Annotated in this window: 201 protein-coding genes, 1 tRNA gene and 3 pseudogenes (2 of these 205 only partly in view); 72 read left to right on the plus strand and 133 right to left on the minus strand. The window is 68.3% G+C overall.

What is annotated here, in order from left to right:
• Positions 1-665, plus strand: partial view of a BTAD domain-containing putative transcriptional regulator gene (locus tag FKO37_RS42010; protein ID WP_238607974.1) — the end only. The gene continues 2,212 nt to the left of window position 1, outside the view; the window shows 665 of its 2,877 coding nt (coding positions 2,213-2,877); the start codon falls outside the window, past its left edge; it ends in the stop codon at positions 663-665.
• Positions 666-717: 52 nt separating this feature from the next.
• Positions 718-1,506, plus strand: coding sequence for a hypothetical protein (locus FKO37_RS42015; RefSeq protein WP_308196571.1), 789 nt, complete (start codon positions 718-720; stop codon positions 1,504-1,506).
• Between the two features lie 3 nt (positions 1,507-1,509).
• On the opposite strand, the gene FKO37_RS42020 is transcribed toward FKO37_RS42015, so the two are convergent.
• Entirely contained in the window at positions 1,510-1,968 is a 459-nt protein-coding gene (locus FKO37_RS42020; RefSeq protein ID WP_037811965.1) for a DUF4396 domain-containing protein, read from the minus strand.
• A gap of 222 nt (positions 1,969-2,190) precedes the next feature.
• Here FKO37_RS42020 and FKO37_RS42025 point away from each other — a divergent pair, with 222 nt between their 5' ends.
• Positions 2,191-3,204, plus strand: coding sequence for an autoinducer 2 ABC transporter substrate-binding protein (locus FKO37_RS42025; protein WP_238607975.1), 1,014 nt, complete (start codon positions 2,191-2,193; stop codon positions 3,202-3,204).
• Between the two features lie 6 nt (positions 3,205-3,210).
• Here FKO37_RS42025 and FKO37_RS42030 read toward each other — a convergent pair whose 3' ends face one another.
• From FKO37_RS42030 to FKO37_RS42040, 3 genes are all read right to left on the minus strand, one after another.
• Positions 3,211-4,770 carry an esterase-like activity of phytase family protein gene (locus tag FKO37_RS42030; RefSeq protein WP_238607976.1) on the minus strand — a complete coding sequence of 520 codons (1,560 nt, stop codon included), beginning with the start codon at positions 4,768-4,770 and terminating at the stop codon, positions 3,211-3,213.
• 91 nt (positions 4,771-4,861) lie between these two features.
• Positions 4,862-6,112: a hypothetical protein gene (locus FKO37_RS42035; RefSeq protein ID WP_238608426.1), complete on the minus strand. Its 1,251-nt coding sequence runs from the start codon at positions 6,110-6,112 to the stop codon at positions 4,862-4,864.
• Between the two features lie 3 nt (positions 6,113-6,115).
• A complete protein-coding gene (locus tag FKO37_RS42040; protein WP_238607977.1) occupies positions 6,116-6,877 on the minus strand; it encodes a hypothetical protein in 762 nt (253 codons plus the stop codon).
• A 515-nt stretch (positions 6,878-7,392) separates the two neighbouring features.
• Here FKO37_RS42040 and FKO37_RS42045 point away from each other — a divergent pair.
• Positions 7,393-8,415: a family 2 encapsulin nanocompartment cargo protein polyprenyl transferase gene (locus FKO37_RS42045; RefSeq protein ID WP_134663228.1), complete on the plus strand. Its 1,023-nt coding sequence runs from the start codon at positions 7,393-7,395 to the stop codon at positions 8,413-8,415.
• Positions 8,416-8,539: 124 nt separating this feature from the next.
• Positions 8,540-9,685: an MFS transporter gene (locus FKO37_RS42050; RefSeq protein ID WP_238607978.1), complete on the plus strand. Its 1,146-nt coding sequence runs from the start codon at positions 8,540-8,542 to the stop codon at positions 9,683-9,685.
• 13 nt (positions 9,686-9,698) lie between these two features.
• Here the strand turns inward: FKO37_RS42050 and FKO37_RS42055 are convergent, their stop codons facing one another.
• From FKO37_RS42055 to FKO37_RS42080, 6 genes are all read right to left on the minus strand, one after another.
• On the minus strand, positions 9,699-10,820 hold the full coding sequence (locus tag FKO37_RS42055) for a CapA family protein (protein ID WP_374204444.1): 1,122 nt from the start codon (positions 10,818-10,820) through the stop codon (positions 9,699-9,701).
• Positions 10,821-10,899: 79 nt separating this feature from the next.
• Positions 10,900-12,219, minus strand: coding sequence for a DNA polymerase IV (locus FKO37_RS42060; RefSeq protein WP_043839278.1), 1,320 nt, complete (start codon positions 12,217-12,219; stop codon positions 10,900-10,902).
• 1 nt (position 12,220) lies between these two features.
• On the minus strand, positions 12,221-12,526 hold the full coding sequence (locus tag FKO37_RS42065) for a transcriptional regulator (protein ID WP_037811975.1): 306 nt from the start codon (positions 12,524-12,526) through the stop codon (positions 12,221-12,223).
• Positions 12,519-13,166, minus strand: a complete 648-nt coding sequence (locus FKO37_RS42070; protein ID WP_238607980.1) for a hypothetical protein — start codon at positions 13,164-13,166, stop codon at positions 12,519-12,521. The genes FKO37_RS42065 and FKO37_RS42070 overlap by 8 nt, the downstream gene beginning before the upstream one ends.
• Before the next feature lie 54 nt (positions 13,167-13,220).
• Positions 13,221-13,955 (minus strand): ABC transporter permease, encoded by a 735-nt coding sequence (locus FKO37_RS42075; protein WP_238607981.1) that lies wholly within the window; start codon positions 13,953-13,955, stop codon positions 13,221-13,223.
• Positions 13,952-14,854 carry an ABC transporter ATP-binding protein gene (locus FKO37_RS42080; RefSeq protein WP_238607982.1) on the minus strand — a complete coding sequence of 301 codons (903 nt, stop codon included), beginning with the start codon at positions 14,852-14,854 and terminating at the stop codon, positions 13,952-13,954. Before FKO37_RS42080 ends, FKO37_RS42075 begins: the two co-directional genes overlap by 4 nt.
• Positions 14,855-15,129: 275 nt before the next feature.
• Here FKO37_RS42080 and FKO37_RS42085 point away from each other — a divergent pair, with 275 nt between their 5' ends.
• Positions 15,130-16,296 (plus strand): macrolide family glycosyltransferase, encoded by a 1,167-nt coding sequence (locus tag FKO37_RS42085; RefSeq protein WP_238607983.1) that lies wholly within the window; start codon positions 15,130-15,132, stop codon positions 16,294-16,296.
• On the opposite strand, the gene FKO37_RS42090 is transcribed toward FKO37_RS42085, so the two are convergent.
• From FKO37_RS42090 to FKO37_RS42110, 5 genes are read right to left on the minus strand one after another with little or no spacing between them, the layout of a single operon-like run.
• Positions 16,256-17,146: an aminoglycoside phosphotransferase family protein gene (locus FKO37_RS42090; protein WP_238607984.1), complete on the minus strand. Its 891-nt coding sequence runs from the start codon at positions 17,144-17,146 to the stop codon at positions 16,256-16,258. The two genes, FKO37_RS42085 and FKO37_RS42090, sit on opposite strands and share 41 nt — an antisense overlap.
• Positions 17,143-18,867 (minus strand): aminotransferase class V-fold PLP-dependent enzyme, encoded by a 1,725-nt coding sequence (locus tag FKO37_RS42095; RefSeq protein WP_238607985.1) that lies wholly within the window; start codon positions 18,865-18,867, stop codon positions 17,143-17,145. Before FKO37_RS42095 ends, FKO37_RS42090 begins: the two co-directional genes overlap by 4 nt.
• Positions 18,864-19,631, minus strand: a complete 768-nt coding sequence (locus FKO37_RS42100; protein WP_308196572.1) for an amino acid ABC transporter ATP-binding protein — start codon at positions 19,629-19,631, stop codon at positions 18,864-18,866. The genes FKO37_RS42095 and FKO37_RS42100 overlap by 4 nt, the downstream gene beginning before the upstream one ends.
• Positions 19,624-20,517 carry an amino acid ABC transporter permease gene (locus tag FKO37_RS42105; RefSeq protein WP_134663239.1) on the minus strand — a complete coding sequence of 298 codons (894 nt, stop codon included), beginning with the start codon at positions 20,515-20,517 and terminating at the stop codon, positions 19,624-19,626. The genes FKO37_RS42100 and FKO37_RS42105 overlap by 8 nt, the downstream gene beginning before the upstream one ends.
• Positions 20,504-21,451 carry an ABC transporter substrate-binding protein gene (locus tag FKO37_RS42110; RefSeq protein ID WP_238607986.1) on the minus strand — a complete coding sequence of 316 codons (948 nt, stop codon included), beginning with the start codon at positions 21,449-21,451 and terminating at the stop codon, positions 20,504-20,506. Before FKO37_RS42110 ends, FKO37_RS42105 begins: the two co-directional genes overlap by 14 nt.
• A 99-nt stretch (positions 21,452-21,550) precedes the next feature.
• On the opposite strand from FKO37_RS42110, the gene FKO37_RS42115 reads away from it, so the two are divergent.
• Positions 21,551-21,937 (plus strand): pyridoxamine 5'-phosphate oxidase family protein, encoded by a 387-nt coding sequence (locus FKO37_RS42115; RefSeq protein ID WP_238607987.1) that lies wholly within the window; start codon positions 21,551-21,553, stop codon positions 21,935-21,937.
• A gap of 421 nt (positions 21,938-22,358) precedes the next feature.
• Here the strand turns inward: FKO37_RS42115 and FKO37_RS42120 are convergent, their stop codons facing one another.
• From FKO37_RS42120 to FKO37_RS42130, 3 genes are all read right to left on the minus strand, one after another.
• Positions 22,359-23,558: a GTPase gene (locus tag FKO37_RS42120; protein ID WP_238607988.1), complete on the minus strand. Its 1,200-nt coding sequence runs from the start codon at positions 23,556-23,558 to the stop codon at positions 22,359-22,361.
• Positions 23,559-24,281: 723 nt separating this feature from the next.
• Entirely contained in the window at positions 24,282-26,054 is a 1,773-nt protein-coding gene (locus FKO37_RS42125) for a dynamin family protein (protein ID WP_238607989.1), read from the minus strand.
• Positions 26,055-26,151: 97 nt separating this feature from the next.
• Positions 26,152-27,525, minus strand: coding sequence for an IniB N-terminal domain-containing protein (locus FKO37_RS42130; RefSeq protein ID WP_238607990.1), 1,374 nt, complete (start codon positions 27,523-27,525; stop codon positions 26,152-26,154).
• 303 nt (positions 27,526-27,828) lie between these two features.
• On the opposite strand from FKO37_RS42130, the gene FKO37_RS42135 reads away from it, so the two are divergent.
• The gene (locus tag FKO37_RS42135; protein WP_037811993.1) at positions 27,829-28,971 is read left to right on the plus strand and encodes a molecular chaperone DnaK; all 1,143 of its coding nucleotides are present in this window, start codon (positions 27,829-27,831) and stop codon (positions 28,969-28,971) included.
• A gap of 65 nt (positions 28,972-29,036) precedes the next feature.
• On the opposite strand, the gene FKO37_RS42140 is transcribed toward FKO37_RS42135, so the two are convergent.
• A complete protein-coding gene (locus FKO37_RS42140; protein WP_238607991.1) occupies positions 29,037-29,270 on the minus strand; it encodes a hypothetical protein in 234 nt (77 codons plus the stop codon).
• A gap of 138 nt (positions 29,271-29,408) precedes the next feature.
• Here FKO37_RS42140 and FKO37_RS42145 point away from each other — a divergent pair, with 138 nt between their 5' ends.
• Positions 29,409-31,622, plus strand: coding sequence for a helix-turn-helix transcriptional regulator (locus FKO37_RS42145; protein ID WP_238607992.1), 2,214 nt, complete (start codon positions 29,409-29,411; stop codon positions 31,620-31,622).
• A gap of 13 nt (positions 31,623-31,635) precedes the next feature.
• On the opposite strand, the gene FKO37_RS42150 is transcribed toward FKO37_RS42145, so the two are convergent.
• From FKO37_RS42150 to FKO37_RS42160, 3 genes are read right to left on the minus strand one after another with little or no spacing between them, the layout of a single operon-like run.
• On the minus strand, positions 31,636-32,379 hold the full coding sequence (locus tag FKO37_RS42150; protein WP_238607993.1) for a ferredoxin reductase: 744 nt from the start codon (positions 32,377-32,379) through the stop codon (positions 31,636-31,638).
• Entirely contained in the window at positions 32,349-32,948 is a 600-nt protein-coding gene (locus FKO37_RS42155) for a sulfite oxidase-like oxidoreductase (RefSeq protein ID WP_134663245.1), read from the minus strand. Before FKO37_RS42155 ends, FKO37_RS42150 begins: the two co-directional genes overlap by 31 nt.
• Positions 32,949-32,996: 48 nt before the next feature.
• Positions 32,997-33,620, minus strand: a complete 624-nt coding sequence (locus tag FKO37_RS42160) for a pentapeptide repeat-containing protein (RefSeq protein ID WP_238607994.1) — start codon at positions 33,618-33,620, stop codon at positions 32,997-32,999.
• Positions 33,621-33,844: 224 nt separating this feature from the next.
• Here FKO37_RS42160 and FKO37_RS42165 point away from each other — a divergent pair, with 224 nt between their 5' ends.
• Positions 33,845-35,158: a hypothetical protein gene (locus FKO37_RS42165; protein ID WP_238607995.1), complete on the plus strand. Its 1,314-nt coding sequence runs from the start codon at positions 33,845-33,847 to the stop codon at positions 35,156-35,158.
• 300 nt (positions 35,159-35,458) lie between these two features.
• On the opposite strand, the gene FKO37_RS42170 is transcribed toward FKO37_RS42165, so the two are convergent.
• From FKO37_RS42170 to FKO37_RS42180, 3 genes are all read right to left on the minus strand, one after another.
• Complete coding sequence (locus FKO37_RS42170; RefSeq protein WP_037812003.1) at positions 35,459-36,886, minus strand: ATP-binding protein; 1,428 nt, start codon at positions 36,884-36,886, stop codon at positions 35,459-35,461.
• Positions 36,883-38,535, minus strand: a complete 1,653-nt coding sequence (locus FKO37_RS42175) for an FAD-dependent oxidoreductase (RefSeq protein ID WP_037812004.1) — start codon at positions 38,533-38,535, stop codon at positions 36,883-36,885. Before FKO37_RS42175 ends, FKO37_RS42170 begins: the two co-directional genes overlap by 4 nt.
• A 108-nt stretch (positions 38,536-38,643) precedes the next feature.
• Positions 38,644-40,251: a coagulation factor 5/8 type domain-containing protein gene (locus FKO37_RS42180; protein ID WP_205669943.1), complete on the minus strand. Its 1,608-nt coding sequence runs from the start codon at positions 40,249-40,251 to the stop codon at positions 38,644-38,646.
• A 910-nt stretch (positions 40,252-41,161) separates the two neighbouring features.
• Here FKO37_RS42180 and FKO37_RS42185 point away from each other — a divergent pair.
• Positions 41,162-41,234 (plus strand) — tRNA-Ala (locus tag FKO37_RS42185).
• Between the two features lie 22 nt (positions 41,235-41,256).
• On the opposite strand, the gene FKO37_RS42190 is transcribed toward FKO37_RS42185, so the two are convergent.
• From FKO37_RS42190 to FKO37_RS42230, 9 genes are all read right to left on the minus strand, one after another.
• A complete protein-coding gene (locus FKO37_RS42190; RefSeq protein WP_238607996.1) occupies positions 41,257-42,612 on the minus strand; it encodes a tyrosine-type recombinase/integrase in 1,356 nt (451 codons plus the stop codon).
• A gap of 535 nt (positions 42,613-43,147) precedes the next feature.
• Positions 43,148-47,677, minus strand: a complete 4,530-nt coding sequence (locus FKO37_RS42195; protein ID WP_238607997.1) for a hypothetical protein — start codon at positions 47,675-47,677, stop codon at positions 43,148-43,150.
• Between the two features lie 926 nt (positions 47,678-48,603).
• Complete coding sequence (gene fxsT / locus FKO37_RS42200) at positions 48,604-51,402, minus strand: FxSxx-COOH system tetratricopeptide repeat protein (protein WP_238607998.1); 2,799 nt, start codon at positions 51,400-51,402, stop codon at positions 48,604-48,606.
• Between the two features lie 1,065 nt (positions 51,403-52,467).
• Positions 52,468-53,883 carry a recombinase family protein gene (locus FKO37_RS42205; protein ID WP_238607999.1) on the minus strand — a complete coding sequence of 472 codons (1,416 nt, stop codon included), beginning with the start codon at positions 53,881-53,883 and terminating at the stop codon, positions 52,468-52,470.
• 196 nt (positions 53,884-54,079) lie between these two features.
• The gene (locus tag FKO37_RS42210; RefSeq protein WP_308196573.1) at positions 54,080-55,669 is read right to left on the minus strand and encodes a serine/threonine-protein kinase; all 1,590 of its coding nucleotides are present in this window, start codon (positions 55,667-55,669) and stop codon (positions 54,080-54,082) included.
• Between the two features lie 41 nt (positions 55,670-55,710).
• Entirely contained in the window at positions 55,711-58,836 is a 3,126-nt protein-coding gene (locus tag FKO37_RS42215) for a type I restriction endonuclease subunit R (RefSeq protein ID WP_238608001.1), read from the minus strand.
• Between the two features lie 8 nt (positions 58,837-58,844).
• Entirely contained in the window at positions 58,845-60,140 is a 1,296-nt protein-coding gene (locus tag FKO37_RS42220) for a restriction endonuclease subunit S (protein ID WP_238608002.1), read from the minus strand.
• Positions 60,137-62,083, minus strand: a complete 1,947-nt coding sequence (locus FKO37_RS42225; protein ID WP_238608003.1) for a class I SAM-dependent DNA methyltransferase — start codon at positions 62,081-62,083, stop codon at positions 60,137-60,139. Before FKO37_RS42225 ends, FKO37_RS42220 begins: the two co-directional genes overlap by 4 nt.
• A gap of 23 nt (positions 62,084-62,106) precedes the next feature.
• Positions 62,107-63,807 (minus strand): N-6 DNA methylase, encoded by a 1,701-nt coding sequence (locus tag FKO37_RS42230; RefSeq protein ID WP_238608004.1) that lies wholly within the window; start codon positions 63,805-63,807, stop codon positions 62,107-62,109.
• A 199-nt stretch (positions 63,808-64,006) separates the two neighbouring features.
• Here FKO37_RS42230 and FKO37_RS42235 point away from each other — a divergent pair, with 199 nt between their 5' ends.
• The gene (locus FKO37_RS42235; RefSeq protein WP_238608005.1) at positions 64,007-65,722 is read left to right on the plus strand and encodes a DUF6119 family protein; all 1,716 of its coding nucleotides are present in this window, start codon (positions 64,007-64,009) and stop codon (positions 65,720-65,722) included.
• Positions 65,723-65,945: 223 nt separating this feature from the next.
• Here FKO37_RS42235 and FKO37_RS42240 read toward each other — a convergent pair whose 3' ends face one another.
• The 4 genes from FKO37_RS42240 to FKO37_RS42255 all read right to left on the minus strand — a co-directional run bounded on the left by FKO37_RS42240 (position 65,946) and on the right by FKO37_RS42255 (position 71,734).
• A complete protein-coding gene (locus tag FKO37_RS42240; protein WP_238608006.1) occupies positions 65,946-66,092 on the minus strand; it encodes a hypothetical protein in 147 nt (48 codons plus the stop codon).
• 788 nt (positions 66,093-66,880) lie between these two features.
• A complete protein-coding gene (locus FKO37_RS42245; protein ID WP_238608007.1) occupies positions 66,881-67,615 on the minus strand; it encodes a hypothetical protein in 735 nt (244 codons plus the stop codon).
• 65 nt (positions 67,616-67,680) lie between these two features.
• Positions 67,681-68,142 carry a hypothetical protein gene (locus FKO37_RS42250; RefSeq protein WP_238608008.1) on the minus strand — a complete coding sequence of 154 codons (462 nt, stop codon included), beginning with the start codon at positions 68,140-68,142 and terminating at the stop codon, positions 67,681-67,683.
• Positions 68,143-69,490: 1,348 nt separating this feature from the next.
• The gene (locus FKO37_RS42255; protein ID WP_238608009.1) at positions 69,491-71,734 is read right to left on the minus strand and encodes an arylsulfatase; all 2,244 of its coding nucleotides are present in this window, start codon (positions 71,732-71,734) and stop codon (positions 69,491-69,493) included.
• A gap of 126 nt (positions 71,735-71,860) precedes the next feature.
• Here FKO37_RS42255 and FKO37_RS42260 point away from each other — a divergent pair, with 126 nt between their 5' ends.
• A complete protein-coding gene (locus FKO37_RS42260) occupies positions 71,861-73,186 on the plus strand; it encodes an MFS transporter (protein WP_238608010.1) in 1,326 nt (441 codons plus the stop codon).
• Positions 73,187-73,228: 42 nt separating this feature from the next.
• Here FKO37_RS42260 and FKO37_RS47665 read toward each other — a convergent pair whose 3' ends face one another.
• Together FKO37_RS47665 and FKO37_RS42270 are read right to left on the minus strand one after the other, a co-directional pair.
• On the minus strand, positions 73,229-73,981 hold the full coding sequence (locus FKO37_RS47665; protein WP_238608011.1) for a GntR family transcriptional regulator: 753 nt from the start codon (positions 73,979-73,981) through the stop codon (positions 73,229-73,231).
• Between the two features lie 34 nt (positions 73,982-74,015).
• The gene (locus FKO37_RS42270; RefSeq protein WP_238608012.1) at positions 74,016-75,539 is read right to left on the minus strand and encodes a sulfatase-like hydrolase/transferase; all 1,524 of its coding nucleotides are present in this window, start codon (positions 75,537-75,539) and stop codon (positions 74,016-74,018) included.
• Positions 75,540-75,605: 66 nt separating this feature from the next.
• Here FKO37_RS42270 and FKO37_RS42275 point away from each other — a divergent pair, with 66 nt between their 5' ends.
• From FKO37_RS42275 to FKO37_RS42330, 12 genes are all read left to right on the plus strand, one after another.
• Positions 75,606-76,607: a nucleoside hydrolase gene (locus tag FKO37_RS42275; RefSeq protein ID WP_238608013.1), complete on the plus strand. Its 1,002-nt coding sequence runs from the start codon at positions 75,606-75,608 to the stop codon at positions 76,605-76,607.
• Entirely contained in the window at positions 76,604-77,422 is an 819-nt protein-coding gene (locus FKO37_RS42280) for a PfkB family carbohydrate kinase (protein ID WP_238608014.1), read from the plus strand. The genes FKO37_RS42275 and FKO37_RS42280 overlap by 4 nt, the downstream gene beginning before the upstream one ends.
• 56 nt (positions 77,423-77,478) lie before the next feature.
• On the plus strand, positions 77,479-78,330 hold the full coding sequence (locus FKO37_RS42285) for a formylglycine-generating enzyme family protein (RefSeq protein WP_308196574.1): 852 nt from the start codon (positions 77,479-77,481) through the stop codon (positions 78,328-78,330).
• Positions 78,331-79,701: 1,371 nt separating this feature from the next.
• Complete coding sequence (locus FKO37_RS42290) at positions 79,702-80,382, plus strand: AfsR/SARP family transcriptional regulator (RefSeq protein ID WP_235147136.1); 681 nt, start codon at positions 79,702-79,704, stop codon at positions 80,380-80,382.
• Positions 80,383-80,554: 172 nt separating this feature from the next.
• Positions 80,555-80,806 carry an acyl carrier protein gene (locus FKO37_RS42295; RefSeq protein ID WP_238608015.1) on the plus strand — a complete coding sequence of 84 codons (252 nt, stop codon included), beginning with the start codon at positions 80,555-80,557 and terminating at the stop codon, positions 80,804-80,806.
• A 5-nt stretch (positions 80,807-80,811) separates the two neighbouring features.
• Complete coding sequence (locus FKO37_RS42300) at positions 80,812-82,065, plus strand: beta-ketoacyl synthase (protein WP_037812008.1); 1,254 nt, start codon at positions 80,812-80,814, stop codon at positions 82,063-82,065.
• Entirely contained in the window at positions 82,062-83,138 is a 1,077-nt protein-coding gene (locus FKO37_RS42305) for a beta-ketoacyl synthase N-terminal-like domain-containing protein (RefSeq protein WP_037812009.1), read from the plus strand. Before FKO37_RS42300 ends, FKO37_RS42305 begins: the two co-directional genes overlap by 4 nt.
• On the plus strand, positions 83,135-83,869 hold the full coding sequence (fabG, locus tag FKO37_RS42310; RefSeq protein ID WP_037812011.1) for a 3-oxoacyl-[acyl-carrier-protein] reductase: 735 nt from the start codon (positions 83,135-83,137) through the stop codon (positions 83,867-83,869). The genes FKO37_RS42305 and fabG overlap by 4 nt, the downstream gene beginning before the upstream one ends.
• A gap of 69 nt (positions 83,870-83,938) precedes the next feature.
• Positions 83,939-85,309, plus strand: a complete 1,371-nt coding sequence (locus FKO37_RS42315) for an ATP-grasp domain-containing protein (protein WP_238608016.1) — start codon at positions 83,939-83,941, stop codon at positions 85,307-85,309.
• Positions 85,310-85,415: 106 nt separating this feature from the next.
• Positions 85,416-86,453, plus strand: a complete 1,038-nt coding sequence (sbnB, locus tag FKO37_RS42320; RefSeq protein ID WP_037812013.1) for a 2,3-diaminopropionate biosynthesis protein SbnB — start codon at positions 85,416-85,418, stop codon at positions 86,451-86,453.
• Positions 86,453-87,430 carry a 2,3-diaminopropionate biosynthesis protein SbnA gene (sbnA, locus tag FKO37_RS42325; protein ID WP_134663252.1) on the plus strand — a complete coding sequence of 326 codons (978 nt, stop codon included), beginning with the start codon at positions 86,453-86,455 and terminating at the stop codon, positions 87,428-87,430. The genes sbnB and sbnA (FKO37_RS42325) overlap by 1 nt, the downstream gene beginning before the upstream one ends.
• A 119-nt stretch (positions 87,431-87,549) precedes the next feature.
• On the plus strand, positions 87,550-88,836 hold the full coding sequence (locus FKO37_RS42330) for an MMPL family transporter (RefSeq protein WP_238608017.1): 1,287 nt from the start codon (positions 87,550-87,552) through the stop codon (positions 88,834-88,836).
• 10 nt (positions 88,837-88,846) lie between these two features.
• On the opposite strand, the gene FKO37_RS42335 is transcribed toward FKO37_RS42330, so the two are convergent.
• The 11 genes from FKO37_RS42335 to FKO37_RS42385 form a co-directional block, all read right to left on the minus strand.
• Positions 88,847-89,803, minus strand: a complete 957-nt coding sequence (locus FKO37_RS42335; protein ID WP_037812017.1) for a daunorubicin resistance protein DrrA family ABC transporter ATP-binding protein — start codon at positions 89,801-89,803, stop codon at positions 88,847-88,849.
• Position 89,804: 1 nt separating this feature from the next.
• Positions 89,805-90,008, minus strand: a complete 204-nt coding sequence (locus FKO37_RS42340) for an MbtH family protein (RefSeq protein WP_037812019.1) — start codon at positions 90,006-90,008, stop codon at positions 89,805-89,807.
• Positions 90,009-90,025: 17 nt separating this feature from the next.
• Entirely contained in the window at positions 90,026-90,829 is an 804-nt protein-coding gene (locus tag FKO37_RS42345; protein WP_043839323.1) for an ABC transporter permease, read from the minus strand.
• Positions 90,830-90,834: 5 nt separating this feature from the next.
• Entirely contained in the window at positions 90,835-100,509 is a 9,675-nt protein-coding gene (locus tag FKO37_RS42350) for a non-ribosomal peptide synthetase (RefSeq protein WP_238608018.1), read from the minus strand.
• Positions 100,506-101,486: a 2,3-diaminopropionate biosynthesis protein SbnA gene (sbnA, locus tag FKO37_RS42355; RefSeq protein WP_051728886.1), complete on the minus strand. Its 981-nt coding sequence runs from the start codon at positions 101,484-101,486 to the stop codon at positions 100,506-100,508. Before sbnA (FKO37_RS42355) ends, FKO37_RS42350 begins: the two co-directional genes overlap by 4 nt.
• Entirely contained in the window at positions 101,477-102,685 is a 1,209-nt protein-coding gene (locus FKO37_RS42360) for an acyl-CoA dehydrogenase family protein (protein WP_037812024.1), read from the minus strand. Before FKO37_RS42360 ends, sbnA (FKO37_RS42355) begins: the two co-directional genes overlap by 10 nt.
• Positions 102,682-103,251 carry a hypothetical protein gene (locus FKO37_RS42365; RefSeq protein ID WP_037812026.1) on the minus strand — a complete coding sequence of 190 codons (570 nt, stop codon included), beginning with the start codon at positions 103,249-103,251 and terminating at the stop codon, positions 102,682-102,684. Before FKO37_RS42365 ends, FKO37_RS42360 begins: the two co-directional genes overlap by 4 nt.
• A complete protein-coding gene (locus tag FKO37_RS42370) occupies positions 103,244-103,513 on the minus strand; it encodes an acyl carrier protein (protein ID WP_037812028.1) in 270 nt (89 codons plus the stop codon). Before FKO37_RS42370 ends, FKO37_RS42365 begins: the two co-directional genes overlap by 8 nt.
• Positions 103,514-103,538: 25 nt before the next feature.
• Positions 103,539-105,215 (minus strand): NAD(P)/FAD-dependent oxidoreductase, encoded by a 1,677-nt coding sequence (locus FKO37_RS42375; protein ID WP_037812030.1) that lies wholly within the window; start codon positions 105,213-105,215, stop codon positions 103,539-103,541.
• 91 nt (positions 105,216-105,306) lie between these two features.
• Positions 105,307-107,880: an ABC transporter permease gene (locus tag FKO37_RS42380; protein ID WP_238608019.1), complete on the minus strand. Its 2,574-nt coding sequence runs from the start codon at positions 107,878-107,880 to the stop codon at positions 105,307-105,309.
• Positions 107,880-108,677 (minus strand): ABC transporter ATP-binding protein, encoded by a 798-nt coding sequence (locus FKO37_RS42385; protein ID WP_037812034.1) that lies wholly within the window; start codon positions 108,675-108,677, stop codon positions 107,880-107,882. The genes FKO37_RS42380 and FKO37_RS42385 overlap by 1 nt, the downstream gene beginning before the upstream one ends.
• Before the next feature lie 137 nt (positions 108,678-108,814).
• Here FKO37_RS42385 and FKO37_RS42390 point away from each other — a divergent pair, with 137 nt between their 5' ends.
• Positions 108,815-110,095 carry a sensor histidine kinase gene (locus tag FKO37_RS42390; RefSeq protein WP_238608020.1) on the plus strand — a complete coding sequence of 427 codons (1,281 nt, stop codon included), beginning with the start codon at positions 108,815-108,817 and terminating at the stop codon, positions 110,093-110,095.
• Between the two features lie 69 nt (positions 110,096-110,164).
• On the opposite strand, the gene FKO37_RS42395 is transcribed toward FKO37_RS42390, so the two are convergent.
• From FKO37_RS42395 to FKO37_RS42415, 5 genes are all read right to left on the minus strand, one after another.
• Entirely contained in the window at positions 110,165-110,809 is a 645-nt protein-coding gene (locus tag FKO37_RS42395; RefSeq protein ID WP_043839341.1) for a response regulator transcription factor, read from the minus strand.
• A gap of 413 nt (positions 110,810-111,222) precedes the next feature.
• A complete protein-coding gene (locus FKO37_RS42400; RefSeq protein WP_238608021.1) occupies positions 111,223-112,011 on the minus strand; it encodes a hypothetical protein in 789 nt (262 codons plus the stop codon).
• The gene (locus FKO37_RS42405) at positions 112,011-113,297 is read right to left on the minus strand and encodes a type III PLP-dependent enzyme (protein ID WP_238608022.1); all 1,287 of its coding nucleotides are present in this window, start codon (positions 113,295-113,297) and stop codon (positions 112,011-112,013) included. Before FKO37_RS42405 ends, FKO37_RS42400 begins: the two co-directional genes overlap by 1 nt.
• 12 nt (positions 113,298-113,309) lie before the next feature.
• A complete protein-coding gene (locus FKO37_RS42410) occupies positions 113,310-114,224 on the minus strand; it encodes a 3-oxoacyl-[acyl-carrier-protein] synthase III C-terminal domain-containing protein (RefSeq protein WP_238608023.1) in 915 nt (304 codons plus the stop codon).
• A 73-nt stretch (positions 114,225-114,297) separates the two neighbouring features.
• Complete coding sequence (locus FKO37_RS42415; RefSeq protein ID WP_238608024.1) at positions 114,298-114,657, minus strand: hypothetical protein; 360 nt, start codon at positions 114,655-114,657, stop codon at positions 114,298-114,300.
• Between the two features lie 45 nt (positions 114,658-114,702).
• Between FKO37_RS42415 and FKO37_RS42420 the strand changes: the two genes are divergently transcribed.
• From FKO37_RS42420 to FKO37_RS42430, 3 genes are read left to right on the plus strand one after another with little or no spacing between them, the layout of a single operon-like run.
• Positions 114,703-115,149 (plus strand): MarR family transcriptional regulator, encoded by a 447-nt coding sequence (locus tag FKO37_RS42420; protein ID WP_238608025.1) that lies wholly within the window; start codon positions 114,703-114,705, stop codon positions 115,147-115,149.
• 37 nt (positions 115,150-115,186) lie between these two features.
• A complete protein-coding gene (locus FKO37_RS42425; protein WP_238608026.1) occupies positions 115,187-116,083 on the plus strand; it encodes an NAD(P)H-binding protein in 897 nt (298 codons plus the stop codon).
• A complete protein-coding gene (locus tag FKO37_RS42430) occupies positions 116,080-116,688 on the plus strand; it encodes a CPBP family intramembrane glutamic endopeptidase (protein WP_238608027.1) in 609 nt (202 codons plus the stop codon). Before FKO37_RS42425 ends, FKO37_RS42430 begins: the two co-directional genes overlap by 4 nt.
• Here FKO37_RS42430 and FKO37_RS42435 read toward each other — a convergent pair.
• Positions 116,655-117,842 (minus strand): FAD-dependent oxidoreductase, encoded by a 1,188-nt coding sequence (locus tag FKO37_RS42435; protein ID WP_238608028.1) that lies wholly within the window; start codon positions 117,840-117,842, stop codon positions 116,655-116,657. The genes FKO37_RS42430 and FKO37_RS42435 overlap by 34 nt on opposite strands.
• Positions 117,843-117,972: 130 nt before the next feature.
• On the opposite strand from FKO37_RS42435, the gene FKO37_RS42440 reads away from it, so the two are divergent.
• Positions 117,973-118,419, plus strand: coding sequence for a MarR family winged helix-turn-helix transcriptional regulator (locus FKO37_RS42440; RefSeq protein ID WP_051173179.1), 447 nt, complete (start codon positions 117,973-117,975; stop codon positions 118,417-118,419).
• Here the strand turns inward: FKO37_RS42440 and FKO37_RS42445 are convergent.
• Positions 118,404-119,027: a VC0807 family protein gene (locus FKO37_RS42445; protein ID WP_037812049.1), complete on the minus strand. Its 624-nt coding sequence runs from the start codon at positions 119,025-119,027 to the stop codon at positions 118,404-118,406. The two genes, FKO37_RS42440 and FKO37_RS42445, sit on opposite strands and share 16 nt — an antisense overlap.
• A 224-nt stretch (positions 119,028-119,251) precedes the next feature.
• Between FKO37_RS42445 and FKO37_RS42450 the strand changes: the two genes are divergently transcribed.
• The 3 genes from FKO37_RS42450 to FKO37_RS42460 are packed head-to-tail and all read left to right on the plus strand — an operon-like array spanning position 119,252 to position 121,664.
• Positions 119,252-119,860, plus strand: coding sequence for a DUF1453 family protein (locus FKO37_RS42450; protein ID WP_037812051.1), 609 nt, complete (start codon positions 119,252-119,254; stop codon positions 119,858-119,860).
• Positions 119,857-121,011: a sensor histidine kinase gene (locus tag FKO37_RS42455; protein WP_238608029.1), complete on the plus strand. Its 1,155-nt coding sequence runs from the start codon at positions 119,857-119,859 to the stop codon at positions 121,009-121,011. Before FKO37_RS42450 ends, FKO37_RS42455 begins: the two co-directional genes overlap by 4 nt.
• Positions 121,008-121,664: a response regulator transcription factor gene (locus tag FKO37_RS42460; protein WP_238608030.1), complete on the plus strand. Its 657-nt coding sequence runs from the start codon at positions 121,008-121,010 to the stop codon at positions 121,662-121,664. The genes FKO37_RS42455 and FKO37_RS42460 overlap by 4 nt, the downstream gene beginning before the upstream one ends.
• Positions 121,665-121,679: 15 nt before the next feature.
• Here FKO37_RS42460 and FKO37_RS42465 read toward each other — a convergent pair whose 3' ends face one another.
• On the minus strand, positions 121,680-122,576 hold the full coding sequence (locus FKO37_RS42465; RefSeq protein ID WP_238608031.1) for a hypothetical protein: 897 nt from the start codon (positions 122,574-122,576) through the stop codon (positions 121,680-121,682).
• 227 nt (positions 122,577-122,803) lie between these two features.
• Between FKO37_RS42465 and FKO37_RS42470 the strand changes: the two genes are divergently transcribed.
• From FKO37_RS42470 to FKO37_RS42485, 4 genes are read left to right on the plus strand one after another with little or no spacing between them, the layout of a single operon-like run.
• Entirely contained in the window at positions 122,804-123,823 is a 1,020-nt protein-coding gene (locus FKO37_RS42470) for a D-isomer specific 2-hydroxyacid dehydrogenase family protein (RefSeq protein WP_238608032.1), read from the plus strand.
• Positions 123,816-124,853, plus strand: coding sequence for a D-alanine--(R)-lactate ligase (gene vanA, locus FKO37_RS42475; RefSeq protein ID WP_238608033.1), 1,038 nt, complete (start codon positions 123,816-123,818; stop codon positions 124,851-124,853). The genes FKO37_RS42470 and vanA overlap by 8 nt, the downstream gene beginning before the upstream one ends.
• Positions 124,850-125,458, plus strand: a complete 609-nt coding sequence (gene vanX / locus FKO37_RS42480; protein ID WP_037812060.1) for a D-Ala-D-Ala dipeptidase VanX — start codon at positions 124,850-124,852, stop codon at positions 125,456-125,458. Before vanA ends, vanX begins: the two co-directional genes overlap by 4 nt.
• Positions 125,459-126,556, plus strand: a complete 1,098-nt coding sequence (locus FKO37_RS42485) for a glycosyltransferase (protein WP_238608034.1) — start codon at positions 125,459-125,461, stop codon at positions 126,554-126,556.
• Here FKO37_RS42485 and FKO37_RS42490 read toward each other — a convergent pair.
• Positions 126,506-127,600: a cell wall metabolism sensor histidine kinase WalK gene (locus FKO37_RS42490; protein WP_240016076.1), complete on the minus strand. Its 1,095-nt coding sequence runs from the start codon at positions 127,598-127,600 to the stop codon at positions 126,506-126,508. The two genes, FKO37_RS42485 and FKO37_RS42490, sit on opposite strands and share 51 nt — an antisense overlap.
• Positions 127,601-127,614: 14 nt before the next feature.
• The gene (locus FKO37_RS42495) at positions 127,615-128,289 is read right to left on the minus strand and encodes a response regulator transcription factor (protein WP_037812063.1); all 675 of its coding nucleotides are present in this window, start codon (positions 128,287-128,289) and stop codon (positions 127,615-127,617) included.
• A gap of 88 nt (positions 128,290-128,377) precedes the next feature.
• Between FKO37_RS42495 and FKO37_RS42500 the strand changes: the two genes are divergently transcribed.
• On the plus strand, positions 128,378-128,914 hold the full coding sequence (locus tag FKO37_RS42500) for a M15 family metallopeptidase (protein WP_238608035.1): 537 nt from the start codon (positions 128,378-128,380) through the stop codon (positions 128,912-128,914).
• Here the strand turns inward: FKO37_RS42500 and FKO37_RS42505 are convergent.
• Entirely contained in the window at positions 128,911-131,670 is a 2,760-nt protein-coding gene (locus FKO37_RS42505; protein WP_238608036.1) for a BTAD domain-containing putative transcriptional regulator, read from the minus strand. The two genes, FKO37_RS42500 and FKO37_RS42505, sit on opposite strands and share 4 nt — an antisense overlap.
• A 283-nt stretch (positions 131,671-131,953) precedes the next feature.
• On the opposite strand from FKO37_RS42505, the gene FKO37_RS42510 reads away from it, so the two are divergent.
• On the plus strand, positions 131,954-132,685 hold the full coding sequence (locus FKO37_RS42510; RefSeq protein WP_238608037.1) for a phosphotransferase family protein: 732 nt from the start codon (positions 131,954-131,956) through the stop codon (positions 132,683-132,685).
• A gap of 16 nt (positions 132,686-132,701) precedes the next feature.
• Entirely contained in the window at positions 132,702-133,871 is a 1,170-nt protein-coding gene (locus FKO37_RS47670) for a GyrI-like domain-containing protein (protein WP_308196575.1), read from the plus strand.
• Here the strand turns inward: FKO37_RS47670 and FKO37_RS42525 are convergent.
• The 3 genes from FKO37_RS42525 to FKO37_RS42530 all read right to left on the minus strand — a co-directional run bounded on the left by FKO37_RS42525 (position 133,831) and on the right by FKO37_RS42530 (position 135,396).
• Complete coding sequence (locus FKO37_RS42525; RefSeq protein ID WP_238608038.1) at positions 133,831-134,706, minus strand: nuclease; 876 nt, start codon at positions 134,704-134,706, stop codon at positions 133,831-133,833. The two genes, FKO37_RS47670 and FKO37_RS42525, sit on opposite strands and share 41 nt — an antisense overlap.
• 117 nt (positions 134,707-134,823) lie before the next feature.
• Positions 134,824-134,949 carry a hypothetical protein gene (locus tag FKO37_RS47340; protein WP_255409804.1) on the minus strand — a complete coding sequence of 42 codons (126 nt, stop codon included), beginning with the start codon at positions 134,947-134,949 and terminating at the stop codon, positions 134,824-134,826.
• 51 nt (positions 134,950-135,000) lie between these two features.
• Entirely contained in the window at positions 135,001-135,396 is a 396-nt protein-coding gene (locus FKO37_RS42530; RefSeq protein ID WP_238608039.1) for a cupin domain-containing protein, read from the minus strand.
• A 62-nt stretch (positions 135,397-135,458) separates the two neighbouring features.
• On the opposite strand from FKO37_RS42530, the gene FKO37_RS42535 reads away from it, so the two are divergent.
• Entirely contained in the window at positions 135,459-135,929 is a 471-nt protein-coding gene (locus tag FKO37_RS42535; protein WP_238608040.1) for a MarR family winged helix-turn-helix transcriptional regulator, read from the plus strand.
• On the opposite strand, the gene FKO37_RS42540 is transcribed toward FKO37_RS42535, so the two are convergent.
• The 14 genes and pseudogenes from FKO37_RS42540 to FKO37_RS42605 form a co-directional block, all read right to left on the minus strand.
• Positions 135,930-136,736: a nucleoside-diphosphate kinase gene (locus FKO37_RS42540; protein ID WP_238608041.1), complete on the minus strand. Its 807-nt coding sequence runs from the start codon at positions 136,734-136,736 to the stop codon at positions 135,930-135,932.
• Positions 136,733-137,563, minus strand: coding sequence for a spermidine synthase (locus FKO37_RS42545; protein ID WP_238608042.1), 831 nt, complete (start codon positions 137,561-137,563; stop codon positions 136,733-136,735). Before FKO37_RS42545 ends, FKO37_RS42540 begins: the two co-directional genes overlap by 4 nt.
• A complete protein-coding gene (speD, locus tag FKO37_RS42550; RefSeq protein ID WP_043839628.1) occupies positions 137,560-137,937 on the minus strand; it encodes an adenosylmethionine decarboxylase in 378 nt (125 codons plus the stop codon). Before speD ends, FKO37_RS42545 begins: the two co-directional genes overlap by 4 nt.
• Positions 137,938-138,012: 75 nt before the next feature.
• Positions 138,013-139,080, minus strand: a pseudogene (locus tag FKO37_RS42555) (type III PLP-dependent enzyme); the annotation flags it as partial.
• Between the two features lie 24 nt (positions 139,081-139,104).
• Complete coding sequence (locus FKO37_RS42560; RefSeq protein ID WP_238608043.1) at positions 139,105-139,884, minus strand: aminoglycoside N(3)-acetyltransferase; 780 nt, start codon at positions 139,882-139,884, stop codon at positions 139,105-139,107.
• A 189-nt stretch (positions 139,885-140,073) separates the two neighbouring features.
• Positions 140,074-141,264, minus strand: coding sequence for a cytochrome P450 (locus tag FKO37_RS42565; RefSeq protein WP_238608044.1), 1,191 nt, complete (start codon positions 141,262-141,264; stop codon positions 140,074-140,076).
• Between the two features lie 14 nt (positions 141,265-141,278).
• Positions 141,279-142,094 (minus strand): ABC transporter permease, encoded by an 816-nt coding sequence (locus FKO37_RS42570; RefSeq protein WP_037812077.1) that lies wholly within the window; start codon positions 142,092-142,094, stop codon positions 141,279-141,281.
• Positions 142,091-143,050, minus strand: coding sequence for an ATP-binding cassette domain-containing protein (locus FKO37_RS42575; RefSeq protein ID WP_238608045.1), 960 nt, complete (start codon positions 143,048-143,050; stop codon positions 142,091-142,093). Before FKO37_RS42575 ends, FKO37_RS42570 begins: the two co-directional genes overlap by 4 nt.
• A 21-nt stretch (positions 143,051-143,071) precedes the next feature.
• Positions 143,072-143,917, minus strand: a complete 846-nt coding sequence (locus FKO37_RS42580) for a DUF4097 family beta strand repeat-containing protein (protein WP_238608046.1) — start codon at positions 143,915-143,917, stop codon at positions 143,072-143,074.
• A 78-nt stretch (positions 143,918-143,995) separates the two neighbouring features.
• A complete protein-coding gene (locus tag FKO37_RS42585; protein WP_238608047.1) occupies positions 143,996-144,517 on the minus strand; it encodes a YlcI/YnfO family protein in 522 nt (173 codons plus the stop codon).
• Positions 144,518-144,656: 139 nt separating this feature from the next.
• Positions 144,657-145,061, minus strand: a complete 405-nt coding sequence (locus FKO37_RS42590; RefSeq protein ID WP_238608048.1) for a MerR family transcriptional regulator — start codon at positions 145,059-145,061, stop codon at positions 144,657-144,659.
• 42 nt (positions 145,062-145,103) lie between these two features.
• The gene (gene efeB / locus FKO37_RS42595) at positions 145,104-146,336 is read right to left on the minus strand and encodes an iron uptake transporter deferrochelatase/peroxidase subunit (RefSeq protein WP_037812184.1); all 1,233 of its coding nucleotides are present in this window, start codon (positions 146,334-146,336) and stop codon (positions 145,104-145,106) included.
• 19 nt (positions 146,337-146,355) lie between these two features.
• Positions 146,356-148,389, minus strand: coding sequence for an iron uptake transporter permease EfeU (efeU, locus tag FKO37_RS42600; protein ID WP_238608049.1), 2,034 nt, complete (start codon positions 148,387-148,389; stop codon positions 146,356-146,358).
• Positions 148,390-148,465: 76 nt separating this feature from the next.
• Positions 148,466-149,035 (minus strand): TetR/AcrR family transcriptional regulator, encoded by a 570-nt coding sequence (locus FKO37_RS42605; RefSeq protein WP_043839390.1) that lies wholly within the window; start codon positions 149,033-149,035, stop codon positions 148,466-148,468.
• A 71-nt stretch (positions 149,036-149,106) separates the two neighbouring features.
• Here FKO37_RS42605 and FKO37_RS42610 point away from each other — a divergent pair, with 71 nt between their 5' ends.
• Entirely contained in the window at positions 149,107-149,691 is a 585-nt protein-coding gene (locus FKO37_RS42610; protein ID WP_238608050.1) for a dihydrofolate reductase family protein, read from the plus strand.
• A gap of 749 nt (positions 149,692-150,440) precedes the next feature.
• Here FKO37_RS42610 and FKO37_RS42615 read toward each other — a convergent pair.
• The 13 genes and pseudogenes from FKO37_RS42615 to FKO37_RS42675 all read right to left on the minus strand — a co-directional run bounded on the left by FKO37_RS42615 (position 150,441) and on the right by FKO37_RS42675 (position 165,915).
• Positions 150,441-151,253 carry an aldo/keto reductase gene (locus tag FKO37_RS42615; protein WP_238608051.1) on the minus strand — a complete coding sequence of 271 codons (813 nt, stop codon included), beginning with the start codon at positions 151,251-151,253 and terminating at the stop codon, positions 150,441-150,443.
• A gap of 14 nt (positions 151,254-151,267) precedes the next feature.
• On the minus strand, positions 151,268-152,446 hold the full coding sequence (locus tag FKO37_RS42620; RefSeq protein ID WP_238608052.1) for an MFS transporter: 1,179 nt from the start codon (positions 152,444-152,446) through the stop codon (positions 151,268-151,270).
• 1,061 nt (positions 152,447-153,507) lie between these two features.
• Positions 153,508-154,614: an alpha/beta hydrolase gene (locus FKO37_RS42625; RefSeq protein ID WP_308196576.1), complete on the minus strand. Its 1,107-nt coding sequence runs from the start codon at positions 154,612-154,614 to the stop codon at positions 153,508-153,510.
• Positions 154,615-154,750: 136 nt separating this feature from the next.
• A complete protein-coding gene (locus tag FKO37_RS42630; RefSeq protein ID WP_037812097.1) occupies positions 154,751-155,005 on the minus strand; it encodes a hypothetical protein in 255 nt (84 codons plus the stop codon).
• Position 155,006: 1 nt separating this feature from the next.
• Positions 155,007-155,645, minus strand: a complete 639-nt coding sequence (locus tag FKO37_RS42635) for a VOC family protein (RefSeq protein ID WP_238608054.1) — start codon at positions 155,643-155,645, stop codon at positions 155,007-155,009.
• Between the two features lie 13 nt (positions 155,646-155,658).
• A complete protein-coding gene (locus FKO37_RS42640; RefSeq protein WP_134732786.1) occupies positions 155,659-156,417 on the minus strand; it encodes a maleate cis-trans isomerase in 759 nt (252 codons plus the stop codon).
• Positions 156,414-157,943: an FAD-dependent monooxygenase gene (locus FKO37_RS42645; RefSeq protein WP_238608055.1), complete on the minus strand. Its 1,530-nt coding sequence runs from the start codon at positions 157,941-157,943 to the stop codon at positions 156,414-156,416. Before FKO37_RS42645 ends, FKO37_RS42640 begins: the two co-directional genes overlap by 4 nt.
• The gene (locus FKO37_RS42650; RefSeq protein ID WP_238608056.1) at positions 157,940-159,610 is read right to left on the minus strand and encodes an AMP-binding protein; all 1,671 of its coding nucleotides are present in this window, start codon (positions 159,608-159,610) and stop codon (positions 157,940-157,942) included. The genes FKO37_RS42645 and FKO37_RS42650 overlap by 4 nt, the downstream gene beginning before the upstream one ends.
• Positions 159,611-159,897: 287 nt before the next feature.
• A pseudogene (locus tag FKO37_RS42655) lies at positions 159,898-160,699 on the minus strand (transposase family protein); the annotation flags it as partial.
• 427 nt (positions 160,700-161,126) lie between these two features.
• Positions 161,127-161,813: a TetR/AcrR family transcriptional regulator gene (locus FKO37_RS42660; RefSeq protein WP_037820575.1), complete on the minus strand. Its 687-nt coding sequence runs from the start codon at positions 161,811-161,813 to the stop codon at positions 161,127-161,129.
• A 50-nt stretch (positions 161,814-161,863) separates the two neighbouring features.
• Positions 161,864-163,000, minus strand: coding sequence for an alpha/beta hydrolase (locus FKO37_RS42665; RefSeq protein ID WP_238608057.1), 1,137 nt, complete (start codon positions 162,998-163,000; stop codon positions 161,864-161,866).
• Between the two features lie 41 nt (positions 163,001-163,041).
• Positions 163,042-164,520 (minus strand): MFS transporter, encoded by a 1,479-nt coding sequence (locus tag FKO37_RS42670; RefSeq protein ID WP_238608058.1) that lies wholly within the window; start codon positions 164,518-164,520, stop codon positions 163,042-163,044.
• 60 nt (positions 164,521-164,580) lie between these two features.
• Positions 164,581-165,915, minus strand: a complete 1,335-nt coding sequence (locus tag FKO37_RS42675) for an aminotransferase class I/II-fold pyridoxal phosphate-dependent enzyme (RefSeq protein WP_238608059.1) — start codon at positions 165,913-165,915, stop codon at positions 164,581-164,583.
• A 103-nt stretch (positions 165,916-166,018) separates the two neighbouring features.
• Here FKO37_RS42675 and FKO37_RS42680 point away from each other — a divergent pair, with 103 nt between their 5' ends.
• Positions 166,019-166,390 carry a hypothetical protein gene (locus FKO37_RS42680; protein ID WP_238608060.1) on the plus strand — a complete coding sequence of 124 codons (372 nt, stop codon included), beginning with the start codon at positions 166,019-166,021 and terminating at the stop codon, positions 166,388-166,390.
• A 59-nt stretch (positions 166,391-166,449) separates the two neighbouring features.
• A complete protein-coding gene (locus FKO37_RS42685; RefSeq protein ID WP_043839420.1) occupies positions 166,450-166,797 on the plus strand; it encodes a helix-turn-helix domain-containing protein in 348 nt (115 codons plus the stop codon).
• Between the two features lie 188 nt (positions 166,798-166,985).
• Here the strand turns inward: FKO37_RS42685 and FKO37_RS42690 are convergent, their stop codons facing one another.
• The 7 genes from FKO37_RS42690 to FKO37_RS42720 all read right to left on the minus strand — a co-directional run bounded on the left by FKO37_RS42690 (position 166,986) and on the right by FKO37_RS42720 (position 173,834).
• Positions 166,986-167,576, minus strand: coding sequence for a ClpP family protease (locus FKO37_RS42690; RefSeq protein WP_009073577.1), 591 nt, complete (start codon positions 167,574-167,576; stop codon positions 166,986-166,988).
• Positions 167,573-168,187: a ClpP family protease gene (locus FKO37_RS42695; protein ID WP_037820577.1), complete on the minus strand. Its 615-nt coding sequence runs from the start codon at positions 168,185-168,187 to the stop codon at positions 167,573-167,575. The genes FKO37_RS42690 and FKO37_RS42695 overlap by 4 nt, the downstream gene beginning before the upstream one ends.
• Positions 168,188-168,266: 79 nt before the next feature.
• Positions 168,267-169,802 carry a hypothetical protein gene (locus FKO37_RS42700; RefSeq protein WP_238608061.1) on the minus strand — a complete coding sequence of 512 codons (1,536 nt, stop codon included), beginning with the start codon at positions 169,800-169,802 and terminating at the stop codon, positions 168,267-168,269.
• 25 nt (positions 169,803-169,827) lie between these two features.
• Complete coding sequence (locus tag FKO37_RS42705) at positions 169,828-170,505, minus strand: haloacid dehalogenase type II (RefSeq protein WP_238608062.1); 678 nt, start codon at positions 170,503-170,505, stop codon at positions 169,828-169,830.
• A gap of 28 nt (positions 170,506-170,533) precedes the next feature.
• Complete coding sequence (mptB, locus tag FKO37_RS42710) at positions 170,534-171,982, minus strand: polyprenol phosphomannose-dependent alpha 1,6 mannosyltransferase MptB (protein ID WP_238608063.1); 1,449 nt, start codon at positions 171,980-171,982, stop codon at positions 170,534-170,536.
• Between the two features lie 129 nt (positions 171,983-172,111).
• Positions 172,112-172,762 (minus strand): superoxide dismutase family protein, encoded by a 651-nt coding sequence (locus tag FKO37_RS42715; protein ID WP_238608064.1) that lies wholly within the window; start codon positions 172,760-172,762, stop codon positions 172,112-172,114.
• 133 nt (positions 172,763-172,895) lie between these two features.
• Complete coding sequence (locus FKO37_RS42720; protein WP_238608065.1) at positions 172,896-173,834, minus strand: hypothetical protein; 939 nt, start codon at positions 173,832-173,834, stop codon at positions 172,896-172,898.
• Positions 173,835-173,904: 70 nt separating this feature from the next.
• Between FKO37_RS42720 and FKO37_RS42725 the strand changes: the two genes are divergently transcribed.
• The 7 genes from FKO37_RS42725 to FKO37_RS42755 all read left to right on the plus strand — a co-directional run bounded on the left by FKO37_RS42725 (position 173,905) and on the right by FKO37_RS42755 (position 178,477).
• Complete coding sequence (locus FKO37_RS42725; protein WP_238608066.1) at positions 173,905-174,444, plus strand: PadR family transcriptional regulator; 540 nt, start codon at positions 173,905-173,907, stop codon at positions 174,442-174,444.
• A gap of 88 nt (positions 174,445-174,532) precedes the next feature.
• On the plus strand, positions 174,533-175,684 hold the full coding sequence (locus FKO37_RS42730) for a WXG100 family type VII secretion target (protein ID WP_037820532.1): 1,152 nt from the start codon (positions 174,533-174,535) through the stop codon (positions 175,682-175,684).
• Between the two features lie 25 nt (positions 175,685-175,709).
• Positions 175,710-176,036, plus strand: coding sequence for a hypothetical protein (locus tag FKO37_RS42735; RefSeq protein WP_037820534.1), 327 nt, complete (start codon positions 175,710-175,712; stop codon positions 176,034-176,036).
• Positions 176,033-176,827: an ESX secretion-associated protein EspG gene (locus FKO37_RS42740; protein ID WP_238608067.1), complete on the plus strand. Its 795-nt coding sequence runs from the start codon at positions 176,033-176,035 to the stop codon at positions 176,825-176,827. The genes FKO37_RS42735 and FKO37_RS42740 overlap by 4 nt, the downstream gene beginning before the upstream one ends.
• 32 nt (positions 176,828-176,859) lie before the next feature.
• Positions 176,860-177,264 carry a YbaB/EbfC family nucleoid-associated protein gene (locus FKO37_RS42745; protein ID WP_043839644.1) on the plus strand — a complete coding sequence of 135 codons (405 nt, stop codon included), beginning with the start codon at positions 176,860-176,862 and terminating at the stop codon, positions 177,262-177,264.
• Entirely contained in the window at positions 177,261-177,569 is a 309-nt protein-coding gene (locus FKO37_RS42750; RefSeq protein ID WP_238608068.1) for a type VII secretion target, read from the plus strand. Before FKO37_RS42745 ends, FKO37_RS42750 begins: the two co-directional genes overlap by 4 nt.
• On the plus strand, positions 177,566-178,477 hold the full coding sequence (locus FKO37_RS42755) for a hypothetical protein (protein WP_238608069.1): 912 nt from the start codon (positions 177,566-177,568) through the stop codon (positions 178,475-178,477). Before FKO37_RS42750 ends, FKO37_RS42755 begins: the two co-directional genes overlap by 4 nt.
• On the opposite strand, the gene FKO37_RS42760 is transcribed toward FKO37_RS42755, so the two are convergent.
• From FKO37_RS42760 to FKO37_RS42770, 3 genes are read right to left on the minus strand one after another with little or no spacing between them, the layout of a single operon-like run.
• Entirely contained in the window at positions 178,455-178,862 is a 408-nt protein-coding gene (locus FKO37_RS42760; protein WP_238608070.1) for a VOC family protein, read from the minus strand. The two genes, FKO37_RS42755 and FKO37_RS42760, sit on opposite strands and share 23 nt — an antisense overlap.
• Entirely contained in the window at positions 178,859-180,313 is a 1,455-nt protein-coding gene (locus FKO37_RS42765; RefSeq protein WP_238608071.1) for a BTAD domain-containing putative transcriptional regulator, read from the minus strand. The genes FKO37_RS42760 and FKO37_RS42765 overlap by 4 nt, the downstream gene beginning before the upstream one ends.
• Positions 180,310-181,476 carry a sensor histidine kinase gene (locus tag FKO37_RS42770; protein ID WP_238608072.1) on the minus strand — a complete coding sequence of 389 codons (1,167 nt, stop codon included), beginning with the start codon at positions 181,474-181,476 and terminating at the stop codon, positions 180,310-180,312. The genes FKO37_RS42765 and FKO37_RS42770 overlap by 4 nt, the downstream gene beginning before the upstream one ends.
• Positions 181,477-181,536: 60 nt before the next feature.
• Between FKO37_RS42770 and FKO37_RS42775 the strand changes: the two genes are divergently transcribed.
• The 3 genes from FKO37_RS42775 to FKO37_RS42785 all read left to right on the plus strand — a co-directional run bounded on the left by FKO37_RS42775 (position 181,537) and on the right by FKO37_RS42785 (position 184,024).
• A complete protein-coding gene (locus FKO37_RS42775; RefSeq protein ID WP_238608073.1) occupies positions 181,537-182,109 on the plus strand; it encodes a TlpA disulfide reductase family protein in 573 nt (190 codons plus the stop codon).
• Between the two features lie 49 nt (positions 182,110-182,158).
• The gene (locus tag FKO37_RS42780; protein WP_037820546.1) at positions 182,159-182,839 is read left to right on the plus strand and encodes a TetR/AcrR family transcriptional regulator; all 681 of its coding nucleotides are present in this window, start codon (positions 182,159-182,161) and stop codon (positions 182,837-182,839) included.
• A gap of 288 nt (positions 182,840-183,127) precedes the next feature.
• Entirely contained in the window at positions 183,128-184,024 is an 897-nt protein-coding gene (locus FKO37_RS42785; RefSeq protein ID WP_238608074.1) for a C1 family peptidase, read from the plus strand.
• Between the two features lie 90 nt (positions 184,025-184,114).
• Here the strand turns inward: FKO37_RS42785 and katG are convergent, their stop codons facing one another.
• Both katG and FKO37_RS42795 read right to left on the minus strand, forming a co-directional pair.
• Positions 184,115-186,358 carry a catalase/peroxidase HPI gene (gene katG / locus FKO37_RS42790; protein WP_238608075.1) on the minus strand — a complete coding sequence of 748 codons (2,244 nt, stop codon included), beginning with the start codon at positions 186,356-186,358 and terminating at the stop codon, positions 184,115-184,117.
• A 23-nt stretch (positions 186,359-186,381) separates the two neighbouring features.
• Entirely contained in the window at positions 186,382-186,810 is a 429-nt protein-coding gene (locus FKO37_RS42795) for a Fur family transcriptional regulator (RefSeq protein WP_037820549.1), read from the minus strand.
• Positions 186,811-186,957: 147 nt separating this feature from the next.
• On the opposite strand from FKO37_RS42795, the gene FKO37_RS42800 reads away from it, so the two are divergent.
• Positions 186,958-187,788 carry an SAM-dependent methyltransferase gene (locus tag FKO37_RS42800; protein ID WP_037820552.1) on the plus strand — a complete coding sequence of 277 codons (831 nt, stop codon included), beginning with the start codon at positions 186,958-186,960 and terminating at the stop codon, positions 187,786-187,788.
• A gap of 58 nt (positions 187,789-187,846) precedes the next feature.
• Here the strand turns inward: FKO37_RS42800 and FKO37_RS42805 are convergent, their stop codons facing one another.
• Entirely contained in the window at positions 187,847-188,530 is a 684-nt protein-coding gene (locus FKO37_RS42805) for a TetR/AcrR family transcriptional regulator (protein WP_037820558.1), read from the minus strand.
• Between the two features lie 235 nt (positions 188,531-188,765).
• On the opposite strand from FKO37_RS42805, the gene FKO37_RS42810 reads away from it, so the two are divergent.
• Positions 188,766-189,002 carry a hypothetical protein gene (locus FKO37_RS42810; RefSeq protein WP_037820561.1) on the plus strand — a complete coding sequence of 79 codons (237 nt, stop codon included), beginning with the start codon at positions 188,766-188,768 and terminating at the stop codon, positions 189,000-189,002.
• Positions 188,999-189,124 (plus strand): hypothetical protein, encoded by a 126-nt coding sequence (locus FKO37_RS47345; protein ID WP_255443149.1) that lies wholly within the window; start codon positions 188,999-189,001, stop codon positions 189,122-189,124. Before FKO37_RS42810 ends, FKO37_RS47345 begins: the two co-directional genes overlap by 4 nt.
• A gap of 238 nt (positions 189,125-189,362) precedes the next feature.
• Here the strand turns inward: FKO37_RS47345 and FKO37_RS42815 are convergent, their stop codons facing one another.
• Both FKO37_RS42815 and FKO37_RS42820 read right to left on the minus strand, forming a co-directional pair.
• The gene (locus tag FKO37_RS42815; protein ID WP_238608076.1) at positions 189,363-190,016 is read right to left on the minus strand and encodes a response regulator transcription factor; all 654 of its coding nucleotides are present in this window, start codon (positions 190,014-190,016) and stop codon (positions 189,363-189,365) included.
• Positions 190,004-191,251, minus strand: a complete 1,248-nt coding sequence (locus FKO37_RS42820) for a sensor domain-containing protein (RefSeq protein ID WP_238608077.1) — start codon at positions 191,249-191,251, stop codon at positions 190,004-190,006. Before FKO37_RS42820 ends, FKO37_RS42815 begins: the two co-directional genes overlap by 13 nt.
• 139 nt (positions 191,252-191,390) lie before the next feature.
• Here FKO37_RS42820 and FKO37_RS42825 point away from each other — a divergent pair, with 139 nt between their 5' ends.
• Positions 191,391-191,561 carry a hypothetical protein gene (locus FKO37_RS42825; protein ID WP_238608078.1) on the plus strand — a complete coding sequence of 57 codons (171 nt, stop codon included), beginning with the start codon at positions 191,391-191,393 and terminating at the stop codon, positions 191,559-191,561.
• Positions 191,562-191,581: 20 nt separating this feature from the next.
• Positions 191,582-192,445, plus strand: a complete 864-nt coding sequence (locus FKO37_RS42830) for a CPBP family intramembrane glutamic endopeptidase (RefSeq protein WP_238608079.1) — start codon at positions 191,582-191,584, stop codon at positions 192,443-192,445.
• On the opposite strand, the gene FKO37_RS42835 is transcribed toward FKO37_RS42830, so the two are convergent.
• Together FKO37_RS42835 and FKO37_RS42840 are read right to left on the minus strand one after the other, a co-directional pair.
• The gene (locus FKO37_RS42835; protein WP_238608080.1) at positions 192,439-193,233 is read right to left on the minus strand and encodes an SDR family NAD(P)-dependent oxidoreductase; all 795 of its coding nucleotides are present in this window, start codon (positions 193,231-193,233) and stop codon (positions 192,439-192,441) included. The genes FKO37_RS42830 and FKO37_RS42835 overlap by 7 nt on opposite strands.
• A gap of 16 nt (positions 193,234-193,249) precedes the next feature.
• Positions 193,250-193,978 (minus strand): LysR family substrate-binding domain-containing protein, encoded by a 729-nt coding sequence (locus FKO37_RS42840; RefSeq protein WP_238608081.1) that lies wholly within the window; start codon positions 193,976-193,978, stop codon positions 193,250-193,252.
• Positions 193,979-194,022: 44 nt separating this feature from the next.
• Between FKO37_RS42840 and FKO37_RS42845 the strand changes: the two genes are divergently transcribed.
• A complete protein-coding gene (locus FKO37_RS42845; RefSeq protein WP_238608082.1) occupies positions 194,023-194,397 on the plus strand; it encodes a DUF5997 family protein in 375 nt (124 codons plus the stop codon).
• Positions 194,398-195,161: 764 nt separating this feature from the next.
• Positions 195,162-196,327 (plus strand): IS3 family transposase gene (locus tag FKO37_RS42855; protein ID WP_374204288.1). Its coding sequence is split into 2 segments (ribosomal slippage): positions 195,162-195,428 and positions 195,431-196,327, totalling 1,164 coding nucleotides; the frame shifts between segments, so codons are not numbered across the junction.
• A 164-nt stretch (positions 196,328-196,491) separates the two neighbouring features.
• Here the strand turns inward: FKO37_RS42855 and FKO37_RS42860 are convergent.
• The 6 genes from FKO37_RS42860 to FKO37_RS42885 form a co-directional block, all read right to left on the minus strand.
• A complete protein-coding gene (locus FKO37_RS42860) occupies positions 196,492-197,100 on the minus strand; it encodes a response regulator transcription factor (protein ID WP_238608083.1) in 609 nt (202 codons plus the stop codon).
• A complete protein-coding gene (locus FKO37_RS47440; RefSeq protein WP_308196577.1) occupies positions 197,097-198,152 on the minus strand; it encodes a sensor histidine kinase in 1,056 nt (351 codons plus the stop codon). Before FKO37_RS47440 ends, FKO37_RS42860 begins: the two co-directional genes overlap by 4 nt.
• Before the next feature lie 10 nt (positions 198,153-198,162).
• The gene (locus tag FKO37_RS42870) at positions 198,163-198,570 is read right to left on the minus strand and encodes a hypothetical protein (RefSeq protein WP_051729554.1); all 408 of its coding nucleotides are present in this window, start codon (positions 198,568-198,570) and stop codon (positions 198,163-198,165) included.
• 143 nt (positions 198,571-198,713) lie between these two features.
• Complete coding sequence (locus FKO37_RS42875; RefSeq protein WP_238608084.1) at positions 198,714-199,622, minus strand: hypothetical protein; 909 nt, start codon at positions 199,620-199,622, stop codon at positions 198,714-198,716.
• Between the two features lie 220 nt (positions 199,623-199,842).
• Positions 199,843-200,532: an alpha/beta fold hydrolase gene (locus FKO37_RS42880; RefSeq protein WP_238608085.1), complete on the minus strand. Its 690-nt coding sequence runs from the start codon at positions 200,530-200,532 to the stop codon at positions 199,843-199,845.
• An 85-nt stretch (positions 200,533-200,617) separates the two neighbouring features.
• Complete coding sequence (locus FKO37_RS42885) at positions 200,618-201,382, minus strand: helix-turn-helix transcriptional regulator (RefSeq protein ID WP_238608086.1); 765 nt, start codon at positions 201,380-201,382, stop codon at positions 200,618-200,620.
• Between the two features lie 86 nt (positions 201,383-201,468).
• Between FKO37_RS42885 and FKO37_RS42890 the strand changes: the two genes are divergently transcribed.
• Positions 201,469-202,233 (plus strand): sulfite exporter TauE/SafE family protein, encoded by a 765-nt coding sequence (locus tag FKO37_RS42890; RefSeq protein WP_238608087.1) that lies wholly within the window; start codon positions 201,469-201,471, stop codon positions 202,231-202,233.
• Between the two features lie 12 nt (positions 202,234-202,245).
• On the opposite strand, the pseudogene FKO37_RS42895 reads toward FKO37_RS42890, so the two are convergent.
• Positions 202,246-202,581: pseudogene (locus FKO37_RS42895) on the minus strand (ArsC/Spx/MgsR family protein); the annotation flags it as partial.
• A gap of 113 nt (positions 202,582-202,694) precedes the next feature.
• Between FKO37_RS42895 and FKO37_RS42900 the strand changes: the two are divergent.
• On the plus strand, positions 202,695-203,228 hold the full coding sequence (locus FKO37_RS42900) for a GNAT family N-acetyltransferase (protein WP_043839465.1): 534 nt from the start codon (positions 202,695-202,697) through the stop codon (positions 203,226-203,228).
• A 295-nt stretch (positions 203,229-203,523) separates the two neighbouring features.
• On the opposite strand, the gene FKO37_RS42905 is transcribed toward FKO37_RS42900, so the two are convergent.
• Complete coding sequence (locus FKO37_RS42905) at positions 203,524-204,156, minus strand: FMN-dependent NADH-azoreductase (RefSeq protein ID WP_043839467.1); 633 nt, start codon at positions 204,154-204,156, stop codon at positions 203,524-203,526.
• A gap of 84 nt (positions 204,157-204,240) precedes the next feature.
• Here FKO37_RS42905 and FKO37_RS42910 point away from each other — a divergent pair, with 84 nt between their 5' ends.
• Together FKO37_RS42910 and FKO37_RS42915 are read left to right on the plus strand one after the other, a co-directional pair.
• The gene (locus FKO37_RS42910) at positions 204,241-204,720 is read left to right on the plus strand and encodes a MarR family winged helix-turn-helix transcriptional regulator (RefSeq protein ID WP_037818398.1); all 480 of its coding nucleotides are present in this window, start codon (positions 204,241-204,243) and stop codon (positions 204,718-204,720) included.
• Positions 204,721-204,735: 15 nt separating this feature from the next.
• Positions 204,736-206,325 carry a DNA polymerase ligase N-terminal domain-containing protein gene (locus tag FKO37_RS42915; protein WP_238608088.1) on the plus strand — a complete coding sequence of 530 codons (1,590 nt, stop codon included), beginning with the start codon at positions 204,736-204,738 and terminating at the stop codon, positions 206,323-206,325.
• Here the strand turns inward: FKO37_RS42915 and FKO37_RS42920 are convergent.
• Positions 206,216-207,613, minus strand: coding sequence for an MFS transporter (locus FKO37_RS42920; RefSeq protein WP_238608089.1), 1,398 nt, complete (start codon positions 207,611-207,613; stop codon positions 206,216-206,218). The two genes, FKO37_RS42915 and FKO37_RS42920, sit on opposite strands and share 110 nt — an antisense overlap.
• A gap of 84 nt (positions 207,614-207,697) precedes the next feature.
• Complete coding sequence (locus tag FKO37_RS42925; RefSeq protein WP_238608090.1) at positions 207,698-208,258, minus strand: helix-turn-helix domain-containing protein; 561 nt, start codon at positions 208,256-208,258, stop codon at positions 207,698-207,700.
• Positions 208,259-208,300: 42 nt separating this feature from the next.
• Between FKO37_RS42925 and FKO37_RS42930 the strand changes: the two genes are divergently transcribed.
• The gene (locus FKO37_RS42930) at positions 208,301-208,822 is read left to right on the plus strand and encodes an arsinothricin resistance N-acetyltransferase ArsN1 family B (protein ID WP_238608091.1); all 522 of its coding nucleotides are present in this window, start codon (positions 208,301-208,303) and stop codon (positions 208,820-208,822) included.
• Here FKO37_RS42930 and FKO37_RS42935 read toward each other — a convergent pair.
• From FKO37_RS42935 to FKO37_RS42950, 4 genes are all read right to left on the minus strand, one after another.
• Positions 208,819-209,808 carry a hypothetical protein gene (locus tag FKO37_RS42935; RefSeq protein WP_238608092.1) on the minus strand — a complete coding sequence of 330 codons (990 nt, stop codon included), beginning with the start codon at positions 209,806-209,808 and terminating at the stop codon, positions 208,819-208,821. The genes FKO37_RS42930 and FKO37_RS42935 overlap by 4 nt on opposite strands.
• On the minus strand, positions 209,805-210,368 hold the full coding sequence (locus FKO37_RS42940; protein WP_238608093.1) for a hypothetical protein: 564 nt from the start codon (positions 210,366-210,368) through the stop codon (positions 209,805-209,807). Before FKO37_RS42940 ends, FKO37_RS42935 begins: the two co-directional genes overlap by 4 nt.
• 63 nt (positions 210,369-210,431) lie before the next feature.
• Positions 210,432-211,271: an MBL fold metallo-hydrolase gene (locus FKO37_RS42945; RefSeq protein WP_238608094.1), complete on the minus strand. Its 840-nt coding sequence runs from the start codon at positions 211,269-211,271 to the stop codon at positions 210,432-210,434.
• Complete coding sequence (locus FKO37_RS42950) at positions 211,268-212,635, minus strand: APC family permease (protein WP_238608095.1); 1,368 nt, start codon at positions 212,633-212,635, stop codon at positions 211,268-211,270. Before FKO37_RS42950 ends, FKO37_RS42945 begins: the two co-directional genes overlap by 4 nt.
• Positions 212,636-212,811: 176 nt before the next feature.
• Between FKO37_RS42950 and kynU the strand changes: the two genes are divergently transcribed.
• The gene (gene kynU, locus FKO37_RS42955) at positions 212,812-214,110 is read left to right on the plus strand and encodes a kynureninase (protein WP_238608096.1); all 1,299 of its coding nucleotides are present in this window, start codon (positions 212,812-212,814) and stop codon (positions 214,108-214,110) included.
• On the opposite strand, the gene FKO37_RS42960 is transcribed toward kynU, so the two are convergent.
• Both FKO37_RS42960 and FKO37_RS42965 read right to left on the minus strand, forming a co-directional pair.
• Positions 214,082-214,381 carry a DUF6204 family protein gene (locus tag FKO37_RS42960; protein WP_238608097.1) on the minus strand — a complete coding sequence of 100 codons (300 nt, stop codon included), beginning with the start codon at positions 214,379-214,381 and terminating at the stop codon, positions 214,082-214,084. The two genes, kynU and FKO37_RS42960, sit on opposite strands and share 29 nt — an antisense overlap.
• Before the next feature lies 1 nt (position 214,382).
• On the minus strand, positions 214,383-215,018 hold the full coding sequence (locus FKO37_RS42965) for a TetR/AcrR family transcriptional regulator (protein WP_238608098.1): 636 nt from the start codon (positions 215,016-215,018) through the stop codon (positions 214,383-214,385).
• A gap of 117 nt (positions 215,019-215,135) precedes the next feature.
• Between FKO37_RS42965 and FKO37_RS42970 the strand changes: the two genes are divergently transcribed.
• Complete coding sequence (locus FKO37_RS42970; RefSeq protein ID WP_238608099.1) at positions 215,136-218,201, plus strand: BTAD domain-containing putative transcriptional regulator; 3,066 nt, start codon at positions 215,136-215,138, stop codon at positions 218,199-218,201.
• Here the strand turns inward: FKO37_RS42970 and FKO37_RS42975 are convergent.
• On the minus strand, positions 218,151-219,566 hold the full coding sequence (locus tag FKO37_RS42975; protein WP_238608100.1) for an MFS transporter: 1,416 nt from the start codon (positions 219,564-219,566) through the stop codon (positions 218,151-218,153). The two genes, FKO37_RS42970 and FKO37_RS42975, sit on opposite strands and share 51 nt — an antisense overlap.
• 103 nt (positions 219,567-219,669) lie before the next feature.
• On the opposite strand from FKO37_RS42975, the gene FKO37_RS42980 reads away from it, so the two are divergent.
• Positions 219,670-220,509: a helix-turn-helix transcriptional regulator gene (locus FKO37_RS42980; protein WP_134732763.1), complete on the plus strand. Its 840-nt coding sequence runs from the start codon at positions 219,670-219,672 to the stop codon at positions 220,507-220,509.
• A 51-nt stretch (positions 220,510-220,560) separates the two neighbouring features.
• Positions 220,561-222,822, plus strand: a complete 2,262-nt coding sequence (locus FKO37_RS42985) for a hypothetical protein (RefSeq protein WP_238608101.1) — start codon at positions 220,561-220,563, stop codon at positions 222,820-222,822.
• A 7-nt stretch (positions 222,823-222,829) separates the two neighbouring features.
• On the opposite strand, the gene FKO37_RS42990 is transcribed toward FKO37_RS42985, so the two are convergent.
• Together FKO37_RS42990 and FKO37_RS42995 are read right to left on the minus strand one after the other, a co-directional pair.
• Complete coding sequence (locus tag FKO37_RS42990; protein WP_037818385.1) at positions 222,830-223,951, minus strand: epoxide hydrolase family protein; 1,122 nt, start codon at positions 223,949-223,951, stop codon at positions 222,830-222,832.
• The gene (locus FKO37_RS42995; protein ID WP_238608102.1) at positions 223,917-225,311 is read right to left on the minus strand and encodes an MFS transporter; all 1,395 of its coding nucleotides are present in this window, start codon (positions 225,309-225,311) and stop codon (positions 223,917-223,919) included. The genes FKO37_RS42990 and FKO37_RS42995 overlap by 35 nt, the downstream gene beginning before the upstream one ends.
• A 37-nt stretch (positions 225,312-225,348) precedes the next feature.
• Here FKO37_RS42995 and FKO37_RS43000 point away from each other — a divergent pair, with 37 nt between their 5' ends.
• On the plus strand, positions 225,349-225,891 hold the full coding sequence (locus FKO37_RS43000) for an ABATE domain-containing protein (protein WP_238608103.1): 543 nt from the start codon (positions 225,349-225,351) through the stop codon (positions 225,889-225,891).
• 15 nt (positions 225,892-225,906) lie between these two features.
• On the opposite strand, the gene FKO37_RS43005 is transcribed toward FKO37_RS43000, so the two are convergent.
• Positions 225,907-226,893 carry a glutathione S-transferase family protein gene (locus tag FKO37_RS43005; protein WP_238608104.1) on the minus strand — a complete coding sequence of 329 codons (987 nt, stop codon included), beginning with the start codon at positions 226,891-226,893 and terminating at the stop codon, positions 225,907-225,909.
• Positions 226,894-226,914: 21 nt separating this feature from the next.
• A complete protein-coding gene (locus FKO37_RS43010; protein WP_037818381.1) occupies positions 226,915-227,403 on the minus strand; it encodes a MarR family winged helix-turn-helix transcriptional regulator in 489 nt (162 codons plus the stop codon).
• A gap of 96 nt (positions 227,404-227,499) precedes the next feature.
• On the opposite strand from FKO37_RS43010, the gene FKO37_RS43015 reads away from it, so the two are divergent.
• The gene (locus FKO37_RS43015) at positions 227,500-228,057 is read left to right on the plus strand and encodes a YceI family protein (RefSeq protein WP_037818380.1); all 558 of its coding nucleotides are present in this window, start codon (positions 227,500-227,502) and stop codon (positions 228,055-228,057) included.
• A gap of 72 nt (positions 228,058-228,129) precedes the next feature.
• On the opposite strand, the gene FKO37_RS43020 is transcribed toward FKO37_RS43015, so the two are convergent.
• The 3 genes from FKO37_RS43020 to FKO37_RS43030 all read right to left on the minus strand — a co-directional run.
• Positions 228,130-228,717 (minus strand): TetR/AcrR family transcriptional regulator, encoded by a 588-nt coding sequence (locus FKO37_RS43020; protein WP_043839496.1) that lies wholly within the window; start codon positions 228,715-228,717, stop codon positions 228,130-228,132.
• 47 nt (positions 228,718-228,764) lie between these two features.
• Entirely contained in the window at positions 228,765-229,307 is a 543-nt protein-coding gene (locus tag FKO37_RS43025; RefSeq protein ID WP_037818378.1) for a hypothetical protein, read from the minus strand.
• A 71-nt stretch (positions 229,308-229,378) separates the two neighbouring features.
• A protein-coding gene (locus FKO37_RS43030) for an alpha/beta hydrolase (RefSeq protein ID WP_238608105.1) crosses the window boundary here: on the minus strand, positions 229,379-230,686 show its 3' portion. 192 nt of this gene lie beyond the right edge of the window; 1,308 of the gene's 1,500 nt are visible here — the last part of the coding sequence; its start codon lies off the right edge, out of view; it ends in the stop codon at positions 229,379-229,381.

A 230,686-nucleotide genomic window follows, 5' to 3' on the forward strand; every position in this document is an offset into this window, starting at 1 on the left:
GCGACCAGCAAGGACTCGGCGAGGCGTACGCCGGTCTCGGCACCGTGCTGCGGATGCAAGGCAAAACCGACCGCGCGCTCGAACCGTGCCACGAAGCGCTCCGGCTGTTCGGCGAGGCGGGCGATCCGCACGGCGAAGCCGTGATCCGGATCGCGATCGGCTCGATCTGGGTCGCGCGCAAGTGCTACGCGACTGCACGCCGCTGGTACACCGACGCGCTCGAGCTGTCCTGCGAAATCGGCGACCGGCACCGGGAAGCCCATGCGCTGCAACGGCTCGGGCTCCTGAACCAGCGCGAGGGCAATCTCGCCGAAGCCCGCGAACACGTCACGCGCGCCATCGCCGTGTTCACCGATCTCGGCGACGACCACTGCGTCGGCTACGCGAACCAGAACCTGGGCGCACTGTGCCTGTACAGCGGCGATCTCGCGCACGCGCAACTGCTGCTGGTGAACTCGCTGAGCGTGCACCGCCGCAACGGCGACCGCCGGTCCGAGGCCGAGGTGTCCCAGCTCCTCGGCGAACTCCACTCCGCGCTCAGCCAGCCGGAACGGTCCCGCAGCTACGCCGAACGCGCGCGGGCCATCCGGCGCGAACTGTCCGCCGACACCCCGGTCGACGACCAGCCCCGCAAGACCGGACCGCACCGGATCGTGTCCGCCTGACGCGCGGGCCTGGTTGCGCGGCCAAACCCGCGCGCCGGGCCACGATGCGCAGATGAACACCAGGAAAGCGGCTGGTCACGTCCTTCTCGCGGTGGCGGTTATCGCTTTGTCGACTCCGACTCCCGCTGGCGCCAAACCCAAGCACGGCAGGAGAGCGCTGGAAAGACCGCTGACCTACCGTCTCTACGCGACCCGCGAAGGGCTCGTCGGCGGCACCACTTCGAGCGGGCACCGGATCACCGAACGGGACCATTTCGTCGCACTCCCGTCCACGAAAACGGTGTCCTCGAAGGGAAGGGGGACTTTCACCGTCCGGGTCTGCCGCACCGACGGCACCCGCTGCGAGTACGCGCCGGTGTGGGATGTCGGGCCGTGGAACGAACACGACGATTACTGGAACCCCGCCGACCGGCGCGCGACGTTCGGTTCGCTGCCGCAAGGCGTGCCGGAAGCGCAAGCGGCGTACCAAGACGGGTTCAACGGCGGCAAGGACGAACGCGGCCGCACCGTGCGCAATCCAGCCGGTCTCGACCTGGCCGACGGCACGTTCTGGGACGGTCTCGGCCTCAAAGGCAGCAGCTACGTGGACGTCACTTTCCTGTGGACCGGCAGCGCTCCGGCCACCGGCGTGGTGACCGGCGGCGCCCCGCTGGTCGTGCGCACGTCCGCGAGCAACGACGCGCCCTCGGCCGGCTTGGCCGCCGACTCCGCGCAGGTGCCGATCGAGTGTTCCGTGCAAGGCGATCCGGTGGACGGAACCACGCGCTGGAACCGGATCGGCCCCGGGCACTATGTGTCCGGGGCTTACCTCCGAGCCGACGCGGCCGTGCCGTCCTGCTGAGGCTCAGTGCTGGTGGTGGGCATGCACGACGGCGTGCCCGCGACCGCGGCCGATCATCCACTTGTTGACCGGAACCGTGACCACGAAAGCGATCGCGAGCGACAACGCCAGCGACAGCCAGAACAAGCCGCTCGACAATCCCGCGTCCATCGCGCCCGGGATCGCCACGACCACGGTGTTGTCGATGACCTCCATGACCGCGATCGACACCGTGTCGGCGGCGAGCGCGACCTTGAAGGCGGCACCGAGCGCAAGGCCCGACTTGAGCACGCCGCGCATGGTGAGCGCGTAGCCGAAGACGAACGCCAGCACGATGGACAGCACCACAGTGGCCGCGTTGTGCAGGCCGAGCGCGGTGCCGAGAACCATGCCGAGCACTTCGCCGATGGCACAACCGGTGAGGCAGTGCAGCGTCGCCTGGGCGGCGGTGGACCAAGACGCTCCGTGCTGGTGTTCGTTCATGCTGGCGACTATACCCCTTGGGGGTATCGAGAACGCAAGGTCGCCCGATGTGATGACTGTCGCCCGGCACCGCCGCGCCAACCAGCCGACGGGCGGAGGCGAGGCTGCGCCGTCCGGCGGTTGAACTCGCTTGCGTAACCGTTTGGTCGCGTTCGGTTGACCCCCTGCCGTCACTGGCCCTACCTTCGGCTGCCAGGTCACATAGCCGGGGAACGGTGGGGGATGCGAGGGCGGACCAAAACGCTCGTGCTGGGTGCGGCGCTCGTGGCGACCGCGGCGGCGATGGCGGCCAGTTGCTCGCCGGTTCTGTCGGACTCGCCCCCGGAGCAGGCGAAAATCGCCTTCGTGCCGAAAATCGGCGGCATCCCGTACTTCGACGCGATGAACGCCGGCGGCATGGCGGCCGCCAACCGGCTCGGCGCGAAGTGGCTCCTCCGCGCCCCGGCGTCAGTCGATCCGGCCGCGCAGACGGCGATCCTGCGCCAGCTCATCGCCGAACGCGTGGACGTCATCGCGGTCGCCCCGAACGATCCGGCGCAGCTGGCCCCGACGATCGCGGAGGCGCGCGCGAAGGGCATTCACGTGCTCACCACCGACACCGACGCCGCCGGCTCCCAGCGCGAGGTCTTCGTGAACCAGACGACGGCCGACGGCATCGGTTCGGCGCTGGTCGACTCGCTGATGAAGAAAACCGGCGGCACTGGCGAGTACGCCATCGTCTCGTGCGGGCGCGCCGCGGCGAACCTCAACTCGTGGATCGAAGCCGAGAAAACGTATGCGGCGCAACGCTATCCGCAGGCGAAGCTGGTCGAGACGGTGTATGCCGACGAGGACACCACCACCGCCACGAAGCTGGCGAAGGAGATCCTCAACCGGCATCCGAAGCTCACCGGCATGATCGGCCAATGCACCACGGCGACGCCCGGCATCGCGCGAGCGGTGCGTGATCAGCAGAAGATCGGCCAGGTCTTCACCGTCGGCACGGGCACGCCGCAGACGATGAAGCCCTACCTGGTCGACGGTTCCTGCTCCATGACGGTGCTGTGGAACGTCGAATCCCTCGGCTACCTCACCGCCTGGACCGCCGAGCAGCTCGCGACCGGCGCCCCGCTCCGGCCCAAGAACAACGTGAGCCCGGAACTCCCCGCGGTGCGCTACGACGCGGCCACTCAGACGGTCCTGCTCGGCGATCCCCTGCTGATCACGCAGAACAACGTGGATCAGTTCAAGTACTGACGGTCCTCAGCGCACGTCAATGGTCACAGTCAACGTGCGCGTCCGGGCCGGCAGCTTCGTCATGTCCACCTTCAGGTACTCGCCGTCGTCCTGACGACCGTTCGGCTGCGTCTTGGCGTGCAGGGTGTAGGGAGCCGCCGAGTTCGCGACGCCGTCGATGCCGAAGTCGCTGTCGTTGCTGATCACCACGGTGCGGCCGCCGTCGGTCGTCGCGACGCCTTCGACCTTGTCGTGCCCGAAGAAACCGCCGCTCGGGTCGAGCCCGGTCACCAGGCCGCCGACGTCGAGGAACAGCTTCTTCGCCGCGGGAGTCACCCCGACCTTCGCCAGCGCATCCTGAGCCTCCGCGGTAGTGGCCTTGCCGACGTACGCCTCGATGCTCTTGCCGCCGTCGACGAGCAGGCCGCCCTTCGCCGCGTCGTAGGTCGCGCCCGGCACCTTCGCCGCCGGTCCAAGGTCGGTCGCCTTGCTCAGGTCGATCTCGAACAGCCTCTTGTACGCGCCGGGCTCGGCCTTGCCGTCGCGCTCGTCCACGAGGAACCGGGTGGCTGACAGCGCGGTGATCTCGGAGACCGCGGTGCCGGTCTCGTCCGGGTTGTCGAGCAGGTAGGCGTACTCGTGCGTGACGCGGGTCTTCAGGTCGACCGTCACGATCCGCAGCGCGGGAACCTTGCTGGGCTTCTTCGTGAGATCCGGCTGTTGCAGCGCGGACTGCATGATGCCGACGAGCGTCCGGCCGTCCGGAGTGAGCGCGAGCCCCTCCATGCCCTTGTTCGGCACGCGGTTCTTGAGTTCCTTCGGCAGCGACCCGTCGAACGGCGAGAGCCGCTCGATCGCCCGGCCGTCCGCGCGGAAGTGCGTGATGAACGGGCCGTACTCGTCCGATACCCAGAACGTCCCGTCGCGTTGCGCGACGAGCCCTTCGGAGTCGTAGCCGTTCGGCGACGCGGGCAGTTTCGCGCCGTCGCGGTCGACGATGGTCTCGCCAGTGTTCGCCAGCGTGTTGACCTGGCCGTTGTACGGCGATCCGTCGGCCGCGCGCAGCGGAATGTTCCGCTCCAGCACAGCTTTCCCGCCCTTGAGCCGGAACTTGCCGATGGCGGGCGTGAACGACGGCAGCGGCTCCACTTTGGACCCGTCCGGCGCGTCGACGTTCGGCCCGCGGTCGGTGAGCCCGTAGAACTCGTCCCGCGAACCCGGCACCGGAGTGAGCGCGGACCCGTACCCGCCGCCGGTGATCTTGACGCCGCCGACAGTGCCGAGCGGCGGCAAGTCCGTCGGATACAGCCGGACCGCGTCGCTCACGGTGTAGGTGAACGTGTCGCGTCCGGTGAACCCGGCGGCGGGCGTGTAGCGGAACGACCCGTCCGGGCCGATGGTCAGCGCGCCGTGCCCGGGATCGGTGTGCCGCACCACCGCACCGTCGCGCTGCGCGTCGCCGCGCACCTGCAGCGTGTGCCCGGCCCGCACCCGGTAATGGTCGTCCGGACGGCCCTTGGCCTCGGCCGGTCCCGCGGCGGCCAGCGGCAGCACCAGCGCGACCAACCCGATCTTCACGCTTTTCATTCGGCTTTCTCCTCCTCTGGCGTCGTTTCGACGCCTGGGGGAGTCTTGACGGCCGAGTTGGACAGCGTCCGTCATCGAGACGACTGCCGCGTTAACGAGCGCGCCGTGCTCGAGCCGCTACCGCACCTCCTCCGACGATCAGCAGGACCGCGGTGATGCTCCAGCGCCGCTGCTTCTTGACGTTGTCGCGTGCTCTCGCCGCGCGTTTCTCGGGCGGTTTCGGGATGGCCTTCACCGGGGCGGCGCGCGACGGCGCTGGGGGTTGCGGCATCGGGATGGGCGGGATGATCGCGTCCGGCGGTTGCCGGGACGGGGTGGGGGTGACCGGATTCGGCGTGATGGGTGGCGGTGACGATGATGACGGTGGGGGCGGTGGGGTGGACGACGGTGTCGGGCTCGCCGAGGTCGATGGCGTCGGGGATGGAGACGACGTCGACGGTGGTGGTGGCGTCGGCGTGGACGAGGTCGTCGGCGGGGCCGAGGACGATGTAGGTGGCGGGGGTGGCGGAGGCGGGGGTTCCGCCAAACACCCGGCCCCGTCGGACATGACCATCGGCGGCCCAGTGCTCACCTCGACCGCGGAACCGCCGTCCAGCCGGTAAGTGACACTCCGCCCGTCGACCCAGTTCGCGGTCGCGTAGAGCTTGCGGTCCGGCCCGAACACGACCGAACCGTAAGTCGCCTCCGGAAACCGCTCCCCCGGCACCTTCGCGACCTTCCCGGTCACCGGATTCACCGTGACCACCGCGCCCTCCCCTGTGGACGAAACCCCATACAGCAGGCCGTCTTCGGAGTTGTACGCGAAATCGTCCACTCCGGACGCGAGCCACCACGGACGCAGCAACACCGGCCCAGTCGCGGTGAGATAACCAGAACTGTGCGGGTCGACGTCCACTGTGTACAGACTGGTCGCCCGCTTCACGTACCAGGAGTTGCCGGACATCGCCCCGGCCGTCGCGCCAGTCACCCAGCTCCATCCTCCGTGGTGCGTGTCGCGGCCGACCCCGCCGAGGTCGGTCAACTCGCCGTCGGAGTCGATTCGCACCGCGTGCCAGCCGTCGCGAAATCGTCCGTCGGCGACGCCGTACGTCACGTCCTGCGCCGACGAATACGCAATGGCATTCAGCGCGAAGGGACTGTGGTGCAACAGATGTCGCGCACCGGAGGGCAAGGTCAACCGCACGATGTCGGACGACTGCCCGTCGCGGCTTTCGGCCTGAAGCACCCGGCAGGACGTCGCGGCCGCGCGCTGGCGAGCCGGAGCGAGCCACCCCGACGCGACGAGCAGCCCGGCGACCGCGGCCGCGGCGGCCACCACAGTCAGGTACCGGGAACCTCGCACCGGTCAGCCGAGCCGCGAGATCGCCGAGGTGAACGCGTCCGGATGCACGTTCGCGCCGCCGGCGTAAGGGTTCTGCAGCTGGAAGATCGCGTACAACAACAGCACGATCGTGCCGGCCAGCGTCGACACGATCACCAGGTGCGCGGCCATCCGCGTGCCGCCGAAGAGGTTGGGCAGCAGGATCGAGATGACGCTGCCGAGGATGAGCGCGAACCACATGACCGAGCCGACACCGTCGGTTTCCGCGCCGGTGAGCCGGGTCTGCCGGGCCTGGTAGACCTGCCAGAGCTGGGCGGCGGCGTCTTTCTTCCGGTCGTTCGTCCAGTCGTCGCTGGCTTGCGCGTTGGCGACGACGCGGCGCATCTGGTCGAGCTGCGTCCAACCGGTGTCCGGGACCGGTCCGTTGTCGATGAGCCGGGGCCACTCCTGCTTCGACACCGTCGTCGCGTACGCGATGGCCAGCCGCCGCACCTGCTCGCCGGTGTCGCCGGGCAGTGCCTCGGCCGACCAGGTGGCGGCGACCAGGCCCTCCGCCTCGGTGTAGGAACCCTCGCGCGTGGCCGTGACGGCGTCGAAAAGCGAGATCAGCACGAACGCGACCAGCACCGCGTGCAGCCCGCCGACGATGGTGAACACCTGGCCCGCGGCGTCGTTGTTGTCGCGGCGGCCCTCGTCCCAGCCGAAGCGCCGGACGAGATAGCCGATCACCGCCGCCGCGATCGCCGCGCCGACAACCCAGAACACCCCGGTCACGTAGACCTTCATCCGGTTCCTTTCGCGCGGGTGAATACGCTGGCCGACGCTATCCAGCCGATTCCGGAACGGACAACGGCGCCACCCGCGATTCAGCCGGGTGGCCGTCCACCGCCCGCGCGGTTCGCCGGATCGGAGCAGCGGGCCGGGCACGCGTTCCCTCGATTGCTCTTGCTCGGCAAGGGAAACGCCTCGGATACCGCTGGCGCGCACTCGACCGGGTTACGGCAGCAGACCCACCGTGACGCGCTTCTCGTTGTCGGCCGGACAACAGCACCGGCAATGTCCGAAAAGGAGCTTCGGCAAACAGGTGAATCGAACGCGCCTACCCGATCGAGTGATTGTCGAGGTCATCCTTCTTGCTAAGTTGATGCGCGGCACCGCTTACCATTCGCATTCCTCTCCCGGAAAACACCGCTCCGCCGTGTTCCGGCGTTTTCGACGTTAGGTGGTTTCGCAGTGATCGTCCCGAGCCCCTCCGCACTGTCCACTGTGGCCGCCGCGCTGCGTCCGGAAGCGAAAGAACGATGACGACGGTGGACGCGCGCACCGGGGCCCGCTCCGTGGCCGAGGTGCTGGACTGGAGCCGGGGCCGCTGGGAACCGGCGATGCGGGCGGCGGTCGACCGGCTGCCCGGGTCGATGCGCCGGATCGCCGGCTACCACCTCGGCTGGTGGGACGAAACCGGAACGGCCACGAGCGCCTCCGGCGGCAAAGCCCTGCGCCCGGCGCTGGTGCTGCTGTGCGCGGAAGCCTGCGGCGGAGACCCGGAAGACGCGATCCCCGCCGCGGTGGCCGTCGAACTGGCCCACAATTTTTCGCTGCTGCACGACGACGTCATGGACGGCGACCGCACCCGGCGGCACCGCCCCACCGCGTGGACCGTCTTCGGCACCGGACAGGCCGTGCTGGCCGGCGATTCCCTGCTCGCGCTGGCCTTCGACGTCCTGTCCGCGGACGGCCCAGCCGCCGCCCGCCTGCTGAGCACCGCGGTGCTGGACCTGCTGCACGGCCAACACGAGGACCTGGCGTTCGAACAGCGAACGAACGTCGAAGTAGCGGAATGCGTCCGAATGGCCCAAGGCAAAACGGCGGCCCTGCTGAGCGCGGCCTGCACCCTCGGCGTGCTGGTAGTCGGAGGCCGCGGCGAACACGTCGAACGCTTCAGCCGTTTCGGTCGATCGCTAGGCCTGGCCTTCCAGCACGTCGACGACCTCCTCGGCATCTGGGGCGACCCGGCAGTCACCGGAAAGCCGGTTTACTCGGACCTGCGCAGCCGCAAGAAATCCCTCCCCGTGGTCGCGGCGCTCACGTCAGGCACGTCAGCCGGACAGGAACTGGCAATGCTGTACCGACAGCCGCTGCCGGACGACTGCCTCGCGAAAGCCGCTGCCCTGATCGACGAAGCCGGTGGTCGATCCTGGAGCCACGCCCAAGCAGACGAACTGCTCACCGACGCGCTGACCGCCCTCACCGCCGCCCACCCAGCCGCCCGCGCGACGGCCGAACTGACCGCGATCGCCCAACTCATCACCCGCCGGGACCACTGAGGGAGCGAACCGCAGCATCCGGGCAGACATCCTTTCACCAGGGTTGCCGCTCGGAGCTCATACCGAGCCGCCGCAGGCCGCTGAGACGCGGCGGATAAGGCCGCGCCTGCGGTAGGGTTCGCCAGTGGCCAACCGCGAGTCGCGTCGCATTGCCGGACTCATGCTCGCCTCGATGGCGTCGCAATCTCTCATGGTTGTGCTGGCGCCAGCAATGGTTCGCATAGCCGAATCGTTCCACGCGTCAGTAGGCACGGTGAGCCAAGCTCGCGCAGTAGCGGCCGTCGCGGCAGTTGTCTCGTCTTTCTGGCTCAGCCCGAGGTTGAGCAAGATCGGAGTACGGCGAGCAATTCAAACAGGCGGACTGCTCTCGCTTGCTGCTTGCCTCGTCGTAGGACTTTCCGCGTCGCTGTGGATTTTCTGGCTAGCACATCTCATCGTCGGTTTGGCGGTGTCGTTTCTTCTTTCCGCCTCGTTCTCGGGTGCCGCTGCCGCCGAGTCCCCCGTCCGAACACTCGGCCTCGTGGCAGCGGCGAATTCACTGGCTTGGGTAGCGATCAACCCTCTTTCCGGACTGTTCGCCCAGACGCTCAGCTGGCGGTTTTCCTTCTTGCTGCCAGCAGGATTTGCCCTGACCGCCATGTGGTGCGCACGATACGTACCCCCGACCAAGACACAAAACCAGAGCGAAAGATCAACAGTATGGCAACTGCTGGCCGCGAAGCCAGCTCGAATGTGGATTCTCGCCGAACTGGCCGCCTACACCGCCTGGACGGCAACCATGACTTTCGTCGGCCCGCTTTTGATCCAACGAGGTCAGCTGTCGGAAACCCTCGCAGGCGTCTGCCTGGGTCTCGGCGCCAGCATGTTCTTCATCATCTCCAGCCGCGTCAAGAACCTTCTCTCCAGAACGAGCGCGAAAGCAGCCATCATCACCTCTTCCGCAGGCATGTCGATAACGGGAGGAGCGCTCTTTTTGCTCCCTCTTCCCGCCGCACTGCTAGCCGCCCTGTTTTGCGTCATGTCGGCGTTCTGCGGAGTTCGCACCCCAGTCGCCAGCTTTATCGGCACACAGGTCGAACCGACTCGAACAGACGCGATGATGACCGCGAGGACCGCGATTACTCAAACCGGGTACCTCTTGGGAGCCGCGCTGGGCGGGGCGCTGCTGACCTGGTCCGGATTCGACGCGCTCGGCATTCTGGTGATGGCTGGCACCATCACCGGCGGCCTGGTGTTGTTCTTGAAAGCACCCGTGCCGTCGGCCGCCTGAAGCCGCGGAACCGTCACCGCCCCGGTCGGTTCAACCCGTCATCCCCAGCACCCCGGGAAAGCACCACCTCGTCGGTGTTCCCGAGCGCTTCCTTCCCGCGCTCCGTCGGCGGCGCGGTCGTCAGGTCCCGCAACCGGATCGGCGGCCCGAGGTCGATCAGCGTTGGCACGTACTCGGCCTTGTCCACCGTCCACTTCCCGCCCGCCCGACTGAACCGGAACCGGGCCGCGACCCCTTCCTCCGTGGATCCGCGAGGTTCGTCGTGCCGCGCGACCTCGTTGCCGAGCCCGAACGCCACCCACTTGCCGCCGACCTTCTGGAACGGCTGCACCACATGCGCGTGATGCCCGACGATCAGGTCGAGATCCGGCGACGCCGTCAGCTTCTGCGCCAGCTGCTTCTGCTCAGCAGTCACGTCGTGCTGATATTCGACGCCCCAATGCAGGCTCGCGATCACGACCTCCGCCCCGGCCGCTTTCGCCTCGCGCGCCGCGGAAAGGATCTCGTCGGGGTCGATTTCGTTGGCCAGCCACGGTTTCCCGGCCGGCCGCTTGATCCCGTTGAACCCGAACGAATACGACAGCTGCGCGACCTTCACCCCGTGCACGTCCAGGATCAGCGGTTTCCCCGCCTCCTCCGCCGAACGCGCGGACCCGGTGTGCTTCAGCCCGGTCTGGTCGAGCTTGTCCAGCGTCCGCTGAATACCCGCCGCGCCCTGGTCGAGCGTGTGGTTCGACGCGGTGGAGCAGGTGTCGTACCCGGTGTCCTTCAACGCGTCCGCGATCTCCGGCGGCGCACTGAACGACGGATACCCGCTGTACGGCCCGCCTTCCGGCGCGAGCGGCGTTTCGAGATGGCAGATCCCCAGATCCGCGCCGGACACCAGCGGTTTGACCCCGGCGAACAGCTGCCGGTAGTCGATCTTCCCGCCGCCGTCCGCCTCGGCCTGCTCGGTGAGCCGCGGGTGGATCAGCACGTCCCCGGTCGCCACGACGGTGAACGAGTCCGGCGAAGCGGGCGCCGACGACGACGGTCCGGCCGAGGGCCGTTGCGGGGCGGCTTCGCTCCCACACGCCGTCAGCATCAGCGCGACCCCGGCGAGGGCGGCGGCGCGGCGCATGTTCGTCATGATCATCCCCTTTGCCCGACTGCCCGGCACATCCTTCCGTATCACTCTTGTGGGTTAGCACCCCGGTCGTGACCAGGCGAAACGCTCAGGCTAGGCAGTCGGCGGGCTCGCCGCGAGTCAGCGCTGGGTCGGTCTGGTCGAACGTCCGCGCGACGCCCGGACCGGACGTGCGCGTCTCGAACCGCACCGTCACCCGGCCGTGCCCCGCGCCTTGCACCCAGCCCGTGCCGTACTCGGCGTGCACCACGTCGTCGCCCGGACGCCATCCCGACGACGACACCGGCGCGCTCCCGCCCGGCGACGGCGCCGAAGTGACCACCGGCTCCTCGGTCGCGGCGGGCACGGTCAAGCTGAACAACGCGTCCTGATGCGGCACCGAAAGCCCGCTGAACGCGACGCCCGCCAGCCGCACTCCGCCGAACTCCTGCGGGTCGAGCAGCAGCCGTTCCGCGGTAGCCGCGAGCTGTTCGAGGTCGTCGGTGGGCGACGCGGTGGTCTCGGAGCGGGTCACCGTGCTCATGTCGGTATGCCGCAGCTTGATCACCACCGTGCGCGCGACTCGACCCGCTTTCACCAGCCGAGCGTGCGCGCCAGCCGCGATTTTCCTTACCTCAGCACGCAATCGGACGAGATCGACCACGTCGACGTCGAAGGTCGTCTCCGCGCTCACCTGCTTGGCTTCGCCCCGTTCCGCGACCGGACGGTCGTCGAACCCGCTCGCCAGCCGCCGCAGGTCGCGGCCGACCACGCCACCGAGCGTCGAAACCGCGTCCGGCTCCGGCAACGCCGCCAGTTCGCCCAAGGTGAGGACACCGATCGTGCGCAGTTTCGCTTCCGCGACCGGCCCGATCCCCCACAATGCGCGCACCGGCAGCGGAGCCAGGAACTCGCGTTCGGTGCCCGGCGGCACGACGAGCAGACCGTCCGGCTTCGCTCGATCCGAGCCGATTTTCGCGACCTGTTTGCCGGTCCCCGCGCCGATCGACGCAGTCAGCCCGGTCCGTTCCCGGATCCGCGCCCGCAACTCCTCGGCCCATTCGGTCACCTGCTCGACCGACGCACCCGCGAGCGCGGGCGGTTCGGCGAACGCCTCGTCGAGGGAAATCCGTTCCAGCACCGGCGCGACCTCGCCGACGACGTCGAAAACCTGCTTGCTCAAGACCTCGTACAACCGGAACCTCGGCGGCAGCACCACGCCGCCAGCCGGCAGCAGCCGTCGAGCTTGGGACATCGGCATCGCGGACCGCACGCCGTACTCGCGGGATTCGTAACTTGCCCCGGCGACGACGCCGCGGTGCCCGGTGCCGCCGACCACCACCGCGCGTCCGCGCAGCGTCGGCCGGGTGAGCTGCTCGGCGGAGGCGTAGAACGCGTCGAGGTCCAAGTGCACGACCCAGCGAGACATGTCAGGTTCCAGCGTCCAGGAGCCGTTGCAACGCCTTGGTGTAGGTCTCGAACGCGGCGCGGCCCGTGCTCGTGAGCCGCACCAGAGTGACCGGCGTGCGGTGCTCGTAAGCCTTGGTGATCTCGACGTACTCGGCGTCCTCGAGCTTGCGCAGATGCGTCGAGAGATTGCCCGCGGTCATCTCCAGCAACTGCTGCAGCCGCGGGAAGGTGATCTGGTCGGCCGGACGGAGCCCGGCGAGCGCGACAGTGACGCGCAGCCGCGCCTGCGCGTGGATGACGGGGTCGAGCTCCGGCAGCTCAGTCACGGGGCCGCACCACGTAGACCAGCGCCGCGACCGCGAATCCGCCGCCGCCCGCGAGCGAGAGGACAAGGAAGTTGCCCGGCACGCCGACCAGGACGCTCGCCCCGCTGCACACGATGATCCAGCCGCCGAGGAAGTACTGCCGCAGGTCCTGCCACAGCGTGCCGCCGGCGAGGTAGAGCGCGCCGGTCAGCAGCAGCGACGTGCCGGACCACAGCAGCGGCACGAGGTCCGAGCCCGCGGGGAGGAGTTTGGTGATCCGGATGTCGATCAGGCTCATCCCGGCGAACGAGATCATCCACGCCCAGCCGTACATCGCGCCGATCCGCCGGGACGGCCCGCGAATCCCGCGGCCGCCTTTGCTGCCGTGCCAAGCGGAGTAGACGATCGCGCCCACCATGAGCACCGCGACGACGATGCCCGCGACCCAGCCGGGCAGCAGCGCCGCCGACCGCTCGTCGGAGAGGTAGACGAGCCCCCAGCCGACCAGCCAGGCGAAGGCCCAGACGGCGAACAGACGCGCCGGGCTGACTCGCAGCTCCCGGCGCGTCCGTTCGTTCTGCCGGGCGATGAGCTCCAGCGATTCCGCCACGGACAGCGGCTCGCCTTCGTCCTCGACGGGGTCCCCCGCGTCGTTGTTCACCCCGGACCGCCCTTCCCCCGTACTGACCCCGCATGCAGCACGGAAGCTAACACGTCACGCGACCTTCACCGGGCCCAGCCGGAACCGCCGCACCACCACGAGCGCGGGCACGACAAGCCACGCCGCCAGCACGCCGACCGCTAGACCGAGCCCGCCGGCGTGGTCCACCGGGAGCGTGCCGACGCGGCCGAGCCAGTACGTGGGGAAGAAGTGCGCGAGCGCGGACATCCATTCCGGCAAGATCGACAGCGGCATCCACAACCCGCCGAACACACCGAGCGGGAGCATCAACGCGCCGGTCATCGCGCCGACCGTGTCGCCCTTGCCGAACAACCCGAGCAGCAGTCCGAGCACCGCGAACGGCAGCGCGCCCAGCCACAACGAGACCCCGCTGAGCAGCCACTGCGCCGCGGTGAGCTGTACCCCGCGCAATGCACCGGCCACGAAGATCACGAGAACCACCGGCAACGCCATCGCCATCGAAGACGCGATCTTCACCGCGAGATAGCCGGGCCCGCGCATCGGCGTGAGCCGCAGTTGCCGCTGCCAGCCGTCCGTCCGCTCGGTCGCGACGCGGGTGCCGGTGAACAACGCGCCGCTCATCGCGCCGTACGCGCCCATGTTGATCATCGTGGTGACGCTCGCCTTGATGCCGTCCGGTCCGACCTGGTCGCCGAACAACCCGCCGAACAGGAGAAACATGCCGAGCGGAACCACGATGGTGAACAACGCGAACTGCGGGCTGCGGACGATGCGCAGGACCTCCAGGCGGAGGTAGACGAGGTTCATCGGAGCGCTCCCTGCGGCTCGTCGGAGGTGAGGGCGAGGAACGCTTCCTCCAGCCCCGCGGAGGTGATCTCGATCGAGCTGGCCTGCGGAAACGCCGTGATCAGCGCCCGGATCGCCAGGTCGGAATCCGTGCAGGCCAGTTCCGTACGATCGCCCTGTACACGTGCCCTGGCGACCCCGTCGAGCGCGGCCAGGGCTTCCGGGCGAGCGCCCTGTACGACTGCCCTGATCACTCGCCCGGACACATTCGCGCGCACCTCGTCGACCGCCCCGTCCGCGACGACCTTCCCGTGCCGCATCAACACGACCCGGTCCGCGTAGTCCTCCGCCTCAGCGAGGTAATGCGTCGCGAACAGAACAGTCCGCCCCGCCGCGGTGAACTCGTGCATCGACGCCCAGAACTCACACCGAGCATCGACGTCCAGCGCCGCCGTCGGCTCGTCGAGCACCAGCAGCTCCGGGTCGCCGGTGAGCGCGAGCGCGTACCGGACCCGCTGAAGCTGCCCGCCGGACAGCTTCCCGCACCGCCGCTTGGCGAACTCCCCGATCCCGGCCCGCGCGTAAACCTCCTTGGCCGGCAGCGGATTCTCGAACATCGACCGATGCAACTCCACCAGCTCGGCCGGCGTGACGTCCCGCAGCAAGAACCCGTTCTGCACCATCGCCGCGAGCCGCCCGGAATCGAGCGCCGCCCGGGGCGAACCGCCGAACACCCGCACGCTCCCCTCGTCCGGCGAGGCAAGCCCCAACAACATGTCAATCGTGGTCGACTTGCCCGCGCCGTTCGGCCCGAGCAACGCGACAACCTCACCCCGCCGCACGGTCACCGACACGCCGTCGACCGCGCGGACCTGCTTGAACTGCTTCACCAGGCCGGTCAGCCTGAACGCTTCCGTCATCTCGTCCCCCAGTGCTTCGCTGTCCTGAACTTTGTAACACAAAGTCGACTGTTTTGAAAAGTGGTGGGCAACGCCGAGTCGTTCACGATGGCAAGTTCGGCCCGGCTAATCCGGTTGCTCCCCGAGATCAGCCGCACTACCGTCCGGATTCATGACGATCTTCGCCCGCTGCCGCCTGTCCTGATCCCGGCACGACTTTCCGGGCCGCCCGCCGCCGGGCGGCCCCCGTTCTGCGTGCCGGACCGCATCTCGTCCGGAAAGGACACTTTCGCCTTATGGGCAAGCACATCGTCATGGTCGGCTGCTCCGCGCCGAGCCACGTCTACCCGTCGCTGGGGATCATCCGCGAGCTGGTGCGGCGCGGGCACCGGGTCAGCTACGTCGTCGGCGAACCGCTCGCCGAACTCGTCGAAGCGACCGGCGCGGACGTCGTCGCGCATCCCACGATCTTCCCGCTCGGCCCGGACGCGGAATGGCCGGAAGACCCGGCCGAAGCGATGCGCGTCTTCCTCGACGAGGCCGTCGCGATCCACCCGCGGCTGATCGAAACCTTCGACCACGACCGCCCGGACCTGCTGCTCTACGACATCGGCGGCCTCGGCGCACCGCTGCTCGGCCTCCGCTACGACGTGCCCGCGGTGCAGCTCTCCCCCACCTACGTCGCCTGGGACGGCTACGAGGACGAACTCGCCGACATCCTCAAACCGATCCGCACCTCACCGTCCGGAGTGGACTACCACCGGGCCTTTACCGAGTGGCTGGCGGAAAACGGAGTCACCGAAGACGCCTGGACGTGGCTCGCCCGACCGGTGCCGATCCTGTCGCTGATCCCGCGCGCGATGCAGCCGAACGCCGACCGTGTGCCGGAAGACCGGGTCCAGTTCGTCGGCCCGTGCCTCGACCCGGCGCGCGCCTCAGAGTACTGGACGCCGCCGTCCGACGGCAAACCCGTGCTGCTCGTGTCGTTCGGCACCGCATACAACGACCAACTGGACGTCTACCGGCACTGCATCACCGAGTTCGAGGACTGGCACGTTGTGCTCTCCATCGGCAAGCACGTCTCGAAGGACGATCTAGGCCCGCTGCCGGAGTCGGTGGAGGTGCACGAAACGGTGCCACAGCTGGCAATTCTCGACGTCGCGTCCGCCTTCATCACGCACGCCGGCATGGGCGGCTGCACGGAATCCCTCTGGTACGGCGTCCCGACGGTCGCCATCCCGCAAGCCGTCGACCAGTTCGGCAACGCCGCGCAGCTGGAAGCGTTGGGAGTCGGCAAGCATCTGCCCGCGGATCAGGTGACCGCCAAATCCCTGCGCGAAGCGGTCGATGAGGTCAGCAGTTCACCGGACGTCGCCGCGCGGCTGGCTGAGCTGCGCGCGGAAATCCGTGCCAACGGCGGAATTACCGCGGCCACGGACGCGGTGGAGAGGTTCCTGAAATAAGCGCGAGGAGCACGTCGCGGTCGAACCATTCACCGCCGACGTGCTCCTGGTGCAGATAAGCAGTGACCGCCCGGGCCTGGCAACATCGCTCCGCCAGCTCCGGATCCACTTGTGCGGCATGGGAAAACCGCGTGATCAACCCGGCCAGGTCGCGCGTCGGCGTTGTTTTCGCGACCACGGTGAACGCGTCGAAAGCCGCTGTACCACGCCACCCGATCGGATCGATCGCCAGCCACGGTTCCCGTTCCGCCCGCAGCACATTCCCGAAATGCAGATCGGCGTGCAGCATCGTGGCAGTCCGGTCGTCGGCGAGCTGGGCGATCAGTTCGCGTGCCCGGTCCACCTCGCGCGTCGGCAACAACCCTGGTGCTGCCAGTTGTTCCAGCTGCGCGAGCCACGGCCCAGCCGTCGAGGCGAGCGACCGCGTTCCGACCGGCGCGGGTACCGCGAGCCGACGGGCCAGTTCGCCCGCGATCTCGGTCGCTTCCTCCGCGCGCACCGTTTCCAGCGTCGCGGGGCCGACGCGTTCGAGCAAAAGTGCGGCACGATCCGGGGAGGCCGCCAGCAGCCGCACGACTCCAGCGCCGTCGAAGTGCTCCAACGCCGCCGCTTCCTCAGCACAACGCGGATGGGGAAACGAAATCTTGAGCGCGGCGGCCTGCCCGCCGCGTTCGACGGGCAGCACCAGCGCGGTCTCCCCATGCAGCGGAGCCCCCGCGATCCGACACCCCCACCGCGCGCAAGCCGCCGCGGCCACCTCGGGCAGCTCCCGCAGCCAAGCCTCGCCCGCGCTGCCCTCCCGCCGCCGCACCGCCGCAGCCAATCCAGGCGGCACGGCGAACTTCGTCATCCCCGGATCTCGTTGAGGTAGTTGTAAATCGTGTACCGCGTCACCTCGAGCTGCCCGGCCAGGTGGTCCACCGCGTCCTTGATCAGGAAATACCCGGCCTCGTCCAGCTCCCGGACCACCGCCGACTTGTGCCGCTTCTTCATCAGCTCCACCGGGATCCCGGACTTCCCGATCGCGCGTCCGACGAGGAACCGCTGCAGGCTGTCGACGTCCGGCAGGAACGTCTCGTCCCGCCGTTCCTCCGACGTCTGCGCCACCGCGGGCAGTTCGCTGTTCACGCACAGGCACCCGATCGCCGCCCCGTCGGCGTCGCGCAGAAACAACGTGGACGAACGGATCTCGCGACCGTCCGGGCTGTGCGTGCGGTAGTTGGTCAGGTCCTGCGTCGTGCCGCGCCGGACGAGCCCGAGCAGCAGATCCGTCATCGGCCCGCCGACCGAACGGCCGGTGAGCTTCCCCGCGATCGCGACGATCGAATCCGGCAGCCGCGACAGGTCGTGCAGCAGCACCTCGTTGCCCGGTCCGAGCATCGCCGCCAGGCCGTCCACCGCCGGGATCAGCGCGGTGAGCAGCTCATGCGTCGCCGTGCCCGCAGCCGACGCGACCGGCACGACCCGGCGCGGGCGCAGCAGCGTTTCCAGCGCGTCCCGTACGAGCTCTGCAGCCGCGGCGGGGGTCGACGCGTGCGGCGACAATCGGACATGTTCCGGGCGCACGGTCGCCGCGATCCCCGCCGCCGTCAACGCCGCCCCGACCTGTTCCGCCGGCTTGTCCGGCAACGAAAACGCGAGAATCCCGGCGCGCCGTTCAGTCGCCGAGACGATCTCCGCGCCGAGTGAGCGCAGCACGTCCTCAAGCTCGCCGACGCGTTCGCCGATCCGGCCCGCGATCGCCGCGACGCCGGTTTCCTCGACCAGCTCGAGCGCCGCCGCGAACGCGCCGGACGTGACCGGGCTGAGGTTCGAGATCGACCAGCTCGCCGCGGTCGGATCGGCCGGGTGGATCTCGTTGTCGAACAAACCAGGGTCGCGCGCGCCGGTCCAGCCGGACAGGATCGGGTCCATCCGCGCCAGCGCCCGGTCGGACAGCACCGCGAACCCGGTGCCCCAGCCCGCCCGCAGCCACTTCTGCCCGCCGACCACGAGCACGTCGGCGACCTCCCACGGCGCGTCGACGACCCCGAAACCTTGGATCCCGTCGACCACCAGCAGCCGATCGCCCACCACCTCGCGCAACGCGGCGAGATCAGCCCGGTAACCAGTGCGGAAATCGACCGCGCTCACCGAAACGACTGCGGTTTCCGGCGTGAGCGCTTCCGCGAGCCGATCGGGAGTGACGTAACCGCCTTCCAGCCGCCGCATCCGCACCCGTCCGGCCTGCTCGGCGCGTGCCCACGGGTACGTGTTGGCCGGGAACTCCGCGGCCGAAACGAGCACTTCGCCGTGGCTGTTGAACGCCGCCTGGAACAGACCGAGGCTGGTGTGCGGGAGCAGCACGGTGTGGTCGGTGTCGCTGCCGCAGAGCCGCGCGGCCGCTGCCTTCGCGCGGATCTCCTGCCGCATCACTTCGTCCACAGTAGACGGACCGGCCTTGGTCGTCGCCTCCAGCAGCCGCGCGGTGGTGTCGAGCACGGCGTGCGACGGCGGTCCGAACCGCGCGAAGTCCAGGTAGCCCGCCGGCTCGTCGAACTGGAGCAGGTACCGGGGCGGGATCCGGGTCACGACAGGACCCGCGCGAGGAACTGCCGCGTCCGCTCGTGTTCCGGGGACTTCAGCACGCGCTCCGGCGGCCCGGTTTCGACCACCGCGCCGTCGGCGAGGAACACCACCTCGTCGGCGGCCTCCGCGGCGAAAGCCATTTCGTGCGTCACGACCACCATCGTCATCCCCTCCCGAGCCAACGTACCCATCACCGCGAGCACCTCCCCGACCAGCTCCGGGTCCAGCGCGGACGTCGGCTCGTCGAACAGCATGAGCTTCGGCTTCATCGCCAGCGACCGGGCGATCGCGACCCGCTGCTGCTGCCCGCCGGACAGTTGCCCTGGGTAAGCGCCCGCTCGGTCTACGAGGCCGACCCGGTCGAGCAGGTCCAGCGCCTCTTTCCGGGCCTTCGCCGGGTCGACGCCGAGCACCCGCACCGGTCCCTCGACCACGTTCTCCAGCGCTGTGCGGTGCCCGAACAGGTTGAACCGCTGGAAAACCATGCCGATGTCCCGGCGCTGCCGGGCGACGTCCTTCTCGCGCAGCTCGTACAGCTTGCCGCCGCGCAGTTTGAACCCGATCGGCTCGCCGTCCACCCAGACCTGGCCGCCATCGATCGTCTCGAGATGGTTGAGGCAGCGGAGAAACGTGCTCTTCCCCGCTCCCGACGGCCCGAGCAGGCACACCACCTGTCCTTTGCGGACCTCCAGGTCGATGCCCTTGAGCACCTCGGTGTGCCCGTAGTTCTTGCGGACCCCGACAGCTTTCAGCAGCGGTTCAGACACGCGCACCCCTCACCAGCGGCATCCCCTTGAACGCCTTCCCGACCCGCGCGACGGGACTCCGGTCAGCTGCCCCGAACGACCGTTCAAGGTAATGCTGGCCGACGCCGGCGACGGTCACCACGACCATGTACCAGATCGCCGCCGCGATCAGCGTCTCCATCACCAGCAGGTTGTTGGACGAGATGTTGTTGGCCGCGTGGATCAGCTCGGTCACGCCGATCACCGACGCCATCGACGTGCCCTTGAGCATGTTGATGAAGTCATTGCCGGTCGGCGGGATGATCACGCGCATCGCCTGCGGCAGCACGACCCGGCGCAGCGTCGCGCCAGGCGTCATGCCGATGGATTTCGCGGCCTCGGTCTGCCCGGCGTCGACGCTCGTCAGCCCGGCGCGGACGATCTCCGCCATGTACGCGCTCTCGTTCAGCGCCAGCCCGAGCAGCGCCGCGGTGAACGCGCTGATCAGCACGTTCGTCGGCTCGTGCACGAGGTAGCCGCCGAAGGGCAGCGGGATCGAGACGGTCGGGAAGATCAGCGCCAGGTTGTACCAAATCAGGATCTGCAACAGCACCGGAAGCCCGCGGAACAGCCAGATGTAGGCCGCCGCGAACCACTTCGCGACCGGGTTGGCGCTGAGCCGCAGCAACGCGATCAGGATGCCGAGCACGATCGCGACCGCCTGCGCGATCACCGCCAGCACAACGGTGTTGAGCAGGCCGAGCGCCATCACGCGGTAGAACACGAAGTCGGGTACCGAACCCCAGTCGATCTGCGCCTGCGCGAGCGCGAAACCCAACAGTACCAGGAGCGCGACGATCACTACCGCGCTGACCCAGCGACCCCAATGCCGCAGCCGGACGATCGGCAGCGGTTCAGCTTCCGCCATTGACGGCCGCCTCCTTGATCGCGCCCTGCTCGACGCCCCAGGACTGCAGGATCTTGCCGTACGTGCCGTCGGCGACGAGCGACTGCAACGCCTCCTTGACGGCGTCGCGCAGCTTCGAGTTGTTCTTCGCGAAGCCCATCCCGTACGGCCCGCCTTCGATCGGCTGGCCAGGCACGACCTCGAAGAACTTGCCGTCGCCCGCGGTGCGCGAGATGTAGACCGCGCTCGGCAGGTCGTTCAGGATCGCCGCGACGCGACCGGTGCGCAGCTGATTCTGGTTCTGGTTGTCGCTGTCGGTCGCGGTGACCGTGATGGCAGGCTTGCCCGCCTGAGTGCATTTCGCGCTCTGCGCCGTGGCGAACTTCTGGTGACTGGTGCCCTGTACGACTGCCACGTTCTTGCCGCACAACGTGTCCGGCCCGGTGATGCCGTCCGGGTTGCCCTTGCGGATCATGATCGTGATGCCGGACGAGAAGTAGTCGACGAAGTCGATCTGCTGCTGACGTTCCTTGGTGTCGTTCATCGCCGCCATGGTCAGATCGACGCGCCCGGACTGCAGGCTCGTGATCAGCGAACCGAACGCCAGGTCCTGGTACGCGACGGCCACCCCGAGCTTCGCCCCGACCGCCTTGGCCAGGTCGACCTCGTAGCCGATCGGCGTCTTGCCGTCCGCGGCGTAGAAGTTGTTCGGCGCCGACTGGATGTTGGACGCCAGCCGCAACGTCTTGGCCTGCACAACAGCCGGCGGCAACCCCGCGGCGAGCTGCGGGTCGGCCTTGATCGCCCCGAGCAACGCGGTGTTGTCCGGAACAGCGCTCGGCTTCTGCTGCTGCCCGCCGCCGGCCCCGTCAGGACCTCCTCCGCAGGCGGTGGCGAACACGAGCAGACCGCCCAGCAAAGCGGCTTGCCAGGCACGAGAACGAAGCGACGACATGCGGATCCTCCAGGACGTCGTTGGTTCCGCGGAACGCTACAACTGGTTGTTAAAGAGGTCAACAAGCAGTTGAATTTCTGTCTCGTCTAGCGTGCGGACATGCCCCTCGACGAGAGCTTCCGCCAGTTCTGGACCGAACGACGGCTCGCGTCCCTCACGACGGTCCGCCCCAACGGAACGCCCCACGTCGTAGCGGTCGGCGTGACGGTCGACTTCGACCAAGGCATCGCCCGCGTGATCGCCTCCGGAACCTCGTACAAGGCCCGCCTCATCCGCGCCGCCGGCGACACCGGATTGGCCGCCGCGGTATGCCAGTTCGAAGGCCGGACCTGGTCCACGCTGGAAGGCCGAATCCGCCTCCTCGACGACGCCGCTTCCGTCCGCGACGCCGAAGAGCGCTACGCCAAGCGGTACCGGAAGCCGCGGGAAAACCCGCAGCGAGTAGTCCTGGAACTCACCATCGGACGGGTGCTGGGCAACGCCTGAGGTTCCGAGATCCGGCCGATCGCCCCGGTCAGTCGCCCCGGTCTACTGTCCTGGCCGGTCGCCCTGGCCGGTTGCCCCGGTCGATCGCCCTGGTCAGTTGTCCCGGCCGGTCACCCCAACCGGTTGCCCTGTTCGATCACCCTGGTCAGCCACACCATCGGCCGCACCAGCCCGTTGCTTCAGTCGGTCGGCCGCCCCGGGCGCCCGCCCTGATCGACTGCCCAGTCAAGTCGCGTAGGTCGGTCGCCTTGACCAAACGTCCTAGGCGTCCACCCCGGTCAGTCGCCCCGGGCGACCGTCTCAGTCGTCCGCCCGGGTCAGTCATCCTGGGCGACCGCCCTGGCCGCCCTCTCCGGTCAGTCGCCTCGGTCAGTCGTCCCGGCCAACCGTCCTAGGCGATCGTCCCGGACGACTGCCCCGGTCAAACGAACTGCGCCAGCAACCCTTCCGCACTGCGCACCACAACCTGCGCCGCCGCGCGCTCCGCCAGGGCCCGGTCCGGCCGCTCCGCCTCATGCCGCCACCGCATCACCGCGTCAAGACCGGCCTCATACATCTCGCGCAGATCCGTACCCGCCGCAAGTCCCAGCCGTTCCTCCGACGCCGTCCCCTCCGCGCCCAGCAACCGCACAGCCTCTTCCGCCGACTCCCCCGCCAAAGCCGTACGTCCGCCACGAATGTCCGCGATCAGCCGCAACTCTCGAAAGTCATGCGCACCGGCCGAAAACCGCTCCACCCGCGCAGCAAGCCGATCACTGTGCGGTCGGGGCTCCGCGTTCAACACCGTCTCCAACCGAATCAAAGCAGTCCGCGCACGCAACGCGTCCGCACGCGCAGCGAAACAACCCGCGATAGTGTCGCGAAGCTCGCCAAGACCGCTGCGCCGCACCAGTTCCGTCGATAGCTTCACTCGGTCATCGCAGCCCGTACGGATCAGCGTCAGCGCAAGCTTCACCCCGAACAGCCCGAAACGAACCACCAACGACCGTCGCGTCTCGACGGACACCGGCCCCGGAAACGCCGGATCAGTAAATGAATCCACCGAGAGCAGATACCGCTCCAACTCCTCACGAGGCACAGCCGCGAAGGCCGCGAGAAGCTCGAACTCGTCATCAGTGAACGCGCGCGCCCCGTACGCAAGCTGCGCCGCCACTGCGATCACGCCTTGGAACCCGCTGCACAGTGGATCTTCGCGCCACGCGCGCCGCGCAATCTGCTTCGCGGTAAGCAGTGCGTCAATCCGCCCCGCACCGGTCTCGTCCGCGCGAGCAAGCACAAGGATCGTGTCAACGGCCGTCTGCCGCGCGAACACTGAAGGCGTCGTCGGACGCAACGTCGCCAACTGGTCAGGCTCAAGATGGCGAAGCAGCCGTACGGATGCGTCAGTGAGCGTCGACGGCGGCGGCGCATCGAGAAACTCCAGATCGCGCAACGCCCGCGTCGGCCAATCGCCCAACGCCGCAGCCAACGTGGACTTCCCCGTCCCCGCAGGCCCTCCGATGCTCACCCGAAGCGGCTCGTCGAGATGGTCAAGCGCTTCCCCCAGCAACGCCGAAGCCCTCGGACTGTCGCGGTAGTACGCACAAGCATCCGCCAGAAGAGCCCGAACGTCCTCACCCACGCGCGACACCACTCCTCACTCGACTCACCCGGCACAGCCCCGAACATCCTCGACTACCCGGCAACGCCCCGCTCACCGAATCCCGAAGCCCGCCACCATCAACCCCGCAGACATCTCCCGAAACGCCCTCAACCGCCCAAGAAGGGCACTTTCCGAATCTTCCACCACGCGGCCACGTCTCCCGGCTCCGCTCCCGCGATGCGACGCCGCCGAAGCATGCCGTCACTAACTGATCCGACCCACGCGCGACCCGCCCCCGCCCACCAAACCGCCTTCACTGCAGCAAAACGCCTCACCGCGCCAAAGACCAACCCACTCTCACAATGCGGAACCCCGCTCACGACCACATCCGCCAGCGCTCAGAAACCGCGCCTCCTCCGTCCAGCACCAAACGCCACAGCCACCCGAAGTCGCAACCATCTCCATGACGACCGATTGGCCAGCTTCTCCTCAGCTGTCCCGCCCGAAGAACTAAGCCCACCCAGAGAGCCGCCGTGCGCGACGCCCGGCTCTCCCATCCGACGTCACGCAGACAACAACTAACCGCCGCCCCCTCCGCATACGAGACGACCGGCCAGCATCACCAACCCACAGAAAGCCGCCAACACCGCCAAAAGCACACCGCGTCCAGCCCGCCAAGTCGAAGCCACGCAGGCAACTCCACTGCATCTGATCGAACCAGCATCACCGATCCGTCCAGCCGCGAACGCCGCCAGGCCAAGGTCACGCAGGCAACTCCTTGGGCACCCGGTTAGCCAGCATCCCCAGCTCCCCAGCCCGCTTGTGCAATCCCGCCAGCCGGTCGATCTCCCGCCGCAGCGCCGCGCTGCGCCGTTCCCGCTCGGCCGACCCGGCGATGATCATCTCGCGTTCCCGTGTCAGCTCGTCGGCGAGACTGTCCGCGAGCTCGGTGAAGTGGTCCCGCAACCGTCGCTGCACGTGGCGGATCGCGTCGCGGCATTCCTTGCTGAACCGCAGGAACACGTCGTCGACGTGCCGTTGCGCGGTCATCTTGGCCACCGCCTGCCGGCGTTGCAGCCGCATCCCGCCCTCGTCGCTGATCGTCTTCGCGGCGAACGCGACGCCGGCGCCGATCGACACCGGGTTGATCAGCGGCAGCCCCGCCAACCCGGTCACCAGGCCGAACATCAGCACGCCGCCGTACGAACCGCGCAAACCGGTGAACGCCTTCTGCCCGATCTTGAACCGCTCGATCCGCGGCTGCCGCACCTCGGCGATCCGGTCCGCGCCGGAGTCGGTCAAAGCCAATTCCGGCAGGTCGTACTGCGCACCGAAGCTCACCGCGACCGCCTGCGCGATCCACTCCGCGCGTTCGGCCGCGAACGTGTAGGTCGTCTCGACCGCTTCCGCGAGCGTGCTGTCCAGCCACGGCCCGAACTCGCCCCACACCTTCACCGGGTCCCCGCGGTCGAAGGTCTCGTCGATGGTCTCGACGATCTTCCGGGTGCGTTCGCGCAGGTCGTATTCCGCGTCGGACTGCAGGTCGGCGATCTCGTCAGCCAGCAGGTTCTGCCAGCGACTGTTGCGTCGGCGCAGCTCATCGGCGCGACGTTGCGAACGCTGCAGCAACGTCGTCTGGTCGACGCCGGCTTCCTGCCCGGCCGCCTCGGCGCGTGCTCGCAACGTCTCGACTAGCTCGGCCGCGGCCGCGCGCACACTCACGGCGGCGAGCAATGCGGCCGTACTCTCCGCCGGTCGCGAAACCTGCGTCGCGATCCAGGAAAGCAACTCCGGGAACCCGGACCGCGCGTTGAGGTCTTGGTCACCGCCCTTGGCCGCGGCGAACCGAACCGTCGCCGACACCGGCAGCACCGGCGAGTCGATCCCGGCCGCGGAGAGCGCGGTCCGGTTCTGTTCGGCGACCGTGCGCCATCCGGCGCTGACGTCGATCTTGGTCAGCGCGATGACCACGTGCGGACACCAAGTCCGGATGTGATGCGCCAGCGCCAGCTCGGCCTGATCCAGCGGAGCGGCTGCGTCGGAAACAAGAATGACCGCGTCGGCGTCCGCGAGAACGTCGAGAGCGGCAGCTGTGCGCGGGGACCTCGGGTCGCCGATCGCGGGAGTGTCGATGAGCACCAAGCCCGCGGACAGCAGATCGCGCGGGACGCCGACCTCGACCCGCCGCAGCGACCCGGCAGGCCGGGCACCGACCTCGCCGGTCAGCTTCTCGATCTCGACCGGGATGCGTTCATCGGCGCGACCGACGAGCGTCGCACCGGGTTCGGCCGCGTACCCGACTTCGATCGGCACCGCGGGAGTCGCCGCGTCGCCGACCGGGCAGACCGGCGCGTTGAGCACCGCGTTGACCAGGTAGCCCTTGCCTTGCTTGGGAAAGCCGAGCACAGCGACCCGCGTGCCTCCCGGCGGCCGGTCCTGACGCCGGCGAAGGCGTTGCGCCAGGTCTTCGCGGCCGTGCGTCCGGCAGGCATCCGAGGTCTCGGCGAGCACTTCGAGCCAAGCTGGAGCCGTCACGGCGAACCAGTGTCCCCCGTGTACGGGGAGTATCCGAACCGGGTGGTGGCTCCGCGGTCGCACCCAGACCGCGGAGCCACCCCCGAATTACCCTTGCTCAGAGGGAAATGTGCAGCTCACCGCCGCCGTGCGAGGTCTCCGCACCGGCGTGCAGGTCAAGGCCGAGGCCCTGGTGCCCGAGGTCGGAGACGGTCGAGGCGGTGTCGTGCACCATGCCGACGCCCGCGTCGGTCCCGGTGTGCGTCTCGGTCGCGGCGTCGGAACGCTCGGACTCGCCGTGCGAGATGAGCGAGTGCGCCTGCTGGGTCACGCCGTTCACCGCGTGGTTCAGCCCGTTGGCGCTGAGCGTGTTGCTCAGGCTGCCGACGTTCTCGGTGACGGTCCCGACCGCGTCGCTGACGTGCCCGGCAATCCCGCCGCCGGCCTCGGTCGCGTGGTCGGCGACCTGCGAGGCGGAGTTCGCGACCGGCAGGTCGCTGACGTTCACAGGGGAAGCCGCCGCGAGCTCGCCGCCGACGTGCTGCACCTGCGAGATGGCACCGTCGGCCGCGGTGGCCGCCTGCCCGCTCGCCTGCGCGACCGCGCTGGAGTCCAGGCCGCTGGCCAGGTCGTTGCCCAGGGCGAGTGCACTGGTCGGGTTCTGCACCAGCGCGGTGACGGACGCGGCAGCGTTCTGCACGTCGCCGAGACCCGGCGCCGAGGGCAGCCCCGGAACGGCCGGGACACCCGGCACAGCCGGAACCGACGGCAGCTCGCCGGCCGTCGGCAGCGCCGGAACCGCGCTGGCGACGTCGCCGACACCAGGCAGCGCACCGACACCCGGAAGAGCACCAGCACCCGGCAGTTCACCGAGGCCGGGCAGCTGACCGACACCCGGCAGCTCACCGAGACCCGGCACTGCCGGAAGCTCGCCAAGGCCCGGCAGCTCACCGGCCGCGGGCAGCGCCGAAGCACCAGCCACGTCGCTCACGACGGGCAGTTCACCGAGGCCCGGAAGGTCTCCGGCGGGCACCGCACCCGCCAGGTCACCGAGACCCGGAACGTCGCCGACAGCAGGCAGCGCACCCGCGCCCGGCAGCTCGCCAAGACCGGGCAGCTCGCCCACGCCCGGCACCGCCGGCAGCTCGCCAAGGCCTGGCAGCCCAGGCGTAGCCGCGGACGCCTCCGCGCCGCCGGCCGAGACGCCGAGCGAAGCGGTCAGTGCCTGCAGCTGCTCGATCGCGCCCTGCGGGCCGTCGCCGAGCGCAGTGGTCAGGTCGCCCGCCTGGGGCAGCTGGCCGAGCGAGGCCAGGTGGTCCACCGGCACGTAGTCGAGCACCAGCGGCGCGACCTCGTTCACGTCGGCGGCGCTGATGTCGCCCAGCCCAGCAGCGGCCAGCGCGGCCTGCGGGTCCTGGCCGAAAGCGGCGAGCGCGGACGGGTCTTGGAGCAAGGTGAGCGTGAAGTCGTGCAGAGTCTGCACCGAATCCATGGGGGGATCTCCACTTGTAGTGATTACGGGGAATGCCCGGCCCTCCCCGGCCGGGGGTGGCGCCCAAGGTAGGGACGGGGCACCCCCGCTCACATCGGGGTTTACACCCAGTCGCGCCTCGCTCAGCCGTTAGGGGGTCGATATGAGATCGTTAGGGAGTTAGGGGATCGGACACGCGGAACCCGGTTGGGTTAAATCCCACCCCACTCTTGCCCGTCTGACCCGAACGGGTGAGGATGCGTATCCGTTCAGTGAGTTACGCCCCTTGGCCGAACCTGACTGCGACGAAGGGAGGAAGCGGCGGTGCCCTACGTGCTCGGCATCGACCTCGGCGCTGCCCGGACCCACGCCGCGCTCCGTCGCAGGCAAGGTGACCGGTGGGACGATCCCGAGCCGTTGTGGCTGGGCGAGACCTCCCCGGCGACCGCGACCGCACTCTTCCTCGACGACGAGGGATACCTGCTCACCGGCGACGCGGCAACTCAAGCCGGCGCCGCCGTGCCCTCCCGCCTGATCACCGGTTTCCATCGCCGCATCGGTGACGACGTGCCGGTCTTCATCGGCAGCGAACCGTTCACCCCGGAGTCCCTGACCACCGTCTTCATCGAAGGCATCGCCGACGTCGCAGCCAGCCAGACCGGCGAACCGCCGCGCCAGCTCGTCGTCACCCACCCCGGTGACTGGGGCGGTTACCGACGCGAACTCCTGCGCCAGTCGCTGACGGAGTCCGGTTTCACCGCGGTCACCCTCGTTCCCAGCGCGGTCGCCGCGCTCTACGCCCACCTCCCGGAACCCGGTGCGGGCGACCGAACAGCCGCGGTGTGCGAGTTCGGCCCGGACGGCGTCACCGTCACCTTGGCGACCGCTTCGGGAGCCAGCGGCTGGATCGCCCGGAACAGCACGGAAGGCGTCGCGCCGGGTTCCGCGGTCAAGACGGCGTTCGGCCTCGCGCAGGCGGCCAACGTCGCCCCGGAGTCACTGGCTGGCATCGTGTTCTGCGGCGAACCCGGCCCGGGCACTCGCCCTGGACGTCTGCCCTGCCCGTTCTTTACCGGCCCCCAACCCGCCGATACGGCGGCCATCGGGGCCGGGATCCTCGCCAGCCAACGGACGAGGCCTCTCGCGCGAAGGGAAGCCCCCGCCCCCGAAACCACGTTGCTGCCGCGAGTCGACCGCGAACCCGAACTTCCGGAAAGACCCGAGCGGCCGCCGGTGGAGATCACTCCATTCACGCTGCCGGAGCCCGAGGGCGCTGCCAAACTGTTGCGTCGATGGCGACCGCTCGCCGCCGCGGCGGCAGTACTGGCGATCAGCTCCTCGATCCTGATCGCGGTCCTCACGTCACACGAAGCGACCGCCGACAAGGAACCCGTTTCTCCCCGTCCCCCTGTCCTGAGTTCGTGCGCCCACCCAGCCACAGCTCCCTCCGGTGAAGGTCACTGTTGAACGCACTGCTGGCGAAAACCGGCAACGACGCCGTCCACCCCGCAGCCCGCCGCCTCCTTGAACAACTAGCCGACACCCCCGCGGCCCCAGTCCGGCTCGTGGTCGTCGCGCCGGGCGGCTACGGCAAGACTGCCTTGTTGGGCGCCCTCGACCGCAGCTACCGCGAAGCAGGTGTCGAGGCCACGGTCGTCGACGACGCAGACCAGCTCGACGACGAAGACCTGACCAGGCTCACCATGCTCGCGGCCGCCAAAGAGGGACCGCTCGTGGTGGCACATCGTCCGAACCCTCGCGCGCAAGCGTTGCGGTCCCTCGGCGAAACACTGCTGCTGCCGCCGCTGACCGTCGACGAAGTCGGGAAGCTCGCGAAACAACTCACCGGCCGCACTGCGGACGCCCCCGCCCTGCACGCGAGCACCGGCGGTGTCCCTCGTCTCGTGGAACGGGTCGTCACCGGCCGTCTCGCCGACTTCCGCGCCGAACTAGCAGCACTCGACGACGACGTCCTCCGCTACCTCATCGCCGCCGAAGCCGGCGCAGCCCGCAACCTCGACCTGCTGTGTTCATTGCTGGAGCGCACACCAGACGAACTGCCCGAAGTCGTCGACGGTGCCCGCGCGACGGGCCTCCTTGATGCTGAAGACATTCTCCTGCCTGCCGCCGCCGAAGCAGTACGCGCTTACGGACCACCCGCTCGACGCCTAGCTGTGTTGCAGCAACTCGTGGAAGTACAACTGACTCGGGGCCTGCCCGTACTTGACCTCGCGACGTCTCTGCTCGACGCCGGCAGCTCCGGTGCCTCCGCAGCAACCGCATTCGCAACCGCCGCGAGCGAAGCACTCCCCACCGACCCCAAACATGCCGCGCGACTCTTCGAAGCCGCCGCCGAAGCTGGTGCCCGCGACGCCGCGACCACGACGGGTTGGGCCCGCGCCGCCGCACTGTCCGGAGACTTGGACACCGCCCTCCGCCTGGGCGACGGCATGCTGTCCGGCGAAGATCCGGAAGCACGAGCCGCCGGAGCCGAGATCGCCGCGACAGTCCTGGCTCACCGCGGCGAACTGGCCCGAACTGCAGAGCTGTACCGCTGGGCCGCAGCCACGGACAACTGGTCCCGTCAGCATGCGGCCACTCCGTCATCCAACTCCGGCGGCCATGACTCCAGCAACGAAGGTCCCGCTACGGCGGCAACGAACCACCAAGCGGCAACCCAATGGACACTAGCCAGCTCGACAGACTCTCAAGCCTCCGCACTCCCCCACCGCGCGGACGCTGCTGGAGCCCCGACCGATCCCGCTCCCGCTCCCAACGGCAATCCCGCGTTCTCCGGACAGCCCCAACCGAATGGCGAAAGCTATCGCTGGGTGGGCCCTGGCGCGGTGGACGCGTTCGCCACGATTGCCCTCGTCGGAACCGGCCAGACCACCGACGGTCAAACTGTCGCCAACGTCCCGATGCCTGGAGCCGCGCCGACATTGTTCACCGGTGCCGCTGCGCGAACAGCAAACGGGATCGTGGAATCGGTGGTCGGTTGCGGAACAGAGGCGCTCCCGACACTCGTAGGCGCCGCAGCAATGCTCGAACCAGCAGTCGGCGGCGCACCCCTTCCGGACAGTCCGGCCGCACTCGCTGCACTCGCGGGCCTGCACGCAGGCGAACTGGCGCTCGCAGAGTCGGTGCTGGAACGAGCATTAGCCAGCAGCGTCGGCGGCGACCTGCTTGCCACCCGACACCGGCTGATTCTCGGCTGGGTCGCGATGACCGGCGGCCATCTTGCCGCCGCGACGGAACACCGCGACGCCGTCGCTGGCACCAAGCTTGAGGCCCGTGACGAACTGTTCTTCGCGACACTGGAACTCGGCCTCGCCCGGCGAGCGAGCGACCTGGTCGGGCTGCAACAGTCGTGGGAACGGGCGTATCAGGCGTCCATGCGTCAGCAAGTGGACCTGTTTACGCTGCTCCCGTTGGGAGAACTGGCAATCGCAGCCGCTCGGACCGGTGCGCACGCCAAGCTGTCCCGCCGACTAGAACGCGCGCACGCAATGCTTGACCGACTGGGAAACCCTCCTTTGTGGACGGTCTCGCTGTGCTGGCACGAGTTGCACGCCGCGATCACCACAGAAGACCGCGCCACTGCCGAACAGCAACTGGCAGCGCTGAACCACTTCGCCGACTGCGGCCGCTATCCGGCCGCGCTCGCCCGCGCCGCTGGATGCTGGCTTGCGGTTCTCAGCGGCACGTTCGATCCAGGCGAAATCTCCGCAGCAGCCGCGGAACTTCATGAACTGGACCTGTGCTGGGACGCGGCCCGGCTGGCGGGCCAAGCCGCGATTCGCACCTCCGATCGCAAGGCGATGGTCCAACTCCTCGAAGCAGCTCGGCAGTTCCAAGGCACGACCGGACGTCTTGAGTCCGCCGCCCCGGCACCGGGCGCGGCGACCGGCTTGAGCGCACTCAGCGAACGCGAGCTTGAGGTCGCCCGCCTGGTCGTCGACGGCCTGACTTACAAACAAGCCGGCAGCAAACTCTTCATTTCCGGCAAGACTGTCGAACACCACATGGCCCGCATCCGCGGCAAACTCGGTGCAGCAGACCGTCGCGAACTGCTCGCGACTCTGCGCGAACTCCTCGCCAAACCGACCGTGCACTGATTCGTTGACGGCCTCAGTCCCGGCTGGGGCCAAAACGCTCAGTCCGAATCGACTGCGGCGAATGTCCCAGCGCGAGCAGGATGTCCGCGGCAGCCTCCACAAACCCGGTCGGTCCGCAAATGTACGTGGTGGCACCGAAGTCAACCGGCCACGCAGCGGTGTTCAATGTGGCGACGTCGATGCGCCGCGGGATGCCGGATCGCCCTTCCGGGAGTTCCCGCGTGTAGACGTAAGTGACGTCCAAGCCTGTATAGGGTCGGCGGAGCTCCTCGGCGTAGTACAGCTCTGCCGGGGTACGCAGCGAATAGACCAGCCGGAACAGTGCCTTGCTGCCAGCTTCGCGACGGGCCCGAATCATCGACATCAGAGGGACGATGCCTGCGCCACCGGCCACAAGCAGCACCGGAGTCGCGTCGGTGGGACGCCACACGAACCAGCCGCCGATCGGGCCTCGGACTTCGACCGGGTCACCGACCGCGTAGGGGCCGGTGAGGTGTTCGGACACTTCACCGTCGGCTACCCGTTGCACGGTCAGTTCGATTCGGTCTCCGTTCGCCGGTGCAGCAAGCGAGTAGCTGCGTTGTGCCGTGTAGCCGTCGGCTGCGGTGAGGCGGACGTCGACGTGCTGTCCCGCGAGATGACCCGGCCACCCTGGGATGTCGAAGACCAGGGTGCGCGCGGTCGGTGTCTCCTGCCGGATCTCGGCGAGCCGAGCGACGCGCCACGCTAGTCGCCCTGATACCGCTGTTCCCGCCATGGATCTCCGTAGTCGTGGTAGCCGGCTGCTTCCCAGAAGCCGGGATCGTCCTTCGTAGCGAGCCGCAGCTTGCGCACCCACTTCGCAGACTTCCAGAGGTAGAGGTGCGGCACCAACAGCCGAGCCGGGCCGCCGTGTTCCGGAGTGAGTGGCTTACCGCCGTACTCGTAGGCGATCCAGGCATGTCCGCCCAGGAGATCAGCGAGCGGAAGGTTTGTGGTGTAGCCGCCGTAGGAATGCGCCATCACGTAATCAGCGGCCGTATCGAGATCCCCGACGAGCGCGTCCACTGGGACGCCGCGCCAATGAGTGTCCAGTTTGGACCATTGGGTGACGCAGTGGATGTCGACGGTGATCTTCTCGCTCGGCAGCGCCATCAGTTCCGGCCACGACCATGAGCGACGTTCGCCGCTCTCGGTCACTACCGCGAACTCCCACCTCTCTGTGCTCACTCGAGGAGTCGGCCCGGCTGAGAGAACCGGGAAGTCTTCGGCGAGATACTGCCCTGGCGGCAGCCGCGGATTGGCACCGCGGGCGCGTCCGGTGAAGCCTGGTGTGACGACTCCCATCGCGCTCCCTCCGGACATACCCGACGGCTCGGTTCCCCAGAAGCGAGACTACCCGCGGACCTGCAGTCCGAGCGACGTGACGAGCACCGCCGCCTGCTCCGGGGACACGATCGCGCCGGTCAGCGACGCACGAGTCAGATCGAGTGACGACAGGTCGCTGCCCCGGAGTTCGGCGCGCGTCAGGTCGACGTCCTGCAGCTCCGCGCCGGACAAATCCACGTCGGTGAGCACTGCTCCCGAACACTTCGCCTTGGTGAGGTCCGCTTCGCGCATGCGCACCTGTTGGAACGTGACTCCATGCAGGTCGGCACTGTTCAAGCCGACGAAAGACCAGTCTCCGCCGGTCACGCGCAACGGCCGCAGGTCGCAGTCCTGGAAGCGGCTGCCGACCAGCTTGCAGCCCGTGAACTCGGCATCGAACAGGTTGCATCCTTTGAACACGCAGCCGGTGAACGCAGAGTCGGTGTGCCGGGAGGCGTTGAACTGGACGTTTCCGAACACACAGTCCAGGAAGGAGACACCGCGGGTGACTGCCTCGGTCAGGTCGACCTGATGGAACTCACAGCGCACGAACCGACGCGCGGTGAACTCCTCCGCGTACCAGTCTTCTCGCCGGTAAACGCGGCCTTCGACTGTCTCGATGTCGGACGGCTCGTGGTCGGGTTCGGACATTCGGCAAGCCTAGTTCGCCGCCCTGCTGATCGGGTGCCAGACGCGACGTCAAGCGGCTCGCTGCGACGGAATTCTGGCTGGTGGCGGCCAGGATCGCCGAGTCCGGAGCGGCTGCCGGGCTGCTGACTGCTCCGGTGGCTTGAGTGATCGGCCCCTTGCCGTCCGTTACGCGGCTCATGCCACAGCGAGGAGCGGTCTTCTCGGGACAGCCATACGATGGCCGAATGAGCGAAGGCCGATGGTTCGATGCCTGGGTGCCCTGGCCCGAACTGTCGGGCCTGGCAGCCGCGGGCCGGGCACTGCTGCCCACAGTGCCCGCGACCCCGGCCGCGCTCGCCCGAACCGTCACCGAGCAACTGGTGGGCCGTCGCCTTACGACCACAGTGCAAGGCCACGAGGTCGGCCTGACTCTCACCGAACTCGACTATCCAGCGGACTCGCTTCGTCTGGCCACCGGTCGGGTGGGAGACGTCCGCATCGTCGCGGAAGATGTCGACTGGCCCGTTCCGAACAGCTCGGCGGCCCCCGTTGCGCACGGCGCTGGCAGCCTTGCCGGCACTGCCCGCTCGTCTCGAACTGCAGCGGCCTCAGCAGCGTCGAACGCGCGTGGTGAAACGAAGGACCCGACCACCGCGGACGCGTCCGGCATGCCTGCTGCGACGGGCACCCCCGTCGGCGAAACGCACAAGACGGACGGCCCGCCAGATGCGGCTGGGCTTGCGCCTGCTCACCTCGCGCGGCCCGCCGACGGCCGAACTGACGCACGCTCATCCGGTCCACGAGAGAACACGGCATCGTCGGATTCTGTTCAGGCGCAAGGCGATCGCCGAATCGCGGAAGCCACACCAGGTGCCGCAGCATGGAAACCCATCTGGGGACCTGACGCAGCAAACGTGGGACCGCACGAATCCGAGCGACCGACTTCTCGACGCAGCTCCGGACGGGCGCCCGCCGCTCGCGAAGCCGGTCCTGAAACGCGGCCAACTGTCGGACCGCCTGCGCAGCCAGACGTCGAACGCATTCCGTTGCGGCGCGTGACCGTGCTCGCCAAGGACGTGCGGCTTCGAGGATTGCCTTCGCCAGCGGCGATTCCCGGATCTGTCGAACTCGAGATAGAAGTGAGCGGAACCGTGGTGCGGGATCGGGTCGCCGCGGCACGTCCGGACCTGATCGCGACACCGCATCCGGAAGGGTTCCGAGTGCGCTGGCGGAAACGTCCGCGCTGGGGATATTTGACTCTCGCCGCAGACATCGAAGACGAAGCAATAGTGCTGACCCCGATCTCGCTCTGCCTCGGACGGTGGACGAGGCGGCCGCCGAAGCGGATCCAGCCGATCGTGCTTCCCCTGCCGGATCTGCCGAAAGGCTTGCGCCTGACCGGAATCCGGCCTGGCGAAGACGAGCTCGCACTGACGATCGCAGCCGACGAATGGCCTGGACGGCTCGCCCGGATTCCGTTGCCGGACCTGCTGACCTGGCTGACGACAGCGGCAATGACACTGACACTTCCCGGATTCGGATCACGGTCCCTCCCCTGAACCGGCGGCGGCGCCCACCGGACCCCCTGCGGGTCCGAGCAATGGGCGCGGCGCTGCCGTGTTCCAGAGTGCTCGAACATGCGTTCCCAATCATCACCCGATCAGGGAAAGATCGAAAACCGTTGGCGCACAAGGGAAACTCGAAAACAGCCCGAAATCCTGTCGGTGCGGTCGGCTAACCTCGGAATCGAGCCGTCAGTTCGCTCCGAGGGGATACCGCCGATGACAACCACCGCAGAACTGCTCCGAAGAACCCGAAGATCCCAGCCTCATGACGGGCATCCGCGGGCAACCGCGCGTTCAGAGCGACGCTTGCTCCTCCACGGGAAGGCAGACCTCGAACCGCGTGTCACCCGGTTCCGACGTCACTTTGATGTCGCCCGAGTGCCGTTCCACGACGATCCGCCACGAGATGTCCAGCCCGAGACCGGTGCCTTCGCCCACGCCTTTGGTCGTGAAGAACGGCTCGAAGATGCGCTGGCGCACCTCTTCCGGGATCCCCGGGCCGGTGTCGCCGATCTCGACGCGCACCTGTTTGCCGACCTGCCACGTGCGCAGGGTCAGCGTTCCCTCGCCGCCCATGGCGCCGACGGCGTTGTCGATGATGTTGGTCCACACCTGGTTCAGTTCGGCGGCGTAGGCAGGAACCCGGTCGATCGAGCAGTCGTATTCCTTGACCACGCGGATGCCCTCGCCGAGCTTGCCCGACATCATCACCAGCGTGGAGTTGAGTCCTTCGTGGACGTCGATGAACTGGTGCGGGGCGCGATCCATTTGCGAGTACTGCTTCGCCGCGCCCACGAGCGTGGACACCCGGCTGGTCGAGTCCTCGATCTCGCCCATCAGCATCTCGGTTTCGAGCGCGTACGCGAGCCAGCGGATCGCGCCGTCGAGCAGTCCTTCGCCTACCGATTCCAGCACGTGGTCGAGGTTCGTCGGCGTGAGTCCGGCAGCGACGAAGATGCTGGCGAGGTCCCAGCCCTGGTCGATGCCGTGGTCGTCGAACCAGTCGCCGATCTCGTCCTCGCGGTCGGCTTGCTGCATCGCGGAGAGCTTGGGTGCGTCGCCGACCTGTTTCACCAAGCGTTCCTGCACGTCGAGGAGCAACTCGAGCAGGTTCGGGTCGATGTCTTTCTTCGCCAGGATCGCGAGTTTGTGCCGCATGCCGGCGACTCGCTCGCGCAGCGCGGCCGTGGCCCGCACCGCAGCTGCGGCCGGGTTGTTGAGTTCGTGCATGAGCCCCGCGGACAACTCGCCGAGGGCGACGAGCCTGCGGCGCGACGACACCAGCGCGTCGGTATTGCGCCAGCCGAGGTACATACCCTCCAGCAAGTGCGCCGCCATCGGGAACCATTGCCGGAATTCGACGGCGAACTCCGCGGCGGGAAGCGTGAGGAAGGTCAGATCGCTGACGGCGTAGATCGTCGCGCCGTAGGTGGCTTCGCTGTCCTGGTAGGCCAAGAATTGCGTTGCGCCGCAGTAGGAACCGCGTTGATCGGACCGCTTCATCTCGACCTCGGCGCCGGCCACCACGCGGGTCATCCGCAGCGCGCCGTTGAGCAGGACGTAGAAGCACGTGGCCGGGTCGCCTTCGCGGATCACCACGGAGTCGGCCTTGAACTCCTCGCGCACCGCGTTCTGCTCGATCCAGTCGAGTTGCGCGTCGGAGAGATGTTCGAACAAGAACAGTCCGCGCAGTTCCTCGCGCGACAAGGCGGGCTGAGTCACTGTTCCTCCAAGTAACGGTGGACCAGGGTCACGGCCATGGCGCCCTCGCCGACGGCGGACGCCACGCGTTTCACCGACTGCGAGCGCACGTCTCCGGCCACGAACACGCCGGGCACTGACGACTCCAGGTAATGCGGATCGCGGTCCAGGCTCCATCCCGGCGGCCTGCGTCCGTCCTCCACGAGGTCTGGGCCGGTCCGGACGAATCCGTGGGCGTCCCGGAGGACGCTCTTTCCCAGCCACTCCGTGCGCGGAGCGGCTCCGATGAAGATGAAGAGGTGTTCCGTGTCCAGTTTCTCGGTCACGCCGTCTTTGCAGACCGTGATGGACTCGAGGTGATCGTCCCCATGCGCTTTGACCACCGTGGTGTGCGTGCGAACGTGGACGTTCTCGATGGCAGCGATCTGCTCGATGAGGTAGTGCGACATCGACGACTCAAGCGACGCGCCGCGCACCAGCAGCGTCACGTCGGTGGCGTGCTGGGCGAAGAACACAGCCGCCTGACCGGCGGAGTTCGCGCCGCCGACGATGTACACGTGATCGTTCGAGCACTCAGGTGCTTCCGTCGCAGCGGAGCCGTAGTAGACGCCCCGGCCGGTCAGCTCCGCGATTCCCTCGGCTTCCAGCGCTCGGTAGTTGACGCCGCTGGAAAGGATCACGGAGTGCGCGGCGATCTCGGATCCGTCGCCGAAGGTCACGACCCGGCTCGAGCCGCGCGCCTCCAGACCCACGACATCGCGAGCCGTAAGCACTTCAGCGCCGAACTTCTGCGCCTGGCGGCGGGCTCGATCCGTGAGCTGCGCGCCCGACACTCCGTCCGGGAAGCCAAGGTAGTTCTCGATCCTGGAGCTGGTTCCGGCCTGGCCGCCGGTGGCCTTGCGCTCGACCAGCACGGTCCGCAGTCCTTCGGAAGCGCCGTAAACGGCGGCACCGAGTCCGGCCGGACCGCCGCCGATCACCACCAGGTCGTAGAAGTCCTGCGCGGGCTGCGTAGAAAGGCCCACCGCATCGGCGATCTCGCTTCCCGATGGCTGTTTCAGCACCGTGCCGTCCGGCGTCACCACGACCGGGATGTCGGTCTCGCACGCGCCGGCGGCTTGGAGGATGCGGCCGGCTTCTTCGTCGTCGACCGAGTACCAGCGGTACGGGACGGCGTTGCGAGCCAGGAAGTCGCGCATCCGGAACGACGGCGCCGAGTACCGGTGCCCGATCAGCTTCGTCTCTTCCACCGGACGATCCCCGACCGCGAGCCAGGTCTCGACCAGCGAGTCGATGACCGGGTACAGCTTCTCCTCGGGCGGGTCCCAGGGCTTGAGCAGGTAGTGGTCGACGTCGACCACGTTGATCGCCTGGATCGCGGCGTCAGTGTCGGCGTAGGCCGTCAGCAGCGCGCGCCGGGCGTTCGGGAAGAGGTCCATCGCCTTCTCCAGGAAGACGATGCCGTCCATGTGCGGCATGCGGTAGTCGGCGAGGATCGCCGCGACGGCGTCGCCGCGCAGCTTGATCTCGCGAAGTGCGTCGAGGGCGTCGGCGCCCGAATCGGCACGGATGACGCGGTAGTCCTTGCCGTAGCGGCGACGCAGGTCGCGCGCCACCGACCGCGAAACGGCGGGGTCGTCGTCGACGGTCATCAGGATCGGCTGGCTCACACGGCACAGCCTACGGTGTCCCGTCGGCTGCCGTGGCAAACGACAGAACCAGGGACCGGTGCCCGTCGCGGCCGCCACCGCGGCGGGCACCGGTTGTTCAGGTGGCGGCTATGGATAGCGCACCAAGTTCACCGGCTTCGTCCCCGACGGGGTGCTCGCACCGAGGTCGTTGATCACGTGGGTGATCGTTCCCTGGTGGTTGAGCGAAACCGTCACCATGCCGTGGAACCGCACGTCAGGCGCGACCGGAGCGGCGAAGGCGTGCGAGCAGGACACCGACGGGTTCGTGTCGAAGAAGCAGTAGCTGCCGAGACCCCAGGCTTCGTGGCTGGTCACATCCGGGGCGACCTGGTACGCGGCGTAGCCCGCGCTCCCGCCGTTCATCCAGGCTGCCTGGTCGGGGACGTCGTAGGGCATCTCGTTCTGGAAGAAGTAGGTGCGCCCGCCGTTTCCGTTCCAGGTCACCTGCGTCTTCTGAAAGTGCTCGACGAACAGCCCGTAGACGGTCACGTCGTTGCCGTTCACCACCAGGCCGGTATCGGCGGTGTTGGAGTTCCAGCCGACGTGACTGTCGTCGGCGCCGTGGTCGGCTCGCCAGAGCCACAGGTGGTCGCCGATCACGTCGTTGCTGTTGATTACGAGGCTGGTATGCGCTTTGCCCGCGGCAGCGCCGCCGACGCGGAAGAACACGTCGTGCAGCGAGGTCGGGTTCGCCGAGTGGTCCGCGTTCGACTCGGGATCGCCGACCTGCATGAGCGTGGCCGACGAGGTCGTTCCGGCGTCGATCAGCAAGCCGGCGATCTTCACTCCGTCCACGTCGTCGACGTTGATCGCAGTGATCCCGCCGTCCGGGATCAAGGTCGCGATGCCAAGGCCGAGGACGACGGTGTCCGGACGAGTCACGTGAAGAGGCTGATCAAGGCGGTACACGCCTGGGGTGATCAGCAGGTTCTTGCCCGCCGTCAGAGCCTCGTTCATCTCGGACGCGGTAGCGCCCGGCTTCGTGATGAAGAACTGGTCGATCGGCAGCGAAACGCCTGGTGCGCTGTCGTGTTCCCAGGTGACGCCGGAGGTGTTGTTTCGCAGGGCGGGCACGAACACCCGGTAGTGACCGGACTCGTCAACCTGGAGGCACGGCTTCTCGCGGACGATCGGGGCCTGGTCGATCGTCGTGTACGGCGGGTCCGGGAAGGTGCCGGCGGGAGCGCCGTCCACGCCGACGAACACCATGTTCCAAGTAGAGCCGGTCCAGCCGCCGAAGTGCGAATCGCGCGAGATCCATTGCTGCTGTGACCCGGAACGGATCTGCCCGTCGATCTTCGTGTCCGAGATCCAGCCCCCGCTGGACCAGCCCCCGCCGTCGTCGAGGCGGAGGTCGCCGCGGACGTGCATGCGCCGGTACGGGCTCGCCTGCGATACGGCCCATTGGTCCGCGCCCCCGACGGGGTTCACGGACAGGTTTTCCGCGCCGCGCCAGAAGTTCTGGGTCGCGTTGTTCGGGGGAAACCAGTCCGCGTCCACGTGCACCGCACCGTTGATCGTCACGGCGTCGGGCGTGCTGCCTAGTCCGAGGATTTGCGTGTAGAAGCCGACGTTCACGTCGTTGGAGTACGTGCCAGGTTTGAACAGCACGGCGTAGCGCTGACTGCCGAACTGGTTCTTCTCCTGCTCCGCGAAGATCGCGTCGAGCTTGCGCTGGATGCTCGCGCTCGGCATCGACGGATCGAAAACGACGACGTTCGGCCCCAGGTCCACTTGTCCCGGCGGCGGAGAAGTAGTGCCACCCACGGAGATCAGTGTGAACGACCGGTTGGCGGCGTCATGACGGCCGTGCTGCTGCGGCTTCTCGTGACTGGCAGCCAGTCCGGCCGGGTGCGGTTCACGTTCTCGGCTGGAGGGAAGATCGACAACTGCAGCAGTCGGATGCGCTGGCCATTGCGGGTCGGGCTCGGTGGACGGCAGTCGCGGCGGGGCTGCGGTGTCGCGGGTTCCCGAGGTGTTCTCGTGTTCCGACGCGGGCCGCGAGGAGGGGCTGGTGACTGTCTCCGCATCGCCCTTGCGGGTGAGGTGGAAGTGCCAATCGTGCGCGTTTGTTCCGGTGACGGTGTACGGGCGGGCCAGCGGGACGGGCGGACGAGCAGCAGTTCGCCGGGCGTTCGCCGCCCCTGGCTGGGCGCGCCAGGCATCAGCGTTGGTCTCGAGGGGCTGGCGGGACGGCGTTCCGCTGTTCCGGCCGCAGGGGTAGTCCGCCGGACTCGGAGGGGTCGGCGCTAGCGCGGCCACTCTCCGTGATTCGGGGTTCATCGTCACCTCCCTTGCCGAGACGGGACCGCTGGGCGACCTCGGCCGGAGGTGGGGTTCGCCTCGTGGCGAGAGTCGGCTCGACGTCGCGACTGCGGAGGAATGTAATCGCGGGCACACTGACCTTCAATGCAAACCTGAAGAAAAGTCAGATAGGGCAGTCGACCTGCACTAATGCGCTCGGAACAGGTTACCGAGAGGCGGATTTGGCCAGCTTGGCACGTCGTTCCGGCGTGGCCGCGGCGCGTAACCGACCCCCTGACGAGGGGGTCGAAGGCGGGGTGTACTGTATGTCCATACGAGATGCGGAGTTCACCTCTGCCTCGGGGCTATGGCGCAGCTGGTAGCGCACCTCACTGGCAGTGAGGGGGTCAGGGGTTCGAGTCCCCTTAGCTCCACAAGTTCGATGAACCCCTTTGATCATGCGGTTGGCGCTGGTCGGAGGGGTTTTCTCGTGTCCGCGGGTTGATCTTGCGTGATCGGGTAGCACTGATCCGGGGTGTCCCAGGTGGGGAGTTTCTGGGGCGTGCTGCTCCAGGGCACGCGCTTGCGGGCAGTGCCGTTTCCTCTCCCCTGCAGGGCAAGGCGGGAGTTGTCCCTCTTTCCATCGGTGATAGGGGCGAGAAGATTCGGCCTTTGCCGGAGTTTCCGTGACGGTGGAATGGGAGGACGGGATTTCGCCGATGCCCTTTCCTGTTGCGCGGGCCGGGCGGGACGCGGACCGCGGGAGGCTTTGCGCCAGCGCCGCTGCAGGTCGGCCAGCAACCGGGCCTCCACTTCCCGCGCCACGTGCGAATACGTCTCCACGACCCGGTCCGGCAGATGGTGGCCCAGCCGACGAGCCTGCGCGATCTCCGGAGCCCCGCCCGCGATCAGCCACGTCTTGTGGCTGTGCCGCAACCCGTGGAACGTCAACCCAGGACACACCGAGTACGCCCGCACCCCGGGCCGGTGACAGCCGTCGATCGCCGGGCGCAACACCCTGCGGTCGAAGGTGGAGCGCCACAGCCAGGTCCCGCGCGAGGTCGTGAACACGAACTCGAACGGATGGCTTTCCAGATGCCGACGCAGCAACCGGACCAGGAACGGCGGCAACGCGACCCGCCGCGCCGACGACGGCGTCTTGGGCGGCCCCAGCCATCGTCGGCCCCGGCTCTCGTGCAACGACCCCTGCTCCGGGTCCACGATGAGATGCCCCGTGTCGAGGTCGAGGTTGTCGCGGTGCAGCGCGGCGAGTTCGCCCCACCGGCAGCCCGTCCAGGCCGCGGTGATGATCAGCAGCCGTGCGATGTCGCCGCCCAGCGCGGCAGCCTGGTCTGCGATCCGCAGCACCTGCTCCGGCGTCGCCCACACCCGCTCCCGCACCAGAGTCCTGCACCGCCGGCCGCGGCGACGGCGCTGCCGCACCGGATTCACCGCGATCAACCGCTCATCCACCGCATCAGCCAAAATCATCGACAACAGCTTCGCCCAACTCGACACCGTCGCCGCCGCGTAACCCGCATCGGCCGCCGCCGTCTTCCACGCATCGACCTGAAGCGCAGTGATCTCCCCGATCGGCGTCGCCCCGAAACGCGCCAGCAGATGACAGCGCAAGTAACTGTCGTAGTTGTCCACCGTCCGCGGATCCAGATCTTGCGCAGGCAACCACCGTTGCACCCAATCCCCAAACAACACACGGCCGTCCCCGGGATCGACCCACACCTTGCGGCGCTGATCGCACTCCATGTCCCCGGCATACCCGGCGGCCGCCTTGCGCGACGCGAACCCCGGCACCGAACCAACACCGCCACTCACCCGGCGAAAACGAACCCGCCACGAACACCGCCCGGACTGCTCCACCCACGCCATGACAACCTCCCGACCGCGACAAAGCGCCACCTCCGTCATGCGCCTAGTCCGCTGGGAAGTCAACCCACGGCAGCCGAGGACTCTGGCAAGCATCGCTGGCAGATGAGGAGTTACGCCAGAGTCGAGGTCGTCTTAGCCTGCCTACCCGTCTGTTGTCGGACAGTCTCAGAAGCGGACCGCACGACCTTCAAAGAGACGGATTCGAACGCCGAACGCGCGAACACAGCGTCGAACACCGGCCGCGACGCGACCGCATCTGACGCACGCCGCGGCGATTACGGCGCGCATTCCTCGCACCCAAGTTTCCGTTGTAACGGCATCTGGACTCGCGGCTGCGATCGGCCAAAGGACCGGGCTGTCCAGTTCGCGCGTCATCACTACCGGAAGAAAAGGCGACACGGCAGCAGACGGGGACTGTTCACGTCGTTGTACTCGGACAGAACCGGAACGGGCCTCGGGCTCAGTTCAGGTCCCTCTCCGTCCTTTTCGGCTTGCCCTCGTGCAAAACCAGGTCCTCCGTCAGACGAGCATCGATGCTCGACTCCACACAGGGGTGTTTGCGACTAAAGTCATCTCCGAGCTTCATTCGTTCAAACCCGTGCAGCACGATAATTTCAAGTTTGTTCTCGGCAAGAAACTCCCGCAAGAAAGATGCCCGCACAAGCAGCGCGCGGCTATCTTTTCCCTCCTCCTCATAGTATGTAAAGACCGGAATGCCCGTTGCATCCAGCCAGCTCGGACCTCGCATGTCGAAGGTCAATCCGGCAGCTTGCTGAATGAACGTCGAGGGCAAGACAGCGCGCGCTGTCTCTCCGATGGAACAGTCGAGAATGGAGCCTTCCCAGGCGTACTGCTCCACGGTCGCGACGACTGAAAATGACTTATTGCCGATGTCTGTTTGGCGGAGCACGTCGTGCCGGTGACAGCAGGTCTGCCCGACCCGGCCGACCTCGCCGACGTAGCAGCAGTCGGTATGGCCATGGGAATCAACGAGGTCGCGGATTTCGTAGCGTGGCCCGTCCGGCAGAGCCGAGAGGAACCCTGGAGCATCGTCAGCTGCGATAAGCAGCGTGTCGATTCCGCCGCGCTCCTGGATGCCACGCCAACCCTTGTGAGCCAAGGGATCGACCTGCTTCACGAAGCTCTCGAGTATCACCCAGTCGTTGCCGTCACGGTCACGGACGAACGTGGAGCCAGCCACGGTGGGCTCCGAGGCGGTGTCGGCGAGGAAACGCTTGACGTCTCCCTGGTAGCGGCCGAAGTCGAGAGATGCCGGAGGCCACTCCTCCAACTGGACCAGGGGCGACTCCCAAGCCGTCACACCGCTGGCATCGTGCTCATTGAAGGCTCGGAAGTCGATCGGCGGGAGGCTGGGGTCGATCTCCCGGTCGCCGATGATCTGATGCAGCCCTTCGTACTGTCCGCTGTCTCCGAAGGTCCGCGAAGTCTGATGGTTGTCCGCGACGCGAGCCAGTAGCTCGTGGTAGGCCATCCACTGGTACTTCTTGCCCCAGCGCTCGGCCTTGTGGCCTTCCCGCCCGCGACCGTGCCCGATGCTGCGATCCTTGGGGCCGAAGAGCTTCGGTGTCCAGCCGAGGCTGAGTGTCCGGCGGAATATCCAGCGCCGAGCGCCGTCTGCCGGGTATTCGTCGTCGACCTTCTTCGGGCGGACAAATACGGCATCGAGTAGTTCGCGCTGCTCGTCATTGAGCGGGTCGTCTTCTCTCCGGCACAGGAAGCTGAGACGACTCATGCTTTGCGGTTCGGGGTTTTGTAACCCATCTGTCAGCGCGTCCTTCTGGTCGTCGCTGAGCGACGCGACGAATTGTGCCCACCGGCTCTTGATGAACCGCGGCTTGCGGTCTTCGAGCCGGGGGTAGTCCTGTCCGATACGGTAGCGCGAGAAGTGGCGCAAGCCCGATTCGACGACGTAACGACCGAAGTCGCCCATGCTCAGCAACGAGAAACTGATGGATGAGTAGCTCTCATCGTCCGGCTGTCCCTCGCGCCAACCGTACTTGTCCTCAAGTGTGGCCGCGGTCGGCGGCGGCCCGGGTGGCTTTAGCCCATAGGGCCGCCGGATAGAGTTCAACGCGGCGTCGGCCAGCAGTCGGTGGACCACTGCCCACCGGACGATGCCCCGCGCGGCATCCAACATGAGCTCGTCAGCGCGGATCGGATGAGTGAAGACACGCGTGTGCACAGCTTCGGCGAGCGCTTTCGCGTCCTCGGCCTGTGCCGGCGCGCTGCGGAGCAGCGCGCCGTAGGCTATGGCGACCACACGTTGCACCACGTAGGGGTCGTCGACGGTCCAGAAACGCTCAACGAGCGCGCGCATGACGTCAAGATGACCGCGCAGCAGCTGCACAAGCGCCTTGGTGATCCAATCGCGCATGAAGCGGTTGGGAGAAGACAAAAGCCAGCACAAAGGAACACACGCCAGCTCGAGCACCTCGGCGTCATACGACGGGTACGGGCCAGCCGCCGCCCAACGGGCAAGACGCGCTGCGGGGCTGAACGGCTCGAACAACTCGTGATAGGTCGCAAACCCGAAATCGCTGTCCCGATGCGGCATTCGTTGCCTGAGCAGGTATCGATGCAACCCGTCACCGTTTAGCCGGCTGGCCGGCTGCGGAGCCAGCGTGAAGAGCACTCGATAGAACTCATCACGCGAGAGGTAGGGCTGCGCTTCGTTCAGAAGATCGATGGTGCGCTGGGAGATCGCTGCTGAGTCACGGTATGGCAAGGTCTCCACCAACGAGCGGTAGAGCTGGCGAGCGCGATGACGGCGGTCCCAAGCGTCCCGGTCTTCATCTCTCTGTGGTCCAGTGGCTAGCTTGATTCCCAGAAGATCCGGCACCTCAATGCCGTAGACCTCCGGGAACAGGATCGTTGCAGCCTCGTTGATGCCCCAACTGCACTCCTCGGCCAACCACGACTTGACCGCAGGATCATTGAGCGGGTCGTCAGACAGTGCCAAACGTCGTCTCAAGAGCAGGAAGTCGGCGAAGGCCTGGAACACAATACGGACGCCTTCGTCGAAGTCGCCGCTGCCCAGGTAGAGGCGCTCGCGAGTCAGGATCCCCTCTTCTTGGAGCAGACCCAGGATTCTCGTCGCGTCGGCACCCGCGGCGCCCAGCGACCTCTGGGCGACTGCCTCGGCTGCGCTGGTGCTCATGCTCTCACGGCCGAGCCGTGAGAGCTCGTCGAGCAAGCCCTCGAGGACCCGGGTCACCTGCGACTTCGCCGCGTTCAGCTCATAGCTGGAGGTTGATATTGGCCGGAAGCGCCGAGCGACCGTCGTAGTCTTGGCAGCGAGATAGCGCTCGAAGATGGCGACCCGTCCCTCATGGCCTTCCGGGATCGAACCGGCCTCGGACTGCGACAGGCTCTCGCAGTACAACCGCAGGAAGAGCGGCAGCGTGAATTCCGGTGTCAGCAGTGGAATCTTGGGGGCTTCGAGCTTGTAGTGCGCGAAGTAATGCTGCATGGCTTCAATCTCCCTATCAGCGAATCCAGGGTGCGTCCGGCGGACGTAGTGAGATCCCTCAGCGCCCTCCAGAACGAGGTCCTGATAAGTGTCCCGGCAGGACACTGCAAGCGCAATGTTCGGGTGCTGGGCAATGGCCGCGCGCAACGTGGGCAGGTGAACACGCCAGAAGTCGGACAGCGTCGTCTCGTTGAGAGCGTCCACGAAGATCACGAAGCGACTTCCGGAGATCCCAGATGCCTCGCCTGCTGCGTCCATCGCACGCAGCAGCACATCCGCCCCGACCGCGTCCAGCCCAAGCTGATCCGCGATGCTCGCCCACAGGTTGCCTTGGCCGAACTGCGCGCCCGCCAGGAACACCGCAGGGCGGCCGGAGTCGAGAGCACGCCGGGTGGCATCGAGCAGCAGGTGCGTCTTGCCTGATCCGGCCTGACCGGTGAGGAAGTAGGCTCGGCGCCGAAGCGAACGTCCCACCGAGGATTCAAGCCAAGAGATCAACTCGCCGATGGCGGAGGCCAGCCCGCGAACGCCGTAGCCGCTGGTCCGCTGCGACGGTTTGTCCGCCTTCTTCGGGTCGTCGTCGGGCAGCTCCCGCCACGCCGCCTCAAGCTGGCGTTCATGCTCCTCGGCAGCGTAGATGGCACTCCGGCAGGCCTCGACCTCAGCGAGCAGCGGATCGAGCGCGGCCGGTGGATCACCCGCTTGCAGTGTGAGTGTTCCGGCTGTGGCCTTCAGTGCCGCGGCAGTGTCCTGAATGGCTTGGTAGAGCGCATCCGCCGTTACGCCCTCATCCTTCGTCCAGAGACGCATCTCGGCTATAGCCGAGATGACGTCGCGGACAAGCCGGTTAAAGTCGGTGAGGATTGATTGGTCAAAGCCCAGGGCGAGCAACTCTTCCTGGATGGGAACGTCGACCTGCAGATCGGGGCGGTACTTCTCGCTGGCCGCAGAGGACTGTTGTCCGTACCGCGTTAACAGCCATTCGCGGCCGAAGACGAGGTCGCCCCACCAGAACCAGCGTCGGCCGTTGTGCTCTGGCTTGGCCAACTCATCCAGCAGGTCGCTTTCCTGCACGAGGTCGAACTCGATCTTGCCAGCACCGGAAATGGTCCGTTGCCAGGTCTTGATCTTGTCTTCGTACTTCTGCCGCTGAGACTTGCGCTCGCCGCCGCTCGTACCGGTCGCAAGGTTCCAGGAGATCGCAAAAGTCAGCTTTCGCAAGTCGGGGCGCTCCTTGGCCACACGCTTGACCGAATCGGTCATCGCGGTCAGGAGCGCGTCGATGCCCTTGACGTGCTTGGCCTGCCAGCCCCATTCAATGCCTCCTGGCAACGTCGCGTACCACTCGACCCCGCCGTCAGGGTTGCCGGTCCGGATCGCCCGCGTGCCGGGCGGCACCTTACCTTTCAGAAGCTGGAACGAAAGCTCTTCGAAGGCCCGGCTTTGCTCGCCATTCCAGGTGCGCAGTGTGTCGAACCGTGACGCGGCTACGTCTGGCATGGCGCGTCCTCTGCGCCCGAGGCCGCCGAGTTGAGTGCCCAGAGCAAGACACTCAACAGTGGCCAGAGTCTACGCGGGACGCGGTACTCGGCACCGGATTCCGGAGCCTCGACAGTCTTGTCCTGAGTCAAAGCAGCTTTCTCCAGTCCGAACGGCCCACTGCAAGCAATAACTATTTCTTCTTGACGTAGTTCACGACCTGCTTGAAAGCGTCACAGTCGTCCGCTTTGTGGTTCACGTGGGCTAAGTCGTATCCTTTCCAGCTGCGATACCCCCCGGCCGCTCCGTCATGATCAGCCCGCCCACCGGCATATGTGAGTCGCTGCCGGGGTGCGCGACGTTACGGTGCGGGACAGATTGACCGGCACACCGCACCGAGCGACGAGTTGCGCCTCATCGATGCCTTGGCCGTAGACACGGGCCCGGGTGGAAGAAGACCTGCCCGACCGACCTGGCGAGGACTTCGGTCCCGCCAGGATCGCCAAAGAACTCGGCTGCTCGGGCGGCGCGGTCAACGACGCGTGCGAGAATCTGGTCGAAGACAGGTACGCGATCAAACACGTGCGAGGCTCCGAATCGGTTCGCCGTCAACGTGTGCAAGACCGATTACCCGGATACCGCCGGGGATGCTCCCGCGCCAGCGCAGGACACCTGACGCCCTCTCGCCATGGTCCGCACGCAAGGCCGCTGCCACCCGCCCTCTAGGACACGGTCCTGCGCGCGGGTTTTCGCGCCGCCGGTCACCGAACCGCGTTCGAAGCGACAAGCCACGTTCATGTCCAGCCCTCGCGTTGTTCGTCACGCCACCTTGATCGCGCCCAGCGGTCCATTGCCACCGTACTGTCGGCTTGACGAAAACTGTTGTTTTCCAACCCGTACGACGGCATGAGCAAACGCTCCTCAACGCCGTGTGGCGCGGGCGTGCGTCACTCGCCTGCCACGTCCCGCCAGGCCGCGAGGTTTTCCCAGACAGCCAAGGTCCCGGGATGGCCAGGGCCCGCCACTCGCAACTGGTCGGACAACAGTTCTTCCAACGCGGACACAGCGCCGACCGGATCGCCTGCCAGGCCCCGAAAATGCGCGAGTTCGTGACGTGTGATCAACGTACCCGGGTGATCAGGGCCCAGCACGCGCAACTCGTCCGGCAACAACTCCTCGAACGCGACCGCGGCACCGGCAGGATCGCCTCCTATCCCCTGAAAATGCGCGAGTTGATGACGCGTGACCAGCGTGTCAGAGTGGTCCGGGCCCAGAACACGCAGCCGGTCCGACAACACCTCCTCCAACGCGGACACAGCGCCGGCCAGATCGCCCGCCAGGCCCCGAGAATGCGCGAGGTTGTGACGCGTGCTCAACGTTGCCGGGTGGTCGGGGCCGTGCACCCGGAGGCAGTCCGATAACAGCTCCTCGAACGCGACCACCGCACCCGCTGGGTCGCCTGCCATGCCCCGCGAGGACGCGAGCACGCCACGGGCGTCCAATATCTGGGGGTGATCCGGGCCCAGCACGCGCAGCTGATCCGACAACAGCTCCTCGAACGCGGCCGCAGCACCGGCAGGATCGCCCGCCGAGCCGCGCGACGTCGCGAGGGCGGCGCGGGTGCGCAACGTCTCGGGGTGGTCGGGGCCCAGCACGCGCAACTGGTCCGACAACAGCTCCTCGAACGCGACCACGGCACCGGCCGGATCGCCCGCCACGACACGCCAGGCGGCGAGGCCGTGGCGCGTGGTCAACGTGTCGGGGTGGTCGGGGCCCAGCACGCGCAGCCGGTCCGACAACAGCTCCTCGAACTCGGATACAGCGCCGGCCAAATCTCCCGCGTTTGCCCGGTAGTGCGCGAGGTTGTGGCGTGTGGTCAGTGTTTCGGAGTCGTCCGGGCTCGCCAGGCGGAGCCGGTCTGCCAGCAGCTCTTCCAATGCGGATACAGCACCGGCCGGGTCGCCTGCCTGGCCGCGCCAGGTCGCGAGGGCGGCGCGGGCGGCCAACGTACGAGGGTGTTCCGGGCCGTGCACGCGCAACTGGCTGGCAAGGAGCTCTTCGGACGCGGCCGCGGCACCGGCCGGATCCCCCGCCAGGCCGCGCGAGTTCGCGAGGGCGGCGCTGCCGTTCAAGGTATCGGGGTGGTCCGGCCCCAGCACGCGCAGCCGGTCCGACAACAACTCCTCGAACGCGGAGACCGCACCGGCCGGATCGCCTGCCAGGCCGCGCCAGGTCGCGAGGCTGTGGCGTGTGGTCAACGTGTCAGGGTGGTCCGAGCCCAGCTGGCGTGTAACGGTGGTGCAGAGGCGCTGGAAGTGTTCCCTGGCGTCGGTGACCAATCCGATGTTGCCCAGGCTCTTCCCAGCACGCCGAAACACCTCGTGCCCGGCAGGCTCCCACGTGCGGTCACCTCCAGTCTCGGCGAGCGCGGCGGCGTTGGCACGCAGCATCTGCCCCAGCACCGCGTCCCGTTCGTCGTCCGGCCAGATCTGCAGGAGCGCGTCTGCCGCCGTCCGCACCAGGTCCCGACGCCGTCCGCTCGGCAATGCGTCACGGGTAGCGCGCTGAACCATTGCGTGCATCCGCACAATCCCCTGCCGCAGGTCGCGGGTGATCAGGTTCAACCGGTGCAGACACCCCAGTCCGTCCCGCGCAAGCTCGGAGGCGGCCTCTCCTCCCGTACGAGCCGCAACGAGCTGGACGACCGCGGAGGACGAGAACAACGCGGAGGGAATGCCGTTGGGGTCCAGCACACTGGCCACCTCCAGCAACACTCCGGCAACCCCCGCCGGTTCCAGCCGATCGGCTTGCTCCACCGACAACGACCATGTGGTCGCCACCGTGGCGCGGTGATCGTCGGGGAGCCCCTCAGGCTCGGGCAGCAGCGACGTCAGGCGGCGCCGGCGATCCTTCCACCGGCTGTGATAGTCAGCGCAGGACAGGTCCCGATCAAGCATGTACGCACTGGCTTGCGCCAGCGCCAACGGCAGACATCCCAGCTCGACCGCCAGCTCAGCCGAGCCCTCGACCAGGTGCGGCTGGTCGGCCAGCGCCGTGCGCAAATAGGCCGCCGCTTCTTCCCCAGTGAACACGTCGACCTCGACGAGGCATCGACCTTGCGTCCGCAGCGCAGCGTCGCGGCGGCGAGTGGTCACCACCACCCGCCCGCTCGCACTGGCCGGCGGCCACAAATCCCGCAGGTCAGCCGGGTTCTGAACATCATCCAGCACGATCAGCCACCGCGCCGAGGCGGCGGCGAGCCATTCCAACAACCGTCGCGCACCCTGCTCGGGATCCGGATCCTCAACTCCGGTCAAATCTGCGGCCGCGCGGGCGTAGCTGGACACCACCGCCTCCCGCGACGCCGCCGTCACCCAGACCCACACTCCCGCTTCGGCTGCCGCCCACCACCGCTCGGCGTAGTCCAGAGCAACCTGTGTCTTGCCAGCCCCTCCCAGCCCCGACACCACGCCGGTGTGCGGCCCGGGCCGGCCGGTCAGCACCGCAGCATCCCCGTGTTCCAGCGCCTGCTCCAACGCGCGCACCGTGTCCGGGCGCCTTTGAAAAGCTTCAGCTCGCTGCGGAACGACACCCGCCCGGTACGGCAGAGCCACGCCAGCGCGCGTCGAAGCATGAAAGTTCACGTCGCCGTGGATGACACCGGCCTGGACCACGTTCCCGAAGACGTCCCCGGCCACGTGATTGGCCGCACCGCCGCGAGGCGGCCCATCGGGGCGGTCATTCATCGATCCAGTATCGCGAGCCCGATGCCCGACGACAGCACAACCCCAGACACTAGCCCGAATGGGCGCACGAATGCCCGGCGCGCAGACCATGTTCCGCATCTCGTCGGCAGACCGAAGCGCAGTCGGTCGCTGCCGCTATGACCGGCCCGCACTGCAAACCGGGAACGCGCTCTCTGAGAGGATCGACTGCCGTTAGCACGACGCGCTGGTGGCAGATCGCGCCTGGGTGCGGTCTGCCGGACAGGAACCAGCGGGCGCGGTATCGGCGGCGCTGCGGATCCCCTCCGTCGCGCGGATGTCGGCGGGAGCCGGGGGCAACGCGACGGGATGAGTCGTAGCGTCCTCCGTGATGGCCGGCGGCGTTTCGTCGGGACGGAACGGGCCAGCGGGCGGTCAGCACCGCGCGGGCACGGCGGCCGACTAGCACCGGGTGGGCGTCGTGGCGGTCGTCGTCAGAAAGGAGCACGCACACGCCGAAGCGCGACGGCCCGCCGAAGGGCCAACCCATCCGCAGAGGGCGGGCAGCGTCGGCAGAACGGGTGCGTCGTCTCGGGATCAGTCGACCTCGCTGCGGCCCGATCAGAAGGGAGAGCGGCTTCCCGTCTGCACTCTCATGCACCGAGAGATCAATATGTGATTCATATCACATTGCGTCGCAATGCACACTGACCGCGGCCCGTCCATCAACGAACGCGCTGAACGCACTCCCGCCGAGCACATTCATGCAAATAGACCTGGAGCAAAGCTGGAGCAGCGCCATGCACCCAACCGCAGCGACCAGAGTTGAACCGCGCTCAACGGCGGCCAACTGCACCACCCGTCCAGCAGGTTCCCCAAACCCGCAGGTCAGAGACCTGCGTGGGCCATACTGGCAGTGAGGGGGTCAGGGGTTCGAGTCCCCTTAGCTCCACCGGAAGTTCGATTTTTATGCTCTGACCTGCGGATTTGTTCGCAGAGTAACCCTCTCGCTCGAAACATGAGCGAGAGGGTTTTTGCTGGTCAGGACCTGTTTTTGTGTTCTATCCCCGTAAGGTGTCGGGCTTGTTGTGGCTGGTGTTGTTTAGGTCAAGGTGCCGCTGACCGTGGCTCATGGTTGGTGATGCGGCTGTCGGCGAGGTAGAGCCGGTGGAAGATCGCATGGTTGAGTTGCCGGCGCTGATCGTCGTCGCAGATCCGATAGATCTGGACCGGAGCGAGGGTCTGGCCGGCCATGTGGTCGGCGGCATCGCCCGTGGCGATCCTGGCCATGGCGTCGGCGACCTGCTGCTGGTTGACGGTGGCGTAGTAGCGCTCGACAGCGTGTTCGGCGACGGCGACATTCACATATGGTGCCGGGCAGTTGCCCTGCTGCCGGTTGCGGCAGAAGAAGTAGGTGTACTCGTCGCGTCGGCGGGTGACGGTGTGTTGGATGATCATCCGTCCGCTGATGCCTGTGTGATGGCAGTATCCGCAGTACAGGGTGCCTTTGAGGTAGTGATGGTGCGTCCGCCGCCGCTCTCCGGACGTGGTGTGGGCGTCGAGGACGGCTTGGACGCGGTCGAACAGGAACTGGTCGACGAGTGGTTTGTGACGCCCGGGAACTTCTTCGCCGCGGTAGGCGACGTATCCGAGGTAGTAGCGATCGCGCAGCATCCGGGCGAGCTTGCTGATCGACACTCGCTGTGCGGGGTACCGGGCGGTGGGGCGGGTGCGTAGCCCGCGCTGGTAGAGCCGCTGGGACAGCTGGTCGAGGGTGAGGTTGCCGATGGCGAAGAGTTCAAAACCGAGTTGGACCAATGGTGCGCGCTCTGGGTCGACCGTGATGGTGCGGATGTCGCGGCCATCATTGCGGTCGATGTGGTTGAGGTAGCCGAGCCGGGCGCGGCCGATGGTGCCGCCGTTACGGGCCTTCTGGCCCATCTTGTAGGCGATGTCAGCGCCGGACTCACGGGACTGGTACTCATTGAACGTGGCGAGGATGCCGTGCATGAGTTGGCCGACCGGCGTGTCGTCGACGGACTCCGTGGCCGAGATCAGGCTGACGCCGCGCTGCCGCAGGTCGGCCATGACGAGCGCGTCATCGACCCGGTTGCGGGCCATTCGAGACAGCTTGTAGACGATCACGTGGTCGATGTCGCCAGTATGGCGGATCCGGGCCAGCATTCGTTGAAACTCGATGCGTTTGATCATCTCGGTGGCCGAGCGTCCCGGCTCCACGTATTCGTCGGCGATCGTCAGACCGAGCTGCTCAGCCCTGCGGTGACACGCCGCGCGTTGGGCCGGGATTGAGATGCCTTCGGGGTCGTAGTCCCGCCCTACCTGTCGCGTCGATGACACCCGGAGATAGAGCACTGCCTTGCTGTCTGGACGCGATCCGTCGAAGAGTGGACTGTCGATAGGGGTGGGCGGGGATCCGGCTGCATTGTTCATGGCGGCGAGTTGAACAAAGCTGCGCGGGGACTGCGACTCCAGTCGTTCGAAGAACGGCTGGAGTCGCTTCATTGGGTGAACGGGGCGCGATGTTGGGAGTCAGCCGCTGATCGGATAGGGGATGGCCAAGGCGTTTGCTGTGAACGGAGCAGGGCTTCCTGCGGGCGGCCGACAGCCACAAAGAGTGGACTGGCCGATCACACCATCGGCAAGCAAGAACGGCACCTTCACCCTGCTCCTGACGCGCTACAGACGTCGGTTTTGGAGTTTACTGCATCGCTGAGCGGAAACGGGAAATTTGCTTGTCCAGATTGCGGACTTGTGTCGAGTCAACACCGAACGCGTCGCATAGGAGCGGGCGAATGCTCTCCAGTTCCGTCACCGCATCATCCTCCTGCCCATCGGTTGCAAGCATCTGGGCGACGACGTACCGAGATTCGAGGACCCTCTCTGCGGTGTCGCCCTGAGACGAAGCAGCAGCGTTTTGTACGTAGAAGCGCAGTTGAGGTAACGCTTTATGCGGCTTGCCAATTTCCGCATACGCGTGACCCGCGTGGTACGCGGTGTCGAGGACGACTGGATCGGTCGGCGGCAGGTGCCGGCGATAGTCCCGGCCGACAGCCTCGAAGATCGTCGCGGCGCGCGTGTATTCGCCGGCGTAGAAGCAGGCTGCCGCCTGAAGGTGACGTAGCCGAAGCTTCAACGCGGGGTCGTGGTCAGAGCGCTCGATGCCGTCCTCGATGAGGCTGATCGCTCTGGATGGCTGGTCGTTGTCCAGCAAAGCCTGGACGTTGGCCTTGAGAACGGCGAATTCCTCATCGGTGAGCGGATCGCGGGTGCCGGTTTGCCGTGGACGGCTCGCGGGGGCGAGCAGCGGTCTGCGGAACGGGCGCGTCGGATCTCGCGGCTCGTCAACCTCGGCGTGCCCGTGTTGCGCAGACGCCAGCGCAACGAGGGCGCTGTACACAGCCGTTGCTGACGGACGGTCCTGAGGTTCCTTCGCCAGCATCGACGCCACTAGGGCGTCGATCTCGGCCGGGATGTCAGGGCGCCATGAACGCACGGATGGCGCAGGTGAATGCAAGTGGTGAGCTCGCAGAGGCGTATCCGTGGTCGCTTGGAACGGTACGTCGCCGGTGAGCAACTCGAAGAACAGGCAGCCGAGCGAGTAGATGTCGGACGCGGAGGTCACCGCCTGCCCGAGCCCCTGCTCCGGCGACATGTACGCCGGTGTGCCGACAGTTCGGTCGACCTGCGTCAGGCGGGGCAGCGCGCCCGCGCCGCGCAGGATCGCGATGCCGAAGTCGAGCACCTTGACGAGGCCTTCGTCGACCAGCATGACATTGGCGGGCTTGATGTCACGGTGGACGATGTCCACTCGGTGCACGTCGGCCAGCACTGCTGCGATCTGCGTGGTGATGGCTGCCGCCCATGCGACGTTCGGCGGTTCGGTGGAGTAGTCGGTGTGATCGAGGATCGCTTCCAATGTCGAACCTCGCAGCAGCTGCATGACCAGCCACAACTGAGTACTGCCGGCAGGCCCGGCCTCAACGCCTGTGTCGTACACGGCCGGGGTACCGGGGTGTTCGAGTTGGGCGGTGGTGCGGATCTCACGCAGGAACCGCTTCCGGTCACGCTCCAGCGCATCGAGAATCTCGACCGCCTCCGGGCTGTCTGGAGCAGCCGGAACCGAGGAGGGCGGGCGCAAGCGCTTGATCGCGACTCGCCGATCCAGGCGCTCGTCATAGCCGAGAAAGACCTCGCTCATGCCGCCACGGCCGAGTGAGGCGTCCACTCGATACCGTCCGGCTAGGAGCCGCCTTTCCGCCGGTTTCTCCGTGCCTTCGACCACACCCACCCCCTTCCTCCAAAGATCAGTCTCGTCGTCGGCCGTTCTCGTTACACGATCGTGTGCCCACCAGTCTCCTTGCGCATCTCGGCGCGCAACCGCTCCAGCGCCTCATCCCTGGCTGGCTCGGTGATGATCCGATAGGCACGCTTGCGCGCTGCGTCCTTGATCGCCTTGCGGAACTCGTTGTTGTCGAAGTAGAGCTTCATGAAGTCCGTGTTGCGCTCGGCGTTCTCGGCGACGATGTCATCCAGCCGGTCGTCAGCGACCTGCCCGAACCGGGCCTCGTCGTTCATCAGGGCGATCTGCTGCATCCCCGTGTCCTCGACAAGGTTGACGACCTGTTGATAGACGAGGATCTCGTCGGACGTGCCGAGATCCAGCCCGAACCGCTCGTTCAGCTCTTCGATGACCTCAGACAACGGCTTGACGTCAGGCTCGCGGTAGCCACCGCCGTCGGCGGCATGACCGCGCACGTCACGGTCGCCGATGGCCGACAGCGACACGTTATGCCGTCCGGTGAACTCCAGACGGAAGTGGCTGAGGTCCGCATCGCCGATGTCGACCGACGTCGACGGTCTACCCGGCAGGCGGATCAGCAGCACCCGGCCGTACTGGTAAAGGCGCTCCAGGTCGCGGTCGCCCCAGTCGACGATCTGCGCGATGAGGCTGTAGGCGCGCACGTAGTCCTGCAGCGCGCTACGAAAGCCTTCCCGTTCGTCGTCCGACTCCATCGCCTCGAAACGATCCAACGCGGGCTTCAAGTACTCGTGCAGCTCGGCGTGTAGCTTGCGCTCCGCGGCCTCCGGCATCCGGCCCGGTCCTGCCGCGGCGAGGACACGGACGAACGCCTCCATCTCCGACGCCACGAGCAACGCAAAGTCCATCACTTCCCGCTGCTTGGAGTAGAGCAGGTTCGGATCAGTGGGCTCGGTGATCGTGGTCTCGAACCAGTCCTCGAACGCCTCCTGAATGTCGGCAGCTGTGTTGACGAAGTCGAGGATGTGTACATCCTCCTGCGACTTCAGAGGGTGCGTCCGGTTGAGCCGGGACAGAGTCTGCACCGCCGCGACACCGGTCAACGGCTTGTCGACGTACATCGCGCACAGCAACGGCTGATCGAACCCGGTCTGGTACTTCTCGGCAACGACCAGCAGCCTGTACTCATCCTGGTTACGCGCAACTGCTTGAGGATCGTCGGCCTTGGTGTAGCCGAATCGGTCGGGCAGTTGCCCCTCCGGGAACCCGTTGAGTTGAGCCTCCGTGAAGTCCAACTGCGTCTTGTCGTCCTTCAACTGTCCGGAGAACGCGACGAGCGTGCCGCAGTCGGTGAACCCGCGAAGATCGACGTAGTTCCGGATCGCCTGATACAAGTCGAGAGCGTGCTGTCGTCCACCGGTCACGACCATTGCCTTGGCTCGGCCACCGAGCCGGCCGGAGATGTTCTCGCGGAACTCGTCGACGATCAGTCGCGCCTTCTGCTCCAACGACTTCGGGTGCTGCTCGGCGAAGCGGACCAGTTTGGCCCGTGCCTTGCCTGCGTCGACGTCGGGGTTCGAGATACGGGACTCGGCCTGCTCGACCGCGGCGTCCCGCAGCCGCCACTTGGTGTCGTAGGTGATGTAGTTGGCCAGCACGTCGAGGATGTAGCCTTCCTCGATGGCCTGCCGCATCGAGTAGATGTGGAAGGGCACGTGCATGCCCTGCTCCCCGGTGCGCGGGTTCACCCGCTCGGGGTCGAAGGTGCCGAAGAGCTTCAACGTCGCGGACTTTGGGGTCGCAGTGAACGCGAAGTACGACAGGTTCGGTTGTTTGCCGCGCACCCGCGTCATGTACTCGACATCGTCTTCATCCTCAAGCCGCGTCGCATTGGAGCCAAGAGCCTGCTTGAGCCGAATCGCCGAGTCACCGCCCTGCGACGAGTGCGCCTCGTCGATGATGACCGCATAGCGCTTGCCCGCCAGCCCCATTTCAGCGATCTTCTTCAGCACGAACGGATACATCTGCAACGTGCTGATGACGATCTTCGACGTCTCGTCGTCGAGCGCCTTGGCCAGCTGCGAGGAGTCCTCGTCAATCTTCTTCACCACACCTGGCGTGTGGTCGAACTGGAATATCGTCTTCTGCAGCTGTCGGTCGAGCACCACCCGGTCGGTGATCACGATTGTCTTGTGGAACACCGGCTGATTGTTTGCATCGAACAGGTTCGACAGCCGATGTGACAACCACGAGATCGTGTTCGACTTGCCCGAGCCCGCGGAGTGCTGGATCAGGTAGTTGTGCCCGGCGCCGTTGGCCCGCGCGTGAGCGACCATCTTCTGCACCGCGTCCCACTGGTGGTAGCGCGGAAAAATACGCGGCGCGGTGTGCGGGTTAAGCTTCACGCCCTTCGTGTCCGGCGCGGTCACGTGGATGAAACGCTGAAGGAGCTCCAGCCAGTTGTCCCGTTGCCAGATCTGCTCCCACAGGTAGGCCACGCTGTACGAACCGGGGTGCGCGGGCTGATTGCCAGCGCCCCCGGACACTCCCGGGCCATTTGAGCCAGTGTTGAACGGCAGGAACTGCGTGTCTTTGCTCCGCAGGCGCGTGGCGACGAACGCGCGATCCGGGTCTACTGCGAAGTGGACAAGCGTTCGCTTAGCGAAGAATAGCTCGTTTGGATCGCGGCGACGATATTGAGCGATCGCATCGTCAGCGTTCTGGCCGGTATTCGGGTTCTTAAGTTCAACGGTCGCCACAGGCAAACCGTTGACGAACAACGCCATGTCGACTGACTCGCTTGTGCGCACGCTGTAGAAGACCTGACGCGACATGGCCAGTACGTTGGCTCGGTACCCGGCGAGGGCGTCGGCGGCCAAGGTGTGGCCGGGCCGGAAGTACGCCAGGTCGACGTGTACGCCACGGTCACGAACGCCCTGGCGCAGCACATCCAATATCCCGCGTGCGTCGATCTCAGCGGCCACACGTTGGGAAAACTGACGTTGCGCAGTCTCCTGATCGCCGCCGTAGAGGTCGACAAGCCGGTCCCAGCTCTCTATCTGCGTCGCGCCGATGAACTGGTACATCGCGCCGGTATCGAAGCCGAGATCGGGGCGGAATGTGCCTTCCGATCGCTCCCAGCCGTACGCTAGAAGCTCAGCTTCGACCCGGTCCTCGAATGCCCGCTCGGTGTGCACTCCGGGACTCATACCTTGATACCGCCCCTCTCGGACAGTCCGCGTGCAGTCGTAACGTCAACCTGTCCGGTGACGGCGGCCGTGATCAGTGCCTGACGACGTTCCGATGCAATCCGGGAGAATCGTTGTGCCGCATCGCGGAATTCTCTGAACTCAACAAGTCGTTGGTCAAGTTCTTTGCGAACGTTCCTCTGATAATTTCCCGATGGAATGTACACATGGAACGACTTCAGCATCTCGTTGTTCAAAATTCTAATTCGAGAATACTGAGCCCACTCGCGAATTTCTTCGTAGGCTGCGAATAGCTGCCATGCAAGGAACCGCTGGTCTATGGATTCACTCGCCATAATGGCCGTCAACTGCTGATTCCCGGTAGCCTCATGGTCAAGAGGGGCAACTTTTCCGAGAGATTCGCCAATGCCGACGATCAAAATACTTCCAGCGGAAAACTTTGGAACTTGAGAAGAGTCTTCCATGCTCACATGCCTGTCGGCAATGCCGAGATCAAGTAGGCCATCCAGGGCTGCGGGAGTGTACCATGGCATATCGTCGAAGCCTTCGCGAGCCTGAAGAAATTCGGTTGGCGTTAGCCCGGTTCGGACCTTATCTACAATTCGACGAAGCGCAACTCGTGGCCATTCCGTTGTTTTCTCCATCCGGTTTCGCCGATCGCGGCCGGTAAGGCGTACAGACTCCGCGCGCAGGGCTTCCTGAAGTCGTTCCACTTGCTTTGCTCTGAGGCGAGTGAGCTGATCGAGCTTCGCCGACTCCGCGTCAAGGAAGTTGGCAATGCGGCGTTGATCATCGAGGGGCGGGAGGGCGATCGGAGCGGCAGCAAGGCGTTCTCGATTAAGTTCAATCTGATTGGTGGCACCAACAATTAATGCCGAGTAGATGTACTCATAGAATAGCGAAGAACTCAACCAGTAGTACAGGTACCTCGGCTCGACGGTCTGTCGATCTGCGCGCGCAACCGTCACGTGTCCATCGGCCATGCATGGCATGGAATCTGGGCCGCCAGCGAAGTACCCCACTCGTCCGAGCGTTCCCGTGCCCGTAGAATTTACTAATACGTCGTCGACAGAGAGATATCCTTTAATTTTTCGCGGATCGCCTTCATGGCGATGCAGTCGAGTGAGAGTCCAATCCATTTCCGCTGACTGGATCGCAGCTTGACTGACGGCTCGTACTGTTCCATCTTCCGAATAATCGGGCGAGGTGCCTCGGTGGAGGAAAACTGTTGCGAACTTCAGCGGCGACCAGGTCCAGCAGTGTGGAAGCGTGATGGCCAGTGCAGCACTCACTTAGTCACCTCGCGCAGAAGGCCTTGGATCTGTGCTTCCAAGTCACGTAGTTCGGCGTCGATTTCCGCTAGAGGGCGCGGTGGTGTGTAGACGTAGAAGTGGCGAGTGAAGGGGATCTCGTAACCGACCTTCGTCTTGTCGTGGTCGATCCAGGCGTCCGGTACGTGTGGGATTACTTCGCGGATGAAGTAGGCGTCGATGTCCTCGTCTAGAGGGATGTTCTCGTAGTCGCGCAGGTCGGGGTCCGGCAGCACTGCTCCGTCTTTGGTCTTCTGTACTTCGCCCTCGGGGTCAGGCACTGAGATCGCACCCCAAAATGGCTTCTGCAGCGCCGCCGTGCTGGGCCACAGTGCGCCAGCGTCTGCAACGGTCTTGTGTAGGGTATTGGCTGCTTCCCTCTTCGTCCACCACACTGTGCCAGCCAGTCCGCGCAGCGCTTCCAACAGAGCGTCGCGGCCGTCCCACTTGGCGAGGCTCTTCGTGGTTCCCAGAGCGGCCAGGGTGTCGTCGGTGATCTCGAAGCGGAGCTTAAGCGGGCGTTCAACGGTGATGCGGTGGTACCCGAAGTCTCGCGTGCTGAAGACCTTCACTTTGGCGTGGTCGGGATGCGCCGGGTCCGCTGCCACGGCGACGGCGTCGACGTAGAGTTCAGTGATGCGCTTGATTTGGGCGTCACTGATACGTTTGCGCTTGTCACCAAGGGACTTGCGCATCTTCTCCCATTGGTCGCGGGCGTCGAGCAGAATCACCTTGCCGCGCAGTTGTTTGGCCTTGCGGTTGGACAGAATCCAGAAGTACGTAGAGATGCCGGTGTTGTAGAACAGTTGGTCCGGCAGGGCGACGATGCCCTCCAGGAGGTCGTTCTCCAGTATCCATTGGCGGATCTTGGACTCGCCGGATTCGGCGGCTCCGGTGAATAGCGGGGAGCCATTGAAGACGATCGCCAGCCGGGCGCCCTTGCCCTCGACCGGTTCCATCTTCGAAATCATGTGCTGCAGGAAAAGGAACGAGCCGTCGTTGATCCTCGGCATGCCGGCGCCGAATCGGCCAGCGTGGCCGAGTTGGGCCTCGTTCTCAACGAAGTCCTTGACCTTCTTCCACTCCACGCCGAAGGGTGGGTTGGCTAGCATGTAGTCGAACTTGCGGGCGGCGAAACCGTCGTCGCTGAAGGAGTTTCCAAAGTGAATGTCGCCGCGGTGGTTGCTCATGAGCATGTCTGACTGGCAGACTGCCCACGATTCTGCATTGATTTCCTGGCCGAACAGGTATACCTCGGCCTTGGGATTGATCGATTTGATGTGGTCCTCCGCTGCGGTGAGCATGCCACCGGTGCCGCAGGCCGGGTCGAGGATGTTGATGACCTGACCCTCGCCGGCCACGGTGTCCGCATCGGGGGCGATCAGCAGGTTGACCATGAGTTCGATGACTTCACGCGGGGTGAAGTGTTCACCGGCGGTCTCGTTGGAGTCTTCCGCGAACTTGCGGATCAGGTGCTCGAAGACGTAGCCCATGTCGTGGTTGGTGAGCTTTTCGAGGTCGCGCATCGCAGCGAACTTGCCGAGGACCTGGTAGAGGATCTTGGCGCTCGCGAGCCTGGTAATCTCGTTGTCGAGGTCGAAGCGTGCGAGGATCTCGCGGACGTTCGCGCTGAAGCCGTTGATGTAGTCCCGCAGGTTCTTGGCCACGTTGGTTGCGTCGGCGGCAATCGTGGTGAAGTCCTGCTCGGAGGTGTTGTAGAACGGCAGCTTCGCGGCGATTTCCAGCAACCGCTGTTTGTTCTGCACATCGAGCGTCGCGTTACGGTCGCGGACGGCTTGGCGAGTCGGGGCCATGACCGCGTCGAGGCGGCGCATGAGGGTGAAAGGCAGGATTACCTGGCCGTACTCGTGGCGTTTGTAGTCGCCGCGCAGCAGATCGGCTACCGACCAGATGTCGTTCGCCATCTTGGCGTGCGTGGGTCCGGAGGTCACGGCTGATTCGTCTCACTTTCGGTCATTGCAGGGTCGTTGGTCTTCGGTGCGGTCGGTGTCAGTGAGCCGGTGGTCAAGCCGTGCACGGTCTGCGCGATCACGCTTGCGCTCACCTTCGCCAGCGCGCCGAGCATGGTGTCCAGTTCGTCCAAGTGGCGAAAGGCGTCACCGTATCGACGCTGTTCGACCACGGACATACGGGGGATCCGACAACGTCGGAGGTCGTCGCGGCTGAGCGCGCCGAGTGTGTTGGCGATCGGTAATGCGGCAGCGTCAGTACGCAGGAACACGGCGACGAAGTGCGGGTCCAGACGGCTGGTGTCCAGCTCGACGACTTGCGCGATTCCGGTGTCGTCGGCGGACGTGCCGGTAGCGACGAGAGGTGGTCGCCCCAGTGTCCGCACTAGCAGATCACCCTGGCGTGGGGTGGTATCCCTGGAGCGGATCCTTAGGGCGCCGCTTCGCTCCAATTCGGCAAGCGTCACTGAGGTGCTCAGGGCGGATGCACGGCCTGCGGCGAACCGCGGGAGTGTTTGGGCCGCTTGTACGTAAAGCGCCTGCAAGCGATCAGTGACGCGGGCAAGGTCGTTAGCCGTGATCTCGGAACGGATGGTCATGTGGTGAGAAGGCAGCAGATCGCAACTGGAATCGAGTAGTTCGCTACGCGGAATCGCTTGAGCGATCGCCGGATCGAGGCTGCTGAACAACAGTTCCCAGCCATCAGGGTCGTGCGGCACGTCCGCCGGGTTCACGTTCGATAAATCGATCATGCCTACCGCGGTCGAGGGCGTGTCGCGCAGGCGTTGCAGAACCCAGAGATGCAGCCCTGTGCCCGGGAGGGGACTCAGCTCTTTCGGCAGCGAGATCACGTCACGTAGTGCTCCTGACTTCACGAGCGCCACGCGGATCGGTTGCCCGGACGGCTGGACGGCTGCCCTCGGAGTCATCGCGACAACGGCGATTCCTCCGCGGCGCAAGTGCGCATAGCAGTGCTGAATCCACGCCAGCTCACCGTCCCGGGGCCCCGGAACGCCGAAGACCCAGCGCGGATCGTCGGACAACTCGTCCGCCGGCCATCGCGGCGCGTCGAGCGGCGGAAGGCACACCACGGCTTCCGCGGTTCCCAGGTGCTCACTGAGCCGGTTGTCCACCAGGGAGTCGCCGACTCGAACGGGCTCGTACGAGAGGTTCTGAGGATGCGCACGCAAACTGAGTGCAACGTCGGCGGCGACCGACTCGCTGGCGCCCTGACCGGCGAGGTGAACACGGCTTCCGAACCTGTCCGCGGCTGCCATCAGTACGCCGCCGTCCCGGCAGTACGGGTCGAGCAGGGTCGGGGGTTCGGCCTCGGCCCGATCGCCCCACTCCGGGATCAGCGACACCATCACTCTGGCTAGCAGCTGATCCTGGGATAAGTCCGCGATCGCGGCGTCGCGGATTCGCGTCGCTGCCGCGCGATCAAGAACCTGAGTGCCGGTCGTGGTCCGGCCGGCCGTCGCGAGCTGATTGGCTTTCCCTGTTGCCACGAGCCATGCCTCGACCTCGGCCCGCGAGAACAGTGGGCTCTTGCCGGTCTCGCTGATTGGTTCGGGAAAGTCCTGGTAGCGGGCCCGCCAGTTGGATACGGCGGCGCGTCCGACGCCCGCTAGCCGGGCGATCGCGGCGGCAGTCATCACGTCGTCCTGGGCGGCGGTCACTCGCTTGACCGTACAAGAGGGGATCACTCGAAGCAAGCATCCGTGAACACCGATGCCAACGTTCACAATCTGTGAACGGAGTTGCCTATGTTCACAAGGTGTTCTACGGTCTACGTCACCGCAGAGACGTACGAACCCGAGCGTGCTCTCACTCCACCGAAACGCCACCGAGCGCCCCACGCCCTACGTGAGGATCGATATGACCGAAGCCAACGTGACCGTCGAGCGCGCTGATGACCGCGCGAAGCTCCCGCCCACCCGCAAGACCTCGCTTTACAGGTTGCGGGACGCCGGAGAGACGGGCGAGGAGCATCTCCGTGCGTTCGTCTTGCCGCGCTACCTCGACCGCGAGGGCTTCACCACCCGCGTAGTCGACGGGGAAGGGCTCCGAGGTCTGCTCGTCTCCGGCACCATCGCCCCTGGCCCCGCGGACTGGTGCGAGGTGCTGAGCCTCCTGTCTGGCCACCCCGTGGCCGAAGCGAACCAGACGGCTCTGGGTCTGCTCGTCGTGCGGACCGACGCGGCCACCTACGGCCTGACCTACGGCATGGGCCATCTGATGATCGATCCGACTCGGATCGATCCGGGGTTCGGCATCGACTTCGCCGTTCGCTGCCTGACCGAGGAGCGCATCACCAAGGTCCGCCGCCAACTAATGGACGCCCGCGGTCGCACAGACGAGAACTCCGCGACCGGCGGTGAGCACATCCGAGGCTTCGGCATCGAGCAGTTCGGCGAAATCGTCAGCCAGATCTCCGGACAGATCAGCGGAGTGCCGCTCACCTTCACCAGGGACGGCAAACGAACCGCCCACGTCACCGGAACCGACCGCTCGATCAAGATCCACCTCGGCAGTACACCCGCTTCACTCCTACACGACATCCGGCAGGTCGAGGAGGTATGCGCCCGCCCGAATCCACTTCCAGAGTTCGAGTTCATCGCCCAGGTGCGCCCGCTCGACCCGAAGTCCCAGAGGGCACAGCACCTGGATACGCGCCTCGATGCCATGCTCGGCGAGGCCGACAGCAACCGTGTCGGACTCGCCGTACCCAGCGAGTGCCGCGACCGGTACGAGTTCGCCGAGTCGTTCAAGGTCTCAATCGCCGGCAACGCGCAGCAGATGACCGAGTTGGACGTCGACGACCTCGTCGCAGCGGTTCGACACCGGCGAGACGCCAGCCGCTTGCAGGCTCTCCGTGAGGGACGCATCGAGATGTTCGCCGACACCGACGGCGCTGATCGCCTCAGCCGCAAGGTGCCCGCCGACCACTGGCTCACCGCCGAGGTGTCCGATGACGTCGTCCACCACTTCTACTGGCAGGGCCGGTGGTACGAGATCGGCGCCAACTACCTGGCCGTCATTGAGAAGAGGATTGCCGAGCTGCTGGCCCAGTCCGTCAGCGTCGCCCTGCCGCCATGGACGAAGGGCGACGGCCATGACGAAGGCTGGTACAACGAGCAGATCGCCGAGCAGGACAGCTACGTGCTGCTCGACAAGAACACCGTCCGCACGAAGCGCCTGCGCGGCGGCGGACTCGAACTCGGCGACGTGCTCGGGCCGAACGGTCAGTTCATCTGCGTCAAGAAGGCGGATAAGACGGCGGCTCTCAACCACCTTTTCGCACAGGGCAGGGTGGCGATCGAGACCCTGCGCTACGACCGTGAAGCTCGGGCGAAGTTTCTCGACAAACTAGACCAACTGGCACCTGGTCATCCGCTGGACCCAGCGCTCAGTTCGCCGACGCTCGTCTACGCCATCCTGCTCAAGGACGGAGTGTCGCTGACCTCGCAGTCGATGTTCGCCTTCGCCAAGGTGTCCTTACTGCACGCGGCCACAGCGCTCCAGGGCCTGGGTGTACACGTGGAGATCGTCTCCATCTCGCGAACCCACAACACGGGTGCGGCTGGCGGCTAGGTCAAGAAGCTGGTCTCGACGGAGTCGGCGGGACTGTCATCTCGACATCGTGAAGCAGTACCTCGCATGCGGAAAGCGCACTGTTAGCCGGCTGAATCGACCGATGTTGGATGCCTTGATCACAGAACCGGCCAAGCGGGAGCGAGCGGGCGTGTACTTGCGGGGTGCTGTGGCCCCACTATGTGGATAGTTCCGGTGCAAGTCGATCGGGATTGTGCTCCTCTCACGTGAGCGCCGATTCCGGGATGTGCAGCAGCACGCGTTCGGTTCCAGCGTCCTCAGCGGCAAGCGGTTCGACCTCCAGCCACGGCCGGTCGAGCAGTTGGCCGAACTGCCACATGCGTTCCTCGTTGCCGCTGAGTACCACCACGCGGTCTGGCCGGTTGCCCTCGCCAGCTATGGTGCGCCATCGGACTCCGTCGTCTGGCCCGCACCGCGTCACGGCCACCCAGAACGACGCCCAGTCGATCGGCGCTGCAGTCGGCGCCCGGGCGAACAGACTCGTCCAGTCCGGCGTCGTGCCGACGGTATGGGATGTGCTCAGAGTAAGGAGTCTCGCTCGCGTCCTCGCTCGCGTCCTCGACGGTGCCGCCCAATTAGGCGGCAAAGCCTCGCTGAGTGACTGTGCCGACATCACGTAGAGCCACTCGCCGAACCACGGCCAACCCACCCGCCGTCGCCACCACTCCGGTGGCGCTGCGGTCATCGGGCCCGGAGCGGCGGGGGTTGTGCCCGACCAGGACGTCAACGGCCCAGCCCAGTGCGGTACCGGAAACACGTAATAGACCGGCAGCGGGGGCCCGAACGGCGGGTTGAGATAGCGATCCAGTTGGCGGGTATCGATCCACAGCACGTGTTTGCTACCGGTCGCCTCAGTAGTCTTCAGTTCGAGGGCTATCGTCTTCCCCGGCCCAGACGTGGCGAGCCGAGGCAGTTCGGCCAAGACGTCCTCGCCGGACGTAGGCCACCACATCGCTCCGTTCGGAAAGCGGCTCGATAGGTAGATGCTCGTCCAATGCTCCAACGTCTTCTCTGGAATGGAACGCATACATCCCCCGGTCCGCGTATCAATATTGACCTCGCAGGTGACTGATTGTCTACGCGGTACACGGCGGCAGCCGTCGACACGCCGAGAAGATGCCACCCGAACTGTGGTGATCATCCGTGTTCCTGCCTTGACCACCTGATCTTGAAGTGATCGACGTTGCGCTGCGGGTCGGCTCGGATGATCGCCACGAGCAGCCGGGAGCGAGCGGCACCGATGCGGAGCTTCTTCCGAAGCTTGTCCGCGGAGATCGGTCGGCGATACGCATCCCAATGACGCAGGTCTTCCTCTCTTGCCCGCCTAAGCAGGTGGTCATCAACCGTCCTGGATGCTGCCAGGTTGCTCTGCTTGTGGGCCGACGTTTCGATTGGTTTCACTTCTGCGCTGGACGACTCTGGTGCCGTGCTTCCAGCAACGGTGGGTTCGGCGGCGAACAGCTCCCGCATCCGATTCATGCCGCAAGGCGCTTCTTCGGTCGGTCGGCTCGCGATGGTCAGCGCCCTCAGCAGATCTGGGCCGACCTCAGCCCAGCCGATCAGCAGCAGTGGCCCCACGGCGTCAAACGCGGCCTTGCCATAGTCGCCAGCAACGAGTGGGTCAGCCACGTTCAATGCAAGGGTCACCACATTGGCAAAGATCAGCAGCCGGCGGGCCGGCCGCAGCTGCTCGGGCCTTGTCACCATCAGGGCCAGGTGCCGACTGCCGAGGAGGAGCCCGAGGATTGAGAGGTCGACGGCGGGTGCGACGAGTGGAGCGACCCAGATGGGCACGCCGAGTCGGAGCGCGAGGTTGAGGACGTTGCCGAAGCCGAACATGAAGGTGAGGCCGACGACGATGCCCATGATCACGGTGACGGCCTTAACGATGGTGGCTCCATCCGAACCTGGTCGAGTTGACATTGCTGGGGGCCGGGTCATCGGTGGTCACCTGCTTCGACGCGCGGACGCCCGTGGGCGTCTCGCGTGGGGATGCCGCGTTCCCGCAGCTTGTTCAGCACGGTGGTGTGGTTGACTCCCAGGTGATCACCGACCCGTGCCAAGGACCAGCCGAGCTTGTAGAGATGGATGGCGTCGTCGACCTGCTCGGGTGAGAGACCGCGGCGGCGCATCGGCACGCCGTGCCGATGGAGGATGGTGCTGACCGTCCGCCGTTCGATGCCGAACCGGTCACTGAGTTCGTACACGGTTGCGCCGGCCTGGTAGTCGGCGATCAGCTGCTCGACTTGATCGGCACGGAGTTGCCGGGCCCGGCGAGGTCGGTCGCGCTTGACCAAGGTCGGCTCGGGCGTATCGATACTGGGAAGCTTCTCTCGGAGCTCTTCCAGGGCTCTGACCTGGTCTTTTATGTTCGAGTAAGCTCCCCCAAGGTCCACCACGACGAAACACCGCCCGCCGGATGCAAAATCCAGGCAGGGCGGTTTTTTCGCATAGATGGATCTTGAGTTTGAGGCACCACACTTCAGCTGCCGTTCAGTAGCTGAGCAATCCTGGGAGCAGTCCCGGCCCCGTTCCGGTTCAGGCGCACGCGAGGCTCCAGAGCATCTCGCCCAACGGGTGATTATCGGAGGTCCCTTCCGAATGCGGGTGTGCAAGGCCGCCGCACCACAGTTCATGCCGATACGTGCTGAGCCAAAACCACGAGGCCGAAACAAACAACCACGGTTGCTAGCCACCGTGAGCACGCCGCTGCCGCCGACGGGCTCGCCGCCTGCGCGCCGGCACGCTCCGCGTGCGAGAAGCTGACGGCTGGCACCGACGCGCTGGCCGCTGTTCTCGGCGAACTCAGGTTGCAAGCATTCGGTGGTGGTCGCAGAAATGGCGTCTTCGCATGGACTGCGGCCCCACGCCGATCGGCGTCACGCTCTGCGGGGTTGAACGCGATCTTCGACGCCGCGGCATGCCGGGGACGGCGATGGCCGCTGCCGTGCTGCCCCGGGCTCGGCGGACCTCCATTCGGCGTGATCGCCGCGGACCCGGCCCTTGGGCCGACATGTCGGCCCAAGGAGCCCTGGCCGTCAGTTGTCTGACAGACCTGTGCGAGACCTTCCACCTCCTGATCGCCAACCGGCATCGAGCCAGCCGAAGCTGGGCTCGGCCGTCCGGAGCTCGGGGCTGGGCTTCCCTCGCAAAGCGGCATCGAGGCAGCCTTCCGTGCGCAGGTCGAGCAGACCGACCCGGCGACCGAACCGGTTCGCATTCCAGCCGAACGCTCGGCGTTGTCGTCGCCGTTCTGGACCGCCGAACAATTCGGAGTCCAGGACATCATCGGCCCGCGCGCCAGCCGCCCATTGCTCAGAGACTGGACCCGCGACGCCTGCCGGTTGCTGTCGGACAAGCTCGGGAGGGCCTCAGTCGGCACCCGGCCGTGAACGAGGTACCGATGCGGCCGGGTCGGTCCCGTGGGGTCGTGGCCCTCTTGCGCAAGGGGCCTGACACCGAACCGGAATGAACCTGGCGGAGCTGGCATGGGTATCCGGCATCCCGGTCAGGGTGCACAGACGCTCTTGCCGTTTCCTCAGGGCTGGCCTACGTACCCGGTGCTTTCTCGATCCCGCCCCGGTCACCGTGCAGCGGATCCGAGTACGCACCGAGTGCACGGCAACCAAACCCAGGCTGCCGAGGATCGGATGACAGGACAAGCCGCCTGCCGCGCCGGGCGGAATTGGCAGCGACGTTCCAGGCCGACGTCGTTGCGCGCGCCTGCGCTCCCGGCCGGAAGGCGGGCTATTGTTCCCGTTCCAGGCCCCCTGCGATCTCCTCGGCTCGGGAGGAGTCCAAGTATTCGAGGGTGACGCTTTCGAGCACGCCGTCGGGCAGCGCGAATTCTCCTTGGTACGCCGTCGATACCTGGCTTCCCTTGTCGCGGCCGACGTCCAGCCCGTAGCAGGAGAGGCGGCCTGCGGCGACCGGAATCAGCGCTTCGCCGAATGTCTCGGAGCCGAGGAACAGCTCCACTTTCGCGGTGCGATCCGGTTTCCGGGAGAGGGTGAATCCTAAGTGCCCGGGGGCTTCCGCGATCGGTCCGGACCGGCAGGTGACTCGCTCGTCGAGAAGCAGGTGTTCGAACACCAGCTCCTGGCGAAGCAGGTAGAGCACGTACCCTCCGTACGAACCGCCGCTCGCGAGGATGACGCCTTCCGCGGGCCAGGCGTCTGCCCGGATTCCTGCGTCGACTCGCATGGACCGGTCGGTGCCGGTGATCCGGCTGGCGAGGGGAACGTGACTCTGCCCGGGACGCAGCACCAGACGCCGCAGCGCCATCAGCCCCTGCGGTGCCCGCAGGCCGAGCAACGTGACGAGGGGCCGGTCGTCGAGCGGAAAAACGTCGTTGGCTTCTGCTTCCCGTTCCCATAATCGCCGCAGTTCATTCACAAGCTCGGGACGATGGGCGGCGATGTCGTGGCACTCGGAAAAATCAGCGGCGGTGTCGTAGAGCCGCCAGGTATCGGCGTCGAACGAGGCGCCAGGAGTGTGGATGGTGACGGCTTTCCAGCCGCGGTGCCAGATGGCGCGGTGGCCGAGCATTTCGAAGTACTGCGTGTCCCGCGCGGACGGAGCGTCCGGGTCGGCAAAGGTTTTTGCGATGCTGCGCCCGTCGACTGGACCGCTCGGTTCGAGGCAGGCGAGTTCGAGCAACGTGGGCATGATGTCGATCGCGTGGACGAACTGGTTCCGTGTCTGCCCGCCCCCGTCGATGCCGGCCGGCCAATGCACGACCAGCGGCGACCGGATGCCGCCGAGGTCGACGAATTGCTTGTACCGGCGGAACGGGGTGTTGCCGGCGCTCGCCCATCCCTGCGGATAGTGCGCCGGGCCGTCCGGTCCGCCGATCCGGTCCAGCCGGGCGAGTTCCTGGTCGAGAGTTTGTTCTACCCGCCCGTAAGCCGAGTTGAGGTCCGCGGTTCCGGCGGCACCGCCCTCGGGGCTCGCGCCGTTGTCGGACAGCACCAGCACGATCGTGTCGTCCAGGATGCCCCAGTCGCGCAGCGCGTCGAGCACCCGGCCCACCTGTGCGTCGGCGTGTTCGAGGAAGCCGGCGAACGCGGCTTGCAGGTGGACTGCGAGCCGCTGTTGTTCGGCGCTGAGGGTGTCCCACGCCGGCACGCCCGGATTGCGTTCCGTCAGCTCGGTCTCCGGCGGCACCAGGCCGGATTCCCGTTGCCGGCGCAGCCGGTCCTCGCGCGTGCGGTCCCAGCCTTTCTCGAAGACGCCGAGGTAGCGCTCCAGATAGGGGCGCGGGACCTGGAATGGGGCATGGGTCGCGCCGAGAGCCAGCTGCAGGAAGAACGGGCTGCCCGGCCGGAACGCGAGGTGGTCGCGGACGAACCCGATCGCGCGGTCCGCGAGATCCGCCGACAGGTGGTAGTCCGCGCCGCCCGGCGGGTCGACCGGATGGTTGTCCTCGTACAGCTCGGGAACGTACTGGTCGGTGCAGCCGTCCAGGAAACCGTAGAAGCGGTCGAAGCCCTTGGCCAGCGGCCAGTTGCCGAACGGTCCGGCCGGGCTGATCTCCGGCAGGGGCGCGAGATGCCATTTGCCGGCCAAGTAGGTGCCGTATCCGTCCCTGCGCAGCCGGGACGGCAGCAGCTCGATGCCGGGGTGGACGCGACCCCGGGAATTCGGGAACCCGGTGTCGGCGCTGGGCAGGAACCGCATCCCGGCAGCGTGATGGTTGCGGCCGGTCAGCAAGCTCGCGCGGGTCGGCGCGCACAGCGGCGTGACATGGAAGTTCGTGTAGCGCAGACCACCCGCGGCGAGCCGGTCGATCGCGGGAGTGGAGATCTCGGAGCCGAAACACCCGAAGTCCGACCATCCCGTGTCGTCCAGCACCACCAGGACCACGTTGGGTGCACCCGGGCGGCTCGGCGGCTCCGGCCAGTACGACGACGACTCGGCGACGGTGCGCCCGATCCGTCCTTGCCACGCCGGGTCCGTTCCTTGTCCGGGCACACCGGTCAGTTCCGCCACCGTTCCTCCTCGCCGTCGTTTCCGCGCCACCGTCTCGCCCAGCCGGGCTTGACTATCCGTGACCGCCGTCTCAGTATGAACCAGCTACTGACAGACGTCTAGACGTCCATTGTCGAAGGAGTCCGGATGGACCGCCTCATTGCTCGTGGTCACGGCAGGCTCGTCGTGGCCAGCGTCATCGGGAACACGATCGAGTTCTACGAGTTCAACACCTTCGGGACGATGACCGCGCTGGTGTTCGCGCACCTCTTCTTCCCTGCTGCCAGCCCCGTGGCAGGCACTCTGCTGGCATTCGGCACGTTCGCGGTCGGGTTCGTGTCCCGGCCGCTCGGCGGCGCGCTCTTCGGATATCTCGGCGACCGGTTCGGACGGAAACCGGTCATGATCTGGACGCTGATGGTGATGGGCGGCGCGACCGTCCTGATGGGAGCGATTCCGACGTACGACAGCATCGGCATCGCGGCTCCGGTTCTGCTGACCGTGCTGCGGTTCGTCCAGGGTTTCGGGATCGGCGGGGAGTGGGGAGCCGCGGTCACGCTGGTCACCGAGCACGCGCCGGCGAAGCGCCGCGGGCTCTACGGCAGTCTCGTGCAAACCGGCAGCGGTTTCGGCCTGGTGCTCTCCTCGCTGACGATCACAGTGTTGCTCGCCGTGCTGACGACCGACCAGCTGCTCGCCTGGGGCTGGCGCATCCCGTTCCTGATCAGTGTCGGCCTGATCGGGGTCGGCTTGTGGGCACGGCTGCGGATCGCCGAATCGCCGGAGTTCGAGCGGATCAAGGCAACCGGAACACGCCCGCGCTCGCCGCTGTGGGAAACGGTGCGGCACCACCCGGCGACCGTGCTCTTGTCGATCGGGATCTACACGTCGGTCGCGGCGTTCGGCTTCCTGATGGTCTTCGTGACCTCCTACGCCGTTTCCCCGCTCGGCTTCTCCCGGTCGATGGTCATCGACGCCCTGCTCGTGGGCAATATCGTGAACCTGCTCGCGGCACCGCTCGGAGGACTGCTCTCCGACCGGATCGGGCGGCGCCGCTCCTTCGTCATCGTCGCGCTGTGCCGTGTGCCGTTGGCGTTCGTGTTCTTCGCGGTGCTGGAAGCACGGACCGTCGGTGCGCTGTTCCTCGCTCTGATCCTGGTGAATCTGTTCAACGGCCTGGCTTACGGCATCCAAGCGACACTGTTCACAGAGCTGTTCCCGGCACGCGTCCGATACACCGGGATCTCGCTCGGCTTCCAGGCCGCGACCGTCCTCGGGGGCGGGCTCATGCCGACGATCGCGACGCTGCTGTTGTCCGCGAACGGCGGCCAGCCTTGGGGAATCGCCGCGTACATCGCCGCACTGTGCGTCGTCACGGTGATCTGCGTCGGGCTTGTGCGGACCCGCGGATTCGCCGGCTCCTCAGGCGCGGCGGAAACCGATCCGGCGGTGACGGAAAAGCAAGGGTCCTGAGAAGGAGAGGGGGAAGACCGTTCGGTGTTCCCCCTCTCCCTCTCAGGTGCCGGTCGTGCGCACCAGCATGAAAGTGAAGACGTCGGACCGGTAGTACCCGGATGTGGACACGACTATCTCCCCGGTGTCCGCGTGGCTGGCCTGGCGGGCATGCAGAACCGGCGCTCCGTCGGCGAGGCGGAGCAGCCGCGCGACGCTCGGGTCGGCCGCGACCGCGTCGAGCCGAGCCTCGTCCCGCACCACGCGAAGCCCGATGCGCTGCATCAGGCTCGGCAGGTCCGCGTCGAGGTCGGTGAGCCGGTCGGCTGGGAAGTCGACGCCGTTGAGTCGAAGCGGAATGTGATCCCGCAGGACGATGGCGGGCACGCCGTCGATGGTCAAGCACCGTTCGACGCGCCAGATCGGGTCGCCGGGGTGAAGACCCAGCTCGCGCGCCGCTTCGTCCGCACCGTCGATCCGGTCCACCTTGGCGTGCGAAAGCGCCGGGGTGTGCCCAGCGGCCTCGATCTTGTGCGGCAGGGACCCGACGTCGGCGATGTCGACGTAGATGTTCGTCACCGCACCGCCGAGCGGCGCGGAAGTGTCGCGCACAAACGTGCCGACACCCCAGCGACGCGTCACCAGTCCTTCGACCCAGAGCTGGCCGAGCGCCTCGCGCACCGTGACGCGGCTGACGCCGAGGCGGCGGGCGAACTCGGCCTCCGAGGGAAGCTGGTCGCCCGCCTGCAGCTCGTCGGCGATGAACTGCCGGATCGCCTGTGCGGCCGTCGCGGCGCGCTTCGGGGGCTTAATCACCCGGCCACCCTAAAGCCCACCGGCCCGCACCGGCTCACCATGTCCCGATCCCGAACAGCCCGCGCGGACTGTTCGGATAGCCCTCCAGCGCAATCCGTTCGAACAACCGATCACGCAGATCCCGCTGGATCCACTCGGATTCCGGCCTGCCGGCAAGGTTGTGCTGTTCGTCGGGATCGCGTTCCAGATCGAACAGCTGCTCGCCGCCGCCGGCCAGAAAGCTCGTGTAGCGATAGCGCGCGGTGCGCAACGTCCGTGCCCAGTTTCCCGGAGTCGCCGACCAGTGGTTGTTGTTGCTCTGGATGTAAACCGCGTCGCGCGGTTCCGACTCCGAAGACGAGGCGAACAGCGAGCGTCCGGCGAACCGGGGCAGGGTGTCCGGTTCGTACGGCCGCCCGAGATCGGGCTTCGGCAGCACGGGCTGGGGCAGTCCGGCCAAGTCGAACACAGTCGGAGCGAGATCGCACAGGTCGACCAGATCGGTGCGGACGCCCGGTTCGACCCCGGGGCCGCGCACTATCAGCGGAACCCGGATGCACGGGTCGTAATGGCGCTCCCATTTCCCGAGAAGACCGTGATCGTGCAGCAATTCGCCGTGATCCGAGGTGAAAATGACGTGCGTGCGGGCGAGCCTGCCGGTCTCGTCCAGGCAGTCCAGCAGCACGCCGAGCTCGTGATCGAGGTGGGCGAGGTCGGCGAAGTACAGCTTCCGGTCGCGTTTCCAGTCCGCGATGTCGTAACTCGGCCGGGCATACCGCTCCTGTGCGAAATACGGGACGCGCGCGTCGTCCTGCCATTCCGCCCCGACGGGTTCGGGGATCAACGCCTCGCAGACCAGCGGCACGTATTCCTGCGGCGGAGTGAAAGGGTTGTGCGGCTGCACGTAGCTGACCTGCGCGAACAGCGGCGTGTCGACCGGGGTTTCGCGGATGAAGTCGCGCGCTCGGCCGGTGATCCAGGCCGTCTGGGACACCTCGGCGGGAAAAGGCAGCGGATACGCCTCGCCCGCCGTCTGCGGGTAGTACTCCCTGGCGCGGCGGATTTCCTCGGCAAGGTCGGTGTGCTCGGGCCCGTAGTCGGCCAGCTCCGGGATCATCGTCATCCACACCGTCGCCTGCGCGGCACGGTAGTGCGCAGGATGGACCCGCCGCACCCAGTCCAGCCACTCCCCGGCGCGCGGGTCCTCGCTGATCCGCGTGACCTCGAAGCCGTAGGGCCGGTAGTCGGGGCGTACGCCCGCCAGCTGCGGCTGGAAATGCAGCTTGCCGAACGCTCCGGTCCGCCAGCCTGCCCCCTGGAGGGCGTGCATGAAAGTCGGCACGTCGGGACTGAGGCGGTAACCGCATTCGGTGACACCGTGCCCCTGGCTGCTCAGGCCGGTCGCGATGCTCGCCCGCGCGGGGCTGCAGACCGGGTTGGGGGTGAAGGCATTGGCGAACCGGACCCCGCTCTCGGCCAGCCTGCGCAGATTCGGCACGGCGACGACCCCTTCGAACGCCCGCTCCAGCCAGCGAGCGGCAAGCTGATCCACCATCACGAGCACTATGTCCGGTCGCACCGTTCCACCCTTCCACCCTTCGCAAGACGTCTAGACGTCCTTCCTATTCCCTGTCATAGTGAAGTCATGCCGCTGGGACCTGTCAAGCAGAACGGACGCTCGCCCGTCATCCTCGACGTCGACACCGGGGTGGACGACGCTCTCGCCCTCCTGTTCGCTGTCCGGCATCCGGGGCTCCGGGTGCTGGCGATCACCTGCGTGGCCGGCAATGCCGCCGTCGAGCAAGTCGTCCGGAACACGCTCACCGTGCTCGACCACGCCGATGCGCCCGCGATACCCGTCGCCGCGGGAGCCCGGCGTCCGCTGATCGCCGCACCGCACGACGCGAGCCACGTCCACGGCAGCGACGGCTTGGCCGGCCTCGGGCTGCCGGCCCCGCTTCGCGCACCGGATCCCCGCCATGCCGTCGAGTTGCTGCGGGACACCATCCTCGACGCGCCCGAACCGATTACGCTCATCGCGCTCGCCCCGTTGACCAACCTCGCCCTGCTGGCTCGGATCTATCCCGAAGCGCTGCAACGACTTGAGCGGATTGTCGTGATGGGCGGCTCCGCCTCGACAGGCAACGCGACGCCGGTAGCCGAGTTCAACACGTGGCACGATCCCGAGGCCGCCGCCATCGTCTTCTCCGCCGGGGTGCCCGTGACGATGTACGGGCTCGACGTGTTCTACCGCGTCGGGGTACGCACGGCCGACTGCGAAAAGCTGGCCACGCACGAGGATCGCGGTGCTCGCCTCGCCGAACAGTTGCTGCGCCACCAGCTCCGTGTCTGCGCCGGCGAGGGCCGCACGGAGCCTGGCACCGCCACAATCGGCGACGCCGGCGCGGTCTGCGCGGTCGCTGATCCCGCAGGTCTCGGCACCGCGCTCCTTCCCGTCCAGGTGGAACTCGCCCCTGGGCACAGCCGCGGCCAGACGCTCGTCGACCGCCGGGTGCGGCCGGGCGAGCAGGAACTTCACGGGATGGCCGATCCGGCCGCACGGATCGAGGTGGCGATCGACGTGGCCGCCGACCGCTACCGCGACCTGTTCCTGTCCACCCTCATGGGCGAGCAAGGCGCGCTGTGAACGGCATCGTCAGCGTCGTCGGATCGCTCAACATCGATCACGTCGTTTCCGTCGCTCGGCATCCCGCTCCGGGCGAAACCGTGCTCGGCGGGCGCCTGCGGATTCTGCCCGGCGGCAAAGGAGCCAACCAGGCAGCTGCCGCCGCGCGCGCTGGTGCCACCGCCCGGATGATCGGCCGCGTCGGGGACGATCCGGAGGGCAGGCGGTACCTGCGCGGTCTCCGCCGTCGCGGGGTCGACACTTCCGCAGTCCTGCGCACGCCCGGGTCCGTCACGGGTAGGGCCCACGTCACGCTCGACCACGCCGGGGAGAATTCGATCGTCGTCATTCCCGGCGCGAACGACACGCTCACTGCCGACGGGGTGACCGCGGCTGCCGAGTCGATTCGCACTGCCTCCGTCGTGTTGCTCCAGTTGGAGAGCCCTCCGGCCGCAGTGGCGCGAGCCGCGGAACTGGCTGCCGAAGCCGGGGCACGACTGGTTCTCAACGCCTCTCCCGCGGAGACGCTGCCCGACTGGCTTCTCCAGCTCGCGGATCCGGTCATCGTCAACGAGCACGAGCATCGGCGATTGCGCGTTCAGCCCAGGTCCGTGTGTGTGACACTGGGTGCGGCCGGAGCCCACTGGGGCGAGCACAGCGAACGACCGCCGCGGACGGCCGTCGTCGACACCACCGGTGCCGGCGATGCGTTCGCGGGAACGCTCGCCGGTCTGCTCGCCGCTGGTGTCAGCGAACAACCCGCGCTGGCGGCCGCGGTCGCGGCGGGGGCGCAAGCCACTACCTGGCACGGGGCACAGGGATGGGAGTTCTCGTGAACAACACCTGTTGCGCGGCTGCCCGAGAAACCCCGGCCGCACACTCCGCCCAGCCGGTGCCGGCAGCGAATGAGGAAGTGCGCAACCGGCTCCAGCGCGGCATGATCCGGCTTCCCGGCGGCGAATTTCTCATGGGCACTGACGACCCCGACGCCAACCCCGCCGACGGCGAAGGACCAGTGCGCCCAGTCCGGGTCGCGGCGATGCGCATCGCCGCCACCACCGTCACCAACCGGCGCTTCGCCGCTTTCGTCAAAGACACCGGCTACGTGACCGATGCCGAACGCTACGGATGGTCCTTCGTCTTCCACCTGTTCGTCCCGCCGACGGTGCAGAAGACCATCACGCAGGCACCCGCCGCCGCGCCATGGTGGCTTCCCGTGGACGGGGCGTACTGGAAGCGTCCGGAGGGGCCGGGGTCGGCCATCGGCGACCGGCCCGAACACCCGGCAGTGCACGTGTCCTGGAACGACGCACAGGCGTACTGCGCGTGGAGCGGCACCCGGCTGCCCAGCGAAGCCGAGTGGGAATACGCCGCCCGCGGAGGCCTGGTTCAAGCCCGCTACCCGTGGGGCGACGAACTCACCCCGCGCGGCAAGCACCGTTGCAATATCTGGCAGGGTCGCTTCCCCGAGCACAACACCGGCGACGACGGCTTCGTCGGCACCGCACCGGCCAAAGCGTTCCCGCCCAACGGGTTCGGCCTCTACCAGACGGCCGGGAATGTGTGGGAGTGGTGCGCGGACACGTTCCGCGCGCCGGACGCGGAACCCGACGCACACGTCATGCGGGGCGGCTCGTACCTGTGCCATGACTCGTACTGCAACCGCTACCGAGTCGCCGCCCGCACCAGCAACACGGCCGACAGCAGTTCCGGCAACGTCGGGTTTCGCGTCGCCGCAACGTAATGCCGCCACTCCGACACATCCCGGACGCCCGTTCGGGGCATCCGTTTGATCACGCAGTTGATGCTGGTCTGAGAGCTTTCTCGGGTTGCGGGCTGATCTTTCCGGTCGGCCTCGTCTGCGCCCTCCGCTGAACGCTGCCGACAGTTGCAGACGGGGTATAGGCGCAGGAAGCTGGACTGGCGTCATTCATGGGGGGATATCCCCATCCGTCCCGCGGCAGCGACGTTGGGCTTCGGGTCCTGCCGCCGGAGCTCGCGGCAGAACCGAACTGCAGTTCGACGAGGGCATCCGGGCCGGAACCCCGGATTTCAGCCACCGGTTGGTGAAGCGCGCTCGGCGGGAAATGCGCGCTCTCGGTCTCAACGCGGTCCATCGACCGGTTTCGCGGCACAGCCAGCGGTATGGCGACCGTAACCAGACGAGGCGGCCGGACGCGACCGGCGTCTCCCGACGACGTCGGCAAGCCTGCCATGCCCATCGGTTCGCCCAGCGCCGGGCTCCCGATTCAGCCGACGCGGTGCCCGTGCCTTGCCAACGACCAAGTGCAGAACGCGCCGTCCCGCAGACGATCGGGTCGCAGCCTCCGAAAGTCACGGTCAGGCAGCAAGACCCGCCGGGCGCTGCGCGAGGCGCTGCTAGGCGCAGTGCTCTGTTCACGAGCAGCCCGGCTGTCGATCATGTCCGGCGCGGGCCCGGACGCCGGTCGAGCGAGCCCTCACCCGGCTCCCCTATCCGCAAACGGCACCGGGATCGGGCCGCGCGAGCGTCCTTGCTTCGGTCAGCGGCAGCCCGCCTCTCAGGACATTTCGACGCGCGAAGCTCCGCTACAAGTACGCAAGCTCGCAAAATGCCGGCACCCGGACAACTCTCGGGAACAACGGAAACACTCTGCGTCGCCGGCCCGATAATAGATAACCATTCGACGACCCGGCAGCATCGGGCAGAAATTGTGCCCAGAACTGCAAATTGCACTCACCCCATGTCGAAAAATGTCGCTCCGCCTTGGCCGCGTTAATTGATTCAACACCGTACCGGCGAGTACGGCAAGGTATTCGCCGCCGAGAGGCCCCTGGTGGAGGCAACACCACTGCCCCTACTGGTGCTAGCACTACCATCGGGAGGCCCTGCCCGGTAAATCGCGAGGGTCCATCCCATTCGGCGCGGGAAACTGCGAACATGACGCAAACGCATTACCCCAATCGGAGGTAGACCGACTTTTCAATGTCTGACATGCTCGGCTCGGCCGACAGCTCGGTGCGTGGGGTCACTTGAGGCGGGCTATTTTTCTCAGGGGTAGATATGGAAATTGAGCTATTGGGATCGGTCACGCTCAGGCAAGCCGGCCGCAGACACGGAGTCGCGTCGCGAAAGGTGCGGACTGTGTTGGCGTTGCTGGCCTTGTCGCCGGGGGTTCCGTTGTCCCTGGACACGCTCGCGGACGAACTGTGGGCCGACAAACCGGTCTCCAACGTGCGCAATGCGTTGCAGGCCAACATCGCGCGGTTGCGGAAGCTCGTGTTCACCGTGACCGGCGAGCGGGAGGTGGTCCGGACGGTCAGCAGCGGGTACCTGATGACCGTGCCTGCCGAGGCCGTCGACGCGCATCGGTTTTCTGCCTTGGCACAGCGTGGGGCCGCGTTGCTCGGGCAGGATCCGCGGGGAGCCATCACGGTCTTCGAGCAAGCGTTGCGGCTCTGGCGGGGGCCGGCGTTGCTCGACGTGGCCGATTGCACTCGCTGCCGGTTGGCTGCCGAGCAGCTGAACGAGCGCCGGCTCACCGTGCAGGAGGACCTGATCTCCGCGCGGCTTCAGGTCGGCGAGCATCATGGGCTTTCCCACGACCTGAAACAACTCGTCGCGGAGAACCCGGCGCGCGAGCGGCTCAGCGAGTACCTGATGATCTCGCTTTACCGCGACGGCAGGCAGGGCGAGGCGGTCTCGGTCTTCCACAGCACCCGGAAGTGGCTGGGCGCCGAACTCGGACTGGAGCCCGGGCCGGGGCTGCGCCGGCTGTACCAGTCCATCCTGATGCAGGACCAGGTTCTCGACTGAACCGTCGTTTTCGCTTCCACCGGGTCAGCATGGCAGTCCCCGATGACCGCCTGCTGACACCGCGCCTACGGGGGCGTCGCGTCAGGGCGCTGTCAGAAGGGTGTCACCGCTCGCCGCTAGTTTTCGGGGCCGAATCCCTTGTAACGGTCCCTGACGATCGGGAGTGACCCCCATGACGACAGCCGTCTCCGAACGCATGCAGCAGATCCGCGAGATCGTCTGCACGCACCTCGAGCTCGACGACGCGGAGCTCACCGAAACCAGCGATTTCGCCGACGACCACGAGGCGGATTCGCTGTCGCTGATGGACGTGCTGGCCGCGCTGGAGAAGAAGTTCGGCGTCACGATCGACCAGGCGCAGTTCACCCGGATGACCAACCTGCGCGCGGTGTACGAGGTCGTCTCGGAATCCGCGAGCTGGTAGCCGACATGTCGCAGCCGACCAGTATCGGACGCCGGGTGGTCATCACCGGATGCGGTGTCGTGTCGAGCATCGGGATCGGGGTACGGGAGTTCACCTCGGCGTTGCGCGCCGGGCGCAGCAACGTCCGGCCGATCTCGGTGTTCGACACCACCGGGTTCGCCCACGACAACGGCTGCGAGGTCGCCGACTTCGAGCCTGCCCGGTGGATCCGCACGCTCGACCCCGCCGATCTCGGCCGGGCGAGCCGGTTTTCCACCGCGGCCGCCCGCCTCGCCGTCGAGGATTCGGGACTGCCGCTGGAAACCCTGCGCGCCGCGCGCACGCTCGTCTCGGTGGGCAGCACCGACGGCGAGGCGCACGAACTCGACGGTCTGGTGGCACAGGAACTCTCCGCCGGGCTGGCCGGGCTTGACCCGAAGCTGGTGCGCCGGACTTCCGCGGGACGGCTGGCCACGTCGATCGCGCGCGAACTGGAACTGACCGACGTCGAGACCGGGACCATCGCGACGGCGTGTTCGGCGGGGAACTACGCCATCGGCAACTCGCTCGACGCGATCCGGTGCGGGGACGCCGAGTTCGCTCTCTGTGGCGGCGCGGATGCGCTGTGCCGCAAGACGTTCACCTCGTTCTACCGGTTGCGCAGCATCGCGCCGGACTGCTGCCGTCCGTTCGACCGCAACCGGATGGGCATCCTCACCGGCGAGGGCGCGGGCATTCTTCTGCTGGAGAGCCTCGACTCCGCGCTCGCCCGCGGGGCGCGGATCTACGCGGAAGTGCTGGGGTACGGCATGTCCTGCGACGCGCACCATCCGGTGGCGCCGCATCAGGCCGGGATCGCCCGCTGCATGGAACTCGCGCTGGCCGACGCCGGGGTCAAACCCGCCGAGATCGACCTGATCTCCGCGCACGGGACCGGGACCAAAGCCAACGACATGACCGAATCCGCGGCGATCCGCGACCTGTTCGGGCCGAAGCCGCCGCGCACCGTGTCGATGAAATCGATGCTGGGGCACTCGATGGGCGCGGCGAGCGCGCTGGCCGCGATCGGCTGTTCGATCGCGCTCACCGAGCAGTTCATCCCGCCCACCATCAACCACCGCGACACCGACCCGGACTGCCCGGTGGACTGCGTGCCCAACGAATCCGTCGACGCCGACCTCGACATCGTGCAGAACAACGGCTGGGCCTTCGGCGGCAACAACGCCGTGGTCCTGCTCGGCCGGTACGAGCGGCAACCCCGAGAGGAGGCCGTACGGTGACCGCACCGGCTCGGCGCCGTCCGGTCATCTCGGCCTGGACCGCCATTTCCCCCTTCGGCTACGGCCGGGAAGCGTTCGCCGACGGCGTTCGCTCCCGGCGCGAGCCCGCCCTCGAAGCCGGCGGACCGGGTGATCCCGCGGCCGTCGTGCCCAGTTTCGACGTGCGCGAGATGTTCGGGCGCAAGAAGACCCGGGCGATGAACCGGGTCAGCGGACTGACCGTCGCGGCCGCGCAGCAGCTGCTCGCCGACATGGAGCTGGCTCCGGACGGCGACCGCGAGCACATCGGTTTCGTGCTCGGCACCACGACCGGCAGTGCGCAGAGCATGATGGACCTGACCCGCGCGTCGATCACCGGCGAGCAGCCGGACCACGTCGAACCCGCCGCGGTTCCCGGCACCGTGATGAACTGCGCGGCCGGGCAGGCCGCGATCTGGCACGGGCTCAAGGGACCCAACGCGACGATCGCCGCCGGGCGCACCACCGGATTGCAGGCGTTGAACTACGCTCGCCGGCTGCTGATGACTGAACGTGCGGCTCAGGTGTTGTGCGGTGCGGCCGAGGAGCATTCCGACGCGCGATCCTGGCTCGAGCACCACCGGCGCGGCGGGACGGCGACGCTCGGCGAAGGCTGTGCGATGTTCCTGCTCGAACCGGCGGACTCGGCCGACCCACGCAGCGTGCTGGCGACGCTGACCGGCATCGACTCGCGGATCTGCCTCGACGGGGACCTCGCCGGAACCTTGCACGCCACCGTGACCTCGCTGTTGAACCGGTCTGGCGTCAACGCGGACCGCGTGTGGGCGGCAGTCGGGAGCGGCTTCCCCGCGGGGGCGGACCGTCCCGAGGACGCGACGCTGCGGCAGTTGTTCGGCGACGAAGTGACCGATCGCGTGCCGCCGGTGGATCTCATCGGCGACACCTCCGCGGCGACCGCGTTGTTCGGCTTGGCGTCGGTGCTCAGCATCGCCGACGGAGCAGACCACGGCGAACAGGACCACATCGTCGTCACCGCTTGCGATGACGACGGTTCGGTGGCCTGCGCGCTGCTGCAGCTCGGCGGTGCGCGATGAGCAGAACCGCGCTCGTGACCGGCGGTTCCCGTGGGATCGGCCGGGCGGTCGTACTCCGCCTGGCGCAGGACGGGTTCGACGTCGCGTTCTGCTATCACAGCAACCAAACTGCGGCGGACATTCTCGTCAAGGAAGTCCTCGACCTGGGCGTGCGCGTCGAAGCTACCCAGGTCGACGTCGCTGACGGCGAGGCGGTCACGGCGTGGGTGGAGCGCACGGCCGACGAGTTCGGCGCGCCGGACGCGCTGGTCACCTCGGCCGGGATCACCCGGGACGGTTCGCTCGCGCTGATGTCCGAACCGGACTGGTCGAGTGTCCTGCGCACGAACCTCGACGGTGTTTTCCACGCGTGCCGTCCCGCCGTGTTCCGGATGATCAAACGCCGCGCCGGAAGCGTCGTGACGTTGTCCTCGGTGTCCGGCGTGCACGGCAATCCCACGCAGACCAACTACTCGGCGGCCAAGAGCGGCGTGCTCGGCTTCACCAAGGCGCTGGCCAAGGAAGTCGGCCGGTACGGGGTGCGGGTCAACTCCGTCGCGCCGGGCCTGATCGAGACCGACATGCTCGGCAAACTCAGCGAAGCGACCCGCGAGAAGATGCTGCGGGCTGTCCCGCTGCGCCGGTTCGGCACGCCCGAAGAAGTCGCGGACCTGGTGTCGTTCCTGGTTTCCGACCGCGCTTCCTACATCACCGGCAGCGTCTTCGAGGTCGACGGCGGCTTCGTCGTCTAGCTGTTCTCTCCCCGCGGCAGCGCTGGCAGCGCGTGCCGCGTCCTATCCGTGCGCTGGCGAAAGGACGTCATGAGCGCCGACAACGGTTTCATCCCGCGGCTCAAGACCGCGGTTCTGGGCACGGCCGACCGCCCGCTGGTGTTCGTCGGCAACTTCGAGGTCGAAGAGCAGTGGGCGGTCGACGAGCAGGGGCTGCCCCGGGTGTCCGCCCCGGGCGGCATGGCGGTCGTCAACAGCATGGACGAGTTCGCGTTGCTGCTGGGCGGGAAGCGGGATCACGTGGTGCTCAAGCACGCGCCGGACCCCGGTTACCACAGCTACCTGGAAGGCCTCGGTCTCGACCTGCCGCAGATCCACGTGATCGCGGACCCGGATCCGGCGCGCACGGTCAGCCAGGACGCGCTGCACGATCCGTGGCTGATCGCCGCGCTTTCCGCGTTGCGCACCGACGAAGCGCATCTGCTCGCGCACGGTGTCTCCGCGGTGGAGGAAGAACTGTCCACTGCGACGGGGTTGCCGCTGGCCGCTCCGGACGCGGCTCGGTGCAAGGCGGTGAACAGCAAGATCTACAGCCGCCGGATCGCGACGAAGCTCGGATTGCGGCAGCCGAACGGCTGGGCCTGCGACACGCTCGAGCTGCTCGACGAGGCCGTCACCGCGGCGGGGGCCGTGCTCGTCACCGGACGGAAGGTCGTCGTCAAGGAGGCGTTCGGGGTTTCCGGCAAGGGAATCTCGGTGGTCTCCGACGAACGCCGGCTCGACCGGTTGCGCCGGATGATTTCCGCGACCGCTCGCCGCAACGGCCGGGACCGGATCGCGTTCGTCATCGAGGAGTGGGTCGACAAGCGCGCCGACCTCAACTACCAGTTCACCGTGAGCCGCGATGGGTCGGTGCACTTCGACTTCGTCAAGGAGCTGATCACCGAGAACGGCGTCCACAAAGGACACCGGATCCCGCCGCGGCTGGACGAGGCGCAGCTGGAGACCATCCGGTCCGCGGCGCAGGCGCTCGGCGGGCAGCTCGCCGCCGACGGCTACTACGGCGTCGTGGGAGTGGACGCGATCGTCGAACCCGATGGCGGCATCTTCCCGGTGCTGGAAATCAACGCCCGCAACAACATGTCCACCTACCAGGTGCCGATCCAGGAACGCTTCGTCACCGCGGGCGAGACCGCGATGGCCCGGCACTACTCGCTGCGGCTCGGCGCCAGCGTCGGCTTCGACCGGGTCCGCGACGTGCTCGGCGAGCTGCTTTTCGACGGTGCGGGCAGCGGCCTGCTGGTGAACAACTTCGCCACCGTCAACGCCGGCGCGCAGACCGCCGGCGGGGCGCCGTTCGCCGGCCGCCTCTACGGCGTGCTCATCGGGGATTCGGTCGCCGAGGTCGACCGGATCGACGCGCGGGTCGAACGCGCGCTGGCCGTCCTGCAGCAGGACTGATCCCCATGCCGGGAACCCGGGGCGTGGCCGCAGGTCCGCGCGGGGAACCCCGGCGACTGCCCGGACCAGCCCCAGTTTCCGCCCAGCCGAAGAATAAGGAAGTTCTGTGACCGAAACCGCTACCGTTCCGGAGTTCGCCGTCGTGTCCGGAGCACAGGTGCACCAGGTGCTCGACGGCGCCGAGAAGCAGCTGGCCGAACTGATCGAGGCGGCCTACCGGCTGCACGGGCAGCAGGCGACCGTCAACCCGCCCTCCTACTTCCTCCGGTTCCCGGACCGGCCGTCCGCGCGCATCATCGCGCTGCCCGCCTCGGTCGGCGGGGAGGTCGCGGTGGACGGGGTCAAGTGGATCTCCAGTTTCCCGGAGAACGTCCGCACCGGGCTGCCGCGCGCCTCGGCCGTGCTGATCCTCAACGACCAGGCGACCGGGTACCCGCTGGCCTGCATGGAAAGCTCGATCATCAGCGCGAGCCGGACCGCGGCGTCGGCGGCGCTGGCGGCCGACTGGCTCAGCCGCCGGGGCGAACGGCCGCGGCGGCTCGGGTTCGTCGGCACCGGGCTCATCGCGCGTTACGTGCACCGGTTCCTGCTCGGCACCGGCTGGGACTTCGACGAGACCGCGGTGTTCGACCTCTCCGCCGAGCACGCCGCCGGCTTCCGGGGCTACTTGGAGGGCACCGGCGCGAGCGGGATCTCGGTGCGCGAGAGCGCCGAGGAGCTGATCCGCGGCAGCGACCTGATCGTGTTCGCCACCGTGGCCGCGGAACCGCACGTGCACGATCCGGCCTGGTTCGGCCACAACCCGCTCGTGCTGAACGTTTCCCTGCGCGACCTTTCCACCGAGGTCGTCCTGGCTTCGGCCAACGTGGTCGACGACGTCGAGCACTGCCTCAAGGCCAACACCTCGGTGCACCTGGCCGAACAGGCCACCGGCGGCCGCGACTTCCTCGACGGCACCCTGTTCGACGTGATGACCGGGGCACTCGCCCTGGACGCCGACCGGCCGCTGGTGTTCTCGCCGTTCGGTCTCGGCGTGCTGGACCTCGCGGTCGGCAAGCACGTCCTCGACGAACTGCGCCGCCGCGGCGAGCTGCACGAGGTCGGCGACTTCTTCTTCGAACTCGACCGCTACGGCCGGCGCTGATGCCGATCATCACCAGTCCGCACGAGTTCAACGTCGACGACCTGTTCGTCGACCTGAGCGGGTGTACAGGGCGATCGCTCTACCTCAAGTGCGAGGGCTTCAACTTCGCTGGTTCGATCAAGATCAAAGCAGCGAAAGAGATGATCGACGCCGCCGAACTGGACGGCACGCTGAGGCCCGGCGCGACCCTCGTGGAGAGTTCGTCGGGCAACCTCGGGGTGGCACTGAGCCTCGTCGCCACCAGCCGGGGTTACCGGTTCATCTGTGTCACCGATTCCCGCTGCACCCTCGGCGCCCGGCAGCTGATGCAGACGCTCGGCGCCGAGGTGCACGTGATCACCGAACCGCATCCGAAAGACGGGTTGCTCGGCGCGCGGATCGCGCACGTGCGGCGGTTGTGCGCCGAGGGCGACGACCGGGTGTGGCTCAACCAGTACGCGAACGCGGGGAACTGGCAGGCGCACTACCGCACCACCGGACCGCAGATCGCGAACTCGTTCCCCGGCGCCGACGTGGCGTTCATCGGAGCGGGCACGACCGGCACGCTGATGGGGTGCGCGCGCTACCTGCGCGAACACTGTCCCGGAATGCGCGTGGTGGCCATCGACACCGTGGGTTCGGTGACCTTCGGGACCCCGGCCGCCCCGCGGATGATCCCCGGTCTCGGCACCGGGGTCCGGCCGGCGCTGCTCGACGAGTCCTATGTGGACGATGTGGTGCACGTGCCGGAACTCGCGACCGTGCGGATGTGCCGCAGGCTCGTCCGGGCCGGGTTCCTGTTCGGCGGCTCGACCGGCACCGTCGTCGCCGGGGCGCTGCACTGGCTCGACCGGCACGAGCACGGCGAAAGCCTCACCGCGGTGGCGGTCTCCCCCGATCTCGGCGACCGCTACCTGGACACGGTCTACCACGACCAGTGGGTAGCCGACCTCTACGGAGACGCGGCGCTCGCCCCGCCCGCCGCGCTCGGGAGCTAGTACCACTCGAAATCGAGGTGCCACGCCCAGTGTGCGCACGATCACGAGGAGCCATCCTTAGACCGTCCGGCTTGCCGCCTGCGCGGCGGGAGGCCTGAAGCGGCCCAAGGAGTTCGGCATTGCGAACGCTACCTCTGCTCCGTCTCGCGCGCTGGTGTGCCGGACACCCCGGCCCGGTGCTGTGCGCGTGGCTGCTGTTCCTGGTCGGGGCGGCGAGCGAAGACCTCGCCGCCCCGGCCGGCAGCTCCGCGGCGCCCGCCGGTTCCGTCCTCGGGGTCGGCTGCCTGCTCACCGCGCTGCTGCTGGTGCTGGTGCTGGGTTCGCCGCGGCTGGCCGCGATCGCGTTCGGCTATCTCGCGACCGTCGGGGCAGGCGCGCTCGGCGTGCTGACGGCGGTCGCCGAAGGGACGGGTTCGTTCGGCAGCTGGAACCTCGTTCTCCTGCCCGGCATCACGAGCGCCGCCAACCATCTGCTGTTCGCGGTCCGCAGGCAGCAGGAGATGCCGCCGGGCAAACACGACGCGTCCGACACCGCGCAGATCGTCGCCTCGACCGCCGGACGGACCGCGCTCGTCACCGGGCTCGCGATGCTTTCCGCGATGACCGGGCTGTATCTGACCGGCGAGCCGCAGGTCATGCGGTTGGCGGCGGCCGTGGTCCTGGTCATCCTGGTGGAAGCCGCCGCGGCGCTGACCTTGCTTCCGGTGCTGCTGACCCGGATCGCGCTTCCGGTGAAGAGATCGTTCCAGTGGCACTGGCTGCCCCGGTTCGTCGCCCGCCTGCCCGCGAGCTGGCGTTACCGCACCGCAGCGGGACTCATCGGCGCGCTGGCCTGCACTGCCGCGGCGCTCGGCTACGTCGTCTACCGCTACCTCGAATCGCCGACGCTGCCGCCGTTGCCGTTGGCGTTGTTGATCGGGCTGACGTCGTTGGCGGTGATCACGGCTTTCCGGCCGTTCGTGGTCGCGCTGACGACCGCGGTGCTTTCAGTACTGTCCGCGCTTTTCGCGCTGACCATGCTCACCTGCATGAACCCGCCGACCCCGACCTGGCTGCCGGTGGCGCTCGTAGCGGTGCTCGCCGCGCCCACGACCGACATGCATGTCTGCCTGCTGCACCACTTCCGCGTCGAGGCGCTGACCGGGATGTCGCCGCAGCACGTGCTCGCGGAGGGTCTGCGCCGCGGCACCGTGGCGATCTCCAGTGCCAGCGTGGTGTCGATCGGGGTCTTCAGCGCGCTCGGGATCGCCGGCAGCGGCGAGCTGAGCGAGTTCGGCTGGGCGGCCGCGGCGGCGCTGGCGATCGACGTGCTGGTGATCCGGCTGGTGCTGCTGCCCTTGCTGCTCTCGCTAGCCGGCCCGATCCGCTGGTGGCGGCGGACCGGGCCGGGGGCTGCGCGAAAGTGAACCGGGGGAATCACCCCGTGGTCGGGTGTCCGGTGAGGTCGAGGAAGGCTTCGTCGAGAGTCGGCCTGCGGAGCGCGAAGTCCGCCAGCGCGACGCCGCGTTCGTGCAACGCGTTCGCCGCCGCGGCGATCCCGCCGCTCTCGTCGAGCAGTTCGAGCGAGATGCTGCACCGGCGTTCGTCCACGACCGGGACGCCCACCGCGACCGGCGTCAACGCCGCCACCGCGTCCGCGAGACCTTCGGGGTGGGCGACAGCGACTTCCAGCCGTTCCCGGCCGACCTTGCGCTTGAGCTCGTCCGCGGTTCCTTCCGCGACGCTCCGGCCCTTGTCGATGACCACGATCCGGTCGGCGAGGTAGTCGGCTTCCTCGAGGTACTGCGTGGTGAGCAGGACCGTGACGCCTTCGCTGACCAGCTCGCGGACCATCGTCCACAAGCCCATCCGGCTCGCCGGGTCGAGTCCCGTGGTCGGTTCGTCCAGGAAGAGCACCGACGGACGCGCCACGAGACAGGTCGCGAGGTCCAGGCGGCGGCGCATCCCGCCGGAGTACGTCCCGACCGCGCGGTCGGCCGCCTCGGCGAGGTTGAACCGCTCCAGCAGTTCTCCCGCGCGGGCGCGTGCTCCGCGGCGGCCGAGGTGCAGAAGACGGCCCAGCAGCACCAGGTTCTGCCGGCCGGTCAACAGTTCGTCCACGGCCGCGTACTGGCCCGCGAGCGCGATGTGCCGCTGGACCTGTTTGCGTTCCCGCACGATGTCGTGCCCGGCGACCAGCGCGCGGCCGCCGTCCGGCGGAAGCAGGGTCGCGAGCATCCGGACCGTGGTGGTTTTGCCCGCGCCGTTGGGACCGAGCAAGCCCAGCACCGTGCCGGGCGGGACGGCGAGGTCGACGCCGGCGAGCGCTTCGTGGTCGCCGTAGCGTTTGCGGAGCCCTTCGGCTTCGATCGCGAGTTCTCCGTGCGGTGTCATGTCAGCCTGCTTCCCGGATGTTCTCGGGCGACAGATCGGTCCAGTGGCCCGAAATGTGCGCGAGGGCTTCTTCGCGGCTGCTCTCCCCGAGCGAAACCCGCCAGCCGGGCGGGACTTCCGCGAAGGAGGGCCAAAGACTGTACTGCCGGGCGTCGTTGACCAGAACGAGGAAAGCGCCGTTCTGGTCGTCGAACGGGTTTGTCATTGCGTACTCCGGATCGGTTAGGCGAGGCGGTAACGGCGGAAGCTCAGCAGGGTCGCCGCGGCGAAGAGGACGACCAGCGTCACCGCGACGACGACGCCGGGATGCTGGGCGGGAAACGAACTGTCCGCGGGCACCGGCACGCCCCACAGCTGGCGGCACAGCGTGGTGACGGAGCTGACCGGATTCCATTCGGCGATCGGCCGGACCCACGACGGCAGCTGGCTGACCGCCATGAACGCGTTGGAGAGGAAGGAAAGCCCGAGCGTCAGCACCGCGCCGACGCCGTCGATGGATTCGGGATTGCCCATGGTCAGCCCGAGCAGCACGCCGACCCAGATCATCACGTAGAGGAAGAGCGCGAGCACGGCCAATCCGGCGAGCAGCGCGGGGAACCCGGCGTGCACGCGGCCGCCGACCGCCAGTCCGATCCCGGCGACGATCGCCAGCGCGACGAAGCCGACCAGCGCGTCGCCGATGGTGTGGCCGAACAGCACAGCGGGACGCGAGATCGGCAGCGAGCGGAACCGGTCGGTCAGGCCGCCCTTGAGGTCCATCGCCACCGCGATCGCGGTCGGTGCGACGCCGGCGAGGCCCACCTGCATGAGCGCGGCCGGGAACAGGAACTCCGGATAGCTGCCGCCGCCTTCGACGCTCACCGCGCCTTTGAAGACGTAGCCGATGGCCAGCATGGTGATCAGCGAATTCAGCGTGATCGCGAGGAGCCTGCCCGGCACCTTGCGCAGGTGGGTCAACCGGCGACCCGCCAGCGCGAATGTCTCGACGAGCGCCGCTGCCCGCGGAGTGTTCGCCGGGGTGGTCATTGTGGTCACTGCGACTCCTCGTTGCTCGCCAGCGTTCCGGCCGTCGCGGCGCCGATCTCCGCTTGCGGCCCGGGATCCATCAGGTATTCGTGCCCGCATTCGATCCGGTGCGCCCGCACTGGACCGGACACGTGCGGCACCCAGCGGCCTGCTCGTTCGGCTACCTCGGCGTCGGTCATGCCGTCGGCGGCGACGAACAGTTCCACTGCGCCGGTGAACCGCGTCGGGCGGTACCGGTGGGCTAGCGCGGCGTTGTTGTCCATCACGGCTAGGACGCGCGTCATGCGTTCCTCGCCGATGTCGGCCAGTCGGCTGTCGCCCTGCCGCAGCACGGCGATGACGTCGGCCGGGGTCAGCTCGATACCGGCTTCGGTGTCGTGGAAGCCGACGTGTTCCAGGAAATCGACGAGCAGTTCGTGCCGGGACAGTGCGGCTTCGGTCCCGTCCTGCGGGTAACTGTCCAAGATGGACAGTGAGCCGACGGTTTCGCCTTCCAGGCGTACCGCGAGCTCGAAGGCCAGCAGACCGCCGTAGGACCAGCCGAGCAAGTGGTACGGACCGTGCGGCTGGAGGCGGCGGATGTGCTTCAGATAGTCCTCGGCGACCTGCTCGACCGATTCCGGGAACTGTTCGGCACCGCTGATTCCCGGCGATTGCAGCCCGTAGATCGGCCGGTCCGGCAGGTGCGCGGCCAGCCCGAGGTAAGGCAGGCTCAGGCCGAGTCCGGCGTGCAGGCAGAACAGCGGCGGCTTCGTCCCGGTCGGCCGGATCGGCAGCACCGGCGCGAACGGGTCCGGCAGGTCCGCCAGATCCGGTTCGGCTCGTTCGGCGAGCGCGGCCAGGTGTTCGATGCTGCCGTGGGTCAGGACGTCGGCGACCGTCAGCCGGAGTCCGGCTCGTCGGGCCAGTGCGACCAGACGGACGGATTGCAGGCTGTTGCCGCCCAACTCGAAGAACCCGGCCTGGATGTCGGGGTCCGCGATACCGAGGGTTTCGGTGAAAGCGGTGCGCAGCAGTTCGACGGTTTCGCTGGTGTCCTGGCTGGTTTGCACAGTGGGAACGGGCAGGGCGGAGCGGTCCAGCGAGCCGTCCGGCGCGACTGGGAGGGTGTCCAGCTCCGCGAAGGCGGTCGGGATCAGGTAGTCGGGGAGTTCGGCGGCCAGCGCTTCCCGCAGGGTTAGCGGGTCGACGCCGCGTTCCCATTGCGGGACGACGTAGGCGATCAGCGCGTCGTTCTCGGCGATTACGACGGCTGCGGCGACCGAGGTTTGGCGATGCAGGGCCGCTTCGATCTGCCCGAGCGGGACCGCGAAGCCACGCACTTGGGCCTCGCGAATCACTTCGACGGTTCCGTCCAAGCGGATGCGGGCGGGGAGACCGGTGGGTGCGTCAGCCAAGTACAGCTCTCCTCGGCCACCGCGAGGCACTGGCTGCCGACTCTGGTCGAGGACGTTGGCGTGACGGTGCGCGAACGGGCGTCCGTTGACCAGCGAGAGCCAACCGGAGGCCGCGGTGCCTTCGCAGTTGAGCGCTCCATCAAGGAAGCTCTCGCCGAAGTTCACCACCCGGGTACCCGGTCGCAGCGCCAGCATTTTCGCGATGCTCGGGGTCAGGACCACGACGCTCGGGTCCACCGACGAGGCGAGTTCCGCGATCTCTGCGGCGGGAGCGACGGTCACCACCGCGCCGACGTGCAACGCGGCGAGCACGACCGGCAGCGCGAACTCGGTGTCCGGTGCCAGGAGACGGTCGCCGGCGGTGAGCGGCAATTCCTTCAGCAGAGCGGCGATGGTCGCGGCCAGGGCATCTCGGCTGAAGACCGCGTCGCCGCGATACGCCAGCTCCGCTCCGGACAGCGACACCTCCAGGTCGGTGTCGGCGAATCCGGACACGTCCGCGGGGATGGTGTACCGAGACGGCCCGCTCGTCGTCCAGGCTGCGCCAATGGCGAGGACGGCGAAGATCGCTGCCCAGCGGTCGCGGCCTGGCGGCAGGTCGACGGTCACCGTCTCCCCCGGACCCACGCCCTGTGCCTGCAAAGCCCGGGCCAAGCGGTTGGTTTGCTCGCGCAGACCGATGTCCCCCGGCACCAGCAAGCCGTCAGGCACCTCGAGAGCCGGCACGGCTGGGGTGACTCGCTCGGCTGGAGTGCGCAGGTCGATCCGGCTCAGCGGCTGCCCGGGGTCTTCGGCGGCGGCCGTCAGGAGGAGCGTCAGACGGTCGACGAGCAGCTGTGCGGTTTCCGCAGTGAACGCGTCGGCGTTGTATTCGAGCGTGCCTTCCAGACCGCGCTCGCCCTTGTGCTGGCCCAGCTGGAAGGTCAGGTCGAACTTGAACTTCTTGTGCGTCGGGGCGAGCATTTCGGGTCGCGCGGTCAGGCTGCCGAGGCTGACTTCGGACGGCGGGACGTCGTAGAAGGACAGCAGCACCCCGAACAACGGCTGTCGCGACATCGACCTTGCCGGTTGCGTCGCCTCCAGCAACCGTTCGAACGGCAGGTCCTGGTGAGCGTAGGCGGCGAGGTCGGCGTCGCGGACTCGCGCGACCAGTTCAGTGAAGCGCGGGTCGCCGCTGGTGTCGGTGCGCAGGACGAGCGTGTTGACGAAGAAGCCGACGAGGTCGTGCACGGCTTCGTCCGGACGTCCGGCGACCAGACTGCCGAGCGGAATGTCGGTTCCCGCGCCCAGGCGGGTGAGCAGCGTGGCCAGTGCGGCCTGGACGACCATGAACAGGCTCGCCCCTTGATCGTGCGCGAGCCGCGCAAGGCTGCGGTGCACGGTCGAGGACAGCTCGAACTCGATGGTTCCGCCGTGATAGCCGGCGGAGGCGCGGCGCGGCAGGTCGACCGGCAACGCCAGTTCTCCGGGAAGTCCGGCGAGTGCTTCCCGCCAGTGCTTCAGCAGGCGGGCGGATTCGCCGTCCTTGGTGTCGTCCAGCAGGGAGTGCTGCCAGACCGAGTAGTCCGCGTACTGGGCGGGCAGCACGGTCCACTGTGGACTGGTTCCGGACAGCCGTGCTTCGTAGGCGGTGGCGAGGTCGCGGGCGAGCACGTCGACGGACCAGGCGTCTCCGGCGATGTGGTGCAGCACCAGCAGGAGGACGTGGTCGCCGTTCTGGTCGGGGCCGAACAGTTTGCTGCGCAATGGAAGGTCGACGGCCAGGTCGAAGCCGCGGGCGACCTCCTCGGCCAACGCGGCGGCGAGGTCCTCGGGCATCGGTGCGGTGCGCAGCGACTCCCCCGCGTCCAGGACGCGCTGGAACGGGACGCCGTCGGTGTCGGGGAAGACGGTGCGCAGGATTTCGTGCCGTGCGGTCAGATCGTCGAGGGCTGCGGCGAGCGCCGAGCGGTCCAGCTCGCCGGAAAGCCGGACGGCGAGAGGGATGGTGTATCCGCCGTGGTCGCCTTCGAGCCGGTTCAGGAACCACATGCGCTGTTGCGCGTACGACAACGGCAGCGGATCGGGACGGTCCAGCTTGCGGAACGCCGCACGTGCCTGGCCTGCCGACGCGAGCCGTCCGGCCAGTGCGGCGACGGTGCGCGCTTCGAACAGATCCCGCAGCGGCAGTTCGACGTTCAGTTCCGACCGGATCCGGCTGACCAGCGCAGTGGCGAGGAGGGAATGGCCGCCGAGTTCGAAGAAGTCGTCGTCGATACCGGCTTCGGGCAACCCGAGCACCTCGGCGTAGAGCCGGGTCAGCTGTTCCTCGACCGGCGTGCGCGGGCCGCGTTTCTCTTGGCCGGTGAGGTTTTCCGGGGCGGGCAGCGCTTTGCGGTCGACCTTGCCGTGCGCGGTGAGCGGGAGCCGGTCGAGTACGACGATCGCGCTGGGCACCATGTACGCGGGCAGCAGCTCAGCCAGCTGAGCTTGCAGGTCCTCGGGACGGGCGGTTCCCGCGACGTAGCCGACCAGGTGCCGGTTGGCCGCGTCGGAGCCCTGCACGACGACTACCGCGTCGGTGACGGATTCTTGCGCCAGCAGACCGGCTTCGATCTCGCCCAGTTCGATGCGGTGTCCGCGGATCTTGACCTGGAAGTCGCGGCGTTCCACGAACTCCAGCGCGCCATCGGCCCGGCAGACCACGCGGTCGCCGGTCCGGTACATCCGGGTGCCGGGTTCGCCGAAGGGGTCGGCGACGAACACGGAGCCCGTCTTGACCGGATCGCCCACGTAACCGCGGCCGACGACCAGGCCGCCGACGTACAGCTCGCCTGCGGCGCCGGGCGGGACCGGACGCAGCTCGTCGCCCAGCACGTACAGCCGGGTGTTCCGCACCGGAAGACCGATCGGCACCCGCAGGCCCTGCGCATCGTCCACACTGGACAGAACTGCGTGCGTGACGTCGTCCGAGCACTCGGTCGGGCCGTAGGCGTTCACCATCGGGATATTCGGGAAGTACCCGAACCACCGCACGCACAGATCCGGCGGCAACGCTTCACCGGTCACGACCAGCCACCGCAGACCGGTCAGGTCCGGCGGGCTGCCCGCGTCCCAGAAGTCCAACGCGGCTCGCAACAGCGACGGCACGACTTCCAGCACCGACATGCCCAAGCCGAACAATGCGTCCGGATCCGCCGCGGTCTCGCGGCTGACGGCTCGGACTTGAGCGCCGACCATCAGCGGGGCGAGCATCTGCCACACCGAGACGTCGAACGTCAGCGGCGCGTTCTGCACCAGCACGTCCGAGGGCTTCAACGCCAGGTCTTCGACCTTGGCCAGCAGGTGGTTGACCATTCCGCGGCGAGACACCATCGCGCCCTTGGGGCGGCCGGTGGAGCCGGAGGTGAAGATTAGGTACGCGACGTCGTCGTCCGCACCGACGACCGGGGTCGGCTCGGTGTCGATGACGCCGTCCAGCTCGATGACCTCCACCGGCAGGTTCGCTGCGAGCTCCCGGAATTCCGGGGCTGCGATCACGCACGCCGCGCCGCTGTCCTCCACCAGGCCTTGCAGCCGGGCGAGCGGCACGGTCGGATCCAGCGGCACGTAAGCACCGCCCGCGCCCAGGACGCCGAGAACCGCGGAGATGAAGCCGATCCCGGGACCGGCGAGCACGCCCGCTACCCGTCCCGGCGGCACCCGGCGAGAAAGAGCCGACGCCAGGCCGACCAGGTCCGCGTAGGTCACCGAACCGGAGTCGTCGACCACCGCGACCGCGTCTGGCTTCTGCGCACGCACCCGTTCGACCACGCCCGCACCGACCGGGCCGGTCGCGCCGAGCAGGAAGGTCTGCGCCGGTTCGGCCACCACGTCGATCCGGCCGAGCAGGCGGTCGGGATCGCCGAGCACCGTGTCGAGCAGCGCCCGGAACTGCTGCGCCAAATCGCGGACGCGGTCGTCGCCGAAGGCCTCGCGGAGGTAGTCGAAGCGGAAGACGAGCGAGGCGTGCGGTTCCACGACGAGGCTGAGCGGGTAGTGCCGGGAGTCGAGCGTGACCGCGTCGACTACGCGGACGTCCTCGCCGAGCATCACCAGCGGGCCGCCGTCGCCGGCGGGGACGTTCTCGAACACCACTGCGGTGTCGAAGAGTTCGCCGCTGTCCGGGATGGCTCCGCTCAACTGCGCTTGCCCGATGTGCTGGTAGGACACCATGGCGGCTTGTTGCCGGCCCAGTTCGGCGAGCAGGTCGCGGACCGGGCGGGCCGGGTCGAGACGGGCCCGGACCGGCACGGTGTTCACGAACATGCCGACCATCGTTTCGACGCCCGGCAGTTCCGCGGGACGTCCGGAGGCCACCGCGCCGAAGACCACGTCCTGCTGCCCGGCCAAGCGGCCGACCAGAATCGCCCAGCAGGCTTGCACGATCGTGCTGACGGTCAGCTCATGCTCCCGTGCCCAGGCGTAAAGGTGTGCAGTGTCGCTTTCGGACAGTGCTAACTCGACAGTCGCGGGCAGGTTCGCGGCGGCGGGCAGGTCTGGTGCGACGCGGGTCGGTCCGGGCAGGCCGTCGAGCAGGTCCTGCCAGGCTTTCCGCCCGGCCTCCTCGTCCTGGCGGGACAGCCAGGCGAGGTAGTCGCGCATCTGCGGCACCTCGGGCAGCGCGGTCGTCGCGCCGCCCGCGTAGAGCTGAGCCAGTTCGTCGATGAGGATGGGGACCGACCAGCCGTCGGTGGCGATGTGGTGTGCGCTCCACAGGAACCGGTAGCGCTCGGCGGCGACCCGGATCAGCGTGAAGCGGACCAGCGGCGGGTGCGCCAGATCGAAGCGCTGCAATCGGTCCTGGTCGACGAGTCGCTGCAGTTCCGCCTCGCGATCCTGCTCCGGCAGCACGGTCAGGTCGATTTCGGTCCACGGCAGCTCGACCGATTCGGCGACCAGCTGCACCGGTTCCCCGTTGCGGCGTCGCCGGAAATATCCGCGCAGGGCGGTGTGGCGGGTCAGCAGCGTGGCGCAGGCGTCTCGGACGGCGGCGGTGTCCAGGGGGCCTTCGAGGTCCGCGATTGCCTGCACGGCATAGAAATCGACGCCCTCGGCATCGAGTTCGGTGTGGAAGAGCATGCCCTGCTGCAACGGCGCGAGCGGAAGCACTTCCTCGACCGGCCCGGCCCGCAGCTCGTCAAGTTCTCCCGGTTCGAGTTCGACCAGTGCGGCGGCGGGTTCCGGAGCGACGTCGTCCCCGATCGGGACCGCGTTTTCCGCGATCGCCGCCGGTGTCCGGGCTTCCAGCAGGTCGCGCGGGGTGATGACCAGCCCGGCCTTGCGCGCGCGGCTGACCACCTGGATCGAGCTGACGCTGTCGCCGCCGAGCGCGAAGAAGTTGTCGTCGATGTAGACCTTCGGCACCGTCAGCACCTCGGCCAGCACGTCGCACAGGATGGCCTCGACGGCGTTGCGCGGGGCCCGGCCGACCGCTTCGGCGGCGAAATCCGGCTCGGGCAGCGCGTCCCGGTCGACCTTGCCGTGGACAGTCAGCGGCATCGCGTCGAGCACGACCATCGCGGGCGGCACCAGGTAGTCCGGCAGCCGCTGCTGCAGTTCGCTGCGCACGGACGGCACGTCGACCGGCTCCGTGCCGACCAGGTACGCGGCGAGCCGTTTGGTCCCGGCGTCGTCGCGCACCACTACGACCGCGTCCGCGATCTCGGGCAGCTCGCGCAGGGTCGCCTCGATCTCGCCGAGTTCGATGCGGTGACCGCGGATCTTGACCTGGAAGTCCCGGCGCTCGATGAACTCCAGTGCTCCGTCGGCGCGGCGCACTACGCGGTCGCCAGTCCGGTACATCCGCGTGCCCGGCTCGCCGAACGGATCGGCGACGAACACCGAACCTGTCTTGCCCGGATCGCCCACGTAACCGCGGCCGACCACCAAACCGCCGACGTACAGTTCGCCAGCCGCACCGGCCGGAACCGGACGCAGCTCGTCGCTCAGCACGTACAGCCGGGTGTTCCGCACTGGAAGACCGATCGGCGTCCGCAGCCCGCGTACATCGTCCACACTGGACAGAACCGCGTGCGTCACGTCGTCCGAGCACTCCGTCGGACCGTAGGCGTTCACCAGCGGGATCTGCGGGAAGTACCCGAACCAGCGCACGCACAGGTCCGGCGGCAACGCCTCGCCCGTCACCACCAGCCACCGCAAACCGGCCAGCTCCGGCGGACCACCGGCGTCCCAGAAGTCCAACGCGGCCCGCAGCAACGACGGCACGACTTCCAGCACCGACATGCCCAAGCCGAACAGCGTCTCCGGATCCGCCGCGATCTGCCGGTCCACCACGCGGACCTGACCGCCGACCACCAGCGGCGCGAGCATCTGCCACACCGACACGTCGAACGTCAGCGGCGCGTTCTGCACGACCACGTCCGACGCGCCCAGCCCGAGGTCTTCGACCTTCGCCAGCAGGTGGTTCATCATCCCGAGCCGCGAAACCATCGCGCCCTTCGGACGACCGGTCGAACCCGACGTGAAGATCACGTACGCGACGTCGTCGTCCGCGCCGACCACCGGTGCCAACTCGGGGTCGACCGTGCCGTCCAGCTCCACGACGTCCACCGGCAGCTCCGCAGCCACGTCCCGGAACTCCGGGGCCGCGAGCACGCAGGCCGCGCCGCTGTCCGCCACCAGATCGCGCAACCGCGCCAACGGAAGCGTCGGATCCAGCGGCACGTAAGCACCACCGGCACTGAGCACGCCAAGAACCGCCGAGATGAAGCCACTCCCCGGCCCAGCGAGCACGCCGACCACGCGTCCGGCTGGCAACCGCCGCGACAACGCCGAGGCCATCCCGACCAAATCCGCGTAACTCACCGCACCGGCAGCATCGACCACCGCCACCGCGTCCGGAGCCTGCGCGCGCACCCGCTCCACCACGCCCGCGCCCACCGGGCCGCTAGCGCCCAGCCCGGCGGCGAGCAGTTCCTCGCGCTCCCGCGCGTCGGCGACATCGATGCGGGCGAGCGGCGCGTCCGGATCGGCGCGCGCGAAGCGGTCGAGGAATCCGGCGAACCGGTGCAGGTGAGTGTCCACTCCGAACTCGTCGTAAAGGTCCGGGTTTCCGTTGAGGTGCAGTTCGATCCCGCCGCCGGGCTCGTCGAGAACGGTGATCGACAGGTCGTTGGTGATCCCGGTCGACAGATTCCGCACCCGGGTCACGCAGTCGCCCAGCCGCAGGCCGGGGTCCGCGGGCAGCACGTTGACGAAAGGCCCGCCGAACGGCCGCCGCTCGTCGCTGCGCACGCCGATGTCGCGGCGGATCTGGTTGACGTGATACCGCTGGTGCTTGAGCGTGCGGGCGAGCTCCCGCGACGCTTGCTTCAGCAGAAGCTGCGGCGTCATCGCGGGCGTGACCTGCATTTTCAACGGCAGGTAGTTCGCCATCATCCCCGGAATCGTCCGCGTCCGGACCCCCGCGCGGGCAGCGACCGGGACGGTCAGCATCAGGTCCTGGATCCCGGAAAGACGCTCGGTGTAGGCGGCCATCGCGGCGAGCAGGAAGGTCGGCAGGGTCACCCCGGCCTGTGCCACCGCCTTGCGCGCCGCGGCGGCCGCGTCGGCGGGCAGGGCGAGGGTGCGGCGAAGGAATCCGCGAGCAGGCGCGGGTTCCTTGCCGGACAGGCTGATCAGGTCCGGGACCGTGCTGAAGTGGCTGCTCCAGAACTCGCGGTCACGGCCGAGGTGGGTCGAGTTCTGGTAGGCGAGTTCGGATTCCAGCAGGTCCCGGAACGGCGGCAGCGGACGGCCCTCGGGCTCCTTGCCGGTCAGCACCGCCGTGTACAGCTCGCCCATCCGGCGGTGGCAGATCGCGGCGCTGAACCCGTCGCCCACCAGGTGGTGGGTGGTGAGATACCAGAACCGCCGGCGCGGGCCGAGCGTGAGCAGCGCGGCGCGGAACAGCGGGAAATCGCTGACCGAGAACGGCCGGGCCAGGTCCTCGTGCATCCACGCGAGCGCGGCCGCCTCGGGGTCCGGTTCGCCGGACAGGTCCAGGAAGCTGACCGGCAGCTCGGTCAGCGGCTCGACCACCTGGCGCGGTTCGCCGTCGACCTCGAAGAAGCGCGCGCGGAAGCATTCGGCCTCGTCGGTGAGCAGGCGGAACGCCTCGACGAACACCGGCACGTCCAGGTCGCCGGAGATGTCCAGGTAGTCGGCCATCGCGTAGGCGAGACCGCCTCCGGACAACTGCTCGTCGAACCAGACGTCGGTCTGGGCCGTGGACAGGGGCAGGCTGGTCTCGACAGCGGTCATCGCGGCACCTCGGAAAGTCGGTCGGTGGTCTGCCCGGGCACGCGGCCGAGCGCGTCGGCGGCCCAGTGGTCCCGGTAGACCGTGTCCAGGTAGTGGTCGCCCAGATCCGGGGAGATGGCCACGGCGGTCAGGTCGCGGTCCTCGCGGGCGAGCCAGGACAGCGCTCCGGCGACGACGGTGCCGGTCGAGCCGCCGAACAGGAACCCGTGCCCCACCAGCGTCCGGCACATCTCCACGGTTTCGGTTTCCTCGACGTGCACCACGTCGTCCACCAAGGACTCGTCGAGCAGCGCCGGGCGGATCGCGGAGCCGAGCCCGGGAATCTGCCGCGGCCCGGGCGGGCCGCCGAAGCTCACCGAGCCGACGCTGTCCACCGCGACCACCCGGATCGACCGGCGCGCCTCGCGCAGGTACCGGGCGCAGCCCATCAGCGTCCCGGCCGTGCCGGTGCCGACGAACAGCACGTCGAGGCCGGGGAACATGCGCAGGATCTCCGGGCCGGTGGTCCGGTAGTGCGCGGTCCAGTTGCCCGGGTTGGTGTGCTGGTCGAGCCAGACGTAGTCCTCGTGCTCCGCGCAGAGGCTCTCCACCAGCCGCTGCCGCGCGCCGACCAGCCCGTCGACCGGATGCGGTTCGGTCAGCACGCGGACCTCGGCGCCGTAGTTCTGCATCAGCTGCCGCGCGGACAGCGTGCAGTGGTCGTCGGTGACGCAGATGAACCGGTAGCCGCGGCTGGCCGCGACCATCGCGAGCGCGACGCCGATGTTCCCGGACGAGCTCTCGACGATCGTCTGCCCGGGACGCAGCCTGCCGTCGCGTTCGGCGCGCTCGACGATCTCCAGCGCGGCCTTGAGCTTGATCGACCCGGCGAAGTTGAACCCCTCGCACTTGACGAACAGGTCGCGGCCGACGAACCGGCGCAGGTCGACGTACAGATCCGGGACGGTGAACTCCTGAGGGGCGGATATCACCCGCACGGCAAACCTCCGCGGTTCAGCGCCGGGAACGACTCGCCCTGGCCGACTTTGCCGGCGAGCAGCCCGGTGAAGACGATGAGTTTCTGGATGTTCGCGGCGCCTTCCATGAATTCGACGCCGCGTGCGTCGCGAATCAGCTTGTCCAGCAAGGGATGCGTCCAGCGCGCGCCCGGCCCGAAGAACCGGCAGGCCGCCCTGGTCGCGTCCTCGGCGAGCCTGCTCGCTTCGGCTTTGGCGGACGAGGCGAGGTGCCCGCCGCGGCTGCCGCCCGCGTCCACCTCCATCGCCGCGAGGTGCACCAGGTTCCGGACGCTCTCGATCCGGTAGCCCAGCTGATCCCATTCGGCCGCCGCGCCACCGGTGAGCAGACCGCCTTCGGCCCGGACGTACTCATGCGCCGCTCGCGCGATGCCGATCGCGATCGCCGCGACGCCGGGGCGGAGGCGGTTGAACGTCAGCGTGGCGGCCCACATCCCGCGCCTGGCCGGGGAAAGATGGCGGCCCAGCACCCGGTTCGCGGGAATCCGCACGTTGTCGAACTCGAGGGCGCAGAATCGTGCGCCGCGCAATCCGAGCATGCCCAGCGGTTCGGCGTGGAAGCCGGGGGAAGCGGTGTCCACGAGGACCGCCCGGACGCCGAGCGGGCCGGGCGCGGTGCGGGCGAAGACGACGCCCATGCCTGCGCGGGAAGCGTTGCCGACATACCGTTTCCGGCCGTTCAGCACGAAGTCGCCGTCCGGTCCCGGAGTCAGGCTGGTGGTCAGCGCGTTCGCGTCGGAACCGACGTCCGGTTCGGTGAGCGCGAAGAAAGTCCACGTTGGACCGTCGACGAGCCTGCCGTAGAACCAGGCTTTCTGCTCGTCGTCGCCGAGCACGTCGATCAGCACGCCGGACATGGACGCGCCCGGTGCGGCGAGCGTCGCGCCCGCGTCGCCCCGGGCGAACTCCTCCAGCAGCACCGTCCGTTCCAGCGCGGTCATCCCGTGGAACCGGTGCCCGGCGACTTTGATGCCCTCCGAGCCGTACTCCCCCGGGACCAGCAGCTGCGCCATGCAGCGCACCGCAGGCAGGTCAGCGAACTGGGCGACGGCCTCGGGATCGCGGTCGAGCACCGCACCGGCGGCACGCAGGCCGGTCGCCCACTCGGCGGCGAGCTCCCGCAACGCCAGCAAGGGTTCGGTCAGCACAGTGCCTGTCACGTCGTCCCCTCGGCCATTTCGTGGACGCTCGCGAGCAGCTCCGAGACGTCGGCGACCTCACCCGGTCCACCGGCCAGGAAACCCTTCGCCCCCAGCAAGCCGAGCAGTTTCCGGTCCACATCGGACAGCAAGTGGTGCAGATACCGCACCCGCGCGGGAGCCACCGTGCCGCCCGCGGCCAGCAGATCAGCTTCGACCCCGAGCTGGCCGTTGAGCGCCGTGGCGAGGCAGTCCTGGATCATCTGCTTGCGCAGCAACGACTCTTCCCCCGAACGCCGCTCGCCCAAGTACCGGACGCACTCGTCGCGCAGGGCCTGGGACAACCCCAGCCGCACCCACAGCAGGTCCGGCCCCGCGGGCGCGCCCGGCAGCCCCCGGGCGAACGCGACCGCGCCGCCGGGCAGCTCGGCTTCCCGCAGGATCTCCGTCCCGGCGGGCAGTTCTCCCGCCGGGACGGCCGCGATCGCGGTGTTCCGGGGCCCGGTCCGCAGCAGCTTGAGTGCGGGCGCGACGCCCTGCTCCCGGGCGACGCGGCGGCACTCCTGCCACGACGCCTGGTCAGGCACGGATTTCCGCGATGACGAACGCGGCGAGCGAACGCACCGATTCGAAGTGCTGCATCTCCAGGTTCTCGGTGTCGAACTCGATGCCGAACGTGTCCTCGAGCTGCATCAGCAGTTCCAGCACGCCGGTCGAGTCGAGGCCGGCGTCGGACAGCCGGGTGTCCTCCGACAGGTCGGCGACGTCGCGTTCGAGCACCGCGCCCAGCGCGCCGGTGATGCCCTCGACGACCCGGTCCTCCGTCAAGGCCTGCGTGGTCTCAGTCATGGCTCTCCTTCTCCTTACACGGGGTTCAGCGCGCCGTCGGAGCGAATCCGCGGGCGTCGCGGCGGGCCTGGCCGCGGGAAATCCGCAGCGGATCCCAGTCGTGGCCGCGTTCGGGCAACAGGGCGCGGTCGGCGAAGACCGCGCCGTCGTACGCTTCGGCCAGCACCGGCCGGCCGAGAATCGCTTCGGCGCATTGCGCACCGCCGACCGCGGCTCCGACGACTCCCCCGCCGTGGACGTCCTGTCCGGCGACGAACAGTCCTTCCACCGCGGTCCGCACGTCCGGCCGCCGTCCGTGCGGGCCCCAGGACTGCAGTCCGTACGCGGCTCCGCCGGTGGCGAGCGTGTAGCGCTCCTGCGTGAGCGGGGTGGCGGATTCGAGGTAGACGATGCGGTCCCGGAACGGGCCGAGCACCTCTTCGGCGCGGTCGAGCAGGCAGGCGGCAAGTTTCTCTTTGGCCGCGCGGTATTCGGCCACGCGTCGGTAGCGGAGCCCGGACGCCGGTCCATCGGTAACGCCCCACGGCGCGTAGCCGGGCGGGCACGCGGTCATGATCTGGAGGTTCGTGTGTCCGGGCGGGCAGACCGCGGTGTTGCCGGGATCCTTGTGTGAAGCGGACGAGATGAACACGAACGGCAGCTCGTCGAACTGGCCCGCTTCCGTTCGGGCGTAAGCACTTTCGACGTCGCCGCTCGGCCAGTACCAGATGTTGGCCTCGGACGCTTCGGGCAGTTCCGCGGCCACCACCGCATAACTGGTGACCAGCGGCAGCCGCATGACCGCGTCTTCGGTGCGCCGGACGACACCTTCGGGTAAGTTTTCCCGGCCGCCGCACAACTCCAGCACGGTGCGCCGATAGTCCGCATTGGACACGACGAGCGGCGCGCGCAGCACGTCTCCGTCGGTCAGCTCCACGCCGGCCGCGCGACCGTCCTCGATCAGGATCCGCGCGGCGCGGGCTTTGGTGCGCAGCTGGCCGCCGTGCGCTTCGAGCTGCTCCACCAGCGCGGCCGCCAGCATCTGCCCGCCGCCGACCGGGTAGTACGCGCCGCCGGTCAGGTAGTCGTCGAGCATGCGAATGTGCGCCGCGACAACGGTGTTCGCGGGCGAGGAGGCGTAGTTGCCGGACTGCGCGGCCAGCACCGTGCGAGCGGCCGCGGACAGTCCACAATGGTCGAACAGGCGGCTCAGGCTGCGCCGGCTCCAGCGCACCACCGCGGGCGAACCGCCCAAGACCGGCCGGGCGCTCGCCGAATATCGGGCCGACGCGGCGATCTCGCCGCAGATCGCCAGGTACTCCTGCAGTGCGGCGGCCTCCGCGGGAAAGGTCTCGAGCAGCCGGTCCCCGTACCGGGACCAGCCTTCCGGCACGTCGAACCGCACGCCCGGCAGCACGATCCGGTCGAAGCCGTCCGGGTCGAGCCTGCGGAACCGCACCCGGTCGCCGACGCCGAGCCCGGCCAGCAGCGACGGGAGCAGCCCGCCGGGCCCGCAGTCGCCCAGGTAGTGCACGCCGATGTCGAACTCGTAGGAGCGCCGCCGCCGGAACATGTGGCAGTTGCCGCCCGCGACGTCGTGCTGTTCGAGCACCAGGACCCGGCGGCCGAAGGCGGCGAGGTAGCCGGCGCAGACGAGGCCGCCGATCCCGGACCCGATCACGATCGCGTCCCAGGAAGGGCTTCCCGCCTCGTTCGGACTCATGCCGGTGACGCTACGGCGGGGCGGTGACCCCGGGCTGACCGCGCGCTGACAGCTGGGGGCAGTCAGCGGCGGGCGGCCGCCCAGGGGTCACCTATTCAGGAGAGAGCATGGCGATCGAGGTCTTGCCGCGCACCGCGAGCCACGTCGGGAAGAGCGTGGCGACCATGCTTACCACGACCGCGAGCACGACCACCACCCCATAAATCCACAATGGACCATAGGGCAGCCAGCTGTCGGACACCGCCTGGCTGAACGGGACCAGCATCGCGAGCGAGACGGCGGTGCCGAGAACCACGCCGATGATCGCGACGACGATCCCCTCCACGGCCATCACGCCGAGCACCTGGCCCCGGCTCGACCCGGCCAGCCGTTGCAGGCCGAACTCGCGCCGCCGGTGCGCGGTCGAGAGCACGAGCGTGTTCACCACCGAGATCGCCGCGTAGAGCAGGATCATGCCGACCACGAGGTAGTTGACCCAGGCGTTCGCTTCCTGTTCCTGCACGAACTTGGCGGTGAGCGTGTCCCGGTTGGCGACCTGCACGCCGGGCGAGGACTGCGCCAGCCCGTCGAGCGTGCTCATCAGCTGGGAGACGCTCGTGCCCGCCGCCGCGGTGACGAGCACCTGCGACGCGATCCCGTCGGTCGTGTGCGGAGCCAGCGTGCCCGCGGGCAGCAACGCCGTCGCGAACTCCGCCGCTGAGCGCAGGGTCGCCACCACTCGCAGCCGCACCTGTGCGCCGTCGCCGAGCCGCAGGCCGATCTCGTCGCCGACCTTGACGTGCAGCCGGGTCGCGTTGTCGACCGGGAGTGCGATGGTGTTGCCCTGCAACGCGTCCAGCGAACCGGTCGCGACCTCGGACGCCCGGGTCTTCGCGACCGCGTCACCGGTTACCCCGGTCAGCGCCAGCCCGTCCTCGTCCTGGCTCGAGTCCGACGGCTTCTCGTTGTAGCCCTTGCTGGTCACGTACGCCGAAGCGGTGCCGACCCCGGGCAGCGCCCGGACCTTGTCGAGCAACCCGGTGCCGACGTCGCCGGTGGACGAAGTGACGACCGCGTCCGCCGAAAGGTTCGACGCGTACTTCTGCTTCGCCGATTCCACCTGCGTGGTCTGGAAGTAGAGCATGAACACGGCCAGCGTCGTGGCGAGCATGACCGGCACGACCGCACCGGACATCGGCAGCCAGCGCACCCGGGCGTTGGCCATCGCGAGATAGCCGGACAGCCCGCTCACCGCCCGCACCGGAACCCGCAGCACCGCGACCATCACCCGGGTGATTCCCGGCGCGAAGAGCGCCACCGCCGCCGCGACGAGCGTGACCGCCGGACCGGCCGTACTGGCCGCGAGCGGGCCGTCCATCACGGTGATCGTCAGGTACGCGAGCGCCACGCCGCCGATCAGGCTGCCAATGCCCCACCACAGCCGGAACGACGTCAGCCAGCGCTTCGGCGAGACCAGTTCCTGCATCGCCTCCACCGGACGCGTCCGCCCGGCGTACCGCGCGGCGACGAATCCCGCGCCCCACGCGGACAGCAGGCCCACGAGAATGCCGGCGGCGGTCGGAATCCAGTCCTGGTGATATGCCAGCACCGGTTCGAAGACGCCGAACCCGGACAGCCGGTCGAACAGCCAGTTCCCGAGCAGTTCGCCGGGGAAAGCGGCCAGCACGGTCGCGAGGATCCCGATCACCATCGACTCCGCGGTGATCATCCGGCTCACCTGTTTGGGCGTCGCGCCGACCGCACGCAGCAACGCGACCTCGCGCCGCCGCTGCTGCACCGACAGACCCAGCGTGCTGGCCACCACGAACAACGCGACCTGCACGGCCAGCCCGCCGAACACCGCGGCCAGGATCACCAGGATTTCGCCGCCGTCGCTCGCCTGCGCGAACTCGGCCGTCCCGCGCGCTACTCCGGTCAGCGCGACCGCGTGCTGGTCGCGGACCACGTTCGCGATCTGGGTGCTCAGCGCGGCCGGATCCGTGCCTGCGGCGGGAAGCACGCCGAACGCGTCGACCTGACCGGTCGCGGGTGTCAGCGCAAGGGCGTCTTCGTGGGAGAAGAACACCGCGTCGGACGCTATTTTCCCGCCCGCGACAGCGATTCCGACCACCTGGAAGGACCGGACCCCGCCGTGCACGGCGATCTGCACCGAACCGCCCGAGGCGACCCCGGTGGCCGCGGCCGTCGACTGGTCGAGCACGACTTCGCCGCTTCGCTGCGGAGCCCGCCCGTCGGTCAGCGAATACGGGGCCAGCTCGGCGGTCGCCCAGTCGTGGCCCAACGCGGTGCCGCGCACCAGTTTCACGTCGGGATCCGCGGGCAGCGTCGCCGGGATCGACACGTCGGGAATGACCTTCGCGACGCCCGGAACGGCCGCGATCTTCGCCCCGAGCGACGCGTCGAGGCGCACCCGTTCGGGCAGGGTCGCGGATTCGTGGTCCTCGTCCTCGGTGCCCGGGTTCGTCGGCGGCAGGTTGTAGTGCTGGTCGCCTGCGACCACCACCGGGGCCTCGGCCAGCCGCTGCGGCGGCACCCGCGGCGAGATCCCGGTCTGCATGAGCCCGCCGCACGCCATCACGATCGCGGTTCCGACGAGCAGCGCGACGAACGTCGCGGTGAATCCGGCCTTGCGGAACCGGAGGGTGCTCAGGGCAAGGCGCAGCATCAGCGCACCGTCCCGACTGTGTTCCGGCCGTCGCGGCCGAGCCGCGTCGTGCGTGCGCTCAACGCGGTCAGGCCGCGCGCGACCTCGTCCACGGTCGGTTCGTGCAACTCTCCGGCGAACTGCCCGTCGGCGAGGAACAGCACCCGGTCGGCGTAGGAGGCGGCGACCGGGTCGTGCGTCACCATCACGATGGTCTGCCCTTCGGCCCGCACCGCGGCGCGCAGCAGGTCCAGGATCTCGCTCGCGGACGTCGTGTCCAGCGCGCCGGTCGGCTCGTCGGCGAAGGTCACGTGCGGACGGCTGACCAGCGCGCGGGCGATCGCCACGCGCTGCTGTTGGCCGCCGGACAATTCACCGGGCCGGTGCCCGCGCCGTCCGCCGAGCCCGACCTGCTCGATGATCCGGTTCACCAGCGCCGGATCGGCCTTCTTCCCCGCCAGCCGCAGCGGAAGCGTGACGTTGTCGACCACGTCGAGCGACGGCAGCAGGTTGAACTGCTGGAAAATGAATCCGATGTGGTCGCGGCGCATGCGGGTCAGCTGCGCCTCGTCGAGCCGGCCGAGATCCTGGTCGGCCAGCACGACCGTGCCCGAATCCGGCTGGTCGAGCCCGGCCGCGCAGTGCAGCAGGGTGCTCTTGCCCGAACCGGACGGTCCCATCACCGCGGTGAAACTGCCGCGGGCGAACGAAACCGAGATCCCGTCGAGTGCGACGACGCGGGCCCGGTTCCCTCCGTAGAACTTGGTGACGGAGCGGAGCGTCACCGCATCCGTGCTTGGCTGTCCGGACTGGTACATCGGTCACTCTCCCAGGCGCGTCGGGTACAGAAGAAACCTACGAGCGGCAGGGGCGGATTCCGATGGTGCTAACTCTTCGATCCGGACTGGTCCTAGCACCCCTGCCGGGAAAGCCGGGAACAGCACATAATCGGGACATGCCCTCCACCGATGCCCGCGAGCCGGCGGCACCGAAGCCCTGGTTCGCGCGGGGCGGCCTCGCCGTGCTGCACAGCACCGCGCTGGGTCTGCTCGCACCGGTCGAGGTGGTGCTTTTCGCGCTCCTGGCCTGCGCTGCTTCCCTGCTGGGCGTCGGCGTCGGGGTGTTCCTGATCCCGCCGGTGGTCTACGCCGTCCGCGCGGTCGCCAATTTGCAGCGGAAACTGCACGGTGCCTGGACCGGACGGGAGGTGCCGCAACCGTATCTCCCGCTGCCCGAGGGCACGCGGTTCTTCCAGGTGTTCGCCCGGTTGCTGGCCGACCGTGCCACCTGGCGGGACACGGCCTGGCTGCTGGTGGACTGCACGATCGGGTGCCTGCTCACGCTGGCCCCGCTGGCGCTCGTGGTCGACGGCGTGCGCGGGCTGCTGATGCCGTTGCTCTACCCGGTTCTGGACGATTTGTGGCTCGGCGACTGGTACGTGGCACTGCCGGTGGACAACCCGGCCGTCGCCTGGATCGCGGTCGTGCTGGGCCTGCTGCATTTCCCGCTCGTCCTGTGGGCGGCCCCGCACCTGCTGAAACTGCACGCGGCGCTGGCGGCGAAATTCCTTTCCCCGTCCGAAAGCACCGTGCTCGCCCAGCGCGTCCAGCACCTCACCACCACGCGCGACGACGCGGTCGGCCACCAGGCGCTGGAACTGCGCCGGATCGAACGCAATCTGCACGACGGCGCGCAAGCCCGCCTGGTCGCGATGGGAATGACGCTCGACGCGGCCGCGAAACTCGCCGAACGGCAGCCGGAAGCCGCGAAGAGCCTGATGGAAGAGGCCAAGGCGAGCTCAGTGAAAGCACTGCAGGAACTGCGCGATCTGGTGCGCGGGATCCAGCCTCCGGTGCTGGTCGACCGCGGTCTCGCCGACGCGGTCCGCGAACTCGGGATGGAGGCGACGCTGGAGATGGAGACCACCGTCGACCTCCCCGGCCGGTTCGCGCCCGCCGTCGAGACCGCCGCGTATTTCACCGTTTCCGAGGTGCTCAACAACGCGATGAAGCATTCCGGCGCGGATTCCGGGAAAATCGACATGCACCATTCCGCCGGACGGCTGTCCATCACGGTCACCGACTACGGCAACGGCGGCGCGGACCCGTCCAAGGGCACCGGCCTGCGGGAACTCGAACGCAGGCTCGCCCCGCTGGACGGATTCCTCACCGTGCTCAGCCCGCTCGGCGGCCCGACCTCGGTGGTCATCGAAATCCCGTGCCGGCCGATCGGCTGAACGCTCAGCGCCTGTCGTGAGTAGCGATGCCCGGTATCGCCACGCACGACGCGCGGTATCGGCGCGCAGTCAGCGGCGCAGGTAGGCCAGCACCGCCTGCACCCGCCGGTTGCTGTCCTCGGACACCGGCAGCTGCAGCTTCGCCAGGATGTTGTTGATGTGCTTGGACACCGCCTTTTCGGTGACGAACAGCTCGGCGGCGATGTTGCTGTTGGACCGCCCCTCGGCGATCAGCCGGAGCACGTCGTTCTCGCGCGGGGTGAGGCTCTCCAGCGCGACGTCGCGCGTGTTGTGCGTGAACAGCCGCGACACCACTTCAGGGTCCATCATCGTGTTGCCCGCGGCGACCCCGCGCAGGACGTCGACGAAGTGGTCGCCGTCGAGCACCCGGTCCTTGAGCTGGTAGCCGACCGCGCCCGCGCCGTCGGCCAGCAATTCGTTGACGTACAAGCGTTCGACGTATTGCGACAGCACCAGCACCGGCAGCCCCGGCACCTGGCGGCGCGCCTCGATCGCCGCGCGCAACCCCTCGTCGGTGAACGACGGCGGAAGCCGGATGTCGACCACGCCGACGTCCGGCTTCTCCGTGACCAGCGCGTTCAGCAGATCCGGCCCGTTGTCGAGCGCCGCGACGATCGTCATCCCGTGCGCTTCGAGCAGCCGGACCAGCCCGTCGCGGAGCAGGAACTGGTCTTCGCCGATGACCACGCGCACAGATCTTCACCTTTTCTTCGCCGCGGCAGTTCCGCTCCCGATTATAGGGGCGCGGAGGGCTCGCTTTCCCCGGCGAAGGCGCAAATTCCCCGTGTCGGTTCGGCCCGCGCCTGAAGGTCCGTGAAGGGCTCCTTGAGGGAATCTGATTCCTTCAAGGAGCCCTTCACGGACGGCGAGCCACGGCTGAGGCGACGCGGCTTCGACCCAGCGCAGCCGCACCGCGGTCAGGCGTGCAGGGGTGCGGAGGGCTCGCTTTCTCGAGCGAAGGCGCAAATTCCCCGTGTCGGTTCGGCCCGCGCCTGAAGGTCCGTGAAGGGCTCCTTGAGGGAATCTGATTCCTTCAAGGAGCCCTTCACGGACGGCGAGCCACGGCTGAGGCGACGCGGCTTCGACCCAGCGCAGCCGCACCGCGGTCAGGCGTGCAGGGGTGCGGAGGGCTCGCTTTCTCGAGCGAAGGCGCAAATTCCCAGAGTCCCGCGAATCGGGTCGTAATCAGCGAGAACCGCAGGCGGCTCGGCCCACAAGGCGGTAGCGGAGCGTCCTTCCACGACCGACCCGCCAGTCAAACCTGGCCCATAACGATCCGCCGACGCGAGCCGATCAGCCTCGGCTCGAGCGTCGGCCGGGTCGATTCCGGGCAGCAGCGCAACGCGAGTACTGCCTGCTCCGGACTCGAACAGTAGCGCGGTCGCCGCGTCCACGGGCGGGCGGGCTCCGGCGTACGGCATTCCCCGCTGCTCCATGACGAGGATCAGCACGCGCCGCATCGGCCTCCGGCGCGCGTATCCGGCCGCCACCCGCAGGGCGAGGAAACCGGCGAGCGGGCCCTGTCCGGAGACCGAGTACGTCATCGGGCCGCCCGGCAGCACCGCGGTCAGGTTGACCGGAGCGGACAGGCGCGGGTCGAAGTCGGGGCCGTCGTGGGCGACGACGACCAGGTCGATCGGCTCGCGCACCTGGTCGTGCAGCAATTCCCGGGCCAGGGAGATGAACGTGTTGCCTTGCGCTTGGGCGACCAGCTCCGGCGAGTAGCCGACGTCGTGTCCGGCGGCCAGATCGGTGAAGTACCGCGTCATGATCGGGCCGTCGAGCCGGTCGGCACCAGAGTCGAAACGCCGGTGCAGCACGGTTTTCAGCCCCATCGGCAGCACGGCGAACGGCGAGGTCCGCGTGGTCGCCACGGGAGCGCCGGCGCTGAACATCAGCCCTCCACCGCGGGAACCGGCAGCCGGTGCAGGTGCTGGCGGCGCAGCAGGTCCTCCGGCTGGTCCCGTTCGCTGATCACATAGGACTGTCCATCATGGACCAAAACCTCGGCGGGGTAGCCGTGGCTCAGGAACAGCACCGGTGACGCGCTCGGGCCATAAGCACCGGAGCGTTCCACGCCGATCAGGTCGCCCGGCTGCACCGGCGGCAGCGGGATCTTCTTGCCCAGCACGTCGTTCGGCGTGCACAGCGGGCCGGTGATCTGCCAGGTTTCGGTGGCCGGTTCGTCGATCCGGTTCAGCAGCCGCATCGGGAAATCGCGCTTGACGTAAGAACCGATGCCGACCGCGGCCATGTGGTGGTTGGTGCCGCCGTCAGCGACCGCGAAGTTCTGTCCCAGCGAGGTTTTGACGTAACGGACGCGCACGACGTAGGTGCCGCTCATCGCGGTCAGGTAGCGGCCCAGCTCCATCACGAGCCGAGTGTCCGGATGCCGCGTGGCGAACTCGTCGATCACCGGGTTCAGCCGCGAGGTCAGCAGATCGAGGTCGAGGTCGCGTTCCCCGTCGAAGTACGCCACGCCCAGCCCGCCGCCGACGTCGACCAGGTCGAGCCCGAAGCCCAGCCGCGCGGACAGCTGTTCGGCCAGCGCGAAGATGCGCGTGGTGTTCTCCACCACCGATTCCTCGCTGAGAATGCGCGTGCCCATGTAGACCTGGACGCCCATGATCCGCACATTCGCGTGCCGGGAAACCAGATCCTCGGCGGCGAACAGCTGTTCCTCGTCCATGCCGAACTGGCGCGGCTTCCCGCCCATCGTCAGCCCGGACCCCTTGACCGCGAAGCTCGGGTTGACCCGCAACGCCACCCGCGCTCGCACTCCGCGCGCCGCGGCGAGCTGGTCGATCAACGCGAGTTCCCCGAAGGATTCGCAGACGATCGCCGCGATGTCCTCGTCCAGACAGGCTTCGAGTTCCGCCTGGCTCTTGCCAGGGCCGAGGAAAATGATGTCGTTCGGCGACACTCCAGCACGGCGTGCGGTGCGCAGTTCGGCGAGGCTCGAAACCTCCGCGCGAGCCCCATTGTCGTGCAGCACAGCCAGAATCGACACATTCGGGTTCGACTTCAGCGAGAAGAAGACCTCCATGCTGTCGTGCAGTTCCCGCCGCAGCCGGGCCATCCGGCCGGACAGCTCGCCGCCGTCGTAGACGAACAGCGGGGTTCCGTAACGGTCGGCCAGCTCGGTGATCCCGACGCCCTCGATCTCGAGTTCCGTACTCATCAGGTTCTGCTCCTAGTGTTCGAAGACCATCGCGGAAAACGTCGAGCCGAGGCCGACCGAAACCATCAGGTAGCGCTCGCCCGGGTTCAGCAGCCCGAGCCGGGTCGCGGTGTGGTAGTTGAGAAACGGGTCCGCGCAGAAACAATGGCCGGTGCGCGGGACGTTGCCGAGGAAGATCCGCTTCCGCGGCACGTCCATCGCCTCCGCCGCGCGGATCCACGAAACCTTGTTGACGTTGTGCGGAAGGACGAGCGCGAGATCGCCCGCCGCGCACCCGGCGGCCTCGAGCGCGGCGCGGGTGACGTCGCCCAGCGCGTCCGGATAGATCTGCCGGAACACCTTGTTCTGCTCTTCGTTCGTGATGACCTCGCCGCCGGGACCGCCGAGCGTCGTCGTCGCGTAGCCGAGCAGCCGGTCCCGTTGCCCGCCAGGCGCGACCAGCACCGCGGCGGTCCCCTCGCCCATCACCGCGACGTCCGGGATGATCTGCGCGGCGGGGGTGAAAGCCTTCTCCCCAGCGAGAATCAGCGCCAGCGCGTCCGGGTCGCCGTCCTGTTCGAGCAGTGCGCCGGCGAGGTCGAGGGCGAGCAGCCCGGACGCACAGGCGTGATCGGTGACGGTGAAGGCGAGCGCGTTCTGCAGCCCCAGCCTCTGTTGCACTTCGGCCAGCGGATCGAACGGATGCGGCGACGCCGCGGGCACGGTCTTGGGCCGCAGGACGTAGCGGACGCGTTCCTCGACCCCGGCGAACCCGTCGAGCTTCGCGACCGCGCCGAGCAGCATCTCGGCCTCGGACTCGGGCGACCGGCAGACCTCGGACAACCCGTAGATGCGATGCAGCCTGCGCAACTGGGCGTCGGTGAGGCCGAGCGCGTCCTGCAGCGTCGCGATCGGCACCGCGGCGGGCAGGTAACTGGACACAGACATCAGGCACGTCACCCCGACAGCGTCGCAACCGGCACTGACGTGACGCTGACGCGCGGCTTTCAACCGGCTTCGTTCACCACAGCACGACGGCGGCGAGCACATGCACCGCGCCCACCACGGAGCTTCCCGCGATCATCCCCTTCTCCCCGCGGAAGATCCCGATGCCGACGTCTCCGGCCTGCGCGACCGCCGCCGCGATCAGGACCACCGCGCAGACTGGTCCAGACCAGATGAACGGCACCACCGCGGCCGCGCAGCCCAGCGGCACGGCTCTGACCGCGTACATCCAGCTGTAGAACTTCTCGCCGTTCGCCGGCGCCTCGCTGTGGCTCAACGCCGCCGGCCGCACGGCCGCCACCACCGCGAAAACAACGCTGACCACCGCGAGCACGGCATTGGCCACCACCAGGACGATCATCATTACCTCACTCATCAATTATTTACAGATTGAACTGTGCACAGATGATAGAGTACCCGCGTGGCGACCGACAGCTCCTTGCCCGAGACCGCGGCCTTCCGGCTCATGGTGCTCGGCACCGACCTGGCGAACGACTTCGCCGGGCACCTGCGCGAAACCGGGCTGACGCCCAAACACCTCGGGACGCTCGCCATGGTCGACCAGGGTTTCGCCCGGACCCAGGACGACATCGCCCGGCTCATGCGGGTGAGTCCCAGCCTGGTCGTCCGGCTGGCCGACCAGCTGGAGCAGCGCGCCCTCATCGAGCGGCGCCGGGACCCGGACAACCGGCGCAAGCACATCCTCACCGTCACCGCGGAAGGGAAATCCCTGCTGGCCGAGATGGGTTCGCTCGCGGCGGCCGTCGACGCCGAACTGGACGCCGTGCTCGGCTCGCGGCTCGGCGGCCAGCTGGACGAGGCGCTCTCGCGGCTGATGGGCAAGCTCATGACGGACCGGCAGCGGTGATCAGCGGAATTCCGCTCGTCCGGCTACCGTCGCAAGCATGCGGGTACTGGTCGCCGGAGCCTCGGGGTTCGTCGGCAGACGGTTGTGCCCGGCGCTGATCGACGCCGGGCACGACGTGCTCGCCATGACCCGCCGCCAGGACAGCTACCGCGGCGCCGGTCAGCCGGTCCACGGCGACGTCGCCGACATCGGTTCCTTGCGGGACGCGCTCAAGAACGTCGAAGCCGCCTACTACCTGGTGCATTCCCTGGACAGCACCGATTTCCAGCAGCGCGACGCCAACGCGGCCCGCTCGTTCGCCCGTGCCGCCGCGGAAGCCGGAGTGCGCCGGATCGTCTACCTCGGCGGTCTCGGCGACGACGCGGACTCGCTGTCGGCGCATCTGGCCAGCCGACGCGAGGTCGAACAACTGCTGGCGGAGACCGGGGTACCGGTGACCGTGCTGCGCGCGGGGATCGTCATCGGGCACGGCGGGACGTCGTGGGAGCTGACCCGCCAGCTCGTCGAACGCCTGCCCGCGATGATCACGCCGCGCTGGGTCGGGACGCGCACGCAGCCGATCGCGCTCGCCGACGTCGTCCGCTACCTGGCCGGAGTGCTGGAGCATCCCGAGACCGAGGGCCGGACGTTCGACATCGGCGGCCCGGAGGTGCTGACCTACCGGGACATGCTGCAGCGCGTCGCGGTGATCGAGGGCCGGATGCTGGCGATCGTGCCGGTCCCGCTGCTCACGCCCCGGCTGTCGTCCTACTGGCTTTCGCTGGTCACCGACATCGACGCCACGACCGGGCGTGCGCTGATCGACTCGATGGGCAACGAGGTCGTCGTCCGCGACGACGCCATCCGCCGCATCGTCGATTTCGAGCCGATGGGCTACAACGACGCCGTGCTGCAAGCACTGGGCGAACGAGCGCGGCGTCGGCGGGCCAAGTGAAGAGGTTCCTGGCAGCGGTGACCGCGGCGGGCTCCGGGCTGCTGGGCGCGTCCTTGGCGAGCAAGCCGGGGTCGCGCCGGTTTCACGCGCTGACCGCGTCGGTCGCGGCGACCTGGTTCGCCGGAGCGCGCGCGGCCGGGCCGGTGCCACGAGGTCGTACCGCCGTCGTGCAGCCGGTATTGGCGGGCGCGGGCGCGTTCGGCGTGTTTTACGGCTGCGCACTGGTCGCTCGCCGAATTCCGTTGCTGCGCCGGGCAATCACCGGCGTGCTCGGCCACGCCCATCACGGTTCGACGCCGACCGTGGTGACGACGACGCTCGTAACCGGTGCCGCTGAGGAGATTTTCTTCCGCGGCACGCTTTACGACGCATTCGGCGCGCGAACATCGACCGTGATGTACGTGCTGTCGACCACGGCGACACGGAATCCGGCGTTGGTGCTGGCGTCGGCGACCATGGGGACGCTCTTTACGCTGCAACGCCGTTGGGGCGGCGGTGTTCAGGCACCCTTGTTGACGCACGTGACCTGGTCCGCCCTGATGATCGGCTTCCTGCCGCGGCTTTTCCCGCCTCAGGATTCCAGCACCGGCGGAGTGGGTCCGTAGGCATTGGCGCGGGCGGCGCGAGCGCGGGCACCCGGGATGCCGGTGAGCAAACGCAGCAGCCGATACGGCGGGGCGGCCGGACGACCACGCTCCCTCGCGCGAGCGGCGCGTTGTTCCAGCCGGACCTGCTGCGCCTGCACCTGCCGGATCGCGGGTTCGCGTTCGGCCTGAATCCGCGCGAGGGCAGCGTCGGACGTATCCCGCACGAGGTGGTTGGCCGCGGCTACGGCGTCCTGGATCGCCATGAGGATTCCGTTTCCGCCGACCGGCGAGATGACGTGCGCGGCGTCGCCGATGAGCAGCAGCCCTGGCCGCCACCAGCGCTCCACCCGGGAGATGTCGACCGACAGCAGGGTCGTCTGGCCGAAATCGGTCAGCAGCTCGGCACGGTCGGCCAGCCACGGCACGTGCTCGGCGAGGAACGCCCGGATCGGGCCGACGCCCTGTTCGCGAGCCTCGGCGTAGCCGCCCTTGGGCAGGCTGTACCCCACCTGCCAGCCGCTGGTCCCGGCAAGGAGGCCGACGTAGTGGTGCCGGCCGAAGAAGAGGTCGACGTCGGCGTCCGGCGGGTCCTCGGGACGGTGCGGCAGCCGGAACCACAGCAGGTCGGTGGTGGCGCCGAGGGAGCGCGCCGGAGCGTCTGCCAGGCGGCGGATCCGGGAGAAGCGGCCGTCCGCGCCGACCACGAGCGCGGCGGGCTGGTCGTGGGTACCGGTGTCGTCGCGGTAGCGGACGCCGATGATCCGGCCGTCGTCATCGCGGTTCAGATCGACGACTTTGGCACCGGTACGCACACTCGCGCCCGGGAGCGCGGCGGTTTCGGCGGCGAGGAAATCGAGGAAGTGCGCCTGCGGCATCAGGGCGACGTAGTTGTACGGCGAGGAGAGCTTGCCGTAGTCGGCGGTGGTGATCGACCCGGCCGGGGTGTGGAAGCGGAAGAAGCGCGCTTTGTGATGCGGAAGGGCGAGCAGCCGGTCGGCCAAGCCGAGGCGGTCGAGCAGTTCGAGCGTGTAGGGATGCAGCGAATCGCCGCGGAAGTCGCGGTCGAAGTCCTGGTGCGCTTCCAGCAGCGTGACCGGGATTCCGGCGCGGCCGAGCAGGTAGGCGAGCATCATGCCGCCGGGTCCGCCGCCTGCGACGACCACGCCGGTCATTCCGCCTCCGGTTCGAGGCCGTCGAGCAGCTTCCGCACCATCTCGGCATTGACGTGGGCTATTTCGCTAGATTTTCTAGCCATACCCGGCACTGTACCTCGTCGCTAGAAATTCTAGCTACTATGCCGACGTGGCGGACGAGCAAGCGGCGCGGGACCTCTCCCTGGCAGTGCGGCGGCTGCTGCAAGCGGGCCGGGGCATGCAGGCGGCGCTGGCGCGGAAACTGTCGCTGCGGGTCACCGACGTGCAAGCCCTCGACCAGGTCGTTTCCAGTCCGGAGCCGATCGGGCCCGGCGAGCTGGGCACCCGGCTCGGCATCACCTCGGCGTCGGCGACCGTGCTGGTCGACCGGCTCGCCGCGGCCGGGCACCTGGCCCGCCACGCCGATCCGGGCGACCGGCGGCGCGTCCACCTCGAGGCCACCGACCACGCGCGCGAGGACGTCCGGAACGCGCTGGGCCCGCTGCTCGCCGAGATGGAAGCCATCACGGATCGGCTCGAGCCCGAGCACGTCCCGGTCGTCCTGTCCTTCCTGGACGACGTCGCGGCGGCGATGCGCGCCTACGACCGGCGCTGAACCGCCTGCTCGCCCCGCCGCCGGGTCAGCAGCGTCCACCCGATCAGCCCGGCGAACGCGACGACCATCAACGCCTGCGAAAAAGCGGCCGCCGTGTCGAACGGCAGCGTGTAGACGCCCACGATGCGCAGCACGGAGTCGGCCGTCAACCCGAGGCCCCAGACCAGCGAGACCTGGTACCAACGCCGCCGCAACCTCGCGTCGCCCGCGGTGGCCTCGAATTCTCGCTGCTGCTCTCCGCCGGCCGAGAGCGCGAAGCGTCGAGCCGCGTAGTACGCGAGCGGCCGGTTGAGCACGCAGCTGCCGACTAGAGCGACGCCGGCGCAGAAGGTCGTCACCGATTCCTTCGCCAGCAACAGGCGCGGGTCGCCGGTCAGGAAGCTCAACCCGAGGCCCAGGCCGAAAAGCAGCACGAGGAACGACGAGAAGAGGTCGAGCCGCCGCTGTGCCACCGCGACCCAGATCGTCCGCAGTCCCGCGACGATCGTGCCGATCAGCAGTGACACGTAGGCGCTCGCGCCGAGCAGGTTGGCCGCGTAGTAGGCGACGACGGACAGGCCGACGTCCAGGAACAAAGTGGTGATCATCGTGCGGGCGTGCGAGGTCATGCCGTACTCCCCGATTTTGGCTTGGCTGCTGGGATTCGCCAGGAAAACGCTACGGTCGCCGCGCCCGGCCGTCTTGGCGCCGCGGGCGTATCCCGGGTGGAGAAATCCAGGGCCGGGTGGAGGCGTTTCTCCACCCGCGAATACGCCGCTCACCGCACGACTTCGCCGCCGTTCCGCCGTAGTTTTCTCGGCATCGGAACGAAATCGAAAGGCAGGAACAACCCATGAGCGGACCCGTGGAGATCGTCCTGATCGTGGCGGCGGTCGGCTACCTGATGGTGCGGCGGATGATCGGCGAACCCGCGCAGGCCAAGCAGATGCTGATCCTGCCCGCGATCCTGTCCGTCGTCGGCCTCAGCACGGTGTCCGGCGACGTGAAGACCGCGGCCTCGCTGGTCTTCCTGATCGGCACCGCGGCGATCAGCGTCGTCCTCGGCGTCCTGCGCGGGTACAGCGTCCGGATTTCCCGGCGCGACGGCACCGCCTTCGTCCGCTACACGCCGGTCACCGTCGGGCTGTGGGTGGCGAACATCGTGGTCAAGATCGGCGTGAACGTCGCGCTCGACGCGTTCGCCCCGCAGGACGCGGGCGGCGTCTCGAACAGCATGCTGCTCACCATCGGCGTCGGCATCCTCGCCGAGGGGCTGGTCGTGCTCTACCGCGCACTGCGCGCCGGGCACCAGGTCATGTGGACCCGGGGCAGCGACGGCGCGCCCGGGCAGACCTCGCCGCTGCTGGACAACATCCAGCGCAACCTCACCGGCCGCCCGGCCGAGTGGAACACTCAGTCCGCGCACGACGCCGGCCAGACGAGGAGGAACCTGGTCCCATGAGCACGACGGACCGGCGGTCGCTGTCCCTTCTCGGGCAGTACCGGGACGAGCTGATCCAGCCAGCCCTCGTCCTCACCGCGATCGCCTGCACCGCGGTTCAATGGCCGGACGCGACCATCGCGTACCGGCCATTGGCCTTGTCGCTGTTCGTGCTGTGCTCGGTCGCCGGGATCGTCTCGCTGCTGCCCTGGGCGCGGGTCGCGGAGAACCGGCAGATCACCGTGATGGGCGCGTACATGCTGTTCGGCGCGCTGCTCCTGCCGCTCGCGCACGGAACGTTCGCGGCGATGTTCCCGTTCGTCGCCGCGTCCGCCTCCGGGGTCAAGCTCGCGTCCCGCCGGGCCGCGGTGACCATCGCGGTCGCCGGATCGGTCATCGCGGCCGCCGCGACATGGACGGTCGGCGAGCTGTTGCCGGGCTTCCCGGTGTGGCCGGTGTGGGTGCCCCTGACCGTGGGTCTGCCGGTCGCGGTCGGCATCTCGCACCACGACCGTCTCGACGCCGTCCGCAACGCCCAGCTCGCCGCCGACTCGGCCCAGCGCGCCCGCGAGTCCGAAGCCCGCGAGGCAGCGCTCGTCGAACGCGGCCGGATCGCGCGCGAGATTCACGACGTCCTCGGTCATTCGCTCTCCGGGATCGCCCTGCAATTGGACCTGGCCGACGCACTGCGCGGCAGCGGCCGCGACGACGAGGCAGCCGCCGCGGTCCGCAAGGCACGCGCCATCGCCGTCGACTCGATCAGCGAGACCCGCCGCGCAGTGCACGCGCTGCGCGAAGACACCTTGCCGCTGCCTGAGACGTTGAGCCAGCTCGCCGAACACGCGTCGGCCGAGTACGCGATCGAGGGCGAAGCCGGCTCGGTCGGCCCGGAGACCACGCACACCATGGTCCGGGCGGCGCAGGAGGCGATGACCAACGCGGCCAAGTACGCGCCGGGCGCGACTCGCAGCCTCCGGCTCGCCTTCACCGCCGATCATGTCAGGCTGACCGTGCACAACGGGCCCGCGACCGAACCCCGCCGCGCCGAACTGGCCGGCGGTTCCGGGGTCGGGCTCGTCGGGATGCGCGAACGGGCCGCCCTGCTCGGCGGCACCCTGAAAGCAGGACCGGCCGGCGACGGCTGGACCGTGGAACTGGAGCTGCCTCGATGACCGACCGCCCGATCAGTCTCGTTGTCGTCGACGACCAGGCGACTGTCCGCGAAGCGCTCGCGGTCATGCTCGACCTCGCCGAGGACGTCAACGTCGTCGCGACCGCGACCAACGGCGCGGAAGCGGTCAAGGCGGCGCAGGAACACCGTCCGGACGTCGTGCTGATGGACCTCAACATGCCGGTGCTCGACGGGGTCGGCGCGACCGGGCGCATCCGCGAAAGCCAGCCGGACACCACCGTTCTCGTGCTCACGACGTTCGACGACGACGAGTCGATTCTGGCCGCACTGCAGGCGGGCGCGAGCGGATACCTGACCAAAGAAGCGGACCGCACCACGATCCTGCACGCCGTGCGCACCGCGGCGCAGGGCCAGACCGTGCTCTCGCCCGAGGTGCAGCGACGGTTGCTCGCCCTGGCCGCCAAACCGGCCCCGCCCGCCGAACCGGATCTGGCGCTGACCGCACGCGAACGCGAAATCCTCGGCCTGATCGGCGACGGCCTGCGCAATCCGGAAATCGCGGCCGCCTTGGTCATCAGCGAGGCGACCGTGAAAACCCACATCAACAACCTTTTCGCCAAGGCCGGCTTCCACTCGCGCGCCGACGCCGTCCGCTACGCGCTCAACTATCAGAACGGCCGGCGTCGGCCATAACTTGCGGCGCGGTTCTTATCCAGGCAGGTCTTCGAGACCGAGCCGGTACCAGTCGTCCCGGGTCACGACGTGCAAGTCCGCGCCCCGCCCGAAAACCCGGGCATCTCGCGGTACTTCCTCCCCATCCGGCAACACGAGCCGGTACTCGCCGGTGAGCCGGAACCGGTCGTCATCGAGCACTCCGGCAACCAGCCGATCCCGGTACGCCTCGTAACCGCCGTAGAAGGCCAGCCGGGAACCACGCACTGCCAACGCGGTGGCGCTGCGGATTTCGTTGCGCCACCCGGTCACGCCGCCGTCGTGGATCCGGACGACGGGCCACTCGGTGTAGAAGCACGTCCATGCGGTGTCGCCATCGACGTTGAGGGCGTAGCAATCCAAGATGTGCCCCCACGCCGCCCGCGCGGAATCGGGGTAGCGCCATTGCTCAGTCAACTCGGCCGAGAACCGGACCAGCCCGCTCCGGCCAACGGGAGGCGCGGCACCGTCGTCACCCCAGCCGTGCGAACCGAGGACGCCTTCGTCGAAGTAGCCGACCCAGATCTCGCCGTTCCGGGTGGTTTGCACGTGATCGATGCCGTCGCCGAAGGTCTGCTCGGCCACGGCTTCACCGTCGGAGTCGTAGACGATCGCGTTGCGGTCCGGGCCTTCAGACCGCCAGGTGCACCGCGCGTCGACCATGAGCACGCGACCGTCCGGCAGTGGCTGCACCGTCGGATGCGCCAGCCGAAAATCCGGAATCCGCGCGGCGACAGCCATTTCCGGCACATGCACGGTCACCCGCACCGGACGCGAGGCGCGTACTTCCGGAAGCTTCACCGCTCGGTCGGCAGGGGCCGACCACACCGCCAGTAGCTCACCGAGCGGCCCGATCGACTCCGAGATCCGCACGTCTCCCGGGTGCGGAGGCACGATTCGCGCATGATGCCAGGCGTGGACGGTCGGCAGGGCCAAGACCGCCGCCCGGCGTGCCGCGTTCTTTTGCTCCCACTCCCCCACTCGTCTATCCGACCACGCTGAGGTCTGCGAGCTCCACCGGTTTTCCCACCATCACCCCCGGCGACCCGCGATCCGCATATCGTCCGTGTATCGGAAACCGCATACGTGCTGGCAACATCCTCCTGCCTTGACTGGCACCCATGACCTACCGCGAACCGGCACGTGCTGCGGGGCTTCGGGTTCGGTCGCTGGTTCCGGCGGCCGGGATCACGATCTATGGCTGCGGGCCCGACGAAGCCGCTCTGGTCGAGGAGGCGGTGTCTCGCTTGGGGGTGACACCGACTGTCACCGCGGCGGCGTTGTCCGAAGCCACTGTCGAACTCGCCGCCGGGAATCGGTGTGTCAGCGTCAGTCACAAAACCCGCATCACCAATGGCACCTTGCGCGCGCTCAGCGACGTCGGCGTCAAGTATCTCTCGACGCGGAGCATCGGCTGCAACCATCTCGACGTCGAATATGCCGAGAAAATGGGCATCACAGTGGAAAACGTGGCGTATTCGCCCGACAGTGTCGCTGATTACACGCTCATGTTGATGCTGATGGCGATCCGCAACGCGAAGTCCCTCATCCGCCGGACCGACGCGCACGATTACCGATTGAGCCACACCCCTGGAAAAGAACTGCGCGACCTCACCGTAGGCGTCATCGGAACCGGTCGGATCGGCGCGGCGGTCATCGATCGACTGTGGGGCTTCGGCGGGCAAAAGCTGGCCTACGACCTGTACCCCCGGACGTCAGCCGATTACGTTCCCCTCGACGATTTGCTGCGGCAGAGCGACATTGTCACCCTCCACACCCCGCTCACCCCGGAAACCCGGCATCTCCTTGACTGCCAACGGATCGAGCAGATGAAACCTGGCGCGATCGTCGTCAACACGGGCCGCGGCGGGCTGATCGACACCGACGCTCTCCTGTCCGCGCTGGAAAACGGCAGGCTCGGCGGCGCGGCATTGGACGTCCTCGAAGGGGAGGAAGGGATGTTCTATGCCGACTGCCGCCGCAAACCCCTCGAGAACACGAATCTGGCGCGGTTGCAAAACCTCCCGAACGTCCTGATCAGCCCGCACACCGCGTACCACACCGACCATGCCTTGCGCGACGCGGTGGAAAACAGCCTCCTCAATTGCCTGAATTTCGAAAGCTGGACAAACCATGCCTAAGCTCAAGGTCGGCGTCATCTTCGGCGGAATCTCCGAGGAACACCCCGTCTCGGTCAAATCCGCGCGAGAGGTCGCGAAGAACCTCGACCCGGAAAAATACGAACCGTACTGGGTCGGGATCACCAAGGACGGCTCGTGGCAGCTCTGCGATGGGCCCGGCGAGGCGTGGGAAGACAGCGGTCGCCCGGCGATGTTGTCGCCGGATCGGGGCGTCCACGGGCTGCTCGTCGAGGAGCAGGGCAAGTACGAACCGGTCCGGCTGGACGTCGTGTTGCCGGTGCTGCACGGCAAACTCGGCGAGGACGGCGCGATGCAGGGCCTCCTCGAACTGTCCGGAATCCCCTACGCGGGCTGTGACGTGCAGAGTTCCGCGCTGTGCATGGACAAATCCCTCGCGTACCTGGTCGTCGACAGCGCGGGCATCGCGACACCGAACTTCTGGGTCGGCACCGCGGACGAGGACGTCGAAGCCAGCAAGTTCTCCTACCCCGTCTTCGTGAAACCGGCCCGGTCCGGTTCGTCGTTCGGCGTCACCAAGGTCTCGCGCGAGGAAGACCTGCCGGGTGCGCTCGCGGAGGCGGCGCGGTTCGATTCCAAGCTGCTGATCGAGGAAGCGGTCGAGGGCAGCGAGGTCGGGTGCGCGGTCCTGGGCAACGGCGCGGACCTGATCGTCGGCGAACCGGACCAGATCCGGCTGTCGCACGGGTTCTTCAAAATCCACCAGGAGGACAACCCGGAAAGCGGCTCGGAGAACTCGACCATCCTCGTCCCCGCGGACATCCCGGCGGAGTCGCGCGCCCGCGTCCAGGCGACCGCGCAGACCATCTACCGCGCCCTGGGCTGCCAGGGACTCGCCCGCGTCGACCTGTTCCTGCTCGAAGACGGCACCGCCATGCTCAACGAGGTCAACACCTTCCCGGGCTTGACCTCCTACAGCCGGTACCCGCGGATGATGGCAGCGGCCGGACTTTCGTTCGCCGACATGCTCGACCGGATGGTGTCGCTCGCGTTGGCCGGGACGCCCCGATGAAGCCCGGTTTCGCCTTCCTCGACGAGGCCGTGCCCGGGATCCGCTGGGACGCCAAGTACGCCACCTGGGACAACTTCACCGGCAAACCGGTCGACGGCTACCTGGCGAACCGGATCGTCGGCACCCACGCCTTGTGCAGCGCACTGCAAAGCGCGCAGGACAAAGCCGCGACGCTGGGTTTCGGCCTGCTGATCTGGGACGGCTACCGGCCGCAGCGCGCCGTGGACTGTTTCCTGCGCTGGGCGAAACAGCCAGAGGACGGCCGGACAAAGCGCCAGCACTACCCGAACCTCAACCGCGCGGAGATGTTCGAAAACGGTTACGTGGCAACCAAATCCGGACACACCCGAGGCAGCACAACGGATTTGACGCTGTACCACCTGGACACCGGCGAGCTCGTCGCGATGGGCGGCGGCTTCGACCTGATGGACGCGGTCTCACACCACGGCGCACCCGGCCTCACCGCGACCGAGACAGCGAACCGGCAGCACCTCCGTTCCCTCATGGAGGACTGCGGTTTCGCCGCGTACGAATCCGAGTGGTGGCACTACACGCTGAAGGACGAACCTTATCCGGACACGTACTTCGATTTTCTCGTTGCCTAGATGGACATCAAAGCACCACGCGTGGTCGTCGCCGGAGGCCATTCGGCCGGGCACATCGAACCCGCGATGAACTTCGCCGACGCACTGCGGAGATTGGCCCCCGCCGCAGAGATCACCGCGCTCGGCACCGTCCGCGGCCTGGACACGACGCTGATCCCGGCGCGCGGGTACTCGCTGGAACTCATCCCGCCGGTCCCGCTGCCGCGCAAGGCAACCCGGGCGCTGCTGCACACGCCGTCCCGGCTGCGCGCTTCGATCCGGGCCGCCGGCGCAGTCCTCGATCAGGTCCAAGCCGACGTCGTGGTGGGCTTCGGCGGCTACGTCGCTGCCCCGGCCTACCTCGCCGCCCGCCGGCGCGGGCTGCCGATCGTCGTCCACGAAGCGAACATCCGCCCGGGAGCAGCCAACCGCATGGCGGCCAGGCTGACGCCCCACGTGTACACCGCTTCCCCGGACGTCCGGCTGAAAAACGGCACCGCGATCGGGATCCCGCTGCGCCCAGCGATCACCGGACTCGACCGTCCCGCGACCCGCGAAGCAGCTCGCCGCAAGTTCGGCCTCAACACCGATGACCCGGTCCTGCTGGTCACCGGCGGTTCGCAAGGCGCCACCACGATCAACGCCGCCGCCTCCCGCGCAGCTGCCGCATTACGGAAAGCCGGGGTGCAAGTCCTGCACATCACCGGCCCGCAGCACACCGTCGAAGCGGACGACCCGTCGTATGTCGTCCTGCCGTTTGTCGACGAAATGCAGTACGCCTACGCCGCCGCCGACTTCGCGATCTGCCGTTCCGGCGCGATGACCTGTGCCGAACTGGCCGCCGTCGGACTCCCCGCCGCGTTCGTCCCGCTGCCCGACCGCGGCGGCGAGCAACGGCTGAACGCCGGACCAGTCGTCGCGGCAGGCGGCGCACTGCTCGTCAACGACGCCAACCTGACCCCAGCGTGGATCGAATCCGCCCTCGTCCCGATCCTCATCGACCCAGCACGTCTCGCGGCGATGTCCGCCCGCGCCTCCGCGACCGGAGCACCCGACGCCGACACCGCCCTAGCGCGACACGTCCTGTCGATCGCCCAACAACATCGACCCGCCGGGTAGCCGCACCGTCACCCGAAGCCCGCCCGCAACGCCCGGCGCGAGAGAAAGCGTCCCGTCATGCGCCTGCGCGATGCTCTTCACGATCGCCAGCCCCAGCCCGACCCCAGCATGATCACGACGGATCCGCTCGGTGCCGCGCTGGAACGGCTCAGTAAACGTCCAGATCCGCTCCGGACTGACTTCCTCCCCGGTGTTTTCCACGATGAGCGTGCTCGACGTCGCGGACGCAGTCGTGCGGAGCTGCACCGTCCCGCCTTCCGGCAGGTTGTGGACGATGGCGTTGTGCAGCAGATTCGTCGTCAGCTGCAGCAAAAGCGCCCGAGACCCGTTCACGGCAGTGACATCGCCGGAGGTCTCAATGGTCACCCCGTGTTTCTCGGCGAGCGGGAGCAACGTCTCCGCGGCTTCTTCCGCCAGAAGCGACAGGTCGACGGGCTCCCGGGTGAACGACCGCTGATCCGCACGGCTGAGCAGCAGCAACGCTTCGGTGAGTTCGATCGCCCGCGCGTTCACGACGCGGAGACGCTCGTGCAGTTCGCCGATATCGCGCTCCGGGTCGTCGCGGGCGACTTCGAGGAGGCTCTGTGTGATCGCCAGCGGCGTGCGCAGTTCGTGGGAGGCATTGGCGGCGAATCTCCGCTGTTCGGCGACGTGCGCGTCGAGGCGCGCGAGCATGGCGTCGAAGCTGTCGGCGAGTTCGCGGAACTCGTCGTCGCGGCCTTCCAGTTCGATCCGGTGCGCGAGCGACCCGGTCGAAGCCTGCCGGGTCGCGGCGGTGATCCGGTTCAGCGGGGCGAGCATGCGCCCGGCGAGAATCCAGCCGCCCAGCAGGCCGAACAGCAGCAGGAGCAGCATCACGACGGCGGCGTCGGGCGCGAAATCCTTGATCAGGTCGCGGCCGGACGGGGCCATCACCACCGGCATGACCTCCAGCGCCCGGTCCTGGTAGTCCAGCAGGAAGAAACCCACCGCGCCGAGCAGCAGCGTCCCGGCCAGCATGAGGAATCCGGCGTAGCTGAGGGTCAGTTTGAGCCGGACGCTCATCCCGGGCTCGCGGATCACGCGCGGTCCGATCCGTCGTCGATCCGGTAGCCGACCCCGGGGACGGTCGCGACCAGCCACGGTTCGCCGAGCCGTTTGCGCAGCGCCGAAACCGTGATGCGCACGGCGTTGGTGAACGGGTCCGCATTCTCGTCCCAAGCCCGTTCGAGGAGTTCTTCGGCGCTGACCACCCCGCCCTCGGCCGCGACGAGCACCTCCAGGACGGCGAACTGCTTCCGGGTCAGCGCGACGTACCGGCCGTCGCGGTAAACCTCGCGGCGGAACGGGTCCAGCTTCAGTCCCGCGATTTCCCGCACCGGCGGCCGGTTGTGCGCGCGCCTGCGATCGAGCGCGCGCAGCCGGAGCACGAGTTCCCGCATCTCGAACGGTTTGGTGAGGTAATCGTCGGCGCCGAGTTCGAAGCCGGAGACCTTGTCGTCGAGCCGGTCGGCGGCGGTGAGCATGAGGATCGGCATGCCGCTGCCGGACGCGACGACGCGCTTCGCGATCTCGTCGCCCGAAGGCCCGGGGATGTCCCGGTCGAGCACAGCCATGTCATACGCGTTGACGCTCAGCATTTCCAGCGCGGTGTCGCCGTCCCCGGCGAGGTCGGCCGCGATCGCCTCCAGGCGCAACCCGTCCCGGATGGCCTCAGCCAGGTAGGGCTCGTCCTCGACGATCAGCACACGCATGCCGTCGATGCTACGAGCAGACACGTATCGCTGGCATATCCGAAACCGCGTACGTGCTGGCAACACCGGTTCGCCTTGGCTGAATGCCATGACCCGCAGCGAATCAGCACGACGCCCGGCTCTCGCCGTTTTCCGGCGAACCGTCCGCCAGGTGCTTCGCCGTCGTGGCGCATTGAGCGAGGCCGACGGAGCCGTCCCGCCCGGCACCACGGTGTTCGCCGAGATTCCGGCCGTGGCCAATCTCGACCCGGTTTTCCTGGATGCGCTGCGTCGAGCGGCGAAGGACGCCGCGAACGACGGCGTCGAATTCCGCGTCAACAGCGGCTGGCGTTCCCCGGCGTATCAGAATCAGCTTCGGCACAATGCGATCGCGAAGTACGGCTCGGAACAGGAAGCCGCTCGCTGGGTAGCCACCGCTGACCGGTCCGCGCACGTCCTGGGGAACGCGATCGACCTCGGTCCCGCCGAAGCGACGTCGTGGCTCTCGAAACACGGTGCCGCGTATGGACTGTGCCAGATCTACCGCAACGAACCGTGGCACTACGAACTGCGGCCCGAAGCCATCGACCAGGGCTGCCCGCCGATGTACGCGGACCCATCGCAAGACCCGCGATTGCAGCGCTAGCCCGGATCCGCCGCGAGCCGTTCCTGCAACCGCGCGTGCCGGAACTGGTAGACCTCGCCGACCTGACGCAGCACACCGCGGCGATGCGCGTCGTCGAGGAAACCCATCAGATCCACCGGGATCCGCTTCCGCGAGGCCAGCCACAACCGGCTGAACGTGTACGCGCCCCAAGCCCGGGAGATCCACACGCTCAGCCCCACGGCCAACCCGAACATCAGTCCCGCCGCCACCGCCTGTGCCGTGCTCGAAGCCCGCGAAAAGACCTGGCCGCCGATGATCACGCCAGCGATGCCGTAGGCGAGACTTCCCGGACTCCGCACCAAAAACCGGCCCAGCAACGCCGACGCCAGCCCGCCGGCGAAGGCCAGCGCCAGGTCGTAACGGTCGTTGAAGACGCCGAGGAACCGCGTTTCCTTCGTGAAGGCGAACGCCATCCCGTAGAACAGGCCCAGCGAGACGATGAAGGACAAGGTGAACGACAACGTCGCGGCGCGGTCGTTGCGCAGGACGCTCGCCGGACTCGACACGCGGCTCGCCTCCAGCGGCGTATCCAGCCAGACGTGCACTCCGATCGCCAGCCCGAACACAAGCGCGAGCAGGGCGATCACCCCGATCGACAGCGACCAGGCCAACCCGAGGCACACCCCGATCAGCACCCCGACCGCGAACCGGCGCAGGAACCGGCCAGCAGTACCGCGGAACCGCGCCTCCACCCGCAACGGGCCCGGTCGGCTGCCGACTGTATGCGTTACACAACCTGCCACCGCGAACGACAGCCCGTAGATCGCCCCGATCACCGGCCCTGCGGCGATCCAGCCGGTCAGCGCGAACAGCAACGCCGGCGGCAGCCCGAGGCACAGTCCCAGCACCAGCCTCGGCACCGCACGATCCAGCTGCCACCACGCGAGATCGCGGCTTTGGTCGCGTTCCAGCTGCCGGGCGAAGAAGCTCAGCCACCGCTGCGCCTGCTCCGCCGGGTAATCGCGCGGACGGGTCGGCCGGTCGAGCCGGGCGGGCGGGGCCGGTCGCGAGGTGTAGACCACGGGCAGGTACTCGTCCAGCAGATGTCCCTCGATCGCCGCGCGGTCGGGAAAGCGCGTCGTGTCGCAGAGTTCGCCGGGATCGGTCGACGGATGCGCGTACGCCGTCCTGGCCAGATCGACCATCAGCGGCGTGCGAAGGGCCTGCGCCAGCGGGCTTTCCGGATGCTGCCGCAACTGCCGGACCACCGGGTCCCAGCGGGTTTCGCCGAAGCGCTGCCGGGCGGTGAGGAAGTCGATCGCGTCCTCGGTCTCGACCGGTTCGATCTCCACCACCGCCGCGCGCGACAGAAAGGTCCCGGACTGCTCCACCGCGGATTCGTACTCGGTGCTGCGGCAGGTCACCACGAGCGGACGACCGCCGGAAACGGCCTGGTCCAGCGCGTCGATCGCGGCGGTGTGCAGTCCGGGAGCCAGCTCGTCGAGACCGTCGAGCACCGGGATGACCCGGCCTTCGAGCACCAGCCGCAGCGCCGCGCCCTTGCCGTACGCGCCGGTATTGGCCAGGCCCGGATACTCCTCGACCAGCCGTCGGGCGAGCCAGCCGTGCAGGTGTTCCTCGCGCGGATTCCACGACGACAGCGGCAGCAGCACGGGCACCGGCTCGCCCGGCGGCGGGTCGGCCAGCAGCCCCAGCGTGAGCAGAATGGCCAGCACCGACTTCCCCGCCCCCGGCTCGCCGAGCACGACCAGCTGCCGCGCCGGGACCTGCCGGAACTTCGCGACGACATCGGTGAGATCGCCGCTGAACGTCAGCCGCTCCGGGTCGCCGGGCCGGCCGAGCACCGCCGACGCGGCCGCGGCCACCGGACGCTCGGTGCTCGTCCAGGTCAGCGGCACCGGCTCCGGACGGTGCAGCGAGCGGATCTCGGTCTCCGCGGTCCACTGCCGGACGATCGCCGCCGCGAGTTCCTCGGCCGCCCGATCGAGCTGGCTCGAGGGCTGTTCCGGCTGCACCGGCTCCACGACAACCGGCTCTTCGGTCTCCCCGCGCAGGATCTGCTCGTGCAACCGGCGCACCTCGGCACCGGGATCGACCCCGAGTTCCTCAGCGAGCTGCGTCCGCAATCGCTGGAACACCGCGAGCGCGTCCGCCTGCCGCCCGCTGCGGTCCAAGGCGAGCATCAGCTGCGCGTACGGCCGTTCCCGCAGCGGATGTTCCTCGACGATCTCCCCCAGCTCGTCCACGACCTCGCGGTGCTGGCCGAGCTTCAGCTGCCAGTCGATGCACAGCTCCACCGCGTTGAGCCGCTGCTCCTCCAGCCGCGCCGCCCGCCCGGCGAGCGCCGCGGCGTCCAACCCGTCCAGCACCGGACCGCGCCACAACCGCAGCGCCGACCGGATCTTCTCGACCCCGTCCGCCAGTGCTCCGCCCTCCGCCGACTGCCGGGCGGCGGCAACGGCGTCGGTGAACCGAAGCCAGTCGACTTGCAGATTGTCGACCGTGATCCGGTAGCCCGAGCCGTCGGTGACGATGAGCTTCTGCTTGGGATCGCCGAGCCGCTCGCGGAGCACGGACACACAGTTCTGGATCTGCTTCGTGGCGGTCGCGGGCGGCTCGCCGTCCCACGTCGCCTCGATCAGCTTCGGCAGCGGGACGACCGAGTTGGGCGAGAGCAGCAAACAGGCCAGCACGCGGCGATGGCGCGCGCCGGGCAACGTCAGCCGGTCGGTCCCGTCCTGGATTTCCAGCGCTCCGAGCACGCGAAAATCCATTCCGCGACTTCCCTCCTCCGCTCCGGGTTACGAGCATACCCGCGCAGGTCACCGGCACCGCGAAGATCGAAAGGACAGACCGGGGACAGCTTGGGGACGGCGCCGGGCAGGGTGGGAACCACGTCCGGCCCCCGAGGTGGGGACCTGGTCGCCTGGCCTCCGGGCCGGCGGCGGTGGGGCCGGGCGGACAGCCTCCGCGGGAGGGGCGAGTGCTGGGGGTACTCGCCGCGGCGCGCCGGAAAATGGGGCGACGCGAGTGATCGTCTTCGTGACAATCGCGGCCATGGAGGAAGTCGAAGTCATCGTCGCCCACCACGAACGCGCGACCCTGCGCGTCGGCGACGTGTTCCTGAAGGTCGACACCGATCAGGCGCGCGCCGACGCCGAGGTCGCGGCGATGGCGCTGGCCTCGGTCCCGACGCCGGAGATCCTGTGGCGGAAGCCGCCCGTGCTAGCGCTCGCCGCCCTGCCCGGCCGCGAACTGGGCCGCCCTGGCACACCGTCGACCGCGTCGCCCGAGGCCTGGGCCGCCGCGGGAGCCGCCGCCCGGAAACTGCATGAGGCGCCGCTGCCGCCGTCGCCCGGCTGGGACCCCGACGAACTCGCCGCGGAGCTCGACCGCGAATGCGCGTGGCTGATCGCGAACGACGCCCTCCCCGCCGACCTGGTCACCCGCAACCACCAGATCGCCAAGGCGGCGCTGCGGCCGTGGACCCCGGTGTTCACCCACGGCGATCTGCAGGTCGCCCACATCTTCGTCGTGGGCGACGAGGTCACCGGCGTCCTCGACTGGTCCGAAGCCGCCCAGGGCGACGCGCTCTTCGACCTCGCCGCCCTGACCCTCGCCCACCAGGAACACCTCGCCGACGTCGTCGCCGGTTACGGCACGGACATCGACCTCGACGTACTCCGCGCGTGGTGGTCGCTGCGCAGCCTCCGGGTGGTCCATTGGCTGCTCGGACACGGCTTCGACCCGGCACCGGAGGTCGCGGTCCTGGAGGCACAGCTATTCTAGTACTAGAATAGCTGGCGTGCCCGCCCTCACCGACGCCGAACTGACCATCCTCGGCCTGCTCGTCGAACAACCCCGGCACGGCTACGAACTGGAGCGGGTGATCGAGGACCGCGGCATCCGCGCCTGGACCGCGCTCGGCTTCTCCTCGATCTATTACGTCCTCGACAAGCTGGCCAAACGCGGCCTGATCGAAGCAACCGGCGGCCCGCGCTCCGGGAAATCGCGCGCGACCTTCCAAGCCACGCCGTCCGGGGTCGAACTCTGCGCGGACGCCACCCGCGAAGCGCTCACCATCCTGACGCCGGTCCACGCGCGCGTCCTCATCGCGATGGCCAACAGCCCGGGCCTGCCGGACGCGGAGGTGCATTCCGGACTGACCACTCGGCTCGCCGCGGTGCGCGAGCAACTCGCCGAAGTCCGAGCGACACGCGCCCGTCAAGAACCCCTGCCGGACGCCGCGGCGGCGATCTTCGACTACAGCGAAGCGATGCTCACGGCCGACCTCACCTGGACCGAAAGCGTCCTCGCCAAGGAGACCGCGATGGAGAAGTACGACGTCAAGAAGGCCCACCGCGCGCTATACGCGCCGTCGTCGAAGGACTTCACCGTCGTCGACGTCCCCGCGCTGCAGTACCTCGCCGTCGACGGCCACGGCGACCCGAACACCGCGCCGGAGTACACGAACGCCGTCGAAGCGCTGTACGGAATCGCGTATTCGGTGAAGTTCGCCAGCAAGAAAACCCTCGGCCGGGACTTCGTCGTCGGACCGCTCGAAGGGCTGTGGCGCGCCGACGACCCCACCGTCTTCCTCACTCGGGAAAAAGCGAAGTGGGACTGGACGATGATGATCAATCAGCCGGACTGGGTCACCGAGGAGATGGTCCGGGAAGCCGCCGAAAGCGTCGCGAAGAAGAAGGACAACCCCGCGCTCGCCGGCGTTCGGCTACGCACGCTGACCGAAGGCACGAGCGTCCAGATCCTGCACCTCGGCTCGTACGACGACGAAACGCCCACGCTGCACCGGCTCCACGACGAATACCTGCCCGCGCACGAGCTGACCTTCAACGGCGACCACCACGAGGTCTACCTGAGCGACCCGCGCCGCACCGCACCCGAGAAGCTGAAGACCGTGCTACGGCAGCCGGTCAGGCCTCTTCGAACACGATCTGCTCCGGCGGAGTCGTGAGCTTCAGCGTCTGCCGCCGGACGGACAGGAGCGTGTGGAGTTCCGTCGCGTGCCCGTCCGGGATGGTGAAAAGCCGGTCGTTGCGGGTGTCGATGTAATCCGCGAACCCGGCGAGCGAGACACCGCCGGTTTCGTCGAGACTCAGGTAATCGGCCAAACGGCGGAACAGTTTCGGCAAAAGCACCACGTCGTCACGCAATTGGGCGCGGCTGCTCAGCTTGAATCCCTTGGTGGTGACGTCGTGCTCCCACACGCCTTTGCCCGCAGTGCGCGCCGCGACCGCCGCGTCGGCCATCGTCTGCCGGAGGTCCGGGTAAAGCTTGGAGTAGAACGTCGGATACGCCAGCCCGGTTTCGAGAAGACGGAAATTCGCCGACGCCTTCAGCGCTTTCGGGTCGAGGTGCACGCTCCCGCCGTCCGTGGAACGCCCCGCGCGCTGCCCGGGAAACGCGAACGCGACCGCACGGCCGTACTTGTCGGCGAACCGGGTCAGGATGTGCCCGCTCGTCTCCCCCGGCGTACTGGTGGAAACGCGGCCGCCTTCGTCGCGCTCGATCTTCGTGAAACCGAGGTACCGCAACAGTTCCGCCCCGGCGGCGTCCGCCAGTTCCTTGGGCTGACGCCACAACTCGGCCCCGGCGACCCTCGGGCGGTAATGCGTTTCGAGCGCGTCGATCCCGTCGAGGCGCAACTGCACCCCGCCGCGGGAATTGGTCCGCACTTTGAGGTTGGCGGCGGAAAACGCGTCGGCGCGGTCGGGATAGAACCGGACCGAATCCCCGTCCGGGGAGGCCCCGACGACCCGGAACTGACCTTTGATCAATGTCAACGGCACGAGAATGACGGTAACTGCCGGAAGGGCCGGCAGTTACCGTGTTTCCCGAGCCGTCACCGACCGGTCACTCGTGTTGTTACCACTTGTCACGCAGCGGATTCCTCCGTGCGTGCGGTGTTACTGGCAGGCTTCGCAGTCCGGGTCGTCGATCCGGCAGGCGGCGCCGTCGACGAGCGGGAAATCGAAGTCGTCCAGAACGGGAACGACCGCGGCGGACTCTTCTGGCGTAGTGGGAGCAGACATATCCGTTGTAGCGCCCAAGATCGCCGAACATTCCGTGACGCCCGCCACAGCTCAGGCGACCCAGCCCGGAAGAATCTTGTCCCCGTCCGCCGTCGCACAGGCCGGCACCACACCCGTCCGATACACCCGCGTGCTCCCCGGCGCACACGCGATCGCCACCATGCCGCTCCGCGCGTCCGCCCGCACCTGCCGCTCCGCGTCCGCGGGCAGCACCACCGTCTCCCCCTCCTGCACCGCCTCAACGACACCGCCCACGGTGATCTCCGCCGCGCCGCCGAGGATCGTCCACACCTGCTCGGTGTCGAACGCGTGCACCGGCCCGACCGCGCCGGGCGCCATCTCGACTCTCCAGACCGCCTGCTGACTGCCGCCCTGCGTCGGCGAAGCCAACGTCGTCATCACCGCGTTGGGCGTCTCGGTCCGACGGCTGTCCCGGATCACTGTCATGCTGCTCTCCCCGTTAAGATAGACAATCAGGTTGTCCATATAGTCAACGAGGTTGTCTACCTATGTCAAGCGATCCACCCGGATACGAGCTGCCGCTGCGCCTGCTGTTCGCCTTCCGCAGCCTGATCGACGACCTGCACGCCGAGCTGGCGAAGCAGGGCCACCCCGGCCTGCGCCCGATGCACGGCTTCGTCTTCCAGGCAATCGGCCCGTCCGGGACCACCGCCGTGGAACTGGGCCGCACGCTCGGGGTCACCAAGCAGGCCGCGGGCAAGACAATCGACACCCTGGAGCGGCTCGGATACGTCCACCGAGAACGCGACCCCGAGGACGGCCGCCGCATGCTGGTGCGCCTGACCGACCACGGTCTCGACTGCCTGACCAAGTCCGCACAGATCTTCGACCAGCTGCGGGCTGAGTGGGCTGAGACCTTGGGAGCCGGGCGGCTGCGGTCGATGGAGGAGGATCTGCGGAAGGTCGCTTCGCCGGAGTCGGCAAGGCTGGATCTGCCGGGGTGGTTCTCCGGGCATTGATCACGTGTCGTGCGTGTCGATGACCAGCCTCTCGAGCTGCGAAACGAAGATGCGGTGCTCAGCAAGCACAGCCTGTTCCGGCGGCACTCCGGCTAGTTCTCCGAGGCCGAGAGTGGTGAGCCGCCGCTGGATCGACGGATTCGCCCGCTCCGCTGCCCGCCGACGTTCACCGCTGGTCCGGCACTCAGCGATCCGGTGATGCTCGTCTTCCAGGGCGGCTTGGAGGTCCTCGTCAGCAGGCGCGAACTGCTGCGCGATCCGCCGCCGGATGCGATTGACCGCCGCGGGGTAGGAAATCGCCTCCCAGCCGTGGGTCGCGGGAAGACTGGCGCGCACCGCCGCCGCCCCGCGCAGCACGCCGGGAACCGCCTCGGCACGGTACCGCTCAGCAGTCTCCGGACCGACCAAAATGGACAGTTCGCGCAGCGCACTGGCTGGATCGTCCGGGCAGTGCAGGAGATTGAGGATGACGTTCTCCCCGAGGTGCCGCACTGTCCCCGGCTCCGCGGCGTCCGGCCGGGTCGCGCCCTTGCAGCGCGTCAACGTCGCGCAAGCGTCCCCGTCGGCACGATGCAGCAGGAGCAAACACGCCGCTCCCGAGCCGTAAAGCCGCGCGAACGGGTCGTTCTCCAGATCAACCGCTTCCGACGCCCGGTACACCCGCATCATCGTCGGCAGATCCAGCTGAAGCACCCGACCCGTCACCACGACGAAGCCATTGCGCTGCACCAGATCCACAATGGAATCGAACGCGTCACTGACCACTCCGTCCGGAGTGATCAGCGCGAACGTCCACACATCCGTCACCGGCGAAGGCTGATCGGCGGAACCGTCGCCCCGCGCAACGTCAGCGCGTCGACCGACACCGGCCGGTACGGCAGCGTCTCCAACAGCGCCACCATGGTCTCCAGCGGCGCTTCCACGTCCGTCCCGAAGAAAAACGCCCATTCGTGCTCCGGTGACCCGAAGTAAACCGGCGTCGGGAAGACCTCCTCGAACCGGCGCCAGCATTTCACCAAGGTGGAGTTCCGCCACAACGTCGGGCACCCGCCCTGATACGCCACCACCCCGCCAGGCGTCAGCAACGAGCGGCATCGTTCCAGAAATTCTTTGCCGTACAACCGATTGTGCTGAGCATCGGTGCCATCCTGCTCATCCGGCAGATCGACCAGCACCACGTCGTACTTCTCCGCACAGGTGTGGACGTACTCCCACCCATCAACGTAATGCACCCGAACCGGCCCCTCGCCACGCTCCGCCCGAGCCAGCTCAGCCGACGTGTACCCGTACGGAAGATGCTCCGCGCACAGCCGAACCGCCTCGGCGTCGATGTCCACGTGATCGACCGAAGCCCCCGCCTCGGCCGCGATCTGGCATACCACGCCTTCGCTGGACCCGACCACCAAGACCCGGTCCACAGTGGACGCCAGCAGCAACGCCGGAACCAGCAGCGCCTCGTGATATACCAGCTGACTGAACTCGGTGCTCTGCCGCTCGTCGTCGCAGAACAGCGAAATCCCCTGCGCTGTCTTGCCGATCACCAGGTGCTGATAGGCAGTTCGCGTGTCGACCAGCACGTCCGAGACGTGCCACGTCCGGGTCAGTCCCGCGCCGACTGGTTCCTCGATGTTCAACTGTCTTCCTGTCCTCTGTGGATAGTGGTGACCCGCGAAACGCTCGCGCCGAGCAAGTCCCGCAACAACTGAACCGCCTGCTCCGGATCCGCCTTGTGCCCGCACGTGAACACATCCACGAACGCCGACCCGCGCTCCGGATACGTGTGGATCGAAGCGTGGGACTCCGACAGCAACGCCATCGCCGTCACCCCGTGCGGTTCGAACTGCTTGTACGTCAGCTCGCACACCGTCGCGCCGGCCTTGTCCAGCACTCGTTCCAAGCTCTCGCACAGAAACGCCGGATCGTCGAGCAGCTCCGCGGACACTCCGGAAAACTCAGCCAGCACATGTCGTCCAGCGAATTCCCCGACCCCGCCGGGCTCCCCGCCGATGAAGTACGACCGCAGCGGCGGAAACCCGTTGAACGACACCGAAGAATAGCTTTGCGTGTACGCTCCAGCGTCCGGAATATCGACGTAATCCCCAGCCCGCAACGCCAACGGCAACCGATACGGCGTGCGCTGATAAAGCACGTCGTCCCCGTCGCACGTCGGCCCCGCAACCACGACAGGCCCATCCGGACCGCCGTCATGCGCGGTGACCAACCGGTACGCGATCGCCTCGTTCTCCGTCTCGGCGAGCCCGCCGTACCGGCCGATGTCGAGGTACACCCAACGCTTCTCATCCGCTGCGGACTTGCGCGACACCAGCACGACCTCGCTGCGAATCACCCCAGCCGACGCCACCACTGCCCGCCCCGGCTCGAACGACAGCTCAGGCGCCACCGCGAAATGCCGCCCGAGGGCGTCGCGAATAACCGCCGCGTACTCCTCCAACGGAGGCGGCTCAGTCAAATACCCAACGGGAAACCCACCGCCGATATTCAACCCCCGCAAGCAAACCCCGCGCTCCGCGACCGCGTGAGTCACCTCGCCCGCGGCAGCGATCCCGACTTCCCAAGCCCGCGGATCGACATGCTGCGACCCAACGTGAAACGCGACCCCCTCCGGATCCAGCCCCAGCCCCGCCGCCCGAACCAGCAGGTCGACCGCCATCTCGGGAGCACAGCCGAACTTGCGCCCGAACGGCGTCTGCGATCCAGGACTGTCCACCAGAATCCGGCACGAGACCGTCGCCCCCGGCGCGAACTCCGCGATCTTCTCCAGGTCCTCGAGGCTGTCGAAGGTAAACCGCCGCACCCCCACGCGATGCGCGAACTCGATGTCCCGAGCCTTCTTCACCGTGTTGCCGTAAGACAGCAACTCGGGCCGCACCCCTTGCGCGAGACACAACTCGATCTCCTCGCGCCCCGCGACATCGAACCCGACCCCCGCCTGCCGAAGAACCCGCACGACCTCCGGCACCGGATTAGCCTTGACCGCGTAGTACATCCGCGCTTCCGGCAACGCCTGGCCGAGCCGCTCGCAGTTCCCGCGCACCACGTCAAGGTCCACGACCAGACACGGCGTCGACGGCTGCCGCTCCTCCAGGAACGCCCGGCAACGCTCCAGCACCTGCGAGAACCCTTCAGTCACAACGCCCGAGTATAGGTGCCAGCTTCACCGAAGCAGCTCCGCGAGCCTGCGCCGCGCGAACCCTACGAACGGTACACAGTCCATTACTTGACACTCCGCGCTCCCGATCTTCCCCCGCCGGACGCCGCCCGTCGCCTCGAATTCCGCCCCGACCTGAGGAAAGAACCGCCCGTTGTCGTCCCCGACGTCGTCGGTCCGCACCCACACCCGCTCCCCTTCCACCAGGTACGGAAACCGCCGAACCTTCCGCCGATGATGCGGGACGAGCGATTCGGCGTAGTGCAAGAACGAGTTCCGGTCGTGCCCGACCCCGAGCAACAAGATCCGCGCGCGCTCCCGGTACAACCACTCGAACGGCGACCCCCGCCCCACCGCATACGCCAGCGGTTGCCGACCAGCAACCTCCGCCGCCCGCGCCCCCACCGCCGCTACCGACGCCTGCGGATGCCGGCTGCGACAGCTCCCCTCCCACCCCAGCACCGCGTTGGGAATCGCCCCCATCGGTGTCGCCAGCCCCTCATGAAACAGCGGCACCCTCCCCCGCGCCTCGTCCACCTCGACGTCCCCCGCCCCCACGTACTCCGGAAACGGATCCGCCACCTGCGGCGTAAACGCAGGCACCACCACCGTCCCCTCGGGCCCGACCGCCCGCAACACCCCTCGCACCACCGCGTCCGCCCCGCCATCCACCTCCCCCAACGCAGACAACGACGAATGCACCATCACCACCCCGCCAAACGAAACCCCCAACTCCCGAACCCCCGCACACACCACATCCGCATCTACCACAACCACAACAGCCACCAATCCCCATAACTCACCAAGACGACCACTCCACCCCCATCCCCTCGCCCCCGCCGCAGTTAGCACTGGCTCGGCGCTGTCAAGGGTGGCCGCGCCAGCGGTCATCGCGCAGCGACGCCGAAGGCGCCCTTGATAGCGCCGAGCCAGTGTTAAACAATCAAAAGCGAGGGAGCCAACGCAACCACAAAATCACCAAGCGACCGGCAACCGCGAAACCCCATAAATATTCTGCAACTCAGGCCGCAAAACAACCTCCCCCGCCACTCGCAGCTCAGGAAACCGCCGCACCAACGCAGGCAACGCCACAGTCATCTCCACGCGAGCCAACTGCTGCCCCAAACACTGATGAATCCCATGCCCGAACCCGACATGCCCCACCGCGCCCCGCCGCACATCGAGCTCATCCGGCCGCTCGAACTTCAGCGGATCCCGATTAGCCGCCTGCACCGACAGCACCACAGACTCCCCAGCCCGGATAACCTGCCCGCCGACCTCGACATCCTCCAGCGCACTCCGCACCCCGGTATGCGCGATGGACAGATACCGCATCAACTCCTCAACCGCCCCGCCAGCAGCCTCCGGCTCATCCCGCACCGCCGCCCACTGCTCCGGATGGCGAAGCAACGCATAAGTCCCCAACGCCAGCATGTTCGCCGTGGTATCCAGGCCTGCCGCCAGCAGGAACGTCCCCAGCCCAGCCAATTCCTCGTCAGTCAGATCGCTGCCGGTCAGGTCGCTGAACAAATCGTCCGTGGGCGCGGCCCGCTTAGCCGGTACCAGCGAAGCCACATACTCCTGCAGCTGTCCATAAGCAGTCATCCTCTCCGCTTCGGAAAGATCAACATCACTGATCGCCGCGGCATACCCCAGAAACGAAGCCCGATCCGAATAAGGCACCCCGAGCAGTTCGCAAATCATCACCGCAGGCACCGGATACGCGTAAGATTCGAGCAGATCGACCCCCGGCCCGGCCTTCTCCATCGCGTCCAGATACTCGCCGGAAACCTCGGCCACCCGATCGCTGAGCAACCGCATCCGCCGCACCGTGAACTTGCCCGTCAGCAGTTTCCGGAACCGCGTGTGCTCCGGCGCGTCGAGTCCCGTCATGTCCCCCACCGGAGCCGGCGGCAATTCCGGGAACTGCTCCATCCCGGGAAACGGGTAGTGCCACAATTCGTACCGACTGCTGAACCGCTGGTCCGCCAGGATCGCCCGGACCTCCGCGTGCCCGGTGGCCAGCCAGCCGACGTGCCCGTCCGGGAACGCCATCCGCGTCAGCGGAGCCCGGTCCCGCACCGCGGTCAGCGACGGCGGAGGATCGAACGGGCATCCCCGCGCCCGCCCCATCGGAACCCCTTGCACGATCTCTTCGCCAGTCATCCCCCATGCCCCCTTCAGTGTGCGTATTCGCGATTGAAAAGCTTCTTGGACCAGAGATAGCCGCCGACGCCCATCACGGCGCACCAGCCGAGCGCGAACCACAGGTGGTTGCCCAGCGGCTTGTCGAGCAACAGCGCACGCAGGGTCTCGATAATCGGCGTGAACGGCTGGTACTCGGCAAACCACCGCAGCGCACCCGGCATCGAGTCGGTCGGCACGAACCCGCTGCCGAGGAAAGGCAGGAGCAGCAACGGCATCGGCGTGTTGCTCGCCGATTCGACGCTCTTGCTCACCTGTCCGAGCGCGACACACAGCCACACCAGCGCGAGTGCCACCACCACCAGGAATCCGACCGCCGCGAACCACGAACCGACCCCGGCGGCGGGCCGGAACCCGACCAGCAACGCGACCCCGGTGACCACCACGAGCCCGAACAACGCTTGCAGCACACTGCCGAGCACATGCCCGGTCAGCACCGAAACCCGCGCGATATGCATGGTCCGGAACCGGGCAATGACCCCCTCAGTCAGGTCCATCGCCACCGAAATCGCCGTTCCCTGCACGGTGGCGGTAATGGTCATCAGCAGAATCGTCGGCGCGACGAAATTGGCGTACTCGGCTCTGCCTCCTCCCGCACCGCCTAACCCCGCGCCTAGAGTGCCGCCGAAAACGTAGACGAACAGCAGCAGGAACACGACCGGCATGCCGACCAGCATGATCGTCAGCGACGGATACCGGAGCATGTGCTTGAGATTCCGGCGCAGCATGGTCAGCGAATCGCGCACCGGGTGGAACCGCAGATCTGGTCCGGCGAGAACGGGAGCAGTCATCGGGAAGTCACCTTTTCGTCAGTGGGATTGCCAGTCAGGGCAAGGAAAACGTCGTCGAGATCAGGGGTGTGCACGGACAGTTCGCCGACCTTCACCGGCAACGCATCGAGCCGGTCGATCAACGCCTTGAGCGACTGCAGGCTCCCGTCGCTGGGCACGCGCAGCACCAGCGCGTCGTGCTGCCGCGACGCCTCGCTCAGCGCACGCTGCGCCTCCGCGAGGTCCGCCTCTTCCTCGAAGCGCAATTGAACGTGTCCGCCGGGGATCTGGCGCTTCAACTCTTCCGCCGTGCCCTCAGCGACAATCCGCCCGTGATCGAGCACCGCGATCCGGTCCGCCAGTTCGTCGGCCTCTTCGAGGTATTGCGTGGTAAGGAAAATCGTGACCCCGTCGGCCACCAATTTGCGCACGATCTCCCACATCGCCCGGCGGCTGCGCGGGTCGAGGCCGGTGGTCGGCTCGTCGAGGAAGATCACCTGCGGGCTGTCGACGAGCGTCAGCGCCAGGTCGAGCCGGCGGCGCATTCCGCCGGAGTACGTCGACACCGGCTTCTTCGCCGCTTCGACGAGATCGAACTGTTCGAGCAGCTCCGCCGTTCGCTGCCGCCGGGCAGTCCGGTCGAGGTGGTGCAGATCCGCCATCAGCAGCAAGTTTTCCTCGCCAGTCAGCAGATTGTCGACGGCGGAGAACTGCCCGGTGACCCCGATCGAAGCCCGCACCCCGTCCGCTTCCGCGACGAGGTCGTACCCGGCGACCTGCGCCGCACCGGCGTCGGCATTGATCAAAGTGGACAGAATCTTCACCGTGGTGGTCTTGCCCGCGCCGTTCGCGCCGAGCAGCGAGAAGACCGTGCCGCGGGCGACGGTGAGGTCGATGCCGTCGAGCACGACGTGGTCGCCGAAGGATTTGCGGAGTCCGGTCGCGGCGATCGCGGGCCGGGAATGGTTGCTGGACATAGGTTTCCCCTCAGATGTGAGTCAGGAGCGGTGGATGACGATTTCGCCGAACGCCGTGTGCCCGCGGACCTCGACGGTCTCCTTGGACTCGCCCGCGCCGGCCGACGTCTCCAGCTGGTTGCGCACGTGGCCGAAGTTGGTCTTCACGTCGAGCCAGGCCGCGGTGCCCTCGGCGATGCCGATCCGCAGGTCGCCGATCGCGCTCTCGAGCAGGACCGAACCGCGGACGACCTCGCCGAGCCGGATCGCCCCGTTGGACGTCTTCGCGTCGACCCCGGAACCGGCGTGCTCGACGGTGATGTCGCCGTTGGCCGCGCGCACCCGGACCTCGGCGCCGGCGGACTCGATCGTGGTTTCGCCATTGGAGTTCTTGACCGCGACGGTCCCGTCGATCTGCCCGAGCCGAACCTTCCCGGACGACGTGGAGACCTCGGCGTCGCCCGCGACCCCTTCGACCGTCACATGGCCGACCGAGGTGTCGACGCGCAGCGGACCGGTGCGGTCGAGGCTGACGTTCCCGGCCGCGGTCTTGAACCGCGACTGTCCGAGCTGCCCGGTGCCCTGGAACGCACCCGCCTGCACCTCGGCGGTGACCCGCGAGCCGGTGGGCAGTTCGACCGTCACGTCGACCGAGCGGGTCTTGCGGGAGAAGTCGAACGCCCGCATTCTCGGGCCGGTGATGTGCAGCGTGCCGTTGCTGTAGTCGACGCGGACCTGCTTCGCGGTCTTCACGTCGGACGAGTCCGCCTCGTCGGTCGGCCGGACCTCGACGACCGTGTCGGCACGGTCGCTCGCGGCGAACCGGACCTGGCCGACGCCCAGGTCGAGGGTGACGGAAATCGGGTCGGGCGTGTCGAATTTAGGCATGGTTGTCCCCACATTTCGGATAGGTGTGCCGTCTCCGCAGGTCAGAGACGGGTGAAGGAGTGCGCGAAGAAGAGAGAGCTACCGGACCCAGCCGGTGAAGCTCTGCTTGGAAAACGTGCCGCCGGGCGGGTCGAACCGCTGCTCGCGTTCGGGCCGCTGCTGCAGCGCCGCGGTGGCCGCCCGGACGAGCCAGGCGTTGACCGAACGGCCCTCCTTGGCGGCGGCCTCCTCGACCGCGGCCTTGAGCTGTTCGGGCAGCCGCACGTTGATCCGCGCGGACGGACCGTCCTCGGAGAACAGCGGTTCGGCCTCCGGAGCCGGGTCCGCCGCGGGTGCCGGAGCCGGAGCGGGTTCGGCGGGCGGCGCGGTCACGACGAAGTTCGGGTCGCGGCCACGCAGGCGCAGTTCGACCGAGCCGGGCGCGAGGTCCCGGGTGATCTCGTCGACGGCGCCGGACAGGGTGTCCAGGAGGGTCATCCGGATCGCCGATTCGAGCGATCCGGTCAGCCGCTCGACCAGCGCGCGTCCCTCTTCGCCGCCGGCCTCGGCCAGCGTCGCGAATTCCCGCCCGAGGTTGCTTACGTACGTGGTCAAGTCCATGGCACCACTATGGCACACGCTTGGCACCACCACAAGCCACCATGGCTCAATTTGGCACCACTATGGCACTACAGTTAGCGAAACCCCAGTTCAGAGGGTGGTGCCACCTCGGAAAAATCCGGTGCCACGATGGCACCGACTACTGGGCCGCCTTGGCCACCGGCAGCTCCACCCCGGCCCGGAACCCAGGGCACTCGTCCAGAGGACCGTCGTGCCGGCACGTCATGAGGTGGTGCAGATAAGCCTGCGCGTCGAGCAGTCGAGTCACCTGCTCCTGGATCGACTCGATCCGGGCGGTGACCGTGCTCCGCCAGTCGTCGGACTGGCCGTGGACCCCGAGCAGCGCCGCGATGTCGTCGAGGCTCAGCAGGCCGGTTTCGCGCCAGGTGCGGATCAGCGCGATCCGGTAGAGCTGGTCGCGGTCGTAGAACCGCCAGCCGGAGCGGCGGTGCGGCTCGATCAGGCCGCAGCTCTCCCAGTAGTGCAGCGTCGACACCGGCACGTCGAAGCGCGCCGACACCTCGCCGATCGAGTACAGGTCCACACCTCATTGCACCGCACCTCGACCACTCGAAGCAAGGTTAGCCTAACCAAACAGTCCGCTGGCGTACCAGTCGGCCTGGTCACGGACGCCCGGCAGCGTGAAGAAATAGCCGCCGCCGAACGGCTGGACGTAGTCCACCAGGGGTTCGCCGGCCAGCCGCTGCTGCACCGTCTCGAACTGCCGCCGGACGTCCTGCTGGTAGCAGACGAACACGTGCCCGGCCTGGAGTTCCCCGTTCGCGTCCACGCCGAGGTCGTAGTTGTAGGAACGGCGGACCAGGCGCTGGTTGTCGGTGGCGGGCGTGCGCGGGTTGGCCATGCGGATGTGCGAGGTCAACGGGATCACCGCGCCCTTCGGGTCGGCGGCGTAGTCCGGGTTGTCGGTCTCGGCGTTGCCGTCCAGCGGCGCGCCCGAATCGCGGCGGCGGCCGAACATCTTCTCCTGTTCGTTGATCGACACCCGGTCCCAGAACTCGACCAGCATCCGGATCAGCCGCACCACCTGGTAGCTGCCGCCGCGCGCCCACGCGGGTTCGGCCGGATCGTCGACCCACACCAGCCCGCTCGCCTCGCCGCCGACCGGATTCGCCGTGCCGTCCTTGAATCCCAGCAGGTTCCGGCCCGCGCCGGACGGCCGCGGCGGCGGGTTGTAGCCGTGCATCTTCCACCGCAGCTGCATCGCGCCGCGGGTGTGCCGGGTGAGGTCGCGGAGCGCGTGATGCACGGTGTCCGGGTTGTTGGCGCACAACTGGATCAGCAGGTCCCCGTGCATCCAGGCGGCTTCCGGCGCGTCGTCCGGGAAGATCTTCATCGGGGTCAGCTTTTTCGGTTTCCGCGCAGCGAGACCGACGCGGTCGAAGAGGCTCGAGCCGAAGGAAACCGTGACGGTGAGACCGTCGGCGACGACGGACGGGCCGAGCACCTCGCTGTCCGACGGCGGCCGTCCGACGCCCAGATTCGGCGGCGTGCCGCCGGCGGTGAGGAACCGGGCGCGGTCGGTGAGCGTGTGCAGGAGCGCGATCAGGTCCGTCTTCGAGCCGCTGAGCAGGTCGAATGCCACGAAGGCGGCGGAAGCCTGCTTTTCGACCGGAGCCGGAGTGAGCACGCCGGACTGGTTGGCGCCGTGGAACGGATACTCCGTCGCCGGGGTCGGCGCGGCGCCGGCGGAGCGTTCGTCGGCCTGGGCGCCGCCGATCAGCACGCCTCCGGTGAGCGCGGTGCCTGCCGCTCCGGCGGCCGCGCCTTTCAGGAAGTTGCGGCGATTGACGTTCGTCACTTCGGGATTCACCAGCCGATCAGTGGCTCGGAGGAACTTCGAGCAGAGTGGGCACCGCGGACAGCGTCTCGACGACAGCTCCGGCCGCGCCGTTCACCGCCTGCCGCTGGGCGAGAGTGGTGGGCGCGTGGTTGACCAGCGCCTCGTGCAACGTGGTGAGCTGCTTTTCCGCTGTCTGGACCAGATTGGGCGCGCGCTCATTGAGCAGCGGAGTCAGCTCAGCCAGGATTGTACGGGTGACGTCGACGTCGGCATCCGTTGCGGGGTAAGCGGTTCCGCTGCCTTGGTCGTCCATTCCGGACAGATGATCGCGGATCGCGTCTTCGAGGATTTCATGCGCGCGTATCGGCAGCTTCGTGGGATCGCCCGCGACGTCGTCAGTGGCGAGTTTTCCGCGCAGGGCCGCGAGATCCCGGGTGAGCTGGTCGGCGACCGGGACCAGGGACGCCGGAGCCTGGCCGTGCCACAGGCCGTACTCCAAGCGGTGCAACCCGGTGAAGCCGGGATCAGCTGTGTTGGCGGGCAGCCCGTTGGGCAGGCCGTCGACCGCGGTACCCGCGTCGCCGAAACTGTTGTAGGACGCGCCGACTCGCTCCCACGCGAGCTGCGCGGTCAGCCAGTCCTTCTTCGCCGCATCGGTGTTGTTCGCGGCCAGGTCCGCGCGGACCGTGCCCACCGCGCTCGACACCGTGCCGAGTTGCTGGGCTGCGTAAGCGAGATATTTCTGATTCGGGCCGGTGAGATCTTCAGTGGTGACCGGTTTGACCGGAGCCGGACCGTCGTTCGCCGCCCCGCCGCTGACCTGCACCGGAGCCGACGCGGTGGTCGCCTGTCCGGACATCAGGCAGTGGAAGGTGTAGGAACCGTCGGCCAGCGTCGCGGACATCGTGGCACTCGTGGCCGGGCCGATCGTCTCGATCTCCGCGACAATCCCGCCGCTGCTGTCGTCGAGCCGAATCTCGCCTGCCTTCGCGGTTTTGTTGGTCACCGTGATGCTTTGCGTTCCGGCCTGCGCGGACTTCCACTCCGGCGCGCAGTCGTGCTCGGACACCGAGATCGTGGAACCCGTTGCGGCTCGGGGAAGTACGGCGATCACCAATGCGGCCACCGCGACGGGTGCCAGCACCAGCGCGCCCGCGACGATCGCGGTGTGCTTGCCCGCCAGCCGTTCCCACTTCCCCGCCGGCGCAGGTTCGCTTTCCGGCTTGCGCTCGACGGGCTGCCGACCGGCCTTGACGAACAGCGGGAGCACGACGGCGAGGTAACCGAGCCAGGCCGTCACCTGCAGGACGGTCATCCGGGGCGTCAACTCGGTGACGCCGCTGATCAGCGAAACCCACCACGAGTTCGGATCGAGCGTGCCGGTGAGGTCGAAGGCGACCCAGCTCTGGCCGGGCAGCACGCCCCCGTCCTGGAGGTCGCCGAGGCCATAGGACAGAACGCCCGCCGCGATGACGATCAGCACGAATGCCGTGCGGCTGAAGAAAACGCCGAGGTTGAGCTTTACCGCACGGCGGTAGAGCAGCCAGCACAGCAGGATCGCGAGGCCGAGCCCGAGCGCCGCTCCGGTCAACGGCGCGACCGTGGTGCCGGACGCTTTCACCGCTGTCCAGAGGAACAGCGTGGTCTCAAGGCCCTCGCGGCCGACGGCCAGGAACGCAGTGAGCGTAAGCGCGCCCGCGCCGATCGCCACCGCGCGTTCGACTTCGCCGCGCAATTGTGCGGAAAGCCCCATCGCGGTACGTCGCATCCAAAACACCATGCCGGTGACGAGGAATACCGCGAGCACGCTCAACGAGCCGCCAACGATCTGCTGCGCCCGGGAGGATAGGACATCGGTAGAAAAGGTGAGAATTGTGGCGAAACTGCCCGCTACGGTCACCGCGCCCAGCACGCCCAACCACACCGGAGCGGTCGAAACCGGCCCCGCTGTGCCATCTTCCGGCCGCCGGATCTTGCGCAGCGCGGCCAGCAGGATGCTCACCACGAGGCCCGCTTCCAGCCCTTCGCGCAAGCCGATCATCAGGTTCGGAACCGCGTCTGCCCACTGCACGCAGATTACGATAGGCAAACCTAAATTAGCGGTCGAGAGCGGGCTGGGAAACGGTTCTTTTTCTCCCGGATAGTCCTTATTCGGGGCCGATGATCCGTTCGACCGCCTCGGTGATCAAGTGTTCGCGTTCCGCTTCGGAGAAAACGTCCGGCAAGGTCAGTTGTTCGACGATCAGCCAGTTGAGCGCGAGAATCAGCAGCTTGACCGCGGTGGCGTCGCCGGGCAGCCCGGACGCCAGGTGGTACGCGACGTTCCCCTCGACGTCGTCCCGAACCCGCTCCGTCAGCACCCTCCGCAACTCCGGCCGTCGAGTGGCTTCGAGCCGGAGCTCCAGCAACGCCAGATACCCGGTGCGAAACGCCGCGATCCGACCGACCAGCTCACGCATCAGCTGCGCATACGACTCCCGGTCCCCGAGCCCCGGCGGCAGCGAGTCGTCCTCCGGCTGCAGCCGCTCGTACACCCGAGCCCCAGCCTGCGTGAAAAGCTCGTCACGATTGGCGAAGTAGTTCGACGCGGTGCCCGCGGGTACGCCAGCCTCCCCGTCGACCGCCCGGAACGTCAGCCCACGCGCTCCCTCGCGCGCCAGCACTTCGATCGCCGCGTCAACGAGCGCAGCCCGCCGCTGGTCGTTCCTCCGCACCATTTGACACCACTCCAGCTGTAGTAGTACGTTTCAAACCACTTCAGGCATAGTACTACAGACGGAGTTCCTAGATGCGAAAGCTCGTGTACTACATCGCAGTCACCCTCGACGGCCGCATCGCCGGCCCCGCGGGCGAGTTCGACTTCTTCCCGCAAGGCGACGCCCAGCAGACCGCCGCTTACATGGGATTCATGAACACGCTGTACCCGGAAACCATCCCGACCGCCTTCCGCGCCGCTGCCGGTGTCGAAGGTGCCCCGAACCGCCGTTTCGACACTGTCCTGATGGGCCGCGCGACGCATCAGCTCGATCCGAGCGTCCCCAGTCCCTATGCGCACCTTCGCCAGTACGTCGTGTCGAGCACCCTGAAACCGGACCTCGACCCAGCAGTAACCGTCGTCCCCGGCGATCCGGTCGGCCTGGCGAGAGAACTGAAGACGGAGGAAACCGGAAAAGACATCTGGCTCTGCGGCGGCGGCAAACTCGCCGGCGCGCTGCTGCCGGAGATCGACGAGATCGTGCTGAAGAGCTACCCAGTGGTGGCTGGTGCGGGCATCCCCATGGTGGAGGGAGGGTTCGATCCGACAGTGTTTTCGGTGGCGGAACGAACGGCTTTCCCGAACGGGGTCACGGCGACCCGGCTCGTACGGAACTAGACGGACGGGCCGCGATTTCGGGGGTGTTTCGGACAGGTGGGTGCTCGCTCGCCGACACGGCTGCCCGGTCGGGGGTGCTGCGAATCTCCGCCCCAACCGACACGGCTGCCCCGGCCCCGTGCCGCACCACTCCGCCCCGGGCGACACGGCAACCAGGGCCAAGCGCCGCATAACTCCGCCCTAGTTGACACTGCGGCCCGGTCCAGGTGCCCCACCGCTCCACTCCGGCGGGCACAGCTACCCGGTCCAAGTGCCGCATAACTCCGGCTCCAGCTGACCCGCCCGCCCGGCGCAAGTGCCGCATAACTCCGCCCCACCTGCCAAGGCGACCTGGCCCAGGCGCCGCACCACCCCACCCGCCGGGCACAACTGCCCGGCCCAAATGCCACATAACTCCGGCCCCAGCCGACACTGCCACCAGTTCCATGTGCCGCACAACTCCACCCCGGCGGACACCGCTGCCCGGTCCAGGCGCTGCACAACTCCACCCCAGCCAACAGATCCACGCCCCGCCTCACTCTGCCCCAGCCAACACGGCGACCAGATCCAAATGCCGCACATCTCGGCCTCGGCGGTCACGTCGCCCGGTCCAAGGCTGCGCATCTCCGCCCGACCAGACTGCACATCCCGCCCCGACCGAGACCGAGCCGAACCCCGGGCTCAGCATGCACAAAACGCCGCATCGAGTGCCTGGTGTGCACCCGATGCGGCGTCGAGGGAGCGATTTTCCGTTGCCTCGCGGCGGTCCGTCAGTTGAACTGATCCGGGTCCGGCCCGGTGCGCAGGCCGCGGTCGGCGGTGGCGATGGCGGCGAGGTCGCTGTCGGTCAGGTCGAAGTCGAAGACGTCGAGGTTCTGCCGGATCCGGGCGGGCGTCACGGACTTCGGGATCACGATGTTGCCGAGCTTCAGGTGCCAGCGCAGCACCACCTGCGCGGCGGATTTCCCGGTGCGCGCGGCGATTTCGACGATCGCCGGGTCGGTCAGAACCGCGCCTTGAGCGAGCGGGCTCCACGCTTCAGTCGCGATACCGTGCTCGGCGTGGAAGGCGCGCAGTTCGGCCTGCTGCAGGCCGGGATGCAGCTCGATCTGGTTGACCGCGGGCACGAGGCCGCTGTTGTCGAGCAGGCGGCGCAGGTGCGCGGGCTGGAAGTTGGACACGCCCGCGGCGCGGATGCGGCCGTCCTTGGCGAGGTGTTCCAGGGCGCGCCAGGTGTCGAGGTAGCGGTCGCGGGCGGGGGTCGGCCAGTGGATCAGGTACAGGTCGACGTAGTCGAGGCCGAGTTTCGCGAGGCTGGCGTCGAAGGCGCGCAGGGTGGAGTCGTAGCCCTGGTCTTCGTTCCACAGCTTGGTGGTGACGAAGAGGTCGTCGCGCGGGATCCCGGACTCGGCGATGGCGCGGCCGACGCCTGCTTCGTTGCCGTAGATCGCGGCGGTGTCGATGCTGCGGTAGCCAGCTTCGAGAGCGCTGGCCACCGCGGCGGTGGTCCGGTCGTCCGGGACCTGGAATACGCCGAAGCCGAGTTGCGGGATTTCGACGCCGTTGTTGAGGCGGATCTTCATCGGTATTGCCTTTCTCAGTGCTGGACAAGGGGTTCGGGCACCGCGACGCGCGGTCGGCGTTCGAGGGCGGCCGACAAGACCGCGAGGCCGAGCGCGGAACCGGCGAGCGCGGCCCCGACCCAGTTCGGTGCTGTGTAACCGAATCCGGCGGAAATCACGACGCCGCCGAGCCACGCGGAGAGCGCGTTGCCGAGGTTGAACGCGCCGATGTTGACGACGGACGCGAGCGTCGGCGCGCCGTGCGCCTGGTCGAGAACGCGCTTCTGCAGCGGCGGCACGGTGGCGAAGCCGAGCGCGCCGATCAGCAGAATCGTTGCCGCGGCGAGGATTTTGCTGTGCGCGGTGACGGTGAACAGCGCCAGGACGATCGCGAGCCCGCCGAGGCTGACGTAGAGCATCGGCATGAGCTTGCGGTCGGCGAACCGGCCGCCGGTCAGGTTGCCGAGGAACATGCCGATGCCGAACAGCACCAGCAGCCAGGTCACCGCGCCCGAGGAGTACCCGGCGATCTCGGTCATCATCGGGGCGATGTAGGTGATCGCGGCGAAGACCCCGCCGAAACCGAGGACCGTCATGGCCATCGCGAGCACCACCTGAACGTTCCGGAACGCGGCCAGCTCCTTGCGCAAATGCGCCCCTTCGGGCCGGGGCAGGTCCGGCACCAGCTTCGCGACGCCGGCGAGCCCGACGACGCCGAGCGCCGCGACGATCCCGAAGGTGACCCGCCACCCAACCGCCTGCCCGACGAACGTCCCGAGCGGCACGCCGACGATGTTGGCAACCGTGAGACCGGTGAACATGATCGCGATGGCCCCAGCGCGCTTGTCCGGCGCGACGAGCTCCGCCGCGACGACCGAGCCGATCCCGAAGAACGCCCCGTGCGCGAGCGACGCGACAATCCGCCCAGCAAGCATGACCCCGAACGCGGGCGCGACCGCCGACAGCAGGTTCCCGGCGATGAACAGGCCCATGAGCAGCATGAGCATGGTCTTGCGATTGATCTTCGTGCCGAGAATCGTCATCACCGGCGCCCCGGCGACGACCCCGAGCGCGTAACCCGTCACCAGAAGGCCCGCGGACGGGATGGACACCCCGAATTCGGCGGCGATCTCGGGGAGAAGGCCCATGATCACGAATTCGGTGGTGCCGATTCCGAACGCGCCGATGGCCAGCGCTACCAGTGCTAGTGGCATGAGCCCGCGTCTCCTTGGTCTGCGTGATGGTGCCGTTTGTCGGCCTTCGCAATAGTTGCATACGCGGTATGTTGTTGGCGCTTGTTGTTGATGAGGGTCACAGTTGGGGGCGACCTTGAGACGACGCGGGTGCGGGGGTGCGGGTGGCGAGCGGTCTGTGCGCGCCAATGCACTGCGCCAATCCACTGGGGTTCTTGCCGGGGTATCACTGCGGCGAGAGAGGTGTCGACTGCAGTGGGGTTTGACTGCAGCGAGAGAGGTGTCAGCTGAGGCGAAGTGTCGATTGCCGGATTTTGTTTGCCCGCAGACTGCAGCCGACTGTATGCAATCGACCGGGATACCGGCGGCTGGTCGACAGGTGACCGGCAGACACGCGACAGGCAGACAGGCGACTCGCGGACACGCGACTGGCGACTGGCGACTGGCGGCAGGCGGACAGACGACTGGAATCCTGCTTACTGTCCCCGGTAGATGAGCTGCCGGATTCGACCGGATTCGATCGGCAGAATCCATTCCGGGCCTGCCGTGTCCGCGCTGCCCGTCGACGGTATGCAATCGACTATCGGCGCGTGGTCAGGCGACTGTATGCAATCGACTTGGATATCGGTGGCCAGTTGGCAGGATCAACGCCCGTCCGGCGTTGGACCGGCGGCCGGGGCTCCCGTCGCCTCCGGATCGCAACGGCCGGATCGCAGGCCCTCGGGGAAGCGAAAGTGCGCCGGTCCTCCCTGCGGGAGAAGACCGGCGCACAGAAGAAGGAATTCAAGGCAAGCAAGCGAACCCCGCCAGGAGAAGGCAGCCCAACTCACCTCGCCGCGAGCGAGACCTGTCAGGAGCCGCAACCCGGCTCACCTCACCCCGAGCGGAACCCACCGGGAGCAGCGGCCCTGCTTACCTCGCCACGAGCGAAACCCACCGGGAGCAGCAGTCTGGCTCACCTGACCGCGAGCAAACTCGCCAGGAGCAGCAGTCCGGATCATTTCACCGCGAGCGAACCCCCCAGGAGCAGCGGCCCAACTCACCTCGCCGCGAGCGAAATCCATCGGGAGCAGCGGCCCAACTCACCTCACCGCGAGCGCACCTGCCGGGAACCGCTCCCCCAGCCATCGGCCCATTTCCGCGCCGGCGAGGGTTGCGCCTGAGGTCATGCCCTCGTGCAGAGGGGCGCCGAAATGCCTGCCTGGCACCCGAACATGTGTGGCGTCTGACGCGCCGCTCAAGTCGTGGAAGCGTTTGGCGTCGGCGGGGAAACACGCCTGATCGCCAGTCAGTTCGACCAGCAGCGTCGGCACCTTCACGTCCGGCAGGCAGCGGGCCAAGTCTGCGTTGCTCGAGATTGCCGACCAGGTCGACAGCCACGAGTCCGGGGTCGTCAGGCGGCCGAAGCCGAGCACGCCGTAATTGGTCAGGTCCGGGCGGTGGCCGAATAGTGAACCGTATGGGCGGTCATTGTGGTCCAGTGATAGGTCGACTGAACGCAGGTCCGCGTCGGTGCGGTAGACAGTCAGGACTCCGGTCGCCAGGGCGCTCCGTCGGTCCTCTGGGTCTTTGGAGGTGGCGTAGCGACGCCGCGCGGTGGCCGACTTCTCTGCCAGTTCCCGGGCTCGTTCGTCGATTCGGGCGACGCGTTCGTATTGGGCCGAGCGGTACGCCGTGATGAAATCCGCGGAGTACGTCGAGGATTCTGGCGGGGTGGCGAAACCGTTCGCGGGGAGGTAGGGGTCCAAGGCCGGTGAAGCTGAGCGGGGGTCTTGTTCGTCGGTTACCGAGGGGTCGATCAGGCGCAGCAGTAAAGCTCCCTGACCGGGATGCGGGGCCATCATGAGGAAACCGTCCGCGACGGGCATTTCGGCCTCAGTGAGAGGGACGGGTTTTCCGCTTGGGGCGCAGTGGAGTCGGGCGGATGGAGGCAGGGCGGCCTGCTGTAAGTAGAAAGCAGCCAAGGCTGCGCCGCCGGAGTGTCCGATGAGGACTACCGATGGGAAGCCCGCGGAGCGCAGGAAGACGTGTCCGGCGGCCATGTCCAGGAGGGCTTGTTCGTGCAGCAGGGTGAGGTCGTTGCCGACGGTGCGGGTGCCTTGGGTCCACACCGCATAGCCTTGGGCTAGCAGTTCGGGAACCAGGACGTGGTGCGAGAAATCCTGCCGCGGATGCATCAGGAACGCCACTGTGGACGCACCTGGGACTGTCCTAAGCAGACCGTTGACTGTCGCGCCGTCGGAGGTGGTGAGTTGGTGGGCGGTCGTGGTGGTCGCCTCGGGGAGGGAGGCGGGGGCCAGGTAGCGGCCCGCGCCTAGGCCGTTTTCAGGCATGGGGGCGCCTTTCGATCCGCAGCGCGTTCTTGTCGTGCTGAGTGATCACGGACCCTTCCAGACCGGCGATCGCGCTGTACCAAACGGCGTGCCGACAACCCGTCGCGCGGCGGTCGATGACGATTGTTCCCGGGGCGCTGATTCGGAAGTACGGGCCGATCCGGTCGACCGTATTGCCGTCGTCTTGGCGGGCCACGGCGAGGACGCCTTCGTTTTCCGGCACGTCTAGGACATAGAACCGCGCCACGTCAGACCATCTCCTTCCCCGCGGGCTCCCATGAAGCCGCCTCTTCGACGATCAGTTCTGCTTTGCGCGTAAGCAGTTTGTCCATCGACGGGTCCTCGCCCGAAGCGACGTCGCACAACGCGCGCAGGGTCAGTTCCGCGTCGAGGTCCTCCTGCGGGGTCACTGGACGCAAGGCGCGGGTGATTTCGACCATGTAGCCGTTCGGGTCGTGGGTGTAAATGGATTCGATGGTTTCGTGCATCACCTGCATTTCCACCGGCCATTCGGATTCGTCCAGGCGACGACGATACTCCAGCAGATCTTCCTCGTCGGCGACATTGATCGCCAGATGCCTGCTGTCGGCGAAGAATTTCGGCGTGCCGTGCGGGAGCCGGGCCCACGCGTCGCCCGGGGCGGTTTGGTCGCCTGCTGGTTCCCAGCCGAAGTAATAGAAAAACGCCAAGCGGTCGCCGCCGCCGATGTCGAAGAAGAAGTGGATGAAGTCCGGGTGTTTCTCCGGGCCCCAGCCCGCGGCGCAGATCGAGTGGACGATCGGGAAATTGAGCACGTCGCGGTAGAACCGGACGGTGGCGACCGGGTCGAAGGTCGGGAAGGCGGCGTGGTCGACTCCGCGCACGCGGTGCACTGGCTTCTCAGTCATGCGGAAACTCCTTTCAGGCCTGGACTTTGGCGTCGGCGCGCAGCAGCGAACCCGCGCCCGGCAGCTCGACGGGAAGGCCGAGGCTGCGCAGGATCGAGTACGCGCCGGCGGTGGCGGCGGAGAGCACGGGCAGTCCGAATTCGTCCTCCGCGGGCTGGATCAGGTCGAGCGACGGCATCTGGACACAGCACGACAGCACCAGCGCGTCGCTGGCCCGGAGGTCGAGTTCGCGTGCGGCAGACAGCACATTGTCGCCCGGTATACAGCCGACCTCCGTATTGTCCGCGACGCCCAGCGCACGCCAGCCGGTGATCGTGAAGCCCTCGGCCTCCAGGTACTCGACCACAGTGCGCGCGACCGGTTCGGTGTACGGCATGACGAGCGCGACGCGGTTGGCTTCAAGATCCTTCAGCGCGCGCACCAGCGCACCGGCGCTGGACAGGACTTTGGCGTCCGCGCCGCCGAGCGCGAGTTGCTCGGCGATTCGCAGCTCCGTGTCCCGATGTGCCCCGACACCGGACGCCATGACCGCGACGAGGCAGGCGTAGAGCAGCACGTCCGTCCGCGCGTCGCCGATCTCCAGGACGCAACGCTCGCGCTGAGCGTTCATCGCGCGCAGCTGCTCAGGCGTCACCGCGTGCATGCGCATTCGACTGGAGTGAAAGGAAAACTCGACGTCCGCCACCCGCTGGAGCAGCCGCGGCAGCTCCGTTTCGACGGTGACGTTCGAACTCGGCACGATCAGCCCGACGCGCCGGGAAGTGCTGGTCACGAATTCCTCCTGGGAAAGTCTTCAAGGACTGCGAAATCGGCCCGGCCGGCACCGATCGAGGTCGCCGCGAAGGCCCGCGCGGATTCGGGGAGCTGCACGCCGACGCAGCGGCTGGTCTGCAGGCGAAGCCGCTCGGCAAGGTCGACCCTTGCCCAGAACTCGTCCGCGGCTCCGGTGAGCAGCAGCGGACCGGCACCGCGACCGGCGCGGGCGACCGCGTCGTCGGCGGGCTCGCTCCACACGTCCGGTTCGGTCCAGGAAAGCTCTTCGACCGGACCGAGGTTCGCGCGCGTAGTGACCCGCGACGGAAGCTGGAAACCGTTGCCCCGCAACGGTTGTGCGAGCACCCATTCCTCTGGGTCGCCGGTCGGCGCCGAACCCAGCCACTCCAGCGCGGCGCGCACGACCTCGGGTTCGGATCGGGCGTAGTCGGCCATCGTGATGTTGCCCGAACGCGTCATGTAGGACAGGCCGAGCCGTTCGGCCGACCAGTCCGCCCGCCACCGGTAGGAATCCCACCACCGCTGGCTACGACCGGCGAGCTGCTTGAACCGCTCCACCGCCGGTCGTCGCGCCTGTTCGTACGCGGCGAACGCGGCGGACGGCGAGCTCTCCCCCGTCAACGCCCCGGCCAGCGCGATCGCGTCTTCCAGCGCAAGCTTGGTGCCCGAGCCGAGCGTGTAGTGCGCGGTGTGCGCGGCATCGCCGAGCAGCACGACGTTCCCGCTGTGCCACCGGTCGAGGCCGAGGTTGACGAACCGGCTCCAGCGAGTGCGGTTCGTGAGCAGCTCGCCGCCGCGAAGCTGGTCCGAGAGCACGTTTTCCAGCAGCTGCACGCTTTGCCGGTCCGTCTCGCCGGGACCGGTGGCCGCGTCGAACTCAGCTAGACCAGCGCTCGTCCAGGTTTCGTCGTCCACTTCGATCAGGAAAGTGCTGCGGTCCTCCGCGTACGGATAGGCATGGGTGACGAACAGTTCCGGCCCCCGCCGAGCCGCGGCGAAGAAGGCCGACGACGCGGCGAACGGGGCACCGCACCACACGTACCGCGTCCGTCCGAGGGTGGTGCGGACGCCGAGTTCCGCGCTGAGTTTGGTGCGCGTCGCGCTGCCGACCCCGTCCGCAGCGATGACGACGTCGCCGGTCACGGTGCCGAGATCGGCGCGCGACCCGGCGCGGTATACGACGCCGACGTCGGTCGCCGCTTCTCGCAGCACCCGCAGCAGCTCCGCCCGGCCGACCGCGAGATTGCGCGCGCCGTGCAGGCACACGGACCGATCAGGAGCGTCGAAGCGCAGTTCGTGCCCGACGTAACTGACCGCCCGGACCCGGTCCGCGGTCTCCGGATCGGCCTGTTCGAGGTTGCGCATAGTGGCCTCGGTGAGCCCGACCCCGAACCCGAACGTCGCCCGCGACGCGTCCGTCCGCTCGTGGACGACGACCTCCAGACCCGGGTCGTTGAGTTTCAGCAGCCGGGCGGCATACAGCCCGCCGGGTCCGCCCCCGATTACGTTCGCGCGCCGGGTCACCGGGCACTCCCTTCGGCCAGTTTCGCTTGCACGTCCTCGCGCAGCCGGTTCTTCGCGACCTTGCCGACGTTCGTCAACGGCAGCGCCGGGACCACCTCGACGCGTTCGGGCAGCTTGTACTTCGCGAGCCCGCGGCTGAGCAGGTGCGCGCCAAGCGTTTGCACTGTCAGCGGCTCGGCGCCGTCCTCGAGCACGAGGTACGCGCACGCTCGTTCGCCCAGCACCGGATCGGGCATCGCGACGAGCGCGGCAGTGACCACGTCCGGATGCTGGACGATGATCTCCTCCACCTCCTCGGCGAAAATCTTCTCGACGCCGCGGTTGATGACGTCCTTGATCCGTCCGTCGATCGAGTAGCTGACGCCCTTCGCGCTGACGTGCCGCCGGGCCAGGTCGCCGGTGCGGTAAAACCCGTCAGGCGTGAACGCGGTCTTGTTGTGCTCCTCGGCGCGGTAGTAGCCGCGGATCGTGTACGGCCCGCGCGCGGCGAACTCGCCGACCTCGCCGTCCGGGACTTCGCTTTCGGACACCGGGTCGAGAATCCGGATCTCGTCCGCCGCGGAGATCGGCGCACCGACGGTATGGTGCCGCACGTCCTCGTCCGCGCCGGCGGGCGTGACCAGGAACATCCCTTCGGCCATCCCGAACATCTGCCGGATCCGGATGCCCAGCTCGTCCCGCAGCCGCTCGGCGACCTCCACCGGCAACCGCTGCCCGCCGACCACGAAATCCCGCAGACAGGACAGGTCGGCCGCTTGGGCCCGCGGCGATTCGAGAAGCCGCACGGCAAGCGCGGGCGGCACGAGCGGCAGCACGTCCGGCCGGTGCTCGCCGATGAGGTCGAGCAGCGTGTCGACGTCCGCGGAGGGAGCGAGAACGAGCGTCGCCCCGGTGAGGATCGCGGGCTGCAGCGCGAGCGAGATGCCCGCGTTGTGCATGAGCGGCAACGGATACAGCACCCGCGAGTGCTCGTCCATCTCCATCGCGGCCGCCCAGGCCCGAGCGTTGTAGGCGTACTCCTCGTGCAACCGCGGCGCGACCTTCGGCAGCCCCGTCGTCCCACCGGAAAGCTGGAACACCGCGGGCCGGGCAAGGTCAACATCCAAGTAGGGCAACGGTTCCCGCACTTGTTCAGCCACGAGCCGCGAGTACGACGGCGTATCCCCGAGCGCCTCGCCGCGGCACACAACGACGTCGGAGACGGCCCCGTCCGCCAGCAACTGCTCCGCCTGCTTGCGCAACCGTCCGTCCCGGAAATCGGCCTGCGCGATCAGCGTCCGCGCCCCGACGTGCGCCGCGAGCAACCCGATCTCCCGAGTCCCGTGCTGCGGCAAAGTACAGACCGGCGGCGCGGCAGCGAACAAACACCCGAGGTACGCGACGACGGTCTCCGCCACGTTCCCCATCTGGAACACCACCGGCTCCCCCGGACGGACCACACCCGACCCGAGCAGCCCCGCCGCGAACCGCGACGCAGTGTCGAAAAGCTCGTCGTACGACCACGCCACACCCTCGGAAACGAGCGCGGTGCGACCACCATGCCGACGAGCCGCGGCCAGGAGTTCAGCAGGCAGGGACCGCCCCGCCCACAACCCGGCACGCCGATAAGCAAGCACGCTGACCTCGTCGAACGGGGCCACTGGCAGTGCAGCTGGAGGCAACGTCATGCAGCCAAGGTAAGCCGCCCGAGCGCAGAATTCAATACTTGTGTCGAACTTTCGACACTTATGTCACAACCCGAGGTTCGTGAGGGCCACCCTCACAGCCCCTGATTCCCTCAGGGTTCCCCTCACGACCAGCCCTGCCCAGCTCAACCCGCCCTACGCGATGCGCCCCAATGCCACATTCGTTGCGTCCCACGCACCGAATGCCACATTGGGTGCGTCAGATGCACCCAATGCCACATTGAGGTTTTCTCAGTAGCGTCCGTGGTGTTCGTGGTGGGTGAGGACGAGGCTGCTTGGGTGATGTGGCCGATGCGTTGGGGGCAGAGGGTGACGTGTCGTAGGGCTGCCCAGCGGGTTTTCAACATTGCGGCGGCGCGTTCGCCGAGGCAGCGCAGCCGGGTGTGGAGCAGGTTGAAGGCGTGCTCGTCGGGGGTAGCGGCGGTCGGCCGGTGGTTTTCTTGACCGGGGTGAGGATGCCGGTGCCGGCTGCGTGGTAGGCCTTGTCGGCGAGGGTTTTCAGGCCGTGGGCCGCGGCGGCGGTCAGGGCGCCGGTGATGCCGTGGTGCCTGGCCGAGGCGAGGTCGTTGCGGGAGCCGGGCAGCACGGGCGAGACCCAGAGCGGGTAGCCGTCGGCGGTGGCGAGGAACTGGATGTTCCCGCCGAAACAGCGGTGTTTGCCCGAGTACCAGAGGTGGACGGTCGCGCCGCGGTTGCGGCCTTTGGTCTTGACGGTGGTCGCGGCGACCCGGTCGCAGCCGATCAACATGCCGTCGAGGATCACGTGCGTGTCCCCGCGCCGCGGCGCTGGGCGAGGACGTCGTGCAGGTCGGGGGCCTCGCTGGCGAGGGCGGTGACCGCTTCGTGCAGGTACCGGTAGGCGGTGGCGACGCCGACGCGGTGGTCGGCGGCGAGGCGGTGCACCGGGACGGCGTCGCGGAACCAGCGCAGCGCCAGCACCGCCTGCCCGAACGCGGTCAGCGCCCGCCGGCCGCGGCGGGTGCCGCGGCGGCGGTGCTCGGCGTGCAGGACACGCGCGACGAACAGGGCAAGCTCGCGCGCCACATCGAGCGTGGCACCATAAGCAATCACGTGGGGCCCCTGGGGTTTCTCGGACTTGATCTTCGCAAATCCAGTCCTACCAGCGGCCCCACGCCCCGCCCCTCGGCGACACACCCCACCCAGCCCTACTGAGAAAACCTCAATGTGGCATTGGGTGCATCTGACGCACCCGAAAACCGGCAGCGATGCACCCAACGAGCGAGGCACCCACACCTCCCCCGCCCCCGATACGAAGCCAAAAACACGGCGCGGGGGTGCTTGTCAAGGCATCTTTCCCGCCTTGACAAGCACCCCCGCGCCGTAGTGACAATCAAACTTCGGGGTGCCCCACGCAACCACTCTCTTTTCGCGGCTTCGCCGCTCTCTTTTCGCGGCTTCGCCGCTCTCTTTCCCCCGCCACAGCCGCTCTTCCCCCCGGCACAGCCGCTCTCTCCCCGACCCAGCAGGAGGAGAAACCTCACCCCTCCAACCGATCCAACAACCCCCGAATCTCCGCAATAGTCCGCGCATCCTGCCGCCCCCGCCCGGCATTCTCCCCAGCCGCCAACATCCCCGTCGCCAACCCAGTGACGGTAGCCACCAACGAGTCCACATCTCCCCCAGGCCGGAACCACCAAGCGACCCAGTTGCACATCCCCAGCAACGACAACGCCGCCGTCCGCGCGTCGACCCGCCGGAATTCCCCGGCCTCGATCCCCGCCTCGACCAGCGCCGTGAACTCCCGCAGGATCTTCCGCTTGGCCGTCAGATGCTCCCCGGCCAGCGGCTCCGGCAGGATCGGCTCGGACCGGTCGAGGATCCGGAACTGGTCGGAGTGCTCCGCCCGCTGCCGCACGATCAGCGCGACCACGTCGGCGATCTTCTCCGACGGCGTCAGGTCGTCGCGTGCCTTCAGCTGGGCCAGCACCTCGGCGAACCCGTTGGTGACCTGCTCGACGAGCATCGCCAGCAGGTCTTCCTTCTTGCTGACGTAGTGGTACAGCGCCGGCCGGGAAATGTTCAGCGCGTTCGCGATGTCCAGCAGGCTCGTGGCCTCGTAGCCCTTTTCCGCGAACAGCTTGGTCGCGGTGTCCAGAAGTTCGGACGTCATCAGCGTCCGGCGCAACCCGCTGCGCGAACCCTTGCCTCGCTCTGCCGTGGACATGCGCCGCAGTTTACCGGTCCGCTGCCCCGGCGAACTGCGGCGCACCCGGCTCACTGGACCCCGCGGATCCCTCGTTCGCCGAGCCAGCTCACGATTTCCCGCAGGTAGTCGACGCCGCCGTAGCCGAGCAGCGTGGCGTGTCCGGTGTTCTGCACGAGGTATTTCGTGAACACGCCCGGCCGGTAGTAGCTCGCTTCGTTCGCCGCCATGGGATCGGTGTTGCAGTCGTCGGTCGTGCCGCACCAGATTTTGTCGTACTGGCCCGGCGACCACAGGATCGGCGCGTCGATGTTCTTCGTCTGGTCGGTGTAGGTGCGCAAGGTGATGTCCGCCAGCTCGGTCGCGGACATAGTGTCCTTTGTGGCGTCTTCGACCTGCAGCTGCTCCGGGTCATACGTCCCTTGTGGACCGTGGAACAGGTCGCGTTTGCCGGGGATACTGGTGAGGTACGCCGGATCGAGCGCCCACGGCTTGTCCGCGAACTTGGGGTCCAGCAGCGCGGGATAGGCGAACGTCCCGAGCCGCAGTGTCGAGCGCGGGGTCAGCAGCCCGTGGCCGACGGCGTGCACCATCAACGCGTCGACGTCGTGGAATTTGCCCGCCTCGACCTGCGCGGTGAGGCCGCCCATCGAGTATCCGTTGACCGTCACGGTGCCGAACTGCTTGCCCAGCGCGCCCTGGCGCAGATACTGCACGATCTGGTGGGTCGTATTGGCCGCGACGTCGAAGTTCATGCTCGCGGCCGGCGGATGGTCGCTGTGGCCGTAGCCGATCCGGTCGAGGTTCAGCGTCGTGAAGCCGCGCTGGGTCATGTAGCGGACGTAGTTGTAGCGGTCCGGCTGGTACGGCCAGTCGTAGTAGGTGTGGTCGTAGGTGCCGCCGTGGATGAGGATCTGCACCGGCTGCTTGCCGAGCAAGGCCGGGTCCGATGTGCACAATTGGCCGAATTCCTTGAGCACAGCAGGACTTTCCGGCGATTCGGTGACCGGGAAGAAGTAGTCGCGGCACTGCGCGCCGCTGGCCGAAGCCGTTCCTGGCACGTCGGCGGACACCGGCGCGCCGGGCAGGCCGGGCACCGCCTCGGTCGCAGGCCAGGCGTCGGCCGCGTTCGCGACGCCGGTCAGCGTGAGCAGCCCCGCCGACATCACCGCCAACATCCGAGTAGCAAGTCGTTTGACGCTGCGCACGGTGGTCTCCTTCCATGGGGCCGGACGGCATCAACCCATGTTTACGATTGTGTCATATTATCGACACTGATGTTGATGTCAAGACCTGGCCTTTCCGCCGCAGCTGTTCCGCCAGTGGCCGGGGTGCGGCCGTGTCGCATGAGGACAGTCAGCAAGAGCGCGAGGACGCTCACGCCGGGCAGTACGAAGTACGCCGCCTGGTATCCGGTGTCGTTGGTGATCGAGACACCGGAGCTGAGCCGGACCTGATGGGCAGCGGTGATCGATCCGACGATCGCCGTGCCGAGGGTGTTCATCACGCCGAGTGCGGTGTAGAGCAACGAAGTCGTGACGCCCTGCGCCTCCGCGGGCACGGCCTCGATGACGAGATTGTTGGCTCCGGCGTAGAGAAATCCCAGCCCGATGCCCATGAGCGCGGCGATCACCACGATCAGGACCGGTCCGCTCAACTGTCCGAAAAGGATCAGCACGACCCCGCCGAGGGTGCCGATGATCGAGGTGAGCAAAGCAGTTCTCGGCGCGAATCTCCGGCACACCCATCCGGCGGCGTAACCCGCGGCCGCGCCGACCAGACCGAACGGGAGACCGTAGCGCACGCCGTATTCCAATGCGTTCATGCCGAGACCGTGTTCTGACACTCCGGGCACGTGCGGGGTCCGAAGCAGCTGCGGGATGAGCACGGAACTGTTGGCGGTGGTGACGAAAATGGCGGTGCCCGACGCGAGCAGCGTCAGCCACACCTTGGGTTGAGCCGCCAGCGCTAGATCGATCAACGGTTCGGCGCGGCGACGCTCGACAATCACGAAAAGCACCAGCATTATCACCGAAAGCGCCACTGCGTAAGCGAGATACTCCTTCTCGACCAAGCCGAGCACGAGCACCGCCATCCCGCCGCCGAGCAGCAAGCCGCCGGCGACGTCGATGCGGCGCTTGATCCGCACTCGGGTTTCGGGGACGACGAGCAGCACGATTGTCGAGACGACGACGTCGTATCCGAGAGTGAACCAGAAGGCGCTGCGGAACCCGTAGGTATCAACGAGATACCCGCCGAGCAGCGGACCTCCGAACGCGGCGACGCCGGTGCCGACCCCGAGCGCGCCGACGCCGAGCGGCACCAGTCGTGGTGGGAAGAGGTCGCGGATGAGGCCGTAACCGGCGACATACGCGACGACGAAAGCGGACTGAAGCACGCGTCCGGTGAGGAAAAGCCAGTACACCGGTGCCAGGGCGCAGATCAGCGAGCCGGCGCCGAACATGATGGCCGCGGCCAGGAGGACTTTCTTTTTGCCGTGCGTGTCGGCGAGTTTCCCGGCGATCGGGAGGAAGACGAGCGACGCGACGAAGACGACGGTCATCACCAGCGCCACCTGGTCGGTTCCGAAGGCGGCGGCGATGTCGGGCAGGCCCACCCCGACGAGGGTGAACTCGAAGTTGGCGTTCTCGGTCAGGAGCGCGATCGCCACGACGATCGCTAAGTAATACCAGGTCGACCGCTCTGCGGTGCGCGGTTGCTCAGCCATGCGCACCGATGTAACCGGCGGTCCGTCCGGATCGAACCGGTCAGTCCCGCTGTCCGGGACTCACTCCGCCAACCGGTCGAGCGCTTGCTTGAGCTGCGGAATCCAGGCCTCGTGCTCGGGCTTCATCAACACCGAACGAAGGATCGTGACGGTCTCGGCGTCCCGTTCGACGTCCGGGTGCAGCGCGGCGAACGCCTCCGCGTCGACGCGCAAAGTGGACAGATACAGCGGGTTGTCCTTGTCCGCCATGCCGTTCTGGAGGATGGCGTTGGCGGCTTCGGTGATCTCGCTCATCCGGGTCCGTCGCGGCCAGTAGGTGACAATGTCCAAAGTGGGCTCGAGGTGCAGTGCGAAACGGTCGGATTCCTTGAGCAGCCCGGCGAAGTCGTTCGCCGCTCGACGGCACGCCGCCAGCAATCGACCCAGTCCTCGGTCGCGTTCCAGCGGGAACGCTTGCAGGGTAAGCCAAAGCGCTCCGGCGGCGGCACCAGCGCGGGAACATTCCAGGGAGATCTCGCCGAGGTGCAACTCGTCGGACGTGAAGTAGGTATAGGGAGAATCGTGTTTGTAGAACCGGCCGACCGACGGATCCGCGAACAACACCGCTCCGCAACCGTAGGGCTGGAGTCCGTGTTTGTGCGGGTCGACGACGACAGAGTCGCACGAGCCGATCGCGCGGTAGGCCTCGTACTCGCCCAGCAAGGTGTAGAACCCGCCGTACGCGCCGTCGACATGCAGGCGGACCCCGTACCGTTCCTTCAGCGCCAGGGCCTGCTGGATGTCGTCGACCGCCCCGAGTCCGGTCGTTCCCGGAGTCAGCACCACCGTGCCTACCCCGCCGCTGCGGACCTCGGCTTCGACCGCGGACAGATCGACGCGTCCGTCGGGAAGTGCCCGCACCGCGCGGGATTCCACACCGAGCACCTGGCACATGCGGCCGTGCGTGTAGTGCGCGTCCTGCGAATGGACGACCGCTTTGCCTGGGGCCAGTTCGCGGGCGACCCAGAGGGCTTCGAGGTTCGCGATCGTCCCGCTGGAGGTGAGGTGGCCGAGCGACGGCTGCGCGAACCCGAACATCCGCGCCAGGTCCGCGATGACCTCGACCTCCATCGGCGAGGTGGCCTGCGAGGCGTCGAGCGCGTGGTTGTTCGGGTTGACCACCATCGCGGCGAGATAGGCGGCGACCGCGACCGGATGCGGCGGTTTGAGCATCTGGCCCGCGTAGCGGGGGTGGAAGAAGGGGAACGACGCGTCCATCCGGGCGGCGTAGGTCTCGAGCAGCGCGGGGAGGTCGACGTCCGGCTCGCTGGCCGGGGACGGGGTGAACGGACCCCATTTGCGCTCCCAGGCCTCGACGCCGCGGAGAGCCTGGTCGATCAGTTCGCGCCGGTCCATGCGTCACCTCGTCGGTCGCTGGGTGCTTCCTCCGGCACCCTACCGAGCGCGTCCGCGCTCTAAGGTGTGGCAACGTTTCTTTCGCACGGTGAGGAGCTTTCCGGTGACTGACGAACCCCGTCCGCAGGGAATGCCGCCGGCCGGACCCGGGCAGCCGTGGCCGGTTCAGCCGAATGTCCAGCAGTACCCGGGCTACGCCCCTTACCCGCTGCCCGCTCCGGCGAACGGCGTCTGGCTGGGGGTGTCGTCGCTGGTGCTGGGCGTGCTGGGCTGCGTGGTTCCGCTGCTGCCGATCGACCTGACCGGCATCCGGGCGTACCTCGCGCTTCCGTTCGGGCTGGCCGGATTGGCCTTCGGACTCGTGGGCGTCGTCGGACGGCGTACGGGGAAGCCGGTGTCGGGAGTGGGCATCGGGGTGTCGGCGATCGCGCTGGTGCTCGGCGTGATCATGCTCGGCAACCAAGTCGCGGGGTGACGTTCTGCCCTGAGCGGAACCGCTGTCGCCGAGGGCCCGGCGGATGCCAGGCTGGGCCTATGGCGGACATCCTTCCTTTCCACCAGCGCCGCGCCCCCGCCCGGGACGACGAGGCGGAACCCCTGTGGCGCGAGGTGCTCGGCCGCAGTCTCCGCGCCGCCCGGGAGAACCAGGGCGAGCGGCTCGTCGACGTCGCCGAGCGGGCCGGGATCTCGCCGCAGTACCTGTCCGAGATCGAGCGCGGGCGGAAGGAACCGTCGAGCGAGATGATCGCCGCGGTGACCGGGGCGCTCGGGGTCAACCTGGCCGGTCTGCTGAGCGGGATCGCCGGGGACATGCGGCGGATCAGCGTGGTCGGACCGCGACCGGCGCGGCGTCCGGCCGGTCCGGTGCTGATGGCGGCCTGAACCGGGCCGCGGAATTTCTCGAACCACCGGCGCCAGGCTGTGAAATCACCGCGCACAACCGGCGGATCGATGCGGTCGAACCGCAGCTCGCACCAGCGCTCACGGCAGCCCGCGGAACCACCCGCGGCCCACCGAACCAGGGCGCGAAGCCGCAGGCCGGAGCCCCAGAACCGGCCTGCGTCCTCGCCTCACGGGCGTGCTTCGATCACCTGGTCCGCGAGCCCGTACTCCACCGCCCCGGCCGCGTCGAATACCCGGTCGCGGTCGGTGTCGTGCCGGAGTTCCGCGACGTCGTGGCCGGTGTGCCGGGACGTGATCTCCTCCAGCTGCGTCCGGACCCGGATCACCTCGTCGGCCTGCAGGATCAGGTCCGGGATCGTCCCGCGGCCCTGTGCGGCGGGCTGATGCAGCACCACCCGCGCGTGCGGCAGCACCGATCGGCGGCCGGCGGCTCCGGCGGCCAGCAGCACCGCTCCCGTCGCCACCGCTTGGCCGACGCAGGTCGTCGCCACCGGGGCCTTGATGAAGCGCATCGTGTCGTACAGCGCCAGCATCGCGGCCGGGTCGCCGCCCTCGGAGTTGATGTACAGGTTGATCTCCTGCTCCGGATTGTCCGACTCCAGGAACAGCAACTGCGCGATCAGCGCGTTCGCGACGCCCGAGTCGATCGCCGTGCCCAGGTACACGATCCGTTCGGACAGCAGGTGCGAGTAGACGTCCATGATCCGCTCGCCGCCCGGACTGCGGGTCACGACGTTCGGGATGGTGTAGGTGCTCATGCGCGTACCCCCAAGCCCATCGCGTGCGTGCGCACCGGCACGACCTGCTCCAGGCGGTCGACGATCTGGTCGATGAAGCCGTAGTCCTGCGCCTCCGCGGCGGTGTACCACCGGTCGTGCAGGGAATCGGCGAAAATGCGGTCGAACGGCTGACCGGTGTCCTGCGCGGTGAGGCCCAGCACGGTGTCCCGGGTGTAGCGCAGGTCGTCGGCCTGTACCTCGACCTCCACGGCCGAGCCGCCGATTCCCGCCGAGCCCTGGTGCATCAGGATGCGCGCGTGCGGCAGGGCGAATCGCTTCCCGGGAGTGCCGGCCGACAGCAGGAACTGCCCGGCGCTGCACGCCAATCCGAGGGCAAGCGTCGAAACGTCGCACGGCACCAGCCGCATCACGTCGCGGATCGCGAGCATCGACGGGACCGATCCGCCGGGCGAGTGGATCCACAGCGCGATGTCCTTGACCGGGTCTTCGCCGGCCAGCGACAGCATCTGGGTCGCGAGGACCGTCCCGTTGTCGTCGTCGAGCACACCGTCCAGTACGAGGACCCGCTGGCTCAGGAACCGTTCCCGGAGCCGCTGGTCGAACATCGGCGGAGTCGATTCGTTGGTCATGCCCCGACCTTGCCGCCGCGGAACCCGTCGCGTCCGCCTTCTCTGCCGACGGCAGATCTGCTGTGAGCAGCGCGGCAGGTCAGGTGGTTTTGCGCACCAGGTTCGTGTACCCGGCCAGCGCCAGCGTCGCGAGTCCCCACACCGCGATCTGCACGCCCCAGATCGCCGCGGTGAACCCCTGCCCGGCGACACTCGCCGTGTCGAGGTCGCAGCGGCTCCGCAAGCCGGTCGGCGCGATCGGCAAGCCTCGGTCGAGCCCCAGACCGATCAGCTCGACCGGGGAGCACGCCGCACCGGTCGCGACTCGTTGCGCCGCGTGGTGTCCGGGCTGGGTTTCCGTTGCCCCGGCCCACAATCCGAGCGCTCCGGCCGCGACGAGCGCGAGCAGCAACGCCGCCGCCGTACGCCGGGCTCGGTAGCCGTATCCGGCCAGCGTGCCCCAGATCCAGTGGAACAGCCGCGACATCCGTCCACCGAGCGCTTCCGGCGAACGGCGGCGCAGGTCGTCCTGCTGCGCGATCAGGATGGTGCGCGCGTTGCCGTCGTGGCCCGCGGTCCGCTCGACGGCCGCCAGCTTCTGGTAACCGGTGGCGTCGTAGTACTCGGTGTGGCAGCGAAGCAGGTGCAGCCATCGCCGCCAGCCGAACGACGGATCGATGGCGGCGTAGGTGAACCCGTCCAGCCACGCCAGTTCGGGGTGGTCGCACTCGGCGTTCGTGCTGCCGTCGGGGCACACGAGTTTGTCCGGCATGAACACCGTGGTCGCCCTCGCGTCGGAGAGCCCAAGCAGCCGTCCTTCCGGCGACGTGACCCGCGTGGTCGCGGAAAACTCGAGCTGCCCGCCGATCTGCGCGCCCTGCAACCGCACCGCGCCGATCTCGCCCTTGCCGCTCAACTCCGAATCGCGGATCAGCATGCTGCGACCGACCGTCAGGGTGTCCGCCTCGATCGCCGGCCCGAGGTCGTTGGAAACCTTGATGCTCTGACACTCCAGCGGACCGCCGATGCACGCGCCGTTGAGGTGGATCGCGCCGTCGGCCGACGAGCCGGTGATCCGCGTTCCCCGGTGCAGGTACAGCCCGCTGCCCAGCTCCGCCGAACTCGCCTCCAGCGCGAGCCCGGCCGGGTTCGTGATTTCCGCGTCCCGGCACAGCAGGCTCCCGCCGAGGTGCGCGCCGATCAGCCGGATCGCCCCGTCCGGGCTGTCCCCGGTGATCCGCACGCCGTCGGACAGGTGCAGGTCTCCCTCGATCCGCACCCGGGACGCGTGCAGGCCCGGCATCCGCCCGCCGATCAGGTACAGGTGCGGCAGCCTTGCCTGGCGCGCGAGCACGAGCTGGTCGAAAACGCAGGTCAGCAGCATCAGCCCGGCGGCCGCGGAGACGCCGTCGAGGTTGAGGAGACCGGTGATCCGGGCCCTGGCGAGCATGATCCCGCGCGGGTCGAGGTCGCCGTGCCTGCCGAGCAGCAGGTCGCGAAGAACCTGCGCGCGCACGACGTGGTCCGGGCTTTCGGTTTCGGCGAGGTCCGCGACGTCGATCTGGGCGGCGCCGAGCAGTTCGCCTTCGCGGGCCGCTTCGACGAGCCGTTGTTCGAAGTCGCTGAGATCGGTCACGCCGAGATCATGCCTGGTCCTGGGTTCAGTCGCGACCGTGTTCGAGCTGCTCGGCGAGGTCCGCGAGCCCGTCGGCGTGGAGGTCGAACCGATCGGCGGGACCCGGCGGATCGCCGACCGGACGGCTGACGTACGCGGTGCGGAACCCGGCTTCCTGCGCCCCGCGCAGATCCCAGGCGTGTGCCGCGACCATCAGCAGCCGCTCGGGCGCGCGACCGGCGACGTCGACGGCGAGGCGGTAAACGTCCGGAGCGGGCTTGTAGGCGCGGGCGTTCTCGGCGGACAACACGGTGTGCCACCGCAATCCGGCGTTCGCGCACAGGTCGAGCAGCACGGTCCGGCTCGCGTTGGACAGGCCGACCAGCGGGAATCGTTCGGCAAGGCGGGCGAGGCCGTCCACCGTGTCCGGCCACGGCGGCAGTCGCCGGGCCGCGAGCGCCAACTCGGCGACATCGCCGGTACCGACCGCGTCGGCGACGGCCTGCGCGGCTTCCCGGTCGATGACATCGCTCGCGACGTACGGCCGTTCCCCGTCGACAATGCGGCCCTGCTCCTGCTCGACGTGCTTCTGCCACACCGCAAGCAGCTCGTCGACTTCCGAAGCGGCGAGCGACGGCGCGAATTTCCGGATCCCGGCACGGATTCCGGCCGGTTCGTCGACGAGCGTGCCGAGCACGTCGAACACGAGCACCTCGATGTCCATGACCGCAACCTATCCGGCCGCGCGAGCGCTAGTCCACTGTGGAGGTTTTACGCAGCGCGAAGAACGCCGCGACCACCACCGCGAGCCCGATCACGTACGCGAGCGCCAGCAAGCCGACGCGTCCGCTGAAGTTGCCGCCCATCGGCGGAAGCACGACGGAAAACACCGCGACGAGCGTGATCACCACGGACCGCACGCGTCCGGCGGGCAGCGACGCGGCCAGCGGAATCACCGCCCACAGCAGATACCACGGCTGGACCACTGGCCCGAAGACCACGACCGCGCTCAGCATCAGCCCCAGCGAACGGACCGCGTCGATCCGGCCGGTCCACTGCCGCTGCAGCACCGCGACGATCGCGGCCGCGGTGAGCACGTACCCGATGATCTTGCCGACGCCGATCATCGTCTGCGTGATGTGCGCGCCGAACAGCGAACCGATGCCGCCGACGAGGAAGCCGAACCAGTTCGTCGGCGCCATCCAGCTGTTGACCTCCCCCGAGGTCGTCAGCGCGGACACCCAGCTGAACCCGATCCCCGACGCCAGCGAAACCGCCGCCGACACCGCCGCGAAGACGACGACCATCGCCGCGCCGGCGAGCAGGAACTCGCCGATCCGCCCGCGCCGCCGGGCCACCGCCGTGCCGACCGCGGCCAGCGCGACCAGCGCGGGCACCTTCACCTCGGCGCCGAGCGCGATGAGCAGCACCCCGCCCGCGAGCGGCCACCAGCGAATCCGGTCGCCCAGCGCGTTCAGCGCGATCGCCACGCCCGCGACCATCAGGCCGAGCATCAGCGAGTCGTTGTGCGTCCCGGCGACCACGTGCCACAGAACCAGCGGGTTCAGCACGCCCAGCCACAACGCGACCCGCGGCGACGCCCCCGCCACGGCCGCCAGCCGCGGCACCGCCCACGCGATCAGCACGAGCCCGGCCACCTCGACCAGCCGGTGCAGCGCGACCCCGACGATCGGATTCCCGCCGGACACCTGCGCGATGACGCGCTCGACCGCACCGAACAGCGGCCCGTACGGCGACGGCGTCTCGCGCCAGTAAACGCTGACCCGCCCGACGATGTCCGACGCCGAGCCCAGTGCTTGCTGCGGCCCGACGGCGTTGAGGTCGAACCCGTGCGCGGCCACCACACCCTGCGCGAGGTAGCTGAAGACATCCCCGCTGAACAGCGGCGGCACGACGAGCAACGGCCCGCACCACAACGCGAGCGTCCGCTTCAGCCAGCCCGTGTCGGGGAGGTCCGAGGCAAGGACGCGCCCGCCCAGCAGCGCCCACGCGAGCACCACCAGCCCGACACCGGCGATCCCGCCCGCGAACGGCAGGACCCCGGACATCCCGGCGGCCCCGGCGTACACCGCGACGGCCAGCAGCAGCACCCCGCCGAAGCCGGTCCAGCGCAGACTCGCCGCGGACGCGAAACTGAAGAACCGCACGGGCCGCGAGAGCGTGACCGGCTGACTAGACATACCCCGATCGTAGTAGCCGCCGGCTCCGCGACCCCGGCTGCCGGTCCGTGAAGGGCTCCTTTCCGGAATCTGATTCCCGCAAGGAGCCCTTCACGGACCATCCTGAGTTTGAGTCCACAAAGGACGGATTCAGTTCTGGTCCCGGGTGATCACCCCGCAGGCGAACCGAGTTCCCGCGTCGCCGGTCGCCTTGGTTTTCTCGTCCGGCACGGGTGCGTTGGGGTCGCCCCGGACGCTGTAGCGGTCGGCGGGAATGTTCGCGAAATTGTCGGACTTCGAGTGGACGATGATCGAGGTCCCGTCAGGACCGAACAGCTGGTCCAGAGTAAAGGTGTCCAGCACGAACTTGAGGTACCCGCGGCCGTTCGACCGCACCTGGACCGACGGCAGCTGCCCGATCGGCAGTCCGGTGTGGTGGTCCATCGGCATCAGATGGCCGCCGGCGGCGGTGAACGGGTTCTTCGGGTCGCCGACGGTGCAGTTTCCCTTTTCGTGCACGTGCATGCCATGGAAACCGGGCGTGAAATGACCGGTGAGGTACACCTCGACCCAGACGGCGTGCGAACGGTTGTCGGCGGTGAACCACGCGGAACCGACCTCGTTGCCGTTGGCGTCCTTCAGCGTGGCGGAGGCGGAATCGCCGTCGCGATAAGCCGCGCCGGCCGGCTGCCGGGCCGTGTCCGGCAACTGCTCGCCGACGTAGCCGCTGGCCGCTGGCGCCACGCCCATGACCAGTGCGCAGGCACCCAACGCGCCTGCCACCAACTTCTTTCTGCGCACGGTATCTCCCTGAAGGCACTGGTGATCTCTGACCGATCCAGAATCGGGCCTCGCCTTCCCCGTGACCAGGGGCCAGATGGCACTAACCGGGTCCTGCGCGCGGCGGAATGTCCACCTTTCGCAAATCCGGAAGTCAGGAAGAATGCTCGGCAATCAGCCGCTTCACTGTCTCGTACACCGGTTTCGCGGAATAGTCGTCGCGCAGCAGCCCGAACCGGTTTTCCCGCGGACCGCTCGACAATCCGTCCCGCAGCCCGAAAATCTCGTAGGTATCCACCCCGATCTCGGCAGCCAACCCGAGTACCGTGCGTGCCACGGATTCCATCACCCGAACCTGTTGTTCCTCCGAATTCTCCGGCCCGGTCGGCCATCCGGTTTCGGTGATATGAATCGGCACGCTCGCCGGGACTCCGATCGCCGACGCGGATTCCCGAAACGAACGTACGACGTGGGTCACCGCACCGACCAACGCGTCGGCTGGCACGGGTCGGAAAACGTCCGGGAAGAAGTCCAGGCCAAGGAAATCGACCCGAGCCAGCACCTCCGGAGCCACTGCCGACTGCACCGAGGCCCAGAACGGATCGCCGGGCAGCGCGACCGCGGCGTTGAACCCGATCGCCACGTCGGCCCCGAGCCGCGTCCGCTCGTCCAGGGCCGCCGCGAGCCCGGCGCCGAGCGCTTCGTAGCAACCAGGACTGCCGCCGTCCAGCGGCGCGGCGACGTTGACCTCCTCGCAGACCTGCAGTTTCCCGCCGCCCAACTCGGCGACCTCGCGAACCGCGGCGCGCACCGCGTCGGCGAACCCGTCCGGATCGGCCTCCGGGCTGCTGTAGCCGAGCACGTAGTCGACCACTCGCCCGTCGCCGAGATACGGCACCGGGTTCGGCGGCGTCGGCGCGTGCGGGCCCCGGTAACTGCGGTAGCACCGCACGTAGAACCGTTCCGTGCCCTTCGCGAGGTCCCGCAACGCTTCCGCGGTCCGTTCGACGTCCTCCGGCGGCGCGTCGATGAAGGTTTCGAGCCGCACCAGATCCGTGCTGACCACGCCGGGCCACACGCCAAAGACGATCACGAGCATCTCCTCCAGTAGTCGTATACGAGCAATGTACTCGTATACGACTAAGGTGCGCTACCCTGGTCCGGTGCCGACGAACGCTCTCGACAACCCGCTCGTGCTGCCGATGCTGGGCTTGCTCGTGGAAACCCCGCGCCACCAGTACGCGCTCCTGCGCGAGCTGCGCACCCGCTATCCGTTCCTGAACCCGAAGACGTCGACCGTGTACACGCTGGTCGGCACGCTGACCCGGAACGGGCTCGTCGAACCGGACGGCGACGGCGATCCGCAGCCGGTGCGGCTGACCGAGGCGGGCCTCGCCGACTTCCGCGAGCGGATCGAACGGCAGCTGCGCGACGCCGACCCGAACCTCGATTCCCGGTTCCTGATCGCGCTGGCCTACCTCGGCGCGCTGCTGCCCGCCCGCGCGGTGACCCTGCTGCGCGACCGGGCGGAACGGGTCCGCGACCAGCAGCACGAGCTGTCCGCGACGCTCGACAACGCCGATTTGCCGGAAATGCAGATGATCGAGGCGCATTTCCTGGTTTCCCGGCTCCGGCACGACGCCGCGTGGCTCGCCCGCACCGCCGCCCGGATCGAGAGCGGAGACCTCGTCCCGCCCCGGTGATCACAGCTTTCATCGTGATTTCATCGCCGCCCCTTACCGTGCGCGAGTGCCTGGCGACAGCCTGCCGGGCAGAGGCGAAGGTGGGGGTATGACCGGCGAATCCGGATCAGTGGTCGACGCCGCGTCGGCAGGGGTGGAGAACCTGGCGGACTCGGCGCTCGCGGGACTCGACAAGGCAGGACCGGTCGGCGACCTGGCCAAACCGGTCGTGTCCGCGCTGCGCAACGTGTGGGAGGGCTACTTCGGGGCCCCGATCCCGCCCGGCAGCACCAACTGGAACGCCTACACGCACCAGCAGCTGTACCAGATGCTGTGGGACAAGGCCGACGTCGGCGACGTCAGCACGGTCGCGGCCGAATGGCAGCGGCACGGTTCGGAAATGCGGTCGCACGCCGATTCGCTCAAGTCGCAGCAGGGGACGCTGCACGAGAACTGGAGCGGACAGGCCGCCGAACGCGCTTCGGGACGGCTGGGTTCGCTCGGCGAGCGCGCGTCCGGGATCGGCGACCGCGCCGGGACCGTCGGCGGCGCGGCCCAGAACGCGGGCGATTCGCTCGCCGTCGCGCGCAACACCATGCCGAAGCCGCCGGGCGACCCGACTGGGGGTGTGGTCGCCGCCGCGGCGGCCGGAGCGGGTGCGGGCGCGGTCATCGGCGGGATCCTCGGCGCCGGAGCGGGCGGGATCGGGGCCGGTCCGGGTGCGTTGATGGGCGCGGCGATCGGCGCGGTCGCGGGCGGCGGGGCCAGCATGTTCGCCGCGAATGTCGCGGCCGCCGAACAGAAAGCCGAAGCGGTGCACGTGATGCAGCGCTACGAAGCCAGCCTGCACAAGAGCTCGCACGCGATCAATCCGCCGCCCGCCGGGGCGACGACCGCGGATTCCTACGGCGCGGACGAGTCGACCAGTGCGTCGAGCTACGCCGGTCCGCTCGGCGGGGCCGGGACCGGCGCGGGCAGCGGCATGCCGTGGGGCGCGCTGACCACCGCGGCCCCGGTCGAATCGGGCATGGCCGCCGGGATCCGCTCCGCGCTCGGCATGGAGGGCGCCCTGCTCGCCCGCAACGCGGCGATGGCGGAGATGGCCGCCGCCCGCGCGGCCAGCGGCAACGGGATGATGCCCGGCCGCGGCGCGGGAGCCGCACAGGAGGAGGAAGAGGAGCACAAGAACAAGATGCCGGTCCTCGACCAGCCGCTCCTGCACCCCGAAGACAAGACCATCAGCCCGGTGATCGGGCTGTGACGGCCGAAAAAGACAGGAGCTTCCGATGACCGGCCACGAGGTCGCCCCGAACGCGCTGGACCGGCAGGTCGCCGCGCTGGGCAGGCTCGGCGAGCAGACCGGGGAACTCGTCGGTTCGGCGGGACGGCTCGCCGACCGGCTCCCGCAGCTCGGCACCGCGCCGCCCGCCCTGCACCTGGCGCAGCGGCTGCGCGAGGCCGCCGGGCACGCCGGGCTCACCGGCGAACTGGGCGCGGCGGACACCGAGCTGACCGGATTCCACGAGGCGCTGCAGGCGGGTATCCGGCGCTATCAAGAGCACGAATCCGGGGTACAGGAAGCCTTCCAGCGACTCGAACGGCAAGCCGAATGACCGCCGTGCTGCCGCGCGCCGGCGACGAGACCGTCCACATCGGACTCGTCGAGGCCGACCTGCTGGCCGTGCACGCCGGGGCGAGCTGGCCGTTTCCGTTGCAGGTGCCGTCTTACGGCCGGATCGAGGGCGAACGCGAGATCCTGTTCGCCACCGCCGGACAAGCGCTGCAAGCGCGCGGTCTCGCGGACGAATCCGGACCGGACGGCCTCGCCGCGGAAGCCGTGACCGCACTGCGCGAACGCCGCGGCATCGTCGATTTGGTGGTGGCGGACGCCGAGGGGGCGACCGCCGTCACCGCACTCGTCTACCGGTCCTCCGCGCTGATCTGCCGGCAACGGCTCGAGGCCGACACGCTGTCGGTGCGCCGGGTGGACGAGACCGCGCTGGTGGACGCCGTGCTCGCGGAGATTCCGCAGGTCGAGGCGGCCCGCACGATGCCGGTCACGCTGCCCGCGCACGCGGTCAAGGAGGCGATGGCGCTCACCGACGACGAGGACGACGCCTCGCGCGCACACCGGCTGCGCGACCTCGTCCACGACAGCGGCGGAGACCCGGCGGCGCTGGACAGCCTCGTCGGCCTGGTCGTCCCGCTGACCGGCCGCGGCCAGCTCGGCGCGACCCGCGACGGGCGCACCAGGGCAGGCCGCGAACTGTCCTGGATGGACGGACCGCGCGGCCGCGTCCGGATCAACCCCGCGCGGGACGGCTGGCTCAGCGTGAACTCGCTGCGCCCGGCCGACCTGCGCTTCGCCCTCGGCGAGCTGGCCACCGCCGCGCGGCGGCCGTGATGACCGCACCGAAAACGACCGGAGGACCTTCCGTGCCGATCCAAGACTCGGCGGCCTGGCTCGCCGACTACCAGAAAAACCTGTCCCGGATGCAGGCGAACGCCGAGGCCGCGAGCGCGAGCCTCAGCCGCGTCGGCGGCCGGGCCGCGTCCCCGCGCGGCGAGGTCGAAGTCGAGGTGGGCCCGAGCGGCGCACTGACCGACCTGCGGCTGAGCCCCGCCGCCCGCGCGCTGGAGGCCGACGCGCTCGCCCGGCTCATCCTCGCCACCGTGCACGACGCGCACCGCCAGGCCGGCGCGCAGGTCGTGGACATCATGACCGACTACGTCGGCGACGGCCCCGCACTCCAGCTCGTCCGCGACAACCTGCCGGTCGAGGCCGCCCCCGCCGCTCCGCGCGAGGACGACTACTTCGCGAACCCGGGGATCATCTCGTGACCGCCGGCTTCGAGGTCGACCCCGCGCAACTGCGCCGGCACGCGGCCACCGTCGGCGACCTGGCCGACCGGCTCGGCAATGTCGCCCGCAGCGCCCCGTCCGGACTCGGCGACCAGGCGCTCGGCGTCTTCGTGCAGTTCCTCACCGCCGGCCTGCAAGCAGCGGTCGGCAAAACCAACGACGCCGTCTCGCACGCGTCGTCCACTGTGGACAAAGTGAGCGCGAACCTCACCCAGGCCGCGGAAAGCTACGAGCGCCGCGACCAGGGCAACGCGGCCTCGCTGCCCGGGAAGGACCTGCCGTGACCGACTCCGGCCAGCTGCTGGCAGACCTGAAGACCACCACGAAGGCGGTCGAGAACCACGACTGGGTGTCCGCCGGGCTCGGCGGCGCGACCACCGCGCTCGACCTGCTCGGCGCGTCGCAGGACCCGCTCGCCGCGTTGACCTCCGCCGGGTTCGGGATGATCACCGAGCTGGTGCGGTTCCTGGAAGAACCGCTGAAACAGTTGCAGGGCAACCCGGATTCGGTGTCGTCGCACTCGCAGGGCATGGAGGGCGGCGGCCAGCAGGTGTCGTCCGTCGCGGACGACTACCGGCAGTCGACGGGTCCGGAAACATCGGAGTGGAGCGGTTCTTCTGCTTCGAGCTACCGCGACAACAGCTCCCAGCACGCGGACTGCGTCGAGGCTGTCGGCCAGGCCGGCATCGCGATGGCCAAGGCGGCCACCGGAGCCGGGAAGGTCGTCGCGAAGGCGCAGCAGGAGGTCGGCGGGCTCATTTCGGAGGCTGTCGGGCAGATCATCCAGCTGATGACGCAGGCGTTCGCCGCCGCGCAGGCGACCTTCGGCGCGAGCATCGCGGCGGCGATCCCGCAGGCGGTGGCGATCGCGACGCAGTACGGCGGGCAGATCGCGCAGAAGCTCGGGGTTTTGCTGTCGGACTCGGACAACCTGCTGCAGCTGATCACTTCGGTAACGCAGGGGCTGGAAGCCGCGACGCAGCTGATGACGAAGCTCAGCGAGGCGTCGAAGAGCAGCTCCGGGGAGGACTCCAGCTCTTCGGATTCTTCTTCGCAGGCTTCGTCGCGTTATCCGGCTTCTTCGCAGTACGCGGATTCTTCGGACTCGGACTCGGACTCGGACTCGGCGGATTCGCAGTACCCGAGCCAAAGCCGCCCGCGCATTCCGGTCAGCACCGCGCAGCAGAGCTGACGAGTTCGACCTCGAAGCCGTCGTCGTTCTGCAGGTACGCGGCGTAGTGCTCCGCGCCGCCCGCATGGGGATGTTTCTCCGGAAACATCAGCTGCCACCCGTGCCGGGCGGCGTCGGCGGCCAACCGCTCGACCGTCGCCGCGTCCTTGACGTGAAAAGCCAGGTGGTTCAGCCCCGGCCGGCAACGGTCGTGCCGGTCCGCGGTCAGCGCCGGGGATTGCTCGACCACGAGGTACGTCGGCCCGAGCCGCCAGCTGCGTCCGGCATCCCAGTCCTGGAACCGCTGATATCCCAGCTCTTCCAGCAGCCATCCCAGCGACGCGACCGCGCGGGCCAGGTCCGGCACCCACAACTCGACATGGTGCAGGGTCCCGTGCGCACTCACGAGGGACCCCGATCCGAGCTGAGCACCACCCGCAACTCCCGGTCCAGCTCCGCCCCCGGTTCGACATCCAGGTCCGCCCGCAGCCGTTCCCGCATCCGCCGGTGCACCGCCAGCGCGTCCGCCCGGCGGCCGCCGCCGTGGAGCGCCCGCATCAGCAACACCGCCAGCGGTTCCCGGTGCGGATGCACCGCCAGCAATGCCGACAGCTCGTGCACCACGTCGTCGGTTCGCCCGAGTTTCAGCTGCAGCACGGCTTTCTCCTGCACCAACGTCAGCCGCCGCTCGGTCAGGCGCACGCGTTCCCCCTCGACGAACGGGCCGGGCAATCCCGCCAAGGGCTCGCCGTGGAACAGGGCCAGCGCACCGTCGTACGCGTCGACCGCGGTTGCCGGGTCACCGCCGCGGGTGGCGGTCGCGGCTTCCGAGATCCGGTCGGTCAGCTCGGTGACGTCCAGCTGCGCTCGCTCCCCGGCGAAGCGGTATCCGCCGCGGTCACTGCCGATGACCGAGTCTTCCGTCCGCTCGCCAGCCCCGCGCAGGCATTTCCGTAGGCGGTGCACGTAAACCGGAACCACCCGGCCACCGGTGCCGGGCGGCTCCAGACCCCAGACGCCGTCGAGCAACTCCCCGGGGCTGACCGTCTCGCCCGGGCGCAGGACCAGCGCCGCGAGCAGGGCTTGTTGCCGCACCGGGCCCAGGTCCAGCAGGTTCGGTCCCCGCCAAGCCTGCAACGGGCCGAGGACGCTGAACCGCAACGAATCCGCGTCGACCGGGGCGGGGGCGGCACCGGGGGTGACCAGGCCGTGGTCGAAGGCGTAGACGATGGCCGCCGCCCGGTCGCGGAGGCGGAGTTTCGCGCACAGCCTCTCGAAATGCGCCTCGACCGTGCTCGCGGAAATCCCCAGCGTTCCGGCGATTTCCGCGTCCGTCAAACCCCGCGCCACCGCGGTCAGAACATCCATTTCGCGCGGCGTCAACAACCCGGACGGCATCGCCGAGCGATCCACCGCCGCCTCTCGGTAGGTCGTGAGCACGCGTCCGGTGACTGCCGGATCGAGCCACGCCTCGCCCATCGCGACCGCTCGCACCGCGCGGATCAGGTCCTCCGCGGAGGAATCCTTCAGCACGTATCCGACCGCCCCCGCGCGCAGCACCCCGGCGAGCAGCTCGTCGTCATCGAACGTGGTCAGCGCGAGCACCGGCGGGCACGGGCCGGACGCGCGCAGCTGTCGCGTCGCCTCGATGCCGTCGACGCGCTTCATCCGCAGGTCCATCACCACGACGTCGACCCCGCCGGCCGCTTCGAGCGCAGCCGGGACCTCGTCGCCGTCCGAGCACTCGCCCACCACCACGAACCCGTCGCGGCGACGGAGGATCAACCGCAACCCGGATCGCACCAGCTCCTGATCGTCGACGAGCAAGACCCGCGTTTCCCCGGCGGCAGCGGTCACGACGCGGCTCCGCGCGCCAACGGCACCGCCACGTCGACTACCCACTCGCCGCCCTCGGGTCCGGCTGCCAGCCGCGCACCGAGCTGATCCGCGCGTGCCGTCATGCCCGCCAACCCCGAACCACCCTCGTTGCGCGCCGCGCCGTTGTGTCCATTGCGGACCGTCAGCCGCGCGTCCGCCGCGTCAATCTCCAGCCGTACCAACGCCTTCTCCCCCGGTGCGTGTTTGACGACGTTCGCCAGCGACTCCTGGGCGATCCGGTAGAGCCCCAGCCCCACCGTGCTGTCGACCGCGGTCACGTCGCCCCTCAGTTCGTAGTCCGCGACCAGCCCGGCCGCGCACGTTTCGGCCACCAGGTCCGCGATGTCGCCCGCACCGGGCAACGGCCGCGTCCCCGCCGACTCCTGCGCGAGCAATCCAACCGTGCGCCGGATATCGGCCATCGCCGCCCGTCCGATCCGCTCCGCCTCGGTGAGCGCCGCGACGGCTTCGTCGATGTCGCGATCCGTGCGCAACCCGTGCCGCGCGCCCGTGACGTGCAGCAACGTGATGCTCAGCGAATGCGCGACCACGTCGTGCACCTCGCGCGCGATCCGCTGCCGCTCGCCGAGCATCGCCTGTTCGCGCACGGCTTCCTGCTTGCCTCGCTCGGCGTCCAGCGCACGCACGTACCAGCGCAGCATGAACCCGGCAGCCATCCCGACCACCACCGCGAGCATGTACACCGGGAACCCGACCAGCCCGACGGTCAGCGCGGCCGCCCCGAGCACCGCGATCGCCCCGCCGGTCGCCGCGAACGCGACCCGCGCCGAAGCGATGGACCCCAGTTCGCCGGTGAGCACGATCAACGGCATCGGCGCGAAGTCCGGCACCACCGGATGCGTCAGCAGCAGCCCGATCCCGGCGAGCATCCCGAGCGCCTTCACCCACGACGGCGCGAGCCGCCCGGTGCACACCCACAGCAGCGTCGACGCCGTGGCCAGCAGAAACCCGCCGATCGCGACCGGAAGCGCGGACCCGGCCCGCTGCCCGACCGCGACGATCAGGCCGATCACCGTGAAGGCGGTCGTCCCCATCGGCACCCACCAGGGCAGCGTGAGCCCGGACCGGGCCAAGCCGTCGGCCAGCCTGCTCCGCAACCGGTCCCGCGCTCTCTCCCACACGAGGTCCAGCCTAGGAAACCGGGGCGGGGGCCGCCCGCGGTATCAGCGATACCATGCCGTGTGCGCCTCGCCCGTTGCCTGTTTCTGCTGGCACTGCTGCCCCTCACCGCGTGCGCGACCGGGAAGGACGCGGTCAGCCGGTCGGACACGTTCGCATTCGTCTCGCCGGGCGGGCAGACGACCATCCACTATCCCGTGGAGCAGCGCAAAAAGGTAGCGGACCTCAAGGGCCAGAGCCTGCGCGAACCCGGCAAGGACCTGTCTCTGGCGGACTACTCCGGCAAAGTCGTCCTGCTCAACCTGTGGGGCGCCTGGTGCGGGCCGTGCCGCGCCGAAGCGCGCACTCTGCAGACGATCGCCGACTCCGGACACGCCCGCGGGATCCGGGTGCTCGGCATCAACGTCCGCGACAACCCGAAGTACGCCGCCGACTTCGTCAAGGACCTCGGGCTCAGTTATGAGTCGATCTTCGACCCGTCCGGCCGGGTCGCCCTGCGGCTGCGCGGCCTCCCGCTGAGCGCGGTGCCGATCTCGCTGATCGTGGACAAGCAGCAGCGGGTCGCGGCCGTCTACCTCGGCGCGATCCTGCGGACCGACCTCCAGCCCACCCTGGACAGCGTGCTCGCCGAGTAGACCGGCCAAGGTCCAGACCGTTCGAGCGGCGTGCGCCTACCATGGGCGGATGACCGCGAGTGGCTACAACCGCCGGGAACGTCCCGCCAAGCCCGCGCTGAGCCGCGAAGGCATCGTCGCGGCCGCTCTCGACGTCGTGCGCCGCGAAGGCGCCGAACGCGTCACCATGCGGCGGCTCGCGAAGGAACTGGACACCGGCCCGGCCTCGCTCTACGTCTACGTCCGCGACACCGACGAACTCCACGCCGCGGTGCTCGACGAACTCCTCGGCGAAGTACCCACCACCGCCGGCGCCGCCGAAGGAGACTGGCGGAGTCGCTTGTGGACAGTCATGTCCACCTACCGCGACGTCCTGTACGCGCACCCCGGGCTCGCCCGCGTCGCACTCGTGACGCCCTTGAACGGACCGAACTACCTCGCCGTCGTCGACACCGTGCTCGGCCTGCTCGCCGAAGCCGGGGTGCCGTCCGGCCCCGCCGCGTGGACGGTCGACCTCCTGCTGCTCGTCGCCACCGCCAGCGCGGTCGAGCACAGCACCCGCAAGGACCGCCCGGACGCGGAACGGCAGCACGACGCGCTCGCCGAAACCGTCCGCGGACTCTCGCCGGAAACGCATCCGAACATCGCCGCGGCGAGCGGGAATCTGTTCTCCGGCAACGCGGACACACGTTCCCGATGGGCGATCGACGCCCTCCTCAACGGCGCGCGCACGACTCCGCTGCCGGACTGAGGTTTGGTTGCGCGGCGCGACGGTACGTGAGCGTGCTTCCCGCCAAATGGTTCAAACCACTGCCGGGGCAAGGGTTTCCCACGAGTCCATAATGGACCAGTACGCCGGAATAGCGGCGGTAACGGGCGGAATGTCCGCTTGATCGATCCCCCGCAAATACCGCAGTTGATACGTTCCCTCCTTTCGTAGGTTCCCGGAAAATTTCCGCCGATCTACCTTTGCTGTGGTCGGATCCACCTCCCCACCCTTTCCGATTTCTTTTTCTGCATGCCCACAAGGAGTATGAGAATGCAGATCAGAAAAACGTCCGCACTCGTTTCCCTGCTCGCCGCCGCCGGCATGGCCGCGGCGATGGGCGCGACCCCGGCCTCCGCGGCCGCCGCCCAGCACCACCCGCAGCACCAGAAGCACGGCCTCGGGCTGAACGTCGCCGGGCTCAAGGCCGCGCAGTCCAGGATGCACGCCCACGCGAACTCCGCGCTCCCCGTGCACCAGCGCACCACCGCCGAACTGCCCTCCAGCGGCGACCTCACGCAGTACGCCAACGCACCCGGCGACCAGGGCCAGGTCGGCTCGTGCGTCACCTGGGCCACCGGCTACACCGGCTACGGCGTGCTGATGAACGAGCAGGGCATCAGCGGCGGCCCGATGGCCCCGATGTTCATTTACTCCCAGATCGCCAAGGGCAACGACCAGGGCACCTGGGCGAGCGTCGCGCTGCCGATGGAACAGCAGCAGGGCATCGACACCAAATCCGACTACTGGCAGGGCGATTTCGACTACACGACTCAGCCCGACCAGAACGAAAAATCGAATGCCGCGCACTACAAGCTGTCCGGCTACACGCAATTGTCCACGAGCGGCGACGCGGCGCGGTCCGACATCGAGAACGCCATTTCCCAGGGCGAGCCGGTCGCGATCGGGTTCACCGTGCACCAGAGCTTCATGGACCTGAACTCCTCGACCGCGAGCGACTATTCGTACCTGCCCGGCGACTCGAACAGCGACCCGGTCGTCGGCGGGCACGAGGTGACCATCGTGGCCTACAACGACCAGGGCGTGAAGATCGAGAACAGCTGGGGCTCCGGCTGGGGCGACAGCGGTTTCGTGACCGTGCCGTGGTCGTTCTTCAACACCGGCGACGTCGACGAGGTCAACGCGATGGGCAAGCTCGTCCAGAGCTGACCCGCAGCGCGCGACCCGGGTGATGCGAAAAAAGGGCTCCTTGCGGGAATTCCCGCAAGGAGCCCTTTTCCGATCAGCTGATCAGGAAACTCAGACCAGGTCGTACCGGTCGTTGTTCATGACCTTGTGCCACGCGGCGACGAAGTCGCGGACGAACTTCTCCTTGGCGTCGTCGCTGCCGTAGACCTCGGCGACGGCGCGCAGTTCGGAGTTCGAGCCGAACACCAGGTCGTTGCGGGTGCCGGTCCACTTGACCTCGCCGGTGGCGAGATCGCGGCCCTCGAAGGACTCCGCGTTCGGGCCCTCGCCGTCGGCGGGCTTCCACTCGGTGCCCATGTCGAGCAGGTTGACGAAGAAGTCGTTCGTCAGCGCGCCCGGCCGGTCGGTCAGCACGCCCGCCGCCGAGTTCTGGTAGTTCGCGCCCAGCACGCGCAGGCCGCCGACCAGCACGGTCATCTCCGGCGCGCTCAGGTTGAGCAGGTTCGCCTTGTCCACCAGCAGGTACTCCGACGGCAGCGCGTTGGCCTTGCCGCGGTAGTTGCGGAACCCGTCGGACTTCGGCTCGAGCGGCGCGAACGAGTCCGCGTCGGTCTGCTCCTGCGTCGCGTCGGTGCGGCCCGGCGTGAACGGAACGGTGAGCTCGACGCCGCCGTCCTTCGCCGCCTTCTCCACGCCCGCCGCGCCGGCCAGCACGATCAGGTCGGCGAGCGAGATCTTCTTGCCGCCGGTCTGCGCGCTGTTGAACGCTTCCTGGACGCCCTCGAGCGTGCGCAGCACCTGCGCCAGCTCGTCCGGCTCGTTGACCTCCCAGCCGCGCTGCGGCTCGAGGCGGATGCGGGCGCCGTTCGCGCCGCCGCGCTTGTCGCTGTGCCGGTAGGTCGAGGCCGACGCCCACGCGGTGGACACCAGCTGCGCGACCGAAAGGCCGGACTCGAGGACCTTCGCCTTGAGGTCGGCGACATCCGCGTCGTTGACCAGCTCGTGGTCGACGGCCGGGACCGGGTCCTGCCAGATCAGCTCTTCCTGCGGCACGAGCGGGCCGAGGTAGCGCTGGACCGGGCCCATGTCGCGGTGGGTGAGCTTGAACCAGGCGCGGGCGAAGGCGTCCGCGAACTGGTCCGGGTTCTCGTAGAACCGGCGCGAGATCGGCTCGTAGATCGGGTCGAAGCGCAGCGCCAGGTCGGTGGTCAGCATGCTCGGCGCCCGGTTGAGGTCACCGGTCTCCGGGTCCGGCACGGTGTTCGCGGCGGCGTTGTTCTTCGGCTTCCACTGGTGCGCGCCCGCCGGGCTCTTGGTCAGCTCCCACTCGTAAGTGAAGAGGTTGTGGAAGAACCAGTTGCTCCACTTCGTCGGAGTGGGGGTCCAGGTGACCTCCAGCCCGCTCGTGATCGCGTCCCGGCCCTTGCCGCTGCCGAAGCTGTTCTTCCAGCCGAGGCCCATCTGCTCGATCGAGGCGCCTTCCGGCTCGGCGCCCACGTGCACGTCCGCGTCGGCCGCGCCGTGCGTCTTGCCGAAGGTGTGCCCGCCCGCGATCAGCGCGACGGTCTCCTCGTCGTTCATCGCCATCCGGCCGAACGTTTCGCGGATGTCGCGCGCCGCGGCGATCGGGTCCGGGTTGCCGTTCGGGCCTTCCGGGTTCACGTAGATGAGCCCCATCTGGACCGCGGCCAGCGGGTTCTCCAGCTCGCGGTCGCCCTTGTACCGCTCGTCGCCGAGCCAGGTGCGCTCCGGGCCCCAGTACACGTCCTCGTCCGGCTCCCACACGTCGGCGCGGCCGCCGGCGAAGCCGAAGGTCTTGAAGCCCATCGTCTCGAGCGCGCGGTTGCCGGTGAAGATCATCAGGTCGGCCCACGAGATCTTCTTGCCGTACTTCTTCTTGACCGGCCACAGCAGGCGGCGCGCCTTGTCGAGGTTCCCGTTGTCCGGCCAGCTGTTCAGCGGCGCGAACCGCTGCTGCCCGGCGCCGGCTCCGCCGCGGCCGTCGTCGATCCGGTAGGTGCCGGCGCTGTGCCAGGCCATCCGGATGAACAGCGGGCCGTAGTTGCCGAAGTCGGCGGGCCACCATTCCTGGGAGTCGGTGAGCACCGCGTCGACGTCGCGGGCGAGCTCGTCGAGGTCGAGGCTCTGGAATTCCTTCGCGTAGTCGAAGCCGTCGTCCATCGGGTCCGCCACGGCGGGATGCTTCCGGAGGATCTTCAGGTTGAGCTGGTTCGGCCACCAGTCACGGCTGCTGCCGCCCTCGGTCGGGTGCGCGAAGCGGCCCGTGTGGACCGGGCACCCGCCAGCGGTCTCCTCATTCATCTCGCCGACTTCGGCGTTCGGGGTGTCAGACACGGGAATCCTTCCGGAAATCAGAATCAGTTTGCTGCCGTCGAACAGGCGGGGCATCGGCCCCAGTAGACGACCTCGGCCTCGTCGATGACGTAACCGTGCGCGTCGGAAGCGGTGAGGCAAGGCGCTTCCCCGACCGCGCAGTCGACGTCCTCGATGGCACCGCACGAGCGGCACACGACGTGGTGGTGGTTGTCCCCTACCCGGGCCTCGTACCGCGCGACCGAACCGGGCGGCTGGATGCGCCGCAGCAGCCCCGCGTCGGTCAGCGCGCGCAGCACGTCGTAAACGGCCTGGTGGGACACCTCGCCGAGATCCGCGCGCACCATGCCGATGACGGATTCGGTGTCCGCGTGCGCGTTGGCGTGCACGGCGGAGAGCACGGCCACCCGGGGGCGCGTGATCCGCAACTGCACTCCGCGCAGCAGCTGCTCGAAGTCCGTGGTCGTCGGCATGCCCCGGAGTCTGCCCGATTTTCTGGAATGAATCAAGAATCTGTCACCCACTCCGGTTGTCCTCCTCCTGGCGGTCGCTTGACAGCCCGGAAGGTCTACGGTGAGTAGACCAAAGAGACGTCCGACACATCCGAGGTGACGCCAGAAATGACCGAGGCCGTCGAATCGCCCAGTTCGCACCCGGTCGGGGTCGATATCACGCGAGCGAGCATTGCCCGGGTGTACGACGCCGCGCTGAACGGCACGAACAACTACGAGATCGACCGCAGGGTGCTCGACCAGGTGCGGACCGTGGCCCCGGAGGTCAACGACCTCGCCTGGGCCAACCGCAACTTCCTCATCCGCGCCTGCCGCTTCCTCGCCACCCAGGGCAGGGTCACCCAGTACCTCGACTGCGGTTCCGGCCTGCCCACGGCGGAGAACACCCACCAGGTCGTGCAGCGGATCATCCCCGAAGCCCGTGTGCTGTACGTGGACAACGACCCGGTGGTCCTCGCGCACGGGCGCGCGCTGCTGGAGGAGAACGAGAACACCCGGTTCATCGAAGCGGACATCTTCAAGCCCGACCAGATCCTGCAGAACGAGACCGCGCGCGAGTTCCTCGACTGGACCAAGCCGATCGCGTTGCTGCACAACGGAACCCTGCACCACTACCTCGGCGACGACTACGAGGAGATGATGCGGACCTACGTCGACGCGCTGCCGTCCGGGTCGTTCGTGGTGGTCGCGCACTTCCTCGACCCGCAGACGCCCGAGCACAGCGAGATCGCCCGGCGGATGGAGGACAAGTTCACGCACAGCCCGATGGGCAGCGGCCTTTTCCGCACCTGGGACGAGATCGGCCGGATGTTCGGCGGCACCGAACTGGTCGACCCGGGCCTCGTGCTGTGCGAGGACTGGTGGCCGGACGGCCCGCGGTACCAGCCGCTGAACCAGGTCCAGGAGTGCATCGCGGGCGGGGTCGGCCGGAAGGCCTGACGCGCTGGTCCGAGAAGGGCCCCTTGCGGGGATTCCCGCGAGGGGCTCTTTCGCGCGGTCAGTCGAGGATGCGGTAGTCCAGATCGGACAGCGGCGAGTCCGGGTTGAGCGCGACGCCGACCGTGCGCAAGGTGTCGTCGAGGATCGACCAGACCCAGCGGGCGAGCAACTGGCGCAGATCCTCGCGGTCGATGCCGCGCGGGGCGTCGAGCCAGTGCGCGGTGCTGGACTCGACCAAGCCGACCAGCCCGTACGCGATGGTTTCGCCGACTCGCTGGTCCGCGCCGAACAGGCCGAGGTAGTACTCGAACAACACAGTCAGCTGCCGGGCGATCGCGGTCTTCACGTCCGCCACGACGTCGCGCGGCCCGGTCACCGACTGCCGCATCAGATATTGATACAGCGCGCGGTGTTCGGAAAGCCATTCGATATGCGCGCCGATCGTCGCGTGCACCATTTCGCGCGGAGTGCCGGAAACTCCCCACAGCGGAGAGAATTGCGCGCCGATCATTTCCGCCGCGCGCAACGCGATAGCGCGCTGCAGGTCCGCGGTGTCGGCGAAATGCTTGTAAATGCGCGTGCGAGCGACGCCGGCCTCGTCGGCGATCTGCTCGGTGGACACCTCCGGCCCGAACCGGGCGATCGCGCGCATACCGGCTTCCACGAACTCCCGGCGCCGGCGTTCGCGCTGCCCTGCCCACCGGGTGGCCCGCCCGTCGGGCGGAGTACCTGAGGACGTCATCCGCGCGAGTGTATCGCCGGGTCACATACCGGATACGCCACTGTACCTGTTACTTTGGGTATAGAGGGATGACTGTCTGTGGTCGGGTTGCCTCGAAGCGAGTGTCGCGTTCACCGCGGCCGTTGCGTCGCTGTGGCCCAGATCACGGACCGGGAGTGCGTCATCGACACGAGGGGAGCGAGTCGCGTCGATGAAGCGAGCGTCGCCCACAAGGGTGGCGTGCAGGGAGGAACACATGGACGGCGAACAGCACCGGTCCGAACTGTCCACCGGCCACCGGGTCACCTACCTGGTCGGCCAGCGCACCGGCAGGCGCCAGCTGTGCCGGCGCGGGGTGGTCACCGGAGCCCCGGTCACCGACGACGCGACCGCGGTCACCTGGGTCCCGGTCCAGGTCGACGGCCAGGCGAGAGACGCGGATCCGCAGTGGATCGCGGCCGACGCGATCATCGACGTGGTGAGCGCGTCGTGAGCGCGGAACAGGCCGTGGCCACCCCGATCTTCGACGGCGTGGTCGCCGAGGCCGGGCTCGACTGGTCCGAAGAGGACGTTGCCCAGGGCGCGGCGGACGAGAAGCCCGGCTCGGGCAAATAGACACCGGCGGGCTCGTCCCAGCCGGAGATCGCACCGGACAGCTCCGGTGCGGTTTTCACGCGCCCGGGTGAGCTTAGGCCCGTTCGGGGTGCGTCCGATACTGCACTCGTCCGGGTGAACTGCGCGCGGCCGAATGCCGGTGAATGCTGCCCATTTCGCCCTCGCCGGACGCCCGTCAGCCCCTTCCGGGCCGCGCACCGTCAAGTATTCACCGATTCGCTCAGAATCACGCGAAGGATCAACGGCGCGCTTCTTCCAAATAACGCAGGACCGCGGTAACCCGCCGATCCGCGCTGTCGTCCGGTGCCAAATCCAGTTTCGCGAAAATGCTGCGAATATGTTTGTGGACCGCGCCGTCCGTCACCACGAGCCGTTCCGCGATGGCACCATTCCCTAATCCCTCCGCCATCAGCGCCAGCACATCCCTTTCGCGCGGGCTGAGCCGTTCCAGCCCGGAATCCGCACGCGTCCGGGCCAGCAATTGCGCGACCACTTCCGGATCGATCGCCGTTCCGCCGTCAGCCACCCGGTTCAGCGCTTCCATGAACTCGGTGACCCGCCCGACGCGTTCCTTGAGCAGATACCCGAGCCGCGCGCTGCCACTGCCGAGCAGGTCGGTCGCGAAGGCCTGCTCGACATACGCCGACAGCACCAGCACCGCCAGCCCCGGCCGCCGCCGCCGAGCCTCGACCGCCGCGACGATCCCCTCGTCGGTGTGCGTCGGCGGCATCCGCACATCCACGACCGCGGTGTCCGGCTCGTGTTTGTCCACCGCAGCAAGGAAATCGGCCGGGTTGTCGGTGGTCGCGACGACGTCGAGACCCTCGGCCCGCAACAGCAGCGCGAGACCCTCGCGCAGCAACGGGTCGTCCTCGGCGATCACAATCCGCATGGCAAACTCACCGTCACAGTCGTCGGTCCGCCAGCGGGACTCGCCAGCGCGAAAGTTCCATCAAGCGCCTCGGCTCGGCGCCGCATCCCACCGAGGCCCGAACCACCGGACTCCGCCGCACCACCACGGCCGTCGTCGGTGATACGCAGGTGGAGCACATCGTCCTCCCGGCGCAAGACCACCTCAACACCGCTGGCACCGCTGTGTTTGGCGACGTTCGTAAGCGCCTCAGCAACCACGAAATACACCGACGCCTCCACCGAAACGGCATACCGCCCAGGCAGGTCGGCGTCGATGGTGCACGGCACTGGACAGCCCGCGGCGAGCGCGGTCAACGCGTCGGCGAGGCTTCGGTCGGCCAGCACGGGCGGCAGGATACTGCGCACCACCGCGCGCAGTTCGGCGAGCGCGGTCTCGGTGGCGTCCTGCGCGCGGCCAAGGATTTCGTCGACGTCGGCCGAACCTCGGGCGGCTGCCCGGCGGGCCGCGCCGACCAGGACATTGACCGCGACCAGCCGGTTTTGCGTGCCGTCGTGCAGCGCGCGCTCGATGCGGCGCAGTTCGGCGGAATGCGCGTCGAGCGCGGCGGCGCGGGTGGCGGTGAGGTGGGCGATCCGGAGCGTGACGTCAGCGTCCGAGCCCGCGGGCAGCAGGCGTCGGCCGGGCAACGCCTGCAGCCGAGCCATCGCGGGCAGCAGCGCGACCGAGAGGAACGCCCACGCGACGCCGAGCAGGGACACCGGGAGCGCCTCCGCCAGGCTGTGCACCGGCCAGCCGAGTGACGCCGTCGCCTCGTCCGGCGGGAGCAGGTACCAGTAGAGCGGGAAAAGCCCGTCGCGCGCGGTGTTGAGCACGATCGTCAGCGCGATGAAGCCGAGCAGAAAGCCCGCCGCACCGTGGATCGCGACCCACAGCAGTTCGCGTTGCACCGTCCGCTCCCGCAGGGCCGCACCGAGCCGTTCGGGGCCTGGACCGGGGCTGATGACGTCCGGTTTCATCGCGGTGAGCCGGATCCGTTCCCGGTCGGCGACCGCGTGCACGACGCGCAGCATCGGCCGGGCCAGCAGCAGACCGACGCCCACGAGGCTCAGCACCGCGACCACGGCCACGCCGAGCAGTACCAGCAGCGCCAGCACCGAGGTGCCGATCCCGCCGACGAGGTGTTCCAGCGCGTCGAGCGCAGCCCGGACGCGCACGGTCCACGGACGCGGCGTCGGTTCGCCTGCGGTTGCCATCGCACCTCCCACCCCGCCGAACCCTAGCCCAGAAATCCGCCCCGGCACCGCCTCGGAGCGAAGGAGTACAGCCTGCTGTACCTAGATCCTCCCGCGCACGGGATCGTCCTGGCGAGCCCCGGTTCGTAGCCTTCCCGGCATGACGAAATCACCTCCCCGAGCGCTGTTGTGGGGCGTGCTGGTGCTCAGCGCCGCAGCCAACGCGATCACCTCGGCCCTCGGCGTCAACCTGGTGCTGAGCACCGTTTTCGGCGTCGTCACCCTCGCCTCGGGCATCGCGCTCGTCGCGAACTACCACACCCACCGCTGAATCGTCCACAAAGGACTATCATGACTGCCCTCGTCGCCCGACGCCCGATCACGGCTTTCTTCACGCTCGCCATCGCACTGAGCTGGCTCGCGTGGCTCCCTTATGTACTCTCGGACAATGGCCTAGGAATTGTCCACTTCGGATTCCCGCCGGTACTCGGCACGACGCAAATCCTGGGCATGCTCCCCGGCGCGTACCTCGGCCCGATCTTCTCCGCGTTCATCGTCACCGCGCTCGCCGAAGGCCGTCCCGGGCTGCGCGCGTGGGCGGGTCGATTGCTGCGATGGCGGGTGAACTGGCGATGGTACGCACTCGCGCTCTTCGCTGTTCCCGTCGTGCTGACGCTCGCCAGCCTGCCGTTCGCCGGCGCGCTCCGCGCCCCTGCCACGTCGCTGATCCTGGTGTGGGTCTTGGGTTTCGTGCTCCAGGTGCTCACCACCGGCCTCGCCGAAGAACCCGGCTGGCGCGATTTCGCCCTCCCGCATTTGCAGCCGAAGTACGGCCCGCTGCGCGGCACGCTGATCCTCGGCCCGCTGTGGGGCGTCTGGCATCTGCCGTTGTTCTTCACCGAATGGGGCCACTGGCCGAACGTGACGGTCTGGTCCGTGCTGGAGTTCGTCGGAACCGCGATCGCGATCAGCTTCGTGATGACCTGGGTGTTCAACCGCAGCGGCGAAAGCCTGCCGATCGCGCTGCTGCTGCACGCCGGGATCAACAACTACCTGTCCGTCGCCTGGTCCGAACTGTTCCCCAACGCGGACCCGAAAATCGCCGAGCACCTGCTGTTCGCCGCGTTCGCCGCCGCCGCGCTGGTCGTGCTCGCCGCGACCAAGGGCCGTCTCGGCTACCTCAGTCCAGCGCGCGAACTCCAGGCCGTTCAGTAGTAAATCTGCCCGGGAACGCCGCCGCCGACCGCGATGGCGTCTCCGTTGATCGCCACGCTGCGCGGGGACGCCAGGAACGCCACCACGTCTGCCACCTCGGCCGCCGTCACCAGCCGTCCGATGCTCACCCCGGCCGTGAGGCTCTTTTCCAGCTCCGCCACGGAAATTCCCCGCGCAGCGGCGATCTCGGCGAGCTTCTCCGGCGTCCGTTCGGTCACCGTGTAGCCCGGATGCACGACCGTCACGGCGATTCCCTGCGGCCCCAGTTCGTCGGCGAGATTCTTGGTCATCGCCGCGACCGCGACGTTGCGGATCGACCCGAACGTCGAACCGGCCAGCCGCGCGTTGAGCCCGCTGACGTTCACGATCCGGCCCCAGCCGCGCTCCCGCATCCCCGGCGCGAGCGCACGGGCGCACCGCAGGTAGCCGAGCACCTTGGTCTCGATCTCGAGGCGCAGGTCTTCGTCCCGCAGGTCCGCAAGCGACGTCCGGGCCCCGCTGGACGCCGGCGCCGCGCAGTTGACCAGGACGTCCGCCGCCCCGAACTCCGCCTTGACCCGCTCCGCCATCGCCGCGACCGCAGCGTCGTCGGTGGTGTCCGTCGGAACCGCGACCACCTTCGTGGCGTGCCTGCCGAGGCTTTCCTCCGCAGCGGCAAGGGCTTCGGCGTCCCGGGCGACGAGCGCGAGGTCAGCGCCCTCCGCCGCGAGCACCTCGGCAACCGCCAGCCCGATCCCGCGGTTGGCCCCCGTGACGACCGCGCACTTACCCTTCAACCCGAGATCCACGGCTGCTCCCTGAACGTCAACGACGACGGCGAGGCTTGCCGCGCCCGCCGGACTTGGGCACGCTCCGGCGACGGTCCGGTTCGCGCTGCTTCTTTTTGGCGGGTGCCGCCTTGCCGGTCTTCGCTTGCGTTTCCTGCTGCCCGCGAGTGCTGTTCACCGTGCGCCCGCGGACGATGCCGATGAACTGCTCCACGAGGTCGCTGGTCTCGCCCTCCGGCCAGGACAACGCGACGCGCGACTGCGGCGCGTCCTCGACCGGCCGGTAGGTGAGATCACGCCGATGGTGCAACCGGGCAAGCGACTGCGGCACCATCAGCACGCCGACGCCCGCCGCCACCAGCTCGATCGCGTCGCCAGTCGTCTCGGGCCGCTCCAGGGCGGGCTTGCCGGGCAGCTGGTCCCACTCGAGCGAGTCGTCGAGCGGATGCAGCACGAGCTCGTCCGCGAGGTCCGCAATGGACACCTCGTCGGCCGCCGCGACCAGGTGATCCTTGGGAACGACGACCACCGTGGTCTCGGTGTAGAGCGGGATCGCGTGCAGCCCGTCGCGGTCGGCGGACAGCCGCAGCAGCGCCGCGTCCACCCCGCCGTCGCGCACGACGCCCGCGGCCTCGGCAGCAGCGACCGCGACCAGGTCGAGCGGCACTTCGGGATTGCGTTCGCCCCAGATCCGGACCCACTTCGCGGGGGTCGCACCCGGAACGTAGGCGAGCCGGAACGCCGAGGCCTGGTCGGCTCCTGTCACGTGGCAAGGCTACCGGCGCGGGGTCGCCGGTTACGCTGGTGGGCATGACGGCGCAGAAGACCCCCCAGACCATGAAGCCGGCGACGGCAGCGAAGAAGCTGGGCGTCTACCTCGAAGCGACCCCCGCAGAGTTCCGCGCGGGCGCCGTCTCGCGCGACGAACTGAACGCCCTTCAAACCGACCCGCCGGAATGGCTCCGCGACCTGCGCCGCAACGGCCCGCACCCGCGCCCGGTGGTAGCCGCGAAACTGGGAGTCTCCATCGGCGGCCTGGCCAGGGGCGGCGTCACCGAAGCCCTGACGACGGACCAGATCGAGGCCCTGAAAGCCGAAAACCCCACCTGGCTGCAACGCGAACGCGACACCCAAGCCGAAGTCCGCCGCGAAGCCGCGAGGCTGAACGCGGAGAAGAACGACTAGCCCGTCCACTTCGGACCTTCTTGCGCGCCCGTGTTGGTGCGTTACGTGGGGGAACCTTGATTCCTTCAGGTTCCCCTCACGACTGTTTTCTGGCGCGCGTGAGGGACCCCTTCACGGACGCAGATTCCCTCAAGGAGCCCTTCACGGCCTTCGTCGCGGTGCACGAAGTCCGTGAGGGGACCCCTCACAGACCCTGATTCCGTGAGGGTTCCCCTCACGACTGTTCCTCGCGCGCGTGAAGGACCCCTTCACGGACCCAGATTCCCTCAAGGAGCCCTTCACGGCCTTCGTCGCGGCGCGCGAAGTGCGTGAGGGGACCCCTCACAGACCCTGATTCCGTGAGGGTTCCCCTCACGACCTCCCCACCGCTGCAACGCCGCGTTCGGTGCACCCCCACGCACCCAACGCCACATTGGGTGCGCTGGATGCACCCAATGCCACAGTCGGTGCGTCACATGCACCCAATGCCACAATGGGGCGCTATTCCGCGACCGCAGCCCCACCCGCGACCAGCCACCCAAACCACACGCACCAGCCGCAGCCCACTCACCCAACGAGACCAGACACCCAACGCACGCGGACCCGCCGCAGCCCGCTCACCCAACAAGACCAGGCACCCAACCCACGCGCCCTAAACCACAGCCGATGCACCCACCCATCGAGGCACCCAGCCCCTCCCCCGCACCCCGATACGAAGCCTCTGAGGTTCCCCCGGTGTGCCGGACACTCTGATCCTTGGCTTTGGCCTGGGGAAGGATGTTGTTGTGTCTGGTTCGTCGAGGTATCCGGAGGAGTTCCGGCGGGACGCGGTCGCGTTGGCGCGGTCGGCGTCTCGTCCGTTGGCGCAGGTGGCTCGTGAGCTGGGGGTGAATCACGAGACCCTGCGGACGTGGGTGCGGGCCGCCGACCGCGCCGACCAGGCGGCCGCGACCGGCGGCGACGCCGCGGAGCGGGAACTGCGGCAGCTGCGCAAGCGGGTGGCGGAGCTGGAGAAAGAGAAGGAGATCCTGCGGAAAGCGGCCGCCTATTTCGCGCAGGAGATGGATCGTTGACCCGCAGCTACCGGTTCATCTCCGAACACCGCGGCGCCTACGGCGTCGCCCGGCTGTGCCGTGTCCTCGATGTGCGCCGTCCCGGTTTCTACGAGTGGCTCGCCGCCGGCCCGGCCCGCGAACAGCGGGCCGCCGGCGAGGACCGGCTGGCCGGGGAGATCATCGAGATCCACGCTGCTCACCAGGGTGCTTACGGCAGTCCGAGAATCACCGCGGAACTGCGCCGCCGCGGCGAAGCGGTCAACCACAAGCGCGTCGAGCGGGTGATGCGCGAACGCGGGATCGCCGGATTCACCCGTCGCCGGCGGCAGTCGCTGACCCGCCCCGACACCGCCGCGGCCGCGCCGGATCTGATCGGCCGCGACTTCACCGCCGACGCGCCGGGACAGCGGCTGGTCGGGGACATCACCTACCTGCCCACGCAGGAAGGCTGGCTTTATCTCGCGACCGTGCTCGACCTGCACACCCGCGAAATCGTCGGCCACGCCCTCGCCCCGCACATGCGCGCCGGCCTGGTCTGCGACGCGATCACCCTCGCCGCGGACCGCGGCCTGGTCAACGCGGGCGCGGTGTTCCACTCCGACCGCGGCACCCAATACGCCTCAGCGGAATTCCGCGCCACCCTCGCCGCACACGGCATCCGCCCGTCGATGGGCCGGACCGGGTCCTGCTACGACAACGCCGCCGCCGAGTCCTTCTTCGCCACCCTCAAAACCGAAATCGGCACCCGCTCCTGGACCACCCGCCACCACGCACGCGAAGCCGTCTTCGCCTACCTCGCCTACTACAACCACGACCGGCTGCACTCCACCCTCGGCTACCGCACACCACACGAAACCCGCCTGAACTATCGTCACCACCACGCCCACGCGGCATGAAACCCGGTGTCCGACCGCCGGGGGAAACCTCACTCCCTGCGGTCTGGGGGTGCTTGTCAAGGCATCTTTCCCGCCTTGACAAGCACCCCCAGACCGTCAGCACAATCAACCTTCGGGGTGCCCCACGCAACCAACGCCCGATGTCGCCGCCAGGCGACGAGCAGTCACAACCACCCCCGCTCCTCAGCAACCCGAACCGCCCCCATCCGATTCCGGGCCCCCGTCTTGGCAATAGCTCCGGACAAATAATTCCGCACAGTCCCCTCAGACAAATACAAACTCCCAGCGATCTCCGCCACCGACCCCCCGCCCCGGGCCGCGATCAGCACATCCCTCTCCCGAGCAGTCAACGGCGATTCCCCAGCAGCCAAAGTAGCCACCGCCAACGCCGGATCCACCACCCGCTCCCCCACCATCACCCGCCGAATAGCGTCCCCCAACGCCTCCGCGGGCGCGTCCTTGACCACAAACCCCACCGCCCCAGCCTCCATAGCCCGCCGCAAATACCCGGCCCGCCCGAACGTAGTCAAAACAACCACCCGGCACGAAGGCACCTGCTCCGCCAAAACCGCAGCCGCGGCCAACCCGTCCAGCCCAGGCATCTCGATATCCAGCAACGCAACATCCGGCCGATGCTCAAGCGCCGCCCCCACCACCTCATCCCCGCGCCCGACCTGCGCGACCACCACAAAATCGTCCTCAAGATCAAGCAAGGTCCCCAACGCCTGCCGCACCAAAGCCTGATCATCCGCAAGCAACAACCGAATAGTCACGCCACCGTCACCCGCAACCGCCACCCCCGAGGCCGCACCGGCCCCGCCTCCATCCGCCCGCCAGCAGCGACCACCCGATCCCGCAACCCGGATAGCCCATTCCCGGCATCCGCGGCAGAACCAACACCGTCGTCACGAATTTCCACGGAAGAACCCGAAACAATCACCGCGCAAGCGGTAGCCCGAGAATGCCGAACCACATTAGTCAACCCCTCCCGCACCACCCAGCCGAACAATTCCTGATGAGGCCCGTCCACCGCAGAAGGAAAATCCGCACTAATCCCCGCCGCCCGCAACAATTCGCGCCCCCGGGCGAGCTCCCCGGCCAGCGTCACCTCCCGATACCCGGAAACCGCCGCCCGGACATCCGCCAAAGCCTGCCGGGACAACTGCTCAACCTCGCCGATCTCCTCGACTGCCCGCTCATCCCCCTTGACCGCGAGCCGCCGGGCAAGATTGCTCTTCACCGTGATCGCGGTGAGCGAATGCCCCAGGAGATCATGCAAATCCCGCGAAATCCGCGAGCGCTCGGCATCCGCGGCCAACCGCTGCACCTCCGCCCGCGCCTGCACTAACGCCCGGTTCGCCCGCAACGCCTCCGCGAACGCGACCACCACCAGCACGGTGAACACCAACGCCGCCGCCTGCGCCCACCCCGGGTCGGCCTGCCAAACCGCCCACGGCACCAGCACTGTCGCCGCAGCAGCGATCGGCACGATGACCGCACCCCAGCGCGGCAACCTCGGAACCGCGAGCGAAACCACCACGGCGAGCAGGTAAAACGCGTTCGCCCGAGCGATCGGCAGCACGACGGCGAACAGCACCGTCAACGCCCCGGTCAGGATCCAGAAAAGCCGGCTTCGGAACTGGTAAGCAGCGATGGCCGCCCCGATGTAGCAGGCGCAGAACGCCAGCAGCGCCACCACCGCCGCGGGCTCGCCGCCGGTTTGGGCGAGGACGATCAGCGGATACACCAGGAGGCCGGCGTCCAGCACGAGCCGGCGCCAGCCCAGTACCCAGCGTTGGGCGTCGGAATCGGGGCCGCGGTCCACGTCCGGCACGCTACTCGGAGAACAGCGAACGCACGTGCCGTCCGTTGACCAGGACGACCACCGCCAGCAACAGCGCCCCGCAGACGCCCTGCTCAAGCCGGACCCACAGCGGCAGAAAGCCCGGAATCGACACGATGACGACGATCGCGACCGTCATCACCGCCGACACGATCCGGAGCCGCAGCAGCCCTCGTTTCGACCCGTGAGCCGCGCTTCTCGCGAACAGGAACGTGAGCAGCGCGCTGGCCGCCACGATCGTGGCCCGGACCCAGACGACGTCGGTGACCATCGACGGGTCGTCTCGGAAGAGGAAGATCGCGCCGAGGGTGAGCACGCTCAGCGCCAGGTAAGCCCCGGTGAGGACGCGGACCGCCCTGATCCGGGGTTGTTCGGAAACCGTTGCGGGACGGGAGTTCATGACTGTCCTTTCCGGACCGTTGGGCGGTCCGGAGGAGCCGGCGCCGCTTGCCCGTCCCATGGTGGGCGGACGGGCAAGCGAGCCGTAGTGTCACCGCGCACCGGTGCGCGATGACATTTGTCAGAACCCGGTCATCCGCGCCGTCAGCGGGCAGCCGTGAGCTTCGGCCCGATCGCCGCGCCGGCGATCACGAGCACCCCGCCGAGGATGAGCAGATACGCGCCGAGGCCGACTTTCGACAGGTCCTCGGAGAACATCGCGACGATCCCCGCGATGTGGAAGGCCAGCATGACGGTCGCCCGGCCCGCGAAGACGGTGCGGTACCACCAGAAGTTCGGCGGAGTGAGCTCCCGGCGGCGAATCCCGCTGAGCCAGTACGCCGACCTCTTCGTGCGCAGCGCGCCGAGCGTCCACGGGAGAGTGGACAGCAACGTCGCGGCGATCAGGAGGAAGGCGAGGAACCGCACGTACATCGCGGCGAAGCTGTCCATGCCGGACGTCATCTTGCTGAACGCGTCGATGAAGGTGACCGAGGCGGTTTGGGAGCCCAGGGTGAACGTGACCCAGGGGACGAACAGGGCGACGACCTCGAGGATCGCGCCGAGAGCCACCGGGATCGCGCCGAGCCCCGGGGTGGTGAGCGGCTGGTTCTGGGGCAGGAAGCCCTGGCCGGGTGCGGCGTAACCGGCTCCCGGCTGCTGGGGCGGGTAGCCCGGCTGTTGTGCTGGATAACCCGGCTGGCCGGGGTAGGCCGCCTGACCGGGGTACGGCTGGCCCGGCTGGAACTGACCCGGTTGCCCCGGGTACTGCGCCTGCCCGGGCTGTCCGGGGTACTGCCCAGGCTGTCCGGCCTGGCCCGGGTACGAGCCCGGCTGGCCCGGGTACTGCTGTCCGTACTGCGGAGACTGCCCGGCCTGCTGCGGATAACCCGGCTGCGTTCCGGGTTGCTGCGGATAACCGGCGCCCGGCGGAGGCGCCTGCCATCCCGGCGGGACCGCGCCCGGTTCCTGCGGCGTTCCCGGCTGCTCCTGTGGACCCCCTGAGGTGCTCATGGCCGCCGATGGTAACTGCCGCACCGACGCGGCGAACGGCGAAATTCCGGCTCGGCTATGACGAGTCCGCACAACGGGACCGATCGGTTCCCCGAACCCCGCACAACCGGCCTGCTGACCAGGCCAATCGCCGAAACCGAGCCCGGAGATCCGGGACCGCCGAGCCGGTCCCACGCTGCACACCCAGGCGCAGCGCGGGACCGGTCTCACCTCGGCGAAGTCACCGGGCAGCGCGCAGGATCAGGTCCGCCACCGCTTCCGGCTGCGAAACCAGCACCGCGTGCGACGCGCCCTCCACCTCGACTACCTCCGCCTCCGCGCGTTCCGCCATGAAGCGCTGCGCCTCGGCGGGGATGTTCTTGTCCGCGGTCGGGATCAGGCTGTACACCGGCAAGTCCTTCCACGCCGGTGCGGGCGATGCCTCGTCCAGGGCCGCTGCCGCGATCGGGCGCTGGCCCGCTGCCATCAGGCTGGCCTGCGCGGCCGGGACGTCCGCCGCGAACTGCTGGTGGAACAGGTCCTGCCGGACGTAAAGGTCGACGCCGTTCGCCAGGGCGACCTGCTCCAACGTCTCGCCCAGCGTGCCGCCGGGGAACTTGCCGGCCAGTTCGCCCGCGCTTTCGCCCTCGTCCGGGAGGAAGCCGGCGATGTAGACCAGCGCCCGCACCCCGGGGTGGCCCGCCGCGGCGGCCGAGATCACCGAGCCGCCGTAGGAGTGGCCGACCAGGACGATCGGGCCCTCGATGCTGTCGAGCAAAGACCGCACGGAGGCGGCGTCCTCGGCGACTCCGCGCAGCGGGTTCGCCGCCGCGATCACCCGGTGCCCGGCCGCTTGCAACCGCTCGATCTCCCCGTTCCAGCTGGACGAATCCGCGAACGCGCCGTGCACCAGAACGACAGTGGCAGTCATGAGGTCCTCCTCAGAGAAAGTTCCGAACGGGACCCACAGTACAACTAAGTTGTGCGCAATCAAGTTGTACTCAATGAGATCTGGGTCACGGCTCGCGGTAAGCCGTCGGCGGGGCGCCGAGCAGGCGGCTGAACATCGTCGTGAAGGCGGCGGGGCTTTCGTATCCGAGGGTGACCGCGACGTCGGCGACCGGAAGGTCCGCGGCCAGCAGCGGGAGTGCGTGCAACACACACGCCCGCTCCCGCCAGCGGGCAAAGCTCAGGCCCGTTTCGGCGCGGAACAGCCGGTGCAGCGTCCGTTCGCTGACGTGCAGCTCCGCCGCCCAGCGAGACGGCGGATCGTGCACATCGGGAGCGTCCGAAAAGGACTGACACAGGGCGCGCAAACCCTCGTGCCGCGGCCACGGAAGTTCGAGCGGCAGCGGTACGCAGCGGGAGATTTCGTGCAGCAGAAGGGAAATCAGTGTGGCATCGCGACCGCGGCGAGGGTATTCCGGGGCGACGTCCGCGGCTTCCCGGAGCAGTTCCCGCAGCAGCGGCGAGACGTCGACGGTCTGGCAGCGGCGCGGGAACCACGGCACGGCGGACGGTTCCAGATACAGACTGCGCGTGGTCACGTTCATCATCACGACGCTGTGGTCGGTTTCCGGCGGGATCAGCACCGCGCGCCGCGTCGGGACGGTCCAGGTCCCGTCTGCCGTTCCGACCCGCATCGCGCCGGTGGCTCCGTAGAGGAACTGCGCGCGGCGATGGCGATGCGGCGGCAGGAAGTGGTCCGGCGGGTAGTCCGTGCTGATCGCGAGCACGGCCCGCGGCAGGGCGTCGACCTCGGACAACGGAACGTTGCGCATGCCTCCAGAGTAGGTGTCCGATCCTCGAAAGAAGCTGGCGAATCTTCGGATGCGCGCCGCACCCGGCACGACCTACCTTGAAGCCAGTGTTGACCTCGATTCTGATTCTTCTGCTCTTCGGCTGCCTCAGCGGCGTCACGACCGTGCTGTTCGGCTTCGGCGGCGGATTCGTCACCGTGCCGGTGGTCGCGGCGGTCACGAGCCGCGGCGACGCGATGCATGTCGCGGTCGCGACGTCCACCGCGGTAATGGTGGTGAACGCGGTCAGCGCGACGGTCGTGCAAGCCAGGGCCGGACGTCTCCGTCGCGACTACATCTGGCCGCTCGCCGCGTTCGTCGCGATCGGTGCCGTCATCGGTTCGGTGGCCGCGACCTACGCCGGGGACGGACTGTTGCGCGTCCTGTTCATCGTCTACCTGGCAGTGACCATTGTGGACAGCCTGGTGCGCGGCGGATTCCTTAAACCGCAAGGGGAAGCCAAACCGCTGAGCACGTTCACGACCACCGCGGGCGGCGTCGGAATCGGTGCGGTGGCGAGTTTTCTCGGGGTGGGCGGCAGCGTCATGACGGTGCCGTTGCTGCGCCGCAAGGGACTGCCGATGACGGACGCGGCGGCGATGGCGAACCCGCTCAGCGTGCCTGTCGCGGTGGTGGCGACGGCGGTCTACGCGACAGCGGGCGGCGGGCCGTCGGGGTATCTCGACCCGATCGCGGGCGCGGCACTGCTGGCCGGTTCACTGCCGACGATCGCGCTCGTCCGCCGGGTCGCCGACCGGTTGCCGGACAAGGTGCACGCCGTCGCGTACGTGGTGCTGCTGGCGGCCGCGCTGATCGCGGTCGCGGTCAGCTGAGCACCGATCGGACGTGTCCTCGTCGCGCGCGACGACCGTGGTGCCGTCGTCGGCGGTGATGATCGGACGCTGGATCAGCTCCGGGTGCTCGGCGAGCGCGGCGATCCACCGTGGACGGTCTTCCGGGGTCCGGGACCAGGATTTCAGCTCGAGTTCACCGGCGATTTTCTCGCCGGTGCGGGTGATGTCCCACGGGTCGAGGCCGAGCCGGTCGAGCACCGCGACGAGCTCCGCCTCGGTCGGCGGATCCTCCAGGTAGCGGCGCACGGTGTACTCCGCGCCGGCCTCGTCGAGCAGCGACACCGCCGAGCGGCACTTGGAACAACGCGGGTTCACCCAGATCTCCACCCGCGCAGTCTAACCCGCACGTTGTCGCGGGCGGAGTCCTTGGCTGGCAAGACTTCTGCGGTGCGTCCTGGATCACTTGCCCCGATCGGGTGGAACGGGCGTACCGTTCTTGCATGACCCTGCCGATTACCACCGACCGTCTCGTGATCCGGGACTGGACGGCTGACGACGCCGAAGCCGCGTATCAGATCTACGGCTCCTCCGACGTGACGCATTGGCTCACTCCCGCGATGGACCGGGTCGCGGACGCCGCTGCGATGCGGTCGGTGTTGCAGGCCTGGCAGGAGGCGCAGCCGAATCTGACCCCGCCTCGGGGGCGGTGGGCGGTTGAGCTGCGGTCTGACGGCCGGGTGATCGGGGGGCTGGGGATTCGGTTGCTGCCGCCCTATCGGGAGGATTTGGAGCTGAGCTGGCAGTTGCGGCCCGAGGAGTGGGGGCACGGGTACGCGACCGAGGCCGCGCGGGCGTTGGTGGAGTGGGCGTTTTCCCAGGACGGGACTGATGAGTTGTTCGCGGTGGCGCGGCCTAGTAATTCCCGGGCTATTGCTACTGCGGAGCGGATCGGGATGTCTTGGGTTGGGGAGACTACTAAGTATTACGAGTTGAGGTTGCAGGTTTATCGGGTTCGGCGGGGGGATGTTGTTTGATCGTTTGCTGGGCGGCTCGTCGCCTGGCGGCGACATTGCGCACCTTGGTTGCGTGGGGCACCCCGAAGCTTGATTGTGCTGACGGTCTGGGGTGGCTTGTCAAGGCGGGAAAGATGCCTTGACAAGCCACCCCAGACCGCAGGAGAGCTTCGTATCGGGGTGCGGGGGTGGTGTGGGTGCACCGGTGCGGTTTAGGGCGCGTGGGTTGGGTCGGTCGTGAGGGGGACCCTGGGGGAATCTGGGGCTGTGAGGGTTCCCCTCACGACCGGTTGTGCCGCGGGGCGGGTGTGGCTTGTCAGCGGGTTGCGGTGGCGGGGGTCCAGAGGGCGTCGATTTCTCGTTCTGCTGCGGAGAGGCTTTCTTCAGCGTGCGGGCGGAATTCCGCCAAAGCGGGGTTGACGTCTGCCATGGTGAATTCTGCTGTGATGAAGCGCGGTTCCAGGCCGGTCAGGGAAAGGCCGTGCGGTAGCCAGCCTTCTGCGTGGTCCCAGCCGTGCCTTGGGGTGCCTTCGCCGTAACCTCCGCCGCGGCTGGCCAGGACCAGGAGTTCTCGGCCGCCCAGGACTGACGGGTCCTCGCCGGCAGCGGCGATCATGCGGTCTACCCAGGCTTTCACCGAGCTGGGGGCGCCGTAGTTGTAGAGCGGGAGGCCCAGCAGCACGGTGTCTGCGGCCAGCACTTCCGCGGCGAGCTCTTCGCCGATTCGGGCGGCTTCGCGGTGGGCTGCGGTGTGCTCCGACGCGGGGGTGATGCGGGCTTCCCAGGCCAGCGGGTCCAGGTGCGGGACTGGGTTCGCGCCCAGATCTCGGTAGGTCACCGTTCCGTCTGGATGGGCGGCTTGCCAGGCCTGAGCCGCGCGTGCGCTGAGTTTGCGGCTCACCGAGCGGTCGCCGTTGATGCTGGAGTCGAGGTGCAGCAGGTGTGCCATGTCGATGACCGTCCGTAGATAGTTTGTGTAAGACAAACCATTTATAGCACGGCAGCTACCCGGACTGTCTCGTAGACTGGACACATGGCTCCGCTGCCGCTCGTCGCCCAGGCTCCGCGCAGGTCTGGTGCGTTGCTCGAGCACTTCGCGCGCCGGATCCGGCTGCGCGCGGAGAGTGTGCTCGCTCCGTTCGGGCTGCGGCCTCGGCATTTGATCGCCCTGACCGTCCTCCAGACCCGCGGTTCCAGCACCCAGCAGTCCCTCGCACAGATCCTCGAGATGGACAGCACCAACGTCGTCGGCCTGCTCAACGACCTCGAGGCCGACCAGCTGATCGAGCGGCGCCGTTCGCCGGAGGACCGCAGGCGGCACGTCGTCGTGCTGACCGACCGGGGTGCGAAGGAGCTGGCCCGGGCCGAGGCGGCGCTCGCGGCGGTCGAGGACGAGGTCTTCGCGGCGCTCGATCCGGATCAGCGCGAGCAGCTCTACAACTTGCTGTTGCAAGCGGCTTCCGGAACGGTCGACAGCAGCTCCTGCACCGAGGAGCCTCCGCCGACCTGCTGACGGGAGGGGCAGCGAATGGACGGTGCCGCCGAGCGGCTGGCGAAGTACCGCGCCATGCGCAACTTCGCGAAGACCGACGAGCCGGCTGGTGCGAACGCTCCGAGGGAACCCGGTTACCGCTTCGTCGTGCAGCGGCATCGGGCGCGGCGGAAGCATTACGATTTCCGGCTCGAGCTCGGTGGCGTGCTGGTCAGCTGGGCGGTGCCGAAGGGGCCGACGCTCGATCCGAAGGCGCGGCGGATGGCCGTGCACGTCGAGGACCATCCGCTGGAGTACGCCGATTTCGAGGGCGTCATCCCGCGCGGCGAGTACGGCGGCGGCGACGTGATCGTGTGGGATCGCGGACGCTGGGAGCCGGTCGACACCGACGATCCCGAGCAGGCGCTCGCGGACGGGAACCTGCACTTCGACCTCTACGGCGAGAAGCTGGCCGGGCGCTTCGTGCTGATCCGTCCGAAGAAGGACGACGACGGGAAGCAGTGGTTCCTGCTGCACAAACAGGACGACCACGCCACCTCGGGCTGGGACGCCGAGGACCATCCGAAGTCGGTGAAAAGCGGGCTCACCAACGACGAGATCGCGGCCGCTCCGCCTGCGTTGTGGCGGAGCGATCTGCCCGCGACCGAGGCGGAAGTGCCGTTGCACGCGGTGTTCGAGCCAGCGTCCGAGGACGAACTCGAAGCGCTGAGCGAGCTGGGCAAGCAGGGCACGTGGACGGTCGCCGGGCGGCAGTTGAAGGTCACCAATCTCGACAAGACGTTGATCCCCGGACGCGACGGCGAAGCGCCGATCACCAAACGGGAACTGATCGAGTACTACACCCGGATCGCGCCGACGATGCTCCCCTACCTCGCCGGCCGCGCGCTCAACACCAACCGGCTCCCCGGCGGCGTCGGCAAACCCGGGTTCTGGCACAAGGAAGTCCCCGACCACGCGCCGGAGTGGCTGCACCGCTGGCATTACGAGGCAGCCGACCCCGGCGACGTGCAGCAGTACCTCGTCCCCTCCGGCGTCGCGGATCTGGCCTGGCTGGCCAATTTCGCCGCGCTGGAACTGCACGCCTGGACGTCGCGCACGTCGGACGTCGAGCATCCGACCTGGCTGCTGTTCGACATCGACCCCGGTTCGGAAACCTCGTTCGACGACGTGCTCGCGCTCGCCCGGCTGCACCGCACCGCGCTCGATCACTTCGGGCTGATCGGGCGGCCGAAGACGACCGGGCAGCGCGGGATCCAGATTTGGGTGCCGATCGAGCCGCGATATACGTACGCCGAGACCCGGTCGTGGGCGGAAACCGTGTCGAAGTCGATCGGCAAGATCGTGCCGGACCTGGTGAGCTGGGCGTGGCACAAGGACCGCCGCGGCGGGCTGGCGCGGCTCGACTACACGCAGAACGTGCTGAACAAAACCCTCGTCGCGCCGTACAGCGTGCGGCCGAAGCCGGGGGCGCCGGTGTCCGTCCCGCTGGAGTGGGACGAACTCGACGACCCCGACCTCACTCCGGATCGGTGGACGATCCGGACCGTGCTCGATCGCGTGGCGAAGGCGGGAGATCCGTTCGCGCAGCTGCTTGACGTGCACCAACGCCTGCCGCAGCTGTCGTGAAAATCCCGGCCGCGGCCACGACGGCGAAGCCGATCAGCAGGTAGCGCGCGGACGTCACCATCGACGGCGCGCCCAGGTTCACCAGCAGACCCGCGATCGACGCCCCGAACGCGGTCGCCATCGTGAGCACGGTCGCGATCGCCGCTGCCGCTTGCTGACCGCTGGCCATCGCGGCGACCGACAGGTGCGGCATGGCGATGCCGATCCCGGTGCCACCGGCGAGAAGGACGACCAACCACGCCAGCACCGACGCGTTTTCCCGCTGCAGCAAGGCAAGTACGACGAACGCGGCCGCCAGCAGGGTCGGTCCGGCCAGACAGAGCAGCCGGACGCGACGAGCCGAGGAGCTGACGATCTGCCCGGCGGACCAGCCGAACGACAGCGCGGCGGAGAAGAAACCCGCTGCGGCAGGCGGCAATCCGCCGAGATGCTGGCCGAACAGCGGCAGGAACGACTCGACCGAAACTCCGGCGGCGAGGCACATGATGGTCAGGTAGACCCATCGCAGCGGCGAGCCGGAATAGGTCTCAGCGGGCAGCACCCGTACCGCAGCACGCTTCTCGACGAGCAGAAACGCCGCCACAAAACCGAATCCCAGCACGATGAACGCCGCCATCGCGAGGACGTTGGTCAAGATTCCGGCGATGCTCACCGCTCCGACCGCGCCCACGACGGCCACCAATGCGAAGGTCGGCACCGGGGTCGACTCGCCGCTTCGTTCGCTGCGCGGGAGCGCCCGCGGCACCAAGGCCGCGATCACGACCGCCGCGCCAGCCAGCACGACGAACGCCGCCCGCCACGAACCGAATTGCGCGAACAACCCGCCGAGCGCCGGGCCGACGAGGTTGCCGACGCCGAACATCGCCGAGATCAACGCACTCCCCCGCGCCCACAAATGCCGCGGCAGCGCCGAGTGAATCACCGCGAACCCCAGTCCGGTCAGCAATCCGGCACCCAAGCCCTGCACTCCGCGTCCGGCCAGCAGCACCGGCATCGCAGGGCTCACCGCGCACACCACCGAGCCCGCCGCGAAAACGCCGAACCCGAGGTAGTACGCCGTCGCGTTGCCGAGCCGCGCGAGCGCCCGGCTGACGAACATCGTCGCGACGACCTGCGCGACCAGGAACGCCGTCATGTTCCACGCGTAAAGCCGCTCCCCGCCGATGTCGGCGACCGCGGTCGGCAAAAGGCTTGCTGCCACATAGATGTTGACCGCGCCGACCAGTACGCCGCCGGCCAGCACGACCGCGGTGCTGAAATGCGCTCCCAATTCGCGCCACGAACCCACTTGCTTCTCCTCCCGGATGCTGTGCGGTCGCATCATGTCCGGGCGGGAGACCCCGGTAATCAGACAAATCAGGCGTGAACTGGGTCACACTTTGGTGAGCACCACCAGGTAGCGGCACGGCTCGGTGCCGGGGTTCTCGTACGCGCAGTCGACCGGTCGGCCGAGCTGGAGGCAGTCGCCCGCGGCGAGTTCGTGCACGACGTCGCCTTCGTGGAATCGCAGCTGGCCGGACAGCACCCAGACCTGGTGCTCGGCGAAGGCGTAGGAGCTGGCCGGAAATCCGGCTTTCGCGCCGGGCGGCAGCTCGATTTCCACCAGCTCGGTAGCCCCGTGCCCGGGCGGCGAGACCGCGCGGCGCACGTAGCCGGTGACCGGGTCCTGCCAGGTCGGCTGGTCCTCACGCCGCGCGAGGCGGCGGTCGTCGTCGCCCTCCGCGCGGGCGATGAGCTCGGACAGCGTGAGCCCGAGCGCGGTGGCGAGCCGGCTCAACAGCACCGCCGTCGGCTGCGCTTCGCCGCGTTCGATTTTCCCGATCATGGCACGGGAAACTCCGGAACGTTCGGCGAGCACGCCCGCGGACAGCGCACGGTCCTGCCGGGCTTCGCGCACCGCCGCGGCGAGCGAGGCGGAGAGGGGATCGGTCACAGTGGTCGACTATAGCAGCGGATCGTGTCTACTATCGGGGACATGTTGATCCGACCTGCCGAGGAACGGGACGCGGAGGCGTGCGCGGCGATCTACGCGCCGTACGTCCGGGACACCACGATCAGCTTCGAGACCGAACCGCCGACACCGACGGAGATGGCCGCCCGGATCGCGAAGGCGACGAAGTCGTACGCGTGGCTGGTACTGGAAATCGACGGCGAGGTGGTCGGGTACGCGTACGGCAGCCCGTACAAGGAGCGCGCCGCCTACCGTTGGTCGTGCGAGGTCAGCGTCTACCTGGCGCAGGATCGTCGGCGCGCGGGTGGCGGGAAGGCCTTGTACGAAGCCCTTTTCGCCCGGCTTGCCGAACGCGGCTTCCGGATGGCGGTGGCTGGCATGACCCAGCCGAACGAACCCAGCGTCGGACTGCACAAGGCGATGGGCTTCGAACTCATCGGGACCTGGCGGCGGATCGGCTGGAAACACGGTGCCTGGCGCGATGTCACCTGGATGCAGCGAGAACTCGTCCCCGCCTCCGACGGCACACCGGAAGAACCGCGTTAATCCACGCCGAGGTCGAGTTCCTCGATGTCGTTCTCCAGCCGGGCGCGCCAGGACCACTTCGGTTCCGTCCAGTCGGTGTCCGACGGCGGCGGCTCGCCCAGCGGCAGCGCGGGATCGACCACGCCGTGCGTCACCCGGTAGGCCAGCGCGGACGTCGCCGCGCGGATCCACTTGTCCCCCGCCGCACCGGACGGCGGCGCGACTCCGAACGCGTGCGTGAACCACACCGGCAGCAGCGCGCTCGACCCGATCGCGTCGGTGATCCGCTCGCGCAGCCGGGAATGCAGTTCTTCCCAATCCCGTTCGCACTTCTCGATCTGCGGCAGCACCCGGGTCCGCGTCACCTCGTCCGCGGCGAGAACCTGTTGCGCCGCTTCGGCATCCTGCTGCGCGGCGGGCAGCTGGCGATCCAGCACACCGCGTCGTCGAGCGACCACTTCGGACAGTCGCGACTCCGCGTCGTCCCGTTCCGGCGTGCCACGCTCGGCCTTCGCCAGTACCTCCAGCACGGCGATCAGCGCTTCCTCGCTCTGCGCCAGCACTTCCCGTGCCTGCGGCAGCCGCGCGACGTCCTCTTCGTACGGCCGGCGCTGGCTCGGCGTGAGCAGCTGCGCGGCCAGACTGTGCCGCCGCTCCGCCTCCGCGGCGAGCTGCCGCAGCCGCGGGCCGACGTCGTCCAGGTCGACCACCGGCACCTTCTCCGACACCCGGACCGCGCGTTCGAGCACCAGCAACCGCTGCCGGAGCCGTTCGAGCTGCCGGGCCGTGTGGTCCAGCCGGGTTTCGTGCCGGGAATGGGTCTCAGTGAACGACTCGACCGTCTCGCGCAGTTCGGAAAGCTCGCGGACGGTGCGGTTTTCCAGATCGTCGACAGTCTCCTGCATCCCGCCGACGGTGTCGGTGAGGGCGACCAGTTCCGGATCGGCTTCTGGCCCCTCCTCGGCGGGGTAGTACTCGGTGTCGCGGTAGTACTCGGAGTAGGTCACCGCGCCTCCTGCACCAGAAACGCCACGGTCGCCACCGTGGTGAGCGCGGCCAGAACGACCACGATCGACTGGGCCGTCGGCCCGGTCCCGATGAGCGCGGCCGCGGTGAAGATGGCGGCCAGCGCCCCGCTGTACGCGGCCCGCTGCCGCCGGTTGACCATCAGCGGCGTCGGCCCGAGCGGCCCGAATGCGATCCGCAAGCCGGCACCCAGGAGCGGCAACGCGAGCAGCAGCCAGACCGCGTTGAGCGCGCCGAACAGCATCATCGCCCCGCTCACCATCCCGACCGCGACCGGCGCGACCGCCAAGTACAGCGTCGTCCGCTGCACCTTCCCACGCTTCGCCTCCAACCGGGCGAGCCGCACCTGCTCGACGGCCGCGTCGACCTCCTTCTCGGTGCTCAGCAGCGCCTCCGCCCGCTCGACCAAGGCGTCGAGCGTCTGCGTGCGTTCGTCTTCCGCCTGGTCCGGCAGCTGCGCCAGACCCGCACGAAGCTCGCGGCGGAGCGCGGACGCGCGCGCCATCACGTGGTCGCGCTGGTCCTCGGCAGGCGTAGTCACCTGGCCACTGTAGGTACGAAGCGTGCTGAACCCGGGGAACGACGCGACTTCGGCCCGATCCGGTCAGAGGCGCAGCAGGTCTTTCCCGACGACGACCTCGCCGTCGAACCCGGCAGCGGCGTGGTCGCGCCACACCTCGTCGGCGATGTCGGCGTCGGTCGGGACGAAATGCGACAGCACGAGCGTCCCGACGCCCGCTTCCTTGGCCAACGCACCGACCCGCTCGACACTCGTGTGGCTCGCCAGCAGGTGATCCCGCAGCGTCGTGCCGTTGTAGCGGCTCACCATGGCGTCCACCGCGGGGACGTACATGACCTCATGCACCAGCACATCCGCACCAGCAGCGAGCCGCACCAGGTTCTCGCACGGTGCGGTGTCGCCGGAAATCACGATTGACCGGTCCGCTGTGTCCACGCGGTAGGCGAAGGCGTTCACGATCGGCGGGTGATCCACGCGGGCCGCGGTGATGCGGACGTTCTCGTCCTCGAAGACCACACCATCGCCGGTGACCTCGTGCGGGTCGAGCAGTTCATCCAACGGGCGCAGACCTTCGTCGCCGACCCTCGTGTCGATGTCGAAGCGGTTCAGCGCCAGGAAATGCCGGGTCATCTCCGCGAGCGGCGGCGGGCCGAACGCCGGGACCCGCCGTTCCAGGTTGGCGGCCCAGGCCAGCAGGTAGAGGTTGCCGTAATCGGCGTTGTGGTCGGAGTGGTGGTGCGTGATGCCGACCGCGCGCAGCGAGTCGAGCGGGACGCCCGCGTGCACCAGCTGCCGGGCCACTCCGTTGCCGCAGTCGATCACGTAAGTGGCTCCGTTGACGACGATCGCCTGCGCGGGAGCGCTCCGGGTGCGTTTCGGAGCGGGACCGCCCGCCGTGCCCAAGAGGATGAGCTGCGTGGTCATGCGTACTCGCTTTCGAGGTTGAAGGAAACAGTTCGCGACCGGCGCGCCAGCCACACGACGAGCCCCAGCACGCTCCAGGCTGCCAGCGCGAGCAGCGCCGGCAGGGTGATCTGCTTGAGCAGCAACCAAGTCTGCACCCCGAGGATCGCGACGCCGAGCACGGACAGCACGGCGTGCGACGTCCGGCGCATCCGGAACGGGGCCGCCGCGTGCAGTTCCGGACGCTGCCGGCGCACCCGCCACGACGCGATGATCAGCAGGGTGAGCAACGGCCCGGTGACGATCGACGTCATGGCCGCGATGTTCGCGACGCTGAAGCCGGCGAGCACTGGGACCACGCCGATCAGGTAGAGGATCGCCAGCAGCCAGTGCGGGGTGCCGAACCGGCGGTTCACCGCGCCGAGCCCGGCGGGCAGCCAGCCGTCGCCGGTCGCGGCCAGCACGGGTTTCGTCGCGGCCAGCAGCAGTGAATTGATGTGCCCGATCACCGACGCCATCGCGCCGCCGAGGATGAAGAACGCGAAACCGCCCGGGGAAAGGATGTGGCGGGCGACGTCCGACATCGGCTTGCCCGCGGACGCCGCCGCGCCGAGCACGCCTACCGACGGGATCGCCACGACCACGTAGATCACCGCCGCGACGAGAGTGCCGCCGACGACGGACAGCGGGATGTCGCGTCCCGGCCGCTTCATCTCGCCGCCGATGTCGGCGATCAGGAACGCACCGGTGGTGGCGAAGGTGAGCATGGCCGCCGCGTTGAGCAGGCCGCTGATGCCGTGCGGAGTCAGGTTCGCGAACTCGCTCCACCGCACCTGCCCGGCACCCGCGATCCCGTACAGCAGGAAGGCGGCGAGCATGGCGACCGCGAGCACGATGCCGACCCGGCTGGAGAACGTCGCGCCCGCCAGGTTCGTCAGGAAGAACACCGTGATCAGCGCGATCGCCAGCGGCCGGACCGGAACACCCGGCACGAGCGCGCTGACGTAGTTCGCCCCGGCCAGCGCCATCAGGCTGAGCTGGATGACCGACACGGCGGACAGCCACATCGACGCGAATCCGGCGCCAGGCGAGACCAGCCGCGCGGCGTAGGTGTAGCGGCCGCCGGTGACCGGCATCGCGCTGCCGAGCGACGCGATCGGCAGCGAATAGACGATCACCGCGAGCGCCGCGATGGCGAAGGCGATCGGCGCGCCGGCCCCGGTCAGCGCGATGGCGGTGCCCATCAACGCGACGACCCCGCCGCCCACTACCTGGTGGAACGAGACTCCGACGGCTTGGAAGAGGGAGATGCTTCGCTTGAGGTTCGCTTCTGCTTTGGTCGGCATCGTGATCACTGCCTCCTGCTGGCCGTTGTCGGTCGGCACAGCGTGACCCAATCCGCGACGCTTCGGAAATGCCGAATGCCCGCCCGGGCATAGCCGTTCGGGAATACCTCGGGATAGCCGGGCAGGCATGGGAATGAGCGAATCAGGCATTGGACGGGCATGGCGTCCGGCAAGAACGATGGGCTGCGTTCCTTCGCCGACTTTGTGGAGTTCCCATGACCGTGGCCCTCGCCGAAGCGGCCGCCCGCGACCTCGACGCCCAGGACCCGTTGCCGACGTCGCGGGCGCAGTTCCACGTTCCGCCCGCGACCGGCGGCGGCTACCCCGAGACGGCCTACTTCGCCGGGAATTCCCTCGGCCTGCAGCCGACCGCGACCCGCGCCGCATTGGACGCGGAACTCGCCGACTGGGCCCGGCTGGGCGTCGAGGGCCACGTCGAGGCAGCGCGTCCGTGGGTCTCCTACCACCAGCAGCTGCGCGAGCCAGCCGCGCGGCTCGTCGGCGCGCGTCCGGCGGAGGTCGTGATGATGAACTCGCTGACGGTCAACCTGCACCTGATGATGGTCAGCTTCTACCGGCCGACTCCGGAGCGGCACGCGATCGTCATCGAGGACACCGCCTTTCCCTCCGACAGCTACGCGGTGCGCAGCCAGGTCGCGTTCCACGGCTACGACCCAGACGAAGCCGTCATCCGGCTTTCGCCGCGTCCCGGGGAATCGACGTTGCGCAGCGAGGACGTCGCAGACTGGCTCGCCGAGCACGGACATCGGGTCGCGCTCGTCCTGCTCGGCGGGGTCAATTACTACAGCGGCGAACTGCTCGATATCCCGGCGATCACTCGCGCCGGGCACGCCGCCGGAGCGATCGTCGGCTGGGATCTCGCGCACGCGGCGGGCAATGTGCCGCTGCGGCTGCACGACTGGGACGTCGACTGGGCCGCTTGGTGCACCTACAAATACCTCAACAGCGGACCGGGTGCGATCGCTGGAGCCTTCGTGCACGAGCGGCATCTCGCGGACCGTTCGCTGCCGAAGCTGGCCGGTTGGTGGAGCACCGACCCGGACGTGCGGTTCCGGATGCAGCCGACCGTCACGCCGGTCGACACCGCCGACTCGTGGCAGCTGTCGAACCCGCCGATCCTCGCGATGGCCCCGGTGCGCGCCTCGCTGGAGATGTTCGACGCGGTGGGCATGGCTGCGTTGCGCGCCAAGAGCATCCGGCTGACCGGCTACCTCGAGACGCTGCTCGACGAGGTCTGCGCGGGACGTCCGCTGGAGGTGCTCACGCCCCGCGACCCGGACCGTCGGGGTGCGCAGCTTTCCGTCCGCCTGCACGGGTTGGACGCCGACGACGTCAGCGCCGCGTTGCGGACCCAGCACGGCGTTATCGCGGACGCACGCCGTCCCGACGTCATCCGCCTCGCGCCGGTGCCGATGTACTCCACCTTCCACGACTGCTGGCGCGCGGCGACCGCACTGGCGGAGGTCACTGGCGGTTCTTGCGCCGGATCTTGATCGTCCGCAGGTCGGTGACCGCGTAGTTCAGGTCCCGGTACGGCAGGCCGTGCGCGGCCAACGCGGCGGTCGCGCCGTCTTTGGCCGCGCGTTCGTCGTCGTCCGGACCGGCCGGGACCTGGCAACGGAAGGTGAACGCCGTCGCGTTGACGTCGTGTGTGAAGGTGCCTTGCTCGGTGAAGGCGACGTCGGTTTTGTCCTCGAGCGAAGCACGGGCGGCCTCGTCGAGGGAGTCGAATTTGCCGCGGATGATTACGCGGAACGCGTCCATGTCAGGTGTCCTTCCGGGTCGCATAAGTCAGAACTTGTTCGCTGAGCAGGCCTTCTACCGCGTCGAGGAGCGTGAGCGCCGCCTCCGCGATGTCGTCCGGCTGCTCGCCGGCGACGGTGCGTTTGCCGATCTCGCCGTACAGCAGGCTGTGCACCCACCCGATCTGCGCGGCGACCAGGCCGGGCACCGGATCCCCCTGCGCCGCACCGGTTTCCGCGACCAGCAGGTCGGCGAGTTCGGCGACCATCTGCTCGCCGAGTTCCCGCAACCGGGCGGCGAGCGTGGGCGCGGCCAGCATCATCGGCAGCACCCGGCCGAACCCCGGGCTGAGCCCGATCGTCCGCGAGCGCTGCTCGATCTCGCCGCGCAGGCGGTCCAGCACCGCGCGCGCCGCGGACACTCCCGGCTCGCGCGCCTGCACGATCCCGGCCAGCCGTCCCGCCGACGCCTCCGACGGCGGCAGCACCAGGTCTTCCTTGACGCGGAAGTGGTTGTAGACGGTGTTGACCGCGACGTCGGCGGCCTCGGCCACCTCGGCGATCGTCACCGCCTCGAATCCGCGGTCGACGAACATCCGCAGCGCGGTTTCCGCGATGCGCCGCACGGTCTCCTGCTTCTTCCGCTCTCGAAGTCCCACGCCGGAAAGTGAAGCAGACTGCAAATTTGGTGTCGACTGCATTTATTGCCCGAACCTCCTGGATATCGGGGAGATCCCGGAGGACGGGACGGGGGCCGGCACGGCATCATCGACCAGGTGCGGATCGGCTTGCTGGGCCCGCTGGAGGTCCGGAACGACGACGGTGCCGCGGTCGAGATCACCGGCGCCCGATTGCGGACGCTGCTGAGCGCCCTCGCGCTGGAGCCCGGCCGGGTCGTCTCGGCCGGGCAGCTGGTCGACGCCGTCTGGGGGACGCGTCCGCCGGCCACGGCCAACGCGTTGCAGGCGCTCGTCTCGCGGCTGCGCCGGGTCGGCACGCGGCTCGATTCCACCCCGTCCGGCTACCGGCTGCCCGAGGCGACCGTCGACGCGGCCCGGTTCGAGGAGCTGGTCATCGCCGCCCGGACAGCGTCTGACGAGAAGCGCGTCGTACTGCTGCGCGAGGCGCTCAACCTGTGGCGCGGCCCGGCGCTCGGCGACGTCTCGGACGCGCAGTTCTTCCAAGGCCACATCGCGCGGCTGAACGAGCTACGGCTGTCCGCCACCGAGGAGTACGCCGAAGCCGCGCTGCGGCTGGGCCACGGTGCGGATCTGACCGAAGAGCTGTCGAGGCTGCTCGCCGAACATCCATTGCGCGAACGGCTGGCCGCGGCGTTGATGCTCTCGCTCCAAGCTGCCGGACGACCAGCCGAAGCGCTGCAAGTGTTCGCGCGGATCCGGATGGCGCTCGCGGACGAACTCGGTGCCGACCCGGCCGCTGAACTGGCCGCCGCGCACACCAAAATCCTCCGCGAGACGGTCGCCGACGAGGACGTCGCGCGCACGAACCTGCGGGCCGGGTTGACCAGTTTCGTCGGCCGGAACACCGAGGTCGCGCGCGTGGCCAAGCTGGTCGGCGAGTACCGGCTCACCACGCTGACCGGGCCCGGCGGAGCCGGAAAGACTCGCCTGGCCACGGAAACCGGACGGCATCTGCTGACCGAACGCGGCGGCGTGTGGTTCGCCGAACTGGCCCCGATCGGGGACGGCGCGGATGTTCCGCAGGCCGTGCTCGACGCGTTGGGCCTTCGCGAGCAGATATACAAGGGATCGCTCGCCAGCGGCACTCCGCGCGAGCGGGCGACGAGAGCGTTGCGTGACCGGGACGCGGTGCTGGTGCTCGACAATTGCGAGCACGTCATCGAAGCCGCCGCGGAACTGGCCGACCACCTGCTCGGCGAGTGCCCGCGGCTGCGCATCCTCGCGACCAGCCGGGAACCGTTGGCGCTGACCGGCGAAGCACTCTGGCCGGTCGAACCGCTGACGCTGCCCGCGGAAGGCGCGACGTCCGTCGAAGCGATGTCGTGCGCTTCGGTGCGACTGCTGGCGGACCGTGCCGCTGCGGTGCGGCCAGGGTTCGTCGTTGACGAGTCCACAGTGGACGAAGTGGTGCGGATCTGCCGGGCGCTCGACGGAATGCCGCTCGCGGTCGAACTCGCCGCGGCCCGGTTGCGGTCGATGACCGTGTCGCAACTGGCGGCCCGGCTCGACGACCGGTTCCGCCTGCTCACCGCGGGCAGCCGGACCGCGTTGCCGCGGCACCGCACGCTCCGCGCGGTCGTCGACTGGAGCTGGGACCTGCTGGAACCGGACGAACGGCAGCTGCTGCGCCGGTTGGCGGTGTTCTCCGGCGGCGCGACCGCGGAAGCCGCGGAAGCGGTCTGCGGCGGTACTTCGGAGCTGCTCAGCGCGCTAGTCGACAAATCACTACTGACCGTCTCCGCGGACGCCGAGCCGCGCTACCGGATGCTCGAGACGATCAAGGCGTACGGGCTGGAGCAGCTCACTGCGGCCGACGAACGCGAGGAAATGCGCCAAGCGCACGCCGAGTGGTTCGCCTCCTTCGCCGAGACCGGCGACAAATACCTGCGCCGGGCGGAGCAGATCGAATGGCTGGCGCGTTTCGCCGCCGAGCACGGCAATCTGATCTCCGCCACGCGCGGTGCCATTGCAGCGGGCGAAGCCACGACGGCACTGCGGCTGGCGACGTCGTGCGCGTGGTTCTGGATGCTGACCGGGCGCAAAACCGAGGCACAGGAAGTGATCGAGGCGGCGTTGGCGCTACCCGGCGAGGTGGTGGATCGCGAACTGCGCGCGATGGGCTACGCGATGGCCGCGTTGTTGCTGACCATCGGGATGTCCTCTGAAACCACCGCCGACGCGCTGGGCCGCAAAGCGCTCGAACTCAGCCGCGACAGCAAGAATGCCTTGCTGCGCTCCATTATTCCGGTGTTCACGCAAAGCGGGGATCCCAGCGTCATAGGGTCCACATTGGACGATTTACTATCCGATGAGGACCCGTGGCTGCGCGCCCATGCCCGGCTGCACCGCGCGCGGATACAGCTGAACCGCTGGCACGACTCAGCCGCGCAGGAAGCCGACACCCGCGAGGCTGTCCGGCTGTTCCGGCAGAGCGGGGAACGCTGGGGCATGTCGCTGGCGCTGAACAGCCTCGCCGAGGTCGTCGGCCGTCGCGGCGAACTGGAGGAAGCCGTTGCGTGCTACGAGGAATCCATCCAGGTCGTGTCGGAAATCGGTTCGGCCGAAGACGTTCTCTTCGCGCGAGGACGGCAAGCGCACCTGTTCTGGCAACTCGGTGACGCGGCAGCAGCAGCGACCGCGACAGCCGCTGCCGAACGCGACGCGCGGACCGTGCCGTTCCCTGATTCGCTCGCGTTTCTGGCCCAGACGAAAGCGGATCTGGCGCGCTGGCGCGGAGACCTCACGGAAGCCCGGGCGGAACTGAACCGGGCCGAAGCGTTGCTGAGCGAAGTCTCGCCGCATCCGTTGTTCTGCGCGATGATCCAGCATTCGCACGCCTACCTGGACGCGCAAGCCGGCGACCTGCCCACAGCCCGGGGCCGCCGCCGCGAAGCACTGGCCCTGGCCGCGGAATCCGGCGAGGTGCTGTATCTGTCGATCGTTCTCGTGGGCATCGCCGACCACGCTGTGCGCTTGGACCGCCCAGTCGCCGCCGCTGACCTGCTGGCCGCCGCAGACCACCTCCGCGGCGGCCCCCACCTGGCCCTTCCCGACGCGACTGCCGCTGCGGCCGCCGTCCAGGCCCAGCCGTCAGGCACGGTCGACGACCCAGTCGCTCTCGCTTACGACGTCCTCAGCTGACGAATCCTTCGGAAGCCACCGCAGCGCAAGCACTCCCAGCCCCGCGCAAAGCACGGCCGCGATGCCCATGGCGACATGCAAACCAGTCACGTGCGCCTCCGCGGTCCCCTCCGACCGGACGACGAACGCCGCGACCGAACCGAGCACCGCGATGCCCAGCGCGTTGCCGATCTCGTTGGACGTCTCCGCGATCGCACCCGCCGAGCCCGCGCGGTCAGCCGGGACCGCGCCGACCGCAGTGTCCGCGACGAGGGAGAATGAGATCCCGTAGCCGACCCCGGCCACCACCGACGAGGCGATGAACCAGCCGATTCCGCCGGTGGCAGTGGTCGCCAGCAGCAACGCCAATCCGAGCGCCATCGCGAAATGACACGTCACCAATGCCGCCCGGTTCCCGATCTTCAAGGAGAACGCCGGGGTGAGGACACAAACCGCGGTAAGCGCGGCTGCCCCCGGAAGCGCCAGCAACGCGGCGGCGAGCACGGACACGCCCAGCACCGACTGGAGGTACATCCCGGTCAGAAATGCCGCAGCTGACCAGGCGAACAGCGACAACACTCCGGTGATCACCGCGACGGTGAAGGCCTTCTCGCGGAACAAGGTCACGTCGAGGAGCGGATACGCCAACTTCCGCTGCCGCCGCAAAAACCACGTGAGCACCGCCGCTCCGAACACCCCGGCGAGTGCCGACCAAGACAGACCGTAGGCAGCGAAGTTCTTGACCGCGTAGACCGTCAGCAGCAAACCGCCCGCGGACAAGACGATGCTGAGCAGATCGACCTTGCCCGGCCGGGTCGTCTTGACCTCCCGGAGCACCACGGGCGCGGCAGCGAGGAAAACCGCGACCACCGGCAGGTTGACCAGAAACACCGACCCCCACCCGAACCGGCTCAGCAGCACCCCGCCGAGGATCGGCCCGATCGCGAAGCCGGCGGCGAACGTCGCAGCGAAAATCCCGATCGCGCGGGCCCGCCGCCGCGGCTCCGGGAACACCTCGCTGAGCACCGCGAGCCCCGACGGCAGCAACGTCGCACCGCCGAGCCCCATCAGCACGCGACAGCCGATGAGCCATTCCGGCCCGGTCGCGAACGCGGCGCCCGCCGAGCCCGCCCCGAACACCGCGGCGCCGATCATCAGCAGTTTGAGCCGCCCGTACCGGTCGCCGAGGCTGCCGAACGCGATGAGCAGCGAGCCGACCGCGAAGCCGTAGCTGTCGAGGATCCACAGGGCTTGGTCCGGCGTCGGGGCGAGGGCGTGCGTGATGGTCGGCATGGCCAGGAACAGGATCGAACCGTCCATCGAGACCAGCAGGACCGGTCCGAGCACCACGAGCAGCCCGAGCCAGGCGCGGCGAGTTTCCGTCATGCCCCCGATCCTGGGAACGGGCGAACCGCCTCGGCCAGCACCTGCGATGAGTACCCCTCGCAGGTGCAGGCAGCGACGCGCGCGGCTGCCTACCATCGAGGTCATGCAGACCGAAACCCTCGGCGTGTTCCTCAAAACCCGCCGCGACCGCGTGCCGCCGGAGGCCGCTGGGCTGCGGACGTACGGCACGCTCCGCCGGGTGCCCGGACTGCGCCGGGAGGAACTCGCCCAGCTGGCGGGCGTCAGCGTCGGCTACTACACGCGATTGGAGCAGGACCAGTCCGGCACCGCGTCGCCGCAGGTGCTCGACGCGCTGGCACGGGTGCTCGGCCTCGACGACGCCGAATCGAGCCACCTGCACAACCTCGCGCAACGCCCCGGCGTCTCCCGCCTGGTGCGCCCCGCGCCGGAAACGCTGGACCCGCGGGTCGCGACCCTGCTGCACGCGCTGAGCGACAGCGTCCCGGCAATCATCCTCGGCCGCCGCGGCGACGTACTGGGCTGGAACCGCACCGGCCACCTGCTGCTGGCCGAACACGTCGACTACACCGCGCCGGACTCCCCCGAAACCCGGCCGTCGATCCCGCGGATGTTCTTCCTCGACCCGCTGCACCGCGACCTCTACCGCAACTGGTCCGACCTCGCCCGCATCCACATCGGCTACCTGCGCCTGACCTCCGGCCGGCACCCGACCGACGCCCGGCTCGCGGAGCTGATCGGCGAGCTCGCGATGGGCAGCCCGGAATTCGCCGAACTGTGGGCGACCGGCGACGTCGCGGACTGCACGAGCGGACCGATGAACCTGCGCCACCCGACGCTGGGCCACGTGGACGTCGACTACCAGGTCTGGCTCCAACCCGACAGCCCCGACCACCGGCTCGAGGCCTACACCCCGCGGGACACCGCCTCCCGAGACGCACTGCGGCTGCTCGCTTCGCGCTAACGGTCACCGAAACCGCCCTGCCCGAAGCACCGCATATGGCATCATCCGCCGGTGACCGGCGAGCGGACCGACCCCCATCTCCTCGAGGAAGAAGACCTCGAAGACTTCGACTCCTGGACCGCCCAAGCCGCACTGGCCTCCCTCATCGACGAGACACTCAGCTCACCTGAAGTCACCCGCCTGCTCGCCCGCGAATCGCTGCGCACCGAGGTCGTCCGCGAGGAACTGTTCGGCAACGAGACGCTGCTCGCCAAGATCCGCACGTTGCAGGACCAGGTCATGGCCGAAGGCGACCGCGGGTTCCGGCCGCGAAACCGGGCGGTGTCTCCGGGCGAGGTGGTCTGGCTGGTCGTCGCGGTGCTGCTCGGGCTCGCCTACCTCAGCTTGATGAGCGCAGCGTGGAGTCAGCTTCCGCTGTTCTTCCGGGTTTTCGCCGGAGTCATGATGCCGTGCGTCCTGTTCGCCACCGGCGTGCTCGCGGTCCGCAAAGTCACCGCGTTGCGCGAGTGGATGAGTCCGGACGCCATGCAGTTCCACGAGGAGCAACTCGGTCTCGGGCCGCGGCGTTCGTTCGCCGCGCGCGAGATCGTGCTGCCCGAGGTCCGCGACGTCATTTCCGCGCACCGGCGGCTGCATTTCGGCACGACGCTGGTCTTCGACCAGCAGCACGACCTCGGCGAGGAGGACAGCAGCCGGATCGTGCCGACCGCCGCGGCGAAACGGATCCGGCGCGTCCTCGAACGCGCGGGTTCCGGCGCGGTCGCGCTCGGCGGGCAACGCGGGTCCGGCAAAACCACCGCGATCCGTTCCATGCAGCGAGGACTGCTGCACGGCAGCGAAAACCCCGCGCCACTGGTCGTGGTCGCCTCCGCCCCGGCCACCTACGACGCCCGCGATTTCGTGCTGCACCTGCACAAACTGCTGTGCCAGGCTGTCCTCGCCCGGATCCGTCAGACGCTGGGTCCGGAACTCCGCTGGCGCTGGTGGGCCCGCCGGTTCTGGCGCGGATCGGCCGACCTCGTCCTCTCGGCCGCGCTCGGCTGGGCGATCGGCGGCCTGCTGTGGAACGGGAAATTCACCCGGTTCCCCGCCGACCTGTGGCAGACCGTCAGCACAGTGCGGTTCCCGAATCTGCTCGGTCCACTGTGGACTAACCAGCCAGTGAGCAACCGGATCGCGCTGGCCGTGGTCGCGGTCCTCGCGCTCCGCTGGGTGTGGAAACTTCTCGCGACCGCGATCGGCGCGGTAATCCTCTTCCTGCGCCGGAAATCGTCCGCCGGGCCGCGCGCCCTCGAAGCCGAAGCACGGCGGCAGTTGCTCCGGATCCAGTACCTCCTGACCTACACCACCGGCTGGTCCGGCAAGCTCGCCGTCCCGGCCGGCGGCGAGCTGGGCCGCACCCGCACCACGCAACGGGCCGAACAGCAGCTGACGCATCCGGAGGTCGTCGACGAGTTCCGCGCGTTCGCCCAGCTGACCGCCGAGTCCTTGCGCGAGGAGGGAATCACCGACCGGGTCGTGGTCGCCATCGACGAACTCGACAAGATCGGCGAGCAGGACAAAGCCCAGCAACTGGTGAACGACATCAAGGGCATCTTCGGCGTGCCCGGCTGCCTGTACTTCGTGGCGGTGTCCGACGACGCGGTGCTCAGCTTCGAGCAACGCGGACTGGCCGTGCGCGACGCGTTCGACAGCGCGTTTTCCGAGGTGGTGCGCCTGGAATCGTTCACGCTGGACGAAAGCAGGCTGTGGATCGCGCAACGGCTGCCCGGCGTCCCGGAGCAGTTCTGCTACCTCGGCCACTGCCTCTCCGGCGGCCTTCCCCGCGACCTGCGCCGCACCACGATCGACATGGTGGACGTGACGATCGAGCACTACGAACCGTCGCTGTCGACGGTCACCGGCATCCTGGTCCGCGCCGACCTGACCGCCAAAGCGAGCGGTTTCACCGGACAAGCTCGCGGGCTCACGCAAACGCCGGAGCTGACCGAACTGTGGCCGAAACTCCTCCGCATCCCCGACACCCGCGAAGCGGTGGAACTCGCCGAACTAGCCGCCGAATTGCACGAAGGCGCGACCCCGGACCTCGCCGACGCGGTCAACCGATTGCGGTTGCACAGCAGCGCGTTCGTCCTCTTCTGCGCCACCGTCCTGGACGTGTTCACCGACGCGCTCACCCAGTCCCGCCTCACGCCGAGCCTGCACGAACTGGCCGTCGCCCGACGCCGTCTCGCGCTGGACCCGCACCTCGCATGGGCCGCGCTGAACGACTTCCGCAAAGCACACGACCTTCCGCTGCCCGGGCGCGAATAACGGACGGTCAGCGGAAGAGACGGAAGAACCCCCGCACCTGCTCGACCAGCGATTCCGGCTGCTCCAGCGCGGCGAAGTGACCGCCACGCGGCAGTTCCTCGAACCAGCGCAGGTCGGTGAACCGCAGTTCGGCCTCGCGCCGCGACGGACGCGTTATGTCGCGCGGATAGACCGACAGTCCGGACGGCGCGGTGACCTTGTCCCGGAAGTGGGCGAAGCTCTCCCAGTACAGCCGCGCCGACGACGTGGCCGACGCGGTGAACCAGTAAACCGAGATTTCGTCGAGGATCTTCTGCCGCGACAACGCGTCCTCGGGGTGGCCGTCGTTGTCCGTCCAGGCCCAGAACTTCTCGGCGATCCAGGCGGCTTGACCCGCCGGGGAGTCGGTGAGGCCGTAGCCGAGGGTCTGCGGCCGGGTCGCCTGGAGCGCCGAGTACCCGCGGCCAGTGCGCTGGAATTCCTTCTCTGCCTCAAGATTCGCCAGCTCCGCGGGTGTCGGGTCATCGAACGTGCCCGCCGCCACGGACCCCAGGTTCAGGTGGACGCCTGCAACCCGCTCAGGTGCCACCTCGCCCAGCGCGCCGGACACTGCTGAACCCCAGTCGCCGCCCTGCGCGCCGTACCGTTCGTAGCCCAGCGAGACCATCAACGTGTCCCAGGCGCGCGCGATTCGGGTGACGCCCCAACCGGTCCTCGACGGCTTGTCACTCCAGCCGTACCCGGGCAACGACGGCGCGACCACGTGGAACGCGTCCGCCGGATCCCCGCCGTGTGCGCGCGGATCAGTCAGCGGGCCGAGGACATCCAGGAACTCCAGCACCGAACCCGGCCATCCGTGGGTGAGCACGAGCGGGAACGCGTCCGGCTCCGGCGAGCGGACGTGCAGGAAGTGGATGCCCAGCCCGTCGATCGTCTCGCGGTACTGCGGGAAAGCGTTCAGCCGCTCGGCGAACCCGAAGTCGTAGTCCTCCGCCCAACTGCGGCACAGTTCCTGCGCATAAGCCAGCGGCAACCCCTGCGACCAGTCGTCCACCGGCTCGGGCTCGGGCCATCGCGTCCGGCGCAATCGTTGACGCAGATCCGCGATCTCGGCTTCACTGACGCTGACCTTGAATGGCTCGGCGGCCACGGCGGGCTCCTTTCCGGTACAGGCTGAGAACGACTCCGGCCAGCGGGAGGGCCGCGAGCAGCGCGAGGGCCGCCGGCATCGGCACGAGGCCGGACAGACCCGCGACCACGGCCGGACCGATTCCGCCGCCCAAAGCGGTCATGAAGTTGAACAGGCCCTGTGCGGTGTCGCGATCATCCGCGGCGACCAGTTCCGGCGCGAGGCCGACAAGTACCGCCTGGGAACCGGCGAACCCGCACACGGTCAGCGCCGCGCCGATGACCACCGCGACCGGCCCGTCGAAGACCGCGACCACGAGGACCCCGACGACAGTGAGTCCCGCGAGTCCGGTCGCCACCTGCCAACTGGTGAACCGGTCGTGCACGGCACCGACCAGTCGCCCGGCCAGCACCGAGCAGGCGGCGGCCGGGACCAAGATCGCGCCTGCTTCAAGGGCACCGCCGCCGGTGGCCTGTTCGATCAGGGACGGGGCGACGAACAGCACCCCGTAGTAACCGGCGAAGACCGTCCCGCCGATGAGACCGGCTGGCAGGAAGCCGTGTGCTGCGATCACCCGGCGAGGCACGAACCCGTCGGGCATGCGCCGCACGCGCCGCCACAGTCCCGCTGCGGCGAGCACACCGGCGACAGCCACGATGACAGTGACCGGAGCGGGCAGGCCGACCGAACGCGCTTGCAGCAACGCGATCAAGGAGCCAGCGAGCACCGAGAGCACGGCCGCGCCGACAACGTCGAGCCGCCCGTCCGGCTTACCGCCGTCGGTCCGCGTGAACGTGTACCTGCGCGCCACCACAACCAGCAGCAAGGGCAGCGCGAGGGCCGGGAGCGCGAGCACGGCACGCCACCCCAGCCATGCAGTGACTGCCCCGCCCAGCAGGGTTCCGCACGCCGACGCCGTCGCGCTGGCTGCCGCGATGATTCCCAGCGCGCGAATCCGTTCCCGCTCAGGAAGAGCAGTGGCCGCGGCGAAGACGGCGATCACGGTCGCACCCGCCCCCGCGCCGCCGATCAGCCGACCGGCGATCACCACCGGCAGCGTCGGACCCACCCCGGCGAGCACCGAACCCGCGGCGAGCACCACGACTCCGGCGACGAGCACCCGCAGCGGACTCCACCGGGCCATCAACCGGCCCGCGACCGGCATCGCGAGCGCGGAGGTCAGCGACCACGCGGCGAGAATCCAGGCCGTGGCCCCGAACGGCACCGCGAGCGCGCGGCCGATGGCAGGCAGCGCCACCGACGGCGCGCCCAGCGCCACGTACATCGGCAGCACCAGCATCCCCAGCGTCAGCCCCAGCCGCCGCCCGTCCGCGCTCGTAGCTTCCGCCGCAGGTATCCTGTGACACGCGAACGCACCCATGGGTGTCACAGTACGAAGACACGAGGAGACACGTCAAATGCTGGATGCGTATCACGTGCAGACGGCCGTCGACCTCGCCAACACTTTGCGGCCGGTCAAGGGAGAGGACGCGCTCGAGACCGTGGAGCAGCTCCGCGACTTCCTCGCCGACCATCCGGTGGCCGCGCCTTCACGCCGTCTCACCCGCGCTGACCTGGCAGAAGTCCGCGAGTTGCGCGAAACCGTGCGCGCCGTGCTGGAACGAGCGAGCACCGACGCGGTCGGAGCCGCGGCCCTGATCAATGCCGGGCTACGGGACAGCCGAGCCACCCCGGAACTGCGGCACGAGGACGACCGCTGGTGGACCGAGGTGACTTCCGACACCGACCGCTGCTCAGCACATCTGGCGGCGACCACGCTCAGCGCGCTGGCCTCCGTGATCGCCACCCACGGTCCGTCGCGCCTCGGCGTCTGCTCAGGACTGAACTGCCGAGCTACTTTCGTGGACCTGTCGCGCAACGGCTCGAAGCAGTACTGCACCCGGAATTGCGCGCACCGGGCCAGCGTCGCGGCCTACCGGAGTCGACAAAACGCGGACTGACCCGCGGGGTTCTCACTACCCCAGTTCAGGCACCCGCTCCCCCGCCGGCGGCGGCCCGGGCGGCGTCCCGTCGCCGAACGGACGCCCGCCCAGCTCCTCCCGCCCGTGCGGCGTCAGCCATCCCGACAGGTCCGGCCCCAGCGGCACGATCCCGGTCGGGTTCACGTTCCGGTGCACCACGTAGTAATGCTCCTTGATCTGCCCGAAATCGATCGTGTCCCCGAAACCGGGCGTCTGGAACAGATCCCGCGCGTACGCCCACAGCACCGGCATCTCCGCGAGCTTCTGCCGGTTGCACTTGAAATGCCCGTGGTACACCGCGTCGAAGCGGACCAGCGTCGTGAACAGCCGCACGTCCGCCTCAGTGATCGTGTCGCCCACCAGGTACCGCTGGCCGGCCAGCCGCTCGGACAGCCAGTCCAGCCGGGAGAACAACGCGCGGTACGCCTCTTCGTAAGCCTCCTGCGAAGTGGCGAAACCCGCCTTGTACACGCCGTTGTTCACGTCCCGGAAGACCTTCTCCGCGACGTCCTCGATCTCGTCGCGCAGCCGTTCCGGATACAGCTCGGGCGCGCCGTCGCGGTGGTAGGCGCCCCATTCCAGCGACAGATCAATGGTGATCTGCTTGAAGTCGTTGGTCACCACCTGTCCACTTGGGACATCCACAATGGACGGAACAGTGATCCCGCGCGGATAGTCCGGGTACCGCGCGAAAAACGCCTCCTGCAGCCGCTCGATGCCGAGCACCGGGTCTCGGCCGCCGGGGTCGAGGTCGAAGGTCCAGCTGCGCTCGTCGTGCGTCGGGCCGCACAGGCCCATCGACAGCGCCTCTTCGAGGCCGAGCAGCCTGCGCACGATCGACGCGCGGTTCGCCCACGGGCACGCGCGCGCGATCACCAGGCGGTAGCGGCCCGGCTCCACCGGCCAGCCGTCGCGGCCGTCGGCGGTGATGCGGTCGGAGATGTAGTTCGTGTCGCGCTTGAACTCACCCTGGTCGGGCATCGGAACCCTTTCGTCGCGGAGTCAGGTCTGATCGTCCGGGCAGGCGGGACAGTCCGGCGGCTCCAGCGCGGCGGCCAGCCGGGCGAGGATCGGGCCCGCGGCGCGGACCTCCTCGGGCGAGAGGTGGTCGAACAGGTACGAGCGCACGCGCTCGAGATGCCCGGGGTACGCGGCGGCGAGCTTCGCCCGCCCCAGTTCGGTGAGCGTCGCGTGCGCGGCCCGGCGGTCCTGCGGGCATTTCACCTTCTGGACCAGGCCGCGGCGCACCATGGCCTCGACGACCCGGCTGATCCGGCTCAGCGACAGCGCCGTGGACTCCGCCAGATCGGTGAGCCGCAGCCTGCCTTCGGGCGCTTCCGAGAGCGACACGAGCACGGTGTAATCCGTCAGCGAGACGCCGGTGTCGTGCGCGAACTGGTCCTCGAGAGCCCTCGGCAGCACTGTGACGACTCGCATCAACGGACGCCACACAGCCTCTTCTTCGCTGGTCAGCGGGGTTCTGTTCACCACAGACGAGGAGTATATCCGACACTTGCTCGCGCAATCAGTTATTGTGGGCTACAGTGCTAGTTGAACACTCAACCAAGGACCGAAGGAACGGAACTCATGACCAGCGCGACCACCTACTCCCACCTGACCGGCACCTACACGATCGACGGCTCGCACAGCCGGATCGGCTTCGTCGCCCGCCACGCCATGGTCACCAAGGTCCGCGGCTCCTTCAACGAGTTCGAGGGCTCGTTCACCCTGGACGGCGAGAACCCGGCCAACTCGAGCGCGAACGTCACCATCCAGACGAAGAGCGTCGACACCCGCAACGCCGACCGCGACGGTCACCTGCGCAACAACGACTTCCTGTCCTGCGACCAGTTCCCGACCATCACCTTCACCTCCACCGGGATCGCGCAGACCGGCGAGGACACCTTCGACGTGACCGGCGACCTGACCGTCAAGGACGTCACCAAGCAGGTCACCATCCCGTTCGAGTTCGGCGGCTCGGCGAAGGACCCGTTCGGCAACGACCGCGTCGGCTTCGAGGGCTCGACCTCGATCAACCGCAGCGACTACGGCGTCACCTTCAACGCCGCGCTCGAGACCGGCGGCGTGCTGGTCTCGGACAAGATCACCCTCGAGTTCGAGATCTCCGCGATCAAGAACGCCTGAACCACCCCAGCTGTCCGTGAAGGGCTCCTTGCCGGAATCCGATTCCCGCAAGGAGCCCTTCACGTACTTCGGCTAAGCGGCGCGCAACCCGGCGATACCGACTTCGAGCGCGGCTTCGAGGTGCTGCGGTTCCCCCGTGGTCAGCAGCATCAGCACCCCGCCTTGCACCCCGGCCAGCAGCGCCGACGCGGCCCGCTTCGGATCCAGCCCTGGCCGGGTCTCCCCCGCCGCCCGCAGGTTCTCGATCCCCGCGGTCAGCTCGCACAGCCAGCGCTCCATCAGCTGCGTCACCACCGCCTGCGCGCCCGGCGTGTTGCGGCCGATCTGCGACATCACCACGTTCAGCGGGCAATGCCTGCCCTGCTCGGTGTAGTGCCCGAGCACCACCTGCTGCCAGGTCCGGAAGTCGTCCCAGGTGCGCAGGGCGCCGAGCGACGGCTGCTGCACCTCCAGCACCCGGTCCGCCTCCCAGCGCGCGACGGCCAGCAGCAGTTCTTCCTTGCCGTCCGGGAAGTAGTGGAACAGCTGGCTTTTGCTGGTCCTGGTCTGCGCGCGGACGTCGTCGAGCGTCGTCGCGAGCACGCCGCGCTCGCGGATCACCTCGGCCGCGCCCTCCACGATCCGCTGTCGCGTGGCCTCGCCCTTGCGCGTGAGCGTCATCGCCTGCCTCCTGATTGGACCTGCGAGTCCACTCTACCCGCGAGTGCTCAGAACGCGGCGCCTCCGTCCGACCAGGACGTCTGGCCGAAGTCCTCGTCGTCCACCGGCGCGCGGCGCGGTCGCGGACGCTCGGGCTCCGGAGCTTCCGCGACTTCCTCTTCTTCTACGACAGCTTCGGGCGCGGCCTCGGGAGTGCCCTTCGGCCAGACGCACGGCGACGTCGCGCCGAGGTAAAGCTTCCCGAGTTCGTTTGCCTGCAACGACATGTCGAAGCCGTCCCGCTCGTTGCGGGCGAAGACGTACTGGTCGGTCGGCCGCCGGTCGGTCAGCACCGTGAAGCCGTGCCCCTGCCACCAATCCACGACGGCGTCGAACTGCGCGGTGAAGGTGTCCGGTTCGAGGCCGGTCACCTCGTAGGTGGCGGAGATTTCGTACCGCCCCGCCGGACCGTTGTCGGTCGGGTCGGTGCATTCGGACCGGTTGCGGGAGAACAGTTCCCGCGCGGCCGGCGCGGGCAGCACCGCGAACACGGCGCGCACATAGCCCTCGACCCGGTCGCGGGCTTCGGTTTCGGTGATCGTGGTGGTCATGGCTTCACCTCCTGGGGAGCAGGCTACGAGAGGAAGGGCGGCGAGGCAGGCCAGCGCGGTGCGGCGCGCCGTCACGCGGGCAGTCCGGCGATGATCCGGCCGAAGCTGCGCAGCGACGGGTTGTTGTCCTCCCAGTATTGGCTGTGCGCGGCCCCGGACAGGCCGCCCTCGTACCACGGGCCCTTGTCGCCCGGCGCGGACTCGAAGACCTGGCCGCCGAATCCGTCGCCGGTCGGGCTCGGACCGAGCGGGTCATGGCCGCCGACGCCGATGTTGGTGATCTTGATGAGGTCGTGTTCCGCGACCGTCGAGTGCACGTGCTGGGCGACTTGATCCTGCGGGACGCCGTCGAGGTGCAGTTGGTTCGCGTGCTCGACGCCGACACCGGGGCTGCCGGCGAAGATCAGGTCGTCGGCATTGAGGCCGCCGTCGCGAGCCGCGTGGCCTATCACCGTCGTGCCATAGCTGTGGCCCAGCACGGTGTTGTGCGACGGCGCGCCTTCGTGCGATGCCCGCAGTCCGTCCTCGAATTTCGACAACGCCTCTTTGCCGCCGTCGGCGTATTTCTCGCTGGCGGCGTTCACGAGCTCGTCCGGCGCGTCGTAGCCGACCCAGGTGATCACCGAGGTCGACGGCGAGCCCGCCATCGTCGCCGACTGCCACATCTTGTCCGACCGGCCGAGGTCGCCGCCGATCTTGGCCAGTTCGCTGCCGGTGCCGGGCACGTAGGTCGCGACATTCGCCGCGGTGTCCGGGTTTCCGGCCGCGACCACCGCGGTGCCGTCGCCGCTGACGTCGAGCGAGATCAGGAAGGCGGGCGGTTTGCCGTCACCGGTCGCCGCGAGCCGGTCGCGGATCGCGGTGAGGCCGCGAAGTTGCGCGTCGTCGCCCTTGCGCTTGTCGATTTCCTGTTGCAGCACAACACGATTCGCCGCGTCGCGATCGACCACCGGGATGCCGTCGAGGTTGCGGATCAGGTCCGGGTTGTCGCGCAGGATCGAGGACTGCGCGGAGTCGGACAGACTGTCCCACCACGCCCGGTTCTCCGCCGGGGTGCCGTTCGGTTTCGGCTGGCTGCTGGGCGCCATCGCCAGCGCGACGACGCCCGTCCCGCCGCTTTCGCCCTTCGCCGCGCGATCGAGCACGACGGTGAGGTCCGCGTCGACCGCGGTGGCGTCGCGGAGAATCTGGCCGACGCGATCGGCGACCTCGGCTTGCCGCTCGGGTTCTCCGCTGACTCCGCCGCCGTCGTCGATCCGCATTCCGTTGCGCGAGGCGAAATCGTCGACGTCGCGCACCGCCGAGCTGATCCGCTCGACCGCCAGCTGCGCGTCGTGCACCCCGCGCCGGACCGCCGACACGTCGGTGGTCAGCTGCCG

Origin of the sequence: Amycolatopsis sp. Poz14, from assembly GCF_006704225.1 — a bacterium.
GTDB lineage: Bacteria > Actinomycetota > Actinomycetes > Mycobacteriales > Pseudonocardiaceae > Amycolatopsis > Amycolatopsis nivea.

What these genes read in the sequence shown, in the direction of transcription:
- FKO37_RS42385 (WP_037812034.1), bottom strand. Translation starts at nt 108,677, where the DNA reads ATGTACCAGTCCGGACAGCCAAGCACGGATGCGGTGACGCTCCGCTCC.
- FKO37_RS42300 (WP_037812008.1), top strand. Translation starts at nt 80,812, where the DNA reads ATGTCGCAGCCGACCAGTATCGGACGCCGGGTGGTCATCACCGGATGC.
- FKO37_RS42735 (WP_037820534.1), top strand. Translation starts at nt 175,710, where the DNA reads ATGACCGGCCACGAGGTCGCCCCGAACGCGCTGGACCGGCAGGTCGCC.
- FKO37_RS42870 (WP_051729554.1), bottom strand. Translation starts at nt 198,570, where the DNA reads ATGAACTCCCGTCCCGCAACGGTTTCCGAACAACCCCGGATCAGGGCG.
- FKO37_RS42830 (WP_238608079.1), top strand. Translation starts at nt 191,582, where the DNA reads ATGACTGCCCTCGTCGCCCGACGCCCGATCACGGCTTTCTTCACGCTC.
- FKO37_RS42900 (WP_043839465.1), top strand. Translation starts at nt 202,695, where the DNA reads ATGACCCTGCCGATTACCACCGACCGTCTCGTGATCCGGGACTGGACG.
- FKO37_RS42370 (WP_037812028.1), bottom strand. Translation starts at nt 103,513, where the DNA reads ATGACTGAGACCACGCAGGCCTTGACGGAGGACCGGGTCGTCGAGGGC.
- FKO37_RS42740 (WP_238608067.1), top strand. Translation starts at nt 176,033, where the DNA reads ATGACCGCCGTGCTGCCGCGCGCCGGCGACGAGACCGTCCACATCGGA.
- FKO37_RS43005 (WP_238608104.1), bottom strand. Translation starts at nt 226,893, where the DNA reads ATGCCCGACCAGGGTGAGTTCAAGCGCGACACGAACTACATCTCCGAC.
- FKO37_RS42650 (WP_238608056.1), bottom strand. Translation starts at nt 159,610, where the DNA reads ATGACGTTGCCTCCAGCTGCACTGCCAGTGGCCCCGTTCGACGAGGTC.
- FKO37_RS42115 (WP_238607987.1), top strand. Translation starts at nt 21,551, where the DNA reads ATGCCCCTCGACGAGAGCTTCCGCCAGTTCTGGACCGAACGACGGCTC.
- FKO37_RS42580 (WP_238608046.1), bottom strand. Translation starts at nt 143,917, where the DNA reads ATGCCTAAATTCGACACGCCCGACCCGATTTCCGTCACCCTCGACCTG.
- FKO37_RS42040 (WP_238607977.1), bottom strand. Translation starts at nt 6,877, where the DNA reads ATGAAGGTCTACGTGACCGGGGTGTTCTGGGTTGTCGGCGCGGCGATC.
- FKO37_RS42275 (WP_238608013.1), top strand. Translation starts at nt 75,606, where the DNA reads ATGCCGCTGGGACCTGTCAAGCAGAACGGACGCTCGCCCGTCATCCTC.
- FKO37_RS42705 (WP_238608062.1), bottom strand. Translation starts at nt 170,505, where the DNA reads ATGGACATCGAGGTGCTCGTGTTCGACGTGCTCGGCACGCTCGTCGAC.
- FKO37_RS42805 (WP_037820558.1), bottom strand. Translation starts at nt 188,530, where the DNA reads ATGACGTCCTCAGGTACTCCGCCCGACGGGCGGGCCACCCGGTGGGCA.
- FKO37_RS42670 (WP_238608058.1), bottom strand. Translation starts at nt 164,520, where the DNA reads ATGGCTGAGCAACCGCGCACCGCAGAGCGGTCGACCTGGTATTACTTA.
- FKO37_RS42015 (WP_308196571.1), top strand. Translation starts at nt 718, where the DNA reads ATGAACACCAGGAAAGCGGCTGGTCACGTCCTTCTCGCGGTGGCGGTT.
- FKO37_RS42500 (WP_238608035.1), top strand. Translation starts at nt 128,378, where the DNA reads ATGACCCGCAGCGAATCAGCACGACGCCCGGCTCTCGCCGTTTTCCGG.
- FKO37_RS42485 (WP_238608034.1), top strand. Translation starts at nt 125,459, where the DNA reads ATGGACATCAAAGCACCACGCGTGGTCGTCGCCGGAGGCCATTCGGCC.
- FKO37_RS42910 (WP_037818398.1), top strand. Translation starts at nt 204,241, where the DNA reads ATGGCTCCGCTGCCGCTCGTCGCCCAGGCTCCGCGCAGGTCTGGTGCG.
- fxsT (WP_238607998.1), bottom strand. Translation starts at nt 51,402, where the DNA reads ATGAATGACCGCCCCGATGGGCCGCCTCGCGGCGGTGCGGCCAATCAC.
- FKO37_RS42335 (WP_037812017.1), bottom strand. Translation starts at nt 89,803, where the DNA reads ATGACACCGCACGGAGAACTCGCGATCGAAGCCGAAGGGCTCCGCAAA.
- FKO37_RS42960 (WP_238608097.1), bottom strand. Translation starts at nt 214,381, where the DNA reads ATGGACGCGTTCCGCGTAATCATCCGCGGCAAATTCGACTCCCTCGAC.
- FKO37_RS43000 (WP_238608103.1), top strand. Translation starts at nt 225,349, where the DNA reads ATGCTGGATGCGTATCACGTGCAGACGGCCGTCGACCTCGCCAACACT.
- FKO37_RS42445 (WP_037812049.1), bottom strand. Translation starts at nt 119,027, where the DNA reads ATGACCTCGCACGCCCGCACGATGATCACCACTTTGTTCCTGGACGTC.
- FKO37_RS42635 (WP_238608054.1), bottom strand. Translation starts at nt 155,645, where the DNA reads ATGACTGAGAAGCCAGTGCACCGCGTGCGCGGAGTCGACCACGCCGCC.
- FKO37_RS42995 (WP_238608102.1), bottom strand. Translation starts at nt 225,311, where the DNA reads ATGGGTGCGTTCGCGTGTCACAGGATACCTGCGGCGGAAGCTACGAGC.
- FKO37_RS43020 (WP_043839496.1), bottom strand. Translation starts at nt 228,717, where the DNA reads ATGACGCTCACGCGCAAGGGCGAGGCCACGCGACAGCGGATCGTGGAG.
- FKO37_RS42045 (WP_134663228.1), top strand. Translation starts at nt 7,393, where the DNA reads ATGACGACGGTGGACGCGCGCACCGGGGCCCGCTCCGTGGCCGAGGTG.
- FKO37_RS42660 (WP_037820575.1), bottom strand. Translation starts at nt 161,813, where the DNA reads ATGTCCACGGCAGAGCGAGGCAAGGGTTCGCGCAGCGGGTTGCGCCGG.
- FKO37_RS42415 (WP_238608024.1), bottom strand. Translation starts at nt 114,657, where the DNA reads ATGAGTGAGGTAATGATGATCGTCCTGGTGGTGGCCAATGCCGTGCTC.
- FKO37_RS42810 (WP_037820561.1), top strand. Translation starts at nt 188,766, where the DNA reads ATGGACGGCGAACAGCACCGGTCCGAACTGTCCACCGGCCACCGGGTC.
- FKO37_RS42130 (WP_238607990.1), bottom strand. Translation starts at nt 27,525, where the DNA reads ATGGATTCGGTGCAGACTCTGCACGACTTCACGCTCACCTTGCTCCAA.
- FKO37_RS42675 (WP_238608059.1), bottom strand. Translation starts at nt 165,915, where the DNA reads ATGGACCGGCGCGAACTGATCGACCAGGCTCTCCGCGGCGTCGAGGCC.
- mptB (WP_238608063.1), bottom strand. Translation starts at nt 171,982, where the DNA reads ATGTCTAGTCAGCCGGTCACGCTCTCGCGGCCCGTGCGGTTCTTCAGT.
- FKO37_RS42510 (WP_238608037.1), top strand. Translation starts at nt 131,954, where the DNA reads ATGGAGGAAGTCGAAGTCATCGTCGCCCACCACGAACGCGCGACCCTG.
- FKO37_RS42820 (WP_238608077.1), bottom strand. Translation starts at nt 191,251, where the DNA reads ATGGCAACCGCAGGCGAACCGACGCCGCGTCCGTGGACCGTGCGCGTC.
- FKO37_RS42020 (WP_037811965.1), bottom strand. Translation starts at nt 1,968, where the DNA reads ATGAACGAACACCAGCACGGAGCGTCTTGGTCCACCGCCGCCCAGGCG.
- FKO37_RS42690 (WP_009073577.1), bottom strand. Translation starts at nt 167,576, where the DNA reads ATGAGCACCTACACCATCCCGAACGTCGTGACCCGCAGTCCGGGCGGC.
- FKO37_RS42470 (WP_238608032.1), top strand. Translation starts at nt 122,804, where the DNA reads ATGACCTACCGCGAACCGGCACGTGCTGCGGGGCTTCGGGTTCGGTCG.
- kynU (WP_238608096.1), top strand. Translation starts at nt 212,812, where the DNA reads ATGACCGTGGCCCTCGCCGAAGCGGCCGCCCGCGACCTCGACGCCCAG.
- FKO37_RS42340 (WP_037812019.1), bottom strand. Translation starts at nt 90,008, where the DNA reads ATGACAAACCCGTTCGACGACCAGAACGGCGCTTTCCTCGTTCTGGTC.
- FKO37_RS42105 (WP_134663239.1), bottom strand. Translation starts at nt 20,517, where the DNA reads ATGGCGGAAGCTGAACCGCTGCCGATCGTCCGGCTGCGGCATTGGGGT.
- FKO37_RS42825 (WP_238608078.1), top strand. Translation starts at nt 191,391, where the DNA reads ATGACGAAATCACCTCCCCGAGCGCTGTTGTGGGGCGTGCTGGTGCTC.
- FKO37_RS42495 (WP_037812063.1), bottom strand. Translation starts at nt 128,289, where the DNA reads ATGCGTGTGCTGATCGTCGAGGACGAGCCCTACCTGGCTGAGGCCATC.
- FKO37_RS42345 (WP_043839323.1), bottom strand. Translation starts at nt 90,829, where the DNA reads ATGACCACCCCGGCGAACACTCCGCGGGCAGCGGCGCTCGTCGAGACA.
- FKO37_RS42455 (WP_238608029.1), top strand. Translation starts at nt 119,857, where the DNA reads ATGAGCACGACGGACCGGCGGTCGCTGTCCCTTCTCGGGCAGTACCGG.
- FKO37_RS42025 (WP_238607975.1), top strand. Translation starts at nt 2,191, where the DNA reads ATGCGAGGGCGGACCAAAACGCTCGTGCTGGGTGCGGCGCTCGTGGCG.
- FKO37_RS42090 (WP_238607984.1), bottom strand. Translation starts at nt 17,146, where the DNA reads ATGACGAAGTTCGCCGTGCCGCCTGGATTGGCTGCGGCGGTGCGGCGG.
- FKO37_RS42795 (WP_037820549.1), bottom strand. Translation starts at nt 186,810, where the DNA reads ATGCCGACGACCACGGACTTCGAGCAGCTGCTGCGCGGAGTGCAGTTG.
- FKO37_RS42605 (WP_043839390.1), bottom strand. Translation starts at nt 149,035, where the DNA reads ATGGTGCGGAGGAACGACCAGCGGCGGGCTGCGCTCGTTGACGCGGCG.
- vanX (WP_037812060.1), top strand. Translation starts at nt 124,850, where the DNA reads ATGAAGCCCGGTTTCGCCTTCCTCGACGAGGCCGTGCCCGGGATCCGC.
- FKO37_RS42055 (WP_374204444.1), bottom strand. Translation starts at nt 10,820, where the DNA reads ATGATCATGACGAACATGCGCCGCGCCGCCGCCCTCGCCGGGGTCGCG.
- FKO37_RS42205 (WP_238607999.1), bottom strand. Translation starts at nt 53,883, where the DNA reads ATGAAGCGACTCCAGCCGTTCTTCGAACGACTGGAGTCGCAGTCCCCG.
- FKO37_RS42945 (WP_238608094.1), bottom strand. Translation starts at nt 211,271, where the DNA reads ATGACCACGCAGCTCATCCTCTTGGGCACGGCGGGCGGTCCCGCTCCG.
- FKO37_RS42195 (WP_238607997.1), bottom strand. Translation starts at nt 47,677, where the DNA reads ATGCCAGACGTAGCCGCGTCACGGTTCGACACACTGCGCACCTGGAAT.
- FKO37_RS42575 (WP_238608045.1), bottom strand. Translation starts at nt 143,050, where the DNA reads ATGTCCAGCAACCATTCCCGGCCCGCGATCGCCGCGACCGGACTCCGC.
- FKO37_RS42685 (WP_043839420.1), top strand. Translation starts at nt 166,450, where the DNA reads ATGGCGGACATCCTTCCTTTCCACCAGCGCCGCGCCCCCGCCCGGGAC.
- FKO37_RS42080 (WP_238607982.1), bottom strand. Translation starts at nt 14,854, where the DNA reads ATGACGGAAGCGTTCAGGCTGACCGGCCTGGTGAAGCAGTTCAAGCAG.
- FKO37_RS42815 (WP_238608076.1), bottom strand. Translation starts at nt 190,016, where the DNA reads ATGCGGATTGTGATCGCCGAGGACGACCCGTTGCTGCGCGAGGGTCTC.
- FKO37_RS42885 (WP_238608086.1), bottom strand. Translation starts at nt 201,382, where the DNA reads ATGCGCAACGTTCCGTTGTCCGAGGTCGACGCCCTGCCGCGGGCCGTG.
- FKO37_RS42180 (WP_205669943.1), bottom strand. Translation starts at nt 40,251, where the DNA reads ATGCCGAGCGCGAGCATCCAGCGCAAGCTCGACGCGATCTTCGCGGAG.
- FKO37_RS42780 (WP_037820546.1), top strand. Translation starts at nt 182,159, where the DNA reads ATGACCGCGAGTGGCTACAACCGCCGGGAACGTCCCGCCAAGCCCGCG.
- FKO37_RS42460 (WP_238608030.1), top strand. Translation starts at nt 121,008, where the DNA reads ATGACCGACCGCCCGATCAGTCTCGTTGTCGTCGACGACCAGGCGACT.
- FKO37_RS42730 (WP_037820532.1), top strand. Translation starts at nt 174,533, where the DNA reads ATGACCGGCGAATCCGGATCAGTGGTCGACGCCGCGTCGGCAGGGGTG.
- FKO37_RS42535 (WP_238608040.1), top strand. Translation starts at nt 135,459, where the DNA reads ATGTCAAGCGATCCACCCGGATACGAGCTGCCGCTGCGCCTGCTGTTC.
- FKO37_RS42160 (WP_238607994.1), bottom strand. Translation starts at nt 33,620, where the DNA reads ATGTCCGAACCCGACCACGAGCCGTCCGACATCGAGACAGTCGAAGGC.
- FKO37_RS42260 (WP_238608010.1), top strand. Translation starts at nt 71,861, where the DNA reads ATGGACCGCCTCATTGCTCGTGGTCACGGCAGGCTCGTCGTGGCCAGC.
- FKO37_RS42075 (WP_238607981.1), bottom strand. Translation starts at nt 13,955, where the DNA reads ATGAACCTCGTCTACCTCCGCCTGGAGGTCCTGCGCATCGTCCGCAGC.
- FKO37_RS42030 (WP_238607976.1), bottom strand. Translation starts at nt 4,770, where the DNA reads ATGAAAAGCGTGAAGATCGGGTTGGTCGCGCTGGTGCTGCCGCTGGCC.
- FKO37_RS42155 (WP_134663245.1), bottom strand. Translation starts at nt 32,948, where the DNA reads ATGGGAGTCGTCACACCAGGCTTCACCGGACGCGCCCGCGGTGCCAAT.
- FKO37_RS42400 (WP_238608021.1), bottom strand. Translation starts at nt 112,011, where the DNA reads ATGTTCAGCGCCGGCGCTCCCGTGGCGACCACGCGGACCTCGCCGTTC.
- FKO37_RS42150 (WP_238607993.1), bottom strand. Translation starts at nt 32,379, where the DNA reads ATGGCGGGAACAGCGGTATCAGGGCGACTAGCGTGGCGCGTCGCTCGG.
- FKO37_RS42450 (WP_037812051.1), top strand. Translation starts at nt 119,252, where the DNA reads ATGAGCGGACCCGTGGAGATCGTCCTGATCGTGGCGGCGGTCGGCTAC.
- FKO37_RS42235 (WP_238608005.1), top strand. Translation starts at nt 64,007, where the DNA reads ATGACCGAAGCCAACGTGACCGTCGAGCGCGCTGATGACCGCGCGAAG.
- FKO37_RS43015 (WP_037818380.1), top strand. Translation starts at nt 227,500, where the DNA reads ATGACCAGCGCGACCACCTACTCCCACCTGACCGGCACCTACACGATC.
- FKO37_RS42975 (WP_238608100.1), bottom strand. Translation starts at nt 219,566, where the DNA reads ATGACGGAAACTCGCCGCGCCTGGCTCGGGCTGCTCGTGGTGCTCGGA.
- FKO37_RS42435 (WP_238608028.1), bottom strand. Translation starts at nt 117,842, where the DNA reads ATGACCGGCGTGGTCGTCGCAGGCGGCGGACCCGGCGGCATGATGCTC.
- FKO37_RS42565 (WP_238608044.1), bottom strand. Translation starts at nt 141,264, where the DNA reads ATGACTGGCGAAGAGATCGTGCAAGGGGTTCCGATGGGGCGGGCGCGG.
- FKO37_RS42405 (WP_238608022.1), bottom strand. Translation starts at nt 113,297, where the DNA reads ATGAGTACGGAACTCGAGATCGAGGGCGTCGGGATCACCGAGCTGGCC.
- FKO37_RS42585 (WP_238608047.1), bottom strand. Translation starts at nt 144,517, where the DNA reads ATGGACTTGACCACGTACGTAAGCAACCTCGGGCGGGAATTCGCGACG.
- vanA (WP_238608033.1), top strand. Translation starts at nt 123,816, where the DNA reads ATGCCTAAGCTCAAGGTCGGCGTCATCTTCGGCGGAATCTCCGAGGAA.
- FKO37_RS42570 (WP_037812077.1), bottom strand. Translation starts at nt 142,094, where the DNA reads ATGACTGCTCCCGTTCTCGCCGGACCAGATCTGCGGTTCCACCCGGTG.
- FKO37_RS42060 (WP_043839278.1), bottom strand. Translation starts at nt 12,219, where the DNA reads ATGTCTCGCTGGGTCGTGCACTTGGACCTCGACGCGTTCTACGCCTCC.
- FKO37_RS42980 (WP_134732763.1), top strand. Translation starts at nt 219,670, where the DNA reads ATGCAGACCGAAACCCTCGGCGTGTTCCTCAAAACCCGCCGCGACCGC.
- FKO37_RS42785 (WP_238608074.1), top strand. Translation starts at nt 183,128, where the DNA reads ATGCAGATCAGAAAAACGTCCGCACTCGTTTCCCTGCTCGCCGCCGCC.
- FKO37_RS43025 (WP_037818378.1), bottom strand. Translation starts at nt 229,307, where the DNA reads ATGACCACCACGATCACCGAAACCGAAGCCCGCGACCGGGTCGAGGGC.
- FKO37_RS47340 (WP_255409804.1), bottom strand. Translation starts at nt 134,949, where the DNA reads ATGTCTGCTCCCACTACGCCAGAAGAGTCCGCCGCGGTCGTTCCCGTT.
- FKO37_RS42380 (WP_238608019.1), bottom strand. Translation starts at nt 107,880, where the DNA reads ATGCTGCGCCTTGCCCTGAGCACCCTCCGGTTCCGCAAGGCCGGATTC.
- FKO37_RS42225 (WP_238608003.1), bottom strand. Translation starts at nt 62,083, where the DNA reads ATGGCGAACGACATCTGGTCGGTAGCCGATCTGCTGCGCGGCGACTAC.
- FKO37_RS42295 (WP_238608015.1), top strand. Translation starts at nt 80,555, where the DNA reads ATGACGACAGCCGTCTCCGAACGCATGCAGCAGATCCGCGAGATCGTC.
- FKO37_RS42610 (WP_238608050.1), top strand. Translation starts at nt 149,107, where the DNA reads ATGCGAAAGCTCGTGTACTACATCGCAGTCACCCTCGACGGCCGCATC.
- FKO37_RS42905 (WP_043839467.1), bottom strand. Translation starts at nt 204,156, where the DNA reads ATGGCACACCTGCTGCACCTCGACTCCAGCATCAACGGCGACCGCTCG.
- FKO37_RS42490 (WP_240016076.1), bottom strand. Translation starts at nt 127,600, where the DNA reads ATGAGCGTCCGGCTCAAACTGACCCTCAGCTACGCCGGATTCCTCATG.
- FKO37_RS42390 (WP_238608020.1), top strand. Translation starts at nt 108,815, where the DNA reads ATGCCCTCCACCGATGCCCGCGAGCCGGCGGCACCGAAGCCCTGGTTC.
- fabG (WP_037812011.1), top strand. Translation starts at nt 83,135, where the DNA reads ATGAGCAGAACCGCGCTCGTGACCGGCGGTTCCCGTGGGATCGGCCGG.
- FKO37_RS42085 (WP_238607983.1), top strand. Translation starts at nt 15,130, where the DNA reads ATGGGCAAGCACATCGTCATGGTCGGCTGCTCCGCGCCGAGCCACGTC.
- FKO37_RS42110 (WP_238607986.1), bottom strand. Translation starts at nt 21,451, where the DNA reads ATGTCGTCGCTTCGTTCTCGTGCCTGGCAAGCCGCTTTGCTGGGCGGT.
- FKO37_RS42930 (WP_238608091.1), top strand. Translation starts at nt 208,301, where the DNA reads ATGTTGATCCGACCTGCCGAGGAACGGGACGCGGAGGCGTGCGCGGCG.
- FKO37_RS42505 (WP_238608036.1), bottom strand. Translation starts at nt 131,670, where the DNA reads ATGGATTTTCGCGTGCTCGGAGCGCTGGAAATCCAGGACGGGACCGAC.
- FKO37_RS42875 (WP_238608084.1), bottom strand. Translation starts at nt 199,622, where the DNA reads ATGAGCACCTCAGGGGGTCCACAGGAGCAGCCGGGAACGCCGCAGGAA.
- FKO37_RS42530 (WP_238608039.1), bottom strand. Translation starts at nt 135,396, where the DNA reads ATGACAGTGATCCGGGACAGCCGTCGGACCGAGACGCCCAACGCGGTG.
- sbnA (WP_134663252.1), top strand. Translation starts at nt 86,453, where the DNA reads ATGCCGATCATCACCAGTCCGCACGAGTTCAACGTCGACGACCTGTTC.
- FKO37_RS42620 (WP_238608052.1), bottom strand. Translation starts at nt 152,446, where the DNA reads ATGCCACTAGCACTGGTAGCGCTGGCCATCGGCGCGTTCGGAATCGGC.
- FKO37_RS42165 (WP_238607995.1), top strand. Translation starts at nt 33,845, where the DNA reads ATGAGCGAAGGCCGATGGTTCGATGCCTGGGTGCCCTGGCCCGAACTG.
- FKO37_RS42880 (WP_238608085.1), bottom strand. Translation starts at nt 200,532, where the DNA reads ATGACTGCCACTGTCGTTCTGGTGCACGGCGCGTTCGCGGATTCGTCC.
- FKO37_RS42315 (WP_238608016.1), top strand. Translation starts at nt 83,939, where the DNA reads ATGAGCGCCGACAACGGTTTCATCCCGCGGCTCAAGACCGCGGTTCTG.
- FKO37_RS42410 (WP_238608023.1), bottom strand. Translation starts at nt 114,224, where the DNA reads ATGTCTGTGTCCAGTTACCTGCCCGCCGCGGTGCCGATCGCGACGCTG.
- FKO37_RS42845 (WP_238608082.1), top strand. Translation starts at nt 194,023, where the DNA reads ATGACGGCGCAGAAGACCCCCCAGACCATGAAGCCGGCGACGGCAGCG.
- FKO37_RS42800 (WP_037820552.1), top strand. Translation starts at nt 186,958, where the DNA reads ATGACCGAGGCCGTCGAATCGCCCAGTTCGCACCCGGTCGGGGTCGAT.
- FKO37_RS42350 (WP_238608018.1), bottom strand. Translation starts at nt 100,509, where the DNA reads ATGACCGCTGTCGAGACCAGCCTGCCCCTGTCCACGGCCCAGACCGAC.
- FKO37_RS42695 (WP_037820577.1), bottom strand. Translation starts at nt 168,187, where the DNA reads ATGACCAACGAATCGACTCCGCCGATGTTCGACCAGCGGCTCCGGGAA.
- FKO37_RS42915 (WP_238608088.1), top strand. Translation starts at nt 204,736, where the DNA reads ATGGACGGTGCCGCCGAGCGGCTGGCGAAGTACCGCGCCATGCGCAAC.
- FKO37_RS42615 (WP_238608051.1), bottom strand. Translation starts at nt 151,253, where the DNA reads ATGAAGATCCGCCTCAACAACGGCGTCGAAATCCCGCAACTCGGCTTC.
- FKO37_RS42425 (WP_238608026.1), top strand. Translation starts at nt 115,187, where the DNA reads ATGCGGGTACTGGTCGCCGGAGCCTCGGGGTTCGTCGGCAGACGGTTG.
- FKO37_RS42375 (WP_037812030.1), bottom strand. Translation starts at nt 105,215, where the DNA reads ATGAGTCCGAACGAGGCGGGAAGCCCTTCCTGGGACGCGATCGTGATC.